Genomic DNA, 208,079 nt, shown 5'->3' with positions numbered 1-208,079 from the left:
CACGGATTGCAGGTGAAGCTCGAATATGACGGCAGCTTCGCCGATGGCTACCAGTCCCATGTCGGCTCCATCCGGCTCGGTTACCGGTTCTGATGCCGGGGTGATAGAGCGGGCCTGATGTGTCGGTCAGGAAGCCTTGATCACAGTGTGTTGCGTTACCAGCCGATGGTGACGAAGGGCGCCCAGATGCCGGGATGGGTCCATTGCGGATCGGGCGCATCGTCGATCAGTTTCAGCATCGAGCGCTGCAGGGCGATGGCGCCGCTGTCCGCCTGATCCGCCGTCATGGTTTCATCGCGTGCGGCATCGGTCAGCGCTGCAAACATGCCCGTCGTCAGCGCCACGGTCGCATCGCTCTGCACCGCCCAGTGGGAGACGACAAGCCGGCGCGCGCCGGCATAAAAGAATGCCCGCGCCAGCCCGGAGAGACCTTCCGAGCCTTCACCATCAGCGCCTTCCGCCGTGTTGCAGGCAGACAGCAGAACCCAGTCCGCATTGAGGTCGAGTTCGGCAATTTCGCCGGTCGTCAAGAGCCCGTCGCGCGCGCCGGACATGGCGGAAACGCCGGGATCAATCGGCGTGAGTGCAAGTGCCGGTTCGGTGAGGCCACGCGCCTCGCCGCCCATCAGCCCGTGGGTCGCAAAGGCTAGAACGGCCGTGTCGCGCAGATCGGTTTCGGCAAGCATTGCCTCATTGGCAGCATCCTGCAAAAGCAGCCTGCCGCTGTCGTCGGCAATGATGGCGTTCAGTGTTTCGAGCTCGAAGCCTGTTTCGGGCAGTTGCGCCAGCCGCAGCCATTTCGGATCCTGGGTGAATTTCGCATCGCCGATCCCGACAAAGGAATGACGGGGCGCTGGCGGCGTGTCGTTGTTGCGAAGCGCGCGCAGGGTCGAGGGCAGGGGCAGGGTGGCAAAGGCGTGGTCGCGGATGGCCCAATGGGCGGCTCTGAAACGGGCAAGTCCGGTTACGGTTTCATCGGGCGCTTCGGTGACCATGGTGGCAAAGGGGATCGCCTGCAAAGCGCCATCGGGCACGATCAGCAGTGTCTGCTCCGGCGGCAGAAGTGCGGCGACGGGGCCAAGAACCTTGTTGTAGAGGGCATGGGCAAGGCCGAGATCGAAACGTCCGGGCTCCGCCTCCGCGGCGTCGTCATCGAGAAAACCTGCCGCCATGGCGCCACGCGTGGGGCCGCGCAGAGGGCCATTCGGATCCAGTGTCCGGCGCAGTGTCTCGATGGTATCGGTCAGCCATTGCCGGTCGAGGGGCGAGCGGTACCAGACCACCTTGTCGGGCGTGATGATGAAGACATGCAGGCCAGCCTCGGTGACCATATAGGTCACCAGCGCCTCATTCGGCCGCAAGAGGCTGCGCGTTTCGGCAAGCGTGAGCGGGCGCATGGCAATCTGGTCGCGAAATTGCGGGTAGCGCTGATCGAGATCAGCCTCGACGGCATCGAGCTGCCGTTCGATATCGGCCAGCAGGTTGAAGCGGTCCAGGTCCTTGCTGCCGGCAAGGCCGAGAATGCGGCTTCGCTCAGCGATGATGGCGTCGCGCTGACGCAGAAGCGCGGCGAGTTCATCCGATCCCGCACTCATGCGTGCGGTCATGGCTGCAATGGCGCGGCCAGCGGTGCTCTGTCTTGCGATCTGGATCTGCCGGAAAGCGGTTTCGAGCTGCCGGGCGCGCAGGCCTTCGCTGGCAGACGCGGCGTAGCCATCGCCCGGCGTGAGCGCGAAGGGGAAGACATAGGGGCCGGTCTGAATGCCCAGTGCATCAACATTGGGGGCGCCATCGGGGCCGGTGATCAGCGCGCTGTCCAGAAGGTCATATTCCGTATCGACAGCCTGTTGCAGAATGCCGGAAAGCCGGGAAACCTGCGTCGCCTGAAGCTCCTCCTGACGGGCCGGGATGGTCTCCAGAAAGCTTTCTGCGTAGCCCGCCGCCTGTGTGAAGAAGCTGGCGCGGGTCATCAGGTCATCGCGGAGATCGCCCTCGGCGATGATCCCGAGACGCCCGAGCCCGGCCTGGGCATTGGCCTGCTCCAGTGATGTTGCCCCGGGCCAGAGGAAGATTTCGGTATAGAGGTTCCGGGCCCGGTCGCGATCCTGAAGCGCTTCAAGAATGCCGGCGAGCTTGAGCCGGATCGCCGCCACGCGATGCTGGGCAAAAGAATCAGACGCGAAGGATGGCGCACTGGCGGAAAGAAGGCCGAGCGTCGCGCTGACGGTTTCTGCCGTTTGCCGATCCACTTCGTCCATGGCGGCCAGACGATCGATCATCAGCATCACGATATCGATCACGTCCAGCATGTCTTCATAGGTGGTCTTTTCACCGATCGCGCCGATTACGGCGACCTGTTGAACGGCGGTCTCAAGCCCCGTTTCCAGCGTCTCGGGCGGGCCGGAAAGCGCTATGAGGCTGGTCATGACGGCTTTACGTGCCGTTTCGAGCCCGCTGTCCTTGGCAAGTGCCGCTTCAGCCGTTCGCTTCGCTTCCGCCCTGTTGCCGAGCTCCCTTTCGAGAATGGCAAGCCGGCCAAGCGACATCGCGGCGACGGAATCCACTGCCTCAGCGGCAAGCCGCAGATAGATGGATCGCGCCTCGATCTCGTAGCCCTGTGCATTCAGCGCGCGCGCCAGAAGATAGCTGGCCTGGTCATTTGGCGCACCGCGGATCGTCGCGTCGGCGGCGATCGCGGCACGCAGCGGGTCGATGGTGTTTTCGGCCGATTGTACGGTGAAGGCGCGGCTGTCATAGTAGGCCTGCTGCAGCCGCCATGCCGCAATTGTTGCGCGATCATACTGACCGGATCCGTTCGCGTTATAAGCCTCCGCCAGATCCGCTGCGATTGAAAAGGAACCTGCTGCTGCGCTGAAGAAGCCGAGGCGGCTCTCTGCCCAGCCGGCGATGAAGTTAAGCTCGGGATATTTCGACGTGAGGGGCGGCTGATGTGACAGGCCCGCCTGTGCGGCGTTGAGCGCGGCCAATGTGTTTTCAGCGCGCAGATAACTCAGTGCATGATAGTAGGCGAGGGTCGCCCGTTCCATGATATTGCCGGTTCCGGCGGCATCATTGTCTGCGATGATCGCTTCCATCGTGATCGCGGCGGCGGCAAAGTCCTCTGTCTGCCACTGGTCCTGAAACGTCTCGAACAGCGTGCCGGAGGTCTGATCCTGCGTCTGCGCCGCTGCCGGTGTTTCTGGAGCTGGCACCAGCACGGCAAGACAGAGCTGGCTGGCCAGAATCACGGCATGACGCAGACCTGTGAGTTTGCTGCTGGCGGCTGAGGACGCTTGACCGCGATGGCGGATGCGCATGACACCAGCACCTTATGGTTGTGGCTCGATATAGGTGTCGAGCCTGCCTTCCAGCGCGCTGGCCTCCGCCTTGTCGACGACCAGACGGCCGACGAGATTGCTCACATCTGCCGGCGTGATGCTGTTCTGATCCCAGAGATGGCTGATCATGCCGATCATCATCTTGTCGAAACAGCCGCCTTTTTGATATTTCCAGGTGATCTGGCCGGTTTCCGTCATATCCCTGTTCATGCCGCAGCGCACATCCGGCGGCGGGTTTTTCCAGATCAGTGAGACAATATCGGCAAGCGCCGAACTGTCATCTGCGAAATAGGTATGGGCGAGCATGTCCTCGCCGAGGTCGGACATGTCGATCGTGTCGAACAGCTGGTCGGTTGCAACCGTTGCACCGCCCTGACCGGCACGCGGCGCATCGCCATGAAGCTTGCGCGAGGCAACCAGCGCCCAGTCATTATGCGAGGTGTAGAGCGTCAGGCGCTCGGCGATCGGATGAACGGTCTTCATCATTTCCTTGAACAGTCCGGCATCGACATCGGGCGCGGCGAAGAAAACCTGGCCGAACAATGGCGCGTCACCCTCTTCCACGCCGTTGCGCAGCGCCAGAATTTCAAGCGCATCGGTGAGGGCGCGGTTGCCCATGCTATGTGCGACGATATGGATCGTATCGGCCCCGGAGCGGTTGCGCAGATCCTCCAGGAAGTAGGCGAGCCTCCGGCCGGAAAGGCGCACCACGGCAGTATCGGCGACATAGCGCATGGTCTGGCCGGCCGATGGCCAGGAATAAAGCACCGGTAAGCCGCGATAATCCATGTCATAGGCAAGCTGGGCTGCCCGCTTGGCGGCCGCATCGAAGCGCGTGTTGAAGCCGTGGACAAACACGACGATTTCCTTGCGTTCGCGATGTTCAAGTTCGTTGTTCATGCGGGAGAAATAGTCATTCACATCGAGCGGATCGACTTTTTCCACCATGACATGCTTGGCAGGAGATGGCCCGAATTCGAGTTTCCAGATCGACGGTGTCTCGATCGCGCCGGGAACGTGCTGCTTGGGGATCGTCACCGTGACGACGCCATATTCGAGATCGCCGCGGCCGTAGCCGTAGAAATCGGCCGGGTCGTTGTTTCCGGTTCTGGCACGGTCCGTTGCGTAGAAGACGTTGACGGCACTGAACCCGCCTTCGCCATCTGCGCTACGTGCGCCGGCTTCAACCGGTTTCAGCGCTGCTGCCGCCATTTGTCTGAAGCGCTCGGCACTGGCCTGATCACCGCGCAGGGTGGCGATCTCAGCCTTGCGGGCGATCAGATCAGCAATCGGCTGGCCGGACTGGCCGCCATTCGTGCGATAGTCGATCGCCTTGTCGAGCACCCGCAGGGCTTCGCGATAGGCCTCCGCCTTTGTGTAAAGAGCGGCCGCCAGGTCGAGATAGGGCAGGGGGTTGCGATCGATCTCGGCGCTGCGGCTTGTGGCAAAATCAGCAAGGCCTTCGGCGGCTTTGGCGGCAAGAAGCGTCTGGTCCGCCGCGCGCAATAGATCAAGCCGCATCTCGGACAAGTCGAAATAGACTTCCAGGTCCGGTGTCTTGTCGGCCTCAAGCTGAGCGATTGCCGCATCAATCAGGGTCAGTCTCTCGGTCGGATCAGTAACGCCTGACAGTGTAATCTCGAAACCGACCGGATCGAAGGGCGATACTTGCTGCGCTAAGGCCGGAAAGGGCACGAAGGCGCATGTTGACAGAAATGACAGCAATACGATTTGTGCGAGACGCATTTTCACGGCCTTTGAAATTGACGGTCTATAAAGAGCCAGTCTATCTTCCGGTCGAGGGAAGTAAACATAATATCTGTTTGTGATAGTTGTGTTTTCACATTGAATTTGAATTGCCGCCCAGGGGTGGCCGCTGTTGAACGGGGACCGCAGCCATGTGGGGTGGATTAAGATTGTGCCTGTTATCTCTCATTCTTGGCACATGTGCTGCCCATGCGGAGCAGCGTGCCCTGATCATTGGCGTTTCATCTTATGATGATCCCGATATTCCCGACCTGCGCGGGCCGGCCAATGATGCGCTTTTGATGAGCGATGTCCTCGAGAAGGTCGGTTTTACTGATATTGAATTGCTGGGGGACATGCCTGGCGCTGCGGTAAGGCCGACCCATGCGGCCATCATTGATGCTTTCACGCAGCTGGCGGCGCGGGCAGAAAAGGGCGATCAGGTCTATATTCACCTCAGTGGGCACGGCTCGCGCGAGATTGATGTCAGCGGCGATGAGACGGACGGTCTGGATGAGATCTTTCTGCCCTCCGACACACGTCTCTCCGACGATGGCAGCGGCATCGTTCCCAATGCCCTTTCTGATGACGAGATCGGAGATCTGGTGGCATTGGTGCGCGCAAGCGGTGCCGATGTGTTCCTGGTGATGGACAGTTGCCATTCGGGCAGCGGCACCCGTGCGCTTGAAACCGACATTGCCACCCGCGAGGTTGATCCTCGGGTTCTGGGTGTTGATATTTCCCAGGCCAGGATGGTTGCGAAACGTGCTGCGGATGCGGGTCCTGATCCGATCCGGCAAGCGGATGGCGATGGGCGGTTTCTCGCCTTTTATGCCACGCGGTCGAATGATGTCGCGCGCGAGGTGGATATGAGCCATGGCGCGGCGGGTGACGATAGCCAGTGGTTCGGTCTGTTTTCCGCAGCGCTTGCCGCGCGGCTGGAAACCCGGCAGAGCCTCACCTACCGGCAGCTGTTTCAGGCGATCCTGTCTGATCTCAACAAGGGGGGTGGTTTCGGCATGGCGGCGATCCAGACCCCGCTCTGGGAAGGTGACATGATTGATGATCCGGTATTCGGCAATGCCGGCTATACCGGCCCCGCCCGCTATCTCGTCGACGGTGATACGGTCGAGGCCGGCCTGCTGCATGGCTTTGATGTCGGCACTCTGGTCGCGCTGATCGGTGATATCGCCGATCCCGAAGATGCCGTCATCGGCTATGCCCAGGTCGAGGAGGCAGAGCCACGGCGCGCTTACCTGCGCCCGGTCTCGCAGGATTGCGTTCCCGACAGTAAGACGCTGTGTGCCTTTGATGGCAGCCTGCCTGCCGATGCGCATTTTGCCCAGATCGAGCTTTCGCCGGTCAATCTGACGGTCCGGTTCTCCTCCGTTCTCGATATGGCGACCGGCCAACCGCTGGAGCCTGCTTCCCCGGTGGCTGACCGTCTCAGAACTGCCGTGGCCCTGGCCGCGCGCGACAGCGGTATTGGCGTCGCGCTTGGCGATCCGGTGTTTGATGTTCAGGTGATCCTGAAGGACGACCAGCTCTGGTTCGGCCCTTCCGCCCTGATCGAAGACGAGCCGATGGGCCTTTCCTTCTCTCTTGCGCAGGATGACGCGGCACTTGGGACGCTGCTTGTGCGGATCCTGAAAGCCGAGCGTCTGGCGCATACGCTGGATCAGCTCGGCGAAGAGACCAGCCCGTTCAACCCGTCACCTGTCGTCGTTGATGCCGAGCGCAATCCAAGCGATATCACGGTTCTCGATCCGCCCGGCTCCACGATCAATCCGCGGCGCGAGTGCAAGGTCGCGCTTGGCGCGATGCGGGAAACAGGCTTTCAGCCGCTTGAGGGCATGGATGATCTCAAGCAGTGCGATCTCCTGCGGTTTCGCGCAAGCGGCTCGCGCGATGGTCAAAGGGACGTCAATCGCATTCACATCGATGCGCAATATTGCGTTCATGTCGATTATGAGCTGGTTGAGGGGGATGCCGCCATGCGTGAACTCGGCGCGCCGATGGTGATGTGCTCGGACTGCCTCGGCCCCGTACCCTATTCGGCGGGTTATGAGCGGCTTTATGTATTGGTCAGCGAGCTTGAGGAAAATGCCGAAGCGCTCAATCTGAGCAATGTTCTTGAAAATTGCGGTAGCTCTGCGGGCACACGCGGTGCTGATGCGAAATCGGCGCTGAGCGGGATCCTTGAGGATGCTGCAGGGCGTGGCCGGACACGCGGCAGTTTGGGGCTTGGCGGCTCGCTCTCCGATGTCTGGGTCGACAGCTATCGCTGGCGGGTGCTGCCGCGCGATGCTGCCTTTGCCCGAAGCTCTGCCACACCGTAACGCTGGAGATATGATGATGCGCCGCGCTGCCATTGCTCTTGCTGCAGCTCTTTTGCCCGCAACATTGTCGGCAGGCCAGGCCGCTGATGGCGAGGATGCCGCCTCGGCGATGGAGCGGCTCGGAACGATTTTCTCGTTTCTGACCGAAAATGCGACTGCGGCTGCACTCAGGCTTGAAAGCCTGGTTGCCGGAATTGCCGGGTTTCCGGCGGAAACGGCCGCTTTCCTGCGCCTTCTCGATGATGAAGGCTTCAGCCTCTCGGCCATTCTTTTCAGGGCCTTTCTTTGCCTTGGTGCGGGTGCAGTGGCGGAGGTTCTGTTCCGCTTCATTTTCCGCAAGATGCGGCGAGGGTTCACGAAAAGCGGTCCGGTCGAACGCGCGATCCATCTGTCTGGCGACTTCGTTGCGATCGTCATATTTGCGCTTGTCGGCGGCTGGCCATTGCTGATGAGCGTTCAGGGCGATCCCGGTGCGCAGCTTTTCGTGGTATCCTATCTCGGTGCCTTTCTGATCATGCGCGGCTTCGCGCTTCTTGTACGTATTCCGCTTGCCCCGCATCATCCGTCAATGCGCATTGTTGCACTGTCCGATGTTTCGGCCCGCAGGCTTTACTGGCAATCGGTGGTGATTTTCGGACTGGCGCTGTTCTTCCTGGCGACGACCACCCTGCTTTCAACCGCCGGCATGTCGGCCGACAAGACGCTGACGCTTGCGCTGTTATCGCGCTCGGTCGTGGCACTGTTGCTGATGGGGGCCTGCCTTTCGAACCGCAAGGCGATAGCGGCGATCCTGGCGACCGATCCGCAAGGACGCAGCCGGGGCCTCGGCTGGAAGTCGCTGAGCGCCGTATGGCATCTGTTTGCGATATTCTACATCTGCCTTTCGTGGTTCTTCACCTCGATCCTGCTGCTGCTCAACCGGCCGCAGGCGGGTTCGCTTGCCGTGCTCAGCTTCATGATCCTGCTGGCCATGGTGGTGGCCTGCCTGCTGATGGATGACTGGGCGGCGAGAGCCGAGGCGGGCGAACGTGCACGCCGCTGGCGACTGATCGAGGAAGGAAAGGGCGCGCCGCTTGCCGGAGATATGCCGACCTTCATCGAGTTCTTTGCGCGGATTGGCCAGTCGGGCGCTGTTCTGGTCGGCTTGCTGGCGCTGGTGCGAAACTGGAGCGGTCCGTGGCAGGGGATCAGCAATTCGAAAATCGCCGCGATCCTGCCTTCGGCGACCCAGCTCTGCATCACGCTGGTGCTGGCCTATATTGCCTGGCATCTGGTGCTGATCGGCTCAAGAAGGATGCTGTTGCGCAGCGCCTATGCGGACCATGCGACCGAGGCGATGCATGTTGCGCGCCAGGCACGGGTGGCGACGCTTCTGCCGCTGATCCGCAACACGCTGCTGATCACCATTGCCGCGATTACGATGATCATCGTGATCTCCAGTCTCGGTATCGATGTCCTGCCGCTGCTGGCCGGTGCCGGCATTGTCGGCATCGCCATCGGCATGGGCAGTCAGACGCTGGTGAAGGATATTATTTCCGGCATCTTCTTCCTCGCCGACGATGCCCTGCGGGTCGGCGATCTGGTTGATGTCGGCATCGCCAGCGGGACCGTCGAGCGCGCCGGGATCCGCTCCGTGCAGATCCGCCATCCGCTCGGTGCCATCCACACCATTCCCTTCGGTGAGATCAAGACGATTGCCAACAAGTCACGCGACTGGGCAGCCATGTGGCTGGATTTCCGGCTGCCATTCGATACCGACCTCGAGCGGCTGAAACCCCATCTGGCAGCGATGAACGAGAAACTGCTCGAAGACAGGGTTCATGGCGCAAACCTGACCGGTCCGGTCGAGAGTTCCGGCATTATTTCTGTCGATGAGACTGCGATGATCGTCCGCCTCGTCTATAAATGCATTCCCGGAACCCAGTTCGCCTTGCGGGCCGTGGTCTATGAGGCGGTCCGGCAGATGTTCCGCGAGGCCGGTGTTTCTGTCGCGCCACGGGAAATGCTGATCAGAGCGGAAGAACACAGCATGAAGGTGGCTCTTCCGGTCAAGGACGGTGACAAGGTCGCGGCAATCGATGACAGGGCCTGACGCATCGCCGGCTTAGCGCATCGGCTCGAAAATCGGAATCGATTTTCGAAAAGAACGATGCGTAGATTCAATAAGTTAGAGCGCCGTGCATCCGAATGGATGCACGGCGCTCTAGCGGCGACCGGTTCTCGTCAATCTCATGCTCAGGAGCCTCCGCGAGCGCGCCTGCTGATGCTGGTTGCGGCAGTGAATGCGGGCAATGATGCCGGCCCATCCCAACCTTCTTTGCTGAAAATCATGCGAAGTTTTCAGTTGCGGTCTCCCGTCATTCGGCCGGGACGCGGTTGGATTTATCTTATTAAGTGTCTGTTTTTAATCAATATTCTACAAAAATAACAAAGATCAAAATTGCGTTTGACAAGATAATGAAGTTAGTTCAATAATTTTCTTGTGAAATATCACAAGGCGATAAATGATGGGAACACAAACCAGGCCTGAGCTGACCGTTTCTCGACCGGCCCTCATTGAGGGCGGGAGCGATGTGCAATTCCGGCAGATGCTGCATGATCTGCTGGCATTTTCATCGCGTCTGCAGCAGGTGCGCGGCCGCTTTGCGGCCTTTATCGGGCTGACCGGTCCGCAATATACGATCCTGATCACCATCCGTCAGCTTGCCGCCGGCGATGATGCGACGGTTGGCAGCGTCGCTGACCATCTGGCGTTGACGCCGACCTTTGTCGCGTCTGAGACCAAGAAGCTTGCCGCCATGGGCGTGGTTGAGAAAGAGCCTGACCCGATGGATATGCGCCGCGTCATGCTCTCCGTTTCTGCAAAGGGCGAGCAGCTGCTGCATGAGCTTGCACCGGTTCAGCGACAGATCAACGACTCGTTGTTCGCGCCGGTAACAGCGGAGAATTTCGCGCTGTTGCGTTTGCTCGCTTCGTCACTGCGCAACAGTGCGGAGGATGCGCTGGCGCTGTCCGATCAGCTCCTCAAGGAAGCCGGGGAGAAGGCATGAGCATCGATATTACCGATCAGAAGGCGCTGCGCCGGGCACTCGGGCAATTTGCGACTGCTGTCTGCGTCATGACCTGCCGTGTTGATGGCGAGGCGCTGGGCATGACCATGACCTCGTTCAATTCGCTCTCGCTCGATCCGCCGCTGGTGCTTTTCAGCATTGATTGCCGGGCGCGCGGCCTGCCGCAATGGGAACGCGCGACAGGGATCGCGATCCATGTTCTGAGCGAAAGCCAGATGGAACTTTCCAACCGTTTCGCGCGTCCGGGTGACAAATTTCTGGGGCTTGCCCATCGCGACGGGCTTCATGGCGCACCGGTTCTTTCCGGCGTGGCGGCCCTGTTCGAATGCAGCGTCGACCACAGATACGACGCCGGCGACCACCGCCTGTTCATCTGCCGTGTCGAGCGCCACGCCATGTCCGTCGATCGCCGTCCGCTTCTGTTTGCCGGCGGGCGCTATGCCACCATCGAGAAACAACAGGCTGAGGCACCTTCCTGGCCTCTCGCCATCCACTACTGAAATCTGCCTCTTAAGGAGCAACCAATGATAAAAACCGGGAAACAGCATATTGCCAGCCTTCAGGACGGGCGACGCATTCTCATCAATGGTGGACGCGTCGATGATGTGACGACATCGCCGTCCTTCCGCAATGCGGTCCAGTCCATGGCCTCGATCTATGATTTTCAGGCCGCACCTGAAAACCGCGACTTGATGACCTACGAGATTCCGGGATCGAACGGCGATCGCGCCAACCGTATCTGGCAGCTGCCGAAAAGCCATGCCGATCTGGTTGAACGCCGCAAGGCACTGGAAGCCTGGACCGAGCTGCATGGTGGTTTTCTCGGCCGTGCGCCCGATCACGTCGCCTCCGCCATTGCCGGCATGTATATGGGCCGGGAGGTGTTCGAGGCCTATGATCCGGCCCGCGCCAAGGCGCTTGCCGATTACTATGCCTATGCCCGCGACAACGAGCTCTATCTCACCTATGTGATCATCAATCCGCAGGCCGATCGCTCGAAAAAGGCCAATGAGCAGGCCGATCCCTTCCTGTCGGCCGGTGTCGTCGATGAAGACAGCGAAGGATTGACGATCCGCGGCGCCAAGATGCTGGCGACCGGCGGCATTCTTGCCAACGAGGTCTTTGTGACCTGCATTCAGCCGCTGCGCGAAGGCGAGGAACCCTATGCCGTTTCCTTTGTCATTCCGATGAATGCCAAGGGGCTAAAGATCATGTCGCGCAAGTCCTATGAAGGGGCTGCCAATTCTGTCTTCGACTATCCGCTCGCAAGCCGTTTCGATGAGAATGACGCTGTTCTTTATTTCGATGACGTCAAGGTTCCGTGGGATCGGGTCTTCATCAATCAGGACACGCAGATGTGCTTCAAGCAGTTCCATGCCACGCCCGCGCATGTCTATCAGAACTATCAGGCCCAGATCCGCCTGATGGTGAAGATGCGCTTCCTGATGGGCATTGCGCGGCGCACCGCTGAGACCAATGGTGTTCTGGCCTTCCCGCAAGTGCGTGAAACGCTTGGCCAGCTGGCCGCCCAGTCCGCCATGGTCGATGCCTTCGTCCATGCCATGGAAATCAAGGGCCATCAGCATGGCGAATATTTCGTTCCCGACCGCCATACGCTCTATGCGGCTCAGGTTCTGACCCAGCAGATGTATAACCAGATCATGGGTGTTCTGCGTGATCTCGCGGGTGGCGGCATGATCATGCTGCCGTCTTCAGTCTCGGATTTTGCCGATCCGGAAATGCGTGAACTGATCGGCAAGACCCAGCAGTCGCCGACGACCTCGTCGGAGGGCCGGGTGAAATTCTTCAAGCTGGCCTGGGATGCGGTCGGCTCTGAATTTGCCTCACGCCATACGCAGTATGAAATGTTCTATGCCGGTGCGACCTTCGTCACCAAGGGGCATTCCTTCCGGTCCTTCGACTGGGACAGCTGCACCGGGCTGGTTGACCGCATGCTCGACAGCTACAGCCTTGACGATGAGATTAATCAGATTTCCACAGCAGCAGAGTAAGACAAAATGGCGATTGAAAAAGAACATAAGGAATTCCACGCGATCGATATGGGCCCGAATGGCTGGGCGCCGCCACCCGGATATCCCGAGGGCATCAAGCAGAAGATCCTTGCCGGTCATCTCGATGAGGTAAACAAGAAGGGCAATCGCACGCGGCTTCTGCGCTTTGATCCGGGTGTCTTCACCACCGCGCCCTTTGTTCATGATTATTGGGAAGAGGTCTATCTCGTCTCCGGCGATCTGACCGTCGGCAATGATGAAAATGGTGAAGGTGGCGAAAGCTTTGAGCCCAACACCTATGCATGCCGCCCGCCGGGTGCTTATCATGGCCCGTTCAAGTCTGAAAAAGGCTGCGTTCTGATGGAAATCCACTATTACGACGAGAGCAAATGAGCGTGACGGTTTCTCAACTTAATTCGAAGCTTGAGGCAGGCGAGATCAGTTCTTTCGAACTGGTCTCGTCCTGCCTTGAGCGGATCAATGACAAAAGCGGGGAGGGCGCTCGCGTCTTCACCGCGCTCAATGGCGACGATGCGCTTGAAACGGCCAGACGTGTGGACGCCGCCCGCAAGGCCGGCGAAACGCTGGGGCCTCTGGCTGGCATTCCTGTTTCGGTCAAATGCCTGTTTGACGTGAAGGGGCTGGTAACAACGGCGGGGTCCGCCCTTCTGGCGAAGGAACCTGCGGCCGCCGCTGACGCTCCGGCTATTGCCCGACTTCGGGCGGCAGGCGCCGTCATCATCGGCCACACCAACATGACCGAATTTGCCTATTCTGGTCTCGGCATGAACCCGCATTACGGCACGCCCGGCAATCCGGCGGACCGTTCGCGGGTGCCGGGCGGCTCGTCTTCCGGTGCCGCCGTCTCCGTGGCGGATGACATGGCGGCGATCGGCATCGGCACCGATACCGGTGGCTCCTGCCGTATTCCTGCGGCCTTCTGCGGGCTGGTTGGCTTCAAGCCGACCGGGCGGCGCGTGCCGACGTCAGGCGCATTCCCGCTGTCGCAGACGCTCGATTCCATCGGTTCGATCACCCGTTCAGTGGATGATTGCGCACTGACGGATGCGATCATGGCGGGTGAGGCGACCACCCTGCCGGACGTGCCCGCACTCAGCGAGATGCGCTTTGCCGTCCTTGACAATTATGTCACCGATGATGTGACGCCGGGCGTGGCTTCGGCCTTTGATGATGCGGTCAGCGCCCTCAAAAAGGCCGGTGCAAGGGTCGAACATATCCGTATCGAAGATCTGGCGCAGCTGCCGGGCCTCAATGCGCATGGTGGCATCATCGCGGCAGAAGCCTTTGCGATCCACAAGGCCTATCTGGCGACGCGCAGCAGCGAATATGATCCGCGTGTGAGTATTCGCATCATGAAGGCCGAGACGATGGAACCCGGCGAATATGAGCATATCCTTGCCGTGCGCAAGGCAATCATCGCCCGGGCGGATGCGATCACCAGGCCCTATGATGCGGTGCTGATGCCGTCTGTCGCCATGGAAGCGCCGGTGACGGCAGAGCTAGATGCCGACGATGCCTATTATGGCGCCCAGAATATTCTCGCGCTGCGCAACACGACGGTCGGCAATTTTCTTGATCGCTGCGGCATTTCGCTGCCATTGCCGGTTTCGGGATTGCCCGTCGGGCTGATGCTGATGGGCGAGACCATGGGGGACCGCCGCCTTTTTGCCGTGGCAAGGAAGGTCGAGCAGCTGATCTGCCGCTGATCAGGCTCGTGTTCTGACCGGTCTGAGGACCGGTCAGCTCTTCATCAGCGTGTCGAAGAGGTTGGCCTTGAAGGCGTTGATATGCGACAGCATCGCCTGTTCGGCACCATCCGGATCATGGGCGGCAAGTTTCTCGATGATCTCGGCATGCTGGTCGCAGACGCGGCTGTTCTGATCAGGCACATTGAGCGACAGCGTCCAGAAGCGGACAGCGCGGTCATGCAGATTACCGAGCAGCTCGGTCATGATCGAGTTTCCGGCCGTGAGCGCAATGGCCTGATGGAAGGCTCTGTCGAGGGCGATCAGCTGACCCAGCTCGCGTTTCTGGGTCGCCTTCAGCATGCGGTCGAGATTGTCGCGCAACTCTTTGACCTGCTTGTCCTGAATGCGTTCCGCCGCCCAGCGGCTGACGCGGGCTTCGTTGATCTGGCGCACCTCGATCAGCTCCACCAGTTCGTCCAGCGAGACCGGGCTGACAACAACACCCTTGCGCGGCATCACCTCGACAAGCCCATCGATCATCAGCCGGTCGACCGCCTGAATGACCGGCGTGCGGCCAATGCCGAGCGCATCGGCCAGATCGGTAACGGTCACGGCTTCACCGGGCTTCAGCTCGCAGGAAACAATCTTGCTCTTGATGACCTGATAGGCCTGGTCGCGGAGCGATAAACGCGGCTGACGGCGCATCGCGCCATCCTTGATGTCCAACCTGTTTGTCGCTGCTCGCGCCATGTTTCTCGCTCTCCGAACATACATTGTCAGTTAAACCCGGCAGGTCGAAAACCTGCGGCAGAGATGCCTTGGCCGGGGTGCGCCGCTTTTGAGAAGGCTCTCAGTCGGCAATCGGCAGGGTCTTGATTGCATACTGGAATGTGATCGTCCGTCCAAGAACCGGATCTTCGATTTCCCCCTCAAAGCGATCTGAGGTTCTTATGCCACCGATTGCCGGAAGAGTTCCACAAAAAAGGGCTGTCCCATCCGCAAGCGGCGTGCCGCCGGTATATCTCGCCATCGTGTCTTTCGGGTGAAGCAGGTTTGCAACGCCGCCTTCCTGATAAAGCTTGCGGGCGCCGTCTTCGAGAATGTAGCTGCGCAGGATCAGTCTGTCCCAATGCGCGGCCACCTCGTCAAACGGCCAGACGGTCGACGAGACCGGCTTTTCGCACATCTGCTTGGAAACGGTGACGCCGACGGTTTCCGCCTCGCGATCCGTGTGGTCCGAGCCGATACCGACAAAGAGCTTGCCGCCTGATGCAAGCATAACCGGCTCGATCTCGCCGCTGGAGGCGCGGCCGCTGGCCTCGATGGTCCCGGCTGTCGTCAGACGCGATGCGGACACGCGGTAATAGGTCGGGGTCTGCTTCGGACGGGCAACGCCAAGCGCTTCCAGTTCCTGGATGTGGTGCTCCATGGCTTCTTTATCGCGGCCGGCCCATCCGGCAATGACAAGTGTGTCGATCTTGATTTCGGTTGGCCTCTCGCCCGCGGCGGATGAGACGGTCATCGCTAGCACCATGCTTCAGTTCCTTGGATCAATGATTGGTGCACTGCCCAAAAAATGGACGTGCAAATGATTTGTGCGAATTGTCTTGACAATTGCAAATCTATAAACAGTATGTGAAATATCACAAGCGTTTTCTTTTGCCGTTCAAACTTTCGCTCCCGCAGGTGCGCCGTGAAGATACGCTTTGGTCGAGAATGCCGTAACGTCTTTTAAAATCAGGGGAATTGCCATGAGAAAATCACCTCGCGCATGGTCGCTGGTCACGGTCGCAGCCATGGTTGCGCTCAGCACCTCGGCCTTTGCTGCCGACAAGCCGGAGTCACTCGACGTCGGTGTCTTCACCTTCATGTCCGGCGGTCCTGCCGCTTACGGCGTCCCCGGTCAGCAGGGTGCTGAGACCATTATTGACGAGATCAATGCTGCCGGTGGCATCGATGGCGTTCCGATCAAGGCCACCTATGTCGATGAAGCGCAGGGCGCTGAAGGCGTGATTTCCGAATATCGCCGTCTCGGCGAAGATCCGAGCACCGATTTCATGATTGCGGCGCTTTCTTCCGGCAACTGCCTGGCACTTGCGCCGATTGCCGACCAGATGAAAATGCCGACGATCGGCTGGAACTGCGACACGCATCAGCTCTATCAGAAGGGCGATCATCCCTATTTCTTCCGCCCGAACGGCAACACGGTTGCCGAGTTCATGGCCTATGTTCTCTACTTCCTCGACAAGAACCCCGATGTGAAGCGCGTCGCGATCATCAATCCGGATTACTCCTTCGGCCATGATGCCGCCGAGATCGTCACGGCGACGCTGAAGGTGATGAAGCCCGATGTTCAGATTGTCGCGGAACTCTTCCCCAAAATGGGCTCGTCCAGCTTCCAGACGGAAATTTCGCGCCTTTCTGCTGCCCGTCCCGATGTGATTTTCTCCAACCTCTGGGGCGGTGATCTGGAAAACTTCGTCCGTCAGGCCAGCCCGCGCGGTCTGTTCCGCACCAGCCAGGCGGTGTTCGCGCTGGGCGAATCCTCGCTGCAGAATGTCGATATGCCCGATGGCGCGATCGTCGGCGTTCTTGGTGATGGCTACTGGCGTTCCTCCGATGCCACCGCCAACGGCGCTGACAGTTTTGCCGCCGATTACCGGGCAAAATTCGGCAAGGATCCGGTCTTCCCGTCGATGAAGATGGCCAACAGCTTCGAGATCATGAAGGCGGCCTATGAAAAGGCGATTGCTGACAATGGCGGCGAATGGCCGAGCAAGGATCAGGTTGCCGCAGCCCTCAAGGACGGCACGTTCACGACGCTGACCGGTGACGTCGTCCTGCGTTCCGACAATGACGGCATCGTCGATCAGGTGATCGGTACGACGGCCACTGTCGATGGCGTCGATTATCCGGTCATGACTGATATGGTCCGCTATGATGGCGCCAAGCTTCTGCCGCCGGTCGGCGAAGATCCGATCGCCTGGATCGGCACGCTCTCGCCCGATCTGCTGTCGGAAATGCCGAAGCCGGGTTCATACAAGTAATAGATGATCGACAAACTGCCCTGCGCCGTCCGCATTTGACTGGCGCAGGGCCTTCCGGGGCAGATTGCCCTTTCCGTTTTCACAGCCGGGCCCGGGATATGTTGCAAACTCTGATACCGCTCGCCGTCGACGCCCTCGCCAATGCGGCGCTGATCTTCTTCGTTGCCGTGGGGCTTACGCTCGTGTTCAGCGTGCTGAACATTCTCAATGTTGCCCATGGCAGTTTCTATTCCATCGGCGCTTATGTAGCGGCCTCTGTGGGCCTCTTTGTTGTCAGCGCCGGCCTGCCGGCATGGCTGACCTTTCCCGCGCTGCTGCTTTCGGCGATCTTTGTCGCGGTCCTGTTTGGCCCGCTGATCGAAAACACGCTGATCCGCTGGACCTATGGCAAAAGCGAAGCCGTGCAGGTTCTCGTCACCTTTGCGCTTTTCCTCATTCTTGAAGATCTGCAGCGCATGGTTTTCGGCGTGGATTCGCTTTACGAGGATACGCCGATGTCGCTGCTTGGCATTACCGACCTCGGCGGGATTGTCTATCTCAATTACCAGCTCCTGCTGATCGTTCTCGCCGTCGTCGTGCTGGTCGGTCTCAGGCTTTTCATCCGCAACAGCCGCATGGGCAAGCTGCTGGCTGCGGTGGTGGCCGATCGCGAAGTCTCCCAGGCCATGGGGATCAACACCAACCGCATCTTCATGATCGCCTTCACGCTTGGGATTTTCCTGTCTGCGCTCGGCGGCGCGCTGGCAACGCCGACCAGCGGTGTCGCGCCGGGGCTTGGCGCGGATACAACCGTGCTTGCCTTTGCCGTTGCCGCCATTGGCGGGCTCGGCCAGGTGGAAGGTGCTGCCGTCGCTGCGATCATCGTCGCGCTTGCCAAGGTGCTGGCGATCTATTTTGCCCCCGCGCTTGATGCCGTTGCCCCCTATCTGGTGATGCTGATCGTGCTTTTGTGGCGGCCCTACGGTCTGTTCGGCAGCAATACGTCGAGGAAGATCTGATGAAGAAGCTCTCCCTCATCATCGGCATCGGCTTCATTCTCCTGGCGCTCCTGCCGCTTCTGTTTCCCTATTCGCAATTCGTGCTGACGATTGCCGTTGCCAAGGGCTTTGCCGCGCTTGGCGTGATGCTGCTTCTGCGTGCCGGTCTGATCTCGCTCGGCAATGCGATGTTCTATGCCATCGGTGCCTATGCCACCGCCTTCATGGCGACGCGCCTCGGCATTCACGATATGGCACTGCTGATCATCTTCTCCGTCGTCGTATCGGCCTTTTTCGGCTTCGTCTTCGGCCTGTTTCTGGTTCGCTACCGGGCGATCTTTTTCGCCATGCTCAACCTGGCGATTTCCATGGTGATCTTCTCGCTGGTGTCCAAGCTTTACGCGATCACCGGCGGCACGGATGGCATCGGTGTTCCGGTGCCGACTGTCTTCGGTGTAGAGCTCGGCAAGGCTGCCTCCGATACGCTGCTCTATTATGTTGCGCTGGTCCTGGTTCTGGTCATCGGCTTTCTGGTGCATCGCTACCTTCAGAGTCCGCTCGGCCACGCGCTGTCGGCGGTTCATTCCAACGAGGTGCGGCTTGAATATCTCGGCGTATCGGCCCGGGCGACGCTTCTGTTCGCCTATACGCTTTCCGCAGCGCTGGCCGGGATCGGCGGTGCCATCGGGGCCATGTCGATCGGCCATGTTCTGCCGGAATTCGCCTTCTGGACGGAATCGGGCCATCTGGTGCTGACGGCCGTTCTCGGCGGCATTGCCGGTATCGCCGGGCCGTTCCTCGGTTCCATCTTTCTTGAAATCCTGCATACCGTGGCGGTCGGTTATGCGGCTGAGGCCTGGAACATGATTGTCGGCATCGCCCTTCTGGTGGTGATCTTCTTCCTGCCGCGCGGTCTCTACGGTCTCGTCGAAAATGTCGCCGGCCAGAAGGATCACGCAAAGGAGCCGCAGCTATGACAAAGCCACTTCTGAGAGCGGAGAACCTGCAGGTCGCCTTTGGCGGCGTGCGCGCGGCCGATGGCGTCAGCCTGACGATCAATGAGGGTGAATTCGTTGCCATTATCGGACCGAACGGCTCCGGCAAGACCACCTTCCTCAATTTGTGCACCGGCTATGTCCGTCCGGTCGCAGGGCGGGTCATGCTCGGTGATCAGGAGATCACCCGGATGGAACCGCGGGCGATTGCGCGACGCGGCATTGCCCGTGCCTTCCAGATTCCACAGCTTTTCACCGATCACTCGGTGATTGAAAATGTTATGCTGGCGATCGCGGCGCGCCGCGGCATCTGGCATATCCTGCATCCGCTCGACCGGCCGGCCTACCGCCGCGAAGCGGAAGAGCTGCTGGAACTCCTGAACCTTTCGCAACATGCCGAGACGATTGCCGGCACGCTGCCGGAAGGCCTGCGCAAGCTCGCCGATGTCACGGTCGCCATGGCCCTTCGGCCAAAGCTTCTGCTGCTGGATGAGCCAACCAGTGGCGTTTCGGCGCTGGAGCGTTTCCCGCTGATGGATACGCTGATGAAGGCGATGAAGTCGGAAGGTGTCACGGCGCTGTTTGTCGAACATGACATGGACATCGTTGAAAATTATGCCGACCGCGTCGTTGTCTGGAACGCTGGCAGCATCATGGCCGAGGGAACACCTGCCGCAGTGATGAAGGACCCGCGCGTGCTTGAAAACGTGATTGGAGTGGCATGATGCTTCAGGTTGAAAACCTCTCGGTCGAAATTGCCGGTGTTCAGGTGCTGCGTGCGGTGAAGCTTGAACTGACGGCCGGGCTTTGCACCGTTCTGATCGGTCGCAATGGCGCGGGCAAGACCACGACCCTGCGCGCCATTATGGGCCTGATTGAACGCAACAGCGGCACGATCAGGCTTGAGGGCCGTGAAATTCAGGACATGCCCAGCCATGATCGCGCCCGGTTGGGGATCGGCTATGCGCCGGAAGACCGGCGGCTGATCGGCAATTTTACGGTTGAAGACAATATTCTTCTGCCGGCCCTGGCGATCAGGATGCAGCCCGCCGAGCGCAAGCGCCGGCTGGAGGAAGTCTATGCCTTCCTGCCCGAATTGCACACGATGCGCGCGCGTCCCGGTGGCGGCGTGTCCGGCGGGCAGGGCAAGATGGTGGCGCTTGGTCGCGCACTTATGGTGGCTGACAAGGTTCTGTTTCTTGATGAGCCATTTCAGGGTCTGGCCCCGGCACTGGCACTTGAATATGCCGATACGCTTTCAAGACTGCGCAAGGAGCGCTCGGATCTGGCGCTGTTCATCACTGAATCCACACCCAAGCTGCTGGCTGCGATTGCCGATCGCGAGCTTCAGATCGAACGGGGCGAGATGACAAGCGCCTAGCGCATCGGCCCGAAAATCGACAGCGGTTTTCGGGCCGGTACGCTTCGTAAGGCAGGACGTGCGACGGTACTTCACGGGCGGATCGAAAATCGCTAAGGTGACGCATTCACATATTTCACCGTTCCCCCTGTCTAGCGGCAAGGCCGGCTGCTGTTGATGCCGTCTCCGCTGACCCAAAGGTCCGGCCCCGGAGTGGTCATGTTCTCATATGCTTACAGTTCTCGGCATCATCTTTCCGGTTTTCGCGATGATCGCGGTTGGTTATGGCGCGGTGCGCAAAGGTCTGGTCGCGCAGAGTGATATCAGCGGACTGGGCCGGTTTGTGGTCAATGTCTGCCTGCCGGCGCTGTTGTTCAGCGCGGTGACCAGCAGTGATCGCAGCGATTTCACCCAGCCGCTCTATCTCTCGATCTATGCGGTCTGCGGGCTCGTCAATATGGGGCTGATCTGGCTGGCTGTCTCCATCGCCGGTGCCGAACGCACCCGGCGTGCGGCCGCAACCCTTGGCGCCAGCACGCCGAATTCTGCCTATATTGGCTATCCGATCCTGCTTCTGGCGCTGCCTGAGATCGCAGCACCCGTCTTTGCCATGAATGTGGTGGTGGAGAACTTCCTGTTCTTGCCGCTGGGGCTCATGCTTCTGGAGCAGGCGCAGACGGTGGCAAGCCCGACGCCTTTTGCAATGGTGCGGCGGCTCTTGAAGAGCATCCTCACCAAGCCGATGATCCTCGGCATGTTTGCCGGGCTGGCCGTTGCTCTGCTTGGCATTCCGCTGCCCCATGCATTTGTCCGCCTTGTCGACATGATCGCCCAGGCGACGCCGGCCGTGGCACTCTTCTTCATCGGTGGAACGCTGGTCGGGCTGCCATTGCGCGGGCACCTGAACTACGCGGTACTTGTCGCCTCGGCCAAGCTTCTGATCTTTCCGGCGCTGGCTGTGGTGATGGCGGCCTGCCTTGCGTTTTTCGGCTGCCGTTTTTCCGATCCGAGGCTGTTCAGCGCATTGATTCTGTCGTCCGCCATGCCGATTTTCGGCATGTATGCGATCTTCACCCAGGAGGTCGGGCATGAGGGCATGGCCTCCATCGCCATGCTGACCTCGATCATCGGAGCCTTTTTCACGCTTTCGGCGCTGCTGATCATCCTGCTGTAGCGGTAATGACATGCGCCGGGACGCGGCACTCTGTTGCAGCCATAAGTGTCGGCTTTCGCTGACGTCTTCAGCTTTATCTCACATTTGCGGTCTATCAGGTCAGTTGACCGGAAGCCTGGACGGAAAATTGCAGTTCATTCCAGTTCATGGCTGCGCTTTAGCGAAGTGAGAACAAGATGTTGCCTTATGCCATCAAGGACACCACGTGCCATCGCACGCTGTTTCTGTCGGATCTCCATCTCGGTCACTTCGGATCACGCGCGGATTATGTGATCCGCTTTCTTCGCGATAATCCCGCCGACAAATATGTGCTTGTCGGCGATATTCTCGATCTGTGGGTTCCCAGAATGCCAACCTGGTCGACGGCGCAGATGGAGGTGATATCCTATTTCAGAAAGCGGTTCGTTGAGGGCGCCGAATTTGTCTATGTCAGCGGCAACCACGATCCTCATCCCGAAACCGCACCGGCGGCGATGCGGTTGCCGGTCAGTCCGGTGTCCCATGCCATCCATGAGGCCGCCGATGGGCGCCGCTATCTTGTCGTTCACGGCGATGGCCAGGATGTCCCGCTGTTCAACAATGCCCATCTGGTCAGCGCCGGACATCATATCGAGCGCGCCTGCAGCGTTGTTGAGTTCAAAATCAGGGCCAGGGCCGGTTTCGCCGAGCCGCACGAGCGCCGGGCGACGGACTATCTGATCTCGTCTTTCAACAAATTGCGCTATCCACGCCGCAGCTACGAAAAGAGACTTGTCAGCCAGGCGCAGGCGAAAGGGCTGGACGGTGTCATCTGCGGTCACTTTCATCAGCCGGCGCTGAGAGAGATCGACGATACGGTCTATGCCAATTGCGGCGACTGGATCCAGAATTTCACCGCGATTGCCGAGCGTGAAGACGGGGCATTGCAGCTTCTCAAGCAGAGCGTGAGCCATGCGGCCGATCCGGTCTTCCGCCGCCGCCGGCATCGGGAGATCGTCGAGGGCGAAACCCATGCGGTATGAGGGGGATAGCAAATTTCAGCGGCAATGCCGTCTGGAAAATACTGCAGCACCGACTCACATAATATGATCAGGCTGACGACAGATGGTCCAAAGGCCGAAGACGGCCGGGGCGCATCGATCACTGGGGCGGGAACCTTTGGATGCAAACGCGGCTCAGGCGGCCGGAACAGGTACCGACAATGACGACTGCAGCACTTTTCATCATGGTTCTTCTGACCGGGCTCTATCTTGCAACCGCCATGCTGACGGCATGGCGCTATCGCCCCAGAAAAGCCGGTCGCCTGGCCGGCCAGCCCTCGGTAACGGTTTTGCGGCCCGTCTGCGGGCTTGATCCGAGTGATATTGAAACCCTGGAAAGTAGCTTTCTGCTCGATTATCCCGATTATGACATCATTTTCTGTGCCGCGCGCGCTGATGATCCCGCCTGTGCTGCCTTGCGGGCGATGATGGCGCTTCATCCCGCCCGGCCTGCCCGTCTTCTGATCGGTGACGACCGGGAGACCGGAAATCCGAAACTTGACAATCTGCTCAAGGGCTGGCCGGAAGTCGAGGGACGCTTCGTGGCGATGGTTGACGCCAATCTGCTGCTGCCGCCGGATTTTCTAGAGACGCTGCTTTTGGCCTGGACCCCGGATTGCGCGCTTGTTTCCAGCCCGGCTGCAGGCGCGCGCCCGGAAAATCTCTGGGGATCGCTCGAATGCGCCTTTCTCAACGGCCACCAGGCCCGCTGGCAACTGTCTGCTGACAGCCTTGGGCTGGGCTTTGCGCAGGGCAAGACGCTGTTTGTCGAAAAATCCTTTCTGGACAAAGCCGGCGGACTTGGCGCGCTTGGCAGCGATCTGGCCGAGGATGTCGCTTTTACCAAGCTTGTCCGCGCCGAGGGTAAAAAAGTCCGCCTGGCGCCGCATGCCTTTGTTCAGCCGATCGGACGCCGCAGCTTCAGGACTGTCTGGGACCGGCAGATCCGCTGGTCACGGGTGCGCCGTGCCGGTTTCGTCGGGCTTTTCCTGCTGGAACTGACGATGGGTTTCCTGCCGCCGCTGATTGCGCTTCTGATCGCTGTGCCTGCAATCTGGGGGATCCCCTTCGTCATCGGCTGGTTTGCTGTCGAGGCGGCGCTGGCACGGCTCGCCGGATGGCCTGCAGGCCCCCGCGACATCACTGCGATGGTGCTGCGTGATCTGCTGCTGCCTCTGATCTGGGTTGCGACCTGGGCGCGGCGCGGCTTTGAGTGGCGCGGCAATGCCATGGGGCTGGCCGATGATCCCGCTTGATACCATCATCACCTTCCTCTCGGATCACGGCCTTTGGCTGGTTGCCTTCGCGGCGATCTTCGAGGGGCCGATCGTGACGGTGCTGGCCGCCTATCTGGCGCGCCAGGGCATTTTCGATCTCTGGTCACTCGGCGTCATCCTGGTGCTGGCTGATCTTGTCGGCGATATTGGCTATTACAGTATCGGCCGCTACGGGCTGCACCGGCTGCCGGAGAAATGGAAGCGCCGGATGGGGCTCAGGCCCGGCCGGCGTGCAAAGCTTGCCCGGCATTTCAGGGAACGTGGCGGGCGGACGCTGCTGTTCGGCAAGATCACCCACTCGGCAGGGTCTGCCATTCTGGCCGCTGCAGGCGCGGCGCGCATGCCGGTTTTCGCTTTTCTTGTCTACAACCTGATCGGCACGGTGCCGAAAACCATCGCGCTGATGGTGCTCGGCTATTTTGCCGGCGACGCCTACAAGCAGATCGACAGCTGGATAGGGCGCGGTAGCTGGATCATCCTGATCGTGCTCGTTCTGATGGGGCTTGTCTGGTTTTTATGGAGGCGAAAATGCGCCAGGGAATAAGCTGCATCATTCCGGCCCATAACGAAGCGCCGCGGATCGGCGCTGTCCTGTCATCGGTCATCGATCATCCGCTGATCGACGAGGTGATTGTCGTCGATGATGGTTCCAGTGATGGCACCGCCGAGGTCGTGCGCCGGTTTGAAAGCGCGCGGCTGATTGTGCTGGCGACGAACGGCGGCAAAAGTGCTGCCGTGGCGGCTGGACTGAATGCGGCGCGCTTTGAGCATCTCCTGCTGCTCGACAGTGATCTTGTCGGGCTGACGCGGGCGGCGCTCACCCGGCTGATCCGTCCGGTTCTGCGCGGGCAGGCGGATGTCTCCATCAGCCTGAGGCGCAATGCGCCATGGCTTTGGAAAGTGATCGGGATCGACTATATTTCGGGCGAACGTGTCCTGCCGCGTCACCTTCTGGGGACGGAAGCAGAACTGATGCGCCTGCCTGGTTTTGGAATGGAAGTCGCCATGAATGCCCATTGGATCGATGAGGGCGCCCGGATCGCGATTGTGCGCTGGCCCGAGGTTGAAAGTCCGCTCAAATCAGCCAAACAGGGGCTTTGGGTCGGAATCAGGGCCGACCTTTTGATGCTGCGCGACATTTTCGCGACCGTTCCGCTTCCCGTCATCATCCAGCAGATCTGGCGAATGCGCCGCCTGGCCGTCAAGCTCCATCAGCATGCCGTTTCAGACATGCCCAAAGCCTTTCGTCCGGGGGCGGGAAGGCCGCATGAATGAAAGCCTTGCTGATTGAGGATGATGATCTGGTGGGAGATGCCATTCAGCGTGGCCTTGCCCTTGATCATGCCCAGGTGGAATGGGTGCGTGACGGAACCGAAGGCGAAGCGGTGTTGCGCGCCGGCGGCTATGACCTCGTTGTCCTGGATCTTGGCCTGCCGGGCACTGATGGGCTCGATATCCTGCGCGGGCTGCGCGGGCGGGGCGATCACGTGCCGGTTTTGATCCTGACGGCACGCGATGGGGTGGCGGACCGCATCCGTGGGCTTGATCTCGGCGCCGATGACTATGTGCTGAAACCGTTCGATATGGATGAATTGCGCGCCCGCGCCCGTGCGCTGGCGCGGCGGGCCACCGGACGGATCAATGACCTCATTTCCTGTGACGGCCTGACCATCGATCTTCAGGCTTATAGTGCCACCCTGGACGGCGAGGCGCTGACCTTGCCCGGTCAGGAGTTCAAACTTCTGATCTATCTTGCCGAACAGCGCGGGCGGGTCGTGTCGAAAGAACAGATCGCCGATATGCTCTACGGCTGGGGCGAGGGGGCCGAGAGCAACACGATCGAGGTGCTGGTGTCATCGCTTAGGCGCAAGATCGGCGCCCAAAGGATCAGAACCCTGCGTGGCGTGGGCTATATGATGCCATGATCAAGCGCCTTCTCCCGCCCGTCCGCAGCCTGCGCGGCCTTCTCATGCGCGAGATCACCCTTGTTCTCGCAGCCATATGGGTATTTGCCTCCGCCTTCATCGTGCTGGGAACCTGGTATGATCTTCACAAATCCTATATCGACCAGCTGTCGCTTCTGGCCAATACTGTCGCGACGGTCCTCGATAAGGAGAAAATCTCGGAAGCCTCGCTCGAGCAGACCCTGCATTCACGGCACAATCCGAATTACTTCGTCATCGTACGCTCGTCCGGGCGGGTGGTCATTCGCACCCCCAACAGCCCGGAGACCATGGACAAGAACCGTTTCTGGTTTCTCGAACATGCCATTTCCCCTTCCGGCAAGATTGAGGTCTATGCCGGGCTGCGCCGCGACGAGATGTGGGAGACGGTCTTTTCCGTGGCCCTGAGCGGGGCGGTGCCGATGCTGCTCGGCATCACCGCGACGCTGGTCTTGCTCCTGACGGCGCTCAGGCGCGGTTTGCGACCGGTTCTGGCGCTGAGTGAGGAACTTGCCGCGCGCAATCCCGATGCGCTTGACCCGATCGGAACGGAGGATACGCCCGAAGAACTGTTGCCTGTCACCCGGGCGCTGAATGATCTGTTCTTGCGGTTGAAGGATGCGCTGGAGAAGGAACGCCGCTTCGTTGCCGATGCCAGTCATGAATTGCGCACGCCATTGACCGCGATCCGGGCACAGCTCGATACCGTCGACCTGCAGGGGATGGATGAGGCATCGCGGGCGGCACTTGGCCGGGTGCGGCTCGGTGTTGACCGTGCCACGCGGCTGGTGAGTCAGCTTCTGGCGCTGGCCCGGGCCGAAACCGATATGCTGGCCGCAGCCAGGCGCATTTCGGTGGATTCGGTGCTCGCAAACATTGCCGCAGAACTCTATCCGCAGGCCGTCAGAGCGCGCAAGGAACTGGATCTTCAGCTTGAACCGGTCTCTCTTGTCGGCCGGCCGGAAGATTTCGAGATGATCCTTGGAAATCTGCTCGAGAACGCCATCCGCTATGCCAGCTCGACGGTGACGATGTCATGCCGGCGTGACGATGGCATGCTGCTGATCGTCGTCGAAGACGACGGGCCGGGCGTCGCGCCGGACGACCGCGACGCGCTGTTCGAGCGGTTCCGGCGTGGCAAGCGGCGGGCGGATCTGTCGGGGGCGATCCACGGCGCGGGGCTCGGCCTTTCCATCGCTGCAACGGTTGCCCACCGGATCGGCGCCGAGATCGTGCTGTCCGAAGCGACGATTGGCGGTCTCAGCGCCACGATCCGGATGAAGCTTTGAGTGCGGCGGGCCGTATCGGTCAATCCATGCCCGCCGGTTGGCAGGGCAGGTCAGGCCGGTGAATATTGCTTGCCATCCAGAACGTGATGGTGAATGCGGCCGGTAAACATGGTCATCAGACCTTGCGTGACGTCGCGGCTCTCAAAGCGGACATCGGACTGAAGCGCTTTGGCGACCTGTTCGAGATCGGGATAGCGGATTGCCATCATCAGTGCATATTCGGGCGCGCCGTCATCCCGTTCGACACCAAAATAGACCTGGACGTCCTCGGCCCCTGGAAATTGCCGCCACAGCGGTACCAGCTTTTCCTCAACATAGGCGCGGAAGTCGCTTTCGCGGCCTTCGTGCACCTTGCCTTCAAACAATGCGTAACGAATGATCATGTCGTTTCCTCCAGTTCCGGCCCGGTAAGGGGTTGATTTTCTGTGTTCTGTCTGTCGCTGGCGGGCCTCGTCCCGCATGGGCATCCGTACCCCGTCTGGCGCGGAAGCCCTGCCTTATGCGTCTGAGGCAGTCCCATCCAGCAGCCGCATCATCTCGGCGCTGTCGCGCGGGCCAAGGCCGGCAGCGACCAGCAGACGGTGAATTTCGGTGACCTGGCCGGTCATCGGCAGCGGCGTTCTGGTTTTCAGTGCGAAGGCCTGCAGGCTGTCGAGATCCTTCAGCATATTGTCGATCCGACCAGTCGGGGTGAAATCGCGTGCTGCGAATTTTGCCATGAATTCCTGCATGATCCTGCTGTCGGCACGGCCGCCGGCAAGGGCTGCGGGAATGGCGCGCGCATCGACGCCACCGGCTTCAGCCAGCTTGACGGCTTCGGCGACCGCCTGGAACAGAACGGCACAGAAAAGCTGGTTGATCAGCTTGGTCGTCTGGCCGGCGCCGCTGCCGCCCATGAGCGTGTAGTTGGCGCAAAGTGCATCCATGACCGGCCGTGCCCGCTCGAAATCCTGCTGCTCGCCACCGGCCATCACCGTCAGCCGGCCGGCAAGAGCCCCCGGCGCCCCGCCTGAAAGCGGGCAGTCGAGCCATGCCATGCCGGTCTGATCGCTGAGGCGCTTTGCCATTTTCGCCGTTGCTACCGGGTCGATCGAAGACATGTCTATCAGCATTTTTTCGGCATTGCCCGCTTCGGCCACGCCGTCATCGCCAAAGACGACAGCTTCGACAATATCGGCGTGATTGAGGCTCAGGATCACGAAGCTGGCTTCAAGGGTGGCCTGTCTGACAGAGCCTGCCGCGGTCGCTCCTTTTTCGGTCAGGGCAGCAAGCCTGGCCTTGTCCAGATCGAAAGCCACGACGGTCTTGCCGGTTTCAATCAGTCGTGTGGCGATTGCGGTGCCCATGATGCCCGCACCGATGACGGCAACTGTCTCGCTCATGCGTCACTCCTCCTGTTGGTCGCCAGAAAGGCCAGTGATGCCTGTTCTATCGCGGACGGCGGAAGGGCGCAGTCTAGCGTGATTGCGTCCTGTTCGCCGGTTGTTGGTTCAAGGGTTGAAAGCTGGCTGTCAAGCAACGACACCGGCATGTAATGCCCCGGCCGGTTTGCCATCCGCTCGGCCAGCAGCGCGCGCGATCCGGCGAGGTGGATGAAACGCAGCTCCGGTCCGGCAAGCCCGCGCAACAGGTCGCGATAGGCCTTTTTCAGTGCCGAACAGGCGATGACAACGCCTGTCTCGTCCGTTGCCTTAGCCAGTTCTTCACCGACCCTTGCAAGCCACGGGGCTCGGTCCTCATCGCCAAGGGCAATGCCGGTGCGCATCTTTGTGACATTGGCTGCGGGATGCAGGTCATCGCCCTCGATGAAGCGCGCGCCGAGCTGTTCGGCAAGCCGCAGTCCGGCCGAAGACTTCCCGCAACCGCTGACCCCCATCACGACGATGCGATTGACCATCTCAGACACTCACGGTGATGCCGCCATCGACGGCAAGAACGTGTCCGTTGACGAAGGAAGAGGCTGGCGATGAAAGATAGACGCAGGCGCCGATCAGTTCATCGACATTGCCCCAGCGGCCTGCAGGCGTGCGCTTTTCAAGCCAGGCGGTGAATTCAGGATTGTCGACCAGCGCCTGATTGAGCGGGGTCTTGAAGTAGCCGGGCGCGATACCGTTGATCTGCAGCCCGTATTTTGCCCAGTCCGTGCACATGCCACGGGTGAGGTTGCGCACTGCGCCCTTGGTGGCGGTATAGGGGGCAATGCCCGGCCGTGCCAGTTCGCTCTGCACCGAGCAGATATTGATGATCTTGCCGTGACCGCGCTGGATCATGTGCCGGGCAACGGCCTGTCCGGTGAAGAATACGCCGGAAATATTGGTCTCCAGCAGGCGGTGCCACTGTTCTTCCGGGAAGTCCTCCAGCGGCGTGCGATATTGAATGCCGGCATTGTTGACCAGAATTTCGATCGGTCCGATCGTGCTTTCAACGGCTTCGACACCCGCGTCGACGGCTTTTTTGTCGGTGACGTCGAAGATCGCTGCATGCGCCGCAAAACCCTTCGCCGCAAATTCTGCAACGGCTGCTTCGGCGTGGTCGCGGTTGCGCGCATTGATCACCGGTGTCGCACCCTGCCGCGCAAGTCCCCAGGCCAGCGCATTGCCGATGCCCTGGCTCGCACCTGTCACGAGCGCATATTTGCCGTCGAGCCTGAACATGTCTGACATGATTGTCTCCTTCCCTTGGGCCGGCGTGATCCGCCTGCCCGGGGCGTGCCCGGGTGTCGCTGTCTGTGCCGGATCTTATTGTTCTTGACTTAACTGTTATCGATAACATAATCAAGGTGCAATTTGGTTCTGGAGGAAAACAGAATGTTTCCGGAGAGGGCGGATGAGGTGCCGTTGCGTCAGCGAAGGTTGCCGGAGGAAGCCCTCCTTGCTTCACATCCAGTCCGGCACTGTGCGTCTTTCCAGGCTGTGCGGGCGTGCTGGCAACCGGCCTTCAGGCCGCGCCGGAACATCCGCCCAGAAACGCTTTCGAACAGGAGGTATCCATGAAAGCTGCCATCATTCACGCGGCGAAAGATCTGCGCATCGAGGATATCGAGGCTGAAACGGCGGGGCCGGGCCAGCTGGAAATCCGGATCGGTGCCGGCGGCATCTGCGGTTCGGATCTGCATTACTACAATCACGGCGGCTTTGGTGATGTGCGCGTGCGCGAACCGATGATCCTTGGCCATGAGGTTGCCGGCACGGTGACCGCGCTTGGCGCCGGTGTCAGCACGTTCGCTGTCGGCGATCGGGTTGCCGTCTCGCCCTCACGGCCATGCAATCACTGTGAGTATTGCCTGAAGGGGCTGCAAAATCACTGCGTCAACATGCGTTTTTACGGCAGCGCCATGCCGATGCCCCATATTCAGGGTGCTTTTCGCGAGGTGCTGGTGGCCGAGGCATGGCAGTGCCACAAAGTCGCCGATCACGTTTCGCTTGGCGAGGCTGCCATGGCCGAGCCGCTGGCGGTGACGCTGCATGCCGTTTCGCGTGCCGGGTCGCTTCTGGGCAAACGCGTGCTGGTATCCGGCTGCGGGCCAATCGGCGCGCTCTGCATTGTCTCCGCGCGGGCGCATGGCGCCCGGGAAATCGTCGTGACCGATGTCATGGACGATGTCCTGCCCTATGCTGAGGCTGTCGGGGCAAACCGGGTCATCAATGTTGCCAGGAACCCGGATGCGCTTGCTGCCTATGGGGCAGGCAAGGGGTCGTTTGATGTGATGTTCGAGGCCTCCGGCAATGCGCGGGCACTCGCCAGCGGTTTGCAGGCGCTCAGGCCGCGCGGCGTGCTGGTGCAGCTCGGTCTTGGCGGAGAGGTCGGCCTGCCGCAGAATATGGTTGTGTCCAAGGAAATCGAGATCCGCGGTTCGTTCCGTTTCCATGAGGAATACGGCCTTGCCGTCGATCTGATCAATCAGGGGCGGATCGATATCAAACCGCTGATTTCCGGTACCTATCCGCTCGATGAGGCGATTGCCGCCTTCGAGACGGCGAGTGATCGTGCCAGAGCGATGAAAGTCCAGCTCGCTTTTGAATGATTGTCCCCAGCCTGAGATGGCGGAGTTTCTGAAGGCCGGTCCTGCAACGCAGGGCCGGCATTTTTGATCGGTGCTGAAATGGCAAAAGGCCCCGACGGCTCAGCCGGGGCCCTCAGATTGCCGACAACGTCATTCAGTTTGCCTGCCTGGGGTGGAATAGCCGCCGCCCTGTCGTCATCCCCTTGCTCGTCACGGGGATCCAGGCTCTTCAGAGTATTGGAATAAAAGGCGCTTTCGCCGTGCAGACGCACAGCGTCATATCTGTGGCAGGCACAGATATGACGCCAGCGGGGAATGCAAAGCTCTGTCAACTGTCTGGAGGCCCCGGCGGTTCAGCCGGGGCCTTGCAGGCGCGTTCAGATTATCCGGGTCTATTCGACGCCCCAGATCTTCTTGTATTCATCGCGATAGTGGTTGTCGGGTTCGAAGGTATTGTCCGGCCCGCCGTCGAATTCGATATTGTCCTTGGTAACGACATGGAATGGCGCGATGTAGCCCGACCATTCGGCTCCGGAGAGTGCCCGGTTCATCTCGTCGACCAGCTGCCAGCCCTGAAGATAAAGCGGCTCGGCCACCGTCACATCCTGGTACTGGCCGGCGCGGATCCGCTGATAGGCGCTTTCCGAACCATCACCGGCGGCGACATTGGAGGGGGCGCCATCGCCGGGTAGCCCGGCAGCGGCCAGTGACGGGCCCATGAAATCGAAATAGAGGTCGTTGATGGCCAGCGAATGGGTCCATTTCGCCCCGTATTTCTGTAACAGCGAGGTCGTGAGCTGCGGCATGCGCTGCGAGGTTTCGGCGATGGGCGTGTCGACATATTCAAGCACGGTGCCGCCGAGCTTCTCGATCTGCTGCTTCATCTCATCGGCCTTGGCGATGGCGATCGCATAGGTCGAGTCGGTGAAGATGATGACGCCAGGCTTGCCGCCCGCATCAACATAGGCCCAGTCGGCCGCCGCTCGCGAGACCTTCAGCGGATCGGTCGTCACATTGGTGAAGACGCCGATATCAGGGGCAGGGCCGGCTGCGGGGGCTGCGTGCCAGGCAACCATCGGGATGCCGGCGGCCTTGGCCTGCTCCATCGCAGGGCCCTGTTCGACAGCGTCGAAACCGTTGATGATGATGCCATCGGGTTTCAGCGCCATGGCTTGCCCGAAGGCTGCGGTGCGTCCGGCGATCGAGCCGGCGCCATCCAGTGCTGTCACCTTCCAGCCGACGGCCTTGGCGGCTTCGGTAATGCCGTCCACCACTTTCAGGATGCCGCCATTCTTCATATCGGCAGCAAGAATGACGATGGATTTGTCCTTGACGGCTTTCGGCCCCGTTGTCGGGCCATCCCAGGCGGATACGCGTGAGGCGTATTTCTCGACAAAGGCTTTGGCGTCCGACATGTCATCTGCCGCCGCTGTGCCAACAAGTGTGAACATGGCGACGCTGCCTGCCATGACCTGCAATAATGTTCTGCGTTTCATGTTTTCCTCCCGTGAAAGCAGTAGCCGTTTCACTCCTCCAACGGCCTATTTGCGTGCAGCTTTTCTGGTGGCGGCACCACGTTTGCGCTGGGCATAGCCCGCAATGCCGATGGCGACCAGAAGCGTGACACCATTGAACAGCGGCTCGACAAAGAACGATCCGCCGAATTGCTGAATGCCGGAAATGCCGACCGCCAGAATGACGACGCCGACGACCGTGCCCCAGACATTGACCCTGCCGGGCTTGATGGTGGTGGAGCCGAGAAAGGCGCCGACAAGGGCCGGCAGAAGATATTCGAGCCCGACGCTGGCCTGGCCAATCCTGAGCTTGGAGGCGAGCAGAACGCCTGCAAGCGCTGACAGGAAGCCTGAACTGATGAAAGCGCCGACCACGAATTTGCGCACCGGAATGCCGTTCAGCGCCGCTGCCTTCGGATTGGCGCCAATGGCATAGAGATAGCGGCCGATCGGCAGATATTCGAGCGCGATCCACATGACCAACGCGATGCCGAGCACGTAAAATCCGGTGATGGGCAGGCCGAAGACCATGGTGCCGTTCAGAGCATAAAATCCCTGCGGCAGCATGCCAACCACCTGGCGCCCGCCGGTGTGCCACAGCGCAATCGCATAGAGCACCGTGCCTGTGCCAAGCGTTGCGATGAAGGCATCGATTTTGGCGACCTCGACCAGAAAGCCGTTCACAAGCCCGGTCAGGCAGCCGAGTGACAATACGATCAGCACGGCGACCGGCCAGGGCAGGCCGAACATGGTCTGCAGGCTGATGGCTAGAATGTGCCAGAGCACGATGCCGTAGCCGACGGTCAGGTCAATCCGTCCGGCGGCCATCGGGATCATCGCCGCCAGCGACAGGATGGCGATGATCGCCTTGTCGGAGATGATCGAACGCACATTCAGCATGGTCGGAAACGTATCCGGCAGCATGATCGAGAACAGGATGATCAGGAGTGCCGTCAGAATGACCAGACCATAGACGGGCAGCAAGCGGATCAGCTTTTCGATGAGGCTGAGGCCCTTCAGTTCCGCAGGCGTCGGCTCCAGAGCCGTCGATTCCAGTGATTGCATGTTTTCCTCCCGTTCAGGCCGCTTCGGAAGCGGAGGCGGCTGTTATCAGCGCCTGTGTGGTCAGGGCGTCACCTGACAATTCGCGAATGATCTGACCGCGTGAAAAGACCAGCGCCCGGTGGCAGATATTGGCCACCTCCTCGAAATCGGTCGACACGACGACAACGGCGAGCCCGGCTTCGACCGCGCGGGCAATCAGGCGGTAGATCTCGGCCTTGGCGCCGACATCGACACCGGCGGTCGGGTCTTCGGCGATCAGCAGCCTGCGCCCGGTCGCAAGCCAGCGTCCGACCACCACTTTCTGCTGATTTCCGCCGGAAAGCGCCTCGACCGGCAGTTCCGGATCATTCGGCCTCAAGCCGACGCTTTCGCCGATCCTTGATGACAGGGCTGCCTCGCTGAAATGGCTGAGAAAGGTGAACAGGCCGCGTTTGTTGGCGCCGGGATTCATGAACATGTTTTCCCGCACCGAAAGCGACATGGCGACGGATTCTTCCGCCCGGTCGCGGGCAATCAGGCCGATCCCGGCATGCATGGCTGTGATCGGCGAGGAAAGATCCGGTACCTTACCGTCCAGAAACACCTCGCCCTGCGACGGCTGGGCGCCAAACAATGCCCGGCCAACCGCCTCCTGACCCGCGCCGCGCAGACCGACAAGTCCGAGAAGCTCACCCTGGCGGATATCCATGGAGACCGGGCCGACGGCCGGGCAGGTCAGGTTCTTCACCGAGACCAGTGTCTTGCCGGGGGCAGCCGTGGATTTGACGAAAAGCTCATTGGCCTTGCGGCCGACAATCATCTCGACCAGTTCGGATGAGGAGGTCTCTGCGATCTGCTTCTCGCCGACCAGATGGCCATCACGCAGCACCGCCACACGGTCGGCAATGCGAAAGATCTCGTCCAGCCGGTGTGAGACATAGATCATGCCGACGCCGTGCTGCTTCAGCGGTCTGATGGCAGCAAACAGTCGTTCGACCTCATCGGCAGGAAGGCTCGCCGTCGGCTCGTCCAGCACCAGAACGTCTGCGTCCGTCGCCAGCGCCCGGGCGATGGCGACCAGCGCCTTTTCCGTGCGGCTCAGGCTGGAAACCCGTGTCTGCGGGTCGAAGTCGCAGCCGACAAGCTTCAGCGCCCTTGCGGCGCGATCATCCGTCGAAGACCAGTCGATCAGGCCGGAACGCATCGAGAAGCCCTGGGCCAGTCCGACATTTTCGCCGACCGTCATCCACTCGATCAGCCCCATATCCTGATGGATGAAGGCGATCGGCTGGCGTTGCTGCGGTTTCGGGGGGCGGTGGCTATAGGGTTCACCACGAAAACGGATCTCACCGCCATCTGGCTTGTGAATGCCCGCAAGTGTCTTGATCAGCGTCGATTTTCCGGCACCGTTTTCGCCAAGCAGCGCCAGAATTTCGCCTTTCCCAAGTGTCAGCGACACGTTGGTGAGGGCATTCGTTCCACCGAATACTTTGGTGATTGACCGAAACTCGACGAGTTTGCCGTCTTCCATCGAGTATTCCTCCCAAAATCCCGAATGGTATATTTGTTATCGATAACATTTAGCGATGTCAAGTTGGAAGATTCGGATACGCCCGGAACCTGGAAACGGAAGCATCCGTGGCCCGGATGCGCCGGGCACATGCCGTGGCGCAAGGCCATGGCTGCGATCATGGCCTGGGGGCGTCGGTTCGTTCTGTGCGGCTTGCGCTCAGGTGCTTTCGCGCAGAAGGACGTGGTAGGGCGTCAGGATCAGCTCGTCGCCGGCCAGCTCTTCGCCTGAAATCCGGCGCAGGAGTTTTTCCGCGGCGAAACGGCCGATGTCGCGGCAGCCAACGTTGACGGTGGTGATGCGCGGGTGGCAATAGGCGGAGATCTCGTAGTCGCCGAAGCCGGCGATGGCAATATCGTCGGGCACCTTGATGCCGCGGCGCTGACACTCCATCAGCGCGCCGAAGGCCGAGAGGTCCGAAACGCACAATACGACTTCCGTGTCGGGCCAGCGCTCGAGCATGGAGACGATGGCCTGGGCACCCTGCTGGATGGTGATTGGCGGAACGCCGAAGGAGATCAGCCGTCCGGGCTCCAGGCCGAGTTCGCCGATGGCCTTAAGGAAGCCCTGGCGGCGCATGCTGCCGCGCGTATCACGCGAGGTTGTGCCGCCGATATAGCCGAATTTCCGATAGCCCCTGGCCGCCAGTGCCTTGACGAGGTCACTCATGACGGCGCTGTTCGAAAAGCCGACGACACTGTCGATCGGATGTTCGGGGATTTCCCAGGTCTCCACCACCGGGATTCCGGAATTCTTCAGCATGCGCCGGGCCGATGGCGTATGCGCGCCGCCGGTCAGGATAATGCCCTCCGGGCGGCGCTGCAGCATCGACTGGATCAGCCGTTCTTCCTTCTCCGGTGCGTAATCCGTGTAGCCGAGCAGAAGCTGCAGTCCGGATTGCTCAATGGCTTCGGTAATGCCCTGAGCCGTTTCGGAGAAGTTTGAGTTGTTGATCGAGGGAACGAGTGCGGCAATGAAGCCGGTCCGGCGTGATGACAGCGAGCCTGCCGACTGATCGAGCACATAGCCGAGCTGGTCTACGGCTTCGAGAATGCGTTTGCGGGTTTCCTTCGAGACGCTGCCATCCTTTTTCAGAGCCCGCGACACCGTCATGGTCGAGACCTCGGCCAGCCGGGCGACATCGGCCATCGTCGGTGCGGTGCCTTGACGCACAGGGTCTTTCGCCGTCTTGTTCTTGTCCGTTTCCGGCAATGTTCGCTCTCCGCAAGACTGATATCCGCGACAATGGCAGCCTTGTGATGGCCCGGGGACGGCCCGGGACGCTGCAGCCGCGCAGAAATCAGTATTCCATAGTCTCTGTCGGTGTCCGATGCGACCGATCCTCGCTGAGGCTTGCGGTTCACCGCGCTCTGTGGGACGCTTGACAGACTTCCTGATTGTCGTTCATAACATGGCTGTTATCGATATCATATCAAAAATTCATGCCCGGGCAAAACGAACCGCAGCGTCAACCGGATTCTGGGCCAGAATTGCCTGAGGCAGCTGAATAGAGCGTTTGCCGTTGTGTCAGATCCTTCAAGGCGTGCTGACCGGCGGTATCGGGTTTCGGGAGGAGACCATGTTCGGTGTTATAGACGGAAGCGGATTCGAGGTTCTCGATCCGCGATTTGAGGCCTGTTTTGTCGGCCATGCGCGGCTGGAACGGCTCTGGACCGGCGGGCGCTGGCTGGAAGGGCCGGCCTGGTTCGGTGCCGGGCGCTACCTCGTCTTTTCGGATATCCCAAACAATCGGATGATGCGGTTCGACGAGACAAGTGGCGCCGTTTCGGTGTTCCGCGCGCCCGCCAACAATGCCAATGGCAACACGCTCGACAATGAGGGCCGGCTGGTGACCTGCGAGCATCTCGCCCGGCGCGTCACCCGCACGGAATTTGACGGATCGATTCGCGTGATCGCCGATCGTTTCGACGGCGCACGCTTCAACTCGCCGAATGATGTCACGGTGAAATCCGACGGGACAATCTGGTTTACCGACCCTTCCTACGGCATCATGCATGATTACGAGGGGGACTATGGCGAGCCGGAAATTGCGGGCTGCCACGTCTATTGCGCCGATCCGGTCTCAGGCGCGGTGGCAAGGGTTATCAATACGATGGAAAAGCCGAACGGGATCGCCTTTTCCCCCGATGAAAGCCTGCTCTATGTCGCCGATACCGGTGCGACGCATCATTCCGGCGGTCCGCGCCACATTCGCTCATTCAGGGTGGAAAACGGAAACCACCTTCATGATCTTGGTATTTTCGCGACCTGCTCCAACGGACTTTTCGACGGGTTCCGTCTCGATCGCTCAGGCCGGATCTGGACCAGTGCCGCCGATGGTGTCCACTGTTTTCACCCCGATGGCACGCTGATCGGCAAGATCCATGTGCCTGAACCGGTGTCCAACCTGACCTTCGGAGGGGCAAAACGGAACCGCCTGTTCATCACCGCTTCCACCTCTCTTTATGCAATCTATGTCACGGCCAATGGCTGCAAACTGGGATGATGAGATGTTGACGGTCGCATTTATCGGAACGGGCCTCATGGGAGCGCCCATGGCGAAAAACCTGCTGAAGGCCGGTTTTCCCGTCACGGTCTGGAACCGGAGCAAGGCCAAGGCGGAAGCGCTGGTCGCTTTTGGAGCCGGGCTTGCGGAAACGCCGGAAGAGGCGGTGAGCGCTGCGGACGTCGTCATCACCATGCTGTCGGACGGCCCGGCGGTCGCCGATTTTCTGTTTGCCCATGGCGCGGCTGAGAAAATCCGCCGGGGCGCCACGGTGGTTGATATGAGCTCCATCCGTCCGGCCGAGGCGCGTGACCATGCTGAACGGCTTTCAGCACTGGGGATCTATCACATCGATGCCCCGGTCAGCGGCGGCACCCGCGGTGCCGAGGCAGGCAGTCTGGCGATCATGGCAGGCGGCGAGGCGGAACGGTTCGAGCCGCTGGCGTCGCTGTTCTCAGCCATGGGACGCGCCATTCTGCTCGGTCCTGCCGGCAGCGGACAGCTGGCCAAGCTCGCCAATCAGGCGATTGTCGCCATCACCATCGGCGCGGTTGCCGAAGCGACGCTGATGGTGCGCGAAGGCGGCATTGATCCGGCTGCCTTCCGGGCTGTCCTGCAGGGCGGTTTCGCTGATTCCGTCATCCTGCAGCAACACGGCAAGCGCATGCAGGAGGGCGATTTCGTGCCCGGCGGCCGCTCAGCCTTTCAACTCAAGGATCTTGAGAACGTGCTGTCGGAATGCCGGGACATGGGATTGACCTTGCCGCTGACGGCGCTTCAGCGCGATCGTTTTGCCGATCTCGTCGGGCGGCTTGATGGCGGCGATCTCGATCATTCGGCCCTTTTTCTGCAATTGCTGGACAGTAATCACCGCAGCTGAACGGGCGGTGGGCCCGGCAATTTTGCGGTATCGGATGATATCGATAACATAAGTATCATGAACGTCACGGAGGCAACCATGAGCAAAGTCGAAATCCTGCAGATCGGACCTTATCCGAGCTGGGATGATGAGCGTCTGAACGCCCGTTTTACCATGCACCGCTATTTCGAAGCGCAGGACAAGCCGGCATTTCTGGCTGCCCATGCGGGCAATATCCGCGGCATCGCCACACGTGGTGAGCTGGGCGCCGATCGGGCGCTGATCGAAGCGCTTCCCGCACTGGAAATCATCAGCGTTTATGGCGTCGGCTATGACGCGGTTGATCTTGAAGCGGCGCGGGAGCGGGGCATCCACGTCACCAACACGCCGGATGTCCTGACAAAGGACGTTGCTGATCTGGGCGTTGCCATGATGCTTTGCCTCTCGCGCGGCATGGTCGGTGCGGAGCGCTTCGTGCGCAGTGGCAACTGGGCCGAGAAGGGGCTTTATCCGCTCATGCATCGCGTTCATGGCAAGCGTGCCGGGATTCTCGGTCTTGGCCGCATCGGCTATGAGGTGGCCCGGCGCCTTGCCGGTTTCGACATGGACATCGCCTATAGCGATATCGCGCCCAAGGATTATGCCGCCGATTGGCGTTTTGTCGATGATGCCGTGGCACTGGCCGAACGATCCGATTTCCTGTTTGTCACGCTGGCCGCCTCTGCTGCCACCCGTCATATCGTCAATCAGGATGTGATAGCGGCACTTGGTGCCGAGGGCATGCTGATCAATATTTCGCGCGCCTCCAATATTGACGAGAACGCGCTTCTGGCAGCGCTCGAAACGAAGGCGCTCGGCGCGGCCGCGCTTGATGTATTCGAGGGCGAGCCGAAGATTAATCGGCGCTTCATGGCGCTTGATAATGTGCTTTTGCAGCCCCACCACGCATCCGGCACCTATGAGACACGCCAGGCGATGGGGAAGCTCGTCTTCGATAATCTCGATGCGCATTTTGCCGGCAAGCGCCTGTTAACGCCGGTGCTGTGATGGCGACGGCCAGCGCCCTCGCGCGAGCGGACTTCAGCGATGCGTGGTGCGGCATTTCATGCGGGCGCCCCGCGATGGTGATGGTTCCATTTTGACCCCTGTCATGTCGCATGACATCTCTCGCGTGCGACATGTTGATAATACTGGACAATCGGGAACGGCTGACGAATGCTTGGCTGTTCCCGCCTCGGTGGCGGTTGCGCAGCGGTGATCGGGCTGCGTCTGCGAAGGGGAGAGCCGCAAATGCAGGAGATCGGCCGGCGTTTGAAGACGACGCTTCTGGCGATTGCCGTTTCCGGGCTTCTTGTCGGCCTTGTGCTGCGGCTTCTGGGGTTGTCTGCACCTGCTGCGGTGATCTGGAGCATCGGCGTTGTCCCGGTGCTTTTCTTTCTCGTTCTCGAAATTGTCCGGTCGCTGGCGCGCGGCGAGGTCGGCCTTGATGTGGTCGCCGCCCTTTCCATGTCTGCGGCGCTTCTGTTCGGTGAGGAGCTGGCCGCAGCCGTGATCGCGGTCATGTATTCCGGCGGTACCTTTCTCGAAAGCTTTGCCGAGGGCCGGGCGCGGCGCGAGATGCGCGATCTGCTTTCCCGCGTGCCGCGCACGGCGACACGGCACGTCAATGGCGGCCTGGAGGATGTGCCGCTCGACGCCGTTAAGCCGGGTGACCGGCTCTTCATCCGTCAGGGGGAGGCGGTCCCGGTCGATGGGCAGCTTGTTTCGTCGGTGGCCTTTCTCGACACATCACCGCTGACCGGCGAATCCCTGCCGGCGCGTTATGATGACGGGGCGGAGCTGATGAGCGGCGCCATGAATGCCGGCGAAGCCTTTGACATGGTTGCCAGCCGCTCTGCCGGCGAGAGCACCTATGCCGGGATTGTCCGCCTGGTGGAGGCCGCGCAGCAATCGCGCGCACCGATGTCACGCATGGCCGACCTCTGGTCGATCGGCTTTCTCGCGGTGACGGTCATTCTGGCGGCGGGTGCCTGGTGGTTGACGGGCGATCCGATCCGGGCGGTGGCGGTTCTGGTTGTTGCAACGCCCTGTCCACTGATTCTGGCTGTTCCGGTGGCGCTTGTTGCCGGCATGTCGCGGGCGGCCCATTTCGGCGTTTTGATAAAGGGGGCTGCGGCACTCGAGGCCATGGCCCGCATCAAGACACTGATCCTTGACAAGACCGGGACACTGACCGAGGGACGGCCGCAGATCGTATCCGTTGATCTCACCGCGGGGTTTTCGGCAACTGAGCTTCTGCGCTATGCCGCAGCGCTCGATCAGGCATCGAGGCACCCGGTCGGGCAGGCGGTCGTGGCGCAGGCGCAGGCCCAGGGCATGGTGCTGCCGGTGCCGCAGGCTGTAACGGAATTTCCCGGTGAAGGGCTTTCAGGCCGCGTTGACGGGCATGATGTTCTGGTTGGCGGGGCCGGATTTGTTGCCGCAAGGCTGGGCGCGGAAGCGGAAAGCCGCCACCACAAGGCCGCTGGCTCCGTGCTGGTGGCCGTTGCCGTGGATGGCGTTCTGGCGGGCTGTCTCGTTATGGCGGATCCCCTGCGCCAGGAGGCTGGCACCATGCTTGACGGGCTGCGGCAGGAAGGGATTTCGAGAATTCTGCTGGCGACCGGTGATCGCGCCGATGTTGCCGAAAGGGTGACAGCGGGTCTCGGACTTGATGGGGTTCATGCCGGTCTGACGCCGGATCAGAAAGTGGCTCTGGTGATAGCCGAGCGAAAGCATGCGGCGGTGATGATGGTCGGCGACGGCATCAATGACGCTCCGGCACTGGCCGTCGCCGATGTCGGGGTGGCGATGGGCGCGCGGGGCGCTGCGGCCTCGGCGGAAGCGGCCGACGTGGTTCTGCTAGTCGACCGGGTCGGGCAGCTTCGGCCCGGCATCGAGATTGCCCGCCGGGCGCGGCATATCGCTCTTGAAAGTGTTGCCGTCGGCATCGGGCTTTCCGTCCTTGCCATGATCGCGGCGGCCTTCGGCCATCTGGTGCCGGTCGAGGGCGCCCTGTTGCAGGAGGTCATCGATGTCGCGGTGATCCTCAATGCGCTCAGGGTTCTCCGGGTCAGAACCAGTGCCGAGCCTGCAGCAAGCTGAGGCGAGGCGCCATCGCATGACCGCCGCCGCCTGGTTCCCCGGACATGGCTTGGCGGCCAGACCTGGCCGACAGTATTGCCCTGCTGTTCGATCAGCATCGGCAGAAGGGCAGCGGCTCGAGGCCCCAGACCGCTGGTGGTTCCGTTCGTAATGCCTTGGCTGCAGGAAATATCCAGAACCGTCAATGCGGGATCTGCCGCATCATCCCGAGCGTCAGATGGGCATCATGGGTGCGATTTGCTCAGAAAAATCTGCTTTCGCAGCTATTTATACAAGGATTAATCCCTTGCTGACTTTGTTTGCCGGCACAATCGTTCTAGATAAGCTTTGACATTGATACATGTGAATTCGGTTCATAAACAGCTGTATATTTAAGGGGATGTGCGAATGACGGGCGTTGGAAATTGGCAGGCAGGTGACAGGCTGGCGCCGATCGTCTTTTTTGCGGTGACGCTGGCGGGTGGTGCAGCCTTTGCTGCAGGCGATGCCTGTGTTGCCGATCCGGCTGCCGTGGCTGCGGCAAAGCCCTATGCAGCGGTGACGGCACTGTTGCCGGATGCAATGGCAGCCCGACTTGATGCCGCCGTCACCGCCGTTCTTGGCGAGACCGCTGCGCCCGGCGTCATTGCAGGTGTTCAGACGCCGGAAGGTCACTGGGAAAAGGCCTATGGTCTTGCCGATCCTGAAACCGGTGCGCCGATGGAGATCGGCATGCATACGCGGATCGGCTCGGTCACCAAAACCTTCACCGGAACGGTACTCATGCAGCTGGTTGAGGCGGGAAAGGTTTCGCTGGACGATACGATCGGCAGCTATATTGCCGATATTCCCAATGGAGATCAGATCACGCTTCGTCAGCTTGCTGATATGACCAGCGGGCTTGCCAGCTACACGCTCTCGGACGCCTTTCAGGATCGTCTCTTCTCGCATCCAGACCGCGTTATTCCTGTCGATGAACTGTTGAAATATGGCCTTGATGATTCGCCGATCTTCGCGCCGGGCGCGCGCTTCGACTATTCCAACACCAATACGGTGCTCCTGGGCGAAGTGATTGAGAAGGTGACGGGAAAGCCGGTCGGGGAGGTGTTCAAGGAGCAGATTTTCCAGCCGCTGGGGCTGGACAACACCTTCTGGCCCGGGACCTCGAGTGAAATTCCCGCGCCCTATCCCCAGGGTTTCACGATGCAGGGCAATGATGCCACGCCGGATGCGCCGACGAATGCGACTCACTGGAACCCGTCCTGGGGCTGGACGGCCGGTGGGATGATCTCCAGCCTTGATGATCTTCTGACCTATGGCCATGCGCTGGGCACGGGACAGGGACTTCTGGACCCGGAAACGCAGGCGGTGCGGCTTGCCAGTTTCCCGTCGCCTTCCGGTTATGGCATCGCCATGGGCTGTGTCGGCGGCTGGGTCGGTCATTCCGGTGAGTTGCCGGGCTACAACACGACCGTGTTCTATGACACGACAAGCGATACGACCGTCGTCGTTCAGACCAACAGCGATATCCCCTCGGGCGATTGCGGTGATGCGGCCGTTCTGGCTGGCAATGCGACCGATATGGTCTGCTCATCGCCGGCCACGCGCGTTTTCAAGGCCCTGGCAGAAGCGCTCGGTCATCCATACGCGATGCCCTGAACCAGCTCGTATCGCCAGGCAAGGCGATCCTGCGAGATGAGGGGGATGCTGTCGGAAGGCCGCAGCCTCGGCCCAGACTGCTCGTTCTTGGGCGGGAAGAAAAAGCCCCGCTTGCCGGTGGACTGGCGAAGCGGGGGCTCCAGTTTTGGCATGGGATGGTGAACGTCGGAGCCATCCCATGCCCGAGACAGGGACACCCGGCCATCGGCGCGTCCCATGGGAGAAGGATCAGGCGAGGGCGGGCATCGCACGGGCCCTTGTTTCGAGGCGAAGACCGCTTTTCGGATCGAAGAAGTGGATCTTGTCCGGATCGGCTTTCAGATAGAGCGTCTGGCCGGGGGCAAGGCTCGCATCCGGAGCAAGGCGGGCGGTGATTTCCGTGTCGCCCAGCAGGCAGATGGCATGGGTATCCGAGCCAAGCGGCTCCAGCACGTCGATACGCGCGGCAAAGAGCGCTTCCTGCTGCGTGCAGGGGATGAGATGTTCAGGGCGAATGCCGATTTCGACTTCAGTGCCCGTCTCGCCCTCGACATTTTCAACCGGCAGAATGAAATCGACAAAGCGTAAATTGGCTGCGCTGCCCTGTCGTTCCAGCGTCGTGGTGATGATGTTCATCTTTGGCGAACCGATGAATTCACCGACGAAGCGGCTGATCGGCCGTTCATAAACGTCGACAGGCTTGCCCTGCTGCATGATCACGCCGTCCTTGAGGATGACGATATGGTCGGCAAGCGTCATGGCTTCGACCTGGTCATGGGTGACATAGATGGTCGTGGTCTTCAGCAATGTGTGCAGACGCTTGATCTGGGTGCGCATGTCAACGCGCAGCTTGGCGTCGAGGTTGGAAAGCGGTTCGTCGAAGAGATAGACCTTCGGGCGGCGGACAATGGCGCGCCCCATGGCAACGCGCTGGCGCTGACCGCCGGAAAGCTGACCGGGCTTGCGTTCCAGCAGGGGCGCGATCTGCAGAATTTCAGCGGCTTCCCTGACGCGTTCGTCAATTTCGGCCTTGGTGTGACCGCGCATCTTCAGGCCAAAACCGATATTCTCGGCATTGGTCATGTGCGGGTAGAGCGCATAGTCCTGAAAGACCATGGCGATATCGCGTTCACGCGGTTCCAGGTCATTGACCACCTTATTGTCAATCTTGAGCTTGCCTCCGGAGATTTCCTCCAGGCCGGCGACCATGCGCAACAGGGTCGATTTGCCGCAACCCGATGGGCCGACGAAGGTCACGAAGGCACCGTCCGCGATCTCCAGATCTATCCCCTTGATTGCATTGAAGGCACCGTAGTTTTTCACAAGGCGCTCGAGCTTGATACTCGCCATTGCATCCTCCCAGATGAGCGGGCTGGCACGATAACCCGCGACTTACAGATATGATCGAAGGACTTCGCAAGATCGCGACAGGCTTTCCCCGAGAGGAGGTGGCTGACAGCAGATTTGGCGAAAATCCGACTTGCCAAACGAAATTGGTATCGGTAGATTAACGATAACGTTATCGATATGCAAGCGATGGATACGAATATGGCGATCGAAAGTTTCGGAAAGCCGGAAGGGAAGAAGATGGCGACGGGCCGTGGATCGGCACGCCGTACCGCCAAGCGCAGCCATACGGTTTATGAGGATCTGCAGCGTCAGATCATGCTGGGGGAGCGTCCGCCGATGGCGCCGATCCTTGAGCTGGAGCTGGCGGAGGAATTCGAGTGCAGTCAGTCAACGGTGCGTGAGGCGCTGATTGCGCTCAACCATGATGGTCTTGTCGAGCGGATGGCCCATCGCGGCACGTTCGTTGCCGACTCGCGCGCCGATGATGCGCGGGAAATGATCATGATCCGCAAGGAGATCGAGACCCGCAATGTCGCACGTGTCTTGCAGCGTTATGGCGCTCTGCTGCGCCGTGAGCTGCTGGATTACATCCTGCAGATGAAGACCATTGCCCGGGAGGGTGACGCCTACAAGCTTTCGCTTGTCGACCGGTCGTTCCATCTGCGGCTGTTCGATGCGGCTGATCTGCCGAGCGTCGGCCCGGTGCTGCATCGCTGCCTCGTGCATAACCATCGTTTCAAGATTCTGAATTCGCGCGGGCGTCTTGATCTCGTTGAGACGGCAGACCGGCATGAGAGCATCGTCGAGGCGCTGGACAGCGGCGATCCGGCGAAGGTTGCGGCGGCACTCGGCCACCACATCACGACCATCGTCAATTTCGGCCCGGATATCCTGGCCGGTGAGGCTGCAAGCAGGCAATAGGTGCGGTTATGTCGGGAGGGGCGAGGCAGATATGGTCGGCAGGCACGTGGTTTCGGGCAAGGCCCGAGGATCGTTTGCTGACAGCGGAAATGGCTGAGATCCTTGAGCGCCTTCAGCGCGAGGATCGTGGCCTTGCCGACCCGACGACACTTGCGCCGGCCGAGGGGCGGGCGCTTGCGGAGGCAACCAATCGCCGCTGGAACCAGGATCTTCCGGTCATCCGCCGGAGCTGGGACTTCACCCTCGATGTTGCCCATTCGCGGCCGCTGAACTGTCGGCTGATAACACCGAGCGAGACGGCGTCTGGTCTGATCGTCTTCATTCACGGCGGCGGCTGGGCCTTCTGCAGCATGGAAACGCATGAATATGCGGCGCGGCTCCTGGCGCTTTCGGCGGATGCTCACGTGCTGACGTTCGATTACCGTCTGGCGCCAGAGTTTCCATTCCCGACTGGCCTTGATGATTGTGTCGCCGTGTTTCAGGCGGTGCTGTCAGGCAAGGGGCGCTTCGCCAGAATCAACCGGCCGCTGGCGCTGGCCGGCGATAGCGCCGGTGCCAATCTGGCGCTTGCGACCATGCTGACGCAGATCGAGCATGGCGGGGTATTGCCCGATTGCGGCCTGCTTTTCTATGGCGTCTATGACGATGATTTTCGCTCGCAGTCCTATATCGACTGCGAGAATGGCCCCGGTCTGACCCGGGCGAAGATGATGCGTTACTGGGATTTCTACACGCCCGACAGAACGCAGCGTGAAAACCCGCTGGTTGCGCCGCTCAGGGCGGATGACCGGGCGCTGGCGGCGCTTCCGCCGCTTTACATCAATGCTGCTGCGATTGATCCGCTGCGCTCTGACAGCGAGAAGCTGGCTGAACGTCTTGCGGCGCTCGGGCGGCAGGATTTCTACCGGCTCCACGGAGGAGTGGTGCACGGTTTCATGCAAATGGGTTCAGTTCTTGCCGAGGCCCGATCGGCAGCGGAGGAGGCAGCAAAAGCCTTCCGAGAATTTACGGGCACTGAGGAAACCACTTAGTCGAACCTGGTTCGATGACAAGCGGAGGAGCAAATGAGGAAAGTCGTTTCAGTTGTGGCACTGACCGCAGCCATGCTTGCATGCGGTACAGCAGCCAACGCCAAGGATACCGTGCGGTTCTGGTATCATTTCGACAATGCTGACAATCCGATGGCGGATCTGGTGGCAAAGTTCGAAGCCCAGAACCCCGATATCACCATCAAGGCTGAAAACATTCCATGGGGTACTTACTACGATAATCTCTATGCCTCGATCGTTGCCGGCAATGCGCCGGACGCGGCAATGGTGAAGATGAACGCACAGTCGCGCCTGACGGAAATGGGCGCGCTGGTGCCACTTGACGATTATATCCAGGCCTGGGACGGAGCTTCGGATATTGAAGAAAATCTCTTCGATCTGACCAAATCGGACGATGGAACACAATATTATCTGCCCCTGCAATATGTTGTGCTTTACCTTTATTATCGCACCGACATGTTTGATGAGCTTGGCCTGACGCCGCCGAAAACCTGCGATGAATTCCGCGAGGATGCGATCAAGCTGACCCGCGATACCAATGGTGACGGCAATCCGGATGTCTACGGCTTTGGCTTCCGCGGCGGTGCTGGCGGTCAGGATCACTGGGGCAGCCTCACGCTTTCGCGTGAAGGTGTCAGTTTCGAGAAGGGCGGCATGACCAATGCGAATGCCATTGCCGGCACGCAGTTCGTCGTCGACCTGTTCCAGAAGGACAAGGTTTTCCCGCCGTCAGCACCAAATGACGGGTTCAAGGAAGTGATCGGTGCCTTCAAGGCCGGCAAGACGGCCATGACCATTCACCATATCGGTTCGGCCAATGACATGGTTGCAGCCCTTGGCGACAAGGTCTCGGCTGTACCGGTTCCTGAATGCGGCGGCGGCCACTGGACATCCTTTGGTGATGAGGAAACGGCAATCTTCTCGTCGTCAGAGGCTCCGGATGCGGCCTGGAAGTGGATCTCCTTCCTGTCGACGGCAGGCAATAACAAGGAATTCAACGAATCCACCGGTCAGCTGCCCGTCAGCAAGACGGATGCGGCCAACTGGACGCTGCATCCCAAGCGCTTTGTCGATGCAACGGTGGCATCGCTGCCTTTCGCGCATATGCTGCCCAATGTCACCGCAACCGCCGACTTCGTGAATACGGTCTGGCCCGTCAACATGCAGCGCGCGCTGCTGGGACAGATCACGGCTGAGCAGATGAACCAGAATATCGACGAACTGTTCAACCCGTAAGCCGTCCCCCAGCCTGAAAAGACAAGTGCCCGGCCCAAAGGGGGGCCGGGCCGGTTCTCCCCCCGTTCATACCGGTTCCGCACCGGTAGACGATCGAATTTTGTCTGCCGTTTGGCGGGAACAATCAGGGCGCCGGCGCCTCTCCGGCGAAACGAAAATGACAATGATAGAAACCGAGCAGCCGATGTCGCGTGCGGCGCTTGCCAAGAGGGTGCTCCCCTACGCGCTGCTGTCACCGGCGGTTATCGTTACGCTTGCAATCGTCTTCTTCCCGATGGTCCAGGCCGCCTGGATGAGCCTGCATGACTATGTGCTGTTCAAGCCACATTCCATGCCCTTTGTCGGCCTGAAGAATTTCATCAATGCCTTGCATGACGAGGTGTTCTGGATCTCGCTCAAGCACACGGTCATCTGGATCGGCATCACCATCCCGTCGCAACTGCTTCTGGGCCTTGCCGCTGCAATGCTGCTGAATCAGGAATTTCCCTGGCGTCCGCTGGCGCGCGCGCTGATCATCATTCCCTGGGCGCTGCCAAGCGTTGTCATCGGTCTGATGTGGGTGTGGATCTATGACGGCAATTACGGGATCCTCAACGATTTCCTGCTGAGGGTTGATATCATCAAGCAGTCCATCCCGTGGCTGGCTGATCCCGATACTGCACTTTACGCCATCATTCTGACGCTGACCTGGCAGGGCTTCCCCTTCTTTGCAGTGATGATCCTGGCGGGTCTGCAATCGATCCCGCGGAGCTATTATGAAGCGGCCTCCATCGATGGCGCCAGCAAGTTCCGCCAGTTCTGGCACATCACACTGCCCGGCATCTCTGGCGTTCTGGTCACGGCTGTGCTGCTCAGGACCATCTGGGTCGCGAACTCGATCGACGTCATCTACGTCATGACCGGCGGCGGTCCCGGTTACTCCACCTATACGTTGCCGCTCTACGCCTTCATCAAGGCCCGCACCAATCTCGATTTCGGTTATGGCTCGGCGCTTGCCGTTCTCTTCACCCTGATGCTGCTTGGGCTTGTCATTGTTTATCTGCGTAAGGTCGGGAGGGTCTCGCAATGATCGTCGGGAAGAAATCCACGTTCAGGCGTGTGCTGTTTGTCGAACTGCCGATGGTGCTGATCCTGCTCTTCACTCTTGGCCCCTATCTCTGGATGCTTCTGACCTCGCTGACGGCGGAAGACAAGCTGTTCACGCAGGGACCGAGCCTGATCGGTGCGACCTTCGAGAACTATGTCCGCCTGTTCAAGACGGTCGGCTTCCTGGGCAACATGCTGACCTCCTTCATCATTGCCGGTGGCACGGTGATTGTCGGCCTGACGCTGAGCGTGACGGCGGCCTATTCCTTCTCGCGCTTTTCCTTCAAGGGAAAACGTTACCTTCTGATCCAGTTCCTGATCATCAACATGTTCCCGATCGTGCTGCTGATCCTGCCGCTCTTCGTGCTGATGCGCGTTCTCGGCCTGATCGATACACATCTGGCACTGATCATCGCCAATTCGACGGTGGCCATTCCATTCTCGGTCTGGATGATGACCAGCTATATCAACGGCATTCCGAAGTCGCTTGACGAAGCGGCGATGACGGATGGCTGCACGAGGCTCGGTGCGCTCAGGCGCGTGGTCCTGCCGCTGTGCATGCCCGGCATTATTGCCACCGGCATCTACATCTTCATCACGGCCTGGAATGAATATCTCTATGCCCTCACGCTCGGCGGTTCGCATGTCCGTCCGATCACGGTCGCGATCCAGACCCTGATTGGTGAGTATGAGGTGCAGTGGGGCCTGCTCACCGCAGGCGGCATTGTCGGCGCCATGCCGGCAACCATCCTCTTCCTCATTGTTCAAAAACGCCTGATCAGCGGCATGACCCAGGGTGCGGTCAAGGGCTGACAGACAGGGAGATCTTACGTGAATAATCCAGTCGGTATCATATCGATGCAATTTGCGCGGCCGTTTACACGACAGCACCTGCCGCTTTTTGCCCACATGAAGTCGCTCGGCTTCGATCTTGTCGAACTGCTTGTCCCCGAGCCGGAGGACGATCTCGATCTTGCCGCAACACGCGCGGCGATCGAGACCGCGGGCCTGACCGTGGCGCTTGCCGCGCGGGTGAATGCCTCCCGCTCGGTCAGTGATGCTGACCCGGTCATCCGCAAAGCGGGGCTGGATTATCTGAAATATGCCCTCGAGGTTGCCCAAGCGCTCGGCGCCGGCTTCCTCGGCGGCCCGCTTTATGGCGCACCGATGGTCTTTGCCGGCCGTGCGCCCGCGCCGGTGGCCGAAGATGAAATGCGCGCCCGGGGCGAACGCACCATTGAGGCCATGGCGAGCCTTGCCCCGCTGGCGCAGTCGGCCGGGTGCAAGCTGGCACTTGAGCCACTCAATCGCTACGAAACGGATGTGATTTCAACGGTTTCACAGGCAATTTCGGTGATCGATGCAGTCAATCATCCAGCCCTCGGTCTGCTGTTTGATACCTTCCACGCCAATATCGAGGAAGGTTCGATACCCGATGCGATCCGCATGGCGGGCAATCGTATCGTCTATTTCCAGGCCAATGAAAATCATCGCGGCTTTCCCGGAACCGGCCATATCGACTGGGCCGAGACCATGCGGGCGCTTGCTGCCGTCGGCTATGACGGGCCGCTGACGCTGGAACCCTTCCGCCGCAATGATGACCGGATCGGTCTGCCGATCGCCCAGTGGCGGGCACCGCATGACGATGAAAGCGAGAAACTGAAACATGCCATCGCCCTGATCAGAGCCATGGCATCTATGGCGGAGTATCGGCGATGACACTCAATATCGGCTGGATCGGCTGCGGCCTTCATGCGTCGCAGATGCTCATGCCCCAGCTCGGGCGCAACGATATGCGCCTTGCCGCTGTCTGCGATCTCAATGCGGCTGCGGCCGAGGCGGCACGCTGGCGTTATGGCGCCGAGGCGGTCTATTCCGACTGGCGTGATCTCATCGCTCATAAGGGGCTCGATGCCATCGGCATGGCGGTCGGTCCCGATCTCCATCGCGAGGCTTCGATTGCAGCGCTTCAGCGCGGGCTGCCGGTTTTTCTCGAAAAGCCGCCGGCACGCGACAGGAAAGGTGCCGAAGAGATTGCCCATGCGTCGGAGAAAGCAAACAAGCCGGTCATTGTCGGCTTCATGAAGCGCTATTCGACCGGCAACAAGATCGCCGCAAACATCATCCGCAAGGGCGATTTCGGTCCGGTTCTGGGGCTGTCCGGCTCATATATGTCGGGGCCTGCCTATTTCGGCAAGACGCCGGACTATACCAGCTTCTTCCTGCATCACTGCGTTCATTACATGGATCTGATGCCCTGGCTTGCCGGTGCGCCCTTTGCCGATTTCGAGATCCGTGCCAGCGAGCACCAGCCAGGCCATATGCTGATGCATATGAATTTTGCCTGCGAGAACGGGGCGATCGGCAACATCATCATGGGAACCATCCAATCGCGGGGAACGCCCACCGAGGCGATCACGATCATGGGCGATCACCGCCGGATCGAGATCGAGAACGTGATCAATATCCGCTATTTCCGCGATCCGGCCTTCAAGGCCGATGATCCGGCGGCAGGTCTTGCCGATGGCGCAGACACGCTTTCCTGGACCCCGAATTTCACCGCCGCCGCCAACGAGGATCACAAGGGCTATGCCGCGCTGATGCATGATGCAGCGCTGGCCTTTGCCGGTGATCCATCGGCTGCACCCACCATTTTTGACGGCGTATCCGCCATGGCCTCTCTGGAACGCATGGCCGCGCGCGTCAATGAAGAACTCAGAAGGCGCCGTCTCTGACGGCACTGAGACATAGTGGGGACCTGCCGCGCCCTTCCACAAGCATTGCGACAGGTCCCGCCCACAAGGAAAGGAGACACCTATGGTCAACAGATATCTGCCTACCCCTGTCCTGCACCGGGTCACGGAGAAAGACGGTTTCGTCTTTGTCGGCGGCACGGCATGCGACGACACGAGCCTGGATATCAAGGGACAAACCCGCGAGGCTGTTGCCAAGCTTGATACCTATCTTGCCGCCGCCGGATCGGACAAGACCAAACTTCTGTTCATCTGGGTCTATCTGAAGGACCTCGGCGACAAGGAAGCCATGAATGACGTCATGAAGGAATGGCTTGCGCCGGAAGATATGCCTGCCCGCGCGACCATCTGCCCCGGCACGCTCGGTCCGGGAATGCTGATCGAACTCATCGTCACAGCTTACAAGTAACAACATCCAGCAAAGTAATATCGGGTCGTTTCGGGATCAGAAACGCCGGGGTACCGCACAGAAGGCGGACCGGCCCGTCTCCCCTCGGCCAGAATCGAGGTTTTAAAATGCTCGACCGCAACACCACCAAGGCCTCCTCAACCGACCTTGCCAATGCCATCCGGGTTCTGTCCATGGATGCCGTCCAGAAAGCCGTCTCCGGTCATCCGGGCATGCCGATGGGCATGGCGGAAATCGGCGTCGCGCTGTGGACCCGCCATCTGAAGCACAATCCGAAAAATCCCGCCTGGCTGGACCGCGACCGCTTCGTGCTGTCGAACGGCCATGGCTCGATGCTGCTTTACAGCCTGCTGCACCTGACCGGCTATGATCTGTCGATGGATGACATCCGCAATTTCCGCCAGCTGCATTCCAAGACGCCGGGCCATCCCGAACATGGCTATACGCCGGGTGTCGAAACCACCACCGGCCCGCTCGGCCAGGGCATTGCCAATGCCGTCGGCATGGCGCTCGCCGAAAAGATGCTGGCGAAAAGCTTCAACAGGCCCGGCCACACCATCGTCGATCACCACACGTTCACCTTCCTCGGTGATGGCTGCATGATGGAAGGCGTTTCGCACGAGGCCTGCTCGCTGGCCGGAACGCTGAAGCTCGGCAAGCTGATTGCGCTTTACGACGATAATGGCATTTCGATTGATGGCCATGTCAGTGGCTGGTTCACCGATGACACGCCGAAGCGGTTCGAGGCCTATGGCTGGCATGTCATCCGCGCCGTCGACGGTCACAATGTCGATGCGATCGATGCAGCGATTGCCAAGGCCAAGGCCAATACCGAACAGCCGACGCTGATCTGCTGCAAGACCACGATCGGCAAGGGTTCACCCACCTATGCCGGTGAGGCCCATTGCCACGGCAACGTGCTCGGGGATGCTGAAATCGCTCGCGTCCGCGAGGCGATCGGCTGGTCGCTTCCGCCCTTTGAGATCCCGCAGGCGGTCTATGACGGCTTCAATGCCGAGGCGGAAGGCAAGGCTGCCGAAAGTGCCTGGGATGAGGCATTTTCTGCCTATGAAAAGGCCTATCCTGCCGAAGCTCAGGAATATCTGCGCCGGATGAAGGGCGATCTTCCTGCTGATTTTGACGCCGAAATGGCTGCCTTCACGGCGTCGGCGGAAGGGCTGACGGAAACCATACCGATGCGCAAGGCCAGCCAGAATGTGCTGCAGATGCTGGGCGATGAGTTGCCCGAGCTGATCGGCGCTTCGGCAGATCTCGCCGGTTCGTGCCTTTCGATCTGGGATAAGGCCAAGCCGGTAACGGATGAGGATGGCGGCAATTTCATCTATTGCGGTGTGCGCGAATTCGGCATGGGCGCGATCATGAACGGCCTGTTCCTGCATGGCGGTTTCCGGCCCTTCGGCGGCGGCTATGTGGTCTTCTCCGATTACCAGCGCAATGCCATCCGCATGGCAGCGCTGATGAAGCTCGGCGTCATCTATGCGCTTTCGCATGATTCGATTGCCGTCGGCGAAGATGGCCCGACCCACCAGCCGATCGAACATCTGGGCTCGCTGCGGCTGATCCCGAACCTTGATGTCTGGCGTCCGGGTGATGCAGCCGAAGCAGCGGTGGCCTGGGATGTGGCAATCAAGCATCGCGATACGCCGACGCTGATGTCGCTCAGCCGTCAGGTTCTGCCGCCGATCAAGCGCGAAACCTCGCAGGCTGCCCTCATCCACAAGGGTGGTTATGTCCTGAGCGAGGCCAAGGGCAAGCTTGATGCCGTCATCATCGCCACGGGTGCGGAAGTGCGCCAGGCACTGGAAGCGCAGGCGGCACTCGCCGGCGAGGGCGTGAATGTCCGGGTGGTCTCGATGCCATCGACCTTCGTCTTCGACCGTCAGGATGCTGCCTATAAGGCAGAGGTGCTGCCCGCAGCCGTGCCGCGCATTTCGGTCGAGGCGGCCGGAACTGAATACTGGCGTAAATATGTTGGCCTTGAAGGTGGTTGCGTCGGCATTGATCGCTTTGGTGAATCCGCCCCGCCGCCGGTCCTGTTCGAACTGTTCGGCATCACCGCCAAGGGCGTTGCCGAAACGGTGAAAGCGACAATCGGACGCGATTGATCCTGATCCTTCAGGAATCAGGATTTGGCTGATATCGCTTAGGTTCGGGGAACGCAGAGCCCCGGACCGCAGGCAGCCGCCGGATATGTTCTGGCAACGGCATGTCCGGCGGCCGCAGCGCTTCAATCTTAAGAGCACAGGAGCAAGGTGCCTTGGCACATCATGAGATCAAGCACGCCATCATCGGAACGATCGATGGTCAGGATGTTGATGCCTATCGGCTGAAGGGTGGAGACACCGAGATCGAGGTCATGACCTATGGCGCGATCATGACCCGGCTGACCCGCCCGGACAGCAAGGGCAAGGTCGAGGATATCGTCATCGGCTATGACGATCCGGCAAGCTATGTCGGCAATCCCGGCAATGCCAGCGCGATCTGTGGCCGGCTGTCGAACCGGCTTGCCTATGGCAAGTTCAGCCTGGACGGCGTCGATTATCAGCTGCCGACCAATTCCGGCCCGCACCATCTGCATGGCGGCCTGCCGGGATTCGGCAAAAGGTTCTGGCGCGCCGAGACCGATGAAGCCCGCAATGCGGTGATCTTCCGGCTTCATTCGCCTGATGGTGATCAGGGCTATCCGGGCGCGCTTGAGGCGACCACGACCTATCGGCTTGACGATGACGGGGCTTTGGAACTGACCATGGAAGCCGTCAGCGACCGGGCCACCATCGCCAACATCATCTATCACGGCTACTGGAACCTCGGTGGGCACGGCAGTGGCAGCGTTGAAGATCAGATCCTGTGGATCGGCGCCGACCACTATACCCAGGTAACAGAGGAAAAGATCCCGACCGGCGAGATCGTCTCCGTCACCGGCACGCCTTACGATTTCACCACGGCGCACCGGATCGGCGATCATATTACCGAGACCTGGCCGGGCATCGGCTATGATCATAATCTCTGCCTGTCAGCCTATGATGGCGAAATGCACCTGGCGGCAGAAGCGCATGATCCGGCGAGCGGCCGCGCCATGGCGCTTTATACCAACCAGCCGGGGGTTCAGCTTTATACGGCCGCGCATTACCAGGCAGCCCCCACCACCGGCAAGGACGGTGTGACCTATCACGCCTATGCCGGTTTCGCGCTGGAGACCCAGAAATATCCTGACAGCCCGCATCATCCCAACTTCCCCTCCGTGGTGCTGAAGGCTGGCGAACATTATGCGCATCGCATGCGCTTCGTCTTTTCCACGCTGCCCGCCTGATCTTGAGTTCCGTTCCCCGCCCGGCGCCTGATATCGCCGGCGGGGGTGAAAATTCCGGCTGCGGCAATTTGGCCGTGCGGTCAGTTGATTCTGATCCTTGATATTGCGATGCAGCAGCCTTACGCGCATTGTATGCCGTCAGGAGATCGCAAAGCCGCGCGACCTGCCGGGAATGTGCGGCGTCCGGGGCATTTCATGACGGTCAGATCCGTTTCTTCTGCCAGTGGCGGCAGGCAGCTGTTCAAGATGGCGCTGACTGCAGGCATGGCGTCTTATCTTGGCTCTTCCATCATCGTTTCTGTCGGCATCGCCATTGCCATCTGGCAGATTTCCTTTGTCATGAGCGCCTGGGCCGTCGGTATTGTCAGCGGCGGGCTGACGCTGGCCATTGCCGCCGGTGCCCTTGTCGGCGGTCCGCTTGCCGATCGCTTCGGCCATCACCGCATCTTCAACATCGCGATCATCGTTTTTGCCCTGGGTGCGGCACTGATGGCGCTGGCCAGCAACGCGGATATGCTTGTTCTGGCGGCGGTGATCGGCGGCTTCTCCTCCGGTGCAGCACTTCCGGCCTCGGTCGCGCTTCTGTCTGAGCGGGCCCCTCAGGATGCGCAGGCCCGGCTGGTTTCCTTCACGCAGGTCATGTGGACGGTCGGCATTGCCGGGTCCATGGGCTTCGGCTTTGTGTTTTCCGGCCTTGGTCTCGCGGGCGTGCGCATCATCTTCACGGTGCTGGCGCTGACCGGACTTATCACCTTCGCCGCGAGTGCCTTTGGCGGCGTGTTCGGCGCCGCGCCGGTGTCATCGGCGCCGGATGAGGGCATGGAGAATGCGCCGTCAGGCTTTGCGCTTGCCCGCCTGTTTCGTGATCCGGTGCTGCGGCGCACCACCGTGCTGATCATTCTTTTCTATATCTGCTGGGGCTTGCTCGCCAACACCTTCGGTCAGTTTCAGAACTATTTTCTCGTCATGGTTTCGGGAGCGTCGCAGCCTCTTGCCACCGGCCTCAGTGTGGCAATCGAGATCGTCGTTTTAGCGCTTGCAGTGTTTTATGTCCGTCTCGTCGATACGCGTTTCAGAAACCCGGTCTTCTATGCCGGCGCCGCAGCCATCGTTGTTGCTATGGTCATGCTGGCGGTTTCCGGGGGCAGTCAGCTCGGCCTCGTGATCATCGGCCTCTGCCTCTACCAGTTCGGCTGCTGCTTTGCCGGTGAGGCGACCTACAAGGTCTGGACCCAGGAGAGTTTTCCGGCCCGTGCCAGAGCAAGCGCGCTCGGTCTTTCCTATGCCGTCAGCCGTTTCGTCTGCGCCGGATTTGCCTTTGTCACCCCCAGCATCCTCGCTGCCAGTGCCTCGCTGTTCCTGTGGACGCTTGCGGGACTGGCACTCGCAGCCCTCGTCTTCGGTGCCGGCGTGATCGCCAATCTCAACCACCGCGGTATCGTGCCAGGCCCGCGTCATGCGGCTTCCGCCATGCCGAAGGCGCTTGCCTGAAAGCAGCACTTGCCTCGCCGCGGCCGTGACGGCAAAGTCTTCGCCTTCCAATCAGCGTGGAGACTTCATATGTCCAAACCGGTCCTTGCATCGCTTCTGAGCTTTAACGGCGGCTATGTTGACACAATGGGCTTTGTCACGCTGAACGGGCTGTTCGTGGCCCATGTCACCGGCAATTTCGTCACGCTCGGGGCCTCCATTGTCAATGGTACGGGCGGGGAATTTTCCAAGCTTCTCGCCATTCCGGTCTTCTGTCTTTCCATCTTCGCTGCCCGTATCTTCGGACAGTGGCTGAAGGAGAAGGACTATCCGGTGGTGACGATCCTGCTGGTGACCAAGTTCATCCTGTTCTCGATCGCCGCTGGCATGGCGTTTTCGATCACCTTCGGCAAGACCGCAAGCACCGCCGAGATCGTACTCGGCATGGTTCTGGTCGTCGCAATGGCCATGCAGAACGCTCTGCACCGCGTTCATCTGCCGGAACGACCGCCTTCAACATTGATGACCGGCACGACGACCCAGATCATGCTGGATCTGGCCGATATCCTGTTCGGGCGCGACATCGACCGGGAAAAGGTGAGCGGGCGGCTGAAGATGCTCGTTCCGGCTCTGGTCGCTTTTGGCATTGGCTGCGCAACAGCAGCGCTTATCTATCTCGTCGCGGGCAAGCTCTGCTTTCTTGTGCCGCCAGCGCTGATCGCCTTAAGCTTCATTCTCCACTGGCGCTCCGGCGAGAATTTTTAAGACCTGGCTTTAGCCTTTCACCGCACCGGCGGTCATCGAGCCGAAGATCTGCTTGTACATCAGCAGACCGATCACGGATGGCGGCAATGCGCCGATGATCATCACCGCAGACGCCGTGCCCCAGTTCACACCACCGCCGCTGGCGGCGAAGAAGAAGGAGGCGCCGACCGTCATCGGCACGGCATGGTTGGTCGTCAGCATCAGACCGAAGAGAAACTCGTTCCACGCGGTGATGAAGCCGAAGATGAAGGTGGTCAGAAGGGCAGGGCGCACCACCGGCCAGATCACCCGGCGCAGCGTGTGCAATGTGCTGGCGCCATCCACCTTGGCAGCCTCGTCCAGCTCGATCGGCACATCGGAAATGGCGTTGACCAGAATGACCAGTGCCAGCGGAATGTTGACAATGGTGAGGATCAGGCCAAGGCCGATCCGGGTATCGAGAAGACCGGCCCACTGATACATCATGTAAAGCGGAATGGCGAAAATGATCAGCGGCACGGCGCGCAAGTTGACAACGATGGGAAACAGCACCTTGCGGCCTGTCTCGCTGCGGGCGATCACATAAGCGGCCGGAAAGGTCAGGATCATCGCCAGAATGGTGGCGATCAGCGAGGCCGCGGTGGAGTTCCACAGATAAAGCCAGATGTTGAAGCGCGACGTATCGGTCAGCACCGAGAGATAGTTGGCAAGCGTCGGGTGGTTGATCCACAGACCGGCATTGGTGGCGATTTCGCGGGCACTCTTGAAGGAGGTGATCAGCGTGACAATGACGGGGAAATTCATCGCCACCGCGGCAATCACAAAGACGATCCAGCGCAATGATTTGAGCATCAGCGATCTCCCTTGCGGCGGCCAAGCGCCGTCAGGCTGTAAAGCACGATCAGTGAAACGATGAACAGGATGACGGAGGCGGCGACGGCCTTGCCGATGGCGCCCTCCTTGAAAAAGGCCTGATAGATGTAGATCGACAGCGATGTGGTGGAGCCGCCCGCACCGGCGCCGGTCAGGGCATAGATATTGTCGAAAACCCGGAATCCGTCGATGAAGCGGATGAGGAAGGCGACCACAAGCGTCGGTTTGATCAGCGGCAGCTCCACCTTGGTCAGAAGCGTCCAGCCGGTCGCGCCGTCCAGGGCGGCTGCCTCGCGCACATCAAGCGGAATGGCGGAATAGGCGGTGTGGAACAGCAGAAAGGCGAAGGGTGTCCATTGCAGGGTTTCAATCACCACCAGCGTGCGAAACGCGTTATCCGCATCGAGAAAGGCGGGACTGTCGCCGAACCAGAGGTAAAGATAATAGGGAACCGGACCGGCAAATTCATGCAGGACGAGCCGGTACATCAGGCCGATCATGGCTGGCGCCACCATCAGGGGCAGCATCAGCGGCGCCATCAGCCAGGAGCGTTTGGCCAGAAGCGGCGACAGGAAGATCGCCAGAAACAGGCCGATCACGCATTCCAGCACGGCGGTGATGATGCCGAAGCGCAGCGAAAACCACGAGGCGCGCCAGAAATGGCGGTCGCTCAGCACATCGACATAATTGCCGAAACCGCTGATATGCGGTTCACGCAGGGTCTCAAACGACACATTCGAAACCGAGTAGACAAGGTTCACGATTGCCGGGAAGCCGAGAAACAGCAACAGGAAAACGACAAGCGGTGACAGAAACAGGCGTCCTTCGCCGGGCTTTATAAGGTGCATTTCATCTCGCCTGGTCAATCGTAAAGGGGCTCCCGAGGTGGCGCGGCTGCGGGTCACGCCCTGGCTTCGGCCGAAGCGTGACCCGGTTCCGGCGCACCCGGAACGTGAGCGGCGGAGGGGATCGCCGCCCGCAATCGCAGAACTTACTGCTTCAGAAGCGCTTCCATACCGGACTTGGTGTTGGCCAGCGCTTCATCCAGCGTTTCCTGACCCGACCAGTAACCGGTGAATTCACGCGCCTGAAGCTCGTAAATCGACAGCGCATTGGCCGAGGTTCCGCCATTCATGACATAGCCATACTTGCTTGCAAACTGGCCGAGATCGACGAGATCGGGGCGCTGATCGGCAATCTTGGCGACGACATCAGGCATCAGTGCCGGCGAACCGCCATTGGTTGCGTAAAGAAGCGCGGCATCCTCGGTGGAGAGCCATTTCAGGAACTTGATTGCACCCTCCTTGTTCTTGGCATTCTTGTTGAGGCCAAGACCGAGGCCGTGAATATGGTCGGCGCGGCCATCAGGACCGGCAGGCGGTGCGACAATGCCGGTGGCATCGGCAACTGCAGGCGCCTTTTCCGGGTCCATCAGATCAGCGGCGGCGGCGTTCCATTGCAGCGCTGTGGCCACCTGGCCGGAGGTGAAGGCGGCATTGGTTTCTGGATATTCGTAAGACAGCGAATCCTTCGGGGTCGCACCGGCGTCATAAAGCATCTTGTAGAGTTCAAGACCCTTGCGATAACCCTCGGAATCGATGGTCACATTGCCGTTCGCATCTTCCCAGTCCGCACCATAGGAGCGCGGCAATGACTGGAACACCATCATGTTGAACAGCAGGTTCTTCATCTGCAGCACGGTGCCGTAGCGTACCGGGCTGGCCTTGTTCACAGACTTGGAGAAGTAGAGCGCGGTTGCCGCCCAGTCGTCCCAGGTCCACTCGTCGGCGGGCTTGGGCTGCATCGGTTTGCCAAGATATTGTTCGGCAATTTTGGAATATTCGGCTTTTTCCGCGTCATTGGCCAAAAGCTCGTCGAGCAGGTCGGTGCGGTAATACATGAAATGCAGCGACAGGTCGGTTGGCACGCCATATTGCTTGCCGTCATACTGCATGGTTTTGAGCACGGCATCGCCAAAGACCGTTTCTGCCTCGGGGCCGAGTTCGATCGGTTCCATGTAGGGCGCGTAACGGCCGATCGAATAGGTCGCGATCAGGTTGATGTCAAAGGCATCGGACCCGGCCGCAAGATCGGCCTGGAGCTTGTCGTAAAAACCATCGCGGCTGAAGAAGATCAGGTCGACATGATCGTCGTCGCTGGCCGTTTTGTTATAGGTGTCGACAACGGCGCGAAGGGCGGTTTCTTCCGAACCGCCGGGCCAGCCGAGAACGGTGACATTGGCATTGGCAAGACCTGGCAGCGCTGTGCCGGCAAGAAGGGCGGCAAAGGCCGCGAGAGCTGTTCTTCTGATCATCGATTGTTCCCTTTTTCATGCGTTATTGTTCAGTTGTCGTCATGCGGGCATTGTCCAGACGCCGCTTCAGGCGTCTGTCAGGGCCATGTCGGCGGCGCCGAGAATGCCGGCGGCCGTTCCGGAGCGGGCGGCGGCAAGTCGTGGCCTCAGTCTTTCAGCAAGGTGAAGATGTTCGGCTTTCACCCGGTCGAGAAAACCGGTGGCGAGACCGATCCCGCCGCCGACCACGATTTCATCCGGGTCGAACATCAGCTGAATGTCGGCCGTCAGGGCCGCGACCTTCTGGGCGGTCTTCGTGACAATGGCCTCGGCCCAGTCTTGCCCGGCCGCCGCTGCGGCAAAAACGCTGACTGCATCGCCGGCATGGCCGGTCCGTTCGGCTTCACTGGCGATGAAACGGCCGGATACCCGATCCTCGAGCGGGCTCATGCCGCCGGTCAGGCCGAAATGGCCGGCAAGGCCGGTAAGGAGCCTGCCATTGATCACGACGCCGCCGCCGATCCCGGTGGAGATGGTGAGAAAAACCAGAGAGGAGCCGGGATGGCCCGAAATCAGATACTCGCCCCAGGCGGCTGCCTGGGCATCATTGAAGGCGCGGGCAGAGACGCCGAAGATCGCGCTGGCGCGCTGTTCCAGCGGATAATTGGCGGGAATGGCAAGCGTCTTGGGGTTGAGCGCCTGCCAGCTGCCCTGATCGATCAGCCCGGTCGCGGCGATGCCGACATGGGTATAGCGGCCCCGCCAGGCTTTGGTTTTCTCGGCAATGGCGGCAAGCCAGGCATCCGGACCTTCCGCGCGTGCCGTGGCGATGGTAACGGTTTCGACGACGGTGCCGCCGGTCACCAGAGCGGCCATCGATTTCGTGCCGCCGATATCGAGCGCCAGCGCGGTACCGCTACGCCTGATGCTCGCTTTCTCCACCGCTTCGCGGAACCAGCCGGTGGCATGTTCGGTACGGGTGATTGCCGAGCCGACAACGACATTGCGGGCACCTGCGGCAATTGCCGCTGACGCTTGATCCGGCGTGCGGATGCGCCCTTCGGCAATGACATTCGGGGTCAGCGCGCGCATCGCCGCAATCAAGGCAAAGTCGGGCTCGACCGGCTCCGGGCCCGGGCCTGTATAGCCTGAAAGCGTGGTGCCGACGAAATCGACACCCAGCGCCAGCGCCCGTCTGGCGTCATCCAGGCTGGCGCAATCAGCCATGGTGAGCTTGCCATGGGCCTTGGCAGCCTTGACCAGTTCCGCCACCGTCACGGGGCGGATGCGGTCGGTCGCGTCAAAGGCAATCACATCTGCACCCGCTGTGACCAGATCCTCGACATCGGAAACAAAGGGCGTGATGCGAACGGGGCTGTCATCGAGATCGCGCTTGACGATTCCGATGATCGGAATTTTCACCGCCGGACGGGTCGCCCTGACATAGGCTGCCGACTCCACGCGGAGCGCTGCGGCACCGGCTGCCTCTGCGGCGGCGGCAAAGGCGGCCACGAAGATACCATCATCCATCGGTCCGTCCGGCACGGGCTGACACGATACGATGAGGCTGTCTGAACGAAATGCGTACTCCACGACGGACCCTCTTGTCATTCTTTTGCGAGGATTGGAGCGCAAAAAAGACCAGCGTGCAACCAGTTAATAACTGGTATTATCGTTGCAGCTCGAACACGAAGTCATACACGTCACCGCGGTAGTTGGTCTCGCAATATTCGACGACCTCGCCACCAGCCAGGAAGCAGCGCCGTTCGGTCACCAGCAAGGGCGAGGCTGGAGGGCAGGAAAGATAGCGGGCATCTTCGGCAGTGGCCGGCCGTGCCCGCATGCGCTGCACGGCGCGGTCGGGCAGGAAGCCACGTGCCGCAAGCGCTTCGTAGAGCGACTCCTTCACCATATCCGGTGCGGGCAGGAAGCGCTGGGGGATCGTTGCCGTTTCGACCGCGATCGGCTTTTCATCCGCAGTTCTCACCCGGCGCATGCGCATCACCATTTCATGGGCACCAAGGCCGAGCGCCATCATTTCTGTTGGTGATGGACGCGTTATTATCTTTGAAATCCAAAGACATCCTGGCTCCATGCCACGGGCACGGATATCTTCCGAAAAGCTGGTCAGCGTCGACAGGGATTTCTCCACCCGTGAGCCGATTTCCGTTCGCGCGCCATGGCGCCGCAGTAAAAGTCCTTCTTCTTCCAGCAGTGCAAAGCTCTTGCGGACCGTGACCCGGGAGAGCGAAAGCGCTTCGGCCAGCGCGCGTTCGCCGGGCAGGGTTTCTCCCGCCTTGAGCGCATTTGACAGGATGATGCCTTCAAGCGCTGATTTTAGTCGCTTGTAGAGCGGGATATCGGGCGAGGACTGGCCGAGATCCTGTCGCAGGATATCGAGGAGCTGGCGTGAAACAGACATGGCGCGGATCCGGGGCAAAAATTCTCTATTGGATCCATACTGGTATTAATCCGGTTTGGCAAATCCACGCCCCATCTGCTGATCGGGACCGGTACAGCGGCGCCATTGCCGGTGCGACGGCGGTGGCAGGAGGCTGGCCTTTTCCAGCAGCGCGGCCATTATCAGGCCGTAAAGCTGCGGCTGGCGCAGTGGCAATGCCGGGCTTATCCGCAGCGCCTCTGCCGCCAGCCGAAAGGCGGTGCCGCGTCCGGCACCAGTGCATAATGCATGCTGCGCCAGCCTGCTCAGATGCGTTGCCTCAGCAAGGCGCAGTGTCGAAGGAGACAGGCTGCGGTCGGCCCTGATCGCGGTTTTTCGGGCGGCTTCCCAGCCCGCGCGCCAGGCGGCGATGTCGTTCAGGAGCTGGCCGTCCTTGACCGGCTGGAAGACGACAATGTCGTTCATGCCCACAAGGCGGCGGCCGGAGGCCGCAAGGCGGATCAGCCATTCGGTTTCAGCCGTGCCGGCGATTGAGGCGTCGAACCCGCCGGAGGCAGTAAAGGCGTTGCGTGTGACCACGACATTGGAGCGGGTGCAGATGCCATCGCCAGCCAGCAGATCCGCTACCGTGAGTGCGACAGTGGATAGGCTTGATCTGGCCACGGCCTGTTCGGGGCGGTCGCGGAAGAAGGCGACCCTGCCGCAGACGAGATCGGGCGCATCGCTTTTTTCCAGCCGCCGCGCCACCAGATCGAGCTTGTCCAGCGACCACAGATCGCCAGGCTGAAGAAAGGCGAGGTAGCGTCCGCCAGCATGATTGAGGGCAGCGCGGTTGCAGGCTGCTGCCGGGTTGTTCTCGTGTTGCGTTATCAGCTTGATGCGGCTGCTGCGGCTGGCATAGGCGCGGGCGATTGCCAGCGTTTCATCTGTCGACCCGCGGTCGACAACGATGATCTCAAGATCCCAGAAACTCTGATCAAGGACCGCGGTGAGCGTCTGGGCCAGTGTCGAGGCGGCGTTGAAGCAAGTGATGATGACCGAAAATGTCGGCATGTTTGGTCTCCCTGGACCGGGTGCCTGGTCAAGGCGGGGCGCTGATAGCGGCTCTCGTGGCCAGTGCCTTGTGAACCGTGATTGCGCGCCCTCAATCTCGCCGGGCGGAAAAATTCAATCTGGATCCATATTGTAGTGGGGCGAGATAAGAGCGGGAGCGTGCCTAAGGTCATGCACCGGCCTCTTCGGCGCAGTGCGCTACGCTTTCGTATAGAAAAGCGACGGCGCGGGTGGCTAGCGCATCGGCTCGAAAATCGGAATCGATTTTCGAAGAGAACGATGCGTCAATTCAATAAGATCGAGCGTCCTGCTGCGTCCAAAAGGACGCACGGCGCTCTAATCGGCAGCGCCATAGCTGCGGGCAAAGGTCTTGATCGCGTTGAGCGTGCCCTTCGCCGTCAGATGGGCGCTCTCGCAAAGCGGCGCAATCTGCTGTGAATCGCCATGTTTTGCCGCCGATTCGACCTCGATGAGTTTCAGCCTGAGCACCGTTGCGCCGAAGACCGCAGCGGAGCCAGCCATCTTGTGGGCACAGGCGGCCAGCGCATCAAGATCGCTGCCTTCTGTCGGAGCATCACAGAAGCGATGGCGTGATTCCGCCAGCTCCTCGACGAAACGGTCGAGCTGCTGATTAAACAGTTTTCTGGGCAGAGCCTCGGCCAGTTCTCCGAGTGTCTGGAGGTCAAGCAGGTCCTCCGGCCGGTCTGAAGCAGGAGGCGGCGTCTCGTCTCTCTCCACCGATGCTGCGGCGAAGCGGGCGACCAGGTCTGAAACGGTTGCAGCGCGAAGCGGCTTGAGCATGATGTCCTGCATGCCGGCATCTTTCAGCCTTGCGCCATCTTCCGGCAGCGCATGGGCGGTGAGCCCGACAATCGGGGTGTTGCGGTTGGGGCCGTTCCCGTTGCGGATCATGCCTGTCGCGGCGATGCCATCGAGGCGGGGCATGCTGACATCCATGAGAATGAGATCGAAGCGGGCATTCTCTGCCTGTGCTACGCCTTCCTCGCCGTCACTTGCTTCCGTAATCCGGCAGCCGTGACGCTTCAGCATTTCCCGGGCAACGAAGCGGTTGGTCTCATTGTCTTCCACCAGCAGCACCGAAAGCGGGACAGTCTCACCGGGGTCCTTGCCCGCGGTCAGCGGTTCGGCTGTGGTTTTCTCCGCGGCGGCGGGCAGGGCGAGTGGCGGCAGTCGCAGGAAGAAACGGCTGCCATGGCCCGGCTCGCTGGTAACCCCGAGCGTGCCCCCCATCAGTTCTGTGATCCGGCGCGAAATGCCGAGGCCGAGGCCCGAGCCCGGCGCTGTGCGCTTGTAGGACGGATCCAGCATCACGAAATCGTCGAAAATCCGCGCGGCGTCTTCCTTGGAAATGCCGATGCCGGTATCGCTGACCGAGAACTCGAAAGTGCCGTCCTGCCGATGCTGTTGGGCCTTGAGCAGGATCGTGCCGTTTTCGGTGAATTTGACGGCATTGCCGATCAGGTTGATCAGAACCTGGCGCAGCGCCTGGCGATCCTGGATGAAGCTATCCGCGCCCTTGGAAATCTCTGTTTCAATCCTGTTGCCGCGTGCAATCGCCGCCGGTTCATTGATCTTCTTGAGCTCCGTGAGCAGCGGGGCCACCGGAAAACGGGTCGGCTGCAATCTTGTCGCTCCGGCCTCAATCCGGTTGATGTTCAAGACATCGTCGACATGGCGTTGCAGGATCTCGCCGGATGTGATTGCAGTCTTCACGTAATCGCGCTGTTTGGCCGTCAGACGGGTCTCGCTCAGCAGATCCAGAAGCCCCATGACGCCGTTCAGCGGCGTGCGCATTTCATGGCTCATGATGGCGAGAAAATCGGATTTCGCCTTGGCCGTTGCGAGTGCATCATCGCGCGCCTCGGCCATCGCCCTTTGTGCCAGACGGCGCTCGGAGATATCGCGCATGTAGGTGGTCAGGATTTGTCCGTCACCGTGGCGGGTCAGGCCGAGGGAGAGCTCAACCGGAATGGTTTCGCCATCGGCCCGCATGGCATCGATTTCCTGCCGTCCGGAGAGCAGGATATCGTCCGGTGCCTGCGCCAGCAGCTGTTGGCGGCGCTGGCGGTGCAGCTGCCTGTCCGTGGGCGGGATGATCAGGTTTTCGGCACTCTTGCCGATAACGCTGTCGCGGGTATAGCCGAAAAGCCGCTCGGCCGCGGGATTGAAATCAAGGATCGTTCCGGTTTCATTGGAGACGACAATGGCGTCAAGAGACGCATTGATGGCACTCTCGTAAAGGCGGTTGCGGGCCTTGAGTTCCTCGGTCCGAAATCGAGCAATGCGGAATTGCCAGATCAGCATGAAAAGGGCCAGCAGCATGGTGATGATGACACCGCAGGCAAGCAGAACGGTTTGCGTCAGGAGATGGGAAAAGGTTTCCCGTTCATAGTCGGCGTTGCGGGCAAGGGTGTCCACGCCGGCGAGGGCGATCTCGCGGACACTCGGCTGCATGGCCGCAAAATTCTGCTCAAGCCAGGGGATCCCTTCGGTCAGCACGGTGTCGCTGCCGTCGATCATCGGCAGGGCACCATCCAGAAGCAGCCTTATTTCCTTCAAGGCTGCGCCGGTTTTTGCGTCCGATGCGACATCGATAAAGACCGGCCCGGTCTGAAGGGTGTCAATGCGGCTGTAGAAAATGTCGAAGCGCTGACGCAGTTCGGCGAGCGATTCGGCCGTGGGGGCGTGTCCGACCGCATCGGCGGCTTCACGCAGGGTCAGAAGTTCAACCTGAAGCTGGGCGAGCGACCACTGAAGGTTGTCTTTTGAGCTTTCGCGCAGATCATTCAGTTCGCGCATAAGCTGCGATACCAGCACGCCGAGCAGGATCGTGACGACCAGCAAGGTGAGCCCTGCTGCAATGGAAAGGCGCTTCCAGTCGTGCCTTGCGGTCGTCGGATGTGTTTCAGCCTTGCGTCGGCTCATCGCGGCCTTGATCCTCCCCGGGACGGTCATCGACGGATATTACGCGAATTCCGTGCGTCTGTCTTGGGGCGGATGTTCAGATTCAACCTGTTAGCGCAATCCTTCCGGCCCGTGGGCGGATCCGTGCGACCTAGCGCATCGGCTCGAAAATCGGAATCGATTTTCGAAAAGAACGATTCGTGGATTCAATACGATAGAGCGTCCTGGTGCATCCAAAAGGACGACGGCTAGCGTTGCGATACGCTATTGCTGGGCTTGACCGCATAGAATGCACGTTTCTGGCGATACATTTCCTTATCGGCCCGGCGAATCGCTGTTTCCATGGGCTCACCCTCGGCACAAACGTCGATCCCGACGGAGATGCTCAAAGGGTGCTGGGAATAATACTGGTTGTTGATGTGCAGAAGCCGGCCGATATCGTCGGCCATCAGTGTGGCGTCCTCCAGCTGCGCGCCCGGCATGAGGACGGCGAATTCATCGCCGCCTATCCGTGCGACACAATTGGGCTGCGACACGGCCTCGTTCAGAACTTCGCCAAGCCGCCTGAGCAGGCTGTCGCCGGCATCATGGCCGAGTGTGTCATTGGCTTCCTTCAGCCCGTTCAGATCGATGATCAGGATCGCGACGGGGCGGAATGACTTGCGGTTCAGCCGGTTGATCTCATCGCTGTAGAAGGCGCGGTTATAGAGCTTTGTCAGCACGTCATGCTTGCCGAGATATTCCAGATAGGCCTCGGCCTTCTTGCGGGCGGTGATATCCGTCAGCGACACGAGCACCAGAGACCAGTCCTTCTCATATCCTGGAAAGACGGAAAACTGCAGCAGGACATAACGTTGCGAGCCGTCCAGCGCGTAGTTCATCACCTCGCGGACATGCATCAGCCGGCCTTCCCAAAGATCGATCAGCTGTTCGCGGAAAGGCTCCTGCATGTCGTCGCGGAAAATGATGTGCTGGTTCTGCAAAAGGGATTGCTGGTCCGGGGCGTTGAACAGCTCCAGGGTTGCCTGATTGACGTCGATAACCCGGATTTCACGCATGCACTGGCGCACGAATTCGGGGTGAACATCGGTGAAAACCCTGAGATCGGATATGCCGCGCTGGCGCAGATCTTCCATCATCAGGCGAATGCGGCTGAAATCCTCGACCCAGAGCGACACCGGCGAGTGCTCGAACAGGCCCTTGGCATAAAGCATCTGGCTGCGCTCCGCGCGGCGGGCATCCTCGAGCGCTGTCACATCCTGCGTTGTCACCAGAACGCGCTCGAGACTGTGCTCGGCGCCGGGCAGGACGGTGCCCTGAAGGTGGATATCGAGGCGCTTCCCGGTCAGCGTGTAATTCACGGTGTCGCTTGCAAAACTGGTCTTGCCCTCGAAAAGCTGGATCAGCTCGTTGAGGTGGGTCTCCATCATGTCGCCAGCGAACATGGTTTCAAGATTGGCGACCAGATGGCTGAAATCCCGCGCCTCGAAGAGTTCAAGCGTTCTGGCATTGACCCGCAGGACCTTGATGGCGCGCGCGCATTCAAGAACCTGTGCCGGGTGTTGCGTGAGAAAGCTGAGAATATCGCTGACGCCCTCACGGCGCCATCGCTCAAATATGGCTTTCACATCAGAGAAATCTTCGAGCCACATGGCCACAGGGGCCAGTTCGAACATCTGCGTTTCAGACGACTTATCGTTCACAGGTACTCTCTCGTTTTGGCAGATATGTTCTACTCAGGCAGCGGAACATTTCGGACCGGACTGTTCCAGCGGCCGGGGTAACCGGATCAGCCGCTTCGGAGAGGGGACATTAATACGGTTTACGTGCAAGTGAAAGCGCTGACATTATGCGCCATCGGAAGACGTTTTTTTCTGGTCACGGAATGTCCGTTCAACCCGTTTGCATGAAACCCATTTAAGACCAATCGCGTTGGACGCGTACCACCTCCCGGGCAAGCTGTCATCTTTGCTGGCGCTGCGGCCGCAGGATCAGTGCTATCCATCGGAAATTGATCACTGAATCTGATTTAATACATAAAAACCAGTATATTGGATGAATTTAAGGGGCGGTAGAGCCGGGTCGGTCATGCCGGGATCAGCGCGAATTCCACAGTATCCCGCCGTGCCGCAGGCGAGATATGTCATTCATCGCTTGCCAATTGCGAAATTCTGGTTCTTATTTGTTTTAGATTGGTATTGTTTCCGGCGCATTCGGGGGGAAGGCGATGGCGGATCTTCTGGTAAATCTCTATGCGCGCCGGTTTGAGGCGCTGTCTTCGGCGCGCGTGGCTGAGACTGTGACGGTACGCAGGGCTCTTCCGCCGGAGAGCCATTTCATCATTGAATGGGCCGAGAAAAATTTCAGCCGCTATTGGGCAAGTGAAGTTCAGGTGGCCATGGCGCAGAAGCCTCCGGGCTGTTTCATTGCCACAGATGCGGGACGGCTGGTCGGTTTTGCCTGCTACAATGCCACAGCGCGCGGTTTCTTTGGTCCTACCGGGGTGGATGAGGCCTCGCGCGGCAAGGGAATCGGCAAGGTTCTGCTTTACCGGGCGCTTCGGGCGTTGAAGGATGATGGCTATGCCTATGCCATCATCGGCGCTGCCGGTCCGACGGAATTCTACCAGAAGGCCGTGGGAGCGATCGTCATCCCGTCCGATGGCGAAGATATCTATCGCGGACTTCTCCGCGACAAACACCAGAGCTGAAAGTCGTCTGTCATGTCTTCAACGCCGCTTGCGCTTTTTGTCGGGATGCCGGGTCTCTCCCTGAGCGCGGATGAAATCGCCTTTTTCCGTGAGACCAATCCCTATGGCCTGTTTCTGTTTCGCCGGAATCTCGAAGAACCGGACCAGATCCGTGCCATGGTCGATCAGTTTCGTGATGCCGTCGGCCGCGCTGATGCACCTGTCTACATCGATCAGGAGGGCGGGCGTGTTCAGCGGCTGAACAATGGCAACTGGCCGCTGTTTCGGGCGCTGGGTGATTTCGGCGCCCTGGCGATGAAGGATATGGAGGCGGCGAAACGCGCACTGAAACTCTCGACGCTCGCCATGGGCTCAATGCTGTCCGAGCTGAAACTCGGCTCCGGCACCACCCCGGTGATCGATCTGCAGCTCAAGGGCATGCATGAGGTTATCGGCGGACGCGCTTTTTCCGATGACCCCGAAGTGGTCACCGAACTTGGCCGTATTGTCGTCGAGGCCATGCTTGCGGTCGGGTCGATGCCGATCATCAAGCATATTCCGGGCTATGGCCGCGTCACCGTCGATCCGCATCTCGAGCTGCCGACCATCTCGACACCGCTCGAGACCCTGTTTGCCTCCGATTTCAAGCCATTTCTGGCGCTGAAACATGCTCCCTGGGCCATGGTCGCCCATGTGATCTATTCCGAGATCGACCCGGCGACGGTCGCTTCCGTCTCCGCACCGGTCTGCGACTTTATCCGCACGCGCATGGGCTATGACGGCGTGCTGATTTCCGACTGCGTGACCATGGAAGCACTCAGCGGCTCCTGGGCATCACGCGTCGCCGGTGTGCTTGATGCCGGCTATGACATCGCGCTGCACAGCCAGGGCACGCTTGCTGACAGCGAGGCGGCGGCCAAAGCCGCCCGTCCACTGAGCGTCGACACGCTTGTGCGTCTCAAGCGCGCCGATGCGATGCTCGGCGAAAAGCGCGTCGATGTCGCAAAGACCCATGAAGAGGTCGAGGCGATTTTCAATACATTCAATATGGCCCGCAAGGCCTGACATAACGATCCGCAAAGAGGGGTCCCACCATGCAGAAATACCGCATCATTGTACCGCTTGCCTTAGCCCTTATGGCTTCGGCGTCCGTTGCATCGGCAGAGACGGTCCTGACCGTCAACTCGGAAAACACCACGACCTGGGTGCGCAACTTCAACCCGTTCAACCAGACCTCGGCGCGCTATTCGACGCCTGATTTCATCTATGAGCCGCTCGTGATCTTCAACCGCATTGACGGCAATAAGCCGGTCTTCCGTCTGGCTGAAAGCTATGAACTGGCGGATGATCTCAAAAGCATCACCTTCACGCTGCGTCCCGATCTGAAATGGTCAGACGGTGAGCCGCTGACGGCCGCCGATATCGTGTTCACCTATGACTATCTGAAGAAATTTCCTGCACTCGATGCCACCAGTATCTGGGGGCAGCTTTCCAGCGTTGAACAGGTCGATGCGCGCACGGTGACGTTCAATCTGAGCGCACCGAACTCGCTGATCGCCAATCTGATCGTCGCCGTGCCGATCGTGCCGGAACATGTCTGGTCGAAGATTGACGATCCGGTGACCTTTGCCAATGAAAATCCGGTCGGCAGCGGGCCGATGACGGAAATCACCCGTTTCACCCCGCAGGTCTATGAGCAGTGCCGCAACCCGAACTACTGGGACAATGATACGCTCAAGGTCGATTGCCTGCGCTTCCCGCAGCTGGCCGATAATCCGCAGACCCTTTCTGCCCTTGCCGATGGCACGCTCGATTGGGCGACAAGCTTCATTCCCGATATCGACAACACCTTTGTCAAGAAGGACCCGGAGCATAATCACTACTGGCTGACGCCGTCGAGCCTTGTCTCCTTCTCCTTCAACCTTCAGGCGCCAGACGAAAATAATCGCAAGGCCTTTGACAATGTCGATTTCCGCCGCGCGGTCTCGATGATGATCGACCGTCAGGCAATCGTCGATATTGCCGGCTATGGCTACCCGATCGTCAATGATGATCCGGCCGATCTCGGTGAAGTCTACAAGTCTTTCCTCAATCCGGAGGTGAAGGCCAAGTATGGCAAGTACACGACCTTCGATCAGGCGGGCGCCGAAGCGCTGCTCGACCAGGCCGGATTTGTGGATGCCGATGGTGATGGGTTCCGCGACAATCCGGATGGTTCGAAGATCTCGTTCTCGCTGGAAATCCCCAATGGCTGGACCGACTGGATCGATGCGGTGCAGATTGCCATAGAAACCATGCAGGCCGCCGGTCTTGATGTGAAGATGGCAACGCCGGAAGCCGCCGTGTGGACCTCTGACCTGATCGACGGGAAATATGACATGACGCTGAATGCGCTTGCCGCGGCGGCATCACCCTATTTCCCCTATATGCGGGCCTTCAACCCGGATGACATCGGCAAGAGCCGCTTTGCGGCCCAGCGCTGGCAGAGCCCCGAATTGATGGCCGTGCTTGATGAATACAAGCAGACCAAGGATCAGGCCAAGCAGAAGGACCTGCTCGACAAGGCGCAGATGATCGTTGCCGAAGGCTTCCCGGTGATCCCGGTCTATAACAGCCCGGCCTTCTATGAATATTCGACCAAACGCTTCACCGGCTGGGCGAATGCGGACAACCCCTTCGTTATCCCGGTTGTCTCCAACTACAATCCGGCCCGCCTGTTGCAGCTTCTGGCACTGAAGCCGGTTGCAGAATAGCACTGCCGCGATTTTCGCCGGTGCGTCCCTTGCGGCCGCGCCGGCGTTCTCCTTCCATCTCCAAGTGAAAGGACGAGAGGCGTATGGCCTTTCTGATGCGCCGCCTTGGCTTCTATCTGGCCGCCTTTCTTGCGGCGGCAACGATCAATTTCTTTCTGCCGCGCATGATGCCGGGCGATCCCATCCTGATGATGTTCGCTAGCGCCGGGTCGCAGCTGTCCGTTGAGAATATTGCCGCACTGAAACTGACTTTCGGTTTCATCGATGCGCCGCTGTGGCAGCAATATATCGCCTATCTGCAAAGCGTCTTTACCGGCGATCTTGGCATGTCGATCAAATATTTCCCGCTGCCGGTAACAGCACTTCTGGCGCGGGCTGCGGTCTGGACCATCGGCCTGATGGGGCTTGCGACCATTCTGGCCTTCGCGCTTGGCACCACGCTGGGCGTCCTTGCCGCCTGGCGGCGCGGTTCGCGCACCGACACCTCTGTTTCCATGCTGTCGATCTTCACCACCGCCATTCCCGCCGTGGTCGTGGCACTGGTGCTCCTGTTCGCATTTTCCTTCACGCTTGACTGGTTTCCCAGCGGCTATGCCTTTGATCCGATGCTGGATCCCGGCTTTAGCTGGGCCTTCATCGGCAGTGTTGCCTATCACGGCTTCCTGCCGCTGATGACCATGCTGATCGTGCTGACCGGCGGTTTTGCCGTGACCATGCGCAACAACATGATCAACCTGCTGGGCGAGGACTATATCACCATGGCCCGCGCCAAGGGCCTGTCCGACAGCCGCGTCATGTTCTGGTATGCCGCGCGCAATGCGCTTCTGCCGACAGTCTCCAACCTGGCGATAGCGCTGGGAACGGTGCTTGGCGGATCGCTGGTGACCGAGGTGGTGTTCAACTATCCGGGGCTTGGCAATACGCTCTATCAGGCGATCCTGGCGCGGGACTATCCGGTGATCCAGGGGCAGCTCTTGATCATGACCGGCGCCATGCTAGCCGCCAATTTCATTGTCGATCTGAGCTATGTCCTGCTCGATCCGCGTCTGAAGAGGAGCCGTTAGGTGAAAACACTGCTCTCAGGCCTTGTGAAGAACCGAAAGGCGGTGATCGGCCTTTCGATCATTCTGCTGATCGTGCTGGCCGCAATCCTGGCACCGCTTCTGACGCCTTTCGGCCCGACATCACGTGTCGGGCGTCCGCATCAGGCGCCATCATGGGATCACCTGCTTGGCACAACCCGTGTCGGACGCGATGTCTTCACGCAGCTTCTCTATGGTGCGCGCACTTCGCTTGCCGTCGGTTTCGGCGCGGGCTTCCTGATCACCGCGATCGGCACCATTCTCGGCATCATCGCCGGCTACAGGCGCGGGCTCACGGATGAGATCATCAACTTCTTCACCAATATGGTGCTGGTGATCCCCAATCTGCCGCTGCTGCTGGTGCTGGCCGCCTTTATCGGTCAGGCCAGCCCGCTGGTGATTGCGCTGATCCTCGGCTTTACCTCCTGGGCCTGGGGTGTCCGGGTGACGCGGGCCGAGACGCTTTCGGTGCGCGAGAAGGATTTCGTCAAGTCGGCGGAAATGCTGGGGGAGCCGCAATGGCGGATCATGGCGTTCGAGATCTTCCCGAATCTGATCTCGATCGTCGGCATCAATTTTCTCGGCAGCGTCATCTTCGCAGTGATTACAGAGGCCACGCTGGAATTTCTCGGACTTGGTGATCCGAATGCCGTGTCCTGGGGCGTCATGCTCTATAACGCGCAGAATTCCTCTGCGCTTACGGTCGGGGCCTGGTGGGATATGCTGGCGCCCTGCTTCGGGCTGGCGCTGCTTGGGGTGGCGCTGGCGCTTGTCAATTTTGCGATCGATGAGGTCGCCAATCCGCGGCTTCGAACGGCTGGCAGGCTCGGCCGATGGTTCGGCCTTGTGCGGGCCGGGGAGGGGCGGCTTTGATGGATCCCATACTTTCCGTGCGCAATCTTTCGATTGACTATATTGGCGAGGCTGAAGACTTTCACGCGGTTTCGGATGTCAGTTTTGATATTGCCCGGGGCGAGTTCTTCGGTCTGGCTGGCGAGAGCGGCTGTGGCAAGTCCACCATCGCCTTTGCCGTCAGCCGGCTGCACAAGCCGCCGGCGCTGATCCGTCAGGGGGAAATCATCGTCGCCGGGCGCAATGTGCTCGATCTCGACAGCAAGGCGCTTTCGAAATTCCGCTGGGCCGAGGTGGCGATGGTGTTTCAAAGCGCCATGAATGCGCTCAATCCCGTGCTGACCATCGAAAGCCAGTTCTATGATGTGCTCAAGGTGCATCGCGGCATGAACCGGGCTGAGGCGCGGGAGCGGGCGGCCGAACTGCTGGCGCTGGTCGATATTCCCGCCGACCGGCTGAAATCCTATGCGCATCAGTGCTCCGGCGGCATGCGGCAGCGGATCGTCATTGCCATCTGCCTGGCGCTCGATCCCAAGCTTCTGATCATGGATGAGCCGACCACGGCGCTGGATGTCGTGGTGCAGCGCGAGATCATGCAGCGCATTGATCAGCTGCGGCGTGAACGCGGCTTTTCTGTCCTGTTTATCACCCATGATCTGGGCCTGATGGTGCAGGTCTCGGACCGGATTGGCATCATGCTCGAGGGCAGGCTGGTCGAGACCGGGACCGCGCAGCAGATCCATAATGACCCTCAGCACCCCTATACGCGCAAGCTATGGGCTTCCATGCCACGCCTGCACGGTCAGCAAATTCGTGGAGAAGACGATTGACGGGCACTGATGACGCAATCCTGCGGCTTGATAAAGTCTCGAAGGTCTTTGCCGGGACGCCGCCGGTCTATGCCGCGCGTTCGGTGTCCTTTGCGCTGCGGGCCGGGCGCACGCTGGCAATGGTCGGGGAATCCGGCAGTGGCAAGACCACCTGTGCCCGCCTGCTCATGCGTGAATACAGCGCCGACAGCGGCACGATCTCCTTTCGCGGCGCGCCACTTTCGGAGCAGCGCATGGGAGACTATCGCCGTTCGGTGCAAATGGTGTTTCAGGATCCTTTCGCGGCTCTGAATCCGGCCCATTCCATCGCCTATCATCTCGAGCGGCCGCTGAAGCTGCATCGGCGCGATCTCGACCGGCGGGCGCGGCTGGCGGAAATGCGCCGCCTGCTTGCCGAGGTTCGTCTCGATCCGGAGCAGATGCTCGCCAAATTTCCGCATGAACTGTCGGGCGGTCAGCGCCAGCGCATTGCCATAGCCCGCGCACTCGCCGTCCGACCTGAGGTGATTGTCGCCGATGAGCCGACATCAATGCTGGATGTATCGGTCCGGCTCGGCATCCTCAACCTGTTGAACCGGATGAAGCGGGAGCACCGTCTGGCGCTTTTCTACATCACCCACGATATCGCCACGGCGCGCTATGTCGCTGACGATATCATGGTTATGCTCTCGGGGCAGGTGGTTGAGTGGGGGCCGGTTGACGCCGTGCTGACCAATCCGGCCCATGCCTATACGCGCCTGCTGCTGTCTGCCGTTCCTGATCCCGATGTCCGCCTGGCGGATGGCCGTGCGTTTGCAGCGGCGGAGGTTGCGGAGATTCGCGCCGCAGCTGGAGATCATGCCAGAACCATCACGGTTGGCGCCGGACACTTTATCTGCAGTTAAGGGGGGGCATCAGGTAAGATGCTGACATCCGGGCGCATTATTCATTATTTGTTTTTAACGTTTGCAATCCGTTTTAAGTGCTGACCGGATGCAAGTGTTTGTATTTTTGAAAATCGGTGCATTTCAGATAATTAATGTTAAGGGTTCTGAATATTCACTAAGCAAAAAGGAAATTTTCTAACTTATATTACGTAGATATAAATCTGGTCGACTTTCATTTAGGAGGCCTGAACATGAATAATATCCCTAGCGGAGCTGCCGGAGCGCATCAGATAGTCAGGCCTTCGAGCACGATTGCGCCCCCCGCTATCTTTTCGGCAATCAATCGGAATGCCGGCCAAGGGCTTGAATCGGGCGATGCCGATCTGGCCGCCCGTGATGCCACGCTGAGCTCTTGTTTTGGTCGGGCGCCGGCTGCTGCTGCCAGAGCAGATTCTGCGATGCTATCGTCGCGCACGGGTTCCGTCGGGTCGTTTGATGGCACTTCGGCGCCGTCGAGCCTGTTCAAGGCCGGGGCTGATGGCGTGACGGACGGGGTTCTGGAGCGCTCGCCCGAGCGATGCACGCGCGAGGCGCCAAGTGTGAACCTAGGCAACGTCTTGAGCCTAGACCATGTCTGGCCAGATTTGAAACGCGGTCAAAACATAGTTTCTGCAGACCATGGCAATCTTGAAGTCCGCGAAGGCGGCGATATCGCTCTTCGCTTCGGCAAGAACCTGAGTTGGCCAAAGGCACTTCTTAAGGGTATCCGAAAGGATTTACTCTCCGTCCAGTCCGAAATCGTCATCGACAAAAGCCAGTTGGCGGTCGATTTCAAGAAACTATGGCTCGGACCTGGTTCAACGCTTGTGGCACAGGTCAGCGACAAGGATCGTCCGCAGGACCTGTACAATATTCAAATTGACCTCAAGCTGGAACCGGGCGAACAAAAGGCCGACTTCGTGCCGGGCAATCATGCAAAGCTACAAGAGGGGCAAGGCGCGGTTCCATTTAAAATTCGACTTGATTTCAGGCCATGTGACGAAGCATTGCGATTCGTAGATCCGATGAAGATTCCGGCAAAAAATGGCGACGAAGAGGGGCTTTTGTATGTTCGCCCCGGCTCAAATCAAGTTGTGTTCAGGTCGAATTCATCCGGACAGGAAACCGAGATAGAATCGAAGGGGAAAACCAAAATCGTCGGCCTGAGGCGCTTCGGCGAAAATGTTGAGATTTTGCGCGAGGGCAGGGCATCCGTCTATTTGAAGGCCGATGGCCTCGAGGCGGATCACATCTACGACAAATCCCGTCGTCTAGGGTCACATATATATGCTCCGGGTGCCCGCAATGTGAACGACCGATCGAAAACATATTCCACCAGAACGGCGTTCTCTTTCAAAAGAGATATTGTCCGCAAAGGGGCGGGCGACGGTGTGCATAAATCTGACACCAGGGCTGAAATTTGGACGGCGGTTCAAGGTGTCGCGAAAACGGTGGCCTTAACAGCCGTCGGAACGGGATTCCAGAAGATTGGCGTAAATGGAGGTGTTACTGCAGCTTTCAAGGCAGGCGCAAGTAACCTTGATGGTTTATCGTCTGGCGCAGTCGGAGTATTGTCAAATACGTCAGATTATCAAAGGGTTGTCAATAAAGGAAACGATGCCAAGAGGAATATTGAGGAAAACTATTCGCAATTGAAGGGGCTTTTGCGTGACCCGGACTCGGCACTCGATCGCGTAATTCAATGCAAAAACAATAATAGATCAAAAAGTATTAAAGAAATTGAATCAATGAATATAGTCAATGCTTTGAGGCTTGTTGAAAAGAATAATGGGGTGATGGAGGCGCCTGCTGAAAATATTCAATTCGGTAAAAAAGTCGATAAGGAGAATAATAAAATTCTTCCTGTTATTGCATTGCGGTGTCGTGAAACAGAGGAGTCCATTCATGAAATTCTGGCGCGACATGATTTTTCGGATGATGATAGGAGAAATCTCAGGCTTCTCAGGACAAGACTGTACCGTTTCAGGAAAGATATCGCTCGCGTTCAAAGCAATGAGGAATCCGTAAGTGACCTGAATGTTCGCAAACTGGCAGCGGCGGTGATTTCTGCCAAGGTGTTGGTATCCTCCCTGGCACGCGACCGTTCCTCCGGTAAGGCGAGTGAGCTTTATGATGCGACACAGCGCGGCTTCGATAGCTGGAGTGAAAAAATTTCAGAATTGGTGGAGCCAGGTGAACTGTACGCACAGCTGGATTCAGCATCAAGCGTAGCAATGCACCGTCAGATGGCTGCCGAGCGAGACGCGACCAATCGCATACTGAACACGGGCCCGAATGTGTTGAGCAACCGGCTACTGGAGCGTGCTGCAGTAGAGGGGAGTTCCAGTTTCATTGATGCTGTCCAGAAACTGCTCCCGCAGTCAGGAAGCTCCATTTCATTTTCCAGTGGCCGCTCCATGGAGTGGAAGTGCGCTGCCGGTTACGGGGTTGGTAATTTTGCTGTTTCTGCTTCTTTCAGTCGAAGCAAGGTCGGCGGTTCTACAATTGAAGTCGAAAATGTCGGCGGTGATGTGTTTCAGATTCGAGTAAGGGCCAAATCAAAACAAGCGCTTGGTGCCGAAGCAAATGTCAAAGTCTTGTTCGGTAACGCCCTTGCACTTCCGTCTGTTTCGAGTTCGGTCGTCAATGCGGAGACGGGGCTCGCGCTCGGCGGGGTCGCCGGGTGGACGAAAGAGACGCAGGATGAGCTCGTCTTCTATCAATCCAGCGACAGGATCAGCGATACGCTCAAGGTTCTGTTGGGCGAGAAGAAGGCGGATCCTTCGCAGCCGCTTGGTATCTTTAATGTCGGGCATTCCGCCGAAACCGCCACGAACATCGCAGCGGAGCTGAAACTCAAAGCGTCGCTGATAGCCGACGTCGAAACGGGAGTTCAAGTTTCGCGCAAGACACTCGAGCGTAACGATAATGGCAAGATGTCCGCGACGACTTCGAGTTCCTTGGAGGGAACTGCCTCAGTCTCGTTCCCGCTTAATATCTATACGCGTAACGAGGGACCTCTTCCTCCCGGCGTGCTGAAGAAAGAAGGGCTGACGAGCCAGGCCAGTGGTTATGCTGATCAGAAAAGCGTCTTCAATGCCATGAAGGAGTCGAGATTGCCGCAAGCCTTCCGAACAAAACTCCAGAGCATGAATGCCGACCTTGAAGAGATCGCCAGGCATGCGCCGCGCGACACTGTTGATAAGCTCAGCAAATTGAAAGATCAGCTTACGGCGACCTTGCTTGAGACCATGCAGTCGAAAACCCTTGTCTTCGAGGGCGCAGACTTTGTCAAAGCGCCTCTCACATTCGCAAAAGACAGGGACGACCTGCTGCATAAAGCGCTGGCGAGTATCAATAAGCCGGCCTCCCTCGTCGAGAATTTTGGCAATGGACCTTTGACAATCGGCGATTGGATAAGCAAGGACAAGCCTGTCACGTTTGAGGGTGAGAAGGCCGGTGCAGGTTGGGTAAACACGATCGTTTCATCGATCAGAAACAACTCGGTGACAAATAAGCATGCCGGGTCCTTAGCGATTGTTTCTCATGTTCATTACGATCTTGATGCAAGCAAAGTCGAGAGGGCGCTTGACAGCTATGCCCGGACCCTTTCGGAATTTGCAGGCAAAACAAGGTCGCGGGCTCCAGATTCTGCTGATGCGACTGACGGCGCGGATTACCGCCTGTCTGCTAAGCCTATCAAGATCGATTACAAAGACCTGCAGGACGTATGCGAGAGAAAATCAATCCTGGTCAGCGATGCAGCGACGCAGGTTATGGCTTCGCGCGTGCTGAATCGGATCGCATTTCAAGAATTCCATTCCATGGAAGATTCGTCGAAACGCGATTCCGTTTTCGGTGGTCGGAAGGAAGGGGTTGCCGCAGGCGTGACATACAGGGCTCCGGCAGGCACGCTCATCGCTGTGCATAAGGACGGGTTTCCGGCGAAACTGCCTTTCTCATGGCAAATGGAAGGACTGAGTGGCATGTTGATGAGTTCCCCGAAAATTTGAATGTGGTGATGCAGCACCGATCGTTCAGGGTCATTCAGCCCGGCGACGGCGGGGACATCCACAAGAGCGCCGAAAAGGCCCGAGAGGGCCTTTTCAGGTCAACTTGCTCTATCGTTGGCAATGCGAAAGCATGACCATCAGAAATCCCGCTCAAGCCGGAACCAACCGAAGACGTTTTGCTGATTCCAGTCGCTGCTCAGGAAGGCATAGTTGATGTTTGCCTTGGCGTGCAGATCCTTGACCACTTCCCAGTCCACCACCGTACCGGCTTCCCAGAAGGTCCTGTTATTGCTGGCGACGTTGTACTGAACCTGGGGCACCAGAACGACGTTGTCGGCAACGTTGAAATAATAGTCTGCAGCAACGGCATATTTCATGTAGGTGCCGGCAATGGGCGAGTCATTCCAGTTATTTGCGGTGAAATCCGGTGCATATGGCGTCATTGCGCTGGCGTAGAGGCCTGCAAGTTCAAAGGTTCCCGGACCGATGCCGAAGCCGGTCATCAAGCGTAGGGCCGTGGCATTGTCGTAGCCGTCGTAGGCACCATCCAGCTTGATATAATGAGAATCGGAAAGCGCGTAGGCTAGACGGCCGGAAATGCCGAGCTTTACCGAGTTTGCGCCCGTGTCGCTTGCGCTCAGGGCATCGAGCGCCAGGCCCGCCGTGAAGCCATTGGCGGCATAGGCGACACGGATGGAGTTGTTCTTGGTGACGTTGTCGATCTTGTCGAGCTCACCATAAAGGTCGTCATCCCAGTAGGACTTGAAGTAACCGGCGCGCAGCTGAACTGCTGAACCCACATCGATATAGGCGTTGTCCAGCTCCACCTCGGTGCCGTCGCCATTGGCATAGGCATAGATCATCGGCTGGAAGACGGATGACAGGACGCCGATTTCGGTATCCGTCTTGGTGGTGATCGACAGAAGCGCCTTTGCATAAGGCGACCAGTCGCCATCGATCGTTGAGCCGGTATCGATCCCCCCGAACTTGACTTCAAAACGCACATATCCGCCGATCTGCAGGCAGGTTTCCGAACCCGGAACGTAGAAATATCCTTTGCCGAAGGCATCGCAGACTTCAACATTTTGATGCGACACCGGCTCCACGATAATGGCGGTGTTGTTGACCGAATCTGCCGCATAACCCGACGTTACCGTCGAGAGAGCCGCAGCGGATCCCAATAGAAGGCTTTTCAAGTTCATACCCTGATCTCCGAACTTCGTTTATTCTTATTTTTTGCAGTTATCATGTCCCCAGAGTGCTGCGCATTACGCATAAACTCGATGATCTGCAACCCAAGCATACATTTCAGGCTGAGATTTACAATCTATTGAAAGAATATGATCGGAATTTCGATCATTGTTTTTGGAGATGTTGTTTCTTGGCAACGGTGCATTTTTGTTTTGTTATCTTTTTTGAGATTTTTATTGTATATAAAGAATATATTTCTTGCGATGCGGCTTGTTGCAATGCGGGGTTTTATGAGGCCGAAAAGGCGTCCGGACTGCTTGCCTGTGATAATTGATTGGAGTAAGAGCTCTATTGACGGGGCCGTAGCTCAGCTGGGAGAGCGCTGCAATCGCACTGCAGAGGTCGGCGGTTCGATCCCGCTCGGCTCCACCATTTCCGGTCATGATCGTGACGTTTGATGGCGTAGCGCAGGGCGGGTCAATTCGCATCTTCGGGCAGTTGTGGCAATGGCATGATCTCGATGCCTTCGTCGATGAGCGCGCGCACCTCGTCGGCCTTCGCCTCACCGATAATGCCGCGTTCCTTCGCCTCACCATAGTGGATCTTGCGCGCTTCCTCGGGAAACCGCGTCCCGACATCTTCGCTGTTGGCACGAATCGCGGCAACGGCTTCGCGAAGCTTGGCAGCCGCTTCGCGCTCAGCCTTCTTCACGAGACGCTGCTGCTTTTCTTCCTGCTTGCGCGCGGTGGAAACGGAAGGTGCCATCAGCGATTTCTCCACCCGTGCTGATCCGCAGACGGGGCAGGTGAGAAAGCCGCTCTCGACCTGCCGGTCGAAGTCGTCGCTCCCGGCAAACCAGCCGTCAAATCCATGTCCGTTGTCGCAGGTCAGTGCGTAATGGATCACGCCTGTATCTCCTTGTCAGGGCGCTGAAGTTTCGAGCGTGAAGGGGCGGATATTCTTCAGGTTGGGGATCTTGGCGCGGGCGGCCCTGACAGCGGCGCTGTCGATTTCGGCCATGACGATCGCCTCGCCTTCACCGTCGGCCTCCGCCATGATGCGTCCCCAGGGGTCGATGATGATGGAATGGCCATAGGTCTCGCGCCCGTCTTCATGCCGGCCGGCCTGGGCGGCAGAAATCATGAAGGCGCCGTTCTCGATGGCGCGGGCCCGCTGCAGCACATGCCAGTGTGCCTCGCCCGTCTGGCGCGTGAAGGCCGCAGGCGCGGACAGGATTTCGGCCCCGGCAAGCGCCTGGGCGGTGAACAGATCAGGGAAGCGGACGTCGTAGCAGATCCCCATGGCAATCCTGGCCAGCGGGGTGTCGATCACAGCTGCCCTCTCGCCCGGCCTGTAGACTGCGCTCTCGCGCCAGCTTTCACCATTGTCGAGATCGACATCGAACATATGGATCTTGTCATAGCGTGCCAGAATAGTGCCTTCGGGCGAAAACAGAAAACCGCGATTGGCGATCATGCCATCATCAAGGGCGATGGCGGTTGAACCGATATGGAGATGGATGCCGAGATCCCGTGCAAGGCTGGCGGCCTTCGCAACGACCAGATCATCGGCTTCACCACGCAGTACCGCCCTGAGACCGGCGCGATCCTTTTGCACCGCACCCGTCATTTCCGGCGTCTGGATATAGCCTGCACCGCGGTTCGCGGCCTCGCGCACCAGTGTTTCCATCGCCGCGACATTTTTCGCCGGGCTGGTGGTCGAACAGAGCTGGATGGCTGCTGCGGTGAATGTCATTCAGCGCTTCCCTCTTCTGCGAGCATCGGGTCCAGCCGGCCTTCGGCGTCAAGCGCATAGAGATCGTCGCAGCCGCCGACATGGTGGCCATTGATGAAGATCTGCGGGAAGGTGGCCCGCCCGCCGGAACGGCCGATCATCTCGGCGCGCGCGGATGGCGTTTCCGTGGCGTTGAACTCGGTGAACGCGGCACCCTTTTCCGTCAGAAGCTGCTTGGCGCGCATGCAGAAGCCGCAAAATTCACGCGTGTAGATTTCAATCCTGGCCATGGCCTCGTCACTCTCGAATGTTCAATTTATCTGTCATATAGGGTCAATAGAGGACGCGTGCAAAGGTCAAGACCAAGACGCGCGCTGCCCCGGCCTTTTTCAGCATGCGTGTCGCTGCGGCGATGGTGGCGCCGGTGGTGAACACGTCATCGACCAGAACCAGCGTCTTGCCGAAGATTTCGCCCTCCCGGCCTTTCGCAATCGCGAAGGCGCCGCGCACATTGTCTTCGCGGGCGGCTCTGGTGAGGCCGACCTGGTGATCGGTGTGCCGTCGCCGTTCGATCAGCCCCGCGAGGAACGGCCTTTTGGAAAGCTTTGCCAGCTGGCGGGCGAGTTCGGCGGACTGGTTGAAGCGGCGGGCGACGAGGCGGCGGCGGTGAAGCGGAATTGCCACGATCGCGTCGGCCTCCTCGAGAATGCCATCAGCCGAGCGTGCCATAAAACCCGCCATCATCACGGCAAGGTCAGGGCTGTCGCGATATTTGAACATGTGAACAAGCACCCGTGCCTTGCCTTCATAGGCAACGGCGGAGCGCAGTTTATCGAAGGGCGGCGGATGGGCGATCGCTTCCGGCGACAGAATGTCCGTGCCGAGATCGTGGGAAAAGGGCAGGCCCAGAACCTCGCAATAGGGACGCTCGATAAAGCGGATATCGGACCAGCAGTCGGGGCAGAGCGCGTGCGGCGTGCCTGTTTGCCGTTTGCAGCCCGGGCACATGGCCGGCAGCACCAGCGTTCCGAGCGCGGCCCCGAACGTGCCGAGCGCACGGCCTGCAGCCAAGAGCGGAGTTTGCAGCCGGTGAATTGTGTCCATCGCTTGACATTATCGTTGTCAGGCGTTCTTTGCGAGCAGGATTTTACAGCGCCCGGCGTGAAGGAGACAGGATCATGGACGAAATCTTCGACACGGCTCTGGCAGCGTCCCGGCGTCTGAAAGCGTTGCAATCCGCAGTTCCCGGTGCCGACTTCCTGCTGAAGATCGCAGCCGAAGAACTGTCAGAGCGGCTCGGCGTGGTTGAACGTCATTTCGCCCACGGGGTGGAGCTGCATGGCGCAACCGGGCTTGCCGCCCGCGCCGCTCTTGCCACGGGCAAGGTCGAAACAATCGAGCGGGTCGAGGTGGATCAGGCCTTCGGCGCGACGGGTGAGGATCTGCGGGTCGCCGCACTGGAATGGCCTGATCTTGCCCCGCAATCGGTTAATCTCGTGCTGTCGCCGCTGGCGCTGCATCTGACCAATGATACGCCGGGCATGTTCATCCAGATCCGCCGGGCGCTGAAGCCTGATGGCCTGTTTCTCGCAGCCATTCCCGGCGCGGGAACGCTTGGCGAACTGCGCGACTGTCTGCTGGCCGCTGAGGCGGAGCTTTATGGCGGTGCAAGCCCGAGGGTCATTCCCTTTGCCGATGTGCGCGATATTGGCGGCCTGTTGCAGCGTGCCGGCTTCACCCTGCCGGTGGTGGATCAGGAAAGCTATACGGTGCGCTATGACAATCTGTTTGCGTTGATGGCTGACCTGAAGGCGATGGGCATGAGCAATCCGCTCGCCGGACGATCGAAAAAGCCGGTCGGTCGCGCCTTCTTCCTGCGCGCGGCCGAGCTTTATGCCGAGCGTTATGCCGATCCTGACGGGCGGATTCGCGCCACCTTTTCCATCATCTATGTTTCGGGCTGGGCGCCGCATGAGAGCCAGCAAAAGCCGCTGAAACCAGGCTCGGCCAAGGCCCGCCTTGCCGATGCACTCAACACCTCGGAAATTCCGTTGAAGCGCTGAGGGCGGCAGCCTCGGGGCGGGGATGGCGCCAGACCAGATCGGCCGGATGCGGACGGGGTGCCTGCCCGTCCAGAACGGCGCCAAGCCTTTTGGCAACGGCGATGGAGCCGGTATTGTCGGCGTCGGTATAGCTGACCAGCGTTTCAAGCTTCAGCGCTGAAAAGGCCCAGTCGCGCAAGGCGCTTGCCGCTTCCGTTGCATATCCCTTGCCCTCGTAACCGTCATAGAGCAGCCATCCGAGCTCATGCTCGGGATAAAGCGGCCCATGGTTGATGCCGACCTGACCGATACACTGGCCCGTTTCGGCAAGGTCGACCATCAATGCCCCATGTCCCAGCAACGGCCATTGCGCGATATCGTGGCAGAACATGTGCCAGGCGGCGGCTTCATCATGGGGCCCGCCCATGCCATTTGCCCGCGGCGAGGCCATGAGCGCGGCATAGGCGCTGAAGTCGCTCATCAAAGCCTCGCGCAGGATCAGGCGTTTGGTGTTGAGGCGCGGGATCTCGAACATCAGGCAGAGGTCCTAAAGCAGATCCTGCAGCATCGGGATCAGCGGTTCGTCAGCGGGCGGCATCGGGTAGTCGCGCAGATTGGCGGCGCGCACCCACTTGATCGCCTGTCCCTCGCGGCCGGTGGCAATGCCCTCAAACCGGCGGCAGACATAGAGCGGCATCAGCAGGTGAAAGCTTTCATAGGTGTGGCTGGCAAAGGTGAGCGGCGCCAGACAGGCGGGTTTCGTCGTCACCCCAAGTTCTTCCTCGAGCTCCCGGACCAGGCAGGCCTCCGGCGTTTCCCCCGGCTCGACCTTGCCGCCGGGGAATTCCCAGAGGCCGGCCAGCGCTTTGCCTTCCGGGCGCTTGGCAAGAAGAATGCGGCCATCGGCGTCGATCAGGGCGCAGGCGGCAACCAGCAGGATTTTGAAATCAGTCATCGGGTCTCGGTTTCTCGCCAGTAGCGGTAACGATAGGCCTCGGTGAAGCCCATATTGCGATAGAGCGTGATGGCAGGTTCGTTTGTGCTGGTGACCTGCAGCCAGGCTAGCCGTGCCGCGCGGCTCTTCGCCCAGTGCAGCATGGCTGTGGTGATGCCGCGTCCCAGACCTTGCCGGCGCTGACTGGCCTTCACTGTGAGAAGCTCAATGCCGGCCATCTCGAAATCCTGCACACACAGGCCGACGGCCAGCGGCGTTCCATCACTTTCTTCGCGGATGAAAAAGCCGTGGGCCGGGCGAATGCCTGTCACCACTTCAGCAAGGCCAGGCTTGGTCAGCCCATCTTCCGGCTTTACCGCCAGCACGGCATCGGCGAATCGGCCGATATCATGACTTGGCAGCAGATCCAGTGTCGCCTCGCCGCTGAACCGCGTCAGATCAAGGGTCATGACGATTGTCTCATCAAAGGCTTCGGCGCCCTCACTCGAGAGATACTCCATCAGCATTGCCGGCGTCAGCGGCGTCTCGCGCAAAAGCATGGGCCGGCCGAACGAGGCATAGTGACGGCGGGCCTTCTCCAGCCTGATTTCGATATCTGCAATGTCTGACTGATCCAGCACCGTGATGCTGTTGAGCCTCTTGGACGGGTGGCCCGCAGTCAGACGGTATTGCCAGGCGCCGTCATAGACGACGGTCTTTGCCGGCCATGCTCTGAGGCCCATAGCTTCAAGGCGCCGCACCAGCGGCAGATCTGTATTCACGTGTCTTTCGCTTCCGTGCGGGAACCCAAGTCATTGTTGTGGCCGCAATAATAGGCTGGGCGCGGTGTCTGTAAACACCATGATGACGGTGGCTGCAACAGTGTTGCCGCGCGGCAACTGAAAATGCTGGCCCTGGCGCTGCCGGTCTAGAGCGCCGCGCGTCCTTTTGGGCGCAGCAGGACGCTCCATCGTGTTGAAACTACGAATCGTTCTTTTCGAAAATCGATTCCGGTTTTCGAGCCGATGCGCTAGAGATAATCCGCGATTTCCACCGCGTCGATCTGCTCCGGCTTCATATTGGCTCTGGCGTAGCTGAGGCATGCGCCGGAGGTGAGGAAGAGTGCGAAAATATCGCCATCGATATGCCCCTCCGCGCGCATCGAGGCCATGATCGAAAGGGCACGCGAAAGTGGCATGGCCCGCCGATAGGGACGGTCGGCCGCCGTCAGGGCCTCGAAGACGTCGGCCACGGCGATCATCCGCGCCGGAATGCTCAGTTCCCGCGCATCCAGACTGCAGGGATAACCGTTCCCGTCCATGCGTTCATGATGGGCACCGGCAAGATAGCGAATGCCGTTGAGATGGGCCGGGAAGGGGATCTTGTCGAGCATGCGAATGGTGGAGACCGCATGTTCCTTGATCTTGTAGAATTCCTCGTCAGTCAGTGTGCCGCGGCGGATGGACAGGTTGTAGATCTCGCCGCGGTTATAGAGCACGGTCGGGACGTTGATGGTAAAGCCCCACGGATTGTCCGGGGCGATCTTGTCGCGTTCCTGCCGCTCGATGACATGGTTCGGGCTGTCGGCCAGGAGCGGCTCGGCCACCGGCAGGGCGGGCGCATCGGTCCTGGCCAGGCGCGCCTCCTCTTCCCATGAAAGGCCCAGCCGGTCGCTGAGGGTGCGGGTGAAGGATTTGCCGGCAATGGAATTCAGCCGTGCGATGGTTTCGGGCTGGATGGGCTCGGCCCCGGTGTTGCATGCGGCGACAAAGGCAAAATCCGCGTCCAGTTCGGCCCATTGCTGCGCCAGTCTGTCGAGACGGGCCTGCCGGCCGGCGCCCGCCAGTCCCTGTTCCGCAATGTCGCGCCAGCAGTGCGCTTCTGCCTCGCGTTTTGCCACCTCGAAGCGCGTGCGTATTTCGTGGATGCGATTGTAGATCGTCTCGAGCTTGGTCGATTTGTCGATGACATATTCCGGTGTCGTCACCTTGCCGCAATCATGCAGCCAGGCGGCGAGGTTGAGCGATTGCTGCTCATCGGCGGTCATGCTGAAATCCTTCAGCGGGCCTTCGGTTGTTGCGATCGCAGCCTTGGCAATCATTTCGGTCAAGACCGGAACGCGCTGACAGTGGGCGCCGGTATAGGGGCTTTTCTGGTCAATGGCGCTGGCAACCAGTTCCACCATGCCGAAAATGGTCTTGCGCTGGTCGTGGATCAGCCGTGCTGTCTCGATGACCGAGGACGCCAGACCGGAGATGGCGGAGGTGAAGGCGAGGATATCCGCCCGGTCGCGTTCGGGGTTTTCACTCGGCGCAAGAAAAAGAAGCAGGGCACCAAGCCTCAGCCCCTTGCGATCCGACAGACCGACGCGCACCAGCGTGAAATCTTCCGCCGCGATCGTATCGGGATACCATCGTGAGATTTCTGCCCGGCTTGCGGCCGAGACACGCCCTGCCGTTCCGGCCGTCGCCATCGCCGGATGCTGCCGCTGCTGGCGGTCCAGGACGGGAATCCGAGCGATATCGACATGCGCGCCGTCCATGACGGCGCAGGCCGGCTCGAGTTTGCCGTCGGTTGCGTCGAGATAGAGGATCGCGCCACGGGCCTCGGTCGCCTCGACGGTGCTGGACATGATCAGATCGAGCAGCGCGGTATAGTCCTCTTCTGATGTGAGCGCCTTGCTGACCGAAAGCAGGCGCTGGACCGTCGTCTCTAGCTTGTCGATCGCCAGGCCGAGTCGGTCGACTTCGACGATGAAAGACCGGTTCTTGTGTCGGGTATTGAAGCGCAGCAAGCCAATGTCATGCGCCTTGCTTTCCAGCCGGCGCAGTGAACCGGCGATGATATGGGCAATCACCAGTGCCAGCGCGATCGAGACGGCGATAACCCCGATGCACCAGTAGAGCAGGTGGCGACGAATGCGTTCAGCCTCGGCCGTCAGTTCGCTTTCAGGGCTGGCGATGACCAGCCGATAGGCGCTTGATCCGGGAAAGGCCTGGGCGAAGATGCGCCAGCGCTGCTGCCCTTCCGTGAGGGCGCGTGACACCACCTCAGCCGATGCGGTTGCACTCAGAATATCACTGAGTGCCTGCTTTCCTGCATTGGCCAGTGCGGGCGGCATGCCATAACTTGCCGCCGTCGCGGAATCTCCTTCCGCTCTCTCCCGTGTTGCCTCGCTGCTGGCAATCACCTGATCGCCGGCGCCGAGGATGACGGCGACGGAGGATGGCGTTGGGCGGTCCTGTTCAAGAATCTTGTTGAGCTGAGCCAGGGTGACATCGGCTCCGGCAACCGCAGATCCCGTCGGGTCCTGACGGCTGAAGGTCAGGCCGAGCTCTCCGGTGGTATAGAATACATAGGGGTCCGATTGGTGGATACCGATCGTATTGATTGCTTCCTTGTACCAGTCCCGCTGCCGGGGATCAAAGGTATAGCCCGGCTCGATGCGGTCCTGAAGAATGTGAAGCGAAGAATCGTAGAAGGTGTACCGTCCCTGCGACGGCGTGGAAGGACCATCACGCATGATCGTCTGCAACAGGAATTGGCTGTCGGGCGGGGCTGCAAGGCGCGCGGTTCCCGGCTGACCGGCGGTGATTCTGCGCATCAGAAAGAAGTCGCCGTCGCGATAACCCATGTAGACGGCGGAGATGGCGTTATCCTGACGCAGGATCTCGGCGAGCATTGCGGCGGATTTCTCGCGGCCCTCGAGGCTGGTCTCGTCGGCGAGCGCCGATTTGGAGACAAGCGTTGCCGCCATGGCCGCCTTTTCGGCGATCGCATTCAGGGACTGGCTCGCATTGCTGCTGGCTCTGGCGAAAAGCTGCTCCGCGGAAACGATCAGCATGTTTCGTGTGGCGTTAAACTGAACCACAACAATAACGGAGAGCGATGTCATCAGCAGCGCCAGCAACAGTGCTAGAACGTAGATACGCAATGAAATCCGGTGCGTCACTGTTTTCCCCAACGGCAATCTTGCAGAACCTGCTCATGCCTTAATCTGTGATCGCAATATCGCCAGTCTTTCTGCCGGCCGCGAAAGTCCGTTTCTGCGGTGATATCGCTGTCATTTTTGCATCGTTTTCGCCCGGTGCTGGGCGATCAAGTTAATCCCTTACAGGAAAGAGTCATAGTGATTTTCTGAATTGTGAGAACAATAAAAATCGATCTGTAAAAGCGGATGCAAGAAGAATAGCTATTCTGCGTAATATTAGCGCTTTTGGGATTAGACTTTTGGCGGTCTGGCATGGTTGGCTCCGCCGCTGCGCAAACACAAATCCCGGCACGCCAGACGGGGATGCCGGGATATTGCAATCAGATCAAAAGCGTCTCGGGCACAAGCCGGCCTGTGTGGCTCAGCTGCGATAATCGCCATTGATGGCGACATATTCCTTGGTCAGGTCGCAGGTATAGACCGTTGCCGTTCCCTCTCCAAGGCCGATATCGGCGCGAATGGTGATGTCGTCCTGCTTCATGACGTCGGAAGCGGCCGCCTCGGAATAGTCCGGATCGCGCTCGCCCTCGACGGCGACGCGGATATCGCCGAACCATATCGCCAGCCGGTCGCGTTCAGCCTTTTCGCCAGCCTTGCCGACGGCCATGACAACACGGCCCCAATTGGCATCCTCGCCGGCAACCGCGGTCTTGACCAGCGGCGAGTTGGCGATCGAACGGGCGATCACGGCGGCGGCCTGATTGTTCTCGGCGCCGGTTACCAGCACCTTGACCATCTTGCGCGCACCTTCGCCATCACGCACGACCTGAAGCGCCAGATCCATCATCAGGGCGTGAAGGGCGGAGCGGAAATCATCAAGCGCGGGATCGGCGACATCGGTCACCGGTGTCTGGCCGACCTTGGCTGCGGCCCCCGTTGCGAAGGCCAGGACCGTATCAGACGTGGAGGTGTCGCTGTCGACGGTCACGGAATTGTAGCTCGGGCCGACGCCTTCCGAGAGCAGCGCCTGCAGCACGGCCGCATCGATTGCGGCATCGGTGACGATGAAGGAGAGCATGGTTGCCATGTCGGGCGCGATCATGCCGGCGCCCTTGGCCATGCCGTTGATGGTGACGGAAACCCCGTCAATCGTGGCGCCACGCGTGGCAACCTTGGGATAGGTGTCTGTGGTCATGATGGCCTTGGCGGCATCAAACCAGAAATCCTCGACGGCCGCGCCGGCCATATTGTCGAGCACGCCCAGGAATTTCGAGGCGTCGAGCGGTTCGCCGATAACGCCGGTGGAGGCGAGGAAGACTTCGCTGGTGGCGCAGCCGACAGCGGCAGCGGCGGCCTCGCCGGTCAACCGGGTGGCCTCTGCGCCCTTCTTGCCGGTGAAGGCATTGGCGTTTCCGGAGTTTACGACGACAGCGCGCGCCGTGCCGTGGACCAGGTTCTGCCGGCAGTAATCAACTGGCGCAGACGGGCACTTCGAACGGGTGAAGACGCCGGCAACGCTCGCCGGCGCATCGAAGACCATCATCATGACATCGGTTCGGCCCTTGTATTTGATCCCGGCAGCGGCCGTTGCGAGGCGGACACCGTTGACGGGGGGCATTGGCGGATAGGATTTGGGCGCAAGGGGCGAAATGGCGGACGACATGATGGCTCCGTTCTAGATGGAGAAACGGCCCGCTTGATCAGAGCGGGCCGCGGGTCAGGCGATTACTGCTGTGCCTGCTGTTGTTTATTGACGTCGTCGTAGGCTTTCTGCAAGTCCTTATCTTCGATGACGACGGTATCACCCTGCTTCAGTGCGTTCATGGCTTCCATGTACTTGTCACGTACCACCATCTGGCGCACCTGCGGGGCGACCTGCTCGTAGGGAACGGGCTGCTTGTCGCGGATGTCTTCAACCTTGATGATGTGGTAGCCGAACTGGGTCTTGACCGGGGTTTCGGTATACTGGCCCGGCTTCAGGGCGAAGGCAGCCTTTTCGAATTCCGGAACCATCTGGCCCTTGGAGAAGTAGCCGAGGTCACCGCCGTCAGAGGCGTTGGAATCCTTTGAATGCTCCTTGGCAAGTTCGGCGAAGTCGGCGCCGTTATCCAGCTGCTTGATGATGTCCTTGGCCTCATCCTCGCTCTGGACGAGAATGTGTGCGGCCTTGACTTCTTCCTGCTTCGGCGCAGCTGCGATTTCCTTTTCGTAGCGGGCCTTGACCATGTCGTCGGTCACTTCGTCAGCAACATGCGCCTGGAAATATTCATTGTAGAGTTCCTGGTCACGCAGCTCGGCCATGCGGGCCTTGAACGCGTCAGTCTTGTCAATGCCCTCTTGCTCGGCGGCCTTTGCCATCAGCTTCATGTTGATCAGGCTCGAAAGCGCCAGTGCCTTCAGCTGCTCGGCGGGCATGTTGCCGACCTGCCCCTTGAACTCGGCAATCGCTGCATCAAGCTCGGACTGGTGGATATCCTGACCGTTGACCGTGGCGATGACGGTTTCCGGGGCAGGTGCGGGTGCGGCAGCGCTAGCATCGGCAGCCGGTGCCGCCGTGGCGTCGGTCGCCGGCTGAGCGGCATCCTGCGCGAAGGAGGGGAGGCCGAAACCGACGGTCGTCGCCAGAAGAGCAGCGGCTACCAAATAACGTTTTTGCATGAAATCACCTTTATCTGACTGGTGGAAAAGCATCGCGCCATTCCCTTCCCCCCGACCGTGTTCATAAGAATGTGGCCAATATGGAACGGCGTTTGTCGTTGACATCCCTTAACCCCCCTCTTATCTGTCTGCCTAGCCTGCGTCCAGTGACTAGGGGCGGCAAGCAGGTCCGCATGCCAGGAAAAACAACGTATGGCGTTACGTACGCATCGAATATGACAACTTTCAGAAAGAGCTATTGAAATGGTCTCACTCGGAGGCGTAGCCCGCAAATTGTTCGGATCGGCCAATGAACGCCGGGTCCGTTCCTACCGCCCGCGCGTTGCCGCAATCAACGCACGAGAAGCAGAAATTTCGGCTCTCTCTGACGAACAGCTGAAAGCCAAGACAGAGGAATTCAAAAAGCAGCTCGCCGATGGCAAGTCGCTGGACGATCTGCTTGTTGAAGCCTTCGCCGTGGTGCGTGAAGCATCCAAGCGCGTGCTGGGGCTCCGGCCCTTCGACGTGCAGCTGATCGGCGGAATGATCCTGCATGAAAATGCAATCGCGGAAATGAAGACCGGTGAAGGCAAGACCCTGGTCGCAACGCTTCCCGTCTATCTGAATGCCCTGTCCGGCAAGGGTGTTCACGTCGTGACCGTCAACGACTATCTGGCACGTCGTGACAGTGAGACCATGGGGCGGCTCTACAGTTTTCTGGGTATGAGAACCGGCGTCATCCACCACGGACTGTCCGATGAGCAGCGCCGTGAGGCCTATGCTGCTGACATCACCTACGCCACCAATAACGAGCTTGGCTTCGACTATCTGCGCGACAATATGAAGATGCAGCGCAACGAGATGGTTCAGCGCGGGCACAATTATGCGATCGTCGACGAAGTCGACTCGATCCTGGTTGATGAAGCCCGCACGCCGCTGATCATTTCCGGTCCGCTGGATGACCGCTCGGATCTCTATGTGGCAATGGACGCCGTCATTCCCTCGCTCAGCGAGGCAGATTACGAGATTGACGAGAAGCAGCGCTCGGCGAATTTCTCCGAAGAGGGGATGGAAAAGCTTGAGCAGCTGTTGAAGGCGCAGGGCGTTCTGAAGGGCGATTCGCTCTATGACGTCGAAAATGTCGCGATCGTTCACCACCTCAACAATGCGCTGAAGGCCCACAAGCTGTTCTCGCGCGACAAGGATTACATCGTCCGCAACGGCGAAGTCGTGATCATTGACGAGTTTACCGGTCGCATGATGCCGGGGCGGCGTTATTCGGAGGGCCAGCATCAGGCGCTCGAAGCCAAGGAACGGGTGAAGATCCAGCCGGAAAACCAGACGCTGGCCTCGATCACCTTCCAGAATTATTTCCGCATGTATGACAAGCTGGCCGGCATGACCGGTACGGCGGCAACGGAAGCGGAAGAATTCGGCAATATCTACAATCTCGATGTTGTCGAAGTGCCGACCAATCTGCCGATCGCCCGTCTCGACGAGGACGACGAAGTCTATATGACCGTCCACGAGAAATATCTGGCGATCGTTGAAGAGATCAAGATCGCCAAGGCCAAGGGCCAGCCGGTGCTGGTGGGCACGACCTCGATTGAGAAGTCAGAACTTCTCGCCGAGGCGCTGAAGCGCGACGGCATTGCCGATTTCAGCGTGCTGAATGCGCGTTATCACGAACAGGAAGCCTTTATCATCGCCCAGGCCGGTGTGCCCGGCGCTCTGACGATCGCCACCAATATGGCTGGTCGCGGTACCGATATTCAGCTCGGCGGCAATGTCGACATGCGCATCATGGCCGAGCTTGGCCATCTGGAGCCCGGTTTCGACGTCACCACCAATGATAAGGGCGAGCGGATCGAGACCCCCTGGAAGGTGACTCCGGCAGGACCGGAGCGCGATGCCCAGGAACAGGCGATCAAGGACGATGTTGTCAGGCTGAAGCAGCAGGCGCTGGAAGCGGGCGGTCTTTACGTCATTGCCACCGAGCGCCATGAAAGCCGCCGTATCGACAACCAGCTGCGCGGCCGTTCCGGCCGTCAGGGCGACCCCGGCCGTTCGAAATTCTACCTGTCGCTTCAGGATGACCTGATGCGCATCTTCGGTTCCGACCGCATGGAGGGCATGCTCCAGAAGCTTGGCCTGAAGGAAGGTGAGGCGATTGTTCATCCGTGGATCAACAAGGCGCTGGAGCGGGCACAGAAAAAGGTAGAGGCGCGCAACTTCGATATCCGCAAGAACCTGCTGAAGTATGATGACGTACTGAACGATCAGCGCAAGGTGGTCTTCGATCAGCGCAAGGAGCTGATGGATTCGGATGATATTTCCGACATCGTCGCTGACATGCGCGCGGAAGTGATTGAAAATGCTGTCACCCACCGCATTCCCGAACGTGCCTATGCCGAGCAGTGGGATGTTGCCGGTCTGAAGGAAGATTGCCTGCGGCTTCTGAACCTCAATCTTCCGGTCGAGGAATGGGCCAAGGAAGAAGGCATTGCCGAGCAGGAAATCCTTGAGCGCGTGACCGCTGCTGCAGACGCGTCGCGTCAGGCACAGATCGAGCAGGCGGCCCAGTTCGGCCCGGACGTGCTGAAATATGTTGAGCGTCAGGTTGTGATGCAGGCGCTGGACCATCTGTGGCGTGAGCATATCGTCAATCTCGACCATCTTCGTTCAGTGATCGGTTTCCGCGGCTACGCCCAGCGTGATCCGCTGCAGGAATACAAGCGCGAGGCTTTCGAGCTGTTCCAGGCGCTGCTGGCGAATATGCGCGAAGTGGCGGTCTCGCAGCTTTCCCGCGTGCAGCTGGTACGTGAGGCATCGCCGCCGCCGCCGCAGGCTCCCGTTGCGCCGCCGCGCCCCGATGAACTCCAGGCCCATCACGCCAATCCGGATACCGGTGAGGATGAGGTGGCGCAGGCCGCCGCACCCGGTGCTGCAGCCGCCACTGCCGCCGGCCTTGTGGAAGAGCTGCCGGAGGAATGGAAGCATGTCGGCCGCAATGATCTGTGCCCGTGTGGCTCCGGCAAGAAATTCAAACATTGCCACGGTCGTCTGGTCTGAGGACGAACGTCAGCTGAAATGCAAAACACCGCCCTTCGGGGCGGTGTTTTTGCTTCGGCCTGGGTCCGATGCGTGGATTCAATAAGATAGAGCGTCCTGGTGCGTCCAAAAGGACGCACGGCGCTCTAGAGGCAGCGTAAAACCAGGGCTTCCCATGGGCCAAGGGTCAGCATGTTGCCGCCAATGGTTCGCCCCTCGGTATTGGCGCAGGCCACTTCTGCACCAGCAATGCCGTCGATGGTGATTTCGGCGGGCTTCCGGGTGAAGTTGATCGCCGTGATAAAGCGGGTATCGCCAAGCTTGCGTTCGAACACGTAGAGGCTTTCGTGGTCCGGGGCGAGATCGCTGTAATGGCCATAGACCAGAGCTGGGCTGGCGTGGCGCAAGGCGATCAACCGGCGATAGTGATGGTAGATCGAGTTGTCGTCAGCCCGGGCGGCCGCGGCATTCACGTCTGGATAGCAGGGATTGACCGGCAACCATGTCTTGTCACCCGTGGTGAAACCGGCATGGGCGGTGCCATCCCACTGCATCGGCGTGCGGGCATGGTCGCGGCAGACCTTGTTGAGGTTCTCCAGCAGCTCTTCCGGCGTTGTCTTGCCGGTTTCGATGAAATCCTGGCGGAAGCCCTTCACCTCGATGTCGTCGAACTGGTCGAGGTCGGTGAAGGGATAGTTCACCATGCCGATCTCTTCGCCCTGATAGATGAAGGGCGTGCCGCGCATTGTCAGCATCATGGTGGCGATCGCCTTGGCCGAGAGAACGCGATATTCAGGCGAGGGATCGCCGAAATGATTGACGGCGCGCGGCTGGTCGTGATTGCCGAGGAAGACGGTATTCCAGCCGGTGGCGCCGACGGCGCGGTCGAGGCGGCCAAAGGTCGCCTTCATGTCCGTCAGCTTGCGCTCTTTCCAGCGCCATCCGTCCCGGTCGAGCATGACGACGGCGAAATTGAAGATCATGTTGAGCTCGCCGCGCGCCTCGTCAACGAAGAGCGGAGTTTCGATATCGTGAACCCCGGCAGCCTCGCCCACGGTCATGACATCGTAATGTGAGAGCACCTCGCGGTTCATCTCTTTCAGATATTCATGCAGGCGCGGACCTGAGGCATAGACATGGGCATGGTCCTTCATCTGCTCTGCTGTCATGTCCGGGAAATCGAAGTTTTTCGAGATGAAGGGAATGACATCCATGCGGAAACCAGAGACGCCCTTGTCGAGCCAGAAGCGCATCAGGTCATAGACCTCGGCACGCACCGCATCATTGTCCCAGTTGAGATCCGGCTGCTTCTTCGCAAAGTAGTGGAGGTAATAGTCGCCTGTTGCCGGATCCTTCTCCCAGGCCGATCCGCCGAAATAGGAGATGAAGTTATTCGGCACACCCTTCGATCCATCACGCCAGATGTAATAGTCGCGCTTGGGATTGTCGCGCGAGGAACGGCTTTCGACGAACCATTCATGCTCGTCGCTTGAATGGTTGACGACAAGGTCGATGATCAGGCGCATGCCGCGCGCTTTGATCTCGGCCAGCAGCCGGTCAAAATCGGCCATGGTGCCGAATTCGGCCATCACCTTGCGATAGTCGCGGATGTCATAGCCGTTGTCGGCATTGGGGCTGTCAAAATGCGGAGAGAGCCAGATCACGTCGATGCCGAGGCCAGCGATATGATCAAGCTTTTCGATGATGCCGGGAATATCGCCAATGCCGTCACCATTGCTGTCGGCAAAGGAGCGTGGATAGATCTGGTAGGCAACGGCTTCTTTCCACCACCGGCGGGTCTGACCTTCGGCTTCGCTCATCGCAATCTCCCTATGTCCTTGAATGTATCTGCGATTGTTTGTTTATGCCTTTTTCGGTCTCGTGCGCGCGTGAGGCAATCGCATGAAAATGAAAGACATATTTCATTTTTGAAAGGATAGGGCTGGCAAACGCCATGTGCGGCCTGCCCGCTGCCGCGCATCTTCGATGCGCTAGCCAGCCAGCTGGATGGCATCGGCGCCGGCAGGATAGCGCAGGCGTGCCGTGCCATCGGTTGCCGCCTGCCAGATGGCTGCCGCGACATCGCTTTCCCTGGTCGTCAGAGCGGGGCTGGCATAGCCGGCAAAGATTGGTCCGGCAAAAGCGGCATAGGCTTCGGGGATCAGATCCATCACCGGAATGTCCGTGTTTGCTGCAAAGCGGGTGGTCGGCGCATAGCCGGGCTCCACCAGCTTGGCGGCTATGCCGAAGGCGGCCAGTTCGTGGGCCAGCGAACCCGTAAAACCCTCTATGGCCTGCTTGCTGGCGGTATAGGCGGCGGCGAGCGGCATGGGCGCGAGTGTGGCGCTGGAGGTGACATTGACAATAACGCCGCCGCCGCGCGCACGCATCGCCGGGATAACCGACTGGGTCATCGCCATCGTGCCGAATGTGTTGGTCTCGAACACCTTGCGGATATGCGCCATCGGTGTCGCTTCAAACGCGCCGACCACGCCGATCCCGGCATTGTTGACAAGCACGTCGATCCCGTCCGCCGCCGCGATCGCTGCGGCGATGCTGTCGGGGCGGGTCACGTCCAGCGGCAGAAGGCGCAGCCGGTCTGAAACCGGAAAGCCTTCGCTGCGGGGATTGCGCATGGTGGCGATGACGTTCCAGCCCTTCGCCAGAAAATGCAGCGCGGTTTCATGGCCGTAACCGGATGAGGTGCCGGTGATGAGGACGGTTTTCATGTCGGTCTCCTGTCGTTCTCGTGTTGACAGGCGTAAATTTAAGGACAAATCTGAAACGATCATCAATGAATAGTGCCAATAAAATTTGCAAGAGTTCCAATTGTCCGATCCTCTTACGGAAATTGTCAGGCTGCTGAAGCCGCGAGCCGTCTTCTCCAAGCAGATCAGTGGCGCCGGGCGCTGGGCCGTTCGCTATGCGGCATCTGGCGCGCCGGGCTTTTGCGCCGTCACCGAAGGGTGCTGCCGGCTGACGGTGGATGGTGAGGTGCCGGTTCTTCTCGAAACCGGCGATTTCGTGCTGCTGCCAGCAACGCCGGCCTTCACCATGGCAGGGCTGGATCCTGCCCAGCCGGTTCACCGCGATCCGCATATGGCGTTACCGGCAACCGGTGATATGCGCTATGGGCGCAAGGATGGTCCGCCGGATCTCAGGCAGTTCGGCGGCTATTTCTCCTTTGCCTCGCCGGATGCCGATCTGCTCGTGTCGCTGCTGCCGGTCATGATCCATGTCCGCGGGGTGCCACGACTGGCGGAGCTGGTGCGCTATGTCGGGGAGGAGTCCGCCCGCGATGATATCGGGCGTGACCTCATTCTGGAACGGCTGGTCGAGATACTGCTGATCGAGGCCTTGCGGTCGATCCCGGCAGAAAAGACCCGGCCGGGCCTGCTCCGCGGCCTTGCCGATCCGCGCATCGCGCCTGCGCTGCGTCAGATCCATGCCGAGGTCGAACGGGCATGGACCGTGCACGCTCTGGCGGAGGTGGCAGGCATGTCACGCACAAGCTTCTTCCGCCGTTTCGCCGCTGTCGTCGGTGTCAGGCCGATGGAATATCTTCTGACCTGGCGCATGACCATTGCCAAAGACCTGTTGCGGGAGGGGCGTCTGGCGCTTGATCAGGTGGCCGAGCGGATCGGTTACGGCTCCGCCAGCACCTTTTCTACCGCCTTCAGCCGACATGTCGGCATGCCGCCGGGGCGGTTCAGCCGTGGATAGGAAAAGGCTCAGAACCGGTCCCTGAGTGCCTTAGCCTTTGCGCGAACGGCCTCGCCGTCCAGTCTGAAGCGGCGATATTCCCGGTCCTCGGTGCCTTTGCCCATGGAGACATGCGGGTTGCGGTAGCGCATCGGACTGTCGAAAAAGGCGGTGGCGCCGAAATGGAAATCAATGCCGGTGACAGGGTTGTCCTCGGCAAAGAGCGATCGCGGATCGGGATCGCCGCACACCATGATGATGATCCGGCCATTGGCATGGGCGATCATGGTTTTCAGAATGTCCTTTCCGGCCTCCGCCGTGATGCGCTGACCGGAGGACAATAGGCGGTCCACCCCGGCCTCGATCAGGTCATCAATGGCTTCGAGCGGATCGCGGGTCATGTCGAAGGCACGGTGGCAGGTCACGCCCATCGGCCGGGCCGCGGCAACGGCCTTTTTCATGCGATCGACATCAATGCGGCCGTCCGCAGTGAGAATGCCGGTCACCACGCCTGCAGCTCCGGCCTCCTTGGCAGCAGCAATATCAGCCAGGATCACTTCGAATTCCGCATCGCTGTAGCAGAAATCGCCGCCGCGCGGGCGGATGATCGGGAAGACGGGTATGGAAAGACGAGCGACCGCCAGCCGGATTTCGCCCATCGAAGGTGTGATCCCGCCTTCGCTGGCAAGCGCAGCGCAAAGCTCGATGCGTTCGGCACCTGCCTCTTCTGCTGCAAGCGCCTGTTCCAGACCCTCGACGCAGATCTCGATCATCGGTCTTGTCATGGTCGTCCTCAGCAGCAGGCGCAGCGTGTCAGGAAACGCTCCTCGAAGGGGCGGCGGCCCACTTCCATTTCCTTGCCGCCAAGATAGCAGGCGACGGGCTGCAGCATGCGCTTTCCGGGACGTTCCGTTCCACGCACATCGGAGAAAATGAAATTGGCCTCGCAGTCATCCAGTACGGTGATATCGGCATTGGCGCCGACGCCGATATGGCCGAGATCCGGGCGGCGGATCGAAAGCGCCGGACGGCTGGTCGACATGCCGATCACCTCCGGCAGGGAAACGCCGCAATTATAGAGCTTGCTCATCACATGCAGGAGGTCATAGCCGGGCCCCTCGACGGCAACGACATGGACGTCCGAGGAGATGATGTCGGGCAGGAAATCCTGACGGATCGCCGGTTCGGCGGTCTCGTAGGAAAAGGCACCCATGCCGTGGGCAATATCGAAAAGGACGCCGCGTTTGCGCGCCGCGATGATCTCGGGCAGGATCTCGCCATCCTCGGTCAGCGCCGAATTGGGCGAGGGGCGATAGCAATGGGTGAGAATATCGCCGGGGCGCAGCATCGAGACGACGTCGGCATAGGATGGCGGCGGTCCGCCAATATGGGTCATCAGCGGCAGGCCGACCTTCTCGGCGGCTTCCAGCGCCAGCTCCAGCGCCCCGAGCGCCAGTTCACCCGTGGCCGGTCCGCCGATACGGACCTTGACGCCGATGATCTTGTCGCGGTTTTCCTCGATCTTGGCAACGCAGCGATCAACCGGCAGCATTTCGCGCAACGTGGCCTCACCGATGAACAGGCCCTTGTCGAAGCCGAAAATGCCGGGAAACGAGATGTTGAGGAAGGCGAGAATGCGATAGGGCGAATGGGCCATGACATAGTCGCGGAAACCGTCATAGTTTCCGGCACCCGCACTGCCGGCATCGACGAGCGTGGTCATGGCCGAGCGGCGGGCAATCATGTTGGGATCGACGCTGAGTGAGGTCGCCTTATGATAGACATGGGTGTGCAGGTCGATCAGGCCCGGGACAACCAGCTTGCCCTTCACATCCTCAACCCTCTTGGCGCCCTCGGTGCTGATATCGGCCGCGACCGCCGCGATCGCTCCGTGCCTGACGGCGACGTCGAAAACGCCGTCTATGCCGTTGCGCTCGTCAAGTACGCGGCCACCCTTCAGGATCAGATCATAGGGTGCGGACGCAGTTGTGGTGGTCATAGAAGTGACTCCGTTCAGGCTCTGCCACCCATCAGTGGCTGGCAGATCGAATGCTTTTCTTGGTTTGAGGACGCCCGGATCGCTCAGAGCGGCTTGTAGGCGATCGCCTCGATCTCGACGAGAATGTTGATCATCAGACGTGCCTCGCTGGTGGTGCGGGCCGGGAATTTTCCGGGCTCGAAAAACGCCGCATAGGCCTTGTTGAAGCGACCGAAATCGCGGGCATCATGGAGCCAGGCGGTCGTCTTGCAGACATCCTTCATCTCGCAGCCGGCAAGCTTCAGCGCCTTCTCGATGTTCTTCATCACCTGGGTCGTCTGTGTCTCGATATCATGCGGGGCGATCGAGCCATCCGCGCAGACCGGCACCTGGCCGGAAACATAGACGAAATCACCGGCGCGCACGGCAGGGCTCAGCGGTGCCGCGCTGGGCGAGGTCTCGGGTGCATGGAAATGTTTCAGTTCGGACATTGTCTTAACTCACAGTCTTGAATTGAAAAGGATCAGCCCTTTACCGCTCCGCCGGAGAGCCCGGTGATCATGTGCCGCTGCAGCCACATGAACAGAATGGCGACGGGTATGGTGGCGACAAAGGTCGCGGCCATCACATGATGCCACTCGATCTGGTAGCGGCCGGACGACAGGGCGGCGATCTTCAGCGGCAGCGTGTAATGTTCGGACGAGCGCAATATGGCGAGTGCCAGCGCATATTCGTTCCAGGCGCCGATGAAGGTGAAAAGCGCCGTTACGGCAACGGCAGGCGCTGCCATCGGCACGAACACCGTGCGGATGGCGTGGAAGGCGGAGGCACCCTCCAGCCAGGCGGCATGTTCCAGCTCGACGGGAATGGAGGCGAAATAGGAGCGCAGCATCCAGACGGCAAAGGCGATGTGGAAGCAGCAATAGAGCACCGAAAGCGCGATCAGCGAATCGAGCGCGCCAATGCCGACCACAAGCCGGAACAGGCCGATCACCAGCACCACCGGCGAAAACATCTGCGTCACCAGAAGGAATGTCTGGAAGGTCGACTTGCCCTTGAAGGTGAGGCGCACCATGGCATAGGCGGCCGGCACAGAGACGAGGATGGTCAGAACCGTCGTCAGAACGCCGACAACAAGCGAGTTGGTAAGCGCCTCGCCGAAACCGACGGTTTGCCACATGTCCTTGAAGTTGACCCAGGCAAAATGGCTCGGGATCCAGCGCGGGTCACCGGACAGGACCTCATCGCCCGGCGTCAGCGACGTCGAAATCATCACCGCAAAGGGGAAGAGGTTGATGACGACCAGCGGAGACAGAATGATCCAGTAGATCAGGGAGCGACGGGCATCAGCCATTTTTTTCCTCCCGAACGAGGCGCAGATAGATCATGGCGAAGATGGTCAGAAAGACGAACATCAGGAGCGATACGACAGATGCTTCGCCGAGCTTTCCGTATTTGAAGGCGATCTTGTAGAGATAGGTCACCAGAATATCGGTGGAATTGGCCGGTCCGCCTTCCGTCAGGATCCAGATGATCGGGAAGGAATTGAAGACATAGATCACGTTCAGGACGATGGCGATGTTGAGATAGGGCTTCATCATCGGCAGGGTGATGGTCTTGAAACAGTGCCAGTTCGATGCCCCTTCCATCCTGGCTGCCTCGTAGAGATCCGAGGGCAGGGACGACAGACCGCCGAGGAAGATCGTTACCGTGAAGGGGATTGAGACGATGATGCCGATCAGGATCATCACAGTGAAGGCTGTTGAGCCACTGGACAGCCAGACCACCGGATCGCGCAGAATACCGAGCTGTTCCAGCAGATGGTTGAGATAGCCGGTCTCACCGTTCAGCGCCCAGCGCCAGACAACCGTCAGGAGCGACAGCGATACCGACCAGGGCAGCATGACGATCACCCGGGCAAAGCCGCGGCCGTGGAATTTGTCATTGAGGATCAGCGCCAGGCCGACCGAGCAGATCAGCGTGCCGCCGACCACCAGCAGCGTCCACCAGACCGAGCGTATGGCCGCCTGCTGAAACAGCGGGTCGGAAAAAACCGCGTGAAAATTGGCAAAATCATTCAGCCCCTTCACCTGGCCGAAACGGGTGACCTTGCGCAGCGAGGTCTGGATCAGCGCATAGACCGGGTAGATGATGATGAAGGCTGAAAGGATGAGGCCAGGGCCGATAAACAGTAGCGGCGCCAGCTTTTTTGACCAGAGCGAGAGGGGAGTGGGGGCCGCAATGCCCCCGTCACGCGCCATCTCCGGGTCGGATACGGAATGAGCGGGCATTGCGGCCTTGTCCTCAGTTCTGCGAGATGACGTCGTTGACCTTGGTCTCGATGTCGGACAGCGCCGCATCGGGCTCCATCTGACCGAGATAGGTCGACTGCAGGTCGGTAATCGTGGCGTCGGCGATTTCTTCCCAGCCGGCGACCAGCGGGGCAAAATGGGCGCCTGCCAGAAGGTCGGTGAACACCTTCAGGTCGGCATTGTCAGCAAACATCGGATTGGCTGCCTCTTCCTTGTTGACCGGCAGGAAACCTTCGGCCTGATCGAACTTGACGCGCTGATCGGTGGTGAAGAGGAAGTCGAGGAAGGCCCAGGCCTCATCCTTGACCTTGGAATTCTGGAACATCACGATCGAGTCGGTCACGCCGTAGGTCGCGGAGGTGGTGCCCTTCGGAACGGCAGCGAGGCCGTAGTTCAGGTCCGGTGCCTGTTCCTTCAGCTGCTTGGACAGGAACGGGCCGGTGATGACCATGCCGAGTTTGCCCTGCTTGAACAGGTTCTCGATGTCGGCGCGCTGATAGTCGGTCACGCCCGGTTCGGTCAGGCCTTCCTTGATCATCGTCGTGTAGATGTCCATGGCCTTCTTGCCGGCATCCGAATTGACGGCCGACTTGCCATCGGCATTGAGAATGGTGCCGCCGTAGCTCCACATCGGGTAGTACCAGTAGACGTCCGTCTCGGTGCTCTTGCCCTGAATGCCATAGGCATAAGTGCCGTCCTTGCCGAGATCCTTGATGGCGCGCGAAACGGTCAGCATGTCGTCCCAGGTGGCCGGCGGGGCATCAAAGCCGGCTTCCTTCAACAGGTCCTTGTTGTAGAACATGGCGCGGGCCGAAGCGGCGATCGGCAGGCCATAGGTTGTGCCGTCGACGACCGAAGGCGTCAGGAAGGTCTGGAAGAAGCGATCCTTGAAGGCATCGTCCATATAGCTGTCGAGCGGTTCGACAACGCCCTGATCGGCATAATCGAGAATCCAGCGGGTGCCGATCACGGCGAGGTCGGCATTGACGCCACCGGAAATGTCGGTGACGAGCTTCTGCTGCAGCGAGGCCCACGGCACCATTTCAAGTTCGATCTTGGTGTCGGGATGTTCCGCCATGAAGGCGTCGGCGGCCTGCTGGAAATATGGCATGGTGTTGGAAGAATATTCCGGGATCGTCACCCGCACGGTGCCTGCCTCGGCGGCGCCTGCGGCAAGAATGGCGAGTGTGGAAGCGGCAAGTGTAAGACGCATTGCGCCCTTGATCTTGCGCGTGGAAAGCTGATGCATGATTTTTCTCCAGATTGGAGCCGGTCTTGTGCCGGCGTTCCCCTACGACTTTAGCTTAGGCTGACGATTTCCTCGTCGTCAATGCAGGAAATGCAAAATTATGCAAAAAACAAATATTGCGCAATTTGCATTACCATGTCAGCATTCGCCGGACAGAAAGAGGGCAAGAAGCCACGATGAATGGAACAGCAGATGAAAAATACCGCGGTCTTTTTGCCTATGGCTGGGACATTGCGGAGATGGATGATCAGCGTTTTGTCGATGAAGTTCATCGGCTTGGCCTGAACACGGTCACCTATGCCGCCGCCTATCATGCCGGCAAGTTTACCAGGCCGAAAGGCATCAACGGCAAGATCTTCTTTCCCGAAGACGGGCGCACGCATTTCGCTGCGGATGCGTCGCGCTACGCAGCGATCAAGCCGGAAATCAGTGGATTTGCGGCCGGCAATGATGTGTTCGCGCGGCTTTGCGCCCGCTCCGATGTCGATGTCAGCGCGTGGACCGTTCTCCTGCATAATAGTTTCCTCGGCGCCCGCCATCCCGATTGCGTGGTCGAGAACGCTTTCGGTGACCGCTACGTCTATTCGCTTTGTCCCTCCAATCCGGACGTGCGTGCCTATGCCGTCAACCTTTGCGCCGACATCGCCAATTCTCACGATGTTGCCGGGCTGACGCTGGAGACGCCTGGCTTTTTGCCGTTCCGCCACGGCTATCACCATGAATTTGCGTTGCTGGGCGCAATGCCGGGCACGGAAATGCTGCTTGGCCTGTGTTTCTGCGAAAATTGCGCAAATCGTGCAAAATTTGCAGGGATTGATTTCGCCGGTCTGCGGGGCCGCGTGAAGAAACATGTGGCAGGCGCCATGGATGCCGCCTATGAGCCGCATCCCGTGACCAACCGCGCCTGGGTCGAGGCCGATCTGGTGCTGGATGCCGATCTTGCCGCCTATCACCGCATGCGCTGCGATGCGGTGACCAGCCTGGTCGGAGAGATCCGGGAGGCGGTGCGCAAGGATGCGAGCATCCACATCATTCCTTCGGTCAATCAGCCGGTCGGTCTTTGCTATCTGGAAGGGTCTGATCTTGCGGCACTGTCAAAGGTTGCCGATGGGCTGGAAGTCTGCTTCTACACGCCGCCGGCCGAGACGGCGCTGACGGAATTGTCGGAAATTCGCGCGCGCACCGGAGAAGACGTGTCGATCCGGGCGGTGCTGCGGCCCGGCGCGCCGGACTATTCCAGCGAAGGCGGCTTTGGCGCAACGGTCAGCGCGCTTGAAAGCGCCGGGGTTTCCGGCTTTGGTTTCTACAATTACGGTCATGTGCGCGCGAGCGGGCTCGAATGGGTCGGCCGCGCCATGCATGGCCTCAAATGAAAACCTCATAAAAATGAGAACGGGGAACTGAAATGAAAAGACTTGAAGGGCGCGTTGCGCTTGTGACAGGTGGCGTTGGCGGTATCGGAACCGCCGTGGTCAAGGATTTCCTGGCCGAAGGGGCCAAGGTTATCATCAGCGATATCAAGGCCGAGGCCGTCGATGCTGCAGTTGCCGCCTATAAGGCTGAAGGCTTTCCTGTCGCCGGGGCTGCCGCCAGCATCATCGACCTTGATGCATTGCAGGCAGCGGTCGATGCCGCCGTTGCCGAACTCGGACCGATCGATATCGTTGTAGCCAATGCCAATACCGGCGGTGCGACGACCACCATGGACAAGACCTCGCCGGAACGCTTCCGTCAGGACGTCGCCGACAATATGGCAGGGCAATACAACACCATCCGCGTTGCCATTGATGGCATGAAGGCAAAGAAGCACGGCGCGATCGTTGTGGTCGGTTCGGTCAACGGCCTCGCCACCTTCGGCCAGCCGGCCTATAGCGCCGCCAAAGCCGGGCTTGTCAGCCTGACGCGCACCATGGCGACGGAATATGGCGAGCACAATATCCGTGCCAATATCGTCTGCCCCGGCACGGTGCAGACGCCTGCCTGGGATCACCGTATCGCCCGCAAGCCCGATGTCATGGACGGGCTGAAGAAATGGTATCCGCTGCAGCGCGTTGCCATGCCGGTCGATATCGCCAAGGCGATCACCTTTCTGGCCTCCGATGATGCCGGCTTCATTTCGGGTGTTACCCTGCCGGTCGATGGCGGGCTGATGGCTGGCAATCTGGCGATGTCACGCGAGCTGACGCTGGAGGATATGTGATGGCGGATCTGGTTCTCTCGCAGATCAACAAGCATTACGGCGATCATCAGGTTCTGCACGACATCGACCTGATGATCCCGGATGGCGAATTCGTCGTTCTGGTTGGCCCGTCGGGCTGCGGCAAGTCAACGCTTCTGCGCATGATTGCCGGTCTGGAAGAAGTGACCTATGGCGACCTCATCATCGGTGGACATCGCTCCAACCATGTCACGCCGCAGCGGCGCAATATCGCCATGGTGTTCCAGTCCTACGCGCTGTTTCCGCATATGACGGTGCGTGACAATATCGCCTATGGCCCGAAGCTCAGAGGCGAAAAGGCAGAAGAGATCGACGTCAAGATTGCCCATGCCGCCGAAATCCTCAACCTGACGCCCTATCTGGAGCGCTATCCGCGCCAGCTTTCCGGCGGCCAGCGCCAGCGCGTCGCCATGGGCCGTGCCATTGTGCGCGAGCCGAGCCTGTTTCTCTTCGATGAGCCGCTTTCCAATCTCGATGCGCAGCTGCGTGTGCAGATGCGCACCGAAATCAAGGCGCTGCACAAGAAGGTCGGCCGCACCTCCATCTATGTCACCCATGACCAGATCGAGGCGATGACGCTTGCTGACCGGATCGTGGTGATGAATGCCGGCCATATCGAGCAGATCGGCACGCCGCTGGAACTTTATGACACGCCGAAAACGCTGTTCGTCGCCAAGTTTATCGGCTCGCCGGCCATGAACCTGCTGGATGCCACGATCGCCTCGTCCGACGGACAGATGCGGGCCATGATCAGCGACAGCATTTCCATTGCACTTCCCGGTGCCACGGGGCTGCAGCCGGGCGACACGCTGACGCTCGGTATCCGGCCTGAACATTTCGAACTCGCTCCCGACGGCGAGGGCCTGCCGCTGGCGGTCGATCTGGTCGAGCAGACCGGCGCCGATACCTATGTCTACGGCAAGGTCGGCGGGCAGAGCGTGGTGGCGCTGTTCCGCCATCGCCTTGTTGTCGACAGCGATGCGGTCCTTTCGGTCCGCCCCCAGCTCGGCATGGAGCATCTGTTCAATCCCCAGACGGGAAAGCGCATCTGAAAGGGTGATCGCCGTGCACATTGAAGATATCGATACCCCGGCGCCGCTCGTCGATCTGGCGATCGTTGAGGCCAATCTGAAGCGGATGCAGGATTATTGTGATGCCCATGGCATCAAATTGCGTCCCCATATCAAGACCCACAAGATTGCCGAACTTGCCAGGCGCCAGATGGCACTCGGCGCCTGCGGCATCACCTGCCAGAAACTCGGCGAGGCCGAGGTGATGGCCGATGCCGGGATTGATGACATTCTGATCTCCTATCCGATCATCGGCCCGATCAAGGCAAAGCGGCTTGCCGCCCTTGCCGGGCGGGTGAAGATGACGGTGGCGATCGATAATGACGTTGCCTTTGAAACCGTTGCATCCGCCGCCCGGATGGGCGGTGCCGAGATAGCTGTTCTGGTCGAATTCGACAGCGGCATGGGGCGCACCGGCGTCATGTCGGTCGCAGAAGCGCTGAGGCTGGCGCAAAGGGTTGCTGCAGAACCAGGGCTGCGTTTCGCCGGGCTGATGACCTATCCGGCAAACGAGGCATCTGCCGTCTTCGTCAAGGCGGCGCGCCCTGTCTTCGCGGCCGCCGGTCTGCCAATCCCGATGGTGTCGGGCGGCGGGACGCCTGCGTCGCTGCATATTCATGAGCTTGGCGTCATCGATGAGCTGCGCGTCGGCACCTATATCTACAACGACCGGATGATGATGGGGGCCGGTCATGCCGCGCTGGAAGATTGCGCCTTTGATGTCATTGTCACCGTCGTTTCGCGGCCCGAGCCCGATCGTGCGATCATTGATGCCGGCACAAAGTCCCTCACCAGCGATCCTTCGGGCAAAGGCGGCCCGGGACATGGCCTGATTCGTGAATATCCCGATGCGGTGATCGTCCGGCTGACGGAGGAGCATGGCATGGTCGACCTATCGGCCTGTCAGAAAAAGCCGGAAATCGGTGAGATCCTGCGCGTAGTGCCAAATCACGTCTGTCCGGTTTCCAATCTGCACGATACCATCTTCGTCAAGGCGGGCGATGAACGTCTCACGTGGCGAGTCGATGCACGTGGTCTGACCCGGTAGGTTTTCGAAAATGTCTGCATCCACACATCTTCGCTCGCTGTTTGGCCGGCGTGACTTCGGGCTCTACACGCTCGGTAATTGCGCCGGGTTGCTTGCCCAATGGATGTTGAAGACCACCATCGCCTGGCTTGCCTGGGAGATGACCGGCAAGAGCCTCTGGGTCGGGCTGGCGGTGACGGCAGAAATGGTGCCGACGGTGCTGGTCGGTCTTTATGCGGGCGTGATTGCTGACCGTGCCGATATGCGCCGCCTTCTGATGCGGATCCAGTTCTCCACGGTCTGCATCTATTCCGCCCTAGCGGTGATGGATCTTCAGGGGCTGCTGTCGATTCCGATCATGCTGGCGTTACTCGCCTGCAATGGCGTCATTGTCGGCTTCGCCCAGCCGGCCAGTCAGGCGGCAATCACCGGGCTTGTCGACCGGGAGGAGCTCGGAACAGCGATTTCGCTGAACTCGATCCTGTTCAATCTCGCCCGCTTTGCAGGGCCTGCCATTGCCGGCGGGCTGATTGCCGGCTTCGGTTCGTCCGTGGCGCTGACGGTGACAGCCTTTTTCGCCGGTCTGTTCTTTCTCTCGCTTCTGGTGGTGCATTTCAATGCCGTGCCACGGCTGGTGGCGACCGGTTCGATCTTCAGCCAGATCGCCGAGGGCGCACGCCACATCCTGACCGAGCCAACGGTCTATTTCGTCTTCCTGCTCTATGCCACGGCCGCCTTTCTGATCCGGCCGATCAGCGAGCTTCTTCCGGAACTGGCGGATGCGGTTCTCGGCGGTGGTGCCGAGACGCTGGCCTGGCTTTCGTCCGCCATGGGCTTTGGCGCCATCATTGCCGGTGTCATCAATATGGTCAGCGGTGAGCGTGGTCAGGTCAAGCTCGCTGTCTGGGGCACGTTGCTGGCGGTGATAGGGGCACTGGTTCTGGCGCTGACGTCTTCGCCTTCTGTGGCGCTTTTCGGTGCTGCCGTGTTCGGCGGTGCGCTGGCGGCGGGCGGTGTTGCCTCGCAGACGGTCCTGCAGCTTGGTTCACCAGCGCATCTGCGTGGCCGGGTGATGTCGATCCACGGCATTATCTTCCGCGTCGGACCGGCGCTTGGCGCGGTTATCCTCGGCGCTGTCGGGGATCAGCTGAGCTTGCAGCGCGCGCTTCTTGGCGGTATTGCGGCGATGCTCTTAATCTGGTTCTGGCTGGTCAAGCGCAAGGGAGTGCGCCATGATTTGCGATAGATGGATCGCCGTCAGAACATGCGACAGGAAGGTGGAGGCAGGATGAAGGAACGGGCGAAGCGCATCAATCAGGCGGATATTGCCGAGCTTGCCGATGTCTCCATCAGCACCGTTTCGCGGGCTCTTGGCGGTGCGCACGGCATTTCGCCTGAAGTGCGTGAACGGATTCGCCGGATCGCCGATGAACTCGGCTATTCCGAGCGTCCGCCGGTATCGCTGGCGGTGCCCGCGGTCAAGGCCGTTGTCTATCTGCCCATGCATCCCGTTACCGGTGGCCTGCATCCGATCTTTCAGGAAACTTATGATGGCATCGTCGCGGCAGCCGCTGAAAATGCGTTCGAACTCTTCCCCAAGCTTCTGCCGGAAGAGGATATCGACCTCGCGCTGATCGAGGAAAATGCCGAAAGTCACGCCACCGCCACCGCTTTCATGTTCTATGTCGATCCGGTTCCGGAGGTGGCGCGGTTCTTTCAGCACAGCGGCAGCCTCGTTCTGGTCAACAATATCGATGCCGATATGCGCTTCGATAGCGTCATCGTCGACAACTATGCCGGCTCGAAACTGGCGACACGAAAAATACTCGCAGCCGGCCATCGCAACATTCTCTTCGTTGCAGGCAATTTGCGGTATTCGCCGCGCGAGCGGCTGCGCGGTTTTTATGATGCGATCGCCGAATGCCCGGATGCCTGCGGCCAGCAGGTGGTGATTGGCTATGACCGGCACGAAACAGCGCTTGACTATTTCAAGCGTTACTTCGAGAGCCGCGAGAACTGGGACTGGACGGCGATCGTCTGCGGCAATGACCTCATGGCGATCGGCATCATGCAGGCGGCGCGCGAATGCGGTCTCAGCGTGCCGGATGATTTCTCCATCATCGGCTTTGACGACATCAGCTGGTCGGCCATGACGGCGCCACGGCTGACCTCGATTCGCTATGACCGGGCCGGGCTTGGCGAAGAGGCGATCCGTCTGATGAAGCGCCGGATTGAATTTCCCGATGCACCGGTGATCAAGGCTGTCGAAGGCGTCACCTTTGTGGAAGGCGGCAGCATCCGCTTCTGCTGAGGCCGGTCACTCAGCTGCGATTGCTGCACGGACATGCAGCGCCGCCATTATAGCCTGAAGCGAATTTATCATGTCAGGGTGGCTGCCTAAGGTGCGATCTCCGACAATTCAGCGTTTCAGGAGACCATATGCCCTTGTCATCATTCGCGTATTACCGATCTCAGTTCTATGGCGGCCAGTCTGTCAGCCAGGCTGAAACATCCCGTTCCGAATCTCCGCCGCCCCGCAAGCGGCGGAATGCGGGCAATATCAGCCCGCCCGTGCAGTCCGGTGGGATGCGTGACGTCGCTGCGCGCGCCGCGGACAAAATCTACTTTGCAGAGCAGGTCGATGGTGAAAAGCGGCAAAGGGTCGCGATCAGCCATGATTTTCTCGTGGCCTATGCTTTATGGTCTGCGAGACGCGCTGCCGCAGAAAATTGGGCTAAGGGGGCGCCTTTGATGCCTGTCGGGCACCAGACCGATCCGTCGCAGGCCACCAGTTCATCTGCCGGGCCGGCTCAGAAACAAGATCTCGAGGGCGGACAGATGACGGATCAGCCGGAGAGCCCGGCCTCGCCAGGCCCGGACACGTCGGATCCGCTCGACGACTTGCTTCGGAACGAGAATCTGCGGTTTTTCAATCCGGCTGATCCGCAGCGGTCCTGAACCGATCTTTGCTCATGAAAAAGGCCGCGAAAATCGCGGCCTTTCGCAAAGCATGTCCGAAGCGGCTCAGACGCCCGACTGGCCGTCCATGCCGATATAGGCGATGCGCAGCATATTGGTCGCACCTGGCGTGCCAAGCGGAACACCGGCCGAGACGATCAGGCGGTCACCTGGCTTGCCGAAGCCCTCGTCAACGACGATGCGGCAGGCCTCGTCAACCATGGTGTCGAGACCGGTCGGCTCAGCGGCGACGACACAGTGCAGGCCCCAGACGATGGCCAGGCGACGCGCCGTCTTGACAACCGGCGACAGGGCGATGATCGGCACATTCGGCCGCTCACGGGCGGCACGAAGGCCGGTGGTGCCGGAGGCGGTGTAGGTGACGATTGCCGTCAGCTTCAGCGTCTCGGCAATTTCGCGGGCTGCCAGCGAAATGGCGTCGGCGCCGGTTGCTTCCGGCTGCGGGCGCTGGGCATGGATGATGGTCGGGTAAAGCGCTTCCTTCTCAATCGTGCGGGCGATCGAGGCCATGGTGGTGACGGCTTCAACCGGATAGTCGCCTGCAGCCGATTCTGCCGAAAGCATGATCGCGTCGGCGCCTTCGAATACGGCCGTTGCAACGTCGGACACTTCAGCGCGGGTCGGGACCGGTGAGGTGATCATCGATTCCAGCATCTGGGTGGCAACGACGACCGGCTTGCCGGCGGCGCGGCAGGCGCGGATCAGCTTCTTCTGCAGGCCGGGAACGGCCTCAAGCGGCATTTCCACGCCAAGGTCACCGCGGGCAACCATCAGGGCATCCGACATCTCGATGATCTCGTCGATGCGTTCGATGGCCTGCGGCTTCTCGATCTTCGACAGAAGGCCGACCTGTCCACGGGCAATCTTGCGCACTTCGGCAAGATCGTCCGGGCGCTGGATGAAGGACAGGGCAACCCAGTCAACATCACCGGTTTCGAGCACGGCGTCGAGGTCGAGGCGGTCCTTTTCGGTCAGGGCGCCAACGCCGAGCAGCGTGTCGGGAAGCGAAACACCCTTGCGGTCGGAAATCTTGTTGCCGGCAACGACGGTGCAGACAATGCTCTTGCCATCGCACTTTTCAGCGCGGAGCTGCAGCTTGCCGTCGTCGATCAGCAGGCGGTGGCCGGGCTGAACGGACTGAAGGATTTCGGGGTGGGGAAGGTAGACGCGCTTCTCGTTGCCGGGCTCGTCAATGTCGTCGAGGGTGAAGGTCTGGCCGATCTCGAGCTCGACCTTGGAGTCGAGGAACTTGCCAACACGGAGCTTGGGGCCCTGAAGGTCTGCAAGAATGCCGATTGGCCGGCCACAGCGTGCTTCAACATTCCGAATGCGCTTGATCAGCGTGCGCATCACATCATGGCTGGCATGGCTCATGTTGATGCGGAAAACGTCAGCGCCAGCCTTGTGCAGCTTTTCGATGACTTCTTCTTCGGACGAGGCGGGGCCAAGTGTGGCGAGAATTTTGACTTTTCTGTTACGTCTCATCAGTTCTGACTCTCTTGAGTGCTGGGCTTGTCGGAAAGCTGCACAGTCCAGCTTTCCTCCCGCCCTGTGTCATATTCGCTAAAACCCATTCTCTGATAGCCGCGGGCAAAGCAGTCCTGTACGCCGACGATTGTGAACTCGTCTTCTGCGACGCACATGTTGATATAGCCTGTCCAGCGACCGCTGCCGGTCGCGTCTTCGGCATAGAGATAGTAGTAGCGTGCTTTTAGTGGGCCCGGCACAACGGTCATGCAGGTGGAGGCTGGGAGTTGCCACCATCCTTCGGAGACCCATCCCTTTTCCTCACGATAACCGACGGCAGCGCCGACGATCTTGGATGTGTTGTTGCAAACGCGGAATTCCGCATGGGCGACGCCTGGAGCGCCGAAGCCGGCGATAAAACCGCCAAGCAGGAGCGCGCTTCCGAGCGGCAGGGCGTTCAGAAGAAGCGTGAAGGCCTTTGAACGACGGCCGGTATCGGGAGCGAGTTGGGTCATTGAGTTGAGCATTTGTGTCGTTATCTTGTTTTGCGTTGACCGTGGGAGAAAGTCAACGCGGCTTCAATCGATTGTAATGGCCCTTTCAGTTTTGTCGCCACAAAGGGCGAATCTGTGGCGTAAAGCCGTCTTGCCGAAAGCGCCGACTCCATGCCATCAACGCCTATTATCATCAATTCTGCAATGGATATCCATGCCGAACGTCAACGCATATGAGAGAATAGCCGGAAATTATGACAATGGCATTGTTTTACTTGGTGACCATGCCATGGCCAGACTTCCCGCTGAATATGGCAATCTCGGGCTCGATCCCGCCGTCTTCGCCCGCCACATCGCCTATGATATCGGCGTGGAAAAACTGGTGCGCGGGCTTGCGGAACGGCTCGGCTGTCCGGCTGTCATATCGTGTTTCTCACGTCTTTTAATCGATCCAAATCGTGGTGAAGACGACCCGACGCTGATCATGAAAATCTCTGACGGTGCCATCATTCCCGCGAATCATCCGCTGAGCAGCGACGAGCGCGAAAAGCGGCTTGCGCTCTATCACCGTCCCTATCATGCCGCGATCGACGAAACGCTGCAGGCTGCCGGGGCGGCATCGGGCCGGGCGCCGCTGGTGCTGTCCATCCATTCCTTCACCCATGCCTGGAAGGGCGCCGCCCGGCCCTGGCATGCCGGCATATTGTGGGACAGCGATCCGCGTGCGGCCAGTGCGCTGATTGCCGGGCTTGCGGCGATAGACGGCCTCGTCATCGGTGACAACGAGCCCTATGACGGCGCGCTCAAGGGCGACACGATGTATCGTCACTGTTCGCTAAAGGGCCTGCCCCATGCCCTGCTTGAGGTGCGGCAGGATCTGATTTCGGATCAGGCCGGGATTGATCTGTGGATTGACCGGCTCGTACCTGTTTTTGCCGCACTCAATGATCAGGATAGCTTACATGAGATCCGTCATTACCCATCCCGGGCGGATTGATGCATCGGGCTCGAGAAAGAGGATGACCAGCATGAGTGAGCTGAAAGAGACAGAGCGAGAGGCGCTGGAAGCGGCAGCCTTTCGCCGTTTGGTCGCGCATTTGCGTGACCGAAGCGATGTTCAGAATATCGATTTGATGAACCTGGCCGGTTTTTGCCGCAACTGCCTTTCCAACTGGTATCGCGACGCAGCGGCGGAAAAGGGCATTGCCCTTTCAAAGGAAGAAAGCCGGGAGATCGTTTACGGCATGCCCTATGAGGCGTGGAAGACGCTTCACCAGCGCGAGGCCAGTCCGGCGCAGAAGGCTGCTTTTGAAGTGAACAAACCCGCCGAATGAGGCTTTGCCGCATTTGAACGCTTGACCTTGGCGGCGCTTCGCGGCAGGCAAGGGCCCGCTTTTGAATTTACGAAAATGTCCCTTTCGGCGCAGACCTGCCGGAAAGGGGCAGGATGACAGTCCAACAGGAGAAAGACATGTCTGACGCACAGGGTGTTGCGCGCGACCAGCTGCGCTCGTTTGTCGAACGCATCGAGCGCCTGGAAGAGGAAAAGAAGACGATTGCCGATGACATCAAGGATGTCTATGGCGAGGCCAAGGGAACCGGCTTTGACACCAAGGCTCTGCGCAAGATCATTGCCCTGCGCAAGAAGGACGAGCAGGAGCGCATGGAAGAAGAAGCGATCCTTGATACTTATCTGATCGCGCTCGGCATGCTGGCCGCCGGCGAAGAAGAATAATCTTTCTGGAAGGGCCGGAGCGATCCGGCCCTTTTGCTACAGGCCGTCGACAACCAGTTTCAGCCCCGCCAGGAAGGCCATGATATACATGAAGGGGTAGAACACCTCCATCTTCATGCGTTTGACCACCTGGGCCCCGAGAAAGGTGGCGATGATGGCGACGGGCAGCAGGCTTGCCGATGCGATGAGGTTCGAGATCCGCAGCTCGCCCAGCGCGTAATAGGGCAGAAGCTTCACGACATTGACGATGGCAAAGAAACGCACGCTCATGCCGGTATAGGATTTGACATCCAGCTTCAGCGGCAGCGTGTAGATCTGAAATGGCGGGCCGCCCGAATGGGAAATGAAGCTGGTATAGCCTGAGACGAGGCTCCAGATTGTCGCCTTGACCGGTTTTTGCGGGGCAGGCGGGGTCTCTTCCTTCGGACCCGGACGAAGGCGATCGAAGAAATACTTGCCGGCAAAGCTGACGGTCGCCAGTCCGACCAGAAGCTTTGTCAGCGAATAGGGGACCATGGAAAAGGTCAGCCAGCCAAGCAGGATACCGATCATGGCGCCGGGCAGCATGATCTTCATCGTCGGCCAGTGATTGTGGTGGCGCCAGGACCAGAGCGCAACGCCATCCATGACAATCAGGATGGGCAGCATGACGGCCGCAGCGGTCACCGGATCGACAACGAGGGTCAGGATCGGAACGCCGAGCAGGGCAAGCGCACCGCCCATGCCGCCCTTCGTCAGGCCGACAAGCATCACCGCCGGAATGGCAGCTGCATAAAACAAGGGATCGGGTAGCATATGAACAAAGACTCGGTTGAAACTGTGGTCTATCGGATTTATCGGAGTTTTGCGAGTGTCCGTCCTGTTGCTGATGACGGGGTGTTGTCGCCACGGTCCTGCGGTTCCTGTCCCGCCGCAGCCGGTCAATCATAAAAGGACAAGGGAGGCTGTCATGGAAAGTGCCGAAACACGCTGCCGTCTGGTTCTGATCGTGCCGGATATTGCCGATGCCGCAGAGCAGGAGAGGCTTCTGGGGGATGCGTTGCGGGGTGGCGATGTTGCCTCGGTCATCATTCCGCAATATGCGCTTGGTCTGGATGAATTCCAGCAGCGGGCGGAAAAGCTGGTGGCTCTTGTCCAGAATTATGATGCTGCGGCGATCATTGCCGGTGACAGCCGGGTTGCCGGTCGCGCCCGCGCTGACGGTCTGCATATCGAGGGCGGTGCGGATGCCGTTGCCGAGGCGGTGGAGAAATTCTCGCCGAAGCTGATCGTTGGCGCCGGCCATTCGGGCGATCGTCACGAGGCGCTGGAAATCGGTGAGAAATCACCGGATTATATTCTTTTTGGCCGGCTCGACGGGGACAGCAGGGCCGAAGCACATCCGAAAAACCTCGAGCTGGGCGAATGGTGGGCTTCGATGGTTGAGATTCCCTGCATCGTCATGGGCGGAAGCGAGCCTGCCAGTGCCATGGATGTTGCCGGCACATGGGCCGAATTCGTCGGACTGGGACGGGCCGTCTTCTCCGCGCCCGGCGGGCCGGCTGCCATGGTTGCCCAGGTCAATGCGGTGCTTGACGAAAAAGCGCCACGATTTGAATATTGATGGCAGTATGATTAAACGCAGCAACGGTCTTGCGGCCGCCTTTCTGATGAGCGGATTTGCAATCGCCTCGCCGGCCCTGGCGCAGGCAGATGCAGCCACATCCACCGTTGAGACCCCGCCGGCGCTGGCCGCGCCGGTGCCCGAACGCGGCAGCCGCCTTGTTTCACCGGAAGATCTGAACGTGGCGCGAACGCCATCCGGCCTGAAGCTTTATGCGCGCATGGGCAGCCCGCTGCCCGAGCTTCCGCCTGAAAAGCCCTATGATGGTCCCGTGGATGAAGCCTATGGCGCCTATCAGCGCGGCATGTTCCAGACCGCCTATTCCGAAGCGCTGAAACGCGCGCATCAGGGCGATGCCGATGCCGAGACGCTGATTGCGGTGATGCTGGACAAGGACCTTATTTCCAAGGCGCGGGCAGGCTCGCCATCCGACTGGTATCGCATGGCCGCGGAAAGCGACAGTCCGGCGGCAAAGAACCGCTACGGCATGATGCTGCTGTCCGGTCAGGGTGTTGCCAAGGATCCGGCCAAGGGCGAGGCCCTTGTTCGCGCGGCGGCCGAAGCGGGCAATGCCGAGGCCGCCTACAATCTCGCCACACTCATCATTTCCAATGCCAAGGGCAGTGCAGATGGCACCAAAGACGCCTTGCCCTGGTATGAGAGGGCTGCCAATGCCGGCATACCCGAAGCGGAATATGCGCTTTCGCAGATCTATCTGGCGGATACCAGCCTGCCGGAAGAACAGCGGATCACCAATGGTTTCTGGCTCTACAGCGCAGCCAAGGATGGCCTTGATACGGCCCAGATCGATCTGGCGCTCAGGCTGGTCAGCGGCCGAGGCGGGCAGGGCGCCGATCCGGAACAGGCCTTTGAGTGGATGCATCGTGCCGCCATTTCCGGCAATCCCGCAGCGCAAAGCAAGCTTGGCGATATGTTTCGCGATGGCGTCGGCACGAAAAAGGACCCGGTCTCGGCCGCGACATTTTATCTGCTTTCGCAGCGCTCCGGACTTTCTGAACCGAAGGTTGATACCTATCTGAAGCAATTGCCAGCAGATCAGCTTAAACTGGCTGAGGCGCGCGCCAATACGGCCGCCGGAAAATTCTAGTATTAGGCGAATTTCAGCGCTGTTCAGCGCGTCTTTTTTGTGTATCTTGATTTTCGGCTCCGGGGGGAGCACGTCCTGCCTCTGGTTATTTGAGATGCATATTAGAGGTTGGCATCTTTGCAGCAACTGACTTCAATTGCTCAGCTTGTATCAAGTCTGGGGCTTGGTGCGTTGGTCGTTCTCGGTTATTTCGCCTTGCTGCGGTATTATCGGGAGCGATTTTCGGGCGTTGTCATTAGTGGTCTGCTCTTCGGTTGCGCTGCCGTTCTGGCCATGCTGAGCCCGATTCAGGTGTCTCCTGGTGTCTTTTTCGATGCCCGCAGCGTTTTTCTCGCGCTTGCCTCTCCCTTTGCCGGGCCGATATCGGGCCTCATCGCGCTTGCCATGGCGGTTTCGGCGCGTTTCGCGCTGGGCGGCAGCGGTGCTTTCGCCGGTTCGATCGGTCTGACGATCGCCGGCGCCGCCGGCATGCTGCTCTGGTATTTCGGACCAAGACGTTATCAGCCGCACCATTTTTTCCTTCTGGCGGCCATGGCTTCACTGATGGTTCTTTCGGCCTTCGCCATGGGCTTTCCCGCCGGACTGGCAATCATCAGGACAGCGCTGATCCCGCTGATCACAATCAACTTCTTCGGTGTGCTGCTGCTGGGCCTGTGCCTCGAGGCGGCGCGCTCGAACAATGAATATACCCGTCTCCTGGCCTTTGAGGCCGAGCGCGATCCACTGACACATCTGTTCAATCGCCGCGTTCTCGATGATGTCGAGCTGAAGCTGGAGCGCGCCATGACTGCAGGCAGCCGCCAGGCCTGTGTCATTCTCTTTGATATCGACCACTTCAAGGAGATCAACGACAAGTTCGGCCATGCCCGGGGTGACGATGTGCTGCTCAAGGTCGCCGGCGCCATTACCGGCCGCGTGCGTCGCAGCGATACGGTCGTGCGCTATGGCGGCGAGGAAATTGCCGTCATTCTCGAAGATACGGTGATCGAGAATGCCGTCGTCGTTGCCGAGCAGACCCGCAAGATGATCGAAAGGCTGACATTTGAACATGGTGACGAGCGCTTTTCGGTCACCGTGAGTGCCGGGGTCACCGCGTTCTTCGCTGGAGATGGTGCGCTGCGCATTGCGCTCGATCGCGCCGACCAGGCGCTTTATCTGGCCAAGAATGCGGGCCGGAATCGTGTCGAATCATTCATACAGGCAGCCGCCTGAGGCATATCGGCGGTTTTGCATACTTGAATTTGCCCCTATTCTGTGTTCATGAACCGTGAAACACCGCATTTCCTCGCTGTCCTTCTGGTGACGGCGCAATAACAAGGATATTCTTTCATGGCCCGGTCCGCTCTCCTTAACGTGATGGTTCAGGCCGCCCTCAAGGCGGGCCGCTCGCTGACGCGTGATTTCGGTGAAGTGCAGAACCTGCAGGTTTCGGTCAAGGGACCGGCCGATTTCGTGTCGCAGGCCGATCTCAAGGCGGAAAAGATCCTGCGCACCGAACTGCTGCGCGCCCGCCCGACCTATGGCTTTCTCGGTGAGGAAGGCGGCGAGGAAGAGGGTACCGACGGTCAGCACCGCTGGATCGTCGATCCTCTTGATGGCACGACCAACTTCCTGCATGGCATTCCGCAATTTGCCGTGTCGGTGGCGCTTGAGCGTTCGGGAGAGGTGGTTGCAGGTGTTATCTACAATCCGGCGCTAGACGAACTTTTTGTCGCTGAAAAGGGTGGCGGCGCATTCTGCAATGACCGCCGCATCCGCGTTTCGGCCCGCCGCCAGCTGGCCGATTGCGTGATCGGCTGCGGCGTGCCGCATCTGGGCCGCGGTCATCATGGCAAGTTTCTGGTGGAGCTTCGCCACGTCATGGGTGAGGTTGCCGGCATTCGCCGCATGGGCGCTGCCTCGCTTGATCTTGCCTATGTCGCTGCCGGTCGCCTTGACGGCTATTGGGAAGAATATCTCTCGGCCTGGGACATGGCTGCCGGCCTGATTCTGGTACGCGAAGCCGGCGGTTTCATCTCCGACATGAAGGGCGGGCAGAACATTCTCGAAAGCGGCGGTGTGATTGCCGGCAATGAGATGATCCGCATCGCACTGATGGACCAGATCCAGCGCCGCCTGGAAAAATAATCTGATATTGGACAATTGCGGTTGCGGTGCCATTTTCTAGGCTTCGCCCTTCAATTCGTCACCATTTTCGAATAGAGCTTGATAAGGCCGGAGCAGGCAATGTTCCGGCTCTCTCACGTGCGCCCCTCATTTTCCAATCTGAATGGTCACCGGGGCGTTTCGAAATCAGATTTGCCGGAGGTGAGGCCCTATGTCGGATGTCGAACTCGAGCAGTATGATGTGCGCGAAACCTCGCGACGCGGGTTTGCTCAGAAGATGTCGAGCCCGATGACCTTCTTCTGGACCATGGTCATCTTCCTGATCCTGGTCGGGTTCTGTATTGCGATCCTTTACCGCCAGGCACACAATGCCTTCATGACCAATCCGGGCCTCAACGGGCTCATTCTTGGCGTTGCCATTATCGGCGTGCTGATGGTCTTCAGTCAGGTTCTGGCGCTGCGCCGCGAGGTCGGCTGGCTCAATTCCTTCCGTGCCGCCGGCAGTGCTGATCGCGTTGGCCGCGATCCCAAGCTGCTGGCGCCGATGCGCGCCCTGATCGGCTCGCGCCAGACCATGGCGCTGTCGACCTCGTCGTTGCGTTCCATTCTCGATTCGATCGCCACCCGGCTGGACGAGCAGCGCGATACGACGCGCTATCTGGTCGGACTGCTGGTCTTTCTCGGCCTGCTTGGTACCTTCTGGGGGCTGTTGAACACGATCGGCTCGATTGGCTCGATCATTCAGGGGCTTGATCCCAATTCCGGCGACAGCGCCGATGTTCTGAACGCACTGAAGGAAGGGCTTTCCGGTCCGTTGTCCGGCATGGGAACGGCCTTTTCCTCCTCGCTGCTCGGCCTTTCCGGCTCGCTGGTGCTCGGTTTCCTCGATCTTCAGGCCGGCCGCGCCCAGAACCGCTTCTACATGGAGCTGGAAAACTGGCTTTCGAGCATGACGGACGTGACGTCGGATCTGGCACCGGCGCTGGAAGGCGTGGCTGCGGGCTCCAGCGAGCAGTTCGAGGTTCTGGCGGCAGAACTGCACCGGATCGCCGAGAGCGGCGGTCTTGGCCAGAGCGCGGTTCCGGCCATGGCTCAGCTTGCCGAAGGTATTCAGGGCGTGGTCAAGAACATGCGCAACGAGCAGCAGATGCTGCGCGACTGGATCGAGGCGCAACAGGAAGAATCGCGCGAACTCAGGCAGACCTTGCAGCGGCTTGCTGACAAGCTTGAGGGGCGGTGATCATGGCGCTCGCCCGAAACCGGCGTTCCGGCCGCAATGTCGATTACTGGCCCGGCTTCGTCGACGCCCTGTCGACGCTGCTTCTCGCCATCATGTTCATGCTGACGGTTTTCGTCATCGGCCAGTTCATCCTGACACGTGAAATTTCCGGCAAGGACGAGGTTCTGAACCGTCTCAACAGTCAGATCGCTGAACTGACCCAGCTCTTGGCGCTGGAGAAGAGCAATAATCAGGACGCCAATGACATGATCGCCACGCTGCAGGCCTCACTGGCCGCAGCCGAAAGCGACAAGTCGCGGCTTCAGTCGCTGCTTGATCAGGGCTCCGGTGTTTCCGATGCTGCCAATGCGAAGATTGCCGGCCTGTCCTCCGATCTTGAAGCCGAGAAGCAGATTTCGGCCAAGGCCCAGAATCAGCTGGCGCTTCTGAACCAGCAGATTGCCGCTCTGCGCGCTCAGCTGGCCGCCGTCGAAGAGGCGCTGCAGGTCTCCGAAGCGAAGGACAAGGATTCGCAGGCCCGCATCGCTGATCTTGGCCGTCGCCTGAATGTGGCGCTGGCGCAGAAGGTACAGGAACTCAACCGCTACCGGTCCGACTTCTTCGGCCGGCTGCGTGAAATTCTTTCGGATCGCGACAATATCCGCGTGGTCGGCGATCGTTTCGTGTTCCAGTCGGAAGTGCTGTTTCCCTCTGGTTCCGACGAACTCAATGATGCCGGCCGTCAGGAGCTCGCCAAGCTTGCTTCTGCGCTTCTGGAGATTTCCAAGGAAATTCCGGACGATATCGACTGGGTTCTGCGTGTCGACGGCCATACGGATGATGTGCCGATCAAGCCGGGCGGCAAGTTCACCGATAACTGGGAACTGTCGAGCGCCCGTGCTGCTTCGGTGGTGCGCTACCTGATCTCGCAGGGCGTGTCGCCCGATCGCCTGGTGGCGGCAGGCTTTGCCGAATTCGAGCCGATTGCCGAGGGCGAAACGCCTGAGGCCCGGGCGCAGAACCGGCGCATCGAGTTCAAGCTGACCGAAAAGTAAGTTCTGAGCCCCGGTCTTCTGGCCGGGGTTTTTCTCAGGGCTTGAAAATTGCGCGTTTTTTTTCTAGTTTGCGGGCTCCGCAAGGGCATGGCCATGAAGCGCCAGTGCCGCGCTTTTCCTGCGCTGTTCTTCCTGACAAGCGGACGAGGTTTCTCCAGGAAGCATCAACGACAATCGGTCTTCCCGCGGGAGAAGCTTTACATGACGGACGAAACCATGGCGGTTTCGGGTCGAATGCGTTTCGACAAGAAAACCATCGCGATCATGCTGATGATCGGCTCGGTGGCCGCCTTTACCACAATCGATACACTGACCAAGACGCTGACAACGCGCCATGATCCGGTGATGCTGATCTTTCTGCAGAATGTTGCGGCTGCGCTGGTCATTCTGCCGCTGGCGCTGCGCAAGGGGGCTTCCGGCTTTCGCATTCAGTCGCCGCGCCTGCTGCTGCTGCGTGGCGTCCTGGGCGCGCTCGTCTCCTTCCTGATCTATACATCGCTGAAGCTTCTGCCTTTTACCGTGGCCACATCGCTGCTGCAGCTGGAGACATTTTTCGTCATTCCGCTGGCGATGATCTTTCTCAAGGAGCGGCCGGACTGGCGACGCTTCCTGGCGGTCGGGCTCGGCATTTCCGGTGCGCTTTTCATTCTGCAGCCGGGCGGCGGCACATTCCAGATGGCCGGACTGATCGCTATTGCCGCAGCGCTTGCGCTGGCTGCCAAGGATATCGTGCTCAAGTTTCTGGCGATGAACGAGCAGATCGTGCCGGCATTGTTCTGGATGTATGTGGTCACCGCCATCATCATGGTCGGACCGGCAATCACGCACTGGTCTTCGGTTGGCCTGGCGGACTGGGGCTTTATCATCGCTGCAGCGATTTTGATGAATGGCTGCAATTTCGGCATGCTGAAAGCCTATTCCATGGCTGATGCTGTCGTGCTGGCGCCGGTGATCCACTCGGCGCTGCCCATGGCGGTCATGGTTGGCGTTGTTGTTTTCGGCGAGTGGCCGTCGCCGCTGGTCTGGGTCGGCATCGTGCTGATCGCCATGGCGACCTTCATGCCCAGCGGCAAGCGGTCCGGGGGCTAGCGCACCGGCTCGAAAATCGGAATCGATTTTCGAAGAGAACGATGCGTAGATTCAATAAGATAGAGCGCCGTGCGTCCAAAAGGACGCACCGTGCTCTAGCCCTCGGTTCCTGTGCGTGTCTCGACATCGAACTGAAGCCGAGCCAGGCGGGCGTAGAGCCCGCCCTTGGCCACCAGCGCCTCATGCGTGCCCTGCTCGACGATGTGGCCGCCATCCATGACGATAATCCGGTCGGCATTCAGCACTGTTGCCAGCCTGTGGGCGATCACCAGCGTCGTGCGGCCCTTCATCAGCCCGGCAAGGGCGTGCTGCACCAGTGTCTCGCTTTCGGCATCAAGCGCAGATGTCGCCTCGTCCAGCAGCAGCACCGGCGCGTCGCGCAGAATGGCGCGGGCAATGGCGATGCGCTGGCGCTGGCCGCCGGACAGCATCACGCCGCGTTCGCCCGCCATCGTGGCATAGCCATGCTCGAGCTTTTCGATGAAGTCATGTGCCTGTGCCGCCCGGGCGGCAGCATAGACGTCTTCGGCGCTGGCGCCGGGACGGCCAAGCGCGATATTGTCGAAAATGCTGGCAGCGAAGATCGCCACATCCTGCGGTACGAGCGCAAAGCGGGCGCGCACATCTTGAGGCCGCGCGTCCCGCAGATCGACGCCATCGAGACGGATCGAGCCGGCAACCGGATCATAATAGCGTAACAGCAGCGCGAAGAGCGTGCTCTTGCCAGCGCCTGACGGGCCGACAATGGCGACGGTCTCGCTCGGGTTGACGGCAAGCGTCATTCCCGTCAGGGCACCATGATCGGCATTGCTGCTCGGATAGTGGAAGGAGACATTGGCGAGGCTGATCGCGCCCGAGGCCGGCTCGGGCAGGGCAATCGGCTCGGCTGGCGCCGTGATCGCCGAGGGTTCGGACAGGAGCTCGCTGAGCCGGTCCGCAGCCCCTGCAGCCAGCGAGACTTCGCCCCAGACTTCCGAGAGCTGGCCGAGCGCACTGCCGGCAAGTACCGCGTAAAGCAGGAACTGCCCGAGCGTGCCGCCGCTCATCGTGCCGGACAGAACGCTGTGGGCGCCATACCAGAGGATTGCGGTGATGGAACAGAAGACGATGCTGATGGCGATCGCCGTCAGCACGGCACGGGCCCTGAGTGCCGTCCGCGCGGCTTCAAAGGCGGTTTCCACCGCACCGGCATATTGACGGGCAGCCATGTCCTCGCCGTTGAAGGACTGCACTGTGCGGGTGGCGGCAATGGTCTCGCTGGCAAAGGCGGCAGCGGATGCGAGTTCATCCTGGGCCGAGCGGGAGCGGCCGCGGACGCTGCGCCCGAATGCGATCAACGGAATGACAATCAGCGGAATGACAATGATGACGAGTACCGAGAGCCGTGGCGAGGTCCAGATCATCATGCCGAGGCCGCCGATCCCCATGATGAGATTGCGCAGCGCAATCGAGGCGGAAGAGCCGAAGGCGGATTTCACCTGAACCGTGTCGGCGGTCAGTCGCGATACGATCTCGCCGGACTGGTTGGTGTCGAAAAAGGCTGGCGACAGCCGGATGACGTTGGAAAACACGTCGCGTCTGAGATCGGCAACAATCCGTTCGCCGAGTGACATGACGAAGAAATAGCGCAGGGCCGAAGACAGTCCGAGCAGCAGCGCCATCACACCAAGGCCCAGGAAATAGGTGTTGATCACGCCAGGGTTGGACGCCGTGAAACCATGGTCGATCACCCGCCTAACCGCGACGGGCAGGATCAGCGTGACGACAGCGGCCATCATCAGGAAGACAAGCGCACCGGCAACGAGGCCGCGATAGCGCATCAGATAGGGGAACAGGCGGGTGAGGGGCTTCAGATCAGTGCGGCGCCGGGAGCCGTTGTCTTTGCGGGTCAAATTCACTTCCTTTGATGTCAACAAGCCGTCATATTGACCGCGGCGGCCCTTGTTATTCGCTTTGCGTTCCTGTATAGCCAGCGCAACCTAATCGGAAAGCCGTGGCGTCAAGGACGGTCTCACGGCTTTGTTTATTCAATCGGTCCAGCTGGTGCAATGACTGCCTTGCATGGATCCAGCTTGCAGGAAGAATGTTATGAAGGCTGATATTCATCCCGATTATCACACCATCAAGGTTGTCATGACCAACGGTACTGAATTCGAAACCCGCTCGACATGGGGCAAGGAAGGCGATGTCATGAACCTCGACATCGACCCGACCTCTCATCCGGCCTGGACCGGTGGTCAGCAGAACCTGCTCGACCGTGGCGGCCGCGTTTCGAAGTTCAACAAGCGTTTCGGTGGCCTCGGCCTCTGATCGCGGTCTTGAACGCGAGATTTCCGAAAAACCCGGCTTCGGCCGGGTTTTTTGTTGCCCGATTTTTGGGTGTGAATTACGGCCTTAGCAGGGCAGGGCGCATGACAAAAGGCCCGCACAAGCGGGCCTTTGATGGATCGGCGGTTTGAAACCGGTGCTGCAGGATCTTGTTTCCGACGCGTCTGGTTATCGAAAAAACAATAGCCACTCTTTCGTCCGAAGCTCACGCTTGTTGAAGCTACGCATCGTTCTTTTCGAAAATCGATTCCGATTTTCGAGCCGATGCGCTAGCGGGAGCCGAAAGCCGTGCGCAGCAGATCGATCTGGGCGATCACATTGTTCTCGTTGCCGCTTTCCGGCAGGTCGGTCTCGGTGCTCAGCAGATTGTCATCCAGCAGGCTGATGCGGGATTCGAGTCGGAGCGACTGTTCGATGAGATCGCGGAAACCGGGGGGCAGATCAATCCATCCCGGCGCGGTGCGATCAACGTGATCCTTGCCAAGACGTAGCTTGCGCCGCTCGCTCAGCACCTGATCGCGCGTCATTTCGCCGCTGTTAAGCGAGCGCTGCAGCAAAAGCCAGGATGCGAGCTGCATCAGCCTGGTCGTCAGTCGCATCGATTCGGCGGAATAGAGCGTGGCGGCCTGTCGGGGCAGCATTTTCGATGCAGCGCGGCCAACGCCGTCGAGATAGGCAGCTGTGGTTTCCACGAGCGCCATGCCTTCGCGATAGAGCATGTCGAATTGCGGCGATGAGGCCGCACGGCCCGCGAAGCTGATCGTTGTCGCTTCCCGCTTTGTCATTGGTATTCCCTGGTTACGCCACACACTAAAACCGCAGGAAAGCGGCCTTTCTTTGAATGACTGCACCATTAATCCTGTAGCGGAATTCCGCAAGCAGTATCTTAACGAAGGGTTAATACCCACATCTGCGATGATGTTGCGCACAAAAAAAGAGCCGTCATGACGGCTCAGAGTTTTAGGTGATATCGGAATGAAAGACAGATCTCCCGATGTTCACAATAATCATCGATAAAGGTTAACAAATGGTAAACGCCTGTGACTACTTGCGAAACAGGCTTTCTGCGGCCTTTTTGCCGGCCGATTTCTTGACGATTGCCTGTTCGATCCGCTCGATCTCGCCCTTCAGGTCGTTGACAAGCGTTTCCAGTGCTTCAACCGAGTGGACCTCCAGATCGGCGCCGATGACATATTGGCCTTTCGGCGGCTTCCTGTCTGCGTCTTCGTCATCACGCATTGACGGGCTCCTTTTCTTTTTCTGCTGGCTGTTCTTCTGCCGGGCCTTCTTCCTGGGGTGGCCGGGTTTGCAGATGGATTCCTTCCGGGGTCGATACCGGAACCGCGGCGTCGGGCATCGGACTGAACGGGAAGTCGCGATCCTCGACCGGAATGGCGGCGCGGATGCGCGAGCGGATGATGGCATAGGCCAGAATCAGAATATGCGCCGTTGCCGTGATCAGAAACAGCGCATAGGGCCCGAATGCCGACATGATCGGGCCGCCGACGGTCGGGCCGATGATAGTGCCGATGCCGAACAGGAACAGCAGGCCGCTGGCGATCTTGACGAAATCCTCGGCGCTGGCAAAGTCATTGGCATGCGAAGCGGTGATCGGATAGAGCACGTTCGCCGTTGCGCCATAAAAGGCAATCAGCACGAAGAGGAAGGTGCTTTCCGGCTTGAACAGCACGATCAGCAGGGCGGCCGTAGCGCCGACGCCGGCAAGCCCGGCAATCACATAGCGCCGGTCCATCAGGTCTGAAATCCGTCCGATCGGAACCTGAGCCAGCGCCCCGGCGAGGATGGCGATGATCATGAAAAAGGCGATCTGGCTGTCGTGAAGCCCGGCGCGGGCGCCGAAAACAGCCCCCAGCGTGCCGAAGGCGCCATTGGCGATGCCGATCAGCAAGACGCCGAAAAAGGCGACGGGTGAATTGCGGTAGAGCAGTTTGAGATCGATCCTCACAGCCCTGAGCGGTTTCGGCGAGGCGGCATTGGAGACGGTGGTCGGCAACATGGCGATGCAGTACAAGATGCCGGCAACCATGAACAGGATCGGCGTCTGCGGATTGCCGAAGCCGACAATCATCTGGCCGCCGACGACGCCGAACAGGGTGATGCCAGTGTAGAATGTAAACACCACGCCACGGCTCTTGTTGTCGACGCGTTCATTCAGCCAGCTCTCGATGATCATCTGCGTTCCGGCCGTGGCAAAGCCGGTCGCAGCCCTGAGCACAATCCAGGCAATGTCATTGATCAGGATACCTGTGGAAAGGGCAACGATGCAGATGATGGCAATGAAACCCGAAAAGGCGCGGACATGGCCGATCCGCATGATCAGTTTCGGCGCCAGAATACAGCCAATCACATAGCCCGACGCCCAGGAGGTGCCGAGAAAGCCGAGCGAGGTGTCGCTATAGCCTTCCGCCGCACCGCGCAGCGGCAACAGCAGCCCGTGCAAGCCGTTGCCGAGGAACAGGAAGAGAGTACCGAGAAGAAGGGCAAAAACCGGAAGTAGATTGCGTTTCATGCGAGTAGGCTCTGATCGGTTGGGTTTAGAAAAGAGGGACGTCAAAGACCTAACGTCCCGCTTGTCCGGCAGTTCCAGGGGATGTGCAGATCGGACGGCCGATAAATGCTCACTTTGCATTTTCTGCCGGCACAAATTCCGCAAGACCCTGTCCCCCGTTGAGGTCAGCAGAATGATTGACGTGGCTCAGCCATGATTTGTCATGAAAAACGCATCCGGCGGCGTTGTCACGTCCAATTATAGCGTTCAATCTTAATAATTATCGCTCAATAGACTGAAATCCAGACGAATTCCGGTCCAAATGAGGCTCTGCAAAAGATTTTCGCAGATCCGGGGGCCACGGCGGCCCGCTGTGCCGCCGCCCGCAGTGAGGATGCCAGAAAGGAACCTGATGACCAAGCTGATCGCCCTGCTTCTGATTGCCGCCATGGTGGCGCATATCATCAGGCCACTCGGCGTTCCGGGTTTGAGAAAGCGGATGGACTTCTGGAAGATTGCCGTCTTCGCCTTTGTCCTGTTCGGCATTGTCCTGCTGATCCGGCCCTGAAATGCAAAACACCGGCGCGTTGCCGCACCGGTGCCTGCTATCGGACGGTTTTTGAAGCCGTTATTTCTTCAGAATTTCCACACCCGGCAGGGCCTTGCCTTCCATCCATTCGAGGAAGGCGCCGCCAGCAGTGGAAACATAGGAGAAGTCATCGGCGACACCGGCATGGTTGAGCGCCGAAACCGTGTCGCCACCCCCGGCAACAGAAATCAGCTTGCCAGCCCGGGTCTGTTCCGCCGCAAATTTCGCAGCTGAAACGGTGGCGGTATCGAAAGGCTCGATTTCGAAGGCGCCGAGCGGGCCATTCCAGACCAGCGTTGCGGCCTTGGCGATCCATTCATTGACCAGTGCGATCGAGGCGGGGCCGACGTCGAGCATCATGGCGTCAGCGGGAATGGCATCAATGGCAACGGTCTCGTTGTCGGCATTGGCCTTGAACTCGCGGGCGACAACGCCGTCGACCGGCAGCACGATGGCGCAATTGGTGGTCTTAGCCTTGGCCATGATGGCACGGGCGGTATCGGCCAGATCATGTTCGCAAAGCGATTTGCCGACATCAATGCCCTTGGCGGCGATGAAGGTATTGGCCATGCCGCCGCCGATCACCAGCGCATCAACCTTTTCGATCAGGTTCTGCAAAAGGTCGATCTTGGTGGAAACCTTGGCACCGCCGACAATGGCGACAACCGGGCGGACCGGAACGCCGAGGCCTTTTTCGAGGGCTTCAAGTTCGGCCTGCATGGTGCGGCCGGCATAGGCAGGCATGTGATGGCCGAGGCCTTCGGTGGAGGCGTGTGCGCGGTGGGCTGCGGAGAAGGCATCATTGACATAGATGTCGCCATTCTTGGCAAGCGCGGCGACGAAATCCGGTTCGTTCTTTTCCTCGCCCTTGTGGAATCGGGTGTTTTCCAGCAGCAGAATGTCACCATTTTCCATGGCGGCGATGGCCTTTTCGGCCGGTTCGCCGATGCAATCCGTGGCAAAGGCAACGGAGTGATCCAGCACTTCCTCGACCGAGGGGATGATCAGCTTCAGCGACATTTCCGGCACGACAGCGCCCTTCGGCCGGCCGAAATGCGCCATCAGGATGACCTTGGCGCCCTTTTCGGACAGTTCGAGAATGGTCGGGGCAACGCGCTCGATGCGCGTCGTGTCGGTGACCTTGCCATCGGAAACCGGGACATTGAGATCGACGCGCAGCAGCACGCGCTTTCCGGCGATATCGGTGAGGTCATCAAGGGTTTTGAAGGCGGGCATGGCGGTCTTCCTCTGACTATGTTGGCGGGCCGGCGGGATCCGCCAGCGCCGATGGTCCATCAAGCCGGATCGGAGCTGTCGCGACCGCCGGGCCGATTGACCCCCGTATCTTGATCGCGTGCCCCAACCGGCGAAATCTCTTTCAAGCCGTTCGACTCCTAGTCAAAACCATCGCCCTCGGCAATGATCTCAGATCAAATTTCCGCTCCGGAATGCAACATTCCATGCAGTGCGGTGCTGGCGAATTTGCAATTGTCAGCGGCGTTTTGACAGATGCCAGTGCTGCGCTCAGCCCTCATCCTTCCCAAGCCGCGTTCTGGCATGGCGACGGGTCAGAAGCCGCATGATCTCGCGGAAATTCATGAAGATCGGAAGGCCTGGCGGCGCCTCGGTCTCAAGCCAGATGCCGATAGCGCTGATCTCGCCCTCGGCATTGATTTCGCGCACGATCAGTGAAAGCGGGCCGATCTCCACCCGGTCGGCAATCGCCGGTCTGGCGCCGAGCCGGTGGTTCATGAACGCGGCAACAGTCAGGCTGCGCTCGGCTTCGGCGATCTTGATCCTGCTGCCCAGCGCTTCCAGTTCAGACATCGGGCGGGTGGGCAGCACCGTGTCCGAGCCGAACATTTCCGGGTCACTCTCCGGCGCCAGCGGCTTCGGCACCGAGAACAGGCGGTCAAGCAGTGGCGAGCGGCCCGGTTCGATGAAGAGATAGAGATAGTCGCCCGCCTTCAGCTCGCCGGCATAAAAGAAGCGCGTCGACTGGCCGTCGCGGATCACCAGCGAAGGGACAGCCCAGCGCGGAATTGGTGTGCCGGTGAGCACCGGACAGTCTTCCCGCAGGGCATAGACGACGAGTTCGTGATTGGCCTCGCCGGGCAGGTCGATCTCAACATGCTCGATTGGTCCCGCAGGCACGGGCGTGACAAGCTTCCACCGCTTTGCCAGAGGTGCCAGTGACCAGCCCTGCAGGACAAGCGAGGTCAGCACCATGACGAAGACGATGTTGAAATAGTCATTGGCCATCGGCAGGCCATAAAGGATTGGCAGCAGTGCCAGCAGGATCGAGACCGCGCCCCTCAGTCCGATCAGCGAAATGAATTTGGTTTCGCGCGGGCGATAGTTGAAAGGCAGGAGACAGAGCCAGACGGCGAGCGGACGCGCGATAAAGACCAGAAACAGGCTCATCGCCAAAGCCGGAATGATGATCGCATCGAAATGGCGCGGTGTGGCAAGAAGCCCGAGCAGCACGAACATGATGATCTGCGCAAGCCAGGTCATGCCCTCCTGGAAGTGGCGGATGGCGCCGGAATAGCGGACATTCTTGTTGCCGGCATAAAGTCCGGCCACATAGACGGCGAGGTATCCGCTGCCGCCCGCCGCGCCGGTTGCCGAGAAGACGATCAGCGCCAGCGCCAGAACAAGGATCGGCGTGAGACCGCGATTGAGCCCGAAACGGTTGACGAGAAACACGATCATGCCGCCGCCGGCGAGGCCGAAGACAAGACCGAAGCCAAGCTGCTGGAGAAAGCTGAGCGCAAGAGGGATGACCGCGAAGCTTTCATGGCCCTGAGGGGCGAGCAGCGTCACGATGGTGAGCGTCAGAAAGATCGCCATCGGATCATTGATGCCGGATTCCAGCTCCAGCGTTGCCGACACGCGTTCGACCACGTGAATACCGCCGATCCGCATCAGGAAAAATACGGCCGCGGCATCGGTCGAGGCCACGATGGAGCCCAGCAGCAGGCCCTGTGCCAGGCTGAAATCGAAAACGAAATGCGCCGCGCAGGCCACCAGAACCGCTGTCAGCGCAACGCCGAGCGTCGCCAGCAGCAGCGCCGGCACGGCCGCCTTTCGCAAGGTTTTCGCAGCCGTGCCGAAACCGGAATCGAACAGGATGATGGCAAGCGCCAGTGAGCCGACATAATAGGTGAGGGCGGTATTGTCGAACTCGATGCCCAGCCCGTCAGTGCCGGCAAGCAGCCCGACGCCGAGAAAGAGAACCAGAAGGGGCGCCCCGAAGCGATAGGCGAGCGCGCTTGACAGCGCGGCGAGCAGGATCATGCAGGCGCAAACCAGAACGGCTACATAAAATATCGTCAATCAGTTCATCCTCTGGTTCGCATGTCATGACACTGTGCTTATTCAGCGACTATAGGGCGGATATAGGTCCGAATTGGGAATTACCCAGCCACTGCCGGGCAATATCAAGGTAAGGATAAGGCGTGATGAACGAAGCGGCTCTGGTGGAAAGAACAAACATGCCGGCCACGCGACGGAGCCTTGCTGCCGATCTGGCTGGAGCAGGCCTGTCGCCGGCAAGCACGGTGATCGTCCACACCTCGCTCAAGGCGCTGGGCTGGATCGCTGGCGGTCCGGTGGCGCTGATCGAGGCGCTGATCGATGTCGCCGGTGACGGGGGCACAATTGTCATGCCGACCCATTCATCGCAGATGACCGATCCGGCAGGCTGGTCGTGCCCACCCGTTCCGCCTGCATGGCATGAGGTGATCGAAGCGGAAATGCCGGCTTTCGATCCCGCCACCACGCCGAGCCGGGCTATGGGCCAGACCGCTGAACTGTTTCGCACCTGGCCGGGAGTTCTGCGCAGCCATCATCCCATGACGTCCTTCGCCGCGCGCGGAGCCGGCGCTGAAAGGCTTGTGCGCCGTCATGATCTTGAAAGCCCGCTCGGAGAAGGCTCCCCGCTTGCCGAACTCTACCGCCAAAATGCTCTCGTTCTTCTGCTTGGTGTCGGCTTCGACCGTTGCACCATGGTGCATCTGGCAGAGGATCGCGCCTTTCCCGATCGGCCGACGGAGGAGCAGGCCTCTGCGATCACGGAGAATGGCCAGCGGGTCTGGAAGCGCTATCGGATCGGGGAAAACATGAATTCGGAGCGCTTCATCGCCATCGGTGCGGATCTCATCGCCGAAGGCGTTGCCCGTCGCTTTGCCATCGGTCAAGGGCACGGCATCATTGTCCCGGCCCGCGCGGTGGTCGATCGCGCTGCGATGGCGTGGCAGGGCACCGACTGGCCCCGTGGCTGACCGTGAGGCACGGCACGCGCAAGACGATATCTCAGGGAGCCTTGCTCAGATGCTCATGGATGATGCGCCAGAGCCCGTCATCCTCCTTGCGCAGCACGGTCGTTCCAAGCCCGCCACCGGCGATCCCGTTGCCGTTGATTTCGGCGGTCCAGAAGAAACGATAGGTGCAGCAGGCCGAGAACCGCCCGCGTGCAACCCAGGCAATATCTTTCAGGCCATAGACCTCGTTTTCGAGTTGCCGCCAGGTGGTCTCGAAGGCGGCGCGAATATCGTGAAGACCGTGATGCGTGCCGTCGGTAAACCAGAAGGTCGCTTCCGGTGAGATCAGACTGGCGATCCGTCCAAAGTCATGAAGATTGATGTCCCGGCCATAGGCGTCCATCACCGCTTCCGGGTCATGCTGCACATGTTTCAAGGTTCTACCCCTTTGGCGAGATCGTGACTGCCCAACAGAATTGGCAGAATATAGGCTGGAAATCATGGCAAAATCCGGTCTTCACGGCAAGCGTTCCGGAACCGCTGCTTGAATGCATCTGCCGTTTTCTGTTCCGCACGGATGATCGGAGCCACAAAGGATTTTCTCGTTATTCACAGCAGCGAAGGCACAAACGAATATGCTTGAATGCATCAGCTCTCTGATGCTTTAGTGTCAATGGCTGCCGCATGATGTGCCCGATATAGGCAGCTTTTCTACTTGTGGTCCCGTGTCTCTCTCTTTTGCGGATGAGATTGACTGTGTTGAAATGGGGGAATGCAAAATTGATCGAGCGCCGCCAGTTTTTGCTTGCACTTGGATCACTCACACTCGCCGGACTTATTCCTGAAGCCGGAATGGCCGAGACCGCCAGCGGCCAGATTTTTCTGTTTCGCGGTCTGGAATTCTTTTCACGCGGGTTTTTTCCGCTCAACAAGAAGCTTGCGGCACAGGGCATTCATGCCACGGTCTTCACCGTGGCGGATGACAAATGGCTGTCGCGCGAAATCGCCCGCAATTACCAGGCTTCGCCTGACAATCGCCCGATCATTCTCGTGGGGCATTCCCTTGGTGCCAATGCGGTGATCAGCGTTGCCAACGATCTCAATGCGCTCGGCATTCCCGTGGCACTGACGATCACGCTCGACAGCACCGATCGCAATCCTCAGATTCCGGCCAATGTCAGCCGGGCGGTGAATTTCTTCACCGACGGAAGGGTGCTCTGGCGGAAGATCTCACCCGGAGAGGGCTTTACCGGGACGCTGGAAAATGTCGACGTTCATACGCCTGAATTCGGTGGCCCGCACAGCATGAACCACATCAATATGGAAGATAAGCCCGTGATCCACGATGCCATCATCGCACTGATCAAGGAAACGCTGGCGCAATATGGAGGGTGAAGTCCGGCCGATGATCTTTGCGACAGACATCACGCGGAGCGGGTATTTCCGCGCGAGAAATTGCCGCCAGGCTCAGAATATGCCGGGGATCAGACGTTTCGTGCGGGCTGCATAATCGGCATATTGCGTGCCGAAGGCGGCGGTCATCATCGCTTCCTCGCGCCTGAGGCGGATTGCGTAAAGCAGGATGACGGCAATGAGGCCGGCAAAGCCAAAGATCCAGTTGGACACCAGCAGCGCCTGCGATATGCCCCAGAGCATGAAGGAGGCATACATCGGGTGGCGGATATGGGCGTAGACGCCACGGGTGATCAGCCTGTGCTCCTCACGCAGCGTCAGCGTGACTGACCAGTTCTTGCCGAGATCCTTGTGGCTGCGCCGGAAAAGCCAGAGGAAGGCGGCCCCCGTTGCAAGGCCGAGAATCAGCGTGATGATGGCCTGCGGACGGTCGAAACGGGGCAGGAGATCGCCCGCAAACCAGGCAATCGGACCGGCAAACAGGGTCAGGCCGCAAAGGGTCAGCAATCCGATATCCAGTGGATCGGCGCGCTTTTCACGGATGCGGGTCCGCAATGCGCGCCGCACCGCCGGATAGCGCAGCGCGCACCAGGCCAGAGTGAGGACGAGCCAGCACCAGAAGGAAAGTGAAACCATCATGCTGCCTCCTTGCCGGCTTTCGGCGCGGGGCTGGCGTCCATGGCTGCCAGCTGATCGCTGAGCGCGCGCGTGCCGCATGTCATCATGAAATAATCATAGAAATAGCGGCGCGAATTCGCGGATATGAATTGGTAATGGACGCGGAAGAAATTCCGTTTGAGGCGGCTATATTGCGCCTCGTCCAGCGTGTGGCGGAAGCGGACGCGATAGAGATATGGAAAGGCTTCAGCGCGATCATGCGTGAGGCCGGCCAGCGCATAGGGATCACATTTATAGAAATTGATGATGTCGGTCAGTGACTGAAAATCATGCCAGGCGATGCCGGGTTGTCCGGCCAGCGCTTCAAGGCGGCTGCGGGCGCGCTTGGCTGCGGGATGGAGGGAGATCTTCAATGCTGTCGATCCCACCGTCACGATCGTGAATGCTGCTTCCACACCTTCTTGCCGGAGCCGTTCCGACAGGAGGTAGGCGAAATCGAGAATGAGCGCTCCGCCGGTGGAATGGCCCACAAGCAGCACCTCGTCATAATTTCCGGCAGCAAGCTTCGCCATGGCGAAATCGGTCCACAGCACGAAGCGGGCATCCATATCGGGGCGCCGGGCGCGCAGATGGCGGCTGCTGAAGGACCACAGATCCATCAGATGATAGACGAGATAACGCCGGCCCGGAAAATTGCCGAGCGCGATGATCGTGGCGATGCCAGCTGCGGAAGCGAGAATGAACTGTCCGGGAAAGGGCTCAACGGCATCAATCGCCAGAAAGACGAGGAGGCCTGCCAGAAGAAACAGCGCCATCGCGCCGATGGGAAAGAGAAAATAGAGTGCAAAGCGCCAGTTGGCCCTGAAAAAGCGCCACAGCGTGCCGCTTGCGGCATAATCGGCAACGGCGGCGGCATATTTGCCCAGGCGCAGGAGAAACGGCTTTTCGACATCTCTTACGACAAGATCGTCGAAATCGAGAAAACAGAAGTCGGTCAGGCTTTCCCGCTCGCCGTCGCGGCAGCTGATCCTCGCCGTTGCGGTATGATATTCGTCTTCCGTGGCCGATGAGAGAATTTCGGTGCTGAGCGACCAGCAGGTTTCAAAACGAGACAGTCCGCGTGCGAAGCGCCTGAAGAAACGTTCCGGATTGTTCCGCTCATATCCTCCGATGTGAAACACGATACGCCGGTGCATGAATTCTGCTTCTAGCTAATGCAAGGTCACGAACGCGCCAATCCAAAACCGGGTTCGGCAATGATTCCAGAATATATTCCCGATAACCAATTAAAATTAGCACGCAGCTTTTCGGCCAGCAACATTGATGTATCGTCGTCCCCATCTACATCGGATCTGCCGCCAAGGGCGTTGCAGCGAACCGGTCTCACAGCGTGTGGGCTTGGGGTTGTAGATGTGAACCCGGAATTACTGCGGCTGTCATTGAAATATATATATGTAATCTACACTGATCAGCTCTGCACGGCCGGTCCCGTCAATGTTTCATGCCGTGGCGGAAGAGGGGCGGTGATGCGGACACAAAAAAACAGGCCGGAGAACCGGCCTGTTCATCATGCCCCGCAAGCGGAGCAATAAGCGATCTTTTCGATCAGAGCAGCTTGCCCATGGCGACGGCGACGTCGGCCATACGGTTGGAGAAGCCCCATTCATTGTCGTACCAGGACAGCACGCGCACGAGCTTGCCTTCCAGAACCTTGGTCTGGGCATCGGCGAAGATCGAGGAATGCGGATCGTGGTTGAAGTCACGCGAAACCAGCGGTTCGTCGGTATAGCCGAGAACGCCCTTGAGTTCGCCTTCGGCAGCAGCCTTGACCGCAGCGTTGACTTCTTCGGCGGTGCATTCCTTGCTCGGAACGAACTTCAGGTCGACAACCGAAACATTCGGGGTGGGAACGCGGATCGAGGAGCCGTCAAGCTTGCCGTTCAGTTCCGGCAGAACGAGACCGACAGCCTTTGCAGCACCCGTTGAGGTCGGGATGATCGACAGGGCAGCGGCACGGGCGCGGTACAGGTCCTTGTGCATCGTGTCGAGCGTCGGCTGGTCACCCGTGTAGGAGTGGATCGTGGTCATGTAGCCGCGTTCGATGCCGAAAGCCTTGTTCAGCACATAGGCAACCGGAGCAAGGCAGTTGGTGGTGCACGAACCGTTGGAAACGATCAGGTCGTCCTTGGTCAGCGTGTTGTGGTTGACGCCGTAGACGATGGTCTTGTCGGCGCCCTTGGACGGAGCGGAGACCAGAACGCGCTTTGCGCCGCTTTCGAGCAGCATGGCTGCCTTTTCGCGGGCGGTGAAGATGCCGGTGCATTCCAGCGCAATATCAACATCGCTCCAGGGCAGTTCCTTCGGATCGCGGATCGCGGTGACGCGCATCGGGCCGAGGCCGGCGTCGATCGTGTCCCCGTCAACCTTGACTTCGTGCGGGAAGCGGCCATGAACGGAATCATAGCGCAGCAGGTGGGCATTGGTCTCAACCGGGCCCAGGTCGTTGATCGCAACGACTTCAATGTCCTTGCGACCGCTTTCGAGAATGGCACGCAGCACATTGCGGCCGATACGACCAAAGCCGTTGATGGCAACTTTTACAGTCATTTTATGAACTCCCATTTCAGCGAGTATTGATCAATCATCGCAGAGCAACCGGTATCTCTCTTATACGCTTCGCAATCGCCGGAAAAGAAGCCATCGCGGAAATGTGGCAAGCCTGCGGCGCGAGCGGCAGCTTAACCGGTTGAAATACGCATGCCGTGATCCGGGTCAAACCGAAGCGCGGCCAGAGGGGGCGGGTACACCTGGCCATTGTAGGGAAAGGCCAGGTGTCATTCTTGTACAAAGCGACGAATCAGACGCGCTTGGCTTCGACCGCTTCAACAACGGCCTCCGGCGTAATGCCGAAATGCTTGAACAGCTCTTCGCCCTTGCCCGAAGCACCGTAACCGGTCATGCCGATGAAGATGCCGTCCGAACCGATAAAGGCATCCCAGCTCATGCGAATGGCCGCTTCAATGCCGACCTTGATCGGCGAATTGCCGATAACGGCCTTCTGATAGTCTTCCGGCTGTTCAAAGAACAGTTCCATGCAGGGAACGGAGACAACGCGGGTCGAAATGCCCTTGGCATCCAGCACCTTCTGGGCATCGACGGCGACGCCGATTTCAGAACCGCTGGCGAAGATGGTCACTTCGGCAGCATCAGCAGGAACCAGATCATAGGCACCCGTGCCGCAGAGGTTCTTTTCCGTATATTCGGTGCGGACAGGCGGCAGGTTCTGGCGGGTCAGCGCCAGGCCGGACGGACGGTGCTTGTTTTCAAGCGCCAGCTGCCAGCATTCCGCCGTTTCCGTGGCATCGGCCGGGCGGAACATCAAAAGGTTCGGGATCGCTCGCAGCGAAGCCATCTGCTCGACCGGCTCATGGGTCGGGCCATCTTCGCCGACGCCGATGGAATCATGCGTCCAGACATGGATCACGCGAATGCCCATCAGGGCTGCCAGACGCACCGAGGTGCGGCAGTAATCGGAGAAGATCAGGAAGCCGCCGGAATAGGGGATCAGCCCGCCATGCAGCGCGATACCGTTCATCGCCGCCGCCATCGCATGCTCGCGGATGCCCCAGTGCAGGAAGCGGCCGGAGAAATCATCGGGCGTGATGCCGGCGGTCTGGCTGGTATCGGTGTTGTTGGAACCGGTCAGGTCGGCAGAGCCGCCAATGGTTTCCGGAACAACGCCATTGATGACTTCCAGCGCATTCTGCGAGGACTTGCGCGAGGCAAGCTTCGGCTTCTCCTCAGCCAGCTTCTTCTTGTAGGCCTGGATGGCAGGCTCGAAGGCGCCGGGCAGTTCGCCGGCGAAGCGGCGGTTGAATTCGGCCTTGGTCTCCGCCTTGGCGGCATCCAGACGGTCTTCCCATTCAACGCGTACCTTGGTGGCGCGCAGGCCGGCAACGCGCCAGGCATCAAGAATGTCTTCCGGTACCTCGAAGGGCGGGTATTCCCAGCCAAGTGCGGCCCGCGTGGCTGCGATTTCCTCATCGCCGAGCGGCGAGCCGTGCGCCTTGTTGGTGCCGGCCTTCTTCGGTGCACCGTAACCAATGGTCGTCTTGCAGGCGATCATGGTCGGTTTGTCGGATTTCTTGGCCTCGGCAATGGCAGCGGCAATCTCATCCGGATTGTGGCCGTCCACGGCAATGGTGTTCCAGTTGCAGGCGCGGAAGCGGGCATGCTGGTCGGTCGAATCGGCCAGCGAAACGGCGCCGTCGATGGTGATCGAGTTGTTGTCCCAGAGCAGGATCAACTTGTTCAGCTTCAGATGGCCGGCCAGCGCGATGGCTTCCTGGCTGATACCTTCCATCAGGCAGCCATCGCCGCACAATGCATAGGTATAGTGGTCCATCAGATCCGTGCCGAATTCATCGGCAAGCTTGCGCTCGGCGATCGCCATGCCAACGGCATTGGCAACACCCTGACCAAGCGGGCCAGTGGTGGTTTCGACGCCAGCAACGTGACCGTATTCAGGGTGGCCGGCGGTCTTCGAACCAAGCTGGCGGAACTGCTTCAGATCCTCGAGCGTCACATCTTCATAACCGAGAAGATAGAAGAGGGAGTAGAGCAGCATGGAGCCATGGCCCGCCGACAGCACGAACCGGTCACGGTTCGGCCAGCGGGGGTTCTTCGGATCGAAGGTCAGAAACTGTGTGAACAGAACTGTCGCAACGTCGGCGGCACCCATCGGCAGCCCGGGGTGCCCCGAGTTGGCCTTCTGCACGGCATCCATCGACAGGAAACGGATCGCATTTGCCATCCGATTGTGTTTGTCACGAGAAGTCATGGGTCTTTCGCTTTTCTTGATTCGGGAAACAATAAATCTCAGATTTTACTGCCAGGACTGGGAGATCCCGCCAGCAGGCTTAAAATGCCGTTTGCATGCGCCCAGGTCCGGTGTAGGCCGGTCGTGCGGGGCAGAAAAAAATGACTTTTTCCCACTGCAAACCTGAAGACGCACGGACCCTACACCATTTCCTGACGGTCATCTACCGCATATTCTGGCACCGCCAACCCGGCATTCAAAACGCTTCGGAGGCTCCTGCGGCTTGAAGCCTTCTAGACCCTCTTTATGACACTTGCCTTGCTATAAGACAATTCAAACGATTAATATTTGCTGGCACGGTTCTGGTCAGGGGCTCTGGCCGCTTTGGCCTGCCTGCGCCGTCCACAGTTCCGTGCGGGGGAAGTCGCTGCATCCACAGGGTTTTGTTGACGCGGGCTGTAAAGCATCCATAAGATCGCGTTGAAAACAATGGCGAGTTTGTCGATTCTCAACGATTTCTGGTGGTGTGGCTTGGCTCTACAAGTCATGCGGGAATTTGGATTTCGGCAGGCAGTGGTCACGGCAAGAGGTGATGATGGCGGCAGCAGCGGGCAATCTCAATCAGGCCCTTCAGGCAATCGACAGGGCACTTTCCGGCCTTGAAGAGGCGGTTGATGCCCGGCTTGAGACGCTCAAGGACCGCGAGAATCTGGAAAATGAGGTCCGTATCGTCCATGCCGACCGGGCAGGACTTGCGCGCGAACTCGACCAGGCTCAGTTCAAGGCCAATCGTCTTGAGGAGGTCAATCGTGAGGTGTCGCGCAGACTTGTCACGGCGATGGAGACCATTCGGGCGGTGCTTGATCATGAGAAATGAGTGTGAGATCGCTGCCGCAGGAGGCCGTGCATGGCGCAGGTAACGGTTACCATTGACGGCAAGGCCTATCGAATGGCCTGCGAAGCGGGCCAGGAAGATCATCTGCATGATCTTGCCGCCCGGTTTGACGGCTATGTCTCGCATCTGCGTGGCCAGTTCGGCGAGATCGGCGATCTGCGCCTGACGGTCATGGCGGGGATCATGATCATTGATGAACTCAGCGATACGCGTGCCCAGCTGGAAAGCAATCTTGCCGAGCTTCAGGCGCTGCGTGGCGAGAAAGAAACGGCAGGCGCTGAGACCGGTGCCCGCGAGGCCGAGATCGCTGCTGCGCTCGAGGCACTTTCTTCCAGAATTTCAGCGCTTTCGGCGAAGATCACGGCAGGCTGAGTCTGCGACAGGACGGTGCTTTTCACGGCACTTTTTCAGTGAATTTGAAAAATCGTACGGCAAGTGTCACGGCGCCTCTTTAAGGGGCGCCTTTTCCGCTTTATATAGATCCTGCGGTCTGCGCCTCTCGGCAGGATACATTGAATCCTCGGGGCCTTACTCGATCCTAAGGGAGCTGTCCCTGACCTGGCCCGTGGGCTGGGATATATGGCACCCACCTACTTATGTAGGCGCCCAGGATCTACTCATTCCACCGGTTGTTGTGGATCGCACTTCTCTTTTCCTCTGGCCTCAGGCCAGCTTTTCCGGAGAGTGCCGGTGGAAGATCAACGCGCCAGAAAAGACGCGATGCGCAGGGATTGCCTTGCCCGGCGCGACAGCCTTTCACCTGAAGAACGCGCACAAAAGAGCCTTGCTATCGCCGCTTCCGGCACGGCGGCCCTTGCCGAAAAGGTCGCGGGCAGGGTCGTGTCCGGCTATTTCCCGATCCGTTCCGAGGTCGATGTCCGGCCGCTGCTGGAGACGCTGGAAGATGTCGGTGCGCGGATCGCGCTGCCCGTGGTGCTGGATCGCGAAACCATTCTTTTCCGGCATCACCGCAAGGGCTGCGTGCTGGTTGCCGGTGGTTTCGGCACCATGGCGCCCGGCAGCGATGCTGAAACCGTCGATCCCGATATCCTGCTGATGCCGCTTGCGGGCTTTGATCTGGCCGGAAACCGGATTGGCTATGGGGCGGGGCATTATGACCGCGCCATAGCGCGTCTGATCGCCGCCAATCGCCGTCCGATGATGATCGGTATTGCCTTTGATCTCCAAGAAGTGCCATTTGTGGCTGCCGAGGCGCATGATGTGCCGCTTGATGCGGTGCTGACGGAGAGCGGTTTTCACCGCTGCGGCGCGTGAAGGCCGGCCCGATGCCGGTCACGACTATAGATGTTCGGTTCCGCGGATAGCCGTCCGGCGGGGCTTGGAAAGGGAATTATGCGGCTTCTGTTTTTGGGGGATATGGTCGGGCGCACCGGGCGCAAGGCTGTCTGGGACCGGCTTCCGGGTCTGATCAGCGATCTGCAACTCGACTTCGTTGTCGTCAATGGCGAGAATGCAGCTGGCGGTTTCGGCATCACCGAGGCGATTTTTCAGGAAACCATCAATGCCGGCGCTGATGTGGTGACGACCGGCAATCATGTCTGGGACCAGCGTGATGCGGTGATCTTTGCCGACCGGCATGAGCAGTTTCTCAGACCGGCGAATTATCCCGCCGGAACGCCGGGCCGCGGCTCGGGCATATTTTATGCCCGCAATGGCGCGCGCGTGCTTGTTGCCAACATCATGGGGCGCGTCTTCATGCATCCCGAACTTGATGACCCCTTCAAGGCGGGCGAGACGATTCTCGAAGCTTGCCCCCTAAAGGAGCAGGTCGACGCGATCATCTTCGATTTCCATGCCGAGGCGACCAGCGAGAAGCAGTCCTTCGGTCATTTCGTCGATGGACGCGCCAGCTTTGTCGTCGGCACCCATACCCATGTGCCGACCGCCGATTGCCAGATCCTCAATGGCGGCACGGCCTATATGTCGGATGCCGGCATGTGCGGCGATTATGATTCCTCGCTCGGCATGGACAAGGAAGAGCCGCTCAACCGCTTCGTCTCGAAGATGAACAAGAACCGCTTCGAGGCAGCCAGCGGCCCGGCGACGATCTGCGGCGTCGGCGTCGAGATTTCCGATGCCACCGGCCTTGCCGAGAAGATCGCCCCCTTGCGCCTTGGCCCGAGGCTTGAGGAAACGGTGCCGTCGTTCTGGTCATAGGCTCCGCCGAATAAAACGTCGGAAAAAGTTGACGTGTCGGCTTTTTCCGACATAATGGCGTCATGCAACATGATGCCCTCTTTTCCGCGCTCTCCAACCCGGCCAGACGACAGATTTTGTCAATGCTGCTGATCGAAAAGCGGACGGCCGGTGCCATCGCCGAGGCATTCGATATCGGCCGGCCGGCGGTTTCGGAACATCTCGGTATCTTGCGGCAGGCCGGCCTGGTGAGCGAGACGAAGAGTGGGCGAGAGCGGATCTATGCGCTGAATGCCGAACCGCTTCTTGCCCTCAACGACTGGCTTCAACCTTTCGAACGCTATTGGAAAACCCAGCTCGCGGCGCTGTGTTCCGATCTTGAAGAGGGCCATTGATGAAAACTGAGAGCGTGGTTGTTGAGCAGCGTATCAGGACCACTCCTGCCAGGGTCTGGGAGCGGATTTCGACGCCTGAAGGCATTGCCGGCTGGTGGCGGCCGGGTGACATTGCGGCGGTGGTCGGCCATTGCTTCACCATGGACATGGGAAACTGGGGCATGATCAACTGCTGCGTCATTGTTGCGGAGCCGGAGAAACGTCTGGTCTACCGTTTCGGTGACTTCGAATTGCACTGGGAGCTCCGGCAGGAAGGCGATGCGACGGTGTTGCGGCTGGAGCAGAAGGGATTCGATTTCACCAATCCAAGACACCGCTTTGCCTTTGATAATATGGGCCCCGGCTGGAGGAATACCGTGCTGCCGCGGCTCAAGGCGGAGCTCGAGGCGGTCTGAGGATGCTCACGAACGTGTGAACGCCGGCGTGGCCGGCGTCCATGGATTTTTCCCCGTCGCTCCCGCATGCTGTCCCGATCCGTAAAATCTGGAGGGAAAGGCAGTGCTTCGTCTGATCGCGATGCTCGTTCCGGCCTCTATTGCCCTCGCTGTCTCCGCAGCGCAGGCGCAGGAGCGCCCGCCGGTCAGCCAGTGCCAGGCGATTGCCGAGGCGCTGCCGCATGTCACCTTTGCCAGCTTCGCGCCGGTTGCCTATCAGGCGCCGGAGGTGGCGATTACTTTTGTCGGCCATTCGACCTTTGTGATCGAGACGCCGGGTGGTGTGCGGATCGCAACCGATTATGCCGGCGCCGTGATCCCCGGCGGGCCGCCCGATGTCGCCACCATGAACAAGGCGCATCAGAGCCATTTCACCATGCTGCCGGATCCGGCGATCGATTATGTGCTGCATGGCTGGGGCGATGCGCCCGGCCTGCCGGCGGAGCATAATCTCGTCGTCGATGACGTGCTGATCCGCAATGTGACCACCGATATCCGCGCCTTCGGCAGTTTCGAAGCGGATGGCAATTCCATCTTCATCTTCGAGGTGGCGGGGCTGTGCATCGGCCATCTCGGCCATCTGCATCATGAATTGACCGACGGGCATATCGCCCGGATCGGTCGTCTCGATGTGGTCATGGTGCCTATCGATGGCGGATTGACGCTCGGGCCGCAGAGCATGTCCAACGTGATCGAGCGGCTGCACTCTTCCATCGTGCTGCCGATGCATCGCACCGGCGCGCCGGTGCGCGCCTTTGCCGGGCTGTTTCAGGGGCAATATGATGTCGTCTATTCCGAGCAGCCGACGCTGAGGGTTTCGCTCACAACATTGCCGAAGACGCCTGAAATCCTGCTGCTGAAGGGTGTCTGGTAGGCATTCGCGCTGCGGAAAACGCTTGAAGCTCTTGAACGCGGGCGCTCGCACCCGTATAAGGCGCCCAATCCAGCGCATCCGGGCTCTGGGCCGGAAACAGGTCCTGGCGGATGTGATGCGCGGTTCCTAACAGGTAGAGCACCGTTTCGTCGCCCTTCGGGATGCCGGGTGCTCAGGCGTTCAAAAGCATTCAAGGGGCGGAGCACATGGCTGGCCATTCACAGTTTAAGAATATCATGCACCGCAAGGGCCGTCAGGACGCGGTGCGCTCGAAAATGTTTTCCAAGCTGGCGCGCGAAATCACCGTCGCGGCCAAGACCGGCATGCCTGATCCCGACATGAACCCGCGCCTGCGTCTGGCGATCCAGAACGCCAAGGCCCAGTCCATGCCGAAGGACAATATCGAGCGCGCGATCAAGAAGGCGGCCGGCGGTGATGCGGAGAATTATGACGAGGTCCGCTATGAGGGTTACGGTACGGGCGGTGTTGCCATCATCGTCGAGGCGCTGACCGACAACCGCAACCGTACCGCTTCCAATGTCCGCTCGATCTTCACCAAGGCGGGCGGCGCACTGGGCGAAACCGGCTCGGTCTCCTTCTCCTTCGATCATGTCGGCGAGATCGTCTACAAGGTCGAAGCCGGCGATGCCGACACCGTCATGGAGGCCGCGATCGAAGCCGGCGCCGACGATGTCGAGAGCGACGAGGAAAGCCACACCATCTATTGCGCCTTCGAGGCGATCAACGAGGTTTCCAAGGCGCTGGAAGACGCGCTTGGTGAAGCCGAAAGCGTCAAGGCGATCTGGAAGCCGCAGAACACCATTCCGGTGGACGAGGAAAAGGCGACCTCGCTGATGCGGCTGATCGAAAATCTGGAAGATGATGACGATGTCCAGAACGTCTATTCCAATTTTGAAGTCGACGACGAGACCATGGCCAAGCTTTCGGCCTGACATTTCGCTGAATTCATGACTTTATGGAGCCGCCTGACCTGTCTTGGTCGGGCGGTTTTCATTTGCGGGGAGGTAGGTGATGGAACTGATCCTGCTACATGGGAGCGCTGGTGGCCCGGCGGACTGGGGCCGGTTTGCCGAAGCGATTGCACCGGATGCACGGCATATTCTGCCGGTTGGTGCGCTGATTGACGGCGCAGGCTTCACTTTTCTCGAAAAACGGGAGGACGGACGCGGCTTTGATCGGGCGCTTGCCGCGGACCGGGCGCGAGCGCTGATGGCGCAACTGCCGGGGGGCGGCTCTGAGCCTTCGGTACTTGTTGGCTATTCGCGTGGTGCGGTGATGGCACAGGCCCTGCTATCTCTGGCGCCGGCGCGGTTCTCCGGCGCGATCCTGCTGCGGCCGGAGCCGCTGACGGACCGTTTTCCTGTCCTTGAAACCAAGCCCGTTCTGCTTCTGGCGGGGCGGGAGGATTCCCGGCGCAGGCTTGAAGATGCCGAACGGCTTGCGGCAGCGCTTGGCAATGCCGGTGCCGATGTCGATCTGATGTGGCTCGACAGCGGCCATGGCTGGGCACCGGCGGGCGAGGATACGAGCCTCGCCCGGGACTGGCTCCGCCGCAAATTCGGCTGAGGGAAGGCGGTCAGGCCGCTTGCTTCAGGGCGTGGCGCATCTCGGCAAACAGGGCGACTGATTTCAGCCGTGCTGCCACCGAATGAATTGGCATCGAGATGATCACCTCATCGGCGCCGGTATCGGCGACGAATTTCGCCATTTTGGTCCTGGCCTTTTCCGGTCCGCCGACGACGGCGAACTGGAAGGTATGCTCCAGCGACAGTTTTTCCATTTCGCTCCAGATGCCATCCATGGATTTGACTGGCGGCGGCATCTTGCCACGGGCATTGCGCCTGAGCGCCACGAAGCTTTGCAGGCCGGACGTGAAGAGGAAGTCCGCCTCCTCGTCGGTCTCGGCCATCGCCCCCTGAACGCCGGCAATCACATAGGGCTTTTCGAGCTCTGGCGACGGCTTGAAGTTACGGCGATAGATATCGAGCGCCTGAAACAGCATTTCCGGGGCAAAATGCGAGGCGAAGGCGTAAGGCATGCCAAGGGCTGCGGCCAGATGGGCGCTGTAGAGGCTGGAGCCGAGCAGATAAAGCGGCACATGGGTGCCAGCGCCCGGCGTGGCTATCGGCTTCTGTCCTTCGGCGGCGTCACCGAGATAGGCCTGCAATTCGAGGATGTCGTTGGGGAAGCTTTCAGCGCCCGCTTCGAGATTGCGCCGCAGGGCGCGCGCAGTCAGCATGTCAGTGCCGGGCGCGCGGCCAAGACCGAGATCGATGCGTCCGGGATAGAGCGCTGCCAGCGTGCCGAACTGTTCGGCAATCACCAGCGGCGAATGGTTCGGCAGCATCACGCCACCGGCACCGACGCGCAGGGTCTCGGTGGCGCGCGCCGCTTCCGAGATCACAATGGAGGTCGCCGCACTGGCAATGCCGATCATGCCGTGATGCTCGGCGAGCCAGAAGCGGGTGTAGCCCGCAGTCTCGGCCGCTTTCGCCATCTGCCGGGTCGCATCCAGTGCCTCACCGACGGTGCCGCCTTCAACGACGGGGCAGAGGTCGAGTATCGAAAATGCAGTCATCGGAAAATCCTGTCTCGTTCGGAACGGTTTACCTGTCACTTAGGAATTAATCAGATGATTTGCAAAAAAATAGCTGCTGCCACTTGCCGCTATTGCTCTGCGGCTTTGCGTTCTTCGGTGATGTGATCGATGAAGGCGCGTAAGGGGCGCGGTGTCAGCCGGCTGGAATAGTAGAGGAACGGCCCCTCGAACGGCACCCACCAGTCTTTCATGACGGGAACCAGTTCCCCACGTTCGAAATAGGGTTCCAGCCAGTTTCCGAAGGTCAGGATCAGTCCGTGGCCGGCAACGGCAAGACCAACGGCGCCGCGCCAGCCGGACGTGCCGACGATCAGGCGTGCGAGCGGATCGATGGCGATTGTCTCGCCATCCTTTTCGAATTCCCATTCCGTCAGTGCGCCGCTGGCGAAGCGCAAGCGGATACATTCATGATCGAGGATCGCGCGTGGATGGTCGGGCGTGCCGCGCCGTTCCAGATAGGCCGGTGCTGCGGCCAGCGCACCCCATTGCTGGCGCGGACCAATGGGAATTGCGATCATGTCCTGCGCCAGATGCTCACCGTAACGGATCCCTGCATCACAGCCTTTGGTGACCATGTCGGTCAGCTGGTCATCGACGATAATCTCGATCTGAACCTCAGGATTTTTCTGCAAGAAGCCGTCGATCAGCGGTGGCAATATATCCATCATCACCGCGCCGGGCACCTGCAGCTTCAACCGGCCGCGCACGACACCATCCATGCTCGTGGCCTCGGCGATCGCCGATCGCGTTTCCGCGATCACCGGTTCAAGCCGGGCTGCCAGAGTACGGCCTGCCTCCGTCAGATTGATGCTGCGGGTGGTGCGGATGATCAGCGGCACGCCAAGCTCCGCTTCCAGCCGTGCAATCGTCTCGCTGACGGTGGAGGGGGAGACGCCGAGCCGGTTGGCAGCGGCGCGAAAACCGCCGGCACGCGACACGGCGAGAAAGGTGAAGAGGCCATCAAGCGGAGGCAGAATACGATTGTTCGACATATCGATCACCCTATTCGTGTTTGTGCGGATTATCAACCGGTCGGGGGAGGCCTATATCCGCTGCAGCCAATGAAGGAGAGCATCATGAGCCATTCAACACCCGCATCTGCAGCCGGTCGCTTCACCTTTCCCGGAAGTGATCTTTCCGTCAACCGCATGGGCTTCGGCGCCATGCAGCTGGCCGGTCCGCATGTCTTCGGCGAGCCGAAAGATCCGGAAGAATGCCGTGCCGTTCTGAAAGAGGCGCTTGCGCTCGGCATTGACCATATCGACACCAGTGACTTCTATGGTCCCTATGTCACCAATCGGTTGATCGCCGAAACGCTTCATCCCTACGCTGAAAATCTGGTTCTGGTTTCCAAGATCGGCGGCTGGCGGGATGATCAGGGCGGCTGGAACATGAACCACGCACCAGATTTCCTGCGCAAATCCGTCGAGGATAATCTGCTGCGCCTGAAAATTGATCAGGTGCCGATCGTCAACCTGCGCATGGGCAGTGTGGCCGGTTTCAGTGAAGACGCTGCCCTGCTGGAGCCGATGCGGACCATGCGCCAGCTTCAGGAGGAGGGGCTGATTGGCCATATCGGGCTCTCCACCGTAACGCAAGCGCAGATCCAGATCGCCCAGGATATTGCCCCCGTGGTCTGTGTTCAGAACCACTATAATCTGGTTCACCGTGATGATGATGCGATGATCGACAGCCTGGCCGAACAGGGCATCGCCTATGTGCCCTATTTTCCGCTTGGCGGTTTCGCGCCGTATCAGTCGCAGGCGCTAGATGAGGTCGCGGCGGAGCTTGGCGCTTCGGCCCAGCAGGTGGCGCTGGCCTGGCTGTTGCAGCGCAGCCCCAACATGCTTGTCATTCCGGGTACCTCGAAGCGGGCGCACCTGAAGGACAATATTGATGCCGCAGCGCTGACGCTCGGCGAGGATCAGCTGAAACGCCTGAATGCGATAGCGTCCATGGCGTGAGGACGGCAGGCTCGGCCCCGCAAGGCTGACCGTTCCGCATCTGTCTGGCCGCCGCAACGGCGGCAAGGCCAGCTCAAATGCCTTGCCTGCGCGCGTTTCGCAGGCAAGGCCCGGATCGTCCTGCCAGGGCCGGTGTCGATGGCTGCAGCGTCTTCTCTCGCATCTTGAAGACGAAGGAGCGATCCCTGCTTCTGATCGCCCTATTTCGCGTTGTCAGCACCCTGGGCTTCGGCGCCATCATCTTCTGCGATGATGGTGATCTTGCCGGCATCGATCGTGACCGACCTTTCGTCATCGAAGGTGAGAATCGCTTCGTCGGTCTGCAAGGTGTGGTCACCGAGGAAGATCTTTACATCTCCCTTGAGTGCGACAGAACTGTCGTCGATTTCTTCGATTTTGTCGGCGGTGAATGTCGGCAGTTTGCTGTTTTCAACTTCGGTCTCGCCAGCGAAAGCCGGTGCGGCAACGAAAACGGCGAGGGCCATGATGGCGATTCTGGTCTTCATTCAGCGATATCCTCTTTTTAAAGGGTTGACCGGGGGCGCGGCCACCGCGCAATCATCGGCCTGTGGCTCCCCCGGCTGGCGATCAATGCCCAGCAAGACCGCGCGATACGATGATTTTCGCAAAATAATTCTGACGGATGCGTCCTTGCATGCCGTGACCGCCGGTCTCAGAAAATTCGCTATGTTTTTGTTTTGTTCACTTTTCTGTGGAAGCCTGCGGCCGTCATCGGTAAGGTTTGTTCATGGAAAAGACGATTCGGATTTTGGGGATAGACCCGGGGCTTCGGCGGACTGGCTGGGGCGTGATCGAGACGCTTGGCAACTCGCTGCGTTTTGTTGCCTCGGGCACGGTCACGAGTGATGGCCAGCTGGATCTGCCCTCCAGGCTGCGGCAATTGCATGACGGCCTGTCGGAGGTCGTGCACGGCTACCGCCCGGACGAGGCTGCGGTTGAGCAGACCTTCGTCAACAAGGATGCCGTGGCGACGCTGAAGCTCGGCCAGGCCCGCGGCATTGCGCTGCTGGTGCCCTCGCTGGCAGGGCTTCCGGTGGCGGAATATGCCCCGAATGCGGTCAAGAAGGCGGTTATCGGTGTTGGCCACGGTGAAAAGGAACAGATCCATATGATGATCAAGGTTCTGATGCCGCGTGTTCAGTTCAAGGGCAGCGATGCCGCGGATGCGCTGGCGATTGCGGTCTGTCACGCGCATAATCGCGGCGGAAACCGTCTGCTCAAGGCCGCATTGGCCGGCTAGGGGATGATATGATTGGCAAGCTCAAGGGCGTGATTGATGAGATCGGTGACGATCATGTGCTCATCGACGTACATGGCGTATGCTATGTCGCCTATTGTTCGGCGCGGACATTGTCGCGGATCGGCTCGCCCGGCGAGGCAGTCAGTCTGGTGATCGAGACCTTCGTGCGCGAGGACATGATCCGTCTTTATGGTTTCCGCACGGGTGAGGAACGCGGCTGGTTCAACCTTCTGCAAAGTGTTCAGGGCGTGGGCGCGCGCGTGGCACTTGCGATCCTGTCGACGCTCGCCACCGGCGAAATCGCCAATGCGATCGCGCTTGGCGACAAGACGGCGATTTCCCGGGCGCAAGGCGTGGGCCCGAAAGTGGCGACCCGCATTGTCACCGAGCTGAAGAACAAGGTGCCGGCGGGTCTTTCGGCGGGCGACAATGAAGCGATCGCCTTTCGCAAGGATGTCGGCGAGGGCGCCGTTGCCGCGCCTGTCGCCGATGCGATTTCGGCGCTTGCCAATCTCGGCTATTCACGCGATCAGGCGGCCGGTGCCGTGGCCGCAGCTTTGAAAAATGCCGGCGAGGGGGCTGAAAGCGCGACGCTGATCCGTCTCGGCCTGAAGGAATTGGCGCAGCACTGATCTTTCTCTATGGTCATCTTGGCCGTGCCCGCAATCAATGGATACCGACTGAATCATGAGTGATGACACCCGCCTGATAGCGCCTGAGAAACGCGGCGAAGATATTGATGCGGCGATGCGCCCGCAATCGCTGGATGATTTCACCGGCCAGGCAGAAGCGCGTGCCAATCTCAAGATCTTCATCGAGGCGGCGAAGAAGCGCGGCGAGGCGCTGGACCATGTGCTATTTGTCGGCCCGCCGGGGCTCGGCAAGACCACGCTGGCGCAGATCATGGCGAAGGAGCTGGGGGTCAATTTTCGGGCAACTTCCGGGCCGGTAATCGCCAAGGCGGGCGATCTGGCGGCACTTCTGACCAATCTTGAAGAGCGCGATGTGCTGTTCATCGATGAAATTCACCGGCTCAACCCTGCGGTTGAGGAGATTCTCTATCCGGCGATGGAAGATTTCCAGCTCGATCTGATCATTGGTGAGGGCCCCGCCGCCCGCTCGGTCAAGATCGATCTGGCCAAGTTCACACTCGTGGCGGCCACCACCCGGCTCGGGCTTTTGACCACGCCGCTCAGGGACCGTTTCGGGATTCCGGTGCGGCTGAACTTTTATACGGTCGAGGAGCTGGAACTGATCATCCGGCGCGGCGCCCGGCTGATGGGGCTCGGCATGGCGGAAGATGGCGCACGCGAAATTGCAAGGCGCGCCCGTGGCACGCCGCGCATCGCCGGTCGTCTGTTGCGCCGGGTGCGTGATTTTGCCGATGTGGCGGGCGAAGATGAAGTCTCGCGCATCATTGCCGATGAGGCGCTGACCCGGCTCGAGGTCGACAATATGGGGCTTGATCAGCTCGATCGGCGCTATCTCAACATGATCGCCCGCCATTTTGGCGGCGGTCCCGTCGGCATAGAAACCATCGCCGCGGGGCTGTCGGAGCCGCGCGATGCGATCGAGGATATTATCGAACCCTATATGATCCAGCAGGGCTTCATCCAGCGCACCCCGCGTGGCCGTGTGCTGACGGCCACCGCATGGAAGCATCTCGGCCTCAATCCGCCGAAAGAGCTGGACATGACACAGTTCCGGCTTTTCGACGAGGATGACTGATTACGCTGTGCGTCTGAGCGCCCGCCAGTGTCCTGGTGTCATACCGTAGGTCCTGCCGAAATGCCGGGTCATGTGGGCCTGGTCGGCGAAGCCGGATGCCGTTGCGGCTTCGGCCAGCGAAACACCCCGGGCCATCATCTGTCGGGCATGGTCAAGGCGCCGCTGGATCAGATAGCGGTGCGGGCTTGTGCCGAAGGCAGCGCGGAACTGGCGGGCAAGCGTAAAGCGATCAAGGCCGGTTTCTGCCTCCAGCACGCGCGATCCGAGCTGATTGACACACTCCTCGCGCAGCCGCTGCGCCAAGCGCGTCATTGCGCGCCGGTCAATTTCCTGTCGGCGCGGGATCTCGCCCGCCATGCGCGCAAGCGCCGAGGCAATACCGGTCACAGCATCATCCAGCTGCAGCCCCGAAAGCGGGCTTTGCAAATCACTGAGTGCGTCGATAAGGGCATGCCGCAGCGCCGGATCGTCGGCCACGGGATCGCCGACAAAGGGCAGGGGGGCTGCTGCACGTTCTCCGGCTGCCGCGATCAGTTCTGGCGGCAGGTAGAGCATGCGATAGGTGAGTCCGTCCTTCCCGCCCGCACCGCCATCATGCAGTTCGTCGGGATGGAGAACGATCAGCCGGCCAGCCGTCGAGACGCGAGCCTCACCGCGATAGGAAAAGGTCTGGATCCCTGAAAGCGTGATTCCGAGCGCATAGGTGTCATGGCGGTGCGGCGAAAAGCCATTGCCCTGAAATCGCGCTTCGATGCGCTCGATCCGGCTGTTGCCTGCAGCCATGTGAATGGCATCGCTCCCCGGTCTGCACAAAGGTTCAAGACCGCCGGTGGCTGGATCCGTTAGGTCCGAGCTGAAATCTGCTTTCTGAAAGCCAAGACCGGAGTTACTTCCCATGTTTGAAACCAAATTCATCATTGTCGTTCGCGATGATCTCGCAACCTGGCAGAAGCTCAACGTGACCGCCTTTCTGGCGACGGGCGTCGGCGCGGCTGATCCATCACTGATCGGCGAAGAATACAGGGATCGTGCCGGCAATGTCTATCACCCGCTCTGCGCCCAGCCGATCATCATCCTTGCAGGTGATCAGGTGACGCTTGCAAAGGTGCAGGAACGTGCCATTTCGCGTGGTGTTGCGACGGCACTCTATATCGAGGAGATGTTCTCGACCGGCCATGATGCCGCCAACAGGGCGGTCTTTGCGGAATTCGCGCCGGAAGATGCGAAAGTGGCGGGGATTGCCTTTTCCGCCGACAGGAAGCTCGCCGATAAGATCACCAAAGGTGCAAAGATGCATTCCTGAAAGATCCCGGCCGCCCATTGCGGCCGGGACTCGTTTTCGCTGATCACTTGGCGTTCAGGAAATCGGCGACATCCAGAATGACGAACTCATTGTTGTCAACGGCATCCAGCTTGCGGCCGGCGGAGAAGGGCAGGTTATTGTCATTGCCGACGATGATATGGGTCGGGTCAATGACGTCCACATTCTCAATGGTGACAAAGGGCATGGTATAGATGCCGTCCGCGCCGCCCTGGCGGGCAAGGCCGTCCGGATCGGCGATGTTCATCAGGTCGATATAGCCGATCTTGCGGGCAGCGCCGTTTGCGTTTTCATCCGTCATTTCGATCTTGTAGATGCGCTTGTGCAGCGCCGGGTGGGCGAAGCAGTCCGTCGCATCCTTGCTGCTGTCGGCGCAAGCAAGCGCCGGGTCGCCTTCACCGCCATCGCGCTCGATGATCAGGCCGGTCGTGGCGTCGATCATGTTGAAATCGCCGATATTGGTGCCGCCGTCCGAAAGCGGATAGAACCAGAAACGACCGGTCCAGTCGGCTTTGGCGGTATCGAACTCCAGAACCCGTAGCGCCTCGTGGCCGTCAACGGTCTCAGGCTTGCCATCCTCGCCGACAAGCGGCTTTTCCAGCAGGGCGTAGAGATGGGCACCATCGGGTGAAATCGCCATGCCTTCATAACCGCCCGAGCGCGGCAGGTTGTAGGTGGGCATTTTGCCGCCGGGATTGGGCAGCGACAGAGCCGGATTGTCGGGCGAGCGCACGGGCTTGCCATCGGCCAGCGTGTCATAGACCGCCTGCAGCTGGCCTTCAGGATTGAATTTCAGCACATAGGGACCAAGCTCGTCGCCGATCCAGAAACCATCGGCGACAGGCTGGATCGATTCGATATCGAAATCGGCGCCGGTGAGATAGCGGCTGTCAGATCCCTCGAGCACGATCGGGAAGGGGGCGATCCGGTCCGGATCCGACAGGAAGATCGTCGTGACCGGCGTGACCGTGCCCTTGTCCCAGTCAAAGGCGAGGTGATGGATCATCAGCGCGGCGTCCGACGAATTGGCCTTGGAGCCGAAGCCATTGTCAGACAGGCTCCAGAACGTGCCGTCATCCATGGCCTTGATGCCGGAAAAGCCCTGCATCGGTTGACCGGCAAACGGCGTGGCAAGGCCCGTCGGGCGCTTGCCATCCATGCCGGCGACGGAGCCGACGGCATCAACGCGCGGCACGCCAAGTTTCAGAAATTTGGCCGAGGTCTGAATATAGGCTGGCGCATCGGCCGGTGCGGCGATGATCGTATTGCCCGGCAGGATGGCGTGGGCGGCAAGCCTTGCCGGAAAAACGGTTTCATCGGCAAGGGCGGTGCCCGCAGCAAGGGTGGCAAGTGCTGCAAGAAAAAGAGATTTCATCAAAAGTCCCCGATGGTGGTGAAAACACCAAAGGAGCTAACGGCCGAACATGTCGGCCGCTTTAAGCTTGTGTAAACTTTGCATGTATTTCTGGTGACGCAATGTTACAGCGTGACGATCTGCACCTTCTTGTCGACAAAGCGCAGCGCCATGTCGCCATTGATCAGCTTCAGTGCCGGTTCTCCGAACAGTTCCCGGCGCCAGCCCGACATGGCGGCAACCTCGGCCGCCTCGCCATGGGCGGCGATCTGGTCAAGGTCATCCGAAGAGGCGATCACGCGGGCTGCGACCTGCTGCTGATCGGCAATGATCTTCAGCAGCACCTTGAGCAGTTCCGCAGCTGCCGCAGCGCCTTCCGGCGGCTGGGCGGGGCGGGGAACCCGCGGCAGGTCGGCCTTCGGGATCATGAAGGCGGATTTGACCGCCTCGATCAGCCCATGGGCGGAGGATGAGCGTTCCCAGCCTTTCGGGATCATGCGCAGCCGCGCCAGCGCTTCCGGCGTCTGCGGCTGCTGCTGGGCGATCTCGTAAATGGCGTCATCCTTCAGCACCCGGCCGCGCGGCACGTTGCGGCCCCGCGCCTCGTTTTCGCGCCACTCGGCAACGGCTTTCATCACCGCGAACTCGATCGGTTTTTTCACCCGCATCTTCAGCCGGGTCCAGGCCTCGTCCGGCGGGAGGTCGTAGGTGGCCGGTGATTCCAGCACCGCCATCTCCTCGGTCAGCCAGGCGGTGCGGCCTTCGCGCTCCAGCTGCTGCATCAGCTTTTTGTAAACCTCGCGCAGATGCGTCACATCGGCCAGGGCATAGGTCAGCTGCTTTTCATTGAGCGGCCGGTGGCGCCAGTCGGTGAAGCGTGATGACTTGTCAAGCGTTACGCCCGTGGTGCGGGCAACGAGCTGATCATAGGAAATGCTGTCGCCATAGCCGCAGACCATTGCTGCCACCTGGGTGTCAAACAGCGGTGCCGGCAGCATATTGCCAAGATGGTAGACAATCTCCAGATCCTGGCGGGCGGCATGAAAAACCTTGGTTACGTTCGGATTGGCCATCAGTTCGAAAAAAGGCGCAAGATCGATGCCCTTGGCCAGGGGATCAACCAGAACTTCCAGCTCCGGGCTCGCCATCTGTATCAGGCAGAGTTCCGGCCAGAACGTGCTTTCACGGAGAAACTCCGTATCTACGGTGACAAAGTCGGATTGGGCCAGCGTCTGGCAGGCCTCGGTAAGCGCAGCGGTTGTTTCGATCATCATCATCAATTGGTTTCGTGTGTTCATTCTTTCCTTTGCCTTTGAGCGGCTCATGTCAAGCGCTGCGCTCAAATGGAGCGCACTCAGCCGCTCTCAGGCCGCCGATGTGCCGTTGCTGGTGCGTTCCGGCGACACTGCAACGGCTGGTTCGCGGCACTCTTGCGGCGGGGAATTTTGTTCCATTGCCCCAAACTGGCCGGATTGCCTTGACAAACAGGCCCCACCATGCGTTTTTCCGCCAGATTTTCTATTGGGGCGACCGCTTGATCGAAGCGGCAGACCGCCCCATGAACGCACTCAGGATTAAATTATGCATCGCTATCGCAGTCACAGCTGTGCCGCCCTTAAGAAGTCCGATGTCGGTACCATCGCCCGCCTGTCCGGCTGGGTGCATCGTGTCCGCGACCATGGTGGCCTCCTCTTTATCGATTTGCGCGACCATTACGGTATGACGCAGGTCGTGGTTGATCCGGATTCGAAAGCTTTCGCCACCGCCGAGAAAGTGCGCGGCGAGTGGGTGATTCGCGTTGACGGCAAGGTGCGCGCCCGCACCGAGGAAACTGTGAACGCAAATATGGCCACGGGTGAGATCGAACTCTACGCCGAAGAGATCGAAATCCTCTCCACTGCCAAGGAACTGCCGCTGCCGGTCTTCGGCGAGCCGGACTATCCTGAAGATGTTCGCCTGAAGTATCGCTTTCTTGATCTGCGCCGCGAGACGCTGCACGCCAATATCGTCAAGCGCACCAAGATCATCACCCAGATGCGCTCTTTGATGACCGATGCCGGTTTTGGCGAATATACCACGCCGATCCTGACGGCTTCCTCGCCGGAAGGCGCGCGCGACTTTCTCGTGCCGAGCCGTATCCATCAGGGCAAGTTCTTCGCACTGCCCCAGGCACCGCAGCAGTACAAGCAGCTGCTCATGGTGGCTGGTTTCGACCGCTACTTCCAGATCGCACCCTGCTTCCGCGATGAAGACCCGCGCGCCGACCGTCTGCCGGGCGAGTTCTATCAGCTCGACGTCGAGATGAGCTTTGTGACCCAGGAAGATGTCTGGGAAACGATGGAACCCGTCATGACCTCGGTGTTCGAAAAGTTTGCCGAAGGCAAGCCGGTGACCCAGAAGTGGCCGCGCATTCCCTACGACACGGCGATGCGCAAATATGGTACCGATAAGCCGGATCTGAGAAACCCGATCGAGATGGAAGCTGTCACCGAGCATTTCGCCGGTTCCGGCTTCAAGGTCTTTGCCGGCATGATCGAAAAGGATCCGAAGGTCGAAGTCTGGGCGATCCCGGCCAAGACCGGCGGCAGCCGCGCCTTCTGCGACCGGATGAATTCCTGGGCGCAGTCCTCCGGCCAGCCCGGCCTCGGTTACATCTTCTGGCGCAAGGAAGGCGAAGAGATCGTCGGCGCCGGTCCGCTGGCCAAGAATATTGGTCCGGAGCGCACCGATGCGATCCGCAGCCAGCTCGGCCTTGAAGATGGCGACGCCTGCTTCTTCGTTGCCGGCCTGCCGGAGAAATTCGTCAAGTTTGCCGGTGAAGCCCGCACCCGCGCCGGTGAGGAACTGAACCTTGTTGACCGCGATCGTTACGAACTGTGCTGGATCGTCGACTTCCCCTTCTACGAGTGGAACGAGGACGAGAAGAAGATCGACTTCTCGCACAATCCCTTCTCCATGCCGCAGGGTGGTCTCGAAGCGCTGGAGAACCAGGATCCGCTGACGATCAAGGCCTTCCAGTATGATGCTGTCTGCAACGGCTTCGAAATTGCCTCGGGCTCGATCCGTAACCAGTCGCCGGACACCATGGTCAAGGCGTTTGAGCTGGTCGGTCTGTCCAAGGCCGATGTCGAGGAACGTTTCGGCGGCATGTATCGCGCCTTCCAGTATGGCGCACCGCCCCATGGTGGCTGCGCTTTCGGTATCGACCGTATCGTCATGCTGCTGGTCGGCGCGAAGAACCTGCGCGAGATCACGCTGTTCCCGATGAACCAGCAGGCGCAGGATCTGCTGATGGGCGCGCCCGCCGAGGCAAGCCCGACACAGCTGCGCGAACTGGCGCTGCGGATCATTCCGCAGAAGAAGGACTGATCGGTCCTTCCCTCCAATTGATGGAAAAGCCCGGTGGATCGCTCCGCCGGGCTTTTTTGATCGGGTCGGTAGCCGGTCGCGCTACTGGTTGGCGGCCACGGAAAGGCCGAGCATGCCGGGCAGGGCCTGCGGTGCGGCAAGGCCGGTGAGAAATACCGAAAAGATCGGTGTTGCCGATGGCGGCTGGATCTTGATCTCCAGCGATTTCGGGTCGGCAAGATAGGCATTGGCGGCGCTGTTGACCATGGCGGCAAAGGGCGGCGAATTGAAATAGCCGAGGGCACCAGACAGCGTGTTCAGCAGTTTGGCAGTCAGCGCGTCCTTGCTCTGGCCCTGTTCGGCGCTCAGCATTTCCAGCAGCCGGTCGGTGATGGAAGCATCGGTAAACTGAACCGAGAACGAGCTGACGGCGAATTTCTGCATCAGGACCAGCGATTGCGCCTGCTTCTGCGCCGCCGCAGCGCCATCGCTCTTGCCGGGCAGGGCGAGCCCTGTCAGATCATCAAGCTGGCCGAGCGTATCCATCGAAAAGCCCATCAGATCGGCGCTGGTTTCGATCGCGCCGACATCGTCGATCTCAGCCTTTGCGGAGGTGAGCCGCAACTCGCCGCTTCCAAGGTTCCACGTTCCAACGGAAGAGAGGTTGGCCTTTGCCGCCATCAGATCGAGTTTTTGCAGCCGCTCCCTGAGGGACGGATTCAGCGTATCGACCGGCGTGAGGTCGAAGGCGAGATTGGCGGCCTGCCAGGAAAAGCTGACGGTCTGGCTGTCCATGTCGTAGATCTGCTGGTTGTCGATCCTGTCAACCGTAAGAACCGTTTTTCCGTTATAGGACGCATCAATCCCGGTCGCATGCGCTTCATCGGCGTGAAACAGGCCCTCGAAACTGTCATTCGACGGGACGGCTGGCACGTGGATATTGCTGAACACGAGCGCGCCAAAGCCAAAGCTGGAATCACTGTTGGCAAATTCGGTTGCCGGCATGCTCAGCGAATCGGCGTCATAGCTGCCATTGGCATTTTCCCGAAGATTGGTCACGACGAGATCGACCGGGGCGACCTGCCGGAAGCTGTCATCCGTTGCGGTGCCGTCAGCCGGTCTCAGCAGAAAATCGCGGACCACCAGGGTGTTGCCAGCTCCCGCCTCTATGCCGGAATAGCTGAAGGTCTGGCTCGACTGGGCGGTCTGCACGGTTTCGAGTTTGCTCAGAAAGTCTGCGCCGTCGACGGCATGTGCCGGAACTACCATAACCGGCATGGCCAGCATGGCGGCAGTGAAGATCAAAGCGTGATGTGTCTTCATGAAACTCTCCGGCCCGGGGCGTCTTCTGTTCATTCTCGCAGCTGCGATGATAACGACCTTATAACGGGAACTAAGGCGAAAAGCGAACCCTGCGTGGTATAACCTGCCGCCGGGATTCGCTTTCCATTTGACATGTTCTGCGGTTCTGCTCGGATCGAGAGGACGGCCGGCTCGGGAATTGTTTCCCGCCAGACATCGATAAAGAACAGTTTTCTCAGTGGCTTGGCTGACCTTTTTGCTGCGGGTGGGAGTGATGAAAAGACATCCGGAACACAGGGCTAGCCGCTGAAAGGTCCGCAGCTCTAAACCATCGTGATGGGAAACGCCTCCCAGGCAAGGGAGTGGACCCTGTCAGGGGACAATAAATGCGTGTGATGCGCAACCCCGCAGGCTTTGCCTTCGCGCTGAATGCCCTGATTTTTAAGGGGAGTGTGCGTTGGCCGCCTTGCCCGGCTGCCTTGCATCGTCTAACAGAATTCTATGGGAAAAGATCTTCTTCCGCCTGATGGTGGCGATAATATCGATCCGGTTGACCTGCGCAAGGCGCTCGAGGAGCGTTACCTTGCCTATGCCTTGTCGACCATCATGCACCGGGCCTTGCCGGATGTGCGCGACGGGCTGAAGCCCGTGCACCGCCGCATCATTCACGCCATGAGCGAGATGGGCGTGCGGCCGAATGCCGCCTACAAGAAATGCGCCCGTATCGTCGGCGACGTCATGGGTAAGTTTCACCCGCACGGCGACGCCTCGATCTATGATGCGCTGGTGCGTCTGTCGCAGGATTTTGCCCAGCGTTATCCGATGGTCGATGGTCAGGGCAATTTCGGCAATATCGATGGTGATAGCGCTGCAGCCATGCGTTACACCGAAGCGCGCATGACCGAGGTGGCGGCGCTGATGCTGGAAGGCATTGGCGAGGATGCAGTGGATTTCCGCCCGACCTATAACGAGGAGGACGATGAGCCGATCGTCCTGCCGGGTGCCTTTCCGAACCTTCTGGCCAATGGTGCCTCCGGCATTGCCGTCGGCATGGCGACGTCGATCGCGCCGCATAATGCACACGAACTGTGCGAGGCCGCGCTCTATCTGATCAAGCATCCCGACGCCGGTGTTGAAGACATCATGACGCTGCCCGGCCAGGAAGGGCCCAAGGCGCAGATGATCCAGGGCCCGGATTTCCCGACCGGCGGCATCATCGTCGAGAGCTTCGACAGCATGGTCGAAACCTATCGCACGGGGCGCGGCGGTTTCCGCGTGCGCGCCCGCTGGGAGAAGGAAGATCTCGGCCGCGGCAACTATCAGATCGTCGTCACCGAAATTCCCTATTCGGTGCAGAAATCGCGTCTGATCGAGAAGATTGCCGAGCTGCTGATCGCCAAGCGGCTGCCGCTTCTGGAAGATATTCAGGATGAATCGGCGGAAGATATCCGCGTCGTGCTGGTACCGAAGACGCGTACGGTCGATCCCGAGCTGCTGATGGAATCGCTGTTCAAGCTGACCGAGCTTGAAAGCCGGTTCTCGATGAACATGAACGTGCTGTCGCAGGGCAAGGTCCCGAAGGTCATGGGCCTTGTTGATGTGCTGCGTGAATGGCTCGGCCATCGCCGCGAGGTGCTGGTGCGTCGCTCGCGTCACCGGCTGGCAGCGATCGACCGTCGGCTGGAAATTCTCGGCGGCCTGCTCGTTGCCTATCTCAACCTCGATGAGGTGATCCGCATCATCCGCGAGGAGGACGAGCCCAAGGCCGTGATGATGGAGCGTTTCTCGATCACCGACGTCCAGGCCGAGGCTATCCTCAATATGCGGCTGAGGGCCCTGCGCAAGCTGGAGGAATTCGAAATCCGCAAGGAATTCGAGGGGCTGACGGCGGAGAAGGCGGAGATCGAGCAGCTGCTCGGATCGGATGAGAAACAGTGGCAGACGGTCGGCTGGGAAATCAGCGAGGTGAAGAAGACCTTCGCCAAGGCGACCGAGCTTGGCCGCCGCCGTTCGACCTTTGCCGATGCACCGGAAACAGACGAGGCTGCAATTCATCAGGCGATGATCGAGAAGGAGCCGATTACGGTCGTCATCTCGGAAAAGGGCTGGATCCGGGCGCTGAAGGGGCATGTCGACACGGCGGGTCTTTCCTTCAAGGAAGGCGATCAGCTGAAGCTTGCCTTCCCGGCGCAGACGACGGACAAGCTGGTGGTGCTGACCACGGGCGGCAAGGCCTTCACGCTCGGTGCCGACAAGCTTCCGGGTGGACGTGGCCATGGCGAGCCGCTGCGTATCATGGTCGACATGGAGGCCGATCAGGACGTGGTGACCGCCTTCGTCCATGAGGCTGGCCGCAAGCTGCTGCTGGCGTCAACGGAAGGGTCGGGCTTTGTCATCGAGGAAGACGGGATGATCGCCAATACCCGCAAGGGCAAGCAGGTGATGAACCTCTCGGCCAAGGCCGAGCTGAAACTTTCCACGCCCGTTTCCGGCGATCATGTTGCCGTCATCGGCGAGAACCGCAAGATGCTGGTCTTCCCGCTCACGCAGCTGCCGGAAATGGCTCGCGGCAAGGGCGTTCGCCTTCAGCGCTACAAGGATGGCGGTCTGTCGGATGCCAAGTGCTTTGCCATGGCGGAGGGGCTGAGCTGGAGCGACAGTGCGGGGCGGACCCATTCGCGTTCGAAGGACGAGCTGATCGAATGGATGGGCGACCGCGCCATGGCAGGCCGTATCGTGCCCAAGGGCTTCCCGCGCTCGAGCAAGTTCACCGGGTGAGATATCCGAAGCAGCAACAAGGTCCGCAGATTTGCGGGCCTCGGACTGCTGACAGAGTCATTCAGATTGCCTGATTGGGGTGAGATAGCTCTTCTCCGTCGTCATCCCCGTGCTCGTCACGGGGATCCAGGCTCTTTATGGCATTGGATAAAAAAGTCTTTCGCCGCGCGGACGCGCGTCGGCTGGATGCCTGTGGACCAAGCACAGGCATGACGTCAGAAAAAGGGACGAGGGTCGTCAGCAGCAACAAGGCCCGCAAATCTGCGGGCCTTTTCGTGTCTTGCTCAGACAAGAACCACTTCCGGGCCTTCCGGAACGCTGCGCACCAGGCCTTCGACCGTGCTGCCATGGCTGAGATCGCCGCCGGTGCCGCGTCCGAGCACGACATAGCGGGGCGCGAGCGCCTTCAGCTTCACGTCGATGGCCGGCACCAGATGGGCGGCGGCGGCTTCGATGACCTCTCCACTGGCGGCAAGGCCCCGTGTCTTGATGTCGGCAATGGCCGCATCGAGCAGGCGCAAGGCGTCCGCGCCTTTTTCGGCTGCTGCTGCGGTTCCATCCATCACCTCATAGGTGCGCACATGCAGCACGAACACGGGCAGGGCGTGGTTGCGTCCCAGTTCTGCAGCGCGGGCAAGAATGGCCTGATCCTGCGGCAGCCCGGCGATCGCGGCAACGACGCCGGCGCTGACCGGTGCCGGTGCCGGCGCGCTCTCGTCCTTTTCGGTGAGCGTCCGGCGGCGCAGATAAAGCACCAGGGACGATGCGATCGCGGCAATCACGGCAACGTAGAATGCCGAGGCCGTGCCGAAGCTTTCTGCCAGATGCGGAGCGGCGAAGGGGGCGATGACGCCGGCAAACCAGCGCACGAAGTTATAACCGGCCGAAGCGACCGGGCGCGGGCTGTCGGAGACGCCAAGGGCAAGCTCGGTGAAGACGGTGTTGCAGACCCCCATCAGCGCGCCGGAAAGAACGACGCAGAGCGCGATGATCTTGATCGGGCTATAGGCCATCACCAGCAGCAGCAGCGCAAAGATCAACAGGCAGCCGACGAGAATCTGAACGGTCGATAAGCGCGCCTGCAGGCGTGGAGCAACGATGACGGAGAAGATCGCCAGCAGAAGACCCCAGCCGAAGAAGATCAGACCAACCGCATGCGCCGACATGTCGAGCACGAAGGGCACGAAGGCCAGTACGGTGAAGAAGCCGTAATTGTAGAAGAATGCGGCGACGGCGGCAGTCAGCAGTCCGGCATGGCCGAGCGCGCGGATCGGCGCGGTGACCGAGATCTTGTGTGTGGGTTTCGGTTGCGCGGGCAGGAGGAAGAAGATCGCGATGAACCCGATTGCCATCAGGGTGGCCGTGCCGAAGAAGGGGTAGCGCCACGACATGCCGCCAAGGGCGGCGCCCAGAAGCGGGCCGGCGGAAATGCCAAGCCCGAGCGCCGCCTCATACATGAGGATCGCCGCACTCATGCCACCGCGTGACGATGCAACAATCACCGAAAGGGCCGTGACGACGAAAAAGGCATTGCCAAGTCCCCAGCCGGCGCGGAACAGAACCAGTTGGGCAACAGAATGGGACATGCCTGCAAGCGCCGAAAAGACGATGATCAGCGCGGCGCCAACCAGAAGGGTTTTCGGGCCGCCGATACGGCTGCTGAGCCAGCCGGTGAACAGCATCATCACCGAGGTAACAAGGAAGTAGCTGGTGAACAGAAGCGACACATCGGCGGGAGAGGCGTTCAGTCCCTTGGCGATGGAGGTGAGGATTGGGTCGACAAGCCCGATCGACATGAAGCCAACCACACAGGCAAAGGCGGTGGCCCAGACGGCTTTCGGCTGATCGAGGAAGTTGGGAGTTGCGTCATGCGCAGCCATGATGCGGTCTTTCACTATTGATGTAAGATACAAATAATGTATGATGCATATATAATTTAACGTGGCACTGCAACGGGATCTGCATCTTTAAGGCTGTGAAAAGCATTTATTCCGTGCATAAAGGCTCGAGGTCATCGAGCGACCGGGGATGGCGCCCGATGATCCTGATTCGCGCCTCTGGTGTAACGGGCTGGCAAATGATCGAATTCGTGTCGCCGGTAGCGCCTGAGTACGAAAAACAGGGAGATCATATGGTGAGCCAGCAAGCTGCTGAGGGGATCAGCGCACTGGAGCAGGAGGCCGCGGTTCTTGCGCGCCTTCTGGAGGCGCTTAATCGCAGGCGCAATTATCCGCTGGAGCGTTCGCATTATCTGTTGCTGTTGCAGCTGGCCGAAGGTCCGCGCAAGGTCGGGGTCCTGTCGAGGACGCTGGCGCTCGATGCAACGACGGTAACCCGTCAGGTGGCTGCCATGGAAGAGCGTGGCCTCGTGGTGCGAGAGGCCGACCCGGATGACCGGCGCAGCGTGCTGGTCGCCCGGACCAGGGACGGGGCCATTCTCGCGGAAAATATGCGCGAAACCAGGCTCCAGCGCATGGAGCGGTTGATGGCGGGATGGGATGGCGAGGATGTGGATCGCTTTGCCGATTACATGGCACGGTTCAATGCTGCGCTTTACGATCGCCTCGAGAACACGGAAGACGACGGTACGGAGCTGAAAGCATCCTGACCGCTCAGGCCTCCGGCACGTCCTGAAGATGCCGTCGGCGGCCCGCCTCTGCTGAGATGGCCGCCCGAACAGGCGGGCTGCGACTTGCCTTCACGATTGCCGGAATAAGGCTGGGGGCCAGAGCGCCGTGCGTGCTTTTGGACGCAGCAGGACGCTCTATCATATTGAATCTAGGCATCGTTCTTTTCGAAAATCGTTCCGATTTTCGAGCAGATGCACTAGTGGTCGCCGCCATTGCTGCTTCCCGTCTCGCTCGCTCCGGTCAGCCAGTTCACAAAGCGTTCTGCGGCCCGGTTCGGCCTTCGCGGGCGAAGCGCGACATAGGTCAGCCCCGACGGCAGAAAGCCGAACGGGGCGATCAGCCGGCCGGCCGCAAGATCGTCGCGAACCAGTATCTCAGGCGCGATCGCAACCCCGAGCCCGGCGGTTGCCGCTTCCAGCATGAAATAGAAATGTTCGAAGATGCGGCCATCGGCCGGTGGGGACAGGCCAAGCTGACGTCCCCAGTCCATCCACGCATGGGGTCGCGTTCTGGTCTGCAATGCCGGAAGATGCAGAAGCGCCTCGGCGTTTTCCAGTGTCATGTCGCCTGCAAGGCGCGGGCTGAGCACGGGGCCGGTTTCGTCGGGAAACAGCGGGTCGACGATGGCGTCGCCAAAGGGCGGCTTCAACACGCGGATGGCCACATCGAACCGGTGCCGGGAAAAGTCGACCGCAGCGTCATCGGCCGTCAGACGGATCTCGATGGTCGGGTGGCGTGTCTGGAAATCGACCAGCCGCGGTATGAGCCAGCGCATGGCTAGCGTGCTGGTGCAGGAAACGTCGAGGATCTGGCGATCACGCTGCATCGCCCGGGCGACGGCACGCTCAATGCTCTCGAAAGCCTCGCTGAGGACCGGCTGCAGGTCCAGTGCCGCCTGAGACGGTGTCAGCCGGTTACGGGGACCTTCAAAGAGCGCGACGCCGAGGATTGCCTCCAGTTGTCGAACCTGCCGGCTGACGGCGCTATGGGTGACGCCCAGCTCATCTGCCGCCAGCCCCATCTGGCCGTGGCGCATGGTGGCCTCGAAGGCGCGCAGAGCGTTGAGGGGAATCGTGCCGCGTTTCATGTGCGTTTTTCTCACATTGAATGCGAAGAATTGTCGTTTTTCAAAAAGAAATCAATGAGCGAAAAGACAGTATGAAATATTATCTCATTTTATGCGCGGTCTCCGGCGGCGCTGCTTTCTGGAAATAGCTGATGGAAACCTATGTCTTCGCGGCCGTGTTGCTGGCTGCGCTGCTTCACGCTGGCTGGAACTCTGTGGTCAAGGTCGGTCTGGACCGGTTCTCGACCATCCTGCTTCTGGCGCTGGTGCAGGCGGCGATTGCATTGCCGATCCTGCCTTTCGTTGAAAAGCCTGCACTGGCGTCGTGGGGCTTTATTGCCGCCGCTGCCCTGCTGCATACCGGTTACAAGCTGTTCCTGATCAGGGCCTATGCCTTTTCCGATCTAAGCCAGGCCTACCCGCTGGCGCGCGGAACGGCGCCGCTGATTGTGACGCTGGTATCGCTCACCTGCCTCGGGGTCGTCCTGTCTCCGGCAGCGCTGATGGCGATCGCGGTGATCTCTGCCGGGATCCTGCTGATGACGCTGAAGGGGGCCCGCGAAAACAGGATGGATCGCCGGGCGGTGTTCTACGCGCTGGGCACCGCGGGCTTTACCGCCAGCTATACGCTGGTGGACGGCACGGGCGCGCGGATTGCCGGAACGGCGACCGGCTTTATCCTGGCAATGGTGATCGTGGATGCGCTGATCATGGCCGTGGTTGCCGTATGCATCAAAGGACGCCGTGTCTTCTCGGCGGTGCTGCCCGCATGGAAGACCGGCATCGCCGCAGGGGCCATGTCTCTGGGAGCCTACTGGATTGTCGTCTGGGCCTTCACGGTCGCGCCGATCGCGCTCGTGGCGGCGCTCAGGGAAACGAGCATTCTGTTTGCGACGCTGATTGCCGCCTTTCTCCTCAATGAAAAGGTCAACCGCTGGCGTTGGCTGTCAGCGCTGCTGATTGCCGCCGGTGTCGTGGTGATGAAGGTTTAGGCGCGGCGGCCGCTCACCCCTTGTCGCCTGCGAGAATGGCGTCGATCATTCCCGGAAAGCGCTGATTGAGGTCGTCGCGGCGCAATGTCAGCAGCCGGCCGCGTCCGCAGGGCTCGTTGCGTACCACGCCCGATTCGCGCAGCACTTTCATCAGATGCGACTTGGTCGATTTCGGCATTTCCGGATCAGAGAGGAAGCACTGCGCCATTTCCAGCGGTCCCTCGCTCAGCTGGCGCACGATCTCCAGACGTTCGGGATCACTGAGAGCAAACAGCACCTGCGTCAGCACGATTTCGTCGGTGGCCGGATGCGGCAGTTCATGGACGTGTGAGGGCTTGGCATTCTTCATGGTTCGAATATAGTTGAACCGTCGTGTGATTGGTAGTAGGGAATAGTTCGAATATTTTCGAACTATTGGCGACATGTCTTCTGACGTCGCTGAGCATTCCGATGGAGCGACCATGTCGGATACAGTCTCGATTGCCTCTTCCGCCCGTGCCCGTGGCGGGTTCTGGGTCATGCTTGCCGGCAGTGCCATGATGATGGCGACGGCCAGTGCGCCATCCCCCTTCTATCCGTTGCTGAAACAGGAGCTCGGCTTTTCTTCAGCCATGATGACGGCGATCTTCGCCATCTATGCCGTATCCCTGTTGCTGACGCTGCTGATCGCCGGGGCGCTGTCCGATCATCTGGGGCGGAGGCCGGTGCTGTCTGCCGGTTTCTTCATTCTCGGCCTTTCTGCGCTGCTGTTCGGCACCGCGCACAGCGTTTCCATGCTGCTCGTGGCGCGCATCATTCAGGGCGTTGGCTGCGGGCTGCTGCTCGCAGCCTTGCCGGCCAGCATCGTTGATCTCGAGCCGCCGGACATGCCGGGCCTTGCCGCCATCTGCAATTCCGTCCTGCCTCTGGGCGGACTGGCGCTCGGTTCACTGGCGGCAGGCATCGTCATGGATTTCGGCGCAACGCCGAAATTCGATGTCTTCGGCGGCATCGTTTCCCTGTCGCTGCTTTTCGTCTTTTTCGTCTGGCTTCAGCCGGAAACGGCGCCGCGTCACGAGGGGCTCATGCAATCGCTGAAGCCCCGTCTTGGTGTTCCCGTTGCCGCCAGGGGTGCCTTCTGGCGCGGTGCGCCGGCCATCTTTGCCGGCTGGGCGACGGGCGGACTTTACCTTTCCCTTGGTCCGGCGATCGTTTCCGGCATTTTCGGCCGTACGGATTTCGTGCTGCAGGGGCTGGTTGTGACGCTGATGGCCGGTGCCGGAGCGGGGGCAACGCTTCTGGCGACGCGCCATGCGCCGCGCCGGGCAACGCTTGCCGGGGCATCGGCGCTGGCGATCGGAACCATCGTCACCCTGGTCGGCATCGGGCTCCACTGGTTCGCCCTCTACCTTCTGGCGCTCGCCGTTGGCGGTGCCGGCTTCGGCGCCTGCTTCTACGGGCTGATCCGGACCCTCGCGCCGCTTGCCGGACCAGATGAGCGCAGCGAGCTGTTCGCGTCGCTCTTTACGCTCAGCTATATCGCCTTCGGGGTTCCGGTCGTGGCCGCGGGCCTTGCCCTGCCATTTCTGGGGCTTCAGCAGACGGTCATGCTCTATGGCCTCACAATTGCCGTCATGGCCGCCGCCGCTGCGCTGTTCCGCAAATATGGAACGCAAGACTGACAATCGGGCGGGCGCTGCCACCGGCGGCGCTCGCTTGCCTTTTGATGCCAACTGTCTGCGACTTAGTCTTCCAGATCTGCGTCCGGATCTGCGCGTTCCCAGCCGTGGCCGGTCAGGTGCTCCTGCGGCAGGAACCGCTTCTTGTAATCCATCTTGCGCGATCCCTTCACCCAGTAGCCGAGATAGACATAGGGAAGGCCGGCTTCCTCGGCGCGGCGAATATGGTCGAGGATCATGAAGCTGCCGAGCGAGCGCTTTTCATATGCCGGGTTGAAGAAGGAGTAGACCATGGAGAGCCCGTCGATCATCACGTCGGTCAGCGCCACGGCGACAAGCTCGCCGGGGTCCTCCAGAGCGCCCGAACGGACGCGATATTCAATCACCCGCGTCTCGACATGGGTTTCCTCCACCATCACCGAATAGTCGCCGATCGACATGTCGGCCATGCCGCCCTGCTGGTGACGGCTGTCGAGATAGGTGCGGAACAGGTCATATTGTTCGAGGCTGGCGCGGGCCGGAAGCTCCGTTCCGGCCAGATCGGCATTGCGGGCTATGGTGCGCTTCATGCTGCGATGCGGCGTGAACGCGCTGGCGATGATGCGCACGGATACACAGGCGCGGCAGTTTTCGCAGGCGGGCCGATAGGCGATATTCTGCGAGCGCCGGAAACCGCCCTGGGTCAGAAGGTCATTCATCTCGGCGGCACGCGGTCCGACCAGATGGGTAAAGACCTTCCGTTCGCGCTCCTTCTCCAGATAGGGACATTGCGCGGGGGCAGTCAGATAGAATTGTGGTGACTGCGTGGTCTGAGTGTTCATATTCAGCCTACCGGATGGTCACGCCAGGTTCAGTTTGATCTCACGAGCCGGGCAGCGCCAGATGGCGAACCGGTTCATGGATCTAGCATGGCCTAAACCGGAAAAAGGTCAACTGCTGAGGTCAAGCCCGTCAGATATTTGCAGGGTCTGTCTGAAAAACGTCAGAACTGCTCGCTGCGGACCATCACCGCGCCGACGAGGAAATCATGCAGCAGGCGCTTGCGGCTGGTGAATATGCCGACGATCAGCACCAGCGGCGTCAGAAGCGAGTTGAAGATCCAGAACAGCGCCAGATGCACGACCGCCGTCAGGAAATCCATCGGCATGCCGTCGGTGCGGACGATCTTCAGCCCCATGGCGCGCATGCCGGGCGAGGCCTGGGCCGGACCGCCCATCGTCATGCCGAAATAGAAGATGGCGACGATGAAATAGAGGATCGGATAGAGCAGGAAGCCGAGGCCGAAGGTGGCGATGCCGACGAAGAACACGATCACGGCGGCAGGGATCCAGAGCAGGGCGATGACGATGTAATCGACCAGGAAAGCGAAGATCCGCCGCGACAGAACGCCGGAATAGGCGCGCCAGTCGGTCGGTGCATAAAGGCTGGTGTCTCTGTCAAGGCTCATGGCAGACCTCTTTGGGGCTTTCGTTGTGCCGCAACCCAGAAAGGCTGCAGGCGTCAGGCCCATGCATTTGGGGGCGCTGGCCCCCAGCTGCAATGGTTTGTCGCGCAATATCAGGCTTTCGCAAGCTTTTTGGCGGCATCGACAGCGAAATAGGTCAGGATTCCGTCACAGCCGGCACGTTTGAAGGCGAGCAGGGTTTCCATCATCACCCGGTCCCCATCAATCAGCCCGCGTTCCGCGGCGACCTTTTGCATCGCATATTCGCCGGAGACTTGATAGGCGAAAACCGGCAGGGAAAAGGCTTCCTTCAGCCGCCAGCAGATATCGAGATAGGGCAGGCCGGGCTTGACCATCAGCATATCGGCGCCTTCCTCCACATCGAGCGCCGCATCGCGGATCGCTTCGGTGCCGTTGGCCGGATCGACGTAATAGGTCGCCTTGTCGCCTTTCAGAAGGCCGCTGGTGGAGATCGCCTCGCGATAGGGGCCATAATAGCCCGAGGAGAACTTCGTCGCGTAAGACATGATGCCGACATCCTGGAAACCATGCGCATCCAGTCCCTCGCGGATGGCACCGATACGGCCATCCATCATTTCGGAGGGGGCGATGATATCCGATCCTGCTTCTGCCTGCGCAATCGCTGCCTTGACCACATGTTCCACCGTCTCGTCATTGACGATGATTCCGTCGCGCAGGATCCCGTCATGGCCGTGGCTGGTGAAGGGGTCGAGCGCCACATCGGTGATCATGCCGATTTCGGGAACGGCTTTTTTGACGGCGCGCGTCGCCTGATTGATCAGATTGTCGGGATTGAGAATTTCCGATCCGGTCTGGTCCCGTTTCTCCATCTCGATATTGGGGAAGGTCGCAAGGGCTGGAATGCCAAGATCTGCGGCCATGCGTGCAGCCTCGACAAGGCGGTCGACGCTCATCCGTTCCACGCCCGGCATGGCCGGGATCGGTTCGCTGATATTCGTGCCCGGCACGATGAAGACCGGCCAGATCAGGTCATCAACGCGCAGCTGGTTTTCCCGTACCATGCGCCGTTGCCAGTCGGCCTTGCGGATCCGGCGCATGCGGCGGTGTCCGGTAATCCTGTCGACGATATGGGTCTTGTCTTCATTGCTATTCATTCTGGGCCTCGGCTCTCGTCTCGTCAGTTGACGGATGTCAGGCGGTTTAGCACCAAGCCTTTCACGATAAAATGATCGAATTGTCTCACCAGCGCAAAAGCTGTCTTCTGTTAGGCCGGGATTCGGCTATAAGAACGGTCATGGAAACGGATCGCAGCACGACTTATCGTTCAAGTTTTTCGCAGGGTTTTTTTCTGCTGTTCCAGCGGGGAGTGGCCTTCTACCTGATCATATTGGCACTTGGCTGCTGGGCCGCGCTGATCGGCCTTTCGCATGGCGGCGCCGGACGTTTTGATGTGGTTCACCCCGATGTCCGCTTCGTCGAAGCGATCCTGGCTGTCTGTTTTCCGGTGGCCGCACTGGGCCTCTGGTTCGGCGTTGGCTGGGGGGCCGTGATCTGGTTCATCGGCGCGGGAATCCAGATCGTCTCCCATGGTGCCTATCCGCGTATTTTCGGTGAAGCGCCGTTTATCGTCGCTCTTCATATCCTCCTGATTCTGGTCTATATGGCGCTCTGGATTTACCGGATGTTCATTCGCTGGCACTAAGGTGGCGTGTGGTTGGCCTTGCCTTTCGACGACCCGTTGCCGACAACAATTGGCCATATTGCTGTGAAAGGGCATAGGGTAAAAGGTCCAAGACCGTTTCCGATGTCCGAATGTGGCGCTTTGCGCTCTCGGCTTTTCCTCTTTTGAGCTGGATTGAGATGACTGAGAAGAACAGAAGCGAATTTTCGAAGAAGCGCCTTTCGCGACGCGCCTTCGTGACGGCAGCTGCGGCTGGTGCATTGGCAATGCCCGCACTGGCGCGGGCTCAAACGGCTGTCGATGCGCTGATCAATGCGCAGGGCCGTGGCAACTGGGATGACCAGTTCGATGCCGCCAATACGCGCGCTCAGGCCGTCGTGACATCGAACCAGCCCATTCTCGGCCCCAACGCCGCGATCAACCAGACCCAGGCGATCGGCGAATATCAGCAGATCGTCGCCAATGGCGGCTGGACCGAGGTTCATCCCAACGTACCACTGCAGTTCGGCGTCACGGATCCTTCCGTGCAGCAGCTGCGCAAGCGCCTGATTACGTCCGGCGACCTGCAGGCCTCCGCCGGCATGTCGAACTCCTATGACAGCTATGTTCAGGGGGCCGTGCGCCATTTCCAGGCCCGCCATGGCCTGCCGGAAACCGGCTATATCGACGAATACACGCTGAAGGCGCTCAATGTCAGCGCCGATGTCCGGCTCAACCAGCTTGAGACCAATCTGGCGCGCATCGAGGATCTGGGAACCGATCTCGGCCAGCGCTACGTTCTGGTCAACATTCCGGCAGCCTATGCCGAAGCGGTTGAAAATAACGTGGTCGCCCTGCGCAATACGGCGATTGTCGGCCGGCCGACGCGCGCGACGCCGATTCTCAATTCCAAGATCTTCGAGATCATCTTCAATCCGCCCTGGACTGTTCCGCGCTCGATCATCCAGAAGGATATCATGCCGCTGATGCAGAAGGATCCGAACTATCTGACGGATCAGAAGATCCATCTTTACGACAACAAGGGCCGGGAAGTTGATCCGATGACGATCGACTGGAACGCTGAAAAGGCGCCGAACCTGACCTTCCGTCAGGATCCGGGCCCCAACAGCGCGATGGCCTCGACCAAGATCAACTTCCACAACAAGTATTCAGTCTACATGCATGACACGCCGACGCAGAGCCTGTTCAATGACTTTGTCCGGTTCGAATCATCCGGTTGCGTGCGCATTGAGAATGTCCGTGACCTTGATGTCTGGCTGCTGAAGGATACGCCCGGCTGGGATCGTACCCATATCGAGGAAACCATTCGCAGCGGCATTTCAACGCCGGTCAAGCTGGAACAGGAAGTGCCGAACCATTTCGTCTATATAACGGCCTGGTCGGCGCGCGATGGCGTGGTTCAGTTCCGCGACGACATCTATAACCTTGATGGCGCGCCGGAACTGGCGCTGCAGACCACGACGGGTGTTGAATAAGCCGCGCGAAACGAAGATTCGCGAATAAGATGTTGAATGCCGCCTGCGGACTTATACCGCAGGCGGCTTTGTTCTATTGCACGTTAGGTCGGCGGGCGTTAAAACGCCTTCCGCCCGCAACCCGCTCAGGAGCCTCATGCGATGACAAATCAGACAGGTTTTACCGAAACATTCTTTAACCGTTCACTCGCCGATACCGATCCGGAGATCTTTGGCGCGATCGGTAAGGAACTCGGTCGTCAGCGTCATGAGATTGAGCTGATCGCTTCGGAGAATATCGTTTCGCGCGCCGTTCTCGAGGCTCAGGGCTCGATCATGACCAACAAATATGCAGAGGGCTATCCGGGCAAGCGTTACTATGGCGGCTGTCAGTTCGTCGATATTGCCGAAGAATTGGCCATTGAACGCGCCAAGAAGCTGTTTGGCGTCGAATTCGTCAATGTTCAGCCGAATTCCGGTTCGCAGATGAACCAGGCGGTATTCCTCGCGCTTCTGCAGCCGGGTGATACCTTCATGGGTCTCGATCTCAATTCGGGCGGCCACCTGACCCATGGTTCGCCGGTCAACATGTCCGGCAAATGGTTCAACGTTGTCTCCTATGGCGTCACCCGCGACACCAATCTGATCGACATGGACGAAGTTGCCGAAAAGGCGCGCAAGGAAAAGCCGAAGCTGATCATTGCCGGCGGTACCGCCTATTCGCGCATCTGGGACTGGGAGAAGTTCCGCGCCATCGCCGATGAGGTCGGTGCCTATCTGATGGTTGATATGGCCCATATTGCCGGCCTCGTCGCCGGTGGCCAGCATCCCTCGCCGTGCCCGCATGCCCATGTCGTTACCACGACGACGCACAAATCGCTGCGCGGTCCGCGCGGTGGCATGGTGCTGACCAATGACGCAGACATTGCCAAGAAGATCAATTCGGCCGTCTTCCCGGGTCTGCAGGGCGGTCCGCTGATGCATGTCATCGCCGCCAAGGCCGTGGCGCTCGGCGAAGCGCTGCAGCCGGAATTTAAGGATTATGCCGCTCAGGTCGTCAAGAATGCACGTGCACTGGCCGGTGCGCTGATGGATGGCGGCCTTGATGTCGTTTCCGGCGGCACGGACAATCACTCGATGCTGGTCGATCTGCGCAAGAAGAACGCCACCGGCAAGCGCGCCGAACAGGCGCTCGGCCGCGCCTACATCACCTGCAACAAGAACGGCATTCCCTTCGACCCCGAAAAGCCCTTCGTCACCTCCGGTGTTCGCCTCGGCACGCCGGCCGGCACGACGCGCGGCTTCAAGGAAGAGGATTTTGCCGAGATCGGCCGCCTGATCGTCGAAGTCCTCGACGGACTGAAGGAAGCCAATTCCGATGAAGGCAATGCCGCCGTCGAAGCTGCCGTACGCACGAAGGTCGTGTCGCTGACCGATCGCTTCCCGATGTATGGCTATCTCGGCTGATGCGTTGCCCCTTCTGCAATTCGCCTGACACGCAGGTCAAGGATTCGCGGCCGGCGGAGGATAATACCTCCATCCGCCGGCGGCGGGTCTGCCCGGATTGCGGCGGGCGCTTCACCACCTTCGAGCGGGTACAGCTGCGCGATCTCGTGGTGATCAAGAAAAATGGCCGCAAGGTCGCCTTTGACCGCGACAAGCTGGTCCGTTCCTTCGAGATCGCGCTTCGAAAGCGCCCGGTTGAACGTGAGCGGATCGAGCGCGCGGTTTCAGGCATCGTGCGGCGCATGGAAAGCTCGGGCGAGAGCGAGATCCGCTCCGAGGAGATCGGGCTCCTGGTGCTTGAAGCGCTGAAAAGCCTGGACGATGTCGCTTTTGTCCGCTTTGCCTCTGTCTACCGGGATTTCTCGACGACAGAGGATTTCGAGAAGATCATTTCCGAATTTTCGGCGAAAATCGGCCGCGATACGGATACAGACGGCGCCTGACGTGCAAAGTGACTTGCGAAGCGGGCCGGTTCATGGTTTAGCGGCGCATCCGAAGAACCCGGGAAATTTTGATCGCAGCCCTGAAGGGCATGCGAGGTGGAACATGCAAAACGAGAAAACAGCAAACCAGCGCGGTGCGGCAAGGCTTGCCGCCGTTCAGGCCCTCTACCAGATGGATGTCGGCGGAACGTCGCTGTCCGAGGTTCTGAGCGAATATGAAGCCTATCGCCTTGGTCAGGAAATCGACGGCGACACCTATCTCAAGGCGGATGCATCCTGGTTCCGGTTTCTGGTCGCAGGCGTCGTGCGCGAGCAGAAGGTGCTGGACCCGCTGATTGCCGGCGCACTGGCCGATGGCTGGACGCTTTCGCGTCTCGACAGCACGCTGCGTGCAATCCTGCGCTGCGGTGTCTTCGAGCTGAAGGATCGCAAGGATGTGCCGGTTGCCGTGATCGTCACCGAATATGTCGAGATCGCGGTTGCCTTTTTCGAGGGCGAGGAGAGCAAGCTGGTTCATGCTGTGCTCGACCGTCTGGCGCGCAAGCTGCGTGAGGAGAAGAAGGGCTGAAGCCTGCAAGGCGGTCTTTCTAAATCGATTTGCAATTTTCCGGGGCGCTTTGCTTTATCGCAAAGCGCCCCGTGCTTTTTCATCCCTCTACTGTTGCCACTTGACGCCTTACCAAGCTGACCGCACTCTCATCGTGGTCCGCCATGGGCAGGGAGGACAGACGACAGTCTGCAAGATGGCCAGGCGGCAATGACGATCCGGCATATCCGGATCGGACGGCATCATTCAGCAGAACCGGAATTGTCTGAAAGCACCGGTGAAGCCGTAGAGGGAAGGAAAACGGGAAATGATGATATTACTCGCAGTAATAATCTGCGGCCTTATATCCATTGTCTATGCCTTGTGGGCGATACGCTCAGTCATGGTGGCGGATCAGGGCTCGCCGCGCATGCAGGAAATCGCGGGCTTCATCCGCGAAGGCGCTCAGGCCTATCTGACGCGCCAGTATACGACGATTGCCATTGTCGGGGTTGTCGTCTTTGTGCTGGCATGGCTGCTGCTGTCGCTGACGGCGGCGATCGGCTTTGTCATCGGTGCTGTCCTGTCGGGAGCGGCCGGGTTTATTGGCATGCATGTTTCCGTTCGCGCCAATGTGCGCACCGCCCAGGCGGCATCGCACAGCCTTCCCGCAGGGCTTGATATCGCCTTCAAGTCGGGTGCCATCACCGGCATGCTGGTTGCTGGCCTGGCGCTGCTTGGCGTTTCTGTCTACTTCTTCATTCTGACGGTTATTCTTGGTTATGATCCCGGCGACCGCATGGTCATCGATGCGCTGGTTGCGCTCGGTTTCGGTGCATCGCTGATTTCGGTCTTTGCCCGTCTTGGCGGCGGCATCTTCACCAAGGGGGCAGATGTCGGCGGCGATCTGGTCGGCAAGGTGGAAGCCGGTATTCCCGAAGATGATCCGCGCAATCCGGCAACGATCGCCGACAATGTCGGTGACAATGTCGGCGACTGCGCCGGCATGGCGGCCGACCTTTTCGAAACCTATGCGGTTTCGGTTGTCGCGACCATGGTTCTGGCGGCGATCTTCTTTGGCGGGACGGCCATTCTGTCAAGTGTCATGCTGCTGCCGCTGGCCATCTGCGCGGTCTGCATCTTGACGTCGATTGCCGGAACATTCTTCGTCAAGCTCGGTGCAAACGGCTCGATCATGGGCGCGCTTTACCGCGGTCTGATCGTCACCGGCCTTCTGTCGATTATCGGTCTGGCCATTGCCGTTCTGGCAACGGTCGGCTTCGGCAGCCTCGGAGAGGTCGCCGGCCGCGATATCACCGGCCTTAACCTGTTCCTCTGCGGCATTGTCGGTCTGATCGTCACCGCACTGATCGTGGTCATCACCGAATATTACACCGGCACGGGCAAGCGTCCGGTCACCTCGATCGCCCAGGCTTCGGTGTCCGGTCATGGCACCAACGTCATTCAGGGCCTTGCGGTCTCGCTTGAAGCAACGGCGCTGCCGGCGCTCGTCATCTGCGGCGGCATCATCGCCACCTACCAGCTGGCGGGGCTGTTTGGCACCGGTATTGCCGTTACCGCCATGCTCGGCCTTGCCGGCATGATCGTCGCGCTCGATGCTTTCGGCCCCGTGACGGATAATGCCGGCGGCATTGCCGAAATGGCCGGACTGCCTCCGGAAGTGCGCAAGTCCACCGATGCGCTGGATGCCGTCGGCAACACGACCAAGGCCGTGACCAAGGGCTATGCCATCGGTTCGGCCGGTCTTGGCGCTCTGGTGCTGTTTGCCGCCTATTCCAACGATCTGAGCTATTTTGCCGCCAATGGCGACAAATATCCCTTCTTCGCCGGGATCGGCGATATCTCCTTCTCGCTGTCAAACCCCTATGTCGTGGCAGGGCTGATCTTTGGTGGTCTGATCCCCTATCTGTTCGGCGGTATCGCGATGACGGCCGTCGGCCGGGCGGCGAGTGCCGTGGTGGAGGAAGTGCGCAAGCAGTTCCGCGAAAAGCCCGGCATCATGGAAGGCAAGGATCGTCCGGATTATGGCCGTGCGGTTGATATGCTGACCCGGGCGGCAATCCGCGAGATGATTATTCCCTCGCTGCTGCCGGTTCTGGCACCGCTGGTCGTCTTTTTTGGCGTCTGGGCGCTGTCGGGGTCCAAGGCCTCGGCCTTCGCAGCCCTCGGTGCCTCGCTGCTGGGCGTGATCGTCAACGGCCTGTTCGTTGCCATCTCGATGACCTCGGGTGGTGGCGCATGGGACAATGCCAAGAAGAGCTTCGAGGACGGTTTCGTTGACAAGGATGGCGTCCGCCACGTCAAGGGATCAGAAGCGCACAAGGCTTCGGTCACGGGGGATACCGTCGGCGACCCCTACAAGGATACGGCCGGTCCGGCCGTCAATCCGGCGATCAAGATCACCAATATCGTCGCGTTGCTGCTGCTTGCAATTCTCGCATGAAAACGGCGCCGGTCCGAAAGGGCCGGCGTTCCGTGCAGCCTCGGAACAGAGAAAGGCCCGGTCGCATGCGACCGGGCCTTTCTTGAATTCGCGTTGTGGCAGCGCCCTTACTTGATGGCGCTGTTGCCTGCAGCCGTATCGAAGAAGTTCCGGGCTGAATTCTTGCCCGAACCCGACAGGATCTGCTGGATGAAGGTCAGGTCCTTGCCGCCGGTCGGCGTCGTGTCGGATACCATATCGACAACATGGCCGTCCTGCAGGGTGTAACGGGCGACCTTTTCGACACGGCCGTCCGAGCCGAAATAGACCGCAAGAATTTCCTGCGAGATCAGGCGCGGCTTCTGGAAGGCGTAGGTCCGCTGCTTCTGCTGCGAGATATAGTAGAACACTTCGTTATCGAAGGTTGCCGTTGTGGAGGGCTGGCCAAGCGTCAAAAGCACCTGCTCGCGGCTTGAGCCCTGCTTGATCAGCTGCAGCATCTGCTCATCGACCACATATCCCTGATACAGCGTCTGGGTGGTCGAGCATCCCGCTGCGGCGAGGGTCAGGCCGATCACCGCACCTGCAACTGCCAGACGAACCGGTTTCGCTCCAAAGCTCCTGCGACGAGTTTCCAAGAAACACTCCCTGTTACAAATCTCTTGTCTGGCCAATAATCTAACGGCCCGTTGGTCAATTTTCGCGTATCCATGGCGGATGACCGTCCGCTCATGGGATCACCTGCCAAAGCTCCTACATTCGAGGTTGCGAGAATTTAGACCGCAAATTACCATCGAATGAGTTTTGCAAGCGTTCCGGACGCCGTCAATCTATCTTGTCTAGATGACATTGCCGACTGCGAAATGCTTGGGTAAACCAGCTTGCGTCCGGATGCAATGCAAAGCGTGTCGGCGACGGCCTCGATTGCGGATCAAGAAGAAATATGGCGATGGGTATTTTTGGTTCTAGGCGCAACAACAAGGTGATTGTCGACCGCCAGTATGGCGTGATTACGGCGACGACACGGATGCCGTGTTTCTATGTGGAATATAGTGTACCGGATACGGTGATGGGCCGTTTCGAGATGCTGTCGGTGGTGATGATTCTGTTTTTGCGCCGCACGGCGAAGTCCGGCGCCGCCGGCAAGGAAATCGCCCAGGCCATCGTCGATGCCTTTTTCATGGATGTCGACTATTCGATTCGCGAACTGGGGGTCGGTGATAATTCGGTGCCGAAGCGCATGAAAAAACTGGCCGGAATGTTTTACGGCAGGCTCGAACGCTATGCCCAGGCGCTTGAGGCGCGTGACCTCTCCCAGCTTTCGCGCGCGCTGCAGTTCAATTTTTACTCGGAAAAATCCGATCCGCCTGATATGGGCGAGCTGGCGCGCTGGATGCTGGAAAATACGGATCATCTGGAGCGGCTGGACGAAATTGTCGTGGAGACAGGGCTTGTGAGCTTCCTTGTCCCTGAACATCTGGAGACGGGCCGTGCCCATTGAGAATGCCGAAAGTGCCATTGACGGCTTTACTTCCCCCTTCGCCGCAGCCCGCGCGTCGGGCAAGGTCAAGCATGTTCATATCGAAGCTGATGCTGCCGGCCGTGCCGCGCTCGCGGATGTTTTTGACGTGGTCTCGGTCGAAAGTGCCGTCGCCGATCTTGAGGTGACGCTGTGGCGCAAGGAAGGGCTGCGGGTGCGCGGGCGGGTCTCGGCGCGTCTGACCCAGGCCTGCAGTGTCACGCTTGAGCCGATTGCGGCGCGTGTTGACGAAGAGGTCGACATGACTTTCCTGCCGGAGGGCTCCCGCCAGATCAAGCGCGACTTCAGCGAAGACGGCGCGCTGCTGGTCGATCCGGACGGTCCGGATGCACCGGAAGTCTTTGCCGGTGGCGAGATTGATCTGGCAGCCGTTGCGATCGAGGCGATCGCGCTCGGTATCGACCCTTATCCGCGCAAGGAAGGCGTCGGATTTGAGCCATCGCAGGAAGAGGAAGAGGTGCCCGCCGAGGATGAGGACATCAAGGAATCACCCTTCGCCGCGCTGAAGGATTGGAAGCGCGAGCCGTAAAGGGCTTGGCGATGCGCGAGCAAGGGGATAATGAAAAACCTTTCTGAGGTATCAGGCACAACTTTTCCTGAGGACTTGAGAGGAATTCACAAAACTGCCAAATATTTGGTGCCGAAACCAATGTGCAGGCAGAATGATCGTAAAATGGCCGGCTGTGGTTGTTTCGCAGGGTAAAAAGGGTAATTTGACCCGGCTTCATCTGAAGCAAGGTAATGGGATTCAAGAACGCGTGATCAAGATTTCGATAGATGTCATGGGCGGCGATGTCGGGGCCAAGGTGGCAATTGGCGGCGCCGCGAAAGCGTTGCAGCGCCATCCCGATATCAGCTATCAGCTTTATGGCAAACAGGATGAGATCGAAGCCTTGCTGGAGGCTCATCCCAAGCTGAAAGAACACTCAACCGTTCACAATTGCGACGTTGCGGTCGGCATGGATGAGAAACCAAGCCAGGCCTTGCGGCGTGGACGGAATGTTTCAAGCATGTGGCAGGCAATACAGGCTGTGCGTGACAACGAGGCTGATGTTGCCGTTTCTGCTGGCAATACCGGCGCCCTCATGGCCATGGCGGTGTTCTGCCTCAAGACATTGCCCGAGATCGACCGGCCGGCCATCGCCGGCATCTGGCCGACCACGCGGGGGGAGAGCATCGTCCTCGATATCGGTGCAACGATTGGTGCGGATGCGAAGCAGCTGCTCGATTTTGCACTGATGGGTGGCGCGATGGCGCGCGCGCTCTTTGAAATCAAGCGGCCGACCGTTGGACTCATCAATGTCGGCGTTGAGGAGATTAAGGGCGTCGAAGAGGTCAAGAAGGCCGGCCAGCTGCTGCGCGAGGCCAATGTCGAAAATCTCGCCTATGAAGGCTTCGTCGAGGGAAATGATCTCGGCAAGGGAACCGTCGATGTCTTTGTTGTCGAAGGTTTCACCGGCAATATCGCACTGAAGACGGCCGAGGGCACAGCCCGGCAGATTGCCGATTTCCTGCGCATGGCGATGTCGCGGACGCTGATGTCACGCATCGGTTATCTGTTTGCGCGGGCGGCCTTTGCCATGCTTCGCGACAAGCTCGATCCGCGCAAGATCAATGGCGGCGTCTTTCTTGGTCTGAACGGCATTGTCATCAAAAGCCATGGCGGCACGGATGCAGAGGGTTTTTCCGCTGCCGTCGAAGTGGCCTATGACATGGTGAAAAACGGCCTGACCGCAAAAATCCAACAGGATCTCAGTGAATACCACGCCAAGCATGAACCGCCGCGCGGACCTGAAGCTGCACTTGGCTAGCCCATCAGCCGAGAGGCATATCGGCTGATCCGGTTGCCTGGGGGCGGGGGCTGATGTGTTGCTATTCACGATCGTTTTTTCCGGTTGCACACCCTTAAGATGTGATCGGTGGAAGTTTAGTTTTACGTTTGTAACGAAAAGTGCGTTGTGAAATCCGTCCCGGCAGGGATAAGAGAAACGCGTTCGACGGACCAGGGTTCGATGGGCGCATTAGTATCAAGTAAGACGCAGCCTGCAGGACGCGAGCCACGCTTTCCAGATGGTCTGTCGATAGGGAGTAAGAATGATCCGTTCTGTTGTGTGTGGGGTCGGGTCGGCGCTGCCGAAGCGGGTAGTTACCAATGCCGAGCTTGAGATGCTTGTCGACACTTCCGACGCCTGGATTCAGCAGCGGACGGGCATTTGCCAGAGATATATTGCTGGTGCCGATGAAACCACGGCTTCGCTTGGTGAGGCTGCCGCGCGTGCAGCCCTTGCGGATGCAGGTTTGACGCCTGATGATCTGGATCTGATCATCGTTGCGACATCGACGCCGGATAATACCTTTCCAGCAACGGCCGTGAATATTCAGAGCCGTCTGGGCATGCATCATGGTTTCGCCTTTGACATGCAGGCTGTCTGTTCCGGCTTCGTCTACGCCGTGACGACGGCCGACAGCTTCATCCGGGCCGGGCGCGCCAGACGTGTTATGGTGATTGGCGCGGAAACCTTCTCGCGGCTTCTCGACTGGACCGATCGCACGACCTGCGTGCTGTTCGGTGATGGTGCCGGTGCCGTGATCTTTGAGGCGGTTGAGGAAGAGCAGGCCGAAGGCCGCGGCATTATCGCCACCAGCCTGCGTGCTGACGGTTCTCACTGTGAAAAACTTTATGTCGACGGCGGCGTATCATCGACCGGCACGATCGGTCATCTGCGCATGGAGGGCCGGGAGGTCTTCAAGCATGCTGTCGGCATGATCACCGATGTCATCGAGGCCGCTTTCGCAGAAGCGAACATCACGGCGGATGAACTCGACTGGCTTGTGCCGCATCAGGCCAATCGCCGCATCATCGAAGGCTCTGCCAAAAAGCTTGGTATTCCGCTGGAAAAGGTTGTCATCACGGTCAACCGTCATGCCAACACGTCGGCAGCATCGATTCCATTGGCGCTAGCGTCGGCAGTGGCGGACGGAAAGATTCGCAAGAATGACCATGTCATGCTGGAAGCTATGGGCGGCGGCTTCACCTGGGGCGCAGTATTGTTGCGTTGGTGAACGGATTGCGGCCTTTGCTGGCAACCATTGACTTGACCGCGTGCGCAGACGCAAATAGTCTTCGCGGACGGGGAATTTTTCAATCAATAGGATGCGGGAATGCCTGGCAAAACTGTGACGCGTGCGGATCTGGCTGAGTCAGTTTTCCGAAAGGTCGGACTCTCGAGGACGGAGTCGGCTGAACTGGTCGAAATGGTCATTGACGAAATTTGTGACGCGATCGTGCGCGGCGAAACCGTCAAGCTTTCATCCTTTGCGACTTTCCAAGTGCGCGACAAGAACGAACGCATAGGCCGCAATCCGAAGACCGGCGAGGAAGTTCCGATTTCGCCGCGGCGCGTCATGACCTTCAAGGCTTCCAACGTCCTCAAGCAGAAGATCCTGAAATCGCATCTTGGACGCAAGGCCAAGGCAGCGCGTGACGCGTCCTGATCTTTTCGCGCGGTTGCGGCATGTCAGCCTTGTCACTGGCAGCGAATCTCGTTGAAATAATGACATTACACGCGCATCAGGAGCTGATTCATGGACAAGAGCCCGGAAGCCTTCAGAACCATCTCGGAAGTCGCCGAGGAGCTTGATCTGCCCCAGCATGTGCTGCGGTTCTGGGAGACCCGCTTCACGCAGGTGAAGCCGATGAAGCGCGGCGGCGGGCGTCGTTACTACCGTCCCGAAGATGTCGAATTGCTGCAGGGTATCCGGCATCTGCTCTACGATCACGGCTATACGATCAAGGGTGTGCAGAAATTGCTGCGCACCAATGGCAATAAATTCGTCACCGCCGTCGGAACCGGGGATGCCGAGGTTCTGCAGGCGCTTTCAGGCGCCGGTCAGGACGATGGCCATGGCGGCAGCGACCAGACATCGATGTTCGATGACGAGCAGATCGTCGGGCGGCCGAAGAAATCGGCGGGACGGCGCTTTTTCGGCCGTGGTGATGACAGCGGCAAGTTGTCGCCGGCGAGCGGTCGCGGCAAGGCCGATGACAACCTGCTGCAGGAAGTCCTTTACGACCTGCTGGAGTGCAAGCGCCTGCTGGATCAGGTGCGCTAGTTTCAGTCCGGTTGATTCTCTCCCTTTGACCGCCGTCTTGCGGAACGGTTGAGGTTTGCGGCTGCTCGGTCCGTTGCCGCGCTGAAAGATGAAAGCAACAAAATTGCCAACGCGCTGCAGGCTTCTGTGGCGCGTTTTTCCATTGCTCCCAGCTGCGATGATTCGACGCTTTGCAGTGCAATATCCGCGGTTGCAAAATGTTCCTTTAATGCGTTCTGTTGGTGGAATAAGCTTCATGATGCGCGCCGGACTTCAGGCCGGCTAAAGATCATCGGGGATGGGCACGGCAGTCGTGCCAAGATCTTTTTATGCGGAGATTTGCAATGGCAGATGAAGGCAAGGAAAATCTATCCAAGGCGCCGCTGGAGCTTGTGCTGTCAGCGCTCAAGGTTGATCCGGACAAAGGGCTCAGTGCAGCCGAGGCAGAAGCCAGGCTTGGCCAGTATGGCCCGAATGCGCTGCCCGAGAAGAAGGAGAGCCTGTTCAAGAAGGTTGCGATTCATTTTGTCGGACCGATCGCCTTCATGATCGAAGCGGCTGCTCTTGTATCGCTGTTTCTCGGCGATATCGGCGACTTCGTGATCATTTTCGGTCTGCTGATCTTCAATGCCGGGCTCGAATTCTTTCAGGACAACAAGGCGGCCAATGCACTGACAGCGTTGAAGAATTCGCTGGCACCGCAGGCAACGGCGCTCAGAGACGGTGCCTTTGTCACCATCGATGCGGCGACACTGGTGCCTGGCGATATCGTCAAGATCAGGCTTGGCGGCATCGTTCCAGCGGACATCCGGCTCGTGGGCGGCGATTATGCCTCGATCGACCAGGCGGCACTGACGGGCGAATCACTGCCGGTCACCAAGCATATTGGTGATGAGGCCTATTCCGGAAGTGTGGTGAAGCAGGGCGAGATGACCGCCGTGGTGACGGCAACGGGCGGTGAGACCTTCTTCGGCCGCACGGCGAAACTTGTCGCCGGTGCCGGCGCGGTAAGCCAGGCACAGAAGGCGATGTTTCAGATCGGCAATTTCCTGATCGTTGTCGCAGTGGTGCTGGCGATGATCATGGTTGCCGTTCAGGTCTATGTCGACATCGTCAAGACCGACAATTGGGGCCTGTCGGATGCGCTTGAGATCCTGCAATTCGTGCTGGTTCTGCTGGTTGCTTCGATCCCGGTTGCCATGCCTGCCGTCTTTTCCATCACCATGGCGCTCGGCGCTCTGGCCCTGTCGAAGGAAAAGGCGATCGTCTCGCGGCTGACCTCGATCGATGAGATGGCGGGGGCAGATATTCTCTGCTCCGACAAGACCGGAACCCTGACCAAGAACATTCTCACGCTTGGCGATCCGATCGCCGTTGCCGCTGCCGATCCGCAGGCGATCATTCTCGCCGGAGCGCTGGCCTCGAAGGCGGAAAATGCCGATGCGATCGATGGTGCCGTGATCGGTGCGCTTGCAGATAAATCCGTGCTGAAGGGCTACCGGATCGACAAATTCGTCCCGTTTGATCCGGTTTCGAAGCGCACGCAGGCCTCCGTCACCGGACCGGATGGTGTATCCTTCCTGACGGCGAAGGGTGCCCCGCATGCGATTGTCGAACTGGCCAAGGCGGATGAAGCGGTATCGAAGAAGGTCGATGGCGATGTTTCGGCACTCGGTGCCAAGGGCTATCGTGCGCTTGCCGTTGCCCGTTCGGATGATGGCGGTGCTAGCTGGTCGCTGCTCGGCATCCTGCCGATGTTCGATCCGCCGCGCGATGATTCGAAGTCGACCATCGAAAATGTCGGCACCAAGGGCGTCACGGTCAAGATGATCACCGGTGACGACACGGCGATTGCCCGGGAAACAGCGCGCCAGCTGGGGCTCGGCTCGAATATCATGACGGCTGCGGATGTGTTTCCGCCGGATATGGATCCGGATCATGTGCCGGGACCGATCGCCCGTCAGATCCTGGCGGCCGATGGCTTTGCCCGGGTCTTTCCCGAGCATAAATATGCCATCGTCAAGACGTTTCAGGAGGCCGGCCATCTGGTTGCCATGACCGGTGATGGCGTCAACGATGCGCCGGCACTGAAACAGGCCGATTGCGGTATTGCCGTATCCGGGGCAACGGATGCGGCGCGCGGCGCTGCCGCGCTGATCCTGACGGCGCCGGGCCTTTCCGTGATCCAGAACGCGATTGACGAGGCGCGGCGCATCTTCGGCCGCATCACGGCCTATACGGTCTATCGTGTGGCTCTGACCATGGACATCATGTTCCTGGTCGTGCTGTCGACCATCTTCCTTGGTTTCCAGCCGCTGACACCGATCATGATCGTGATCATGTCGCTGCTGGATGACGTGCCGATCATGACGATTGCCTATGACAACACCACGGTGAGCGAGCAGCCGGTGCGATGGAAGATGCCGCGCTTGCTGACGATTGCCGCCGTGCTTGGCTTTGCCTCGATTGTCGAGTCTTTCGGCCTGCTGCTGATGGGCATGGAGGTTCTGTCGGAGCCGGCCCGCTGGGCCGGGCTCGGGCTGACCAATCAGGCCCATATCCAGTCGATGATGTTCCTGCAGCTGGTCGCCGGGGGGCATTTGCTGCTGCTCGTCGCGCGCAAGGAAAACTGGTTCCTCAAGCCGCCTTTCCCGGCCCGTCCGCTGCTGATCGCGATTGTGCTGACGCAGGTGGCGGCTGTGCTGATGTGTGGTTTCGGAATTCTGGTGCCGCAGCTGCCCTGGCGTCTGATCGGCCTTGTCTGGTGCTATCTGCTGATCTGGCTCTTCATCCTCGGCTTTATCCGCCTGGGGATCGATACCGTGCTGGAGAACCGCTCGCTCAGGCGCGCCATGTCGATTGAGCTTATCAATGCACGCCTAAATCGTTAGGCTTGCGCGCGGGCCGGCCGGACCCCCGGCTGGCCCTTGCAGATCACAGGGCAGAAGGAGGATGGCCATGGATTTTCGCAAGCATCTGGTGGTCGAGCCGGGTAGCAAGGTTCAGCTGAGCAAGATCGATCCGGGTTACCACGGCGAGATCGATAGCAAGAAGGCCGGCGAGGCGGAGCTCGAAAAGGTGCTCGACAGGATCACGCCCTTGCAGGAGCGGCTTTATGCCGAGAAAAAGCATGCGCTTCTCGTGGTGCTGCAGGGCATCGATGCAGCAGGCAAGGATGGCGTCTGCTGGCATGTGATCAGGGCGATGAACCCGCAGGGGACCTATGTCGCGAGTTTCAAGCAGCCCACAGCGACCGAACAGCTGCATGATTTTCTCTGGCGCGTGCATGCCAGAACGCCGGCTTCTGGGCAGGTGGCGGTGTTCAACCGCTCGCATTATGAAGATGTTCTCATTGCCCGGGTTCACAATCTCGTGCCGGAAAAGGTGTGGTCGAAACGCTATCACCAGATCAATATGTTCGAGGAATATCTGTCGGAAAATGGCGTCGCCATCGTCAAGTTCTTCCTCTACATCTCCAAGGATGAGCAGCTCGACCGTTTCGAGAAACGCCTTGAGGACAAGGAACGGCAATGGAAGATCTCAGCCTCCGACTATGCCGAGCGCGAGCGCTGGGATGCCTATATCGAGGCCTATGAGGCGATGCTGGGCAATTGTTCGACCCGGTATGCGCCCTGGTATGTGCTGCCGGCCAATCATAAATGGTTCCGCAATCTGGCGGCGGCGAATATCATCCTCGAGACGCTGGAAGGCATGAATATCGAGACCCCGACGCCAACGGTGGATATTGATGACATCTACCGCAAATATCATCATGCGGTACGCAGCAGCTGATCGCCACCGGCTTTGATTTTCTTCAAGCAAATTCGCCGCACCCTCAACATCTTGCGTTTGGTGCTTATCTGCGGCCTATATGGGGTGTCGCGGTCATTCGCATCATAAGGTGCGAAAGCCAAGAGGGAAGCCGGTGAAAGCCCTTTGAAACGGGGCTGAAGGCCGGCGCTGCCCCCGCAACTGTGAGCGGTGAGAGCCATGTTCATCTGAGCCACTGGACGATTTCCGGGAAGGCAGAGCATGGGTTTTTGACCCGCAAGCCAGGAGACCTGCCGCGACGCGATATTGTCTGAGGGCGGGGTGATCCCAAGGGCGTGATCCGGTGAAACAGGGTGCTGCTGCGCCCTGCTGCTGCTTTGCGTCTTTTTTGGTCAGTGCGCTCTCGTTACCGAGAAGAGGCGCTGAATGCCCCAGATTACCAGGCGAGAACTCGCCCCCGAAACCAACCGGACTGTCGCAGCCGAGCCTGACCAGGTCATCAAGCGCAATGGCGCCTGTGCGCCGTTCGATCCGGCCAAGATCGAGAAGGCCATCCTCAAGGCCGCCATCGCCACAGATGCCTTCGGTCCCGACGAGGCCGCACGTCTGACGGCACTGGTCGTGGCCATTCTCAGCCAGGGCGCCAAAGGGCGTTCGGCGGTCTCGATCGAGCGGATTCAGGATATTGTCGAACGGGTTCTGGTCGGCGCCGACCATTTCGAGACAGCGCGCGCCTATATCGTTCATCGCGAGCGCCATGCCAGTCTGCGCGATGACCGCCGTGTCGCCGTCGACGTGGTCTCCTCGATTGACGAATATCTCGACCGGTCCGACTGGCGGGTCAATGCCAATGCCAATCAGGGATATTCGCTTGGCGGGCTGATCCTCAACGTTTCCGGCAAAGTGACCGCCAATTACTGGCTTTCCCATGTCTATGCCCGCGAGATCGGCGAGGCGCACCGCGCTGGCGATCTGCATATCCACGACCTCGACATGCTCTCCGGCTATTGCGCGGGCTGGTCACTGCGCACGCTTCTGAGCGAAGGGCTGAACGGCGTGCCGGGCAAGGTCGAGGCGGGGCCGGCGAAGCATCTGTCGAGCGCCGTTGGCCAGATCGTCAATTTCCTCGGCACGCTGCAGAACGAGTGGGCCGGTGCGCAGGCTTTCTCGTCTTTTGACACCTATATGGCGCCCTTCATCCGGAAGGACCGGTTGTCCTACGACGAGGTGCGGCAGTCGATCCAGGAACTGATCTATAATCTCAACGTGCCTTCGCGCTGGGGGACGCAGACGCCGTTCACCAATCTCACCTTCGACTGGGTCTGCCCGGATGATCTGAAGGAACAATATCCGGTCATCGGCGGCGTCGAGATGGATTTCGCCTATGGCGATCTCCAGGCCGAAATGGACATGATCAATCGTGCCTATATGGAGGTGATGACGACCGGTGATGACAAGGGCAGGGTGTTTACCTTCCCGATCCCGACCTACAACATCACGCCGGATTTCCCCTGGGAAAGCGAGAACGCCACACGGCTTTTCAACATGACGGCCAAATACGGGCTGCCCTATTTCCAGAATTTCCTCAATTCCGAGCTTTCTCCGAATATGGTGCGCTCGATGTGCTGCCGGTTGCAGCTGGACCTCAGCGAGCTTCTGAAGCGCGGCAATGGCCTGTTCGGTTCGGCGGAGCAGACCGGTTCGCTGGGCGTCGTCACCATCAACTGCGCCAGGCTCGGCTATCTCGCGCGCGGTGACGAGGCAGCGCTTCTCGGCCGGCTCGACCGCCTGCTTGAGCTTGCCCGCGATAGTCTCGAAGTCAAACGCAAGGTGATCCAGCGGCTGATCGATGAGGGGCTGTTCCCCTATACCAGGCGCTATCTCGGCCGGTTGAAGAATCACTTCTCGACGATCGGCGTCAACGGCATCAATGAGATGGTGCGAAATTTCTCCGCTGACCGTGATGATATCACCACGGAGAAGGGCAGGGCGCTGGCCCTGCGGCTACTCGACCATGTTCGCGACCGGATTGTCGGATTTCAGGAGGAAACCGGCCACCTCTACAATCTGGAGGCAACACCGGCAGAGGGAACGGCCTATCGCTTCGCGCGGGAGGACAGGAAGCGCTTTGCCGATATTCTGCAGGCCGGAACGGACGAGCAGCCCTATTACACCAATTCCAGCCAGTTGCCGGTCGGCTTCACCGATGACCCCTTCGAGGCGTTGTCGCTGCAGGAAGAGCTGCAGAAGAAATATACCGGCGGAACCGTGCTGCACCTCTACATGGGGAGCCGCATGTCGTCCGGCGAGGCCTGCAAGAAGCTGGTGCGCCGTGCGCTGGAGAATTTCCGCCTGCCTTATATCACCGTCACCCCGACCTTCTCGATTTGCCCAACCCACGGCTATCTCGCCGGCGAGCATGCTTTCTGCCCGAAATGCGATGCTGAACGGCTGGAACAGAAGCGTCGGGCCATTGCCTGCTGAAAGGACACAAAATGGATATGCAGAACACCATCACCGAAGGACATGAGATCACCCTGGACGACAGCGAGCGCCAGCCTTGCGAGATCTGGACACGGGTGATGGGCTATCACCGGCCGGTCTCCTCATTCAATACCGGCAAGAAGGGGGAATTCAACGAGCGCCGGAATTTCGTTGAGCCCGGCGCCGATGGCTGACCCGAGCGCCGCCGCCGGTCTTCGCATCGGCGGCTTGGAGCCGGTTTCCTTCTGCGACTGGCCAGAGCAGATTGTGGCGACGGTTTTTTTGCAGGGCTGCCCCTGGCGCTGCCCCTATTGCCACAATCCTGATCTTCTGCCGGCCGGCCGCGAGGCGCGCCTGAGCTGGGATGATGTTCTTGGTTTTCTGGAGCGCCGGCGCGGCCTGCTGGATGGTGTGGTCTTTTCTGGCGGGGAGCCGACGGCACAGGCGGGGCTTGAGGCGGCGATAGGCGATGTCAGGCAGCGCGGCTTCCGCGTCGGGCTTCACACCGCCGGGCCCTATCCCGACCGGCTGAAACGGCTCCTGCCGCTGATTGACTGGGTGGGCCTCGATATCAAGGCGCCGTTTGATGATTATGAGACGATCACGCAGGTGCCGCGGAGCGGCGAGAAAGCGCGGCGGAGCCTGATGGCGCTGCTGGAAAGCGGCGTCGATTACAGCCTGCGTACCACCGTGCATCCGGAGCTGCTGGACAGCGCGGCGATCGCGCGAATCAGCGGTGAACTTGCCGGGCTTGCTGCTGATGCGACGCACAGCCAGCCCTATCGTGATGTCGGGGTGGATCAGTCTGCCATGGCCGCAGCCCTTGCGGCGATGCGTCCTGGCCGCTGACGTGCCGGAAGGAAGCTGCCGTGTCGTTCCGACGCGATCTGAAGCCATCCGGACTGAATTTTCCGATTTTGTGTCTGAAACGGAAATTGCCTCTTGCGGGCCGAGACATGAAAAGCTAAAGGGGACGGGCCGTTACGGCAGGTCGGGGTGTAGCGCAGCCCGGTAGCGCACTTGACTGGGGGTCAAGGGGTCGTGGGTTCGAATCCCGCCACCCCGACCATTCTTATCTTGATCGCCCATTCTTCAGAAACAGAGAAATCTCGCCGGGACATGCATGCTCATGTCCCATAGGCTTGCTTGGCATTTTTCCCGCCGCGCCGAATGGCGCTGGCACCGCTGCCAGGTCGCGAAACCGCGCCACACCTGACTGAACCAGAATGCCTGTTCGGTTTGGCGCTCTGGCGCAGGCCGAAAGAGGTTGCGTGAGGTTGCGATATTTCCGCCGCGCCTGTGTTTGGGGGATGGCAAAATGCTGTCACATTTGCGCCAGTCCCTGGCGCAAGTTGATGCCTTTAAAACCGTTTTATATCAATACTATAGCTTTATTCCTGGCGATCATTTCGCCCTAGAATGGCCGCAATGGCGGTGAATTCTTCTGTGGCTGCTTCCTGTTTTTCTCTGGGTAAACAACAACATCGTGCGACAGCCGCCAAGGCTATCGGCTCGCGTTGTCGCATCAACACAGGATCGACAGACAATGACACATTCTTCACCCAAAACGCGATATCGGCGCGCCTTGGCGCGATCGGGCAGAGGCGTTTTCAACCTGATTGGAGCAAGGTGGCTCGGATCCGTCGCATTATGCGGGCTCACCGGGTTTCTTGCCCCGGGACTGGCCAGGGCAAATGACGACTGCAGCCTTGCCCGCATTTCATTCGAAACGACCACGCCCGTCTTTGCGCTGAAGGGGTCGCTGTTTGGTGACCGGCTTTATGTCCAGGGTGATGGTAGCTGGACGCCGCGCCAGATCGTCGCCAAGGCCACGCTGCCCTCGGGCGCTGCCGCCGTTGGCTGCCATGTGCGCGTCTATCCGCAGGCCGTCGATGATGGTCGCTTCTTCTATTCAGACGCGCAGAAAACCGATCAAAACGGAACCGTGCGCGGCTATTGGTTCGCGGATACAAATCCGGATCCGGTGCTGGTTGCGGATAACGCGCAGAACATCCAGCAACGTGCCACGCTTGCAGGGCATGTATCGCAGCTTCCCTTCACCGCGGCCGGTGCTCACGTCCGCTACATCAATTACAAGGCAAACGGCGCCAGTGACTGGCGTGCCTTTTCCGTGTCGATGACACCCGTCACGTCTGGCCGCTATATGTATTATGCTGCAATGAACTGGTGGGGCGGATATCTGGGGCTTCAGCAGACCGGAACCACCTTTCTGGCGCCGCACTCGCGCAAGCTGATCATGACGTTGTGGGACGCCGGACATGGTTTGCCTAAAGTGGTGAACGACCCTTACAAGATTTGCGGCGATGCAGTCGCAGGGACAGCGGAGGGGGATCTTCTCCAATGTTTTTCCGATTATGATTTCCATCTCGGAGAAACCTACACCTTCACCGTCAGAGCCGAACATGTCGTTAGCGGTGCTCTTGATTACACGCTTCACCTCAAGGGGAAGAATGACAGCGGCTTTCCCGACGATTTCGATGTCTTCACAATCCGTGTTCCCAATCCTGATGACTTTTATCCGTCGATTCCGCTTTCCTTTCTGGAAAATTACATCTCTGGAAACCCGTCATGTGCGGATGTCGAGCAAACCCTGATCATCTATTCCGACATATGGTACACGCCTGGAAAGGGGGGCGGACAGTATCCGGTGACGGACGTATCTTTTGATCGCGGGCTCGATGCGGCTTCCGGCGGCTCGGATGTCTGCTTCAACTACGATTACGGCGATACCGATGTTCTGCCGGTTGCCGGAGGGTTTGGCGGCACTGCACCCAATGTCAAAGGCTTCTACATGAGCACCGGCGGCATGGATCTGGTCGGTCCGCCGGAAATCAATGACCCCTATCATTACGCCGGTTCACACTGGACGTTGAACGAACCCTACTTCCAGATAACATCCAACAACGCATTGGGCCAACTGGCTCAGTCCGATCAGCTCGGGCAGCTTTTCGCGGATCACGCCAAGATTGCTGCCATAACCCAGGATGGGGCCTGGGTCGGGACTATCAGACTGCCGGACCATGTTGCCGAGGGGAGCAAGTTCAGTCTGACGGTGAATTCCACCCTGCCGGTCAATCTGTTCGCGAATGGCTCGGACCGGGCGTTCACCAAGGGGGAGAGCGCAGAACTGGTTTTCAGTCACAATCAGTGGTTCGACCAGGACGCCGTGATCCAGACTGACTACTACGTCGTGCCGACGGATGCGCTGTCCTTGCTCTCAAACTCGAGCGACTATCTGAAACAGCTCTACCTTCAGCACGACTCGATCGAAGTTGATACGGCGGATGGTGCCTGGACCGGGAGAGTTATCTTGCCGACGGGTATCAGGAACGGATCGCGCTTCAAGCTGGTTGTAAATTCCACCTGGTCTGTGGCGCTGAACGTCGATGGCTCGGAGACGGAAGTCGCGAAAGGTGAGACGGCAGAGCTGACCTATCGTGGCGGCAAATGGCTTGAGGTGAAAAAGTCCCTGTCGAACTGATGCCGCGTCGGCCAGTCGACACTTAAGCTTCGGATAGGGGCTGCAACGGGCGCGTCCCCTATCCGACAATGTTGGATCTTCTCTGCTGTGGCGACAGCGCTAGAGCCGATGAACGATCTATTTGTATTTCTTTGCAAAGCGGCTCGCCGCGTCACTGAAGCGCTCGCGCGCGCTCGGGCGGCGGCGAAACAAGCGGCGGCGCGGACTATGCGCCTGTTCGCAGGCACGTCCCGACAAGAAGCCTGCACCAAAGGCAAGGAGGCCAATCAGGGCCAGAGCTGAGCCGCTGGCGGCGGGATGCTTGCGGGCGGTCAGCGCGAGCGCATTGACTTCATCACGCACCACATCCTGAACGCTTTGAGGCCGCGCGGGGCGCAAACGTTCCAGAAGATCGGACGGCGTGGACACTTTATCGAACATGGCAAACTCCTTTTCTCTCACAAGCCTTCCCATCGGACCGGCCCTGGCCTTTCAACAAGGTGCGGGCAGGACACCACGCCTCACCATGTGGCGGCGAAGCAATCATGTCATATCCATCAGATAGGTACTGCTCACTAAAAGAAAAAGCGTTTGGCCACCCGAAGGTTCCAATTCGTCCCGCCGGAAAACCGGCGGGCTGGAAAGCCGCGAAACAAGTGCGACTTTAGATGAACAGCATGAACGCTACAAAAGCGAATGCTGCGCAGACGACGACCGCCTGCAGAGACCGTGAAATGCTCATCGCGGTTTCCTCCTGTTTTCAGCAAAGATATGATGGTTTCAGGCGATACGAAAGCAAAATCATTGCTGCATCGCCGCAATATATATGCGCTTCATGCTCATCATCACGCCGCTTGTAAGGGGTTTATTGTCCTTGACCAAGTGACTAAATCGGTTTGTTTTCATACCTTTGTCTAAGGGAATTCATGCGCCACGGGGCTGTTTTTTTGCTGTGCGACTGCGATATTTTGTCTTCCCGGGGTGGAACGATTTTTCAATGCTTTCGCTTCACACTCTCGCAACGCTGTTGAAGACCGCCAACATGTCGATATTTTCGAGGCGGAATCGGGGTCTGTTTCATCCCCTGCATCGTAAAGGAGAGACAATTTGGAGAGCGTCGTAGCCGAAACGACTGAAGTTGCCAGCCATAGTGTCAGCTTTGTTGCTGTGGCGCTTGTCATTGCGGTTGCTGCGATTGCCGGTATTGCCTTTCTCTGGCTGCGCCAGCCGCCGCTTGTCGGCTTCATTCTTGCCGGTGTCCTGCTCGGGCCGACCGGCTTCAAGCTGATCGAAAATAGTGAGAGCGTTGCCTTCCTGGGGGAGATGGGCGTGGTAATGCTGCTGTTTTTCATCGGCATGGAGCTGTCCATCCGCGCATTTGTCATGTCGCTCAGGCAGGCCCTGCTTGTCGTCTGCGGCCAGCTTGTCAGCGCCATGGCGCTGGCGGCCATTATTGGTGCGCTGGTTCACGCCTCACCGCGTGAAATGATTATCCTCGGCTTTGTCATCGCCATGTCGTCGACGGTCGTGGCGATGAAGATGCTGGATGAAATGGGCGTCCTGCGCGGCGATGCCGGGCGTATCGCTGTTGGCGTGCTGATTGCTCAGGATATCGCCGTCGTGCCGATGCTGATTTTCGAATCAAGCTTCGGCGGTGCTGGTTTTGACGTGACAAGCACGGTGCTGAAGGTTCTGGTGGCCGTCGGCTTGATGGCCGGGCTGCTCTGGTATTTCGGCCGCTATGGCAAACTGAAAGTGCCCTTTGCCGACAGACTTGAAGATAAGGTCGAGCTGCTGGCGCTCGGGGCGCTGGCCTTGTGTTTCGGTGCTGCCGCGCTGACCGGCGTTGCCGGTCTCTCGCCGGCTTATGGTGCCTTCCTCGCTGGGATCTGTGTCGGCAATTCGACGCTGCGCAGCCGTATCATTCCGGTGATCGAGCCGATCCAGAGCGTGCTGCTGGTGATTTTCTTCCTGTCGATCGGTCTTCTGATCGACCTCGGCTATATCTGGGACAAGCTCTTTACGGTTCTGTTTGCCGCCATCGCCATTGTCGCCGCCAAATCGGTGCTGAATGTCATGCTGCTGCGCTGGACCGGCTCGTCGCCGCAGACGGCGCTGGTTGCCGGTCTCTCCATGGCTCAGGTGGGAGAATTCTCCTTCGTGCTCGCCGCAGCCGGTCTTGCCGCCGGAGCACTGGGTGAGGATCTCTATCGCCTGGTCATCGCCGTCACTGCGATCAGCCTGCTGGTGTCGCCCGTCTGGGTGTCGGTGATGCGGCGCTTGCAATCCATGGCCCAGGAAGGGCTGGAAAGCTACCGCAAGGCGCTTGCCATTGCCTATGCGGATGAGCTGCAGGAGGTCGGGCGAGGGCGGGCTGAGATCGCCCTGCGTGTCGCCGCGTTCAGGGCGCGTATCACGGCCTTTCGTATGGCGCATCATGAGCGGCGGGCGGTACGGCAGGCGAGAAAGCGCGACTCAGAAGGCAAATAGCCATAAAAAAACGCGCGGCCGAAGCTGCGCGTTTTTTGAAAACTCATGGAGACCGAAGATTACTTGATCTTGGTTTCCTTGAATTCCACATGCTTGCGTACGACCGGATCATATTTGGTCTTGACCATCTTTTCCGTCATCGTGCGGCTGTTCTTCTTTGCTACATAGAAGGTGCCGGTGCCAGCCGTGGACAGCAGCTTGATAAGTATCGTGGTTGCCTTTGCCATTTTCGTTCCGCCTTAAGAGCAGTCCGCCTTCTCATCGAAATGCGGAACCGGTATGCCCGGACTTTGCTTAAAAACTCAAAAAAAGCGCCCAGCTTCGATACGAAGGGCTGAACGCTTCGCTAGGATCGCCTGTGACCAGTTTATTCCGGCCCTGGCGAAGTCTGGCGGGACACTACGAATCCTGACGCAAAAGTCAAGGCTGACGACGCCGAAAAACAAGGCGAACCACTGCAAGCAGCAGGTAAAGGCCAAAGAAAATGGCTATAGCTCCGGCAAAGCCGTCCTTGCCGGCCACATCCATGGCGCTGCCGATCGCCTGCGGTCCGATGACGGTGCCGATAGCGTAGCAGAAGATGAAGGCGGCATTGGCGGCCGCAAGGTTGGCGCCGGAAAACCGCGTGCCCATGTGGCTGAGGCCAACCGTGTAGAGCCCGGCAATGGAGCCGCCGAAGAAGAGCAGGACGATGGCGGTCAGCATGAAGCTGTGGACGATAAACGGCAAAGCGAGCGCGCCGACAAAGCCGATCACGGCCAGCGCCAGCAACATCTGGCGGCGATCCTTCAGATGATCGGTGATCATGCCGATCGGGATCTGGAAGATCAGGTTGCCGACCCCCATCAGCGTCAGCAGCAGGGCTGCATGCTGTTCGGAAAAGGCGGAGCGCGTCGCAAAAATCGGAAACAGTGACAGGCCGCCCGCTTCCACCGCACCGAAGATGAACACGGCGGCGGTGGCGGAGGGAACGGCGAAGATATAGCGGAAGAAATGCAGATCCGGCGGCGTGTCGATGCTCGGACCGTCATTGCGGGCGATGAAGACGGGAATGGCGGCGGCCAGAATGATGACGGCGCCGATGGCGAAGGGCAGGAGTCCGGCGCTACCGGTTGCCGAGAAGATCAGCGGGCCCGCGGCAAAGCCGAGCGACATCACCGTTGCGTAGCAACCGAGAACGAGGCCGCGCCGATGTGGCGGCGCCGCGGCGTTGATCCAGAATTCCGACAGGATGAACAGGGTGGAAATTGCGCCGTGAAAGGTGAAGCGGAGCGGGAACCACATCCAGAAATGCGGCGCGTAATAGAAGCCGAGTGCGGAAAGTGCGGCAATGAGGATGGCGCCGATCATGGTAGGCGCCGCGCCAAATCTGTGCGCCAGCCGTGTGGTCAGTGGCGCCGCCATCATCGAGGCAATCCCGGCCATGGCGGAATTGAAGCCGATCATCGAGGAGGAGATGCCGCGCTTTTCGAGAATCACGCTCAGGAGCGGGAGGCCAAGTCCCATCGCCATTCCGACGGCGGTAACGGCGGCGATGGCGGCAACCAGAGAACGCCAGCGAATGACCGTCGGGGCGGCCTCGGACGAAGACTGCGGCATGTAGTATCATTTCCTCAAGAGGGCCGGTCCCCGGCCGAAACAGAGCATCTGCATCCTGCCCGCGTCTGCAAATGTCACAGCGAACTGTCCTTCGCTGCGATGAAACGCGTTTTCGATGTGCAGATCTCATAGACCAACTTTACCCGCTGGCAAATATTTTTGCGCAAATCTGGACAGTATCTGGCCGCGTGCGTGATAGACCTCATCGTCAGAGGAAGGGCATTCAGATGATTCCATGGGAAGAACTCGATGAAGCTTCGATACCGGGCGAGACCGGTACGCTCAGGCTTAAGCGGCGCGGCACGGAATATTCCATCATGCTCGGCGCCAATGAGCTGATGAACAGCCGTCTTTCCGGTTCGGAGGAAGCACTGGCCGAGCTTGCCTTTGAAAAGCTAGCCGCCCGCAAGGCGCCGGTGATGCTGATTGGCGGGCTTGGCATGGGCTTCACTTTGCGTGCGGCCCTTGCTGTTTTGCCTGAGGATGCCAGGGTGATCGTCGCCGAGCTGGTGGCTGCGGTGGTCAAATGGGCGCGAGGGCCGATGGCCCCGGTGTTCAAGGGCTGTCTGGATGATCCGCGCGTGGAAATTTTCGACGGCGATGTCGCCGCGCTGATCTCGGGATCAAAGCATGCCTTCGATGCCATTCTGCTCGATGTCGACAACGGGCCGGACGGCCTGACGCGGGCGGGAAATGATGGCCTTTATGATTTTCAGGGACTTTCGCGGAGCCGAAAGGCGCTGACGGCAAGCGGTGTGCTGGCCATCTGGTCCTCCGGCCCGGATGAACGTTTCACCGGGCGGATGAAAAAGAGCGGTTTTGACACCGAGGTTCACATGGTGCGCGCCAATGCCAAGCGACGCGGCCTCAAGCACGTGATCTGGCTTGGCGTGGCGCGGTGAGAACATTGATTTCCTGCGTGACCGGGGCTAAAGGACTGGCCTGCGCGGGACGACCCGCGTCGTCGTGATCATTCCGGGACGGCCCGGCCCACTTTTGAAAAGGAGGGCCGCCATGGCCTGGTTCTATCTTGCAATCGCCGGTGTGCTGGAAATCGTCTGGGCTTTCTCGATGAAGAAATCCGCCGGCTTCACATTGCCCGTTCCCACCACCATCACGATCGTCGCGTCGCTGGCAAGCTTTGTTCTGTTGTCGGTTTCCATGCGGTCCCTGCCGCTTGGCACCGCCTATACGGTCTGGACCGGGATTGGCGCTGTCGGCGCCTTTGCCATCGGTATTGCCATTCTGGGCGAGGCCGTGACGCCCGGAAGGCTGATTGCGGCCGTATTGATCATCTCGGGGATCGTGCTGATGAAACTGTCAGGCTCCGAGGCCTGAGCGGATGCGGAAGGTCGGTGCGATGCGCGGTGAGGGGGCGTTCAGCGACGCCCCCGGCTCCTGCCAGCGCCGCCGCCGCGCTGGACGCGGCCGCGCTTTGACTTGTGGAACGAGCGCTGGGCGCCCGGCAGTTTGCGGCCGGAACTCAGCATCTCGAAGCGCAGGGCGCCGGCCAGCGGGATCGCTTCGACAAGCTGGACCTCGACCGTATCGCCCAGCTGGTAGCCAAGCCCGCTTTTTTCGCCCACCAGTGCCTGACGCACCTCGTCGTGAACAAAGAAATCGGCGCCAAGCGTGGAGACCGGGATGAAGCCGTCGGCCCCATAATCGGGAAGCGAAATGAACAGGCCCGAGCGGGTGACGCCGGCCACCCTGCCGTCAAAGCTTTCGCCGATGCGGCCCGCCAGATGGTGAGCGATCAGCCGGTCAACCGTCTCGCGCTCTGCCGCCATGGCGCGGCGCTCGAAGGTCGAGATTTCGGCGGCGATGTCGTCAAGCTGCGTCTCTTCCTCGCGCGTCAGTCCACCGTCACCGAGGTGAAGGCCTGCGACCAGCGCGCGATGAACGATCAGGTCGGCATAGCGGCGGATCGGCGAGGTGAAATGGGCATATTTCATCAGATTGAGGCCGAAATGGCCGCCATTTTCCGGTGAATAGACTGCCTGGCTCTGCGAGCGCAGCACCATTTCATTGATCAGATCCTTGTGCGGGCTGCCTTCGGCCTTGGCAAGGATGCCGTTGAAGGCATTGGCGCGCAATGCACCGCCCTTGGCAAGCGGGATCGACAGTGTCGCCAGAAATTCGCGCAGCGTCTCCTGCTTGGACAAAGAGGGCTGGTCGTGAACGCGGTAGATCAGCGGCTGTTTCTTCTGTTCCAGTGTCTCGGCCGCGGCGACATTGGCCTGGATCATCATCTCCTCGATCAGCTTGTGCGCATCGAGGCGGGCGGGAACGGTGACGCGGTCCACCGTACCGTCGTCCTTCAGCAGGATCTTGCGTTCAGGCAGGTCGAGATCGAGCGGCTGGCGACGGTCGCGCCCGCGCGTCATGATGGCGTAGGCGGCCCATAGCGGCTTTAGGACGGGCTCGAGCAGCGGTCCGGTCTTGTCATCGGTTTTGCCGTCAATCGCTGCCTGAGCCTGCTGGTATGAGAGCTTGGCGGCGCTCTTCATCATGATGCGATGGAAGGTGTGGGACGCCTTGCGGCCGTCTTTGGAAAAGACCATGCGCACAGCAAGGGCAGGGCGGTCCTCGCCCTCACGCAGCGAGCAGAGATTGTTGGAAATACGCTCCGGCAGCATCGGCACGACGCGATCGGGGAAATAGACCGAATTGCCGCGTTTCAAGGCTTCGCGATCCAGGGGCGAGCCCGGGCGGACATACCAGGAGACATCGGCAATCGCCACCGTGACGATCACGCCGCCCTCATTTTCAGGACGAGTGTCCGCTTCGGCATAGACGGCGTCGTCATGGTCCTTGGCATCCGGCGGATCGATGGTCACCAGCGGCACATCGCGCCAGTCCTCGCGCTTTGACATGTCGGCAGGCTTGGCAGCCTCGGCCTCGTCAAGGACGGGTTTGGGGAAGATATGCGGAATGCCATGGGCGTGGATGGCGATCATCGAGACCGCCTTTTCGGAAGCCAGCGAACCGACAATGCTGAGCACAGAACCGCGCGGCAGGCCGAATCGGCCCGAGCGCTGAACATCAACCTCCACAAGGTCGCCGTCTTTGGCGCCGCCAAGATCGGCCTCGGTGATCGCGATCTCACTGTCGCGCCGGTCGATCGGCATCAGCCGGGCGTCACCATCCTCCATCATCCGGATCACGCCGAGGGCGGCGAGCTTGCGCTTGTCGATCAGCTTGATGACGCGGCCGGTATAGGCCGGCCCGGTTTCCGACTTGGAGCGGAAGATCTTGGCGACCACCCGGTCGCCGATACCGGCGGCGGGGGCGCCTTTCTTGCCGCGCGTCGCACCGGGCGGCTGGCGGATCAGAACGGCAGGCGCCGCGCCTTCCTCTTCCGGCCATTCGGCGGGGCGGGCGATCAGTTCGCCGTCCTTGTCGCGGGTGGTGATGTCGAGCACCGTCACCGGTGGCAGCGCGCCCGGGCGCATCAGGCTCTTGCGCTTTTTCTGCAGCATGCCCTCGTCTTCGAGGTCGCGCAGCGCATCCTTGAGCGCAATGCGCTCCGCACCCTTGATGCCAAAGGCCTTGGCGATTTCACGCTTTGAGGCGCGGTCAGGATTTTCCGAAATGAAGCGCAGCAGCACGTCACGCGGCGGCACCTGACCATGGATGATCGGTGCGTCGGCGGATTTGGTCGGCAAGTTCTTGCCGGAACGGGGTTTTGCGATCAATTGTCACCGCTTTCGGCTTCGCCCGCGGACGCGCTGTCGGCCTTTTTCCTGGCCGGCGCTTTCTTCTTCGCAGTTGAAGCGGTTTTGGACTTGGCAGCACTTTTCTTCGCTGCCGGTTTCTTCTCGCTGGTCTTGTCGGCGTCCGCCTTCTTGGCCGTCGTCTTCTTTGCAGCGGTCTTTTTGGCAGGCTTCTTGGTCCCGGCCTTGGCGGCAAGAAGCGGCAGGGCCTCTTCCAGGGTCACGCTTTGCGGATCCTTGCCCTTGGGCAGGGTGGCGTTGATTTTGCCCCAGTTGACATAGGGGCCGTAACGGCCGTCACGCACGGTAATTTCGCCGCCATCGGGATGGTCGCCAAGGCTTTTCAGCGCTGCAGGCGTGGCACGCCCGCGGCCGCCCTTGGCCTTCTTGTCCGCCAGCACCGACACGGCGCGGTTGACACCGATCGAGAACACATCCTCGATGCTTTCCAGATTGGCATAGGTGCCGTCATGCAGCACGAAAGGTCCGTAGCGGCCGAGCCCGGCAGAGATCATCTTGCCGGATTCCGGATGCTGGCCGACATCGCGCGGCAGCGACAGGAGCGCCAGCGCCTTTTCGAAATCGACATCTTCGGGTTTCCAGCCGCGCGGCAGCGAGGAGCGTTTGGCCTCCTTGCCGTCACCGCGCTGGACATAGGGGCCAAAACGGCCGGTTCTGAGTGTCACCTGTTCGTCGGTGACCGGATCCTTGCCAAGCTCCTTCGGCTCGTTCGGGTTGACACCCGATGCATCGGCCTCGGCATCGGCGGAGAGCTGGCGGGTGTAATTGCATTCGGGATAGTTGGAGCAGCCGACAAAGGCGCCATATTTGCCGAGCTTCAGCGACAGCTGGCCGGTGCCGCAGACCTGACACTGGCGCGGATCGCCGCCATCCTCACGCTTGGGGAAGACCAGCGGCGCCAGTGCTTCATTCAATGCGTCAAGCACATTGGTGACGCGCAGCTCCTTGGTGTCCTCCACCTGGGCGAAGAAATCCTTCCAGAAATCGCGCAGCACCTGTTTCCAGTTCAGCTTGCCGTCGGAAATCTCGTCGAGCTTTTCCTCAAGCCCTGCCGTGAAGTCATATTCGACATAGCGGGTGAAGAAGTTTTCGAGGAAGGCCGTCACCAGCCGGCCCTTGGCCTGCGGAATCAGCTTGCGCTGGTCGATATTGACATAGTCGCGGTCGCGCAGGGTCGCGAGCGTCGAGGCATAGGTCGACGGGCGGCCGATGCCGAGCTCTTCCAGCTTCTTGATCAGCGAGGCTTCCGAATAGCGCGGCGGCGGCTCGGTGAAGTGCTGGCTGGCATTGACCTTTTCCTTGCCGAGGCTTTCGGCCTGGTTGATCTCGGGCAGGCGTCCATCGTCGTCGCCGTCATCGCCGGGGGTCTGTTCCTCGCGGTTGTCGGTATAGGCCGCAAGAAAGCCATCGAAGCGCACGACGGTGCCGACGGCACGCAGACCGGCGCGATCGGACCCGCTGGCAGCGATGATTTCAGCGGTGGTGCGTTCCATCTCGGCAGAGGCCATCTGGCTGGCAATGCCGCGCTTCCAGACCAGATCGTAGAGCCGGAACTGATCAGCGTCGAGATAGCGTTTCACCATGGCCGGTGTGCGCGAGAAATCGGTGGGGCGGATGGCCTCGTGAGCCTCCTGCGCATTCTTGGCCTTGGTGGAATAGGCCCGCGGCGCTGGCGGCAGGTAGCGGGCACCGAACTGGTCGCCAATCGCAGCACGGGCGGCTTCGATGGCTTCCGGCGCCATCTGCACGCCGTCGGTACGCATATAGGTGATCAGACCGGCGGTTTCTCCACCGATATCGACGCCTTCATAGAGGCGCTGGGCAACCTGCATGGTCCGCGAAGCCGAAAAGCCCATGCGCGAGGAGGCTGCCTGCTGCAGTGTTGACGTGGTGAAGGGCGGGCCGGGATTGCGCTTGACCGGCTTTGCCTCGACGCTTTCCACCGTATAGGCCGCACTTTCCAGCATGGCCTTGATGCGATTGGCAGTCTCGCCGTTTCCGATCGATTGTTTCTGGACGCGCTTGCCTTCAGCCGAAACCAGGCGGGCCTCGAAAACATCGCCGCGCGGCGTTTTCAGATCGGCGGAAATGCGCCAGTATTCTTCAGGCACGAAACGCTCGATCTCGCTTTCGCGGTCGCAGACCAGACGCAGCGCCACCGACTGCACTCGGCCGGCAGAGCGGGCGCCAGGCAGTTTGCGCCAGAGCACTGGCGAAAGATTGAAGCCGACCAGATAATCGAGGGCGCGCCGGGCCAGATAGGCATCGACCAGCGCCTCATCGATATCGCGCGGATGCGCCATGGCATCGAGAACAGCGTTTTTGGTGATGGCGTTGAACACCACCCGCTTGACCGGCTTCTGGCCGATGACGCGCTTCTTCTTCAAGACATCGAGAACATGCCACGAAATGGCTTCACCTTCGCGATCCGGGTCCGTTGCCAGGATCAGGCCATCGGCGGATTTCAGCGCATCGGCAATATCCTTGATCCGCTTTGCCGAAGCTGAATCCACCTGCCACGACATGGCGAAGTCCTCATCCGGCAAAACCGAACCATCCTTGGCGGGCAGATCCCTGACATGGCCGAAGGACGCGAGAACCTTGTACCCCTTGCCGAGATATTTATTGATTGTCTTGGCTTTCGCTGGGGATTCTACAACGACTACGTCCATCACTCTGTCTCAATTCTTTCTTGGGGCCGGCATAACAAGAAAAAGCCAGTTTTGCATTCGCCCGTTGGCTTCCGACATGGACAGTGATTTCCGTCCGGTCAAGCCCTAGCACCGAAAATTTGGCTGCATTGGCAAAATACAACCTATAAGTGCTATTTAGTTTATTGCAATCGCAGGGCAAGTTGTTATGGTGAGCAAGCTTGGCTTCGACAGGAGGTCGGGCCAGCCGTAGTTTTAGTCAAACCGGACACAGTCAGAATGTCGAATTTGTCTTCAAATGACAAAACCCAGGTCCACCTCGCTGACAGCATCGAGTATATTCGACAGATGCTCGGCGAGCTCAGGCGCCTGGCCGACGCGTCCGGCGAGGACATGCTGAGCTATCTCATCGACATGGCCTATATCGAGGCGACCGATCTGCAGTCCCGCTCCAAACCAAAAATGTGACCTCTTTCCCGTCTCAACTGCGGCCGGGAATATAATTACGAGTACGGCTGTAAAAAGACGGTTACATTCAAAAGACGATTTTTCCCGGTTTCATTCGTTTTTTCTGACCTTCCGGCCATTTCTGCCGCGCCTCCCGCATTGCCTGACCTGCTCATGCCAGTGAAACCATGCCACCGGCATGGCGTACCAGCCGCCCGGCCAGATCGAGTTCGAGCAGCAGCAACTGCACCTTGCCTGCAGCTATGCCGGTGAAGCTGATCAGATCATCCAGATGACATGGGCTTGGCCCCAGCGCTTCGGCGAGCCGGGAGCGCTCATCCTCGCTTGGCGGCATCAGGTCATCCTGGTTTTGCCCGTCCCTGCCATCTTCGGCGCCGGGCGACATCGGCAGTTCCATCTGGGTCAGCGGCGCCAGCGCCTCCAGCACATCATCGGGGCTGCAGATGATTGATGCCCCTTGCCTGATCAGCCGGTTGGTTCCCTCCGAGCGCGGATCAAGCGGCGAGCCGGGCACCGACAGGACAATGCGGCCGAACTCGTTCGCCAGTCTTGCCGTGATCAGCGAGCCGGAGCGCATCGCCGCCTCGACGACAACAACTGCAAGTGAGGTACCGGCGATAAGCCGGTTGCGCCTGGGAAAGTCGCGCGCACGCGGTTCCCAGCCAAAGGGCATTTCCGTGATCACCACGCCGCCTTCATCGGCAATGGCATGATAGAGCTCGTGATTCTCGGGCGGGTAGGGCCTGTCCAGCCCACCGGCGATTGCCGCCAGAGTTCCATGGGCGAGGCTTGCGCGATGAGCGGCCGCGTCGATGCCGCGGGCAAGACCGGAAACGACACTGTAGCCAGCGCTGCCGGCCGCACGAGCAATCATGGCGGTGAACTTGGCGCCGCTGACCGAAGCATTGCGGGCGCCGACGATTCCGAGCGCGGGTCGGGTCGCGACATTGCCGTTGCCCTTCATCGCCAGAAGCGGGGGAGCGCCCTCGATCGTGCGCAGCGCCGGGGGATAATCCGGCTCGCCAACCCCGACAAAGCGGGCACCGAAGCGGTGGGCTGTCTCCATCTCGCGCTCGGCCTCAGCGATGGTCGCGATCCTGATCGCACGGGATGAGCCGCCGCGTGCTGCAAGTTCGGGGATCATCTGAAGGGCTGTCTCGGCGGTTCCGTAATGGTTGATCAGTGACCGGAAGGTCACCGGCCCGACATTGTCGCTGCGAATCAGTCTGAGCCAGGCCAGCCGCTGCTTGTCGGTGAGGACGATGCCGGATCGTCTCAATGGCGAGGCGGCCGCACTGAATTCGCCGCCCTTCAATAGGTCATTCGGCATAGATCGGCACCAAGACTAAAGAACATTCTCTGGTGCCGGTCTGTGGTCATCCCTTATCTCCGATCCGGCTTTCCGTGCCGGAAATCAAGCGCTCGATATTTGCCTTGTGTCGCCACCATGAGATCAAGGTCATGACGGCGAAAACCAGCGACATTTCTGGTTGCTTCATTATCCACAACGCAACCGGAATGACAAGGGTTGCAACCAGAGCGGCGAGCGAGGAATAGCGGCTGAGGCGGGCAACCACGAGCCAGACGAAGGCAAAAACCAGCACCACGGCAGGCGCCAGCCCGAGAAGCGCGCCAATATAGGTTGCAACGCCTTTGCCGCCCTTGAAGCCGAGCCATACCGGAAAAAGATGGCCAATAAAGGCGGCAAAGGCGGCCAGTATGCCAGCATCATGGCCGTAAAGCGCGGTGGCGAGGATGGCCGCGGCCGTCGCCTTGAAGGCATCCAGCAGCAGCGTCAGTGCTGCCAGGTGGCGCTTGCCGGTTCTCAGAACATTGGTGGCACCGATATTGCCGGAACCGACCTTACGGATGTCGCCGAGTCCGGCGATCCGGGTGATCAGCAGGCCAAAGGGGATCGATCCCAGAAGATAGCCACCGACGAGCACGATGGCGGCCTGTGCCAGGGTCACGTGAAAGAAAAGGATCTCAGTCATGGGCCGGTCCTTCTGGACTGTTGTCGGGGCATTACCGTTTTATGCGAAACGGGAAGATGCGCTAAGTCTATTATCGACGCGATCGTTCCGGCAGAAGCTTTTTTTGCTTGTGCCGGAACGGCAGGGGCGAGACGCAACGCCAATAGGCCGCGCGGCGCTCTAGAGGCTGCGCTGATAGACACACTTGCCGCCGACATAGGTTGCAACGGCGCGGCCTGAAAAACGGGCATCCTCAAAGGTGGTGTTCTTCGAACGCGAGCGGATCGTTTCGGGGCCGACAATCCAGGGCTCTTCCAGGTCGATCAGTGTCACGTCGGCGCGCGCACCGGCTTTCAGCGTTCCGGCTTCCAGCCCGAACAGTTTTGCCGGCCGTGTCGAAAGCGCGTCGATCAACCGCATCAGCGGGACCTCGCCCGAGTGATGCAGGCGAAGGGCGGCCGAGAGCATGGTTTCCAGCCCGATTGCGCCGTTCT

General features: G+C 59.9%; 186 protein-coding genes, 2 tRNA genes, 1 other RNA gene and 1 riboswitch (1 of these 190 only partly in view). Of the genes, 113 read left to right on the top strand and 76 right to left on the bottom strand.

The features are described 5' to 3' along the window. Positions 1 to 155: 155 nt before the first annotated feature. Together HCK86_RS15410 and HCK86_RS15405 are read right to left on the bottom strand one after the other, a co-directional pair. Positions 156 to 3,317, bottom strand: a complete 3,162-nt coding sequence (locus HCK86_RS15410; RefSeq protein ID WP_176085353.1) for a CHAT domain-containing protein — start codon at positions 3,315 to 3,317, stop codon at positions 156 to 158. A gap of 12 nt (positions 3,318 to 3,329) precedes the next feature. Further along, complete coding sequence (locus HCK86_RS15405) at positions 3,330 to 5,084, bottom strand: alpha/beta fold hydrolase (RefSeq protein WP_176085352.1); 1,755 nt, start codon at positions 5,082 to 5,084, stop codon at positions 3,330 to 3,332. A gap of 170 nt (positions 5,085 to 5,254) precedes the next feature. On the opposite strand from HCK86_RS15405, the gene HCK86_RS15400 reads away from it, so the two are divergent. The 7 genes from HCK86_RS15400 (at position 5,255) to HCK86_RS15370 (ending at position 14,233) form a co-directional block, all read left to right on the top strand. After that, the gene (locus HCK86_RS15400; RefSeq protein WP_176085351.1) at positions 5,255 to 7,423 is read left to right on the top strand and encodes a caspase family protein; all 2,169 of its coding nucleotides are present in this window, start codon (positions 5,255 to 5,257) and stop codon (positions 7,421 to 7,423) included. Positions 7,424 to 7,436: 13 nt separating this feature from the next. Beyond that, entirely contained in the window at positions 7,437 to 9,515 is a 2,079-nt protein-coding gene (locus tag HCK86_RS15395) for a mechanosensitive ion channel domain-containing protein (protein WP_176085350.1), read from the top strand. Positions 9,516 to 10,011: 496 nt separating this feature from the next. Continuing rightward, positions 10,012 to 10,473, top strand: a complete 462-nt coding sequence (locus tag HCK86_RS15390; protein ID WP_176085349.1) for a MarR family winged helix-turn-helix transcriptional regulator — start codon at positions 10,012 to 10,014, stop codon at positions 10,471 to 10,473. Continuing rightward, complete coding sequence (locus HCK86_RS15385) at positions 10,470 to 10,994, top strand: flavin reductase family protein (RefSeq protein WP_176085348.1); 525 nt, start codon at positions 10,470 to 10,472, stop codon at positions 10,992 to 10,994. Before HCK86_RS15390 ends, HCK86_RS15385 begins: the two co-directional genes overlap by 4 nt. A gap of 24 nt (positions 10,995 to 11,018) precedes the next feature. After that, positions 11,019 to 12,506: a 4-hydroxyphenylacetate 3-hydroxylase N-terminal domain-containing protein gene (locus HCK86_RS15380; protein ID WP_176085347.1), complete on the top strand. Its 1,488-nt coding sequence runs from the start codon at positions 11,019 to 11,021 to the stop codon at positions 12,504 to 12,506. 6 nt (positions 12,507 to 12,512) lie between these two features. Next, positions 12,513 to 12,899, top strand: a complete 387-nt coding sequence (locus HCK86_RS15375) for a cupin domain-containing protein (RefSeq protein WP_176085346.1) — start codon at positions 12,513 to 12,515, stop codon at positions 12,897 to 12,899. Continuing rightward, entirely contained in the window at positions 12,896 to 14,233 is a 1,338-nt protein-coding gene (locus HCK86_RS15370) for an amidase (RefSeq protein WP_176085345.1), read from the top strand. The genes HCK86_RS15375 and HCK86_RS15370 overlap by 4 nt, the downstream gene beginning before the upstream one ends. A gap of 33 nt (positions 14,234 to 14,266) precedes the next feature. Here the strand turns inward: HCK86_RS15370 and HCK86_RS15365 are convergent, their stop codons facing one another. Both HCK86_RS15365 and HCK86_RS15360 read right to left on the bottom strand, forming a co-directional pair. Next, complete coding sequence (locus HCK86_RS15365) at positions 14,267 to 14,965, bottom strand: GntR family transcriptional regulator (protein ID WP_176085344.1); 699 nt, start codon at positions 14,963 to 14,965, stop codon at positions 14,267 to 14,269. 100 nt (positions 14,966 to 15,065) lie between these two features. Then, positions 15,066 to 15,749: a DUF2848 domain-containing protein gene (locus HCK86_RS15360; protein ID WP_176085343.1), complete on the bottom strand. Its 684-nt coding sequence runs from the start codon at positions 15,747 to 15,749 to the stop codon at positions 15,066 to 15,068. A gap of 217 nt (positions 15,750 to 15,966) precedes the next feature. On the opposite strand from HCK86_RS15360, the gene HCK86_RS15355 reads away from it, so the two are divergent. From HCK86_RS15355 to HCK86_RS15300, 12 genes are all read left to right on the top strand, one after another. Beyond that, positions 15,967 to 17,262, top strand: a complete 1,296-nt coding sequence (locus HCK86_RS15355; RefSeq protein WP_176085342.1) for an ABC transporter substrate-binding protein — start codon at positions 15,967 to 15,969, stop codon at positions 17,260 to 17,262. A 98-nt stretch (positions 17,263 to 17,360) separates the two neighbouring features. Beyond that, positions 17,361 to 18,260: a branched-chain amino acid ABC transporter permease gene (locus HCK86_RS15350; RefSeq protein ID WP_176085341.1), complete on the top strand. Its 900-nt coding sequence runs from the start codon at positions 17,361 to 17,363 to the stop codon at positions 18,258 to 18,260. After that, positions 18,260 to 19,216: a branched-chain amino acid ABC transporter permease gene (locus tag HCK86_RS15345; RefSeq protein WP_176085340.1), complete on the top strand. Its 957-nt coding sequence runs from the start codon at positions 18,260 to 18,262 to the stop codon at positions 19,214 to 19,216. Before HCK86_RS15350 ends, HCK86_RS15345 begins: the two co-directional genes overlap by 1 nt. After that, positions 19,213 to 19,959 (top strand): ABC transporter ATP-binding protein, encoded by a 747-nt coding sequence (locus HCK86_RS15340; protein WP_176085339.1) that lies wholly within the window; start codon positions 19,213 to 19,215, stop codon positions 19,957 to 19,959. Before HCK86_RS15345 ends, HCK86_RS15340 begins: the two co-directional genes overlap by 4 nt. Continuing rightward, on the top strand, positions 19,959 to 20,615 hold the full coding sequence (locus tag HCK86_RS15335; RefSeq protein WP_176085373.1) for an ATP-binding cassette domain-containing protein: 657 nt from the start codon (positions 19,959 to 19,961) through the stop codon (positions 20,613 to 20,615). The genes HCK86_RS15340 and HCK86_RS15335 overlap by 1 nt, the downstream gene beginning before the upstream one ends. A gap of 208 nt (positions 20,616 to 20,823) precedes the next feature. Further along, on the top strand, positions 20,824 to 21,768 hold the full coding sequence (locus tag HCK86_RS15330) for an AEC family transporter (RefSeq protein ID WP_176085338.1): 945 nt from the start codon (positions 20,824 to 20,826) through the stop codon (positions 21,766 to 21,768). A gap of 176 nt (positions 21,769 to 21,944) precedes the next feature. Next, positions 21,945 to 22,769: a UDP-2,3-diacylglucosamine diphosphatase gene (locus tag HCK86_RS15325; protein ID WP_176085337.1), complete on the top strand. Its 825-nt coding sequence runs from the start codon at positions 21,945 to 21,947 to the stop codon at positions 22,767 to 22,769. A 179-nt stretch (positions 22,770 to 22,948) separates the two neighbouring features. Continuing rightward, entirely contained in the window at positions 22,949 to 24,043 is a 1,095-nt protein-coding gene (locus tag HCK86_RS15320; protein WP_176085336.1) for a glycosyltransferase, read from the top strand. Beyond that, complete coding sequence (locus tag HCK86_RS15315; RefSeq protein WP_176085335.1) at positions 24,030 to 24,608, top strand: VTT domain-containing protein; 579 nt, start codon at positions 24,030 to 24,032, stop codon at positions 24,606 to 24,608. The genes HCK86_RS15320 and HCK86_RS15315 overlap by 14 nt, the downstream gene beginning before the upstream one ends. After that, complete coding sequence (locus HCK86_RS15310) at positions 24,593 to 25,339, top strand: glycosyltransferase (protein ID WP_176085334.1); 747 nt, start codon at positions 24,593 to 24,595, stop codon at positions 25,337 to 25,339. The genes HCK86_RS15315 and HCK86_RS15310 overlap by 16 nt, the downstream gene beginning before the upstream one ends. Next, a complete protein-coding gene (locus HCK86_RS15305; RefSeq protein WP_176085333.1) occupies positions 25,336 to 25,989 on the top strand; it encodes a response regulator transcription factor in 654 nt (217 codons plus the stop codon). The genes HCK86_RS15310 and HCK86_RS15305 overlap by 4 nt, the downstream gene beginning before the upstream one ends. After that, positions 25,986 to 27,296: an ATP-binding protein gene (locus HCK86_RS15300; protein ID WP_176085332.1), complete on the top strand. Its 1,311-nt coding sequence runs from the start codon at positions 25,986 to 25,988 to the stop codon at positions 27,294 to 27,296. Before HCK86_RS15305 ends, HCK86_RS15300 begins: the two co-directional genes overlap by 4 nt. A gap of 50 nt (positions 27,297 to 27,346) precedes the next feature. On the opposite strand, the gene HCK86_RS15295 is transcribed toward HCK86_RS15300, so the two are convergent. The 4 genes from HCK86_RS15295 to HCK86_RS15280 form a co-directional block, all read right to left on the bottom strand. Continuing rightward, on the bottom strand, positions 27,347 to 27,679 hold the full coding sequence (locus HCK86_RS15295; protein WP_176085331.1) for a hypothetical protein: 333 nt from the start codon (positions 27,677 to 27,679) through the stop codon (positions 27,347 to 27,349). Positions 27,680 to 27,793: 114 nt separating this feature from the next. Beyond that, on the bottom strand, positions 27,794 to 28,678 hold the full coding sequence (locus HCK86_RS15290; RefSeq protein ID WP_176085330.1) for an NAD(P)-dependent oxidoreductase: 885 nt from the start codon (positions 28,676 to 28,678) through the stop codon (positions 27,794 to 27,796). Next, positions 28,675 to 29,193 (bottom strand): gluconokinase, encoded by a 519-nt coding sequence (locus tag HCK86_RS15285; protein WP_176085329.1) that lies wholly within the window; start codon positions 29,191 to 29,193, stop codon positions 28,675 to 28,677. The genes HCK86_RS15290 and HCK86_RS15285 overlap by 4 nt, the downstream gene beginning before the upstream one ends. Before the next feature lies 1 nt (position 29,194). Further along, positions 29,195 to 29,959: an SDR family oxidoreductase gene (locus tag HCK86_RS15280; RefSeq protein WP_176085328.1), complete on the bottom strand. Its 765-nt coding sequence runs from the start codon at positions 29,957 to 29,959 to the stop codon at positions 29,195 to 29,197. Positions 29,960 to 30,285: 326 nt separating this feature from the next. On the opposite strand from HCK86_RS15280, the gene HCK86_RS15275 reads away from it, so the two are divergent. Continuing rightward, positions 30,286 to 31,320 carry an L-idonate 5-dehydrogenase gene (locus HCK86_RS15275; protein ID WP_176085327.1) on the top strand — a complete coding sequence of 345 codons (1,035 nt, stop codon included), beginning with the start codon at positions 30,286 to 30,288 and terminating at the stop codon, positions 31,318 to 31,320. A gap of 371 nt (positions 31,321 to 31,691) precedes the next feature. On the opposite strand, the gene HCK86_RS15270 is transcribed toward HCK86_RS15275, so the two are convergent. The 4 genes from HCK86_RS15270 to HCK86_RS15255 all read right to left on the bottom strand — a co-directional run bounded on the left by HCK86_RS15270 (position 31,692) and on the right by HCK86_RS15255 (position 36,576). Next, positions 31,692 to 32,795 (bottom strand): substrate-binding domain-containing protein, encoded by a 1,104-nt coding sequence (locus tag HCK86_RS15270; RefSeq protein WP_176085326.1) that lies wholly within the window; start codon positions 32,793 to 32,795, stop codon positions 31,692 to 31,694. A gap of 45 nt (positions 32,796 to 32,840) precedes the next feature. Then, positions 32,841 to 33,878 (bottom strand): ABC transporter permease, encoded by a 1,038-nt coding sequence (locus HCK86_RS15265; protein WP_176085325.1) that lies wholly within the window; start codon positions 33,876 to 33,878, stop codon positions 32,841 to 32,843. A gap of 13 nt (positions 33,879 to 33,891) precedes the next feature. After that, complete coding sequence (locus HCK86_RS15260; protein WP_176085324.1) at positions 33,892 to 35,388, bottom strand: sugar ABC transporter ATP-binding protein; 1,497 nt, start codon at positions 35,386 to 35,388, stop codon at positions 33,892 to 33,894. Between the two features lie 198 nt (positions 35,389 to 35,586). Then, entirely contained in the window at positions 35,587 to 36,576 is a 990-nt protein-coding gene (locus HCK86_RS15255) for a LacI family DNA-binding transcriptional regulator (RefSeq protein WP_176085372.1), read from the bottom strand. 430 nt (positions 36,577 to 37,006) lie between these two features. Between HCK86_RS15255 and HCK86_RS15250 the strand changes: the two genes are divergently transcribed. From HCK86_RS15250 to HCK86_RS15230, 5 genes are all read left to right on the top strand, one after another. Continuing rightward, on the top strand, positions 37,007 to 37,933 hold the full coding sequence (locus HCK86_RS15250; RefSeq protein ID WP_176085323.1) for an SMP-30/gluconolactonase/LRE family protein: 927 nt from the start codon (positions 37,007 to 37,009) through the stop codon (positions 37,931 to 37,933). Beyond that, a complete protein-coding gene (locus HCK86_RS15245) occupies positions 37,914 to 38,813 on the top strand; it encodes an NAD(P)-dependent oxidoreductase (protein ID WP_176085322.1) in 900 nt (299 codons plus the stop codon). The genes HCK86_RS15250 and HCK86_RS15245 overlap by 20 nt, the downstream gene beginning before the upstream one ends. Positions 38,814 to 38,891: 78 nt before the next feature. Then, positions 38,892 to 39,839 (top strand): 2-hydroxyacid dehydrogenase, encoded by a 948-nt coding sequence (locus HCK86_RS15240; RefSeq protein WP_176085321.1) that lies wholly within the window; start codon positions 38,892 to 38,894, stop codon positions 39,837 to 39,839. Positions 39,840 to 40,082: 243 nt separating this feature from the next. Next, positions 40,083 to 41,936, top strand: coding sequence for a heavy metal translocating P-type ATPase (locus HCK86_RS15235; protein WP_176085320.1), 1,854 nt, complete (start codon positions 40,083 to 40,085; stop codon positions 41,934 to 41,936). A gap of 387 nt (positions 41,937 to 42,323) precedes the next feature. Next, positions 42,324 to 43,574, top strand: a complete 1,251-nt coding sequence (locus HCK86_RS15230) for a serine hydrolase domain-containing protein (RefSeq protein WP_176085319.1) — start codon at positions 42,324 to 42,326, stop codon at positions 43,572 to 43,574. A 228-nt stretch (positions 43,575 to 43,802) separates the two neighbouring features. On the opposite strand, the gene ugpC (HCK86_RS15225) is transcribed toward HCK86_RS15230, so the two are convergent. Then, positions 43,803 to 44,903: a sn-glycerol-3-phosphate ABC transporter ATP-binding protein UgpC gene (gene ugpC / locus HCK86_RS15225; protein ID WP_176085318.1), complete on the bottom strand. Its 1,101-nt coding sequence runs from the start codon at positions 44,901 to 44,903 to the stop codon at positions 43,803 to 43,805. A gap of 198 nt (positions 44,904 to 45,101) precedes the next feature. On the opposite strand from ugpC (HCK86_RS15225), the gene HCK86_RS15220 reads away from it, so the two are divergent. The 12 genes from HCK86_RS15220 to HCK86_RS15165 all read left to right on the top strand — a co-directional run bounded on the left by HCK86_RS15220 (position 45,102) and on the right by HCK86_RS15165 (position 57,923). Further along, on the top strand, positions 45,102 to 45,824 hold the full coding sequence (locus tag HCK86_RS15220; protein ID WP_210259921.1) for a GntR family transcriptional regulator: 723 nt from the start codon (positions 45,102 to 45,104) through the stop codon (positions 45,822 to 45,824). Between the two features lie 89 nt (positions 45,825 to 45,913). Beyond that, positions 45,914 to 46,855: an alpha/beta hydrolase gene (locus HCK86_RS15215; protein WP_210259920.1), complete on the top strand. Its 942-nt coding sequence runs from the start codon at positions 45,914 to 45,916 to the stop codon at positions 46,853 to 46,855. 33 nt (positions 46,856 to 46,888) lie between these two features. After that, positions 46,889 to 48,109 carry a sugar ABC transporter substrate-binding protein gene (locus HCK86_RS15210; protein ID WP_176085316.1) on the top strand — a complete coding sequence of 407 codons (1,221 nt, stop codon included), beginning with the start codon at positions 46,889 to 46,891 and terminating at the stop codon, positions 48,107 to 48,109. A 157-nt stretch (positions 48,110 to 48,266) separates the two neighbouring features. Further along, positions 48,267 to 49,178, top strand: a complete 912-nt coding sequence (locus tag HCK86_RS15205) for a sugar ABC transporter permease (RefSeq protein WP_141149241.1) — start codon at positions 48,267 to 48,269, stop codon at positions 49,176 to 49,178. Then, complete coding sequence (locus HCK86_RS15200; RefSeq protein WP_176085315.1) at positions 49,175 to 50,008, top strand: carbohydrate ABC transporter permease; 834 nt, start codon at positions 49,175 to 49,177, stop codon at positions 50,006 to 50,008. Before HCK86_RS15205 ends, HCK86_RS15200 begins: the two co-directional genes overlap by 4 nt. Positions 50,009 to 50,026: 18 nt before the next feature. Next, complete coding sequence (locus HCK86_RS15195) at positions 50,027 to 50,914, top strand: sugar phosphate isomerase/epimerase family protein (protein WP_176085314.1); 888 nt, start codon at positions 50,027 to 50,029, stop codon at positions 50,912 to 50,914. Further along, the gene (locus tag HCK86_RS15190; RefSeq protein ID WP_176085313.1) at positions 50,911 to 51,930 is read left to right on the top strand and encodes a Gfo/Idh/MocA family oxidoreductase; all 1,020 of its coding nucleotides are present in this window, start codon (positions 50,911 to 50,913) and stop codon (positions 51,928 to 51,930) included. Before HCK86_RS15195 ends, HCK86_RS15190 begins: the two co-directional genes overlap by 4 nt. An 82-nt stretch (positions 51,931 to 52,012) precedes the next feature. Beyond that, positions 52,013 to 52,357: a RidA family protein gene (locus tag HCK86_RS15185; RefSeq protein WP_141149245.1), complete on the top strand. Its 345-nt coding sequence runs from the start codon at positions 52,013 to 52,015 to the stop codon at positions 52,355 to 52,357. 107 nt (positions 52,358 to 52,464) lie between these two features. Then, positions 52,465 to 54,483 (top strand): transketolase, encoded by a 2,019-nt coding sequence (gene tkt / locus HCK86_RS15180; protein WP_176085312.1) that lies wholly within the window; start codon positions 52,465 to 52,467, stop codon positions 54,481 to 54,483. A gap of 152 nt (positions 54,484 to 54,635) precedes the next feature. Then, positions 54,636 to 55,688, top strand: coding sequence for an aldose epimerase family protein (locus HCK86_RS15175; protein WP_246739624.1), 1,053 nt, complete (start codon positions 54,636 to 54,638; stop codon positions 55,686 to 55,688). Between the two features lie 195 nt (positions 55,689 to 55,883). Further along, complete coding sequence (locus HCK86_RS15170) at positions 55,884 to 57,179, top strand: MFS transporter (protein WP_176085310.1); 1,296 nt, start codon at positions 55,884 to 55,886, stop codon at positions 57,177 to 57,179. Between the two features lie 69 nt (positions 57,180 to 57,248). Continuing rightward, positions 57,249 to 57,923, top strand: a complete 675-nt coding sequence (locus tag HCK86_RS15165; protein ID WP_176085309.1) for a YoaK family protein — start codon at positions 57,249 to 57,251, stop codon at positions 57,921 to 57,923. Between the two features lie 9 nt (positions 57,924 to 57,932). Here the strand turns inward: HCK86_RS15165 and HCK86_RS15160 are convergent, their stop codons facing one another. The 8 genes from HCK86_RS15160 to HCK86_RS15125 all read right to left on the bottom strand — a co-directional run bounded on the left by HCK86_RS15160 (position 57,933) and on the right by HCK86_RS15125 (position 69,123). Further along, a complete protein-coding gene (locus HCK86_RS15160) occupies positions 57,933 to 58,754 on the bottom strand; it encodes a carbohydrate ABC transporter permease (protein ID WP_176085308.1) in 822 nt (273 codons plus the stop codon). After that, the gene (locus tag HCK86_RS15155; RefSeq protein WP_176085307.1) at positions 58,754 to 59,623 is read right to left on the bottom strand and encodes a sugar ABC transporter permease; all 870 of its coding nucleotides are present in this window, start codon (positions 59,621 to 59,623) and stop codon (positions 58,754 to 58,756) included. Before HCK86_RS15155 ends, HCK86_RS15160 begins: the two co-directional genes overlap by 1 nt. Positions 59,624 to 59,766: 143 nt before the next feature. Continuing rightward, positions 59,767 to 61,089 carry a sugar ABC transporter substrate-binding protein gene (locus HCK86_RS15150; RefSeq protein ID WP_176085306.1) on the bottom strand — a complete coding sequence of 441 codons (1,323 nt, stop codon included), beginning with the start codon at positions 61,087 to 61,089 and terminating at the stop codon, positions 59,767 to 59,769. Positions 61,090 to 61,155: 66 nt separating this feature from the next. Then, the gene (locus HCK86_RS15145; protein ID WP_176085305.1) at positions 61,156 to 62,679 is read right to left on the bottom strand and encodes a putative N-acetylmannosamine-6-phosphate 2-epimerase; all 1,524 of its coding nucleotides are present in this window, start codon (positions 62,677 to 62,679) and stop codon (positions 61,156 to 61,158) included. Positions 62,680 to 62,737: 58 nt separating this feature from the next. Further along, positions 62,738 to 63,490 (bottom strand): GntR family transcriptional regulator, encoded by a 753-nt coding sequence (locus tag HCK86_RS15140; RefSeq protein WP_176085304.1) that lies wholly within the window; start codon positions 63,488 to 63,490, stop codon positions 62,738 to 62,740. 45 nt (positions 63,491 to 63,535) lie between these two features. Next, positions 63,536 to 64,522, bottom strand: a complete 987-nt coding sequence (locus HCK86_RS15135) for a glycosyltransferase (protein WP_176085303.1) — start codon at positions 64,520 to 64,522, stop codon at positions 63,536 to 63,538. A 336-nt stretch (positions 64,523 to 64,858) separates the two neighbouring features. Continuing rightward, the gene (locus HCK86_RS15130; protein ID WP_176085302.1) at positions 64,859 to 67,468 is read right to left on the bottom strand and encodes an ATP-binding protein; all 2,610 of its coding nucleotides are present in this window, start codon (positions 67,466 to 67,468) and stop codon (positions 64,859 to 64,861) included. 227 nt (positions 67,469 to 67,695) lie between these two features. Next, positions 67,696 to 69,123, bottom strand: coding sequence for a sensor domain-containing diguanylate cyclase (locus HCK86_RS15125; RefSeq protein WP_176085370.1), 1,428 nt, complete (start codon positions 69,121 to 69,123; stop codon positions 67,696 to 67,698). A gap of 551 nt (positions 69,124 to 69,674) precedes the next feature. On the opposite strand from HCK86_RS15125, the gene HCK86_RS15120 reads away from it, so the two are divergent. The 8 genes from HCK86_RS15120 to HCK86_RS15085 all read left to right on the top strand — a co-directional run bounded on the left by HCK86_RS15120 (position 69,675) and on the right by HCK86_RS15085 (position 80,571). Then, the gene (locus tag HCK86_RS15120) at positions 69,675 to 70,157 is read left to right on the top strand and encodes a GNAT family N-acetyltransferase (RefSeq protein ID WP_176085301.1); all 483 of its coding nucleotides are present in this window, start codon (positions 69,675 to 69,677) and stop codon (positions 70,155 to 70,157) included. Between the two features lie 12 nt (positions 70,158 to 70,169). Then, on the top strand, positions 70,170 to 71,201 hold the full coding sequence (locus HCK86_RS15115) for a glycoside hydrolase family 3 protein (protein ID WP_176085300.1): 1,032 nt from the start codon (positions 70,170 to 70,172) through the stop codon (positions 71,199 to 71,201). 29 nt (positions 71,202 to 71,230) lie between these two features. Then, positions 71,231 to 72,889, top strand: a complete 1,659-nt coding sequence (locus tag HCK86_RS15110) for an ABC transporter substrate-binding protein (protein WP_176085299.1) — start codon at positions 71,231 to 71,233, stop codon at positions 72,887 to 72,889. An 83-nt stretch (positions 72,890 to 72,972) separates the two neighbouring features. After that, positions 72,973 to 73,953 carry an ABC transporter permease gene (locus HCK86_RS15105; protein ID WP_176085298.1) on the top strand — a complete coding sequence of 327 codons (981 nt, stop codon included), beginning with the start codon at positions 72,973 to 72,975 and terminating at the stop codon, positions 73,951 to 73,953. Between the two features lie 9 nt (positions 73,954 to 73,962). Further along, positions 73,963 to 74,844 (top strand): ABC transporter permease, encoded by an 882-nt coding sequence (locus HCK86_RS15100; protein WP_176085369.1) that lies wholly within the window; start codon positions 73,963 to 73,965, stop codon positions 74,842 to 74,844. Beyond that, positions 74,841 to 75,653 carry an ABC transporter ATP-binding protein gene (locus HCK86_RS15095; RefSeq protein WP_176085297.1) on the top strand — a complete coding sequence of 271 codons (813 nt, stop codon included), beginning with the start codon at positions 74,841 to 74,843 and terminating at the stop codon, positions 75,651 to 75,653. Before HCK86_RS15100 ends, HCK86_RS15095 begins: the two co-directional genes overlap by 4 nt. Then, positions 75,650 to 76,537, top strand: a complete 888-nt coding sequence (locus HCK86_RS15090) for an ATP-binding cassette domain-containing protein (protein ID WP_246739622.1) — start codon at positions 75,650 to 75,652, stop codon at positions 76,535 to 76,537. Before HCK86_RS15095 ends, HCK86_RS15090 begins: the two co-directional genes overlap by 4 nt. Positions 76,538 to 76,770: 233 nt before the next feature. Next, a complete protein-coding gene (locus HCK86_RS15085; RefSeq protein WP_176085295.1) occupies positions 76,771 to 80,571 on the top strand; it encodes a hypothetical protein in 3,801 nt (1,266 codons plus the stop codon). Positions 80,572 to 80,708: 137 nt separating this feature from the next. On the opposite strand, the gene HCK86_RS15080 is transcribed toward HCK86_RS15085, so the two are convergent. Continuing rightward, positions 80,709 to 81,773: a porin gene (locus HCK86_RS15080; protein WP_176085294.1), complete on the bottom strand. Its 1,065-nt coding sequence runs from the start codon at positions 81,771 to 81,773 to the stop codon at positions 80,709 to 80,711. A gap of 345 nt (positions 81,774 to 82,118) precedes the next feature. On the opposite strand from HCK86_RS15080, the gene HCK86_RS15075 reads away from it, so the two are divergent. Continuing rightward, positions 82,119 to 82,194: transfer RNA gene (locus HCK86_RS15075), tRNA-Ala, on the top strand. A 45-nt stretch (positions 82,195 to 82,239) separates the two neighbouring features. Here HCK86_RS15075 and HCK86_RS15070 read toward each other — a convergent pair. The 4 genes from HCK86_RS15070 to HCK86_RS15055 are packed head-to-tail and all read right to left on the bottom strand — an operon-like array spanning position 82,240 to position 84,600. After that, the gene (locus HCK86_RS15070; protein ID WP_176085293.1) at positions 82,240 to 82,668 is read right to left on the bottom strand and encodes a DUF1178 family protein; all 429 of its coding nucleotides are present in this window, start codon (positions 82,666 to 82,668) and stop codon (positions 82,240 to 82,242) included. 15 nt (positions 82,669 to 82,683) lie between these two features. Beyond that, positions 82,684 to 83,517: a carbon-nitrogen hydrolase family protein gene (locus HCK86_RS15065; protein ID WP_176085292.1), complete on the bottom strand. Its 834-nt coding sequence runs from the start codon at positions 83,515 to 83,517 to the stop codon at positions 82,684 to 82,686. After that, positions 83,514 to 83,786 (bottom strand): glutaredoxin 3, encoded by a 273-nt coding sequence (grxC, locus tag HCK86_RS15060; protein ID WP_176085291.1) that lies wholly within the window; start codon positions 83,784 to 83,786, stop codon positions 83,514 to 83,516. Before grxC ends, HCK86_RS15065 begins: the two co-directional genes overlap by 4 nt. Before the next feature lie 43 nt (positions 83,787 to 83,829). Beyond that, complete coding sequence (locus tag HCK86_RS15055) at positions 83,830 to 84,600, bottom strand: ComF family protein (RefSeq protein ID WP_281409607.1); 771 nt, start codon at positions 84,598 to 84,600, stop codon at positions 83,830 to 83,832. 74 nt (positions 84,601 to 84,674) lie between these two features. On the opposite strand from HCK86_RS15055, the gene HCK86_RS15050 reads away from it, so the two are divergent. After that, a complete protein-coding gene (locus HCK86_RS15050) occupies positions 84,675 to 85,559 on the top strand; it encodes a methyltransferase domain-containing protein (protein WP_176085290.1) in 885 nt (294 codons plus the stop codon). Here the strand turns inward: HCK86_RS15050 and HCK86_RS15045 are convergent. The 6 genes from HCK86_RS15045 to HCK86_RS15020 form a co-directional block, all read right to left on the bottom strand. Beyond that, entirely contained in the window at positions 85,528 to 86,073 is a 546-nt protein-coding gene (locus tag HCK86_RS15045) for a GNAT family N-acetyltransferase (protein ID WP_176085289.1), read from the bottom strand. The genes HCK86_RS15050 and HCK86_RS15045 overlap by 32 nt on opposite strands. A gap of 12 nt (positions 86,074 to 86,085) precedes the next feature. Next, positions 86,086 to 86,493: an 8-oxo-dGTP diphosphatase MutT gene (gene mutT / locus HCK86_RS15040; RefSeq protein ID WP_176085288.1), complete on the bottom strand. Its 408-nt coding sequence runs from the start codon at positions 86,491 to 86,493 to the stop codon at positions 86,086 to 86,088. Beyond that, the gene (locus tag HCK86_RS15035; RefSeq protein ID WP_348641084.1) at positions 86,490 to 87,254 is read right to left on the bottom strand and encodes a GNAT family N-acetyltransferase; all 765 of its coding nucleotides are present in this window, start codon (positions 87,252 to 87,254) and stop codon (positions 86,490 to 86,492) included. The genes mutT and HCK86_RS15035 overlap by 4 nt, the downstream gene beginning before the upstream one ends. A gap of 248 nt (positions 87,255 to 87,502) precedes the next feature. After that, a complete protein-coding gene (locus HCK86_RS24310) occupies positions 87,503 to 90,424 on the bottom strand; it encodes an HD domain-containing phosphohydrolase (protein ID WP_176085287.1) in 2,922 nt (973 codons plus the stop codon). A gap of 400 nt (positions 90,425 to 90,824) precedes the next feature. Next, a complete protein-coding gene (gene argJ / locus HCK86_RS15025) occupies positions 90,825 to 92,066 on the bottom strand; it encodes a bifunctional glutamate N-acetyltransferase/amino-acid acetyltransferase ArgJ (RefSeq protein ID WP_176085286.1) in 1,242 nt (413 codons plus the stop codon). Between the two features lie 62 nt (positions 92,067 to 92,128). After that, entirely contained in the window at positions 92,129 to 93,061 is a 933-nt protein-coding gene (locus HCK86_RS15020; protein ID WP_176085285.1) for a peptidylprolyl isomerase, read from the bottom strand. A gap of 243 nt (positions 93,062 to 93,304) precedes the next feature. Between HCK86_RS15020 and secA the strand changes: the two genes are divergently transcribed. Further along, complete coding sequence (gene secA / locus HCK86_RS15015) at positions 93,305 to 96,112, top strand: preprotein translocase subunit SecA (RefSeq protein WP_176085284.1); 2,808 nt, start codon at positions 93,305 to 93,307, stop codon at positions 96,110 to 96,112. Positions 96,113 to 96,237: 125 nt separating this feature from the next. Here secA and HCK86_RS15010 read toward each other — a convergent pair whose 3' ends face one another. Together HCK86_RS15010 and HCK86_RS15005 are read right to left on the bottom strand one after the other, a co-directional pair. Beyond that, positions 96,238 to 97,911: an alpha-glucosidase gene (locus HCK86_RS15010; protein WP_176085283.1), complete on the bottom strand. Its 1,674-nt coding sequence runs from the start codon at positions 97,909 to 97,911 to the stop codon at positions 96,238 to 96,240. 171 nt (positions 97,912 to 98,082) lie between these two features. Then, a complete protein-coding gene (locus HCK86_RS15005; RefSeq protein ID WP_176085282.1) occupies positions 98,083 to 98,820 on the bottom strand; it encodes an SDR family oxidoreductase in 738 nt (245 codons plus the stop codon). A 100-nt stretch (positions 98,821 to 98,920) separates the two neighbouring features. Between HCK86_RS15005 and HCK86_RS15000 the strand changes: the two genes are divergently transcribed. Next, complete coding sequence (locus HCK86_RS15000; RefSeq protein WP_176085281.1) at positions 98,921 to 99,814, top strand: AraC family transcriptional regulator; 894 nt, start codon at positions 98,921 to 98,923, stop codon at positions 99,812 to 99,814. Positions 99,815 to 99,822: 8 nt separating this feature from the next. Here HCK86_RS15000 and HCK86_RS14995 read toward each other — a convergent pair whose 3' ends face one another. From HCK86_RS14995 to HCK86_RS14970, 6 genes are all read right to left on the bottom strand, one after another. Beyond that, the gene (locus HCK86_RS14995; RefSeq protein WP_176085280.1) at positions 99,823 to 100,578 is read right to left on the bottom strand and encodes a copper homeostasis protein CutC; all 756 of its coding nucleotides are present in this window, start codon (positions 100,576 to 100,578) and stop codon (positions 99,823 to 99,825) included. 8 nt (positions 100,579 to 100,586) lie between these two features. After that, on the bottom strand, positions 100,587 to 101,792 hold the full coding sequence (locus HCK86_RS14990; RefSeq protein WP_176085279.1) for an amidohydrolase/deacetylase family metallohydrolase: 1,206 nt from the start codon (positions 101,790 to 101,792) through the stop codon (positions 100,587 to 100,589). 83 nt (positions 101,793 to 101,875) lie between these two features. Beyond that, positions 101,876 to 102,262 (bottom strand): RidA family protein, encoded by a 387-nt coding sequence (locus HCK86_RS14985; protein WP_176085278.1) that lies wholly within the window; start codon positions 102,260 to 102,262, stop codon positions 101,876 to 101,878. Positions 102,263 to 102,294: 32 nt separating this feature from the next. Next, a complete protein-coding gene (locus tag HCK86_RS14980) occupies positions 102,295 to 103,125 on the bottom strand; it encodes a carbohydrate ABC transporter permease (RefSeq protein WP_176085277.1) in 831 nt (276 codons plus the stop codon). After that, positions 103,118 to 104,062, bottom strand: a complete 945-nt coding sequence (locus HCK86_RS14975) for a sugar ABC transporter permease (protein WP_246739621.1) — start codon at positions 104,060 to 104,062, stop codon at positions 103,118 to 103,120. The genes HCK86_RS14980 and HCK86_RS14975 overlap by 8 nt, the downstream gene beginning before the upstream one ends. Before the next feature lie 13 nt (positions 104,063 to 104,075). Next, positions 104,076 to 105,296, bottom strand: a complete 1,221-nt coding sequence (locus HCK86_RS14970) for a sugar ABC transporter substrate-binding protein (RefSeq protein WP_176085365.1) — start codon at positions 105,294 to 105,296, stop codon at positions 104,076 to 104,078. A 212-nt stretch (positions 105,297 to 105,508) separates the two neighbouring features. Between HCK86_RS14970 and HCK86_RS14965 the strand changes: the two genes are divergently transcribed. The 7 genes from HCK86_RS14965 (at position 105,509) to HCK86_RS14935 (ending at position 112,605) form a co-directional block, all read left to right on the top strand. Beyond that, a complete protein-coding gene (locus tag HCK86_RS14965; RefSeq protein ID WP_176085276.1) occupies positions 105,509 to 106,705 on the top strand; it encodes a hypothetical protein in 1,197 nt (398 codons plus the stop codon). A 32-nt stretch (positions 106,706 to 106,737) separates the two neighbouring features. Beyond that, positions 106,738 to 107,532 carry an SDR family oxidoreductase gene (locus HCK86_RS14960; protein WP_176085275.1) on the top strand — a complete coding sequence of 265 codons (795 nt, stop codon included), beginning with the start codon at positions 106,738 to 106,740 and terminating at the stop codon, positions 107,530 to 107,532. Continuing rightward, a complete protein-coding gene (gene ugpC / locus HCK86_RS14955) occupies positions 107,532 to 108,602 on the top strand; it encodes a sn-glycerol-3-phosphate ABC transporter ATP-binding protein UgpC (RefSeq protein WP_176085274.1) in 1,071 nt (356 codons plus the stop codon). The genes HCK86_RS14960 and ugpC (HCK86_RS14955) overlap by 1 nt, the downstream gene beginning before the upstream one ends. 13 nt (positions 108,603 to 108,615) lie before the next feature. After that, positions 108,616 to 109,668, top strand: coding sequence for an alanine racemase (locus tag HCK86_RS14950; protein ID WP_176085273.1), 1,053 nt, complete (start codon positions 108,616 to 108,618; stop codon positions 109,666 to 109,668). Between the two features lie 10 nt (positions 109,669 to 109,678). After that, on the top strand, positions 109,679 to 110,893 hold the full coding sequence (locus HCK86_RS14945; protein ID WP_176085272.1) for an MFS transporter: 1,215 nt from the start codon (positions 109,679 to 109,681) through the stop codon (positions 110,891 to 110,893). Between the two features lie 42 nt (positions 110,894 to 110,935). Then, positions 110,936 to 111,958 carry a LacI family DNA-binding transcriptional regulator gene (locus HCK86_RS14940; protein WP_176085271.1) on the top strand — a complete coding sequence of 341 codons (1,023 nt, stop codon included), beginning with the start codon at positions 110,936 to 110,938 and terminating at the stop codon, positions 111,956 to 111,958. A 128-nt stretch (positions 111,959 to 112,086) separates the two neighbouring features. Next, positions 112,087 to 112,605: a hypothetical protein gene (locus tag HCK86_RS14935; protein ID WP_176085270.1), complete on the top strand. Its 519-nt coding sequence runs from the start codon at positions 112,087 to 112,089 to the stop codon at positions 112,603 to 112,605. 66 nt (positions 112,606 to 112,671) lie between these two features. Here HCK86_RS14935 and pyk read toward each other — a convergent pair whose 3' ends face one another. Both pyk and HCK86_RS14925 read right to left on the bottom strand, forming a co-directional pair. After that, on the bottom strand, positions 112,672 to 114,111 hold the full coding sequence (pyk, locus tag HCK86_RS14930; RefSeq protein ID WP_176085269.1) for a pyruvate kinase: 1,440 nt from the start codon (positions 114,109 to 114,111) through the stop codon (positions 112,672 to 112,674). Then, positions 114,111 to 114,620 carry a DUF1036 domain-containing protein gene (locus tag HCK86_RS14925; RefSeq protein WP_246739620.1) on the bottom strand — a complete coding sequence of 170 codons (510 nt, stop codon included), beginning with the start codon at positions 114,618 to 114,620 and terminating at the stop codon, positions 114,111 to 114,113. The genes pyk and HCK86_RS14925 overlap by 1 nt, the downstream gene beginning before the upstream one ends. 181 nt (positions 114,621 to 114,801) lie before the next feature. Between HCK86_RS14925 and HCK86_RS14920 the strand changes: the two genes are divergently transcribed. From HCK86_RS14920 to HCK86_RS14910, 3 genes are all read left to right on the top strand, one after another. Next, positions 114,802 to 115,584: an N-formylglutamate amidohydrolase gene (locus HCK86_RS14920; RefSeq protein ID WP_176085268.1), complete on the top strand. Its 783-nt coding sequence runs from the start codon at positions 114,802 to 114,804 to the stop codon at positions 115,582 to 115,584. Between the two features lie 31 nt (positions 115,585 to 115,615). Continuing rightward, positions 115,616 to 115,921 (top strand): DUF1244 domain-containing protein, encoded by a 306-nt coding sequence (locus HCK86_RS14915; protein WP_176085267.1) that lies wholly within the window; start codon positions 115,616 to 115,618, stop codon positions 115,919 to 115,921. A 137-nt stretch (positions 115,922 to 116,058) separates the two neighbouring features. After that, positions 116,059 to 116,322, top strand: a complete 264-nt coding sequence (locus tag HCK86_RS14910) for a DUF2312 domain-containing protein (protein ID WP_176085266.1) — start codon at positions 116,059 to 116,061, stop codon at positions 116,320 to 116,322. Positions 116,323 to 116,358: 36 nt separating this feature from the next. Here the strand turns inward: HCK86_RS14910 and HCK86_RS14905 are convergent, their stop codons facing one another. Beyond that, positions 116,359 to 117,117: a sulfite exporter TauE/SafE family protein gene (locus tag HCK86_RS14905; RefSeq protein ID WP_176085265.1), complete on the bottom strand. Its 759-nt coding sequence runs from the start codon at positions 117,115 to 117,117 to the stop codon at positions 116,359 to 116,361. Between the two features lie 154 nt (positions 117,118 to 117,271). Here HCK86_RS14905 and HCK86_RS14900 point away from each other — a divergent pair, with 154 nt between their 5' ends. The 7 genes from HCK86_RS14900 to HCK86_RS14870 all read left to right on the top strand — a co-directional run bounded on the left by HCK86_RS14900 (position 117,272) and on the right by HCK86_RS14870 (position 124,502). Then, positions 117,272 to 117,925: a thiamine phosphate synthase gene (locus tag HCK86_RS14900; protein ID WP_176085264.1), complete on the top strand. Its 654-nt coding sequence runs from the start codon at positions 117,272 to 117,274 to the stop codon at positions 117,923 to 117,925. 7 nt (positions 117,926 to 117,932) lie between these two features. Beyond that, positions 117,933 to 119,033, top strand: coding sequence for a tetratricopeptide repeat protein (locus HCK86_RS14895; RefSeq protein WP_176085263.1), 1,101 nt, complete (start codon positions 117,933 to 117,935; stop codon positions 119,031 to 119,033). Between the two features lie 171 nt (positions 119,034 to 119,204). After that, positions 119,205 to 120,245 carry a diguanylate cyclase gene (locus HCK86_RS14890; protein ID WP_176085262.1) on the top strand — a complete coding sequence of 347 codons (1,041 nt, stop codon included), beginning with the start codon at positions 119,205 to 119,207 and terminating at the stop codon, positions 120,243 to 120,245. 117 nt (positions 120,246 to 120,362) lie between these two features. Then, positions 120,363 to 121,160 (top strand): inositol monophosphatase family protein, encoded by a 798-nt coding sequence (locus tag HCK86_RS14885; RefSeq protein WP_176085261.1) that lies wholly within the window; start codon positions 120,363 to 120,365, stop codon positions 121,158 to 121,160. Between the two features lie 190 nt (positions 121,161 to 121,350). Next, positions 121,351 to 122,379, top strand: a complete 1,029-nt coding sequence (locus tag HCK86_RS14880) for a flagellar motor protein MotA (protein WP_176085260.1) — start codon at positions 121,351 to 121,353, stop codon at positions 122,377 to 122,379. A gap of 2 nt (positions 122,380 to 122,381) precedes the next feature. Beyond that, positions 122,382 to 123,413 (top strand): peptidoglycan -binding protein, encoded by a 1,032-nt coding sequence (locus HCK86_RS14875; protein WP_176085259.1) that lies wholly within the window; start codon positions 122,382 to 122,384, stop codon positions 123,411 to 123,413. A gap of 201 nt (positions 123,414 to 123,614) precedes the next feature. Beyond that, positions 123,615 to 124,502, top strand: coding sequence for a DMT family transporter (locus tag HCK86_RS14870; RefSeq protein ID WP_176085258.1), 888 nt, complete (start codon positions 123,615 to 123,617; stop codon positions 124,500 to 124,502). Positions 124,503 to 124,597: 95 nt separating this feature from the next. Here HCK86_RS14870 and HCK86_RS14865 read toward each other — a convergent pair whose 3' ends face one another. Next, a complete protein-coding gene (locus tag HCK86_RS14865) occupies positions 124,598 to 126,394 on the bottom strand; it encodes an ABC transporter transmembrane domain-containing protein (protein WP_246739619.1) in 1,797 nt (598 codons plus the stop codon). Between the two features lie 196 nt (positions 126,395 to 126,590). Here HCK86_RS14865 and rpmE point away from each other — a divergent pair, with 196 nt between their 5' ends. Then, positions 126,591 to 126,812 carry a 50S ribosomal protein L31 gene (gene rpmE, locus HCK86_RS14860; protein WP_141149301.1) on the top strand — a complete coding sequence of 74 codons (222 nt, stop codon included), beginning with the start codon at positions 126,591 to 126,593 and terminating at the stop codon, positions 126,810 to 126,812. A gap of 287 nt (positions 126,813 to 127,099) precedes the next feature. On the opposite strand, the gene HCK86_RS14855 is transcribed toward rpmE, so the two are convergent. The 3 genes from HCK86_RS14855 to HCK86_RS14845 all read right to left on the bottom strand — a co-directional run bounded on the left by HCK86_RS14855 (position 127,100) and on the right by HCK86_RS14845 (position 129,360). Continuing rightward, positions 127,100 to 127,615, bottom strand: a complete 516-nt coding sequence (locus HCK86_RS14855) for a DUF1465 family protein (protein WP_176085257.1) — start codon at positions 127,613 to 127,615, stop codon at positions 127,100 to 127,102. Positions 127,616 to 127,874: 259 nt separating this feature from the next. After that, positions 127,875 to 128,069, bottom strand: coding sequence for a DUF1192 domain-containing protein (locus HCK86_RS14850; protein ID WP_176085256.1), 195 nt, complete (start codon positions 128,067 to 128,069; stop codon positions 127,875 to 127,877). Next, on the bottom strand, positions 128,062 to 129,360 hold the full coding sequence (locus HCK86_RS14845; protein WP_176085255.1) for an MFS transporter: 1,299 nt from the start codon (positions 129,358 to 129,360) through the stop codon (positions 128,062 to 128,064). The genes HCK86_RS14850 and HCK86_RS14845 overlap by 8 nt, the downstream gene beginning before the upstream one ends. A gap of 391 nt (positions 129,361 to 129,751) precedes the next feature. Here HCK86_RS14845 and HCK86_RS14840 point away from each other — a divergent pair, with 391 nt between their 5' ends. Further along, positions 129,752 to 129,907: a hypothetical protein gene (locus tag HCK86_RS14840; protein WP_176085254.1), complete on the top strand. Its 156-nt coding sequence runs from the start codon at positions 129,752 to 129,754 to the stop codon at positions 129,905 to 129,907. 60 nt (positions 129,908 to 129,967) lie between these two features. Here HCK86_RS14840 and HCK86_RS14835 read toward each other — a convergent pair whose 3' ends face one another. Together HCK86_RS14835 and HCK86_RS14830 are read right to left on the bottom strand one after the other, a co-directional pair. Beyond that, positions 129,968 to 131,164, bottom strand: a complete 1,197-nt coding sequence (locus HCK86_RS14835) for a phosphoglycerate kinase (protein WP_176085253.1) — start codon at positions 131,162 to 131,164, stop codon at positions 129,968 to 129,970. A 288-nt stretch (positions 131,165 to 131,452) separates the two neighbouring features. Further along, complete coding sequence (locus HCK86_RS14830) at positions 131,453 to 133,267, bottom strand: potassium/proton antiporter (RefSeq protein WP_176085252.1); 1,815 nt, start codon at positions 133,265 to 133,267, stop codon at positions 131,453 to 131,455. Positions 133,268 to 133,392: 125 nt separating this feature from the next. Between HCK86_RS14830 and HCK86_RS14825 the strand changes: the two genes are divergently transcribed. Continuing rightward, entirely contained in the window at positions 133,393 to 134,214 is an 822-nt protein-coding gene (locus tag HCK86_RS14825; RefSeq protein ID WP_176085251.1) for an AAC(3) family N-acetyltransferase, read from the top strand. Positions 134,215 to 134,245: 31 nt separating this feature from the next. On the opposite strand, the gene HCK86_RS14820 is transcribed toward HCK86_RS14825, so the two are convergent. Beyond that, on the bottom strand, positions 134,246 to 134,620 hold the full coding sequence (locus HCK86_RS14820; protein ID WP_348641086.1) for a DUF4440 domain-containing protein: 375 nt from the start codon (positions 134,618 to 134,620) through the stop codon (positions 134,246 to 134,248). A 353-nt stretch (positions 134,621 to 134,973) separates the two neighbouring features. Here HCK86_RS14820 and HCK86_RS14815 point away from each other — a divergent pair, with 353 nt between their 5' ends. After that, a complete protein-coding gene (locus HCK86_RS14815) occupies positions 134,974 to 135,588 on the top strand; it encodes a hypothetical protein (protein WP_176085250.1) in 615 nt (204 codons plus the stop codon). Between the two features lie 72 nt (positions 135,589 to 135,660). Here the strand turns inward: HCK86_RS14815 and HCK86_RS14810 are convergent, their stop codons facing one another. The 4 genes from HCK86_RS14810 to tkt (HCK86_RS14795) all read right to left on the bottom strand — a co-directional run bounded on the left by HCK86_RS14810 (position 135,661) and on the right by tkt (HCK86_RS14795) (position 141,064). Further along, a complete protein-coding gene (locus tag HCK86_RS14810; RefSeq protein ID WP_176085249.1) occupies positions 135,661 to 136,245 on the bottom strand; it encodes a protein-S-isoprenylcysteine O-methyltransferase in 585 nt (194 codons plus the stop codon). Further along, complete coding sequence (locus tag HCK86_RS14805) at positions 136,242 to 137,420, bottom strand: lipase (protein ID WP_176085248.1); 1,179 nt, start codon at positions 137,418 to 137,420, stop codon at positions 136,242 to 136,244. The genes HCK86_RS14810 and HCK86_RS14805 overlap by 4 nt, the downstream gene beginning before the upstream one ends. 409 nt (positions 137,421 to 137,829) lie before the next feature. Beyond that, complete coding sequence (gene gap, locus HCK86_RS14800; RefSeq protein ID WP_176085247.1) at positions 137,830 to 138,831, bottom strand: type I glyceraldehyde-3-phosphate dehydrogenase; 1,002 nt, start codon at positions 138,829 to 138,831, stop codon at positions 137,830 to 137,832. A gap of 250 nt (positions 138,832 to 139,081) precedes the next feature. Then, positions 139,082 to 141,064, bottom strand: a complete 1,983-nt coding sequence (gene tkt, locus HCK86_RS14795; RefSeq protein WP_176085246.1) for a transketolase — start codon at positions 141,062 to 141,064, stop codon at positions 139,082 to 139,084. A gap of 574 nt (positions 141,065 to 141,638) precedes the next feature. Between tkt (HCK86_RS14795) and HCK86_RS14790 the strand changes: the two genes are divergently transcribed. The 10 genes from HCK86_RS14790 (at position 141,639) to HCK86_RS14745 (ending at position 147,385) form a co-directional block, all read left to right on the top strand. Continuing rightward, positions 141,639 to 141,920: a DUF4164 domain-containing protein gene (locus HCK86_RS14790; RefSeq protein WP_176085245.1), complete on the top strand. Its 282-nt coding sequence runs from the start codon at positions 141,639 to 141,641 to the stop codon at positions 141,918 to 141,920. A gap of 30 nt (positions 141,921 to 141,950) precedes the next feature. Beyond that, complete coding sequence (locus tag HCK86_RS14785; RefSeq protein ID WP_176085244.1) at positions 141,951 to 142,310, top strand: cell division protein ZapA; 360 nt, start codon at positions 141,951 to 141,953, stop codon at positions 142,308 to 142,310. 112 nt (positions 142,311 to 142,422) lie between these two features. After that, a non-coding RNA gene (gene ssrS / locus HCK86_RS14780) (6S RNA) lies at positions 142,423 to 142,583 on the top strand. A gap of 75 nt (positions 142,584 to 142,658) precedes the next feature. Further along, the gene (locus tag HCK86_RS14775) at positions 142,659 to 143,213 is read left to right on the top strand and encodes a 5-formyltetrahydrofolate cyclo-ligase (RefSeq protein WP_176085361.1); all 555 of its coding nucleotides are present in this window, start codon (positions 142,659 to 142,661) and stop codon (positions 143,211 to 143,213) included. A gap of 78 nt (positions 143,214 to 143,291) precedes the next feature. Continuing rightward, entirely contained in the window at positions 143,292 to 144,116 is an 825-nt protein-coding gene (locus HCK86_RS14770; RefSeq protein WP_176085243.1) for a YmdB family metallophosphoesterase, read from the top strand. 62 nt (positions 144,117 to 144,178) lie between these two features. After that, positions 144,179 to 144,490, top strand: a complete 312-nt coding sequence (locus HCK86_RS14765; protein WP_176085242.1) for a metalloregulator ArsR/SmtB family transcription factor — start codon at positions 144,179 to 144,181, stop codon at positions 144,488 to 144,490. Beyond that, positions 144,490 to 144,885: an SRPBCC domain-containing protein gene (locus HCK86_RS14760; protein WP_176085241.1), complete on the top strand. Its 396-nt coding sequence runs from the start codon at positions 144,490 to 144,492 to the stop codon at positions 144,883 to 144,885. Before HCK86_RS14765 ends, HCK86_RS14760 begins: the two co-directional genes overlap by 1 nt. Positions 144,886 to 145,006: 121 nt before the next feature. Continuing rightward, entirely contained in the window at positions 145,007 to 145,798 is a 792-nt protein-coding gene (locus HCK86_RS14755; protein WP_176085360.1) for an MBL fold metallo-hydrolase, read from the top strand. Positions 145,799 to 146,004: 206 nt separating this feature from the next. Further along, positions 146,005 to 146,751 carry a YebC/PmpR family DNA-binding transcriptional regulator gene (locus tag HCK86_RS14750; RefSeq protein WP_176085240.1) on the top strand — a complete coding sequence of 249 codons (747 nt, stop codon included), beginning with the start codon at positions 146,005 to 146,007 and terminating at the stop codon, positions 146,749 to 146,751. Between the two features lie 79 nt (positions 146,752 to 146,830). Beyond that, the gene (locus HCK86_RS14745; RefSeq protein WP_176085239.1) at positions 146,831 to 147,385 is read left to right on the top strand and encodes an alpha/beta fold hydrolase; all 555 of its coding nucleotides are present in this window, start codon (positions 146,831 to 146,833) and stop codon (positions 147,383 to 147,385) included. A gap of 10 nt (positions 147,386 to 147,395) precedes the next feature. Here HCK86_RS14745 and HCK86_RS14740 read toward each other — a convergent pair whose 3' ends face one another. Both HCK86_RS14740 and HCK86_RS14735 read right to left on the bottom strand, forming a co-directional pair. Then, positions 147,396 to 148,397 (bottom strand): LLM class flavin-dependent oxidoreductase, encoded by a 1,002-nt coding sequence (locus HCK86_RS14740; protein ID WP_176085238.1) that lies wholly within the window; start codon positions 148,395 to 148,397, stop codon positions 147,396 to 147,398. 89 nt (positions 148,398 to 148,486) lie between these two features. Further along, a complete protein-coding gene (locus HCK86_RS14735) occupies positions 148,487 to 149,410 on the bottom strand; it encodes a LysR substrate-binding domain-containing protein (RefSeq protein ID WP_176085237.1) in 924 nt (307 codons plus the stop codon). An 84-nt stretch (positions 149,411 to 149,494) separates the two neighbouring features. Between HCK86_RS14735 and HCK86_RS14730 the strand changes: the two genes are divergently transcribed. Then, positions 149,495 to 150,382: an oxidoreductase gene (locus HCK86_RS14730; protein ID WP_176085236.1), complete on the top strand. Its 888-nt coding sequence runs from the start codon at positions 149,495 to 149,497 to the stop codon at positions 150,380 to 150,382. Positions 150,383 to 150,582: 200 nt separating this feature from the next. Here HCK86_RS14730 and HCK86_RS14725 read toward each other — a convergent pair whose 3' ends face one another. Next, positions 150,583 to 150,888, bottom strand: a complete 306-nt coding sequence (locus tag HCK86_RS14725) for a hypothetical protein (protein ID WP_176085235.1) — start codon at positions 150,886 to 150,888, stop codon at positions 150,583 to 150,585. A gap of 242 nt (positions 150,889 to 151,130) precedes the next feature. On the opposite strand from HCK86_RS14725, the gene ruvC reads away from it, so the two are divergent. Genes ruvC through ruvB form a run of 3 tightly spaced genes read left to right on the top strand, consistent with a single transcriptional unit; the run spans position 151,131 to position 153,371 of the window. Continuing rightward, on the top strand, positions 151,131 to 151,643 hold the full coding sequence (ruvC, locus tag HCK86_RS14720; protein ID WP_176085234.1) for a crossover junction endodeoxyribonuclease RuvC: 513 nt from the start codon (positions 151,131 to 151,133) through the stop codon (positions 151,641 to 151,643). An 8-nt stretch (positions 151,644 to 151,651) separates the two neighbouring features. Continuing rightward, entirely contained in the window at positions 151,652 to 152,275 is a 624-nt protein-coding gene (gene ruvA, locus HCK86_RS14715; protein WP_176085233.1) for a Holliday junction branch migration protein RuvA, read from the top strand. 55 nt (positions 152,276 to 152,330) lie between these two features. Then, the gene (gene ruvB, locus HCK86_RS14710; protein WP_176085232.1) at positions 152,331 to 153,371 is read left to right on the top strand and encodes a Holliday junction branch migration DNA helicase RuvB; all 1,041 of its coding nucleotides are present in this window, start codon (positions 152,331 to 152,333) and stop codon (positions 153,369 to 153,371) included. Here the strand turns inward: ruvB and HCK86_RS14705 are convergent, their stop codons facing one another. Next, the gene (locus HCK86_RS14705; RefSeq protein WP_246739617.1) at positions 153,372 to 154,154 is read right to left on the bottom strand and encodes an AraC family ligand binding domain-containing protein; all 783 of its coding nucleotides are present in this window, start codon (positions 154,152 to 154,154) and stop codon (positions 153,372 to 153,374) included. A gap of 112 nt (positions 154,155 to 154,266) precedes the next feature. Between HCK86_RS14705 and HCK86_RS14700 the strand changes: the two genes are divergently transcribed. Further along, positions 154,267 to 154,674, top strand: coding sequence for a DUF2000 family protein (locus HCK86_RS14700; RefSeq protein ID WP_176085230.1), 408 nt, complete (start codon positions 154,267 to 154,269; stop codon positions 154,672 to 154,674). A 43-nt stretch (positions 154,675 to 154,717) separates the two neighbouring features. Here HCK86_RS14700 and HCK86_RS14695 read toward each other — a convergent pair whose 3' ends face one another. Beyond that, positions 154,718 to 156,067 carry an esterase-like activity of phytase family protein gene (locus tag HCK86_RS14695; protein WP_176085229.1) on the bottom strand — a complete coding sequence of 450 codons (1,350 nt, stop codon included), beginning with the start codon at positions 156,065 to 156,067 and terminating at the stop codon, positions 154,718 to 154,720. Positions 156,068 to 156,171: 104 nt separating this feature from the next. Then, a complete protein-coding gene (rnd, locus tag HCK86_RS14690) occupies positions 156,172 to 157,317 on the bottom strand; it encodes a ribonuclease D (RefSeq protein ID WP_176085359.1) in 1,146 nt (381 codons plus the stop codon). Positions 157,318 to 157,627: 310 nt separating this feature from the next. Between rnd and aspS the strand changes: the two genes are divergently transcribed. After that, entirely contained in the window at positions 157,628 to 159,415 is a 1,788-nt protein-coding gene (gene aspS / locus HCK86_RS14685) for an aspartate--tRNA ligase (RefSeq protein ID WP_176085228.1), read from the top strand. 81 nt (positions 159,416 to 159,496) lie between these two features. Here the strand turns inward: aspS and HCK86_RS14680 are convergent, their stop codons facing one another. Next, a complete protein-coding gene (locus HCK86_RS14680; RefSeq protein ID WP_176085227.1) occupies positions 159,497 to 160,717 on the bottom strand; it encodes a hypothetical protein in 1,221 nt (406 codons plus the stop codon). A 480-nt stretch (positions 160,718 to 161,197) separates the two neighbouring features. On the opposite strand from HCK86_RS14680, the gene parC reads away from it, so the two are divergent. Next, entirely contained in the window at positions 161,198 to 163,474 is a 2,277-nt protein-coding gene (gene parC / locus HCK86_RS14675; protein ID WP_176085226.1) for a DNA topoisomerase IV subunit A, read from the top strand. 284 nt (positions 163,475 to 163,758) lie between these two features. Here parC and HCK86_RS14670 read toward each other — a convergent pair whose 3' ends face one another. Further along, positions 163,759 to 165,354 carry an MFS transporter gene (locus tag HCK86_RS14670; RefSeq protein WP_176085225.1) on the bottom strand — a complete coding sequence of 532 codons (1,596 nt, stop codon included), beginning with the start codon at positions 165,352 to 165,354 and terminating at the stop codon, positions 163,759 to 163,761. A 251-nt stretch (positions 165,355 to 165,605) separates the two neighbouring features. Here HCK86_RS14670 and HCK86_RS14665 point away from each other — a divergent pair, with 251 nt between their 5' ends. Then, a complete protein-coding gene (locus tag HCK86_RS14665; RefSeq protein ID WP_176085224.1) occupies positions 165,606 to 166,082 on the top strand; it encodes a MarR family transcriptional regulator in 477 nt (158 codons plus the stop codon). Positions 166,083 to 166,300: 218 nt separating this feature from the next. Here the strand turns inward: HCK86_RS14665 and HCK86_RS14660 are convergent, their stop codons facing one another. Then, positions 166,301 to 167,191 (bottom strand): LysR family transcriptional regulator, encoded by an 891-nt coding sequence (locus HCK86_RS14660; RefSeq protein WP_176085223.1) that lies wholly within the window; start codon positions 167,189 to 167,191, stop codon positions 166,301 to 166,303. Between the two features lie 131 nt (positions 167,192 to 167,322). On the opposite strand from HCK86_RS14660, the gene HCK86_RS14655 reads away from it, so the two are divergent. Further along, a complete protein-coding gene (locus HCK86_RS14655; RefSeq protein WP_176085222.1) occupies positions 167,323 to 168,162 on the top strand; it encodes a DMT family transporter in 840 nt (279 codons plus the stop codon). Between the two features lie 13 nt (positions 168,163 to 168,175). On the opposite strand, the gene HCK86_RS14650 is transcribed toward HCK86_RS14655, so the two are convergent. Next, positions 168,176 to 168,511 carry an ArsR family transcriptional regulator gene (locus HCK86_RS14650; RefSeq protein ID WP_176085221.1) on the bottom strand — a complete coding sequence of 112 codons (336 nt, stop codon included), beginning with the start codon at positions 168,509 to 168,511 and terminating at the stop codon, positions 168,176 to 168,178. A 112-nt stretch (positions 168,512 to 168,623) separates the two neighbouring features. Between HCK86_RS14650 and HCK86_RS14645 the strand changes: the two genes are divergently transcribed. After that, positions 168,624 to 169,823 carry an MFS transporter gene (locus HCK86_RS14645; RefSeq protein ID WP_176085220.1) on the top strand — a complete coding sequence of 400 codons (1,200 nt, stop codon included), beginning with the start codon at positions 168,624 to 168,626 and terminating at the stop codon, positions 169,821 to 169,823. A 62-nt stretch (positions 169,824 to 169,885) separates the two neighbouring features. Here HCK86_RS14645 and HCK86_RS14640 read toward each other — a convergent pair whose 3' ends face one another. The 3 genes from HCK86_RS14640 to hemB form a co-directional block, all read right to left on the bottom strand. Beyond that, positions 169,886 to 170,641, bottom strand: a complete 756-nt coding sequence (locus HCK86_RS14640; RefSeq protein ID WP_176085219.1) for an arginyltransferase — start codon at positions 170,639 to 170,641, stop codon at positions 169,886 to 169,888. Positions 170,642 to 170,802: 161 nt separating this feature from the next. Next, entirely contained in the window at positions 170,803 to 171,267 is a 465-nt protein-coding gene (locus HCK86_RS14635; RefSeq protein WP_176085218.1) for an RDD family protein, read from the bottom strand. 110 nt (positions 171,268 to 171,377) lie between these two features. Further along, complete coding sequence (gene hemB, locus HCK86_RS14630) at positions 171,378 to 172,400, bottom strand: porphobilinogen synthase (protein ID WP_176085217.1); 1,023 nt, start codon at positions 172,398 to 172,400, stop codon at positions 171,378 to 171,380. A 140-nt stretch (positions 172,401 to 172,540) separates the two neighbouring features. On the opposite strand from hemB, the gene HCK86_RS14625 reads away from it, so the two are divergent. From HCK86_RS14625 to HCK86_RS14600, 6 genes are all read left to right on the top strand, one after another. Beyond that, complete coding sequence (locus HCK86_RS14625; RefSeq protein ID WP_176085216.1) at positions 172,541 to 172,948, top strand: DUF6163 family protein; 408 nt, start codon at positions 172,541 to 172,543, stop codon at positions 172,946 to 172,948. 158 nt (positions 172,949 to 173,106) lie between these two features. Then, on the top strand, positions 173,107 to 174,402 hold the full coding sequence (locus HCK86_RS14620; protein WP_176085215.1) for a L,D-transpeptidase family protein: 1,296 nt from the start codon (positions 173,107 to 173,109) through the stop codon (positions 174,400 to 174,402). A 141-nt stretch (positions 174,403 to 174,543) separates the two neighbouring features. Beyond that, positions 174,544 to 175,848, top strand: a complete 1,305-nt coding sequence (gene glyA, locus HCK86_RS14615; RefSeq protein ID WP_176085214.1) for a serine hydroxymethyltransferase — start codon at positions 174,544 to 174,546, stop codon at positions 175,846 to 175,848. Next, positions 175,848 to 176,330, top strand: a complete 483-nt coding sequence (nrdR, locus tag HCK86_RS14610; protein WP_176085213.1) for a transcriptional regulator NrdR — start codon at positions 175,848 to 175,850, stop codon at positions 176,328 to 176,330. Before glyA ends, nrdR begins: the two co-directional genes overlap by 1 nt. Before the next feature lie 103 nt (positions 176,331 to 176,433). After that, the gene (gene nusB / locus HCK86_RS14605) at positions 176,434 to 176,898 is read left to right on the top strand and encodes a transcription antitermination factor NusB (protein ID WP_176085212.1); all 465 of its coding nucleotides are present in this window, start codon (positions 176,434 to 176,436) and stop codon (positions 176,896 to 176,898) included. Positions 176,899 to 177,184: 286 nt separating this feature from the next. After that, on the top strand, positions 177,185 to 179,320 hold the full coding sequence (locus HCK86_RS14600; protein ID WP_176085211.1) for a sodium-translocating pyrophosphatase: 2,136 nt from the start codon (positions 177,185 to 177,187) through the stop codon (positions 179,318 to 179,320). Positions 179,321 to 179,427: 107 nt separating this feature from the next. Here the strand turns inward: HCK86_RS14600 and HCK86_RS14595 are convergent, their stop codons facing one another. Continuing rightward, positions 179,428 to 179,895: an outer membrane protein assembly factor BamE gene (locus HCK86_RS14595; RefSeq protein WP_246739627.1), complete on the bottom strand. Its 468-nt coding sequence runs from the start codon at positions 179,893 to 179,895 to the stop codon at positions 179,428 to 179,430. A gap of 347 nt (positions 179,896 to 180,242) precedes the next feature. Here HCK86_RS14595 and HCK86_RS14590 point away from each other — a divergent pair, with 347 nt between their 5' ends. From HCK86_RS14590 to HCK86_RS14530, 13 genes are all read left to right on the top strand, one after another. Further along, positions 180,243 to 180,800, top strand: a complete 558-nt coding sequence (locus HCK86_RS14590; RefSeq protein ID WP_176085209.1) for a ubiquinol-cytochrome C chaperone family protein — start codon at positions 180,243 to 180,245, stop codon at positions 180,798 to 180,800. Beyond that, on the top strand, positions 180,790 to 181,368 hold the full coding sequence (locus HCK86_RS14585) for a DUF177 domain-containing protein (RefSeq protein ID WP_176085208.1): 579 nt from the start codon (positions 180,790 to 180,792) through the stop codon (positions 181,366 to 181,368). The genes HCK86_RS14590 and HCK86_RS14585 overlap by 11 nt, the downstream gene beginning before the upstream one ends. A gap of 229 nt (positions 181,369 to 181,597) precedes the next feature. Beyond that, the gene (gene plsX, locus HCK86_RS14580; protein ID WP_176085207.1) at positions 181,598 to 182,650 is read left to right on the top strand and encodes a phosphate acyltransferase PlsX; all 1,053 of its coding nucleotides are present in this window, start codon (positions 181,598 to 181,600) and stop codon (positions 182,648 to 182,650) included. A gap of 283 nt (positions 182,651 to 182,933) precedes the next feature. Next, positions 182,934 to 183,902 (top strand): beta-ketoacyl-ACP synthase III, encoded by a 969-nt coding sequence (locus HCK86_RS14575; RefSeq protein ID WP_176085206.1) that lies wholly within the window; start codon positions 182,934 to 182,936, stop codon positions 183,900 to 183,902. A gap of 99 nt (positions 183,903 to 184,001) precedes the next feature. Continuing rightward, entirely contained in the window at positions 184,002 to 184,334 is a 333-nt protein-coding gene (locus HCK86_RS14570) for an integration host factor subunit alpha (RefSeq protein WP_141150543.1), read from the top strand. A gap of 90 nt (positions 184,335 to 184,424) precedes the next feature. Then, positions 184,425 to 184,952, top strand: a complete 528-nt coding sequence (locus HCK86_RS14565) for a MerR family transcriptional regulator (RefSeq protein ID WP_176085205.1) — start codon at positions 184,425 to 184,427, stop codon at positions 184,950 to 184,952. A gap of 323 nt (positions 184,953 to 185,275) precedes the next feature. Then, positions 185,276 to 187,822, top strand: a complete 2,547-nt coding sequence (locus HCK86_RS14560) for a plasma-membrane proton-efflux P-type ATPase (RefSeq protein WP_176085204.1) — start codon at positions 185,276 to 185,278, stop codon at positions 187,820 to 187,822. Between the two features lie 67 nt (positions 187,823 to 187,889). Then, the gene (locus HCK86_RS14555) at positions 187,890 to 188,723 is read left to right on the top strand and encodes a polyphosphate kinase 2 family protein (RefSeq protein WP_176085203.1); all 834 of its coding nucleotides are present in this window, start codon (positions 187,890 to 187,892) and stop codon (positions 188,721 to 188,723) included. Positions 188,724 to 188,796: 73 nt separating this feature from the next. Further along, positions 188,797 to 189,015: riboswitch (cobalamin riboswitch) on the top strand. Between the two features lie 113 nt (positions 189,016 to 189,128). Further along, on the top strand, positions 189,129 to 191,186 hold the full coding sequence (locus tag HCK86_RS14550) for a ribonucleoside triphosphate reductase (RefSeq protein ID WP_176085202.1): 2,058 nt from the start codon (positions 189,129 to 189,131) through the stop codon (positions 191,184 to 191,186). A gap of 11 nt (positions 191,187 to 191,197) precedes the next feature. Then, positions 191,198 to 191,380 carry an anaerobic ribonucleoside-triphosphate reductase gene (gene nrdD / locus HCK86_RS14545; protein ID WP_176085201.1) on the top strand — a complete coding sequence of 61 codons (183 nt, stop codon included), beginning with the start codon at positions 191,198 to 191,200 and terminating at the stop codon, positions 191,378 to 191,380. After that, positions 191,373 to 192,035: an anaerobic ribonucleoside-triphosphate reductase activating protein gene (locus HCK86_RS14540; protein WP_176085200.1), complete on the top strand. Its 663-nt coding sequence runs from the start codon at positions 191,373 to 191,375 to the stop codon at positions 192,033 to 192,035. Before nrdD ends, HCK86_RS14540 begins: the two co-directional genes overlap by 8 nt. Positions 192,036 to 192,178: 143 nt before the next feature. Further along, positions 192,179 to 192,255 (top strand) — tRNA-Pro (locus tag HCK86_RS14535). Between the two features lie 477 nt (positions 192,256 to 192,732). Beyond that, positions 192,733 to 194,688: a hypothetical protein gene (locus HCK86_RS14530; RefSeq protein WP_176085199.1), complete on the top strand. Its 1,956-nt coding sequence runs from the start codon at positions 192,733 to 192,735 to the stop codon at positions 194,686 to 194,688. 117 nt (positions 194,689 to 194,805) lie between these two features. On the opposite strand, the gene HCK86_RS14525 is transcribed toward HCK86_RS14530, so the two are convergent. Then, entirely contained in the window at positions 194,806 to 195,108 is a 303-nt protein-coding gene (locus HCK86_RS14525) for a hypothetical protein (RefSeq protein WP_176085198.1), read from the bottom strand. Positions 195,109 to 195,774: 666 nt separating this feature from the next. Here HCK86_RS14525 and HCK86_RS14520 point away from each other — a divergent pair. Further along, positions 195,775 to 197,157, top strand: coding sequence for a cation:proton antiporter (locus HCK86_RS14520; protein WP_210259917.1), 1,383 nt, complete (start codon positions 195,775 to 195,777; stop codon positions 197,155 to 197,157). Positions 197,158 to 197,216: 59 nt separating this feature from the next. Here the strand turns inward: HCK86_RS14520 and rpmG are convergent, their stop codons facing one another. Together rpmG and HCK86_RS14510 are read right to left on the bottom strand one after the other, a co-directional pair. Then, a complete protein-coding gene (rpmG, locus tag HCK86_RS14515) occupies positions 197,217 to 197,384 on the bottom strand; it encodes a 50S ribosomal protein L33 (RefSeq protein ID WP_176085197.1) in 168 nt (55 codons plus the stop codon). A gap of 193 nt (positions 197,385 to 197,577) precedes the next feature. Beyond that, a complete protein-coding gene (locus tag HCK86_RS14510) occupies positions 197,578 to 198,756 on the bottom strand; it encodes an MFS transporter (protein ID WP_176085196.1) in 1,179 nt (392 codons plus the stop codon). A 227-nt stretch (positions 198,757 to 198,983) separates the two neighbouring features. Here HCK86_RS14510 and HCK86_RS14505 point away from each other — a divergent pair, with 227 nt between their 5' ends. Continuing rightward, positions 198,984 to 199,658 (top strand): hypothetical protein, encoded by a 675-nt coding sequence (locus HCK86_RS14505; RefSeq protein WP_176085195.1) that lies wholly within the window; start codon positions 198,984 to 198,986, stop codon positions 199,656 to 199,658. A gap of 112 nt (positions 199,659 to 199,770) precedes the next feature. After that, the gene (locus tag HCK86_RS14500) at positions 199,771 to 200,094 is read left to right on the top strand and encodes a multidrug efflux SMR transporter (protein ID WP_176085194.1); all 324 of its coding nucleotides are present in this window, start codon (positions 199,771 to 199,773) and stop codon (positions 200,092 to 200,094) included. A gap of 41 nt (positions 200,095 to 200,135) precedes the next feature. Here HCK86_RS14500 and rnr read toward each other — a convergent pair whose 3' ends face one another. Continuing rightward, positions 200,136 to 202,451, bottom strand: coding sequence for a ribonuclease R (rnr, locus tag HCK86_RS14495; protein WP_348641085.1), 2,316 nt, complete (start codon positions 202,449 to 202,451; stop codon positions 200,136 to 200,138). Then, positions 202,451 to 205,165, bottom strand: coding sequence for a type I DNA topoisomerase (gene topA, locus HCK86_RS14490; protein WP_176085192.1), 2,715 nt, complete (start codon positions 205,163 to 205,165; stop codon positions 202,451 to 202,453). The genes rnr and topA overlap by 1 nt, the downstream gene beginning before the upstream one ends. 258 nt (positions 205,166 to 205,423) lie before the next feature. Here topA and HCK86_RS14485 point away from each other — a divergent pair, with 258 nt between their 5' ends. Beyond that, on the top strand, positions 205,424 to 205,612 hold the full coding sequence (locus HCK86_RS14485) for a hypothetical protein (RefSeq protein ID WP_176085191.1): 189 nt from the start codon (positions 205,424 to 205,426) through the stop codon (positions 205,610 to 205,612). A gap of 151 nt (positions 205,613 to 205,763) precedes the next feature. Here the strand turns inward: HCK86_RS14485 and dprA are convergent, their stop codons facing one another. The 3 genes from dprA to HCK86_RS14470 all read right to left on the bottom strand — a co-directional run. Further along, positions 205,764 to 206,942 (bottom strand): DNA-processing protein DprA, encoded by a 1,179-nt coding sequence (gene dprA / locus HCK86_RS14480; protein WP_176085190.1) that lies wholly within the window; start codon positions 206,940 to 206,942, stop codon positions 205,764 to 205,766. A gap of 46 nt (positions 206,943 to 206,988) precedes the next feature. Continuing rightward, entirely contained in the window at positions 206,989 to 207,606 is a 618-nt protein-coding gene (gene plsY, locus HCK86_RS14475) for a glycerol-3-phosphate 1-O-acyltransferase PlsY (RefSeq protein WP_176085189.1), read from the bottom strand. 159 nt (positions 207,607 to 207,765) lie between these two features. Next, positions 207,766 to 208,079: the end of a dihydroorotase gene (locus tag HCK86_RS14470; RefSeq protein WP_176085188.1), read on the bottom strand. 976 nt of this gene lie beyond the right edge of the window; the window shows 314 of its 1,290 coding nt (coding positions 977–1,290); its start codon lies off the right edge, out of view; the stop codon is at positions 207,766 to 207,768.

It is taken from the genome of Martelella sp. HB161492, from assembly GCF_013184775.1.
GTDB lineage: Bacteria > Pseudomonadota > Alphaproteobacteria > Rhizobiales > Rhizobiaceae > Martelella.
The sequence above is the reverse complement of the archived record's forward strand: the minus strand, read 5'-3'. Positions and strand labels throughout refer to the sequence as shown.

Excerpts from the sequence above, each read along its gene's own strand:
- secA (WP_176085284.1), top strand. The coding sequence starts at position 93,305 with ATGGTCTCACTCGGAGGCGTAGCCCGCAAATTGTTCGGATCGGCCAAT.
- HCK86_RS14835 (WP_176085253.1), bottom strand. The coding sequence starts at position 131,164 with ATGCCCGCCTTCAAAACCCTTGATGACCTCACCGATATCGCCGGAAAG.
- HCK86_RS14785 (WP_176085244.1), top strand. The coding sequence starts at position 141,951 with ATGGCGCAGGTAACGGTTACCATTGACGGCAAGGCCTATCGAATGGCC.
- HCK86_RS14590 (WP_176085209.1), top strand. The coding sequence starts at position 180,243 with ATGGCGATGGGTATTTTTGGTTCTAGGCGCAACAACAAGGTGATTGTC.
- HCK86_RS15300 (WP_176085332.1), top strand. The coding sequence starts at position 25,986 with ATGATCAAGCGCCTTCTCCCGCCCGTCCGCAGCCTGCGCGGCCTTCTC.
- HCK86_RS14840 (WP_176085254.1), top strand. The coding sequence starts at position 129,752 with ATGACCAAGCTGATCGCCCTGCTTCTGATTGCCGCCATGGTGGCGCAT.
- HCK86_RS15050 (WP_176085290.1), top strand. The coding sequence starts at position 84,675 with ATGGACGAAATCTTCGACACGGCTCTGGCAGCGTCCCGGCGTCTGAAA.
- HCK86_RS14700 (WP_176085230.1), top strand. The coding sequence starts at position 154,267 with ATGTTTGAAACCAAATTCATCATTGTCGTTCGCGATGATCTCGCAACC.
- HCK86_RS14505 (WP_176085195.1), top strand. The coding sequence starts at position 198,984 with ATGATTCCATGGGAAGAACTCGATGAAGCTTCGATACCGGGCGAGACC.
- HCK86_RS15290 (WP_176085330.1), bottom strand. The coding sequence starts at position 28,678 with ATGAGCGAGACAGTTGCCGTCATCGGTGCGGGCATCATGGGCACCGCA.
- HCK86_RS14910 (WP_176085266.1), top strand. The coding sequence starts at position 116,059 with ATGTCTGACGCACAGGGTGTTGCGCGCGACCAGCTGCGCTCGTTTGTC.
- HCK86_RS15220 (WP_210259921.1), top strand. The coding sequence starts at position 45,102 with ATGGCGATCGAAAGTTTCGGAAAGCCGGAAGGGAAGAAGATGGCGACG.
- HCK86_RS14625 (WP_176085216.1), top strand. The coding sequence starts at position 172,541 with ATGGAAACGGATCGCAGCACGACTTATCGTTCAAGTTTTTCGCAGGGT.
- HCK86_RS15210 (WP_176085316.1), top strand. The coding sequence starts at position 46,889 with ATGAGGAAAGTCGTTTCAGTTGTGGCACTGACCGCAGCCATGCTTGCA.
- HCK86_RS15155 (WP_176085307.1), bottom strand. The coding sequence starts at position 59,623 with ATGCACCTTATAAAGCCCGGCGAAGGACGCCTGTTTCTGTCACCGCTT.
- HCK86_RS14645 (WP_176085220.1), top strand. The coding sequence starts at position 168,624 with ATGTCGGATACAGTCTCGATTGCCTCTTCCGCCCGTGCCCGTGGCGGG.
- HCK86_RS15310 (WP_176085334.1), top strand. The coding sequence starts at position 24,593 with ATGCGCCAGGGAATAAGCTGCATCATTCCGGCCCATAACGAAGCGCCG.
- glyA (WP_176085214.1), top strand. The coding sequence starts at position 174,544 with ATGACAAATCAGACAGGTTTTACCGAAACATTCTTTAACCGTTCACTC.
- HCK86_RS14850 (WP_176085256.1), bottom strand. The coding sequence starts at position 128,069 with ATGCGTGATGACGAAGACGCAGACAGGAAGCCGCCGAAAGGCCAATAT.
- HCK86_RS14775 (WP_176085361.1), top strand. The coding sequence starts at position 142,659 with ATGCGCAGGGATTGCCTTGCCCGGCGCGACAGCCTTTCACCTGAAGAA.
- HCK86_RS15395 (WP_176085350.1), top strand. The coding sequence starts at position 7,437 with ATGATGCGCCGCGCTGCCATTGCTCTTGCTGCAGCTCTTTTGCCCGCA.
- HCK86_RS14745 (WP_176085239.1), top strand. The coding sequence starts at position 146,831 with ATGGAACTGATCCTGCTACATGGGAGCGCTGGTGGCCCGGCGGACTGG.
- HCK86_RS15190 (WP_176085313.1), top strand. The coding sequence starts at position 50,911 with ATGACACTCAATATCGGCTGGATCGGCTGCGGCCTTCATGCGTCGCAG.
- HCK86_RS14755 (WP_176085360.1), top strand. The coding sequence starts at position 145,007 with ATGCTCGTTCCGGCCTCTATTGCCCTCGCTGTCTCCGCAGCGCAGGCG.
- HCK86_RS14915 (WP_176085267.1), top strand. The coding sequence starts at position 115,616 with ATGAGTGAGCTGAAAGAGACAGAGCGAGAGGCGCTGGAAGCGGCAGCC.
- HCK86_RS14705 (WP_246739617.1), bottom strand. The coding sequence starts at position 154,154 with ATGGCTGCAGGCAACAGCCGGATCGAGCGCATCGAAGCGCGATTTCAG.
- HCK86_RS15405 (WP_176085352.1), bottom strand. The coding sequence starts at position 5,084 with ATGCGTCTCGCACAAATCGTATTGCTGTCATTTCTGTCAACATGCGCC.
- HCK86_RS15360 (WP_176085343.1), bottom strand. The coding sequence starts at position 15,749 with ATGGTGCTAGCGATGACCGTCTCATCCGCCGCGGGCGAGAGGCCAACC.
- pyk (WP_176085269.1), bottom strand. The coding sequence starts at position 114,111 with ATGAGACGTAACAGAAAAGTCAAAATTCTCGCCACACTTGGCCCCGCC.
- HCK86_RS15380 (WP_176085347.1), top strand. The coding sequence starts at position 11,019 with ATGATAAAAACCGGGAAACAGCATATTGCCAGCCTTCAGGACGGGCGA.
- HCK86_RS15055 (WP_281409607.1), bottom strand. The coding sequence starts at position 84,600 with ATGGACACAATTCACCGGCTGCAAACTCCGCTCTTGGCTGCAGGCCGT.
- HCK86_RS15375 (WP_176085346.1), top strand. The coding sequence starts at position 12,513 with ATGGCGATTGAAAAAGAACATAAGGAATTCCACGCGATCGATATGGGC.
- HCK86_RS15325 (WP_176085337.1), top strand. The coding sequence starts at position 21,945 with ATGTTGCCTTATGCCATCAAGGACACCACGTGCCATCGCACGCTGTTT.
- HCK86_RS14900 (WP_176085264.1), top strand. The coding sequence starts at position 117,272 with ATGGAAAGTGCCGAAACACGCTGCCGTCTGGTTCTGATCGTGCCGGAT.
- HCK86_RS14845 (WP_176085255.1), bottom strand. The coding sequence starts at position 129,360 with ATGAAACGCAATCTACTTCCGGTTTTTGCCCTTCTTCTCGGTACTCTC.
- HCK86_RS15120 (WP_176085301.1), top strand. The coding sequence starts at position 69,675 with ATGGCGGATCTTCTGGTAAATCTCTATGCGCGCCGGTTTGAGGCGCTG.
- HCK86_RS15005 (WP_176085282.1), bottom strand. The coding sequence starts at position 98,820 with ATGAAAACCGTCCTCATCACCGGCACCTCATCCGGTTACGGCCATGAA.
- HCK86_RS14980 (WP_176085277.1), bottom strand. The coding sequence starts at position 103,125 with ATGGCTGATGCCCGTCGCTCCCTGATCTACTGGATCATTCTGTCTCCG.
- HCK86_RS14905 (WP_176085265.1), bottom strand. The coding sequence starts at position 117,117 with ATGCTACCCGATCCCTTGTTTTATGCAGCTGCCATTCCGGCGGTGATG.
- HCK86_RS14650 (WP_176085221.1), bottom strand. The coding sequence starts at position 168,511 with ATGAAGAATGCCAAGCCCTCACACGTCCATGAACTGCCGCATCCGGCC.
- HCK86_RS14875 (WP_176085259.1), top strand. The coding sequence starts at position 122,382 with ATGGCGCTCGCCCGAAACCGGCGTTCCGGCCGCAATGTCGATTACTGG.
- HCK86_RS14790 (WP_176085245.1), top strand. The coding sequence starts at position 141,639 with ATGGCGGCAGCAGCGGGCAATCTCAATCAGGCCCTTCAGGCAATCGAC.
- nrdD (WP_176085201.1), top strand. The coding sequence starts at position 191,198 with ATGGATATGCAGAACACCATCACCGAAGGACATGAGATCACCCTGGAC.
- HCK86_RS14995 (WP_176085280.1), bottom strand. The coding sequence starts at position 100,578 with ATGACAAGACCGATGATCGAGATCTGCGTCGAGGGTCTGGAACAGGCG.
- rpmG (WP_176085197.1), bottom strand. The coding sequence starts at position 197,384 with ATGGCAAAGGCAACCACGATACTTATCAAGCTGCTGTCCACGGCTGGC.
- HCK86_RS14855 (WP_176085257.1), bottom strand. The coding sequence starts at position 127,615 with ATGACAAAGCGGGAAGCGACAACGATCAGCTTCGCGGGCCGTGCGGCC.
- HCK86_RS15020 (WP_176085285.1), bottom strand. The coding sequence starts at position 93,061 with ATGCAAAAACGTTATTTGGTAGCCGCTGCTCTTCTGGCGACGACCGTC.
- HCK86_RS14735 (WP_176085237.1), bottom strand. The coding sequence starts at position 149,410 with ATGTCGAACAATCGTATTCTGCCTCCGCTTGATGGCCTCTTCACCTTT.
- HCK86_RS15080 (WP_176085294.1), bottom strand. The coding sequence starts at position 81,773 with ATGAACTTGAAAAGCCTTCTATTGGGATCCGCTGCGGCTCTCTCGACG.
- HCK86_RS14985 (WP_176085278.1), bottom strand. The coding sequence starts at position 102,262 with ATGTCCGAACTGAAACATTTCCATGCACCCGAGACCTCGCCCAGCGCG.
- HCK86_RS14540 (WP_176085200.1), top strand. The coding sequence starts at position 191,373 with ATGGCTGACCCGAGCGCCGCCGCCGGTCTTCGCATCGGCGGCTTGGAG.
- tkt (WP_176085246.1), bottom strand. The coding sequence starts at position 141,064 with ATGACTTCTCGTGACAAACACAATCGGATGGCAAATGCGATCCGTTTC.
- HCK86_RS15260 (WP_176085324.1), bottom strand. The coding sequence starts at position 35,388 with ATGGAAGACGGCAAACTCGTCGAGTTTCGGTCAATCACCAAAGTATTC.
- HCK86_RS15135 (WP_176085303.1), bottom strand. The coding sequence starts at position 64,522 with ATGCCGACATTTTCGGTCATCATCACTTGCTTCAACGCCGCCTCGACA.
- tkt (WP_176085312.1), top strand. The coding sequence starts at position 52,465 with ATGCTCGACCGCAACACCACCAAGGCCTCCTCAACCGACCTTGCCAAT.
- HCK86_RS15230 (WP_176085319.1), top strand. The coding sequence starts at position 42,324 with ATGACGGGCGTTGGAAATTGGCAGGCAGGTGACAGGCTGGCGCCGATC.
- HCK86_RS14880 (WP_176085260.1), top strand. The coding sequence starts at position 121,351 with ATGTCGGATGTCGAACTCGAGCAGTATGATGTGCGCGAAACCTCGCGA.
- HCK86_RS14935 (WP_176085270.1), top strand. The coding sequence starts at position 112,087 with ATGCCCTTGTCATCATTCGCGTATTACCGATCTCAGTTCTATGGCGGC.
- HCK86_RS14530 (WP_176085199.1), top strand. The coding sequence starts at position 192,733 with ATGACACATTCTTCACCCAAAACGCGATATCGGCGCGCCTTGGCGCGA.
- HCK86_RS14730 (WP_176085236.1), top strand. The coding sequence starts at position 149,495 with ATGAGCCATTCAACACCCGCATCTGCAGCCGGTCGCTTCACCTTTCCC.
- HCK86_RS14575 (WP_176085206.1), top strand. The coding sequence starts at position 182,934 with ATGATCCGTTCTGTTGTGTGTGGGGTCGGGTCGGCGCTGCCGAAGCGG.
- HCK86_RS14960 (WP_176085275.1), top strand. The coding sequence starts at position 106,738 with ATGAAAAGACTTGAAGGGCGCGTTGCGCTTGTGACAGGTGGCGTTGGC.
- HCK86_RS15285 (WP_176085329.1), bottom strand. The coding sequence starts at position 29,193 with ATGGTCAATCGCATCGTCGTGATGGGGGTCAGCGGTTGCGGGAAGTCT.
- HCK86_RS14920 (WP_176085268.1), top strand. The coding sequence starts at position 114,802 with ATGCCGAACGTCAACGCATATGAGAGAATAGCCGGAAATTATGACAAT.
- HCK86_RS14570 (WP_141150543.1), top strand. The coding sequence starts at position 184,002 with ATGCCTGGCAAAACTGTGACGCGTGCGGATCTGGCTGAGTCAGTTTTC.
- rnd (WP_176085359.1), bottom strand. The coding sequence starts at position 157,317 with ATGATCGAAACAACCGCTGCGCTTACCGAGGCCTGCCAGACGCTGGCC.
- HCK86_RS15390 (WP_176085349.1), top strand. The coding sequence starts at position 10,012 with ATGCTGCATGATCTGCTGGCATTTTCATCGCGTCTGCAGCAGGTGCGC.
- HCK86_RS15115 (WP_176085300.1), top strand. The coding sequence starts at position 70,170 with ATGTCTTCAACGCCGCTTGCGCTTTTTGTCGGGATGCCGGGTCTCTCC.
- HCK86_RS15345 (WP_176085340.1), top strand. The coding sequence starts at position 18,260 with ATGAAGAAGCTCTCCCTCATCATCGGCATCGGCTTCATTCTCCTGGCG.
- ruvB (WP_176085232.1), top strand. The coding sequence starts at position 152,331 with ATGAGTGATGACACCCGCCTGATAGCGCCTGAGAAACGCGGCGAAGAT.
- HCK86_RS14620 (WP_176085215.1), top strand. The coding sequence starts at position 173,107 with ATGACTGAGAAGAACAGAAGCGAATTTTCGAAGAAGCGCCTTTCGCGA.
- HCK86_RS14740 (WP_176085238.1), bottom strand. The coding sequence starts at position 148,397 with ATGACTGCATTTTCGATACTCGACCTCTGCCCCGTCGTTGAAGGCGGC.
- HCK86_RS15045 (WP_176085289.1), bottom strand. The coding sequence starts at position 86,073 with ATGTTCGAGATCCCGCGCCTCAACACCAAACGCCTGATCCTGCGCGAG.
- HCK86_RS14555 (WP_176085203.1), top strand. The coding sequence starts at position 187,890 with ATGGATTTTCGCAAGCATCTGGTGGTCGAGCCGGGTAGCAAGGTTCAG.
- HCK86_RS14825 (WP_176085251.1), top strand. The coding sequence starts at position 133,393 with ATGAACGAAGCGGCTCTGGTGGAAAGAACAAACATGCCGGCCACGCGA.
- HCK86_RS14670 (WP_176085225.1), bottom strand. The coding sequence starts at position 165,354 with ATGGCTGCGCATGACGCAACTCCCAACTTCCTCGATCAGCCGAAAGCC.
- HCK86_RS14500 (WP_176085194.1), top strand. The coding sequence starts at position 199,771 with ATGGCCTGGTTCTATCTTGCAATCGCCGGTGTGCTGGAAATCGTCTGG.
- HCK86_RS15245 (WP_176085322.1), top strand. The coding sequence starts at position 37,914 with ATGGCTGCAAACTGGGATGATGAGATGTTGACGGTCGCATTTATCGGA.
- HCK86_RS14965 (WP_176085276.1), top strand. The coding sequence starts at position 105,509 with ATGAATGGAACAGCAGATGAAAAATACCGCGGTCTTTTTGCCTATGGC.
- plsY (WP_176085189.1), bottom strand. The coding sequence starts at position 207,606 with ATGACTGAGATCCTTTTCTTTCACGTGACCCTGGCACAGGCCGCCATC.
- HCK86_RS15370 (WP_176085345.1), top strand. The coding sequence starts at position 12,896 with ATGAGCGTGACGGTTTCTCAACTTAATTCGAAGCTTGAGGCAGGCGAG.
- HCK86_RS15145 (WP_176085305.1), bottom strand. The coding sequence starts at position 62,679 with ATGACAAGAGGGTCCGTCGTGGAGTACGCATTTCGTTCAGACAGCCTC.
- HCK86_RS15250 (WP_176085323.1), top strand. The coding sequence starts at position 37,007 with ATGTTCGGTGTTATAGACGGAAGCGGATTCGAGGTTCTCGATCCGCGA.
- parC (WP_176085226.1), top strand. The coding sequence starts at position 161,198 with ATGGGAAAAGATCTTCTTCCGCCTGATGGTGGCGATAATATCGATCCG.
- HCK86_RS15350 (WP_176085341.1), top strand. The coding sequence starts at position 17,361 with ATGTTGCAAACTCTGATACCGCTCGCCGTCGACGCCCTCGCCAATGCG.
- HCK86_RS14485 (WP_176085191.1), top strand. The coding sequence starts at position 205,424 with ATGTCGAATTTGTCTTCAAATGACAAAACCCAGGTCCACCTCGCTGAC.
- HCK86_RS15200 (WP_176085315.1), top strand. The coding sequence starts at position 49,175 with ATGATCGTCGGGAAGAAATCCACGTTCAGGCGTGTGCTGTTTGTCGAA.
- mutT (WP_176085288.1), bottom strand. The coding sequence starts at position 86,493 with ATGACTGATTTCAAAATCCTGCTGGTTGCCGCCTGCGCCCTGATCGAC.
- HCK86_RS14550 (WP_176085202.1), top strand. The coding sequence starts at position 189,129 with ATGCCCCAGATTACCAGGCGAGAACTCGCCCCCGAAACCAACCGGACT.
- HCK86_RS14895 (WP_176085263.1), top strand. The coding sequence starts at position 117,933 with ATGATTAAACGCAGCAACGGTCTTGCGGCCGCCTTTCTGATGAGCGGA.
- HCK86_RS15150 (WP_176085306.1), bottom strand. The coding sequence starts at position 61,089 with ATGATCAGAAGAACAGCTCTCGCGGCCTTTGCCGCCCTTCTTGCCGGC.
- ugpC (WP_176085274.1), top strand. The coding sequence starts at position 107,532 with ATGGCGGATCTGGTTCTCTCGCAGATCAACAAGCATTACGGCGATCAT.
- ruvA (WP_176085233.1), top strand. The coding sequence starts at position 151,652 with ATGATTGGCAAGCTCAAGGGCGTGATTGATGAGATCGGTGACGATCAT.
- HCK86_RS15315 (WP_176085335.1), top strand. The coding sequence starts at position 24,030 with ATGATCCCGCTTGATACCATCATCACCTTCCTCTCGGATCACGGCCTT.
- HCK86_RS14885 (WP_176085261.1), top strand. The coding sequence starts at position 120,363 with ATGGCCCGGTCCGCTCTCCTTAACGTGATGGTTCAGGCCGCCCTCAAG.
- HCK86_RS15295 (WP_176085331.1), bottom strand. The coding sequence starts at position 27,679 with ATGATCATTCGTTACGCATTGTTTGAAGGCAAGGTGCACGAAGGCCGC.
- HCK86_RS14680 (WP_176085227.1), bottom strand. The coding sequence starts at position 160,717 with ATGAAGACACATCACGCTTTGATCTTCACTGCCGCCATGCTGGCCATG.
- HCK86_RS14970 (WP_176085365.1), bottom strand. The coding sequence starts at position 105,296 with ATGCGTCTTACACTTGCCGCTTCCACACTCGCCATTCTTGCCGCAGGC.
- HCK86_RS14640 (WP_176085219.1), bottom strand. The coding sequence starts at position 170,641 with ATGAACACTCAGACCACGCAGTCACCACAATTCTATCTGACTGCCCCC.
- HCK86_RS14750 (WP_176085240.1), top strand. The coding sequence starts at position 146,005 with ATGGCTGGCCATTCACAGTTTAAGAATATCATGCACCGCAAGGGCCGT.
- HCK86_RS15235 (WP_176085320.1), top strand. The coding sequence starts at position 40,083 with ATGCAGGAGATCGGCCGGCGTTTGAAGACGACGCTTCTGGCGATTGCC.
- HCK86_RS15110 (WP_176085299.1), top strand. The coding sequence starts at position 71,231 with ATGCAGAAATACCGCATCATTGTACCGCTTGCCTTAGCCCTTATGGCT.
- HCK86_RS14870 (WP_176085258.1), top strand. The coding sequence starts at position 123,615 with ATGACGGACGAAACCATGGCGGTTTCGGGTCGAATGCGTTTCGACAAG.
- HCK86_RS15065 (WP_176085292.1), bottom strand. The coding sequence starts at position 83,517 with ATGACATTCACCGCAGCAGCCATCCAGCTCTGTTCGACCACCAGCCCG.
- grxC (WP_176085291.1), bottom strand. The coding sequence starts at position 83,786 with ATGGCCAGGATTGAAATCTACACGCGTGAATTTTGCGGCTTCTGCATG.
- HCK86_RS14525 (WP_176085198.1), bottom strand. The coding sequence starts at position 195,108 with ATGTTCGATAAAGTGTCCACGCCGTCCGATCTTCTGGAACGTTTGCGC.
- HCK86_RS14975 (WP_246739621.1), bottom strand. The coding sequence starts at position 104,062 with ATGCCCGCTCATTCCGTATCCGACCCGGAGATGGCGCGTGACGGGGGC.
- rpmE (WP_141149301.1), top strand. The coding sequence starts at position 126,591 with ATGAAGGCTGATATTCATCCCGATTATCACACCATCAAGGTTGTCATG.
- HCK86_RS15170 (WP_176085310.1), top strand. The coding sequence starts at position 55,884 with ATGACGGTCAGATCCGTTTCTTCTGCCAGTGGCGGCAGGCAGCTGTTC.
- HCK86_RS15205 (WP_141149241.1), top strand. The coding sequence starts at position 48,267 with ATGACAATGATAGAAACCGAGCAGCCGATGTCGCGTGCGGCGCTTGCC.
- HCK86_RS15010 (WP_176085283.1), bottom strand. The coding sequence starts at position 97,911 with ATGAGCGAAGCCGAAGGTCAGACCCGCCGGTGGTGGAAAGAAGCCGTT.
- HCK86_RS14660 (WP_176085223.1), bottom strand. The coding sequence starts at position 167,191 with ATGAAACGCGGCACGATTCCCCTCAACGCTCTGCGCGCCTTCGAGGCC.
- HCK86_RS15125 (WP_176085370.1), bottom strand. The coding sequence starts at position 69,123 with ATGTTCGAACTGGCCCCTGTGGCCATGTGGCTCGAAGATTTCTCTGAT.
- HCK86_RS15265 (WP_176085325.1), bottom strand. The coding sequence starts at position 33,878 with ATGCAATCACTGGAATCGACGGCTCTGGAGCCGACGCCTGCGGAACTG.
- HCK86_RS15385 (WP_176085348.1), top strand. The coding sequence starts at position 10,470 with ATGAGCATCGATATTACCGATCAGAAGGCGCTGCGCCGGGCACTCGGG.
- ruvC (WP_176085234.1), top strand. The coding sequence starts at position 151,131 with ATGGAAAAGACGATTCGGATTTTGGGGATAGACCCGGGGCTTCGGCGG.
- HCK86_RS15305 (WP_176085333.1), top strand. The coding sequence starts at position 25,336 with ATGAAAGCCTTGCTGATTGAGGATGATGATCTGGTGGGAGATGCCATT.
- gap (WP_176085247.1), bottom strand. The coding sequence starts at position 138,831 with ATGACTGTAAAAGTTGCCATCAACGGCTTTGGTCGTATCGGCCGCAAT.
- HCK86_RS14805 (WP_176085248.1), bottom strand. The coding sequence starts at position 137,420 with ATGCACCGGCGTATCGTGTTTCACATCGGAGGATATGAGCGGAACAAT.
- HCK86_RS15330 (WP_176085338.1), top strand. The coding sequence starts at position 20,824 with ATGCTTACAGTTCTCGGCATCATCTTTCCGGTTTTCGCGATGATCGCG.
- HCK86_RS14940 (WP_176085271.1), top strand. The coding sequence starts at position 110,936 with ATGAAGGAACGGGCGAAGCGCATCAATCAGGCGGATATTGCCGAGCTT.
- HCK86_RS15105 (WP_176085298.1), top strand. The coding sequence starts at position 72,973 with ATGGCCTTTCTGATGCGCCGCCTTGGCTTCTATCTGGCCGCCTTTCTT.
- nusB (WP_176085212.1), top strand. The coding sequence starts at position 176,434 with ATGCAAAACGAGAAAACAGCAAACCAGCGCGGTGCGGCAAGGCTTGCC.
- ugpC (WP_176085318.1), bottom strand. The coding sequence starts at position 44,903 with ATGGCGAGTATCAAGCTCGAGCGCCTTGTGAAAAACTACGGTGCCTTC.
- HCK86_RS14560 (WP_176085204.1), top strand. The coding sequence starts at position 185,276 with ATGGCAGATGAAGGCAAGGAAAATCTATCCAAGGCGCCGCTGGAGCTT.
- HCK86_RS15215 (WP_210259920.1), top strand. The coding sequence starts at position 45,914 with ATGGCTGAGATCCTTGAGCGCCTTCAGCGCGAGGATCGTGGCCTTGCC.
- HCK86_RS15085 (WP_176085295.1), top strand. The coding sequence starts at position 76,771 with ATGAATAATATCCCTAGCGGAGCTGCCGGAGCGCATCAGATAGTCAGG.
- HCK86_RS14990 (WP_176085279.1), bottom strand. The coding sequence starts at position 101,792 with ATGACCACCACAACTGCGTCCGCACCCTATGATCTGATCCTGAAGGGT.
- hemB (WP_176085217.1), bottom strand. The coding sequence starts at position 172,400 with ATGAATAGCAATGAAGACAAGACCCATATCGTCGACAGGATTACCGGA.
- HCK86_RS15185 (WP_141149245.1), top strand. The coding sequence starts at position 52,013 with ATGGTCAACAGATATCTGCCTACCCCTGTCCTGCACCGGGTCACGGAG.
- argJ (WP_176085286.1), bottom strand. The coding sequence starts at position 92,066 with ATGTCGTCCGCCATTTCGCCCCTTGCGCCCAAATCCTATCCGCCAATG.
- HCK86_RS14810 (WP_176085249.1), bottom strand. The coding sequence starts at position 136,245 with ATGATGGTTTCACTTTCCTTCTGGTGCTGGCTCGTCCTCACTCTGGCC.
- HCK86_RS15280 (WP_176085328.1), bottom strand. The coding sequence starts at position 29,959 with ATGTCAGACATGTTCAGGCTCGACGGCAAATATGCGCTCGTGACAGGT.
- HCK86_RS15275 (WP_176085327.1), top strand. The coding sequence starts at position 30,286 with ATGAAAGCTGCCATCATTCACGCGGCGAAAGATCTGCGCATCGAGGAT.
- HCK86_RS15340 (WP_176085339.1), top strand. The coding sequence starts at position 19,213 with ATGACAAAGCCACTTCTGAGAGCGGAGAACCTGCAGGTCGCCTTTGGC.
- HCK86_RS14760 (WP_176085241.1), top strand. The coding sequence starts at position 144,490 with ATGAAAACTGAGAGCGTGGTTGTTGAGCAGCGTATCAGGACCACTCCT.
- HCK86_RS14635 (WP_176085218.1), bottom strand. The coding sequence starts at position 171,267 with ATGAGCCTTGACAGAGACACCAGCCTTTATGCACCGACCGACTGGCGC.
- HCK86_RS15355 (WP_176085342.1), top strand. The coding sequence starts at position 15,967 with ATGAGAAAATCACCTCGCGCATGGTCGCTGGTCACGGTCGCAGCCATG.
- HCK86_RS15140 (WP_176085304.1), bottom strand. The coding sequence starts at position 63,490 with ATGTCTGTTTCACGCCAGCTCCTCGATATCCTGCGACAGGATCTCGGC.
- HCK86_RS14945 (WP_176085272.1), top strand. The coding sequence starts at position 109,679 with ATGTCTGCATCCACACATCTTCGCTCGCTGTTTGGCCGGCGTGACTTC.
- HCK86_RS15320 (WP_176085336.1), top strand. The coding sequence starts at position 22,949 with ATGACGACTGCAGCACTTTTCATCATGGTTCTTCTGACCGGGCTCTAT.
- HCK86_RS14665 (WP_176085224.1), top strand. The coding sequence starts at position 165,606 with ATGGTGAGCCAGCAAGCTGCTGAGGGGATCAGCGCACTGGAGCAGGAG.
- HCK86_RS15165 (WP_176085309.1), top strand. The coding sequence starts at position 57,249 with ATGTCCAAACCGGTCCTTGCATCGCTTCTGAGCTTTAACGGCGGCTAT.
- HCK86_RS15160 (WP_176085308.1), bottom strand. The coding sequence starts at position 58,754 with ATGCTCAAATCATTGCGCTGGATCGTCTTTGTGATTGCCGCGGTGGCG.
- HCK86_RS15335 (WP_176085373.1), top strand. The coding sequence starts at position 19,959 with ATGCTTCAGGTTGAAAACCTCTCGGTCGAAATTGCCGGTGTTCAGGTG.
- HCK86_RS14655 (WP_176085222.1), top strand. The coding sequence starts at position 167,323 with ATGGAAACCTATGTCTTCGCGGCCGTGTTGCTGGCTGCGCTGCTTCAC.
- HCK86_RS15240 (WP_176085321.1), top strand. The coding sequence starts at position 38,892 with ATGAGCAAAGTCGAAATCCTGCAGATCGGACCTTATCCGAGCTGGGAT.
- HCK86_RS14765 (WP_176085242.1), top strand. The coding sequence starts at position 144,179 with ATGCAACATGATGCCCTCTTTTCCGCGCTCTCCAACCCGGCCAGACGA.
- HCK86_RS15255 (WP_176085372.1), bottom strand. The coding sequence starts at position 36,576 with ATGGCCGATGTCGCCCGGCTGGCCGAGGTCTCGACCATGACGGTGTCG.
- HCK86_RS14565 (WP_176085205.1), top strand. The coding sequence starts at position 184,425 with ATGGACAAGAGCCCGGAAGCCTTCAGAACCATCTCGGAAGTCGCCGAG.
- aspS (WP_176085228.1), top strand. The coding sequence starts at position 157,628 with ATGCATCGCTATCGCAGTCACAGCTGTGCCGCCCTTAAGAAGTCCGAT.
- HCK86_RS14770 (WP_176085243.1), top strand. The coding sequence starts at position 143,292 with ATGCGGCTTCTGTTTTTGGGGGATATGGTCGGGCGCACCGGGCGCAAG.
- HCK86_RS15270 (WP_176085326.1), bottom strand. The coding sequence starts at position 32,795 with ATGAAACGCAGAACATTATTGCAGGTCATGGCAGGCAGCGTCGCCATG.
- nrdR (WP_176085213.1), top strand. The coding sequence starts at position 175,848 with ATGCGTTGCCCCTTCTGCAATTCGCCTGACACGCAGGTCAAGGATTCG.
- HCK86_RS14695 (WP_176085229.1), bottom strand. The coding sequence starts at position 156,067 with ATGAAATCTCTTTTTCTTGCAGCACTTGCCACCCTTGCTGCGGGCACC.
- HCK86_RS15410 (WP_176085353.1), bottom strand. The coding sequence starts at position 3,317 with ATGCGCATCCGCCATCGCGGTCAAGCGTCCTCAGCCGCCAGCAGCAAA.
- HCK86_RS14925 (WP_246739620.1), bottom strand. The coding sequence starts at position 114,620 with ATGCTCAACTCAATGACCCAACTCGCTCCCGATACCGGCCGTCGTTCA.
- HCK86_RS14725 (WP_176085235.1), bottom strand. The coding sequence starts at position 150,888 with ATGAAGACCAGAATCGCCATCATGGCCCTCGCCGTTTTCGTTGCCGCA.
- HCK86_RS15365 (WP_176085344.1), bottom strand. The coding sequence starts at position 14,965 with ATGGCGCGAGCAGCGACAAACAGGTTGGACATCAAGGATGGCGCGATG.
- HCK86_RS14510 (WP_176085196.1), bottom strand. The coding sequence starts at position 198,756 with ATGCCGCAGTCTTCGTCCGAGGCCGCCCCGACGGTCATTCGCTGGCGT.
- HCK86_RS14600 (WP_176085211.1), top strand. The coding sequence starts at position 177,185 with ATGATGATATTACTCGCAGTAATAATCTGCGGCCTTATATCCATTGTC.
- HCK86_RS15130 (WP_176085302.1), bottom strand. The coding sequence starts at position 67,468 with ATGAGCCGACGCAAGGCTGAAACACATCCGACGACCGCAAGGCACGAC.
- dprA (WP_176085190.1), bottom strand. The coding sequence starts at position 206,942 with ATGCCGAATGACCTATTGAAGGGCGGCGAATTCAGTGCGGCCGCCTCG.
- topA (WP_176085192.1), bottom strand. The coding sequence starts at position 205,165 with ATGGACGTAGTCGTTGTAGAATCCCCAGCGAAAGCCAAGACAATCAAT.